This window comes from Sutcliffiella horikoshii (assembly GCF_002157855.1).
GTDB lineage: Bacteria > Bacillota > Bacilli > Bacillales > Bacillaceae_I > Sutcliffiella_A > Sutcliffiella_A horikoshii_C.
In genome coordinates, this window is sequence record NZ_CP020880.1 from 3,280,277 (window position 1) to 3,510,962 (window position 230,686).

225 protein-coding genes, 23 tRNA genes, 3 rRNA genes, 1 pseudogene, 2 riboswitches and 2 other annotated features (2 of these 256 cut by a window edge) are annotated in these 230,686 nt (G+C 40.7%); of the genes and pseudogenes, 67 read left to right on the top strand and 185 right to left on the bottom strand.

The window, feature by feature from the left end; translation table 11 throughout:
• On the bottom strand, positions 1 to 48 hold the 5' end (the start) of the coding sequence (locus B4U37_RS16830; protein ID WP_088019161.1) for a metal-dependent hydrolase. Its footprint begins 636 nt before the window's first position; only the first 48 of its 684 coding nucleotides appear in the window; the start codon lies at positions 46 to 48; its stop codon lies off the left edge, out of view.
• Positions 49 to 218: 170 nt separating this feature from the next.
• Here B4U37_RS16830 and B4U37_RS16835 point away from each other — a divergent pair, with 170 nt between their 5' ends.
• Positions 219 to 1,322, top strand: a complete 1,104-nt coding sequence (locus B4U37_RS16835) for a M24 family metallopeptidase (protein WP_088019162.1) — start codon at positions 219 to 221, stop codon at positions 1,320 to 1,322.
• 56 nt (positions 1,323 to 1,378) lie between these two features.
• Here the strand turns inward: B4U37_RS16835 and ald are convergent, their stop codons facing one another.
• Positions 1,379 to 2,500, bottom strand: a complete 1,122-nt coding sequence (ald, locus tag B4U37_RS16840) for an alanine dehydrogenase (protein WP_010195501.1) — start codon at positions 2,498 to 2,500, stop codon at positions 1,379 to 1,381.
• A gap of 160 nt (positions 2,501 to 2,660) precedes the next feature.
• A complete protein-coding gene (locus B4U37_RS16845; RefSeq protein ID WP_088020338.1) occupies positions 2,661 to 3,425 on the bottom strand; it encodes an SDR family oxidoreductase in 765 nt (254 codons plus the stop codon).
• Positions 3,426 to 3,557: 132 nt separating this feature from the next.
• On the opposite strand from B4U37_RS16845, the gene B4U37_RS16850 reads away from it, so the two are divergent.
• Positions 3,558 to 4,862 (top strand): purine-cytosine permease family protein, encoded by a 1,305-nt coding sequence (locus B4U37_RS16850; protein ID WP_088019163.1) that lies wholly within the window; start codon positions 3,558 to 3,560, stop codon positions 4,860 to 4,862.
• Positions 4,863 to 4,889: 27 nt separating this feature from the next.
• Here the strand turns inward: B4U37_RS16850 and B4U37_RS22275 are convergent, their stop codons facing one another.
• Positions 4,890 to 5,057, bottom strand: a complete 168-nt coding sequence (locus B4U37_RS22275) for a hypothetical protein (RefSeq protein ID WP_187443819.1) — start codon at positions 5,055 to 5,057, stop codon at positions 4,890 to 4,892.
• Between the two features lie 152 nt (positions 5,058 to 5,209).
• Between B4U37_RS22275 and B4U37_RS16855 the strand changes: the two genes are divergently transcribed.
• Positions 5,210 to 5,524, top strand: a complete 315-nt coding sequence (locus B4U37_RS16855; protein ID WP_088019164.1) for a hypothetical protein — start codon at positions 5,210 to 5,212, stop codon at positions 5,522 to 5,524.
• A gap of 65 nt (positions 5,525 to 5,589) precedes the next feature.
• On the opposite strand, the gene B4U37_RS16860 is transcribed toward B4U37_RS16855, so the two are convergent.
• The 8 genes from B4U37_RS16860 to sppA form a co-directional block, all read right to left on the bottom strand.
• Positions 5,590 to 6,450, bottom strand: coding sequence for an EcsC family protein (locus B4U37_RS16860; RefSeq protein ID WP_157663816.1), 861 nt, complete (start codon positions 6,448 to 6,450; stop codon positions 5,590 to 5,592).
• A gap of 110 nt (positions 6,451 to 6,560) precedes the next feature.
• Positions 6,561 to 7,748 (bottom strand): acetate kinase, encoded by a 1,188-nt coding sequence (locus B4U37_RS16865; RefSeq protein ID WP_088019166.1) that lies wholly within the window; start codon positions 7,746 to 7,748, stop codon positions 6,561 to 6,563.
• A gap of 428 nt (positions 7,749 to 8,176) precedes the next feature.
• Positions 8,177 to 9,172: a class I SAM-dependent methyltransferase gene (locus tag B4U37_RS16870; protein ID WP_088019168.1), complete on the bottom strand. Its 996-nt coding sequence runs from the start codon at positions 9,170 to 9,172 to the stop codon at positions 8,177 to 8,179.
• A gap of 123 nt (positions 9,173 to 9,295) precedes the next feature.
• The gene (tpx, locus tag B4U37_RS16875; RefSeq protein ID WP_088019169.1) at positions 9,296 to 9,796 is read right to left on the bottom strand and encodes a thiol peroxidase; all 501 of its coding nucleotides are present in this window, start codon (positions 9,794 to 9,796) and stop codon (positions 9,296 to 9,298) included.
• A 325-nt stretch (positions 9,797 to 10,121) separates the two neighbouring features.
• Entirely contained in the window at positions 10,122 to 10,601 is a 480-nt protein-coding gene (ytfJ, locus tag B4U37_RS16880; RefSeq protein ID WP_088019171.1) for a GerW family sporulation protein, read from the bottom strand.
• Between the two features lie 20 nt (positions 10,602 to 10,621).
• Entirely contained in the window at positions 10,622 to 11,323 is a 702-nt protein-coding gene (locus tag B4U37_RS16885; RefSeq protein ID WP_244951522.1) for a DUF2953 domain-containing protein, read from the bottom strand.
• Between the two features lie 86 nt (positions 11,324 to 11,409).
• Positions 11,410 to 11,955, bottom strand: coding sequence for an RDD family protein (locus B4U37_RS16890; RefSeq protein WP_088019178.1), 546 nt, complete (start codon positions 11,953 to 11,955; stop codon positions 11,410 to 11,412).
• A 12-nt stretch (positions 11,956 to 11,967) separates the two neighbouring features.
• Positions 11,968 to 12,978 (bottom strand): signal peptide peptidase SppA, encoded by a 1,011-nt coding sequence (gene sppA, locus B4U37_RS16895; RefSeq protein WP_010195481.1) that lies wholly within the window; start codon positions 12,976 to 12,978, stop codon positions 11,968 to 11,970.
• 177 nt (positions 12,979 to 13,155) lie between these two features.
• Here sppA and B4U37_RS16900 point away from each other — a divergent pair, with 177 nt between their 5' ends.
• Positions 13,156 to 13,956: an NAD kinase gene (locus B4U37_RS16900; RefSeq protein ID WP_088019180.1), complete on the top strand. Its 801-nt coding sequence runs from the start codon at positions 13,156 to 13,158 to the stop codon at positions 13,954 to 13,956.
• 226 nt (positions 13,957 to 14,182) lie between these two features.
• Here B4U37_RS16900 and B4U37_RS16905 read toward each other — a convergent pair whose 3' ends face one another.
• The 5 genes from B4U37_RS16905 to B4U37_RS16925 form a co-directional block, all read right to left on the bottom strand.
• Positions 14,183 to 15,775 (bottom strand): amidohydrolase, encoded by a 1,593-nt coding sequence (locus B4U37_RS16905; protein ID WP_088019181.1) that lies wholly within the window; start codon positions 15,773 to 15,775, stop codon positions 14,183 to 14,185.
• A 152-nt stretch (positions 15,776 to 15,927) separates the two neighbouring features.
• Positions 15,928 to 17,517, bottom strand: coding sequence for an acyl-CoA synthetase MbcS (gene mbcS / locus B4U37_RS16910; protein WP_088019183.1), 1,590 nt, complete (start codon positions 17,515 to 17,517; stop codon positions 15,928 to 15,930).
• Between the two features lie 292 nt (positions 17,518 to 17,809).
• Positions 17,810 to 18,013 (bottom strand): alpha/beta-type small acid-soluble spore protein, encoded by a 204-nt coding sequence (locus tag B4U37_RS16915; protein ID WP_010195477.1) that lies wholly within the window; start codon positions 18,011 to 18,013, stop codon positions 17,810 to 17,812.
• 91 nt (positions 18,014 to 18,104) lie between these two features.
• Entirely contained in the window at positions 18,105 to 19,313 is a 1,209-nt protein-coding gene (gene thiI, locus B4U37_RS16920; protein ID WP_088019185.1) for a tRNA uracil 4-sulfurtransferase ThiI, read from the bottom strand.
• 6 nt (positions 19,314 to 19,319) lie between these two features.
• Positions 19,320 to 20,456, bottom strand: coding sequence for a cysteine desulfurase family protein (locus B4U37_RS16925; protein ID WP_088019187.1), 1,137 nt, complete (start codon positions 20,454 to 20,456; stop codon positions 19,320 to 19,322).
• Positions 20,457 to 20,768: 312 nt separating this feature from the next.
• Here B4U37_RS16925 and brnQ point away from each other — a divergent pair, with 312 nt between their 5' ends.
• The gene (brnQ, locus tag B4U37_RS16930) at positions 20,769 to 22,103 is read left to right on the top strand and encodes a branched-chain amino acid transport system II carrier protein (RefSeq protein WP_088019189.1); all 1,335 of its coding nucleotides are present in this window, start codon (positions 20,769 to 20,771) and stop codon (positions 22,101 to 22,103) included.
• 44 nt (positions 22,104 to 22,147) lie between these two features.
• On the opposite strand, the gene B4U37_RS16935 is transcribed toward brnQ, so the two are convergent.
• Together B4U37_RS16935 and ezrA are read right to left on the bottom strand one after the other, a co-directional pair.
• A complete protein-coding gene (locus B4U37_RS16935; protein ID WP_088019191.1) occupies positions 22,148 to 22,453 on the bottom strand; it encodes a hypothetical protein in 306 nt (101 codons plus the stop codon).
• A gap of 3 nt (positions 22,454 to 22,456) precedes the next feature.
• On the bottom strand, positions 22,457 to 24,148 hold the full coding sequence (gene ezrA / locus B4U37_RS16940; protein WP_157663817.1) for a septation ring formation regulator EzrA: 1,692 nt from the start codon (positions 24,146 to 24,148) through the stop codon (positions 22,457 to 22,459).
• A 220-nt stretch (positions 24,149 to 24,368) separates the two neighbouring features.
• Between ezrA and hisJ the strand changes: the two genes are divergently transcribed.
• The gene (hisJ, locus tag B4U37_RS16945; protein ID WP_088019195.1) at positions 24,369 to 25,172 is read left to right on the top strand and encodes a histidinol-phosphatase HisJ; all 804 of its coding nucleotides are present in this window, start codon (positions 24,369 to 24,371) and stop codon (positions 25,170 to 25,172) included.
• Between the two features lie 37 nt (positions 25,173 to 25,209).
• Here the strand turns inward: hisJ and refZ are convergent, their stop codons facing one another.
• Entirely contained in the window at positions 25,210 to 25,848 is a 639-nt protein-coding gene (gene refZ / locus B4U37_RS16950) for a forespore capture DNA-binding protein RefZ (protein WP_088019197.1), read from the bottom strand.
• A 152-nt stretch (positions 25,849 to 26,000) separates the two neighbouring features.
• On the opposite strand from refZ, the gene B4U37_RS16955 reads away from it, so the two are divergent.
• Positions 26,001 to 26,489: a GAF domain-containing protein gene (locus B4U37_RS16955; RefSeq protein ID WP_088019199.1), complete on the top strand. Its 489-nt coding sequence runs from the start codon at positions 26,001 to 26,003 to the stop codon at positions 26,487 to 26,489.
• A 181-nt stretch (positions 26,490 to 26,670) separates the two neighbouring features.
• Here B4U37_RS16955 and megL read toward each other — a convergent pair whose 3' ends face one another.
• The 3 genes from megL to B4U37_RS16970 all read right to left on the bottom strand — a co-directional run bounded on the left by megL (position 26,671) and on the right by B4U37_RS16970 (position 30,933).
• Positions 26,671 to 27,858: a methionine gamma-lyase gene (gene megL / locus B4U37_RS16960; RefSeq protein ID WP_088019200.1), complete on the bottom strand. Its 1,188-nt coding sequence runs from the start codon at positions 27,856 to 27,858 to the stop codon at positions 26,671 to 26,673.
• Positions 27,859 to 28,436: 578 nt separating this feature from the next.
• Positions 28,437 to 30,224: a sensor domain-containing diguanylate cyclase gene (locus B4U37_RS16965; protein WP_198317041.1), complete on the bottom strand. Its 1,788-nt coding sequence runs from the start codon at positions 30,222 to 30,224 to the stop codon at positions 28,437 to 28,439.
• Positions 30,225 to 30,312: 88 nt separating this feature from the next.
• On the bottom strand, positions 30,313 to 30,933 hold the full coding sequence (locus B4U37_RS16970; protein ID WP_088019204.1) for a hypothetical protein: 621 nt from the start codon (positions 30,931 to 30,933) through the stop codon (positions 30,313 to 30,315).
• 336 nt (positions 30,934 to 31,269) lie between these two features.
• On the opposite strand from B4U37_RS16970, the gene rpsD reads away from it, so the two are divergent.
• Positions 31,270 to 31,872 carry a 30S ribosomal protein S4 gene (gene rpsD, locus B4U37_RS16975; RefSeq protein WP_010195462.1) on the top strand — a complete coding sequence of 201 codons (603 nt, stop codon included), beginning with the start codon at positions 31,270 to 31,272 and terminating at the stop codon, positions 31,870 to 31,872.
• 45 nt (positions 31,873 to 31,917) lie between these two features.
• Here the strand turns inward: rpsD and B4U37_RS16980 are convergent, their stop codons facing one another.
• Positions 31,918 to 32,583, bottom strand: a complete 666-nt coding sequence (locus tag B4U37_RS16980; protein ID WP_088019206.1) for a GNAT family N-acetyltransferase — start codon at positions 32,581 to 32,583, stop codon at positions 31,918 to 31,920.
• Positions 32,584 to 33,026: 443 nt separating this feature from the next.
• Positions 33,027 to 34,286 (bottom strand): tyrosine--tRNA ligase, encoded by a 1,260-nt coding sequence (gene tyrS / locus B4U37_RS16985; protein WP_088020339.1) that lies wholly within the window; start codon positions 34,284 to 34,286, stop codon positions 33,027 to 33,029.
• Between the two features lie 57 nt (positions 34,287 to 34,343).
• Positions 34,344 to 34,576: a binding site (T-box leader), on the bottom strand.
• A 158-nt stretch (positions 34,577 to 34,734) separates the two neighbouring features.
• Here tyrS and B4U37_RS16995 point away from each other — a divergent pair.
• A complete protein-coding gene (locus B4U37_RS16995; protein ID WP_088019209.1) occupies positions 34,735 to 37,686 on the top strand; it encodes a transglycosylase domain-containing protein in 2,952 nt (983 codons plus the stop codon).
• A 61-nt stretch (positions 37,687 to 37,747) separates the two neighbouring features.
• On the opposite strand, the gene B4U37_RS17000 is transcribed toward B4U37_RS16995, so the two are convergent.
• Positions 37,748 to 38,971: an MFS transporter gene (locus tag B4U37_RS17000; protein ID WP_088019210.1), complete on the bottom strand. Its 1,224-nt coding sequence runs from the start codon at positions 38,969 to 38,971 to the stop codon at positions 37,748 to 37,750.
• A 385-nt stretch (positions 38,972 to 39,356) separates the two neighbouring features.
• Entirely contained in the window at positions 39,357 to 41,075 is a 1,719-nt protein-coding gene (gene acsA, locus B4U37_RS17005) for an acetate--CoA ligase (RefSeq protein ID WP_088019211.1), read from the bottom strand.
• Positions 41,076 to 41,306: 231 nt separating this feature from the next.
• On the opposite strand from acsA, the gene B4U37_RS17010 reads away from it, so the two are divergent.
• The 3 genes from B4U37_RS17010 to B4U37_RS17020 are packed head-to-tail and all read left to right on the top strand — an operon-like array spanning position 41,307 to position 43,804.
• Complete coding sequence (locus tag B4U37_RS17010) at positions 41,307 to 41,939, top strand: GNAT family N-acetyltransferase (RefSeq protein ID WP_088019212.1); 633 nt, start codon at positions 41,307 to 41,309, stop codon at positions 41,937 to 41,939.
• Positions 41,940 to 41,984: 45 nt separating this feature from the next.
• Complete coding sequence (locus B4U37_RS17015; protein WP_010195446.1) at positions 41,985 to 42,629, top strand: acetoin utilization AcuB family protein; 645 nt, start codon at positions 41,985 to 41,987, stop codon at positions 42,627 to 42,629.
• Complete coding sequence (locus tag B4U37_RS17020) at positions 42,599 to 43,804, top strand: acetoin utilization protein AcuC (protein ID WP_198317042.1); 1,206 nt, start codon at positions 42,599 to 42,601, stop codon at positions 43,802 to 43,804. Before B4U37_RS17015 ends, B4U37_RS17020 begins: the two co-directional genes overlap by 31 nt.
• A 51-nt stretch (positions 43,805 to 43,855) precedes the next feature.
• Here B4U37_RS17020 and motS read toward each other — a convergent pair whose 3' ends face one another.
• From motS to B4U37_RS17040, 4 genes are all read right to left on the bottom strand, one after another.
• Positions 43,856 to 44,620 carry a flagellar motor protein MotS gene (motS, locus tag B4U37_RS17025; protein ID WP_088019213.1) on the bottom strand — a complete coding sequence of 255 codons (765 nt, stop codon included), beginning with the start codon at positions 44,618 to 44,620 and terminating at the stop codon, positions 43,856 to 43,858.
• Positions 44,617 to 45,432, bottom strand: a complete 816-nt coding sequence (gene motP, locus B4U37_RS17030) for a flagellar motor protein MotP (RefSeq protein WP_088019214.1) — start codon at positions 45,430 to 45,432, stop codon at positions 44,617 to 44,619. Before motP ends, motS begins: the two co-directional genes overlap by 4 nt.
• A 351-nt stretch (positions 45,433 to 45,783) precedes the next feature.
• Positions 45,784 to 46,782, bottom strand: a complete 999-nt coding sequence (ccpA, locus tag B4U37_RS17035; protein WP_088019215.1) for a catabolite control protein A — start codon at positions 46,780 to 46,782, stop codon at positions 45,784 to 45,786.
• 229 nt (positions 46,783 to 47,011) lie between these two features.
• Positions 47,012 to 48,088, bottom strand: coding sequence for a bifunctional 3-deoxy-7-phosphoheptulonate synthase/chorismate mutase (locus B4U37_RS17040; protein ID WP_010195438.1), 1,077 nt, complete (start codon positions 48,086 to 48,088; stop codon positions 47,012 to 47,014).
• Positions 48,089 to 48,227: 139 nt separating this feature from the next.
• On the opposite strand from B4U37_RS17040, the gene B4U37_RS17045 reads away from it, so the two are divergent.
• Entirely contained in the window at positions 48,228 to 50,420 is a 2,193-nt protein-coding gene (locus B4U37_RS17045; protein WP_088019216.1) for a cell division protein FtsA, read from the top strand.
• A gap of 38 nt (positions 50,421 to 50,458) precedes the next feature.
• Here B4U37_RS17045 and ytxJ read toward each other — a convergent pair whose 3' ends face one another.
• From ytxJ to B4U37_RS17060, 3 genes are all read right to left on the bottom strand, one after another.
• The gene (gene ytxJ / locus B4U37_RS17050) at positions 50,459 to 50,785 is read right to left on the bottom strand and encodes a bacillithiol system redox-active protein YtxJ (protein WP_010195433.1); all 327 of its coding nucleotides are present in this window, start codon (positions 50,783 to 50,785) and stop codon (positions 50,459 to 50,461) included.
• 252 nt (positions 50,786 to 51,037) lie between these two features.
• Positions 51,038 to 51,550, bottom strand: coding sequence for a YtxH domain-containing protein (locus B4U37_RS17055; protein ID WP_088019217.1), 513 nt, complete (start codon positions 51,548 to 51,550; stop codon positions 51,038 to 51,040).
• A 13-nt stretch (positions 51,551 to 51,563) separates the two neighbouring features.
• On the bottom strand, positions 51,564 to 51,998 hold the full coding sequence (locus B4U37_RS17060) for a DUF948 domain-containing protein (RefSeq protein ID WP_010195430.1): 435 nt from the start codon (positions 51,996 to 51,998) through the stop codon (positions 51,564 to 51,566).
• A gap of 225 nt (positions 51,999 to 52,223) precedes the next feature.
• Between B4U37_RS17060 and B4U37_RS17065 the strand changes: the two genes are divergently transcribed.
• Complete coding sequence (locus tag B4U37_RS17065) at positions 52,224 to 53,339, top strand: aminopeptidase (protein ID WP_088019218.1); 1,116 nt, start codon at positions 52,224 to 52,226, stop codon at positions 53,337 to 53,339.
• 532 nt (positions 53,340 to 53,871) lie between these two features.
• Here the strand turns inward: B4U37_RS17065 and murC are convergent.
• The 5 genes from murC to B4U37_RS17090 form a co-directional block, all read right to left on the bottom strand.
• A complete protein-coding gene (gene murC, locus B4U37_RS17070; RefSeq protein ID WP_010195428.1) occupies positions 53,872 to 55,182 on the bottom strand; it encodes a UDP-N-acetylmuramate--L-alanine ligase in 1,311 nt (436 codons plus the stop codon).
• A 327-nt stretch (positions 55,183 to 55,509) separates the two neighbouring features.
• On the bottom strand, positions 55,510 to 56,595 hold the full coding sequence (locus B4U37_RS17075) for a nicotinate phosphoribosyltransferase (RefSeq protein ID WP_088019219.1): 1,086 nt from the start codon (positions 56,593 to 56,595) through the stop codon (positions 55,510 to 55,512).
• A 129-nt stretch (positions 56,596 to 56,724) separates the two neighbouring features.
• On the bottom strand, positions 56,725 to 59,112 hold the full coding sequence (locus tag B4U37_RS17080; protein WP_245840102.1) for a DNA translocase FtsK: 2,388 nt from the start codon (positions 59,110 to 59,112) through the stop codon (positions 56,725 to 56,727).
• Between the two features lie 103 nt (positions 59,113 to 59,215).
• Positions 59,216 to 59,827: a YtpR family tRNA-binding protein gene (ytpR, locus tag B4U37_RS17085; protein WP_187443842.1), complete on the bottom strand. Its 612-nt coding sequence runs from the start codon at positions 59,825 to 59,827 to the stop codon at positions 59,216 to 59,218.
• 190 nt (positions 59,828 to 60,017) lie between these two features.
• Positions 60,018 to 60,827, bottom strand: a complete 810-nt coding sequence (locus B4U37_RS17090) for a DUF1444 domain-containing protein (protein WP_088019221.1) — start codon at positions 60,825 to 60,827, stop codon at positions 60,018 to 60,020.
• A gap of 657 nt (positions 60,828 to 61,484) precedes the next feature.
• On the opposite strand from B4U37_RS17090, the gene B4U37_RS17095 reads away from it, so the two are divergent.
• The gene (locus tag B4U37_RS17095) at positions 61,485 to 65,873 is read left to right on the top strand and encodes a S8 family peptidase (protein ID WP_088019222.1); all 4,389 of its coding nucleotides are present in this window, start codon (positions 61,485 to 61,487) and stop codon (positions 65,871 to 65,873) included.
• A gap of 57 nt (positions 65,874 to 65,930) precedes the next feature.
• Here B4U37_RS17095 and B4U37_RS17100 read toward each other — a convergent pair whose 3' ends face one another.
• Together B4U37_RS17100 and B4U37_RS17105 are read right to left on the bottom strand one after the other, a co-directional pair.
• Positions 65,931 to 66,242, bottom strand: coding sequence for a thioredoxin family protein (locus B4U37_RS17100; RefSeq protein ID WP_088020344.1), 312 nt, complete (start codon positions 66,240 to 66,242; stop codon positions 65,931 to 65,933).
• A 7-nt stretch (positions 66,243 to 66,249) separates the two neighbouring features.
• Entirely contained in the window at positions 66,250 to 67,263 is a 1,014-nt protein-coding gene (locus B4U37_RS17105) for a PTS sugar transporter subunit IIC (protein WP_088019223.1), read from the bottom strand.
• Between the two features lie 203 nt (positions 67,264 to 67,466).
• On the opposite strand from B4U37_RS17105, the gene B4U37_RS17110 reads away from it, so the two are divergent.
• Positions 67,467 to 69,632, top strand: coding sequence for a methyl-accepting chemotaxis protein (locus B4U37_RS17110; RefSeq protein WP_088019224.1), 2,166 nt, complete (start codon positions 67,467 to 67,469; stop codon positions 69,630 to 69,632).
• Positions 69,633 to 69,680: 48 nt separating this feature from the next.
• On the opposite strand, the gene B4U37_RS22075 is transcribed toward B4U37_RS17110, so the two are convergent.
• On the bottom strand, positions 69,681 to 69,827 hold the full coding sequence (locus B4U37_RS22075; RefSeq protein WP_157663818.1) for a hypothetical protein: 147 nt from the start codon (positions 69,825 to 69,827) through the stop codon (positions 69,681 to 69,683).
• Positions 69,828 to 70,113: 286 nt separating this feature from the next.
• Entirely contained in the window at positions 70,114 to 70,632 is a 519-nt protein-coding gene (locus B4U37_RS17115; RefSeq protein ID WP_088019225.1) for a hypothetical protein, read from the bottom strand.
• A gap of 170 nt (positions 70,633 to 70,802) precedes the next feature.
• Between B4U37_RS17115 and B4U37_RS17120 the strand changes: the two genes are divergently transcribed.
• Entirely contained in the window at positions 70,803 to 71,243 is a 441-nt protein-coding gene (locus tag B4U37_RS17120) for a YtoQ family protein (RefSeq protein WP_088019226.1), read from the top strand.
• Positions 71,244 to 71,251: 8 nt separating this feature from the next.
• Here the strand turns inward: B4U37_RS17120 and B4U37_RS17125 are convergent, their stop codons facing one another.
• On the bottom strand, positions 71,252 to 71,788 hold the full coding sequence (locus B4U37_RS17125) for a DUF84 family protein (protein WP_088019227.1): 537 nt from the start codon (positions 71,786 to 71,788) through the stop codon (positions 71,252 to 71,254).
• A gap of 338 nt (positions 71,789 to 72,126) precedes the next feature.
• The gene (locus tag B4U37_RS17130; protein WP_088019228.1) at positions 72,127 to 73,197 is read right to left on the bottom strand and encodes a M42 family metallopeptidase; all 1,071 of its coding nucleotides are present in this window, start codon (positions 73,195 to 73,197) and stop codon (positions 72,127 to 72,129) included.
• 248 nt (positions 73,198 to 73,445) lie between these two features.
• Here B4U37_RS17130 and B4U37_RS17135 point away from each other — a divergent pair, with 248 nt between their 5' ends.
• On the top strand, positions 73,446 to 73,757 hold the full coding sequence (locus tag B4U37_RS17135) for a PepSY domain-containing protein (RefSeq protein WP_088019229.1): 312 nt from the start codon (positions 73,446 to 73,448) through the stop codon (positions 73,755 to 73,757).
• A 37-nt stretch (positions 73,758 to 73,794) separates the two neighbouring features.
• Here B4U37_RS17135 and B4U37_RS17140 read toward each other — a convergent pair whose 3' ends face one another.
• Both B4U37_RS17140 and trmB read right to left on the bottom strand, forming a co-directional pair.
• Positions 73,795 to 74,643: a YtnP family quorum-quenching lactonase gene (locus tag B4U37_RS17140; protein WP_088019230.1), complete on the bottom strand. Its 849-nt coding sequence runs from the start codon at positions 74,641 to 74,643 to the stop codon at positions 73,795 to 73,797.
• A 92-nt stretch (positions 74,644 to 74,735) separates the two neighbouring features.
• Positions 74,736 to 75,377, bottom strand: a complete 642-nt coding sequence (gene trmB / locus B4U37_RS17145) for a tRNA (guanosine(46)-N7)-methyltransferase TrmB (RefSeq protein WP_088019231.1) — start codon at positions 75,375 to 75,377, stop codon at positions 74,736 to 74,738.
• Positions 75,378 to 75,520: 143 nt separating this feature from the next.
• On the opposite strand from trmB, the gene B4U37_RS17150 reads away from it, so the two are divergent.
• Positions 75,521 to 75,799 carry a YtzH-like family protein gene (locus B4U37_RS17150; protein ID WP_010195396.1) on the top strand — a complete coding sequence of 93 codons (279 nt, stop codon included), beginning with the start codon at positions 75,521 to 75,523 and terminating at the stop codon, positions 75,797 to 75,799.
• On the opposite strand, the gene B4U37_RS17155 is transcribed toward B4U37_RS17150, so the two are convergent.
• The 6 genes from B4U37_RS17155 to thpR form a co-directional block, all read right to left on the bottom strand.
• Positions 75,794 to 76,594 (bottom strand): phosphotransferase family protein, encoded by an 801-nt coding sequence (locus B4U37_RS17155; protein ID WP_088019232.1) that lies wholly within the window; start codon positions 76,592 to 76,594, stop codon positions 75,794 to 75,796. The two genes, B4U37_RS17150 and B4U37_RS17155, sit on opposite strands and share 6 nt — an antisense overlap.
• 172 nt (positions 76,595 to 76,766) lie before the next feature.
• The gene (gene pulA / locus B4U37_RS17160) at positions 76,767 to 78,917 is read right to left on the bottom strand and encodes a type I pullulanase (RefSeq protein WP_088019233.1); all 2,151 of its coding nucleotides are present in this window, start codon (positions 78,915 to 78,917) and stop codon (positions 76,767 to 76,769) included.
• Between the two features lie 105 nt (positions 78,918 to 79,022).
• The gene (locus B4U37_RS17165; protein WP_088019234.1) at positions 79,023 to 79,967 is read right to left on the bottom strand and encodes a hypothetical protein; all 945 of its coding nucleotides are present in this window, start codon (positions 79,965 to 79,967) and stop codon (positions 79,023 to 79,025) included.
• Between the two features lie 16 nt (positions 79,968 to 79,983).
• The gene (locus B4U37_RS17170) at positions 79,984 to 80,673 is read right to left on the bottom strand and encodes an LrgB family protein (RefSeq protein ID WP_244951590.1); all 690 of its coding nucleotides are present in this window, start codon (positions 80,671 to 80,673) and stop codon (positions 79,984 to 79,986) included.
• Complete coding sequence (locus tag B4U37_RS17175; RefSeq protein ID WP_157663819.1) at positions 80,663 to 81,049, bottom strand: CidA/LrgA family protein; 387 nt, start codon at positions 81,047 to 81,049, stop codon at positions 80,663 to 80,665. Before B4U37_RS17175 ends, B4U37_RS17170 begins: the two co-directional genes overlap by 11 nt.
• Positions 81,050 to 81,073: 24 nt before the next feature.
• Entirely contained in the window at positions 81,074 to 81,631 is a 558-nt protein-coding gene (gene thpR, locus B4U37_RS17180; RefSeq protein WP_088019237.1) for an RNA 2',3'-cyclic phosphodiesterase, read from the bottom strand.
• 183 nt (positions 81,632 to 81,814) lie between these two features.
• On the opposite strand from thpR, the gene cysK reads away from it, so the two are divergent.
• Positions 81,815 to 82,753, top strand: a complete 939-nt coding sequence (gene cysK / locus B4U37_RS17185; protein WP_088019238.1) for a cysteine synthase A — start codon at positions 81,815 to 81,817, stop codon at positions 82,751 to 82,753.
• A 190-nt stretch (positions 82,754 to 82,943) separates the two neighbouring features.
• Here the strand turns inward: cysK and B4U37_RS17190 are convergent, their stop codons facing one another.
• The 4 genes from B4U37_RS17190 to B4U37_RS17205 form a co-directional block, all read right to left on the bottom strand.
• Positions 82,944 to 84,107 (bottom strand): MFS transporter, encoded by a 1,164-nt coding sequence (locus B4U37_RS17190; RefSeq protein WP_245840007.1) that lies wholly within the window; start codon positions 84,105 to 84,107, stop codon positions 82,944 to 82,946.
• Positions 84,108 to 84,229: 122 nt separating this feature from the next.
• On the bottom strand, positions 84,230 to 85,645 hold the full coding sequence (gene pepV, locus B4U37_RS17195; protein ID WP_088019240.1) for a dipeptidase PepV: 1,416 nt from the start codon (positions 85,643 to 85,645) through the stop codon (positions 84,230 to 84,232).
• A 7-nt stretch (positions 85,646 to 85,652) separates the two neighbouring features.
• Positions 85,653 to 86,789 (bottom strand): ABC transporter permease, encoded by a 1,137-nt coding sequence (locus B4U37_RS17200; RefSeq protein ID WP_088019241.1) that lies wholly within the window; start codon positions 86,787 to 86,789, stop codon positions 85,653 to 85,655.
• Positions 86,786 to 87,499 carry an ABC transporter ATP-binding protein gene (locus B4U37_RS17205; RefSeq protein WP_010195378.1) on the bottom strand — a complete coding sequence of 238 codons (714 nt, stop codon included), beginning with the start codon at positions 87,497 to 87,499 and terminating at the stop codon, positions 86,786 to 86,788. The genes B4U37_RS17200 and B4U37_RS17205 overlap by 4 nt, the downstream gene beginning before the upstream one ends.
• Positions 87,500 to 87,795: 296 nt before the next feature.
• Between B4U37_RS17205 and B4U37_RS17210 the strand changes: the two genes are divergently transcribed.
• Positions 87,796 to 88,017, top strand: coding sequence for a DeoR family transcriptional regulator (locus B4U37_RS17210; RefSeq protein WP_010195377.1), 222 nt, complete (start codon positions 87,796 to 87,798; stop codon positions 88,015 to 88,017).
• Positions 88,018 to 88,097: 80 nt separating this feature from the next.
• On the opposite strand, the gene B4U37_RS17215 is transcribed toward B4U37_RS17210, so the two are convergent.
• From B4U37_RS17215 to B4U37_RS17225, 3 genes are all read right to left on the bottom strand, one after another.
• The gene (locus tag B4U37_RS17215) at positions 88,098 to 88,808 is read right to left on the bottom strand and encodes a pseudouridine synthase (protein ID WP_088019242.1); all 711 of its coding nucleotides are present in this window, start codon (positions 88,806 to 88,808) and stop codon (positions 88,098 to 88,100) included.
• 50 nt (positions 88,809 to 88,858) lie between these two features.
• Positions 88,859 to 90,475 carry a putative polysaccharide biosynthesis protein gene (locus tag B4U37_RS17220; protein ID WP_088019243.1) on the bottom strand — a complete coding sequence of 539 codons (1,617 nt, stop codon included), beginning with the start codon at positions 90,473 to 90,475 and terminating at the stop codon, positions 88,859 to 88,861.
• Between the two features lie 77 nt (positions 90,476 to 90,552).
• Positions 90,553 to 90,933, bottom strand: a complete 381-nt coding sequence (locus B4U37_RS17225; protein WP_088019244.1) for a hypothetical protein — start codon at positions 90,931 to 90,933, stop codon at positions 90,553 to 90,555.
• Between the two features lie 129 nt (positions 90,934 to 91,062).
• On the opposite strand from B4U37_RS17225, the gene B4U37_RS17230 reads away from it, so the two are divergent.
• Positions 91,063 to 92,343, top strand: a complete 1,281-nt coding sequence (locus B4U37_RS17230) for a BaiN/RdsA family NAD(P)/FAD-dependent oxidoreductase (protein ID WP_029326458.1) — start codon at positions 91,063 to 91,065, stop codon at positions 92,341 to 92,343.
• Here B4U37_RS17230 and B4U37_RS22610 read toward each other — a convergent pair.
• Complete coding sequence (locus B4U37_RS22610; RefSeq protein WP_262370684.1) at positions 92,326 to 92,448, bottom strand: hypothetical protein; 123 nt, start codon at positions 92,446 to 92,448, stop codon at positions 92,326 to 92,328. The genes B4U37_RS17230 and B4U37_RS22610 overlap by 18 nt on opposite strands.
• 158 nt (positions 92,449 to 92,606) lie before the next feature.
• Positions 92,607 to 92,786, bottom strand: coding sequence for a sporulation protein Cse60 (locus B4U37_RS17235; protein WP_010195371.1), 180 nt, complete (start codon positions 92,784 to 92,786; stop codon positions 92,607 to 92,609).
• 286 nt (positions 92,787 to 93,072) lie between these two features.
• Here B4U37_RS17235 and B4U37_RS17240 point away from each other — a divergent pair, with 286 nt between their 5' ends.
• Positions 93,073 to 93,465, top strand: a complete 393-nt coding sequence (locus B4U37_RS17240) for a hypothetical protein (RefSeq protein ID WP_157663820.1) — start codon at positions 93,073 to 93,075, stop codon at positions 93,463 to 93,465.
• A gap of 12 nt (positions 93,466 to 93,477) precedes the next feature.
• Entirely contained in the window at positions 93,478 to 94,089 is a 612-nt protein-coding gene (locus B4U37_RS17245; RefSeq protein ID WP_088019246.1) for a hypothetical protein, read from the top strand.
• Between the two features lie 39 nt (positions 94,090 to 94,128).
• On the opposite strand, the gene B4U37_RS17250 is transcribed toward B4U37_RS17245, so the two are convergent.
• The 29 genes from B4U37_RS17250 to B4U37_RS17385 form a co-directional block, all read right to left on the bottom strand.
• Positions 94,129 to 94,767: a hypothetical protein gene (locus tag B4U37_RS17250; protein ID WP_088019247.1), complete on the bottom strand. Its 639-nt coding sequence runs from the start codon at positions 94,765 to 94,767 to the stop codon at positions 94,129 to 94,131.
• 67 nt (positions 94,768 to 94,834) lie between these two features.
• The gene (locus B4U37_RS17255) at positions 94,835 to 95,824 is read right to left on the bottom strand and encodes a nuclease-related domain-containing protein (protein ID WP_157663821.1); all 990 of its coding nucleotides are present in this window, start codon (positions 95,822 to 95,824) and stop codon (positions 94,835 to 94,837) included.
• 467 nt (positions 95,825 to 96,291) lie between these two features.
• Positions 96,292 to 96,597: a rhodanese-like domain-containing protein gene (locus B4U37_RS17260; RefSeq protein WP_010195361.1), complete on the bottom strand. Its 306-nt coding sequence runs from the start codon at positions 96,595 to 96,597 to the stop codon at positions 96,292 to 96,294.
• Positions 96,598 to 96,720: 123 nt separating this feature from the next.
• Entirely contained in the window at positions 96,721 to 99,138 is a 2,418-nt protein-coding gene (leuS, locus tag B4U37_RS17265; RefSeq protein ID WP_088019249.1) for a leucine--tRNA ligase, read from the bottom strand.
• A gap of 51 nt (positions 99,139 to 99,189) precedes the next feature.
• Positions 99,190 to 99,438, bottom strand: a binding site (T-box leader).
• A gap of 107 nt (positions 99,439 to 99,545) precedes the next feature.
• The gene (locus B4U37_RS22280; RefSeq protein WP_198317043.1) at positions 99,546 to 99,689 is read right to left on the bottom strand and encodes a hypothetical protein; all 144 of its coding nucleotides are present in this window, start codon (positions 99,687 to 99,689) and stop codon (positions 99,546 to 99,548) included.
• A 51-nt stretch (positions 99,690 to 99,740) separates the two neighbouring features.
• Positions 99,741 to 99,923: a hypothetical protein gene (locus tag B4U37_RS17270; protein WP_088019250.1), complete on the bottom strand. Its 183-nt coding sequence runs from the start codon at positions 99,921 to 99,923 to the stop codon at positions 99,741 to 99,743.
• Positions 99,924 to 100,118: 195 nt separating this feature from the next.
• Entirely contained in the window at positions 100,119 to 100,895 is a 777-nt protein-coding gene (locus tag B4U37_RS17275) for a 3-hydroxybutyrate dehydrogenase (RefSeq protein ID WP_088019251.1), read from the bottom strand.
• 29 nt (positions 100,896 to 100,924) lie between these two features.
• The gene (locus B4U37_RS17280; RefSeq protein WP_088019252.1) at positions 100,925 to 102,247 is read right to left on the bottom strand and encodes a GntP family permease; all 1,323 of its coding nucleotides are present in this window, start codon (positions 102,245 to 102,247) and stop codon (positions 100,925 to 100,927) included.
• Between the two features lie 246 nt (positions 102,248 to 102,493).
• On the bottom strand, positions 102,494 to 103,864 hold the full coding sequence (locus B4U37_RS17285) for a sigma-54 interaction domain-containing protein (protein WP_088019253.1): 1,371 nt from the start codon (positions 103,862 to 103,864) through the stop codon (positions 102,494 to 102,496).
• A 160-nt stretch (positions 103,865 to 104,024) separates the two neighbouring features.
• A complete protein-coding gene (gene gvpU, locus B4U37_RS17290) occupies positions 104,025 to 104,420 on the bottom strand; it encodes a gas vesicle accessory protein GvpU (protein ID WP_088019254.1) in 396 nt (131 codons plus the stop codon).
• A gap of 57 nt (positions 104,421 to 104,477) precedes the next feature.
• Positions 104,478 to 105,167, bottom strand: coding sequence for a gas vesicle accessory protein GvpU (gvpU, locus tag B4U37_RS22465; protein ID WP_010195343.1), 690 nt, complete (start codon positions 105,165 to 105,167; stop codon positions 104,478 to 104,480).
• Positions 105,168 to 105,188: 21 nt separating this feature from the next.
• Positions 105,189 to 105,980, bottom strand: coding sequence for a YtxH domain-containing protein (gene gvpT, locus B4U37_RS22080; protein ID WP_157663822.1), 792 nt, complete (start codon positions 105,978 to 105,980; stop codon positions 105,189 to 105,191).
• Between the two features lie 15 nt (positions 105,981 to 105,995).
• On the bottom strand, positions 105,996 to 106,328 hold the full coding sequence (locus B4U37_RS17305; protein WP_010195339.1) for a gas vesicle protein: 333 nt from the start codon (positions 106,326 to 106,328) through the stop codon (positions 105,996 to 105,998).
• A 55-nt stretch (positions 106,329 to 106,383) separates the two neighbouring features.
• A complete protein-coding gene (locus B4U37_RS17310) occupies positions 106,384 to 106,668 on the bottom strand; it encodes a gas vesicle protein K (RefSeq protein ID WP_088019255.1) in 285 nt (94 codons plus the stop codon).
• Positions 106,634 to 106,909 carry a gas vesicle protein gene (locus tag B4U37_RS17315; protein WP_010195335.1) on the bottom strand — a complete coding sequence of 92 codons (276 nt, stop codon included), beginning with the start codon at positions 106,907 to 106,909 and terminating at the stop codon, positions 106,634 to 106,636. Before B4U37_RS17315 ends, B4U37_RS17310 begins: the two co-directional genes overlap by 35 nt.
• A gap of 16 nt (positions 106,910 to 106,925) precedes the next feature.
• Positions 106,926 to 107,732 carry a GvpL/GvpF family gas vesicle protein gene (locus B4U37_RS17320; RefSeq protein ID WP_010195333.1) on the bottom strand — a complete coding sequence of 269 codons (807 nt, stop codon included), beginning with the start codon at positions 107,730 to 107,732 and terminating at the stop codon, positions 106,926 to 106,928.
• A gap of 10 nt (positions 107,733 to 107,742) precedes the next feature.
• On the bottom strand, positions 107,743 to 107,997 hold the full coding sequence (locus tag B4U37_RS17325) for a gas vesicle protein GvpG (protein WP_063559820.1): 255 nt from the start codon (positions 107,995 to 107,997) through the stop codon (positions 107,743 to 107,745).
• Positions 107,998 to 108,765 (bottom strand): GvpL/GvpF family gas vesicle protein, encoded by a 768-nt coding sequence (locus tag B4U37_RS17330; protein ID WP_088019256.1) that lies wholly within the window; start codon positions 108,763 to 108,765, stop codon positions 107,998 to 108,000.
• 17 nt (positions 108,766 to 108,782) lie between these two features.
• A complete protein-coding gene (gene gvpN, locus B4U37_RS17335) occupies positions 108,783 to 109,697 on the bottom strand; it encodes a gas vesicle protein GvpN (RefSeq protein ID WP_088019257.1) in 915 nt (304 codons plus the stop codon).
• 25 nt (positions 109,698 to 109,722) lie between these two features.
• A complete protein-coding gene (gvpO, locus tag B4U37_RS17340) occupies positions 109,723 to 109,989 on the bottom strand; it encodes a gas vesicle protein GvpO (protein WP_010195316.1) in 267 nt (88 codons plus the stop codon).
• A gap of 70 nt (positions 109,990 to 110,059) precedes the next feature.
• Positions 110,060 to 110,320 (bottom strand): gas vesicle structural protein GvpA, encoded by a 261-nt coding sequence (gvpA, locus tag B4U37_RS17345; protein WP_010195314.1) that lies wholly within the window; start codon positions 110,318 to 110,320, stop codon positions 110,060 to 110,062.
• Between the two features lie 26 nt (positions 110,321 to 110,346).
• On the bottom strand, positions 110,347 to 110,796 hold the full coding sequence (gvpQ, locus tag B4U37_RS17350) for a gas vesicle protein GvpQ (protein WP_088019258.1): 450 nt from the start codon (positions 110,794 to 110,796) through the stop codon (positions 110,347 to 110,349).
• A gap of 37 nt (positions 110,797 to 110,833) precedes the next feature.
• Positions 110,834 to 111,289, bottom strand: coding sequence for a GvpT/GvpP family gas vesicle accessory protein (gene gvpT / locus B4U37_RS17355; RefSeq protein WP_010195312.1), 456 nt, complete (start codon positions 111,287 to 111,289; stop codon positions 110,834 to 110,836).
• A gap of 40 nt (positions 111,290 to 111,329) precedes the next feature.
• Positions 111,330 to 111,584, bottom strand: a complete 255-nt coding sequence (gvpA, locus tag B4U37_RS17360; protein ID WP_088019259.1) for a gas vesicle structural protein GvpA — start codon at positions 111,582 to 111,584, stop codon at positions 111,330 to 111,332.
• 415 nt (positions 111,585 to 111,999) lie between these two features.
• Positions 112,000 to 112,380, bottom strand: a complete 381-nt coding sequence (locus tag B4U37_RS17365) for a VOC family protein (protein ID WP_088019260.1) — start codon at positions 112,378 to 112,380, stop codon at positions 112,000 to 112,002.
• Between the two features lie 190 nt (positions 112,381 to 112,570).
• Positions 112,571 to 114,451 (bottom strand): molecular chaperone HtpG, encoded by a 1,881-nt coding sequence (gene htpG, locus B4U37_RS17370; protein WP_088019261.1) that lies wholly within the window; start codon positions 114,449 to 114,451, stop codon positions 112,571 to 112,573.
• Positions 114,452 to 114,620: 169 nt separating this feature from the next.
• Positions 114,621 to 115,820 carry an MDR family MFS transporter gene (locus B4U37_RS17375; protein ID WP_187442466.1) on the bottom strand — a complete coding sequence of 400 codons (1,200 nt, stop codon included), beginning with the start codon at positions 115,818 to 115,820 and terminating at the stop codon, positions 114,621 to 114,623.
• Positions 115,821 to 115,981: 161 nt separating this feature from the next.
• Complete coding sequence (locus B4U37_RS17380) at positions 115,982 to 116,146, bottom strand: hypothetical protein (protein WP_010195300.1); 165 nt, start codon at positions 116,144 to 116,146, stop codon at positions 115,982 to 115,984.
• A 15-nt stretch (positions 116,147 to 116,161) separates the two neighbouring features.
• Positions 116,162 to 116,425, bottom strand: a complete 264-nt coding sequence (locus tag B4U37_RS17385) for a YtzC family protein (RefSeq protein ID WP_088019263.1) — start codon at positions 116,423 to 116,425, stop codon at positions 116,162 to 116,164.
• A 165-nt stretch (positions 116,426 to 116,590) separates the two neighbouring features.
• Here B4U37_RS17385 and mnmL point away from each other — a divergent pair, with 165 nt between their 5' ends.
• Complete coding sequence (gene mnmL, locus B4U37_RS17390) at positions 116,591 to 117,562, top strand: tRNA modification radical SAM protein MnmL/YtqA (protein ID WP_029326454.1); 972 nt, start codon at positions 116,591 to 116,593, stop codon at positions 117,560 to 117,562.
• A complete protein-coding gene (gene mnmM, locus B4U37_RS17395) occupies positions 117,559 to 118,131 on the top strand; it encodes a tRNA 5-(aminomethyl)-2-thiouridylate-methyltransferase MnmM (protein ID WP_088019264.1) in 573 nt (190 codons plus the stop codon). Before mnmL ends, mnmM begins: the two co-directional genes overlap by 4 nt.
• 103 nt (positions 118,132 to 118,234) lie before the next feature.
• Here the strand turns inward: mnmM and B4U37_RS17400 are convergent, their stop codons facing one another.
• Positions 118,235 to 119,305: a tetraprenyl-beta-curcumene synthase family protein gene (locus B4U37_RS17400; RefSeq protein ID WP_088019265.1), complete on the bottom strand. Its 1,071-nt coding sequence runs from the start codon at positions 119,303 to 119,305 to the stop codon at positions 118,235 to 118,237.
• Positions 119,306 to 119,307: 2 nt separating this feature from the next.
• Positions 119,308 to 120,099: an alpha/beta hydrolase gene (locus B4U37_RS17405; RefSeq protein WP_088019266.1), complete on the bottom strand. Its 792-nt coding sequence runs from the start codon at positions 120,097 to 120,099 to the stop codon at positions 119,308 to 119,310.
• A gap of 80 nt (positions 120,100 to 120,179) precedes the next feature.
• On the opposite strand from B4U37_RS17405, the gene B4U37_RS17410 reads away from it, so the two are divergent.
• The 6 genes and pseudogenes from B4U37_RS17410 to B4U37_RS22730 all read left to right on the top strand — a co-directional run bounded on the left by B4U37_RS17410 (position 120,180) and on the right by B4U37_RS22730 (position 125,012).
• Positions 120,180 to 120,698, top strand: coding sequence for a gamma carbonic anhydrase (locus tag B4U37_RS17410; protein ID WP_088019267.1), 519 nt, complete (start codon positions 120,180 to 120,182; stop codon positions 120,696 to 120,698).
• A gap of 337 nt (positions 120,699 to 121,035) precedes the next feature.
• Complete coding sequence (locus tag B4U37_RS17415; RefSeq protein ID WP_088019268.1) at positions 121,036 to 121,575, top strand: phosphatase PAP2 family protein; 540 nt, start codon at positions 121,036 to 121,038, stop codon at positions 121,573 to 121,575.
• A gap of 21 nt (positions 121,576 to 121,596) precedes the next feature.
• Entirely contained in the window at positions 121,597 to 122,739 is a 1,143-nt protein-coding gene (locus tag B4U37_RS17420; protein ID WP_010195286.1) for a glycosyltransferase family 4 protein, read from the top strand.
• Between the two features lie 121 nt (positions 122,740 to 122,860).
• Positions 122,861 to 122,992 (top strand): RAxF-45 family protein, encoded by a 132-nt coding sequence (locus B4U37_RS22615; protein ID WP_088019269.1) that lies wholly within the window; start codon positions 122,861 to 122,863, stop codon positions 122,990 to 122,992.
• 134 nt (positions 122,993 to 123,126) lie between these two features.
• Positions 123,127 to 124,748, top strand: a pseudogene (abc-f, locus tag B4U37_RS17430) (ribosomal protection-like ABC-F family protein); the annotation flags it as partial.
• Entirely contained in the window at positions 124,749 to 125,012 is a 264-nt protein-coding gene (locus B4U37_RS22730) for a hypothetical protein (RefSeq protein ID WP_425444119.1), read from the top strand.
• Positions 125,013 to 125,082: 70 nt separating this feature from the next.
• On the opposite strand, the gene metK is transcribed toward B4U37_RS22730, so the two are convergent.
• The gene (gene metK, locus B4U37_RS17435) at positions 125,083 to 126,282 is read right to left on the bottom strand and encodes a methionine adenosyltransferase (protein WP_088019270.1); all 1,200 of its coding nucleotides are present in this window, start codon (positions 126,280 to 126,282) and stop codon (positions 125,083 to 125,085) included.
• A gap of 178 nt (positions 126,283 to 126,460) precedes the next feature.
• Positions 126,461 to 126,627, bottom strand: a riboswitch (SAM riboswitch).
• Positions 126,628 to 127,035: 408 nt separating this feature from the next.
• Here metK and pckA point away from each other — a divergent pair.
• Entirely contained in the window at positions 127,036 to 128,622 is a 1,587-nt protein-coding gene (pckA, locus tag B4U37_RS17440) for a phosphoenolpyruvate carboxykinase (ATP) (protein WP_088020346.1), read from the top strand.
• 634 nt (positions 128,623 to 129,256) lie between these two features.
• Here pckA and B4U37_RS17445 read toward each other — a convergent pair.
• Positions 129,257 to 130,027 (bottom strand): alpha/beta hydrolase family protein, encoded by a 771-nt coding sequence (locus B4U37_RS17445; protein WP_088020348.1) that lies wholly within the window; start codon positions 130,025 to 130,027, stop codon positions 129,257 to 129,259.
• Positions 130,028 to 130,150: 123 nt separating this feature from the next.
• Here B4U37_RS17445 and B4U37_RS17450 point away from each other — a divergent pair, with 123 nt between their 5' ends.
• From B4U37_RS17450 to B4U37_RS17460, 3 genes are read left to right on the top strand one after another with little or no spacing between them, the layout of a single operon-like run.
• Positions 130,151 to 131,146, top strand: a complete 996-nt coding sequence (locus B4U37_RS17450; RefSeq protein WP_088019271.1) for an ABC transporter substrate-binding protein — start codon at positions 130,151 to 130,153, stop codon at positions 131,144 to 131,146.
• An 11-nt stretch (positions 131,147 to 131,157) separates the two neighbouring features.
• Entirely contained in the window at positions 131,158 to 131,937 is a 780-nt protein-coding gene (locus tag B4U37_RS17455) for an ABC transporter ATP-binding protein (RefSeq protein WP_088019272.1), read from the top strand.
• Positions 131,915 to 132,721 carry an ABC transporter permease gene (locus tag B4U37_RS17460; RefSeq protein ID WP_088019273.1) on the top strand — a complete coding sequence of 269 codons (807 nt, stop codon included), beginning with the start codon at positions 131,915 to 131,917 and terminating at the stop codon, positions 132,719 to 132,721. The genes B4U37_RS17455 and B4U37_RS17460 overlap by 23 nt, the downstream gene beginning before the upstream one ends.
• A gap of 17 nt (positions 132,722 to 132,738) precedes the next feature.
• Here B4U37_RS17460 and ytkD read toward each other — a convergent pair whose 3' ends face one another.
• The 3 genes from ytkD to B4U37_RS17475 all read right to left on the bottom strand — a co-directional run bounded on the left by ytkD (position 132,739) and on the right by B4U37_RS17475 (position 134,108).
• Entirely contained in the window at positions 132,739 to 133,212 is a 474-nt protein-coding gene (gene ytkD / locus B4U37_RS17465) for an RNA deprotection pyrophosphohydrolase (protein ID WP_010195265.1), read from the bottom strand.
• A 104-nt stretch (positions 133,213 to 133,316) separates the two neighbouring features.
• Positions 133,317 to 133,637, bottom strand: coding sequence for a hypothetical protein (locus B4U37_RS17470; protein ID WP_010195263.1), 321 nt, complete (start codon positions 133,635 to 133,637; stop codon positions 133,317 to 133,319).
• A gap of 72 nt (positions 133,638 to 133,709) precedes the next feature.
• On the bottom strand, positions 133,710 to 134,108 hold the full coding sequence (locus B4U37_RS17475; protein ID WP_088019274.1) for a phage holin family protein: 399 nt from the start codon (positions 134,106 to 134,108) through the stop codon (positions 133,710 to 133,712).
• Between the two features lie 146 nt (positions 134,109 to 134,254).
• On the opposite strand from B4U37_RS17475, the gene B4U37_RS17480 reads away from it, so the two are divergent.
• Positions 134,255 to 134,491 (top strand): DUF6154 family protein, encoded by a 237-nt coding sequence (locus tag B4U37_RS17480; protein WP_010195258.1) that lies wholly within the window; start codon positions 134,255 to 134,257, stop codon positions 134,489 to 134,491.
• 71 nt (positions 134,492 to 134,562) lie between these two features.
• Here B4U37_RS17480 and B4U37_RS17485 read toward each other — a convergent pair whose 3' ends face one another.
• Positions 134,563 to 135,003: a Dps family protein gene (locus B4U37_RS17485; protein ID WP_088019275.1), complete on the bottom strand. Its 441-nt coding sequence runs from the start codon at positions 135,001 to 135,003 to the stop codon at positions 134,563 to 134,565.
• Between the two features lie 160 nt (positions 135,004 to 135,163).
• On the opposite strand from B4U37_RS17485, the gene ytzI reads away from it, so the two are divergent.
• Positions 135,164 to 135,319 (top strand): YtzI protein, encoded by a 156-nt coding sequence (gene ytzI / locus B4U37_RS17490; protein ID WP_088019276.1) that lies wholly within the window; start codon positions 135,164 to 135,166, stop codon positions 135,317 to 135,319.
• Between the two features lie 124 nt (positions 135,320 to 135,443).
• Here ytzI and B4U37_RS17495 read toward each other — a convergent pair whose 3' ends face one another.
• Together B4U37_RS17495 and B4U37_RS17500 are read right to left on the bottom strand one after the other, a co-directional pair.
• Positions 135,444 to 136,448, bottom strand: coding sequence for a TIGR03943 family putative permease subunit (locus tag B4U37_RS17495; protein WP_088019277.1), 1,005 nt, complete (start codon positions 136,446 to 136,448; stop codon positions 135,444 to 135,446).
• An 18-nt stretch (positions 136,449 to 136,466) separates the two neighbouring features.
• The gene (locus B4U37_RS17500) at positions 136,467 to 137,477 is read right to left on the bottom strand and encodes a permease (RefSeq protein WP_088019278.1); all 1,011 of its coding nucleotides are present in this window, start codon (positions 137,475 to 137,477) and stop codon (positions 136,467 to 136,469) included.
• A gap of 225 nt (positions 137,478 to 137,702) precedes the next feature.
• On the opposite strand from B4U37_RS17500, the gene B4U37_RS17505 reads away from it, so the two are divergent.
• The gene (locus tag B4U37_RS17505) at positions 137,703 to 138,875 is read left to right on the top strand and encodes an FAD-dependent oxidoreductase (RefSeq protein ID WP_088019279.1); all 1,173 of its coding nucleotides are present in this window, start codon (positions 137,703 to 137,705) and stop codon (positions 138,873 to 138,875) included.
• A 33-nt stretch (positions 138,876 to 138,908) separates the two neighbouring features.
• Here B4U37_RS17505 and B4U37_RS17510 read toward each other — a convergent pair whose 3' ends face one another.
• Positions 138,909 to 139,382, bottom strand: a complete 474-nt coding sequence (locus B4U37_RS17510; RefSeq protein ID WP_010195244.1) for an S-ribosylhomocysteine lyase — start codon at positions 139,380 to 139,382, stop codon at positions 138,909 to 138,911.
• 140 nt (positions 139,383 to 139,522) lie between these two features.
• Between B4U37_RS17510 and yidD the strand changes: the two genes are divergently transcribed.
• The gene (gene yidD, locus B4U37_RS17515) at positions 139,523 to 139,750 is read left to right on the top strand and encodes a membrane protein insertion efficiency factor YidD (RefSeq protein WP_088019280.1); all 228 of its coding nucleotides are present in this window, start codon (positions 139,523 to 139,525) and stop codon (positions 139,748 to 139,750) included.
• A 3-nt stretch (positions 139,751 to 139,753) separates the two neighbouring features.
• Here the strand turns inward: yidD and B4U37_RS17520 are convergent, their stop codons facing one another.
• Complete coding sequence (locus B4U37_RS17520) at positions 139,754 to 140,314, bottom strand: beta-class carbonic anhydrase (protein WP_088019281.1); 561 nt, start codon at positions 140,312 to 140,314, stop codon at positions 139,754 to 139,756.
• Between the two features lie 166 nt (positions 140,315 to 140,480).
• Between B4U37_RS17520 and B4U37_RS17525 the strand changes: the two genes are divergently transcribed.
• Together B4U37_RS17525 and B4U37_RS17530 are read left to right on the top strand one after the other, a co-directional pair.
• Positions 140,481 to 141,665: a GTP-binding protein gene (locus B4U37_RS17525; protein WP_088019282.1), complete on the top strand. Its 1,185-nt coding sequence runs from the start codon at positions 140,481 to 140,483 to the stop codon at positions 141,663 to 141,665.
• Positions 141,666 to 141,757: 92 nt separating this feature from the next.
• The gene (locus B4U37_RS17530) at positions 141,758 to 142,990 is read left to right on the top strand and encodes a metal ABC transporter solute-binding protein, Zn/Mn family (protein ID WP_088019283.1); all 1,233 of its coding nucleotides are present in this window, start codon (positions 141,758 to 141,760) and stop codon (positions 142,988 to 142,990) included.
• Positions 142,991 to 143,039: 49 nt separating this feature from the next.
• On the opposite strand, the gene B4U37_RS17535 is transcribed toward B4U37_RS17530, so the two are convergent.
• Complete coding sequence (locus tag B4U37_RS17535; protein WP_088019284.1) at positions 143,040 to 143,993, bottom strand: CobW family GTP-binding protein; 954 nt, start codon at positions 143,991 to 143,993, stop codon at positions 143,040 to 143,042.
• 253 nt (positions 143,994 to 144,246) lie between these two features.
• On the opposite strand from B4U37_RS17535, the gene B4U37_RS17540 reads away from it, so the two are divergent.
• Both B4U37_RS17540 and B4U37_RS17545 read left to right on the top strand, forming a co-directional pair.
• Entirely contained in the window at positions 144,247 to 145,599 is a 1,353-nt protein-coding gene (locus tag B4U37_RS17540; RefSeq protein WP_088019285.1) for a cytochrome ubiquinol oxidase subunit I, read from the top strand.
• A gap of 14 nt (positions 145,600 to 145,613) precedes the next feature.
• Complete coding sequence (locus B4U37_RS17545) at positions 145,614 to 146,642, top strand: cytochrome d ubiquinol oxidase subunit II (RefSeq protein WP_088019286.1); 1,029 nt, start codon at positions 145,614 to 145,616, stop codon at positions 146,640 to 146,642.
• A gap of 27 nt (positions 146,643 to 146,669) precedes the next feature.
• On the opposite strand, the gene B4U37_RS17550 is transcribed toward B4U37_RS17545, so the two are convergent.
• Positions 146,670 to 146,954, bottom strand: a complete 285-nt coding sequence (locus B4U37_RS17550) for a DUF2325 domain-containing protein (RefSeq protein ID WP_010195229.1) — start codon at positions 146,952 to 146,954, stop codon at positions 146,670 to 146,672.
• 184 nt (positions 146,955 to 147,138) lie between these two features.
• Between B4U37_RS17550 and B4U37_RS17555 the strand changes: the two genes are divergently transcribed.
• On the top strand, positions 147,139 to 147,294 hold the full coding sequence (locus B4U37_RS17555; protein WP_088019287.1) for a DUF1540 domain-containing protein: 156 nt from the start codon (positions 147,139 to 147,141) through the stop codon (positions 147,292 to 147,294).
• 465 nt (positions 147,295 to 147,759) lie between these two features.
• On the opposite strand, the gene B4U37_RS17560 is transcribed toward B4U37_RS17555, so the two are convergent.
• The 10 genes from B4U37_RS17560 to B4U37_RS17605 form a co-directional block, all read right to left on the bottom strand.
• Complete coding sequence (locus tag B4U37_RS17560; protein WP_010195225.1) at positions 147,760 to 148,653, bottom strand: metal ABC transporter permease; 894 nt, start codon at positions 148,651 to 148,653, stop codon at positions 147,760 to 147,762.
• A complete protein-coding gene (locus B4U37_RS17565; RefSeq protein ID WP_088019288.1) occupies positions 148,653 to 150,008 on the bottom strand; it encodes a metal ABC transporter permease in 1,356 nt (451 codons plus the stop codon). The genes B4U37_RS17560 and B4U37_RS17565 overlap by 1 nt, the downstream gene beginning before the upstream one ends.
• Positions 150,009 to 150,018: 10 nt before the next feature.
• Positions 150,019 to 150,765 (bottom strand): metal ABC transporter ATP-binding protein, encoded by a 747-nt coding sequence (locus B4U37_RS17570; protein ID WP_088019289.1) that lies wholly within the window; start codon positions 150,763 to 150,765, stop codon positions 150,019 to 150,021.
• A gap of 47 nt (positions 150,766 to 150,812) precedes the next feature.
• Positions 150,813 to 151,745 carry a metal ABC transporter solute-binding protein, Zn/Mn family gene (locus B4U37_RS17575; protein WP_425444089.1) on the bottom strand — a complete coding sequence of 311 codons (933 nt, stop codon included), beginning with the start codon at positions 151,743 to 151,745 and terminating at the stop codon, positions 150,813 to 150,815.
• A gap of 399 nt (positions 151,746 to 152,144) precedes the next feature.
• Entirely contained in the window at positions 152,145 to 153,254 is a 1,110-nt protein-coding gene (menC, locus tag B4U37_RS17580; protein ID WP_088019291.1) for an o-succinylbenzoate synthase, read from the bottom strand.
• Entirely contained in the window at positions 153,251 to 154,741 is a 1,491-nt protein-coding gene (locus B4U37_RS17585; RefSeq protein ID WP_088019292.1) for an o-succinylbenzoate--CoA ligase, read from the bottom strand. Before B4U37_RS17585 ends, menC begins: the two co-directional genes overlap by 4 nt.
• A 97-nt stretch (positions 154,742 to 154,838) precedes the next feature.
• Positions 154,839 to 155,660, bottom strand: coding sequence for a 1,4-dihydroxy-2-naphthoyl-CoA synthase (gene menB / locus B4U37_RS17590; RefSeq protein ID WP_088019293.1), 822 nt, complete (start codon positions 155,658 to 155,660; stop codon positions 154,839 to 154,841).
• A gap of 24 nt (positions 155,661 to 155,684) precedes the next feature.
• Complete coding sequence (gene menH, locus B4U37_RS17595; RefSeq protein WP_088020350.1) at positions 155,685 to 156,494, bottom strand: 2-succinyl-6-hydroxy-2,4-cyclohexadiene-1-carboxylate synthase; 810 nt, start codon at positions 156,492 to 156,494, stop codon at positions 155,685 to 155,687.
• Positions 156,494 to 158,257 carry a 2-succinyl-5-enolpyruvyl-6-hydroxy-3-cyclohexene-1-carboxylic-acid synthase gene (menD, locus tag B4U37_RS17600; protein WP_088019294.1) on the bottom strand — a complete coding sequence of 588 codons (1,764 nt, stop codon included), beginning with the start codon at positions 158,255 to 158,257 and terminating at the stop codon, positions 156,494 to 156,496. The genes menH and menD overlap by 1 nt, the downstream gene beginning before the upstream one ends.
• Entirely contained in the window at positions 158,254 to 159,648 is a 1,395-nt protein-coding gene (locus B4U37_RS17605) for an isochorismate synthase (RefSeq protein ID WP_088019295.1), read from the bottom strand. Before B4U37_RS17605 ends, menD begins: the two co-directional genes overlap by 4 nt.
• A 263-nt stretch (positions 159,649 to 159,911) precedes the next feature.
• Here B4U37_RS17605 and B4U37_RS17610 point away from each other — a divergent pair, with 263 nt between their 5' ends.
• Both B4U37_RS17610 and B4U37_RS17615 read left to right on the top strand, forming a co-directional pair.
• Positions 159,912 to 160,850 (top strand): 1,4-dihydroxy-2-naphthoate polyprenyltransferase, encoded by a 939-nt coding sequence (locus B4U37_RS17610; protein ID WP_088019296.1) that lies wholly within the window; start codon positions 159,912 to 159,914, stop codon positions 160,848 to 160,850.
• Between the two features lie 111 nt (positions 160,851 to 160,961).
• On the top strand, positions 160,962 to 161,705 hold the full coding sequence (locus tag B4U37_RS17615; protein WP_088019297.1) for a yteA family sporulation protein: 744 nt from the start codon (positions 160,962 to 160,964) through the stop codon (positions 161,703 to 161,705).
• Between the two features lie 47 nt (positions 161,706 to 161,752).
• On the opposite strand, the gene B4U37_RS17620 is transcribed toward B4U37_RS17615, so the two are convergent.
• Entirely contained in the window at positions 161,753 to 162,178 is a 426-nt protein-coding gene (locus B4U37_RS17620) for a DUF1801 domain-containing protein (RefSeq protein WP_088019298.1), read from the bottom strand.
• A 162-nt stretch (positions 162,179 to 162,340) separates the two neighbouring features.
• Here B4U37_RS17620 and B4U37_RS17625 point away from each other — a divergent pair, with 162 nt between their 5' ends.
• Entirely contained in the window at positions 162,341 to 163,078 is a 738-nt protein-coding gene (locus tag B4U37_RS17625; protein ID WP_088019299.1) for a lipase family protein, read from the top strand.
• Between the two features lie 425 nt (positions 163,079 to 163,503).
• On the opposite strand, the gene B4U37_RS17630 is transcribed toward B4U37_RS17625, so the two are convergent.
• From B4U37_RS17630 to B4U37_RS17775, 30 genes are all read right to left on the bottom strand, one after another.
• On the bottom strand, positions 163,504 to 165,909 hold the full coding sequence (locus B4U37_RS17630; RefSeq protein WP_088019300.1) for a glycogen/starch/alpha-glucan phosphorylase: 2,406 nt from the start codon (positions 165,907 to 165,909) through the stop codon (positions 163,504 to 163,506).
• Positions 165,899 to 167,350 (bottom strand): glycogen synthase GlgA, encoded by a 1,452-nt coding sequence (glgA, locus tag B4U37_RS17635; RefSeq protein WP_088019301.1) that lies wholly within the window; start codon positions 167,348 to 167,350, stop codon positions 165,899 to 165,901. The genes B4U37_RS17630 and glgA overlap by 11 nt, the downstream gene beginning before the upstream one ends.
• The gene (locus tag B4U37_RS17640) at positions 167,347 to 168,363 is read right to left on the bottom strand and encodes a GlgC family sugar phosphate nucleotidyltransferase (protein WP_088019302.1); all 1,017 of its coding nucleotides are present in this window, start codon (positions 168,361 to 168,363) and stop codon (positions 167,347 to 167,349) included. Before B4U37_RS17640 ends, glgA begins: the two co-directional genes overlap by 4 nt.
• A gap of 38 nt (positions 168,364 to 168,401) precedes the next feature.
• The gene (locus B4U37_RS17645) at positions 168,402 to 169,559 is read right to left on the bottom strand and encodes a glucose-1-phosphate adenylyltransferase (protein WP_088019303.1); all 1,158 of its coding nucleotides are present in this window, start codon (positions 169,557 to 169,559) and stop codon (positions 168,402 to 168,404) included.
• Positions 169,560 to 169,563: 4 nt separating this feature from the next.
• The gene (gene glgB / locus B4U37_RS17650) at positions 169,564 to 171,447 is read right to left on the bottom strand and encodes a 1,4-alpha-glucan branching enzyme (protein WP_088020352.1); all 1,884 of its coding nucleotides are present in this window, start codon (positions 171,445 to 171,447) and stop codon (positions 169,564 to 169,566) included.
• A 538-nt stretch (positions 171,448 to 171,985) separates the two neighbouring features.
• Positions 171,986 to 172,057 (bottom strand) — tRNA-Glu (locus B4U37_RS17655).
• An 8-nt stretch (positions 172,058 to 172,065) separates the two neighbouring features.
• A tRNA-Ser gene (locus B4U37_RS17660) sits at positions 172,066 to 172,156 on the bottom strand.
• 4 nt (positions 172,157 to 172,160) lie between these two features.
• Positions 172,161 to 172,235 (bottom strand) — tRNA-Asn (locus B4U37_RS17665).
• A gap of 22 nt (positions 172,236 to 172,257) precedes the next feature.
• Positions 172,258 to 172,334: transfer RNA gene (locus B4U37_RS17670), tRNA-Ile, on the bottom strand.
• 7 nt (positions 172,335 to 172,341) lie between these two features.
• Positions 172,342 to 172,415: transfer RNA gene (locus B4U37_RS17675), tRNA-Gly, on the bottom strand.
• Positions 172,416 to 172,422: 7 nt separating this feature from the next.
• Positions 172,423 to 172,495: transfer RNA gene (locus tag B4U37_RS17680), tRNA-His, on the bottom strand.
• A 25-nt stretch (positions 172,496 to 172,520) separates the two neighbouring features.
• Positions 172,521 to 172,596: transfer RNA gene (locus B4U37_RS17685), tRNA-Thr, on the bottom strand.
• A gap of 14 nt (positions 172,597 to 172,610) precedes the next feature.
• Positions 172,611 to 172,683 (bottom strand) — tRNA-Phe (locus tag B4U37_RS17690).
• An 88-nt stretch (positions 172,684 to 172,771) separates the two neighbouring features.
• A tRNA-Asp gene (locus tag B4U37_RS17695) sits at positions 172,772 to 172,847 on the bottom strand.
• A gap of 3 nt (positions 172,848 to 172,850) precedes the next feature.
• Positions 172,851 to 172,927: transfer RNA gene (locus tag B4U37_RS17700), tRNA-Met, on the bottom strand.
• A 44-nt stretch (positions 172,928 to 172,971) separates the two neighbouring features.
• A tRNA-Ser gene (locus tag B4U37_RS17705) sits at positions 172,972 to 173,064 on the bottom strand.
• A gap of 15 nt (positions 173,065 to 173,079) precedes the next feature.
• Positions 173,080 to 173,156 (bottom strand) — tRNA-Ile (locus B4U37_RS17710).
• A 4-nt stretch (positions 173,157 to 173,160) separates the two neighbouring features.
• A tRNA-Met gene (locus B4U37_RS17715) sits at positions 173,161 to 173,237 on the bottom strand.
• A gap of 34 nt (positions 173,238 to 173,271) precedes the next feature.
• Positions 173,272 to 173,344 (bottom strand) — tRNA-Ala (locus tag B4U37_RS17720).
• Between the two features lie 21 nt (positions 173,345 to 173,365).
• Positions 173,366 to 173,442, bottom strand: a tRNA-Pro gene (locus B4U37_RS17725).
• A 4-nt stretch (positions 173,443 to 173,446) separates the two neighbouring features.
• Positions 173,447 to 173,523: transfer RNA gene (locus B4U37_RS17730), tRNA-Arg, on the bottom strand.
• A gap of 37 nt (positions 173,524 to 173,560) precedes the next feature.
• Positions 173,561 to 173,649: transfer RNA gene (locus B4U37_RS17735), tRNA-Leu, on the bottom strand.
• A gap of 14 nt (positions 173,650 to 173,663) precedes the next feature.
• Positions 173,664 to 173,738: transfer RNA gene (locus tag B4U37_RS17740), tRNA-Gly, on the bottom strand.
• A 16-nt stretch (positions 173,739 to 173,754) separates the two neighbouring features.
• Positions 173,755 to 173,835, bottom strand: a tRNA-Leu gene (locus tag B4U37_RS17745).
• 8 nt (positions 173,836 to 173,843) lie between these two features.
• Positions 173,844 to 173,919, bottom strand: a tRNA-Lys gene (locus B4U37_RS17750).
• 56 nt (positions 173,920 to 173,975) lie between these two features.
• Positions 173,976 to 174,051, bottom strand: a tRNA-Thr gene (locus tag B4U37_RS17755).
• Positions 174,052 to 174,116: 65 nt separating this feature from the next.
• Positions 174,117 to 174,192, bottom strand: a tRNA-Val gene (locus tag B4U37_RS17760).
• 8 nt (positions 174,193 to 174,200) lie between these two features.
• Positions 174,201 to 174,317 (bottom strand): 5S ribosomal RNA (rrf, locus tag B4U37_RS17765).
• Between the two features lie 124 nt (positions 174,318 to 174,441).
• A 23S ribosomal RNA gene (locus B4U37_RS17770) occupies positions 174,442 to 177,373 on the bottom strand.
• 225 nt (positions 177,374 to 177,598) lie between these two features.
• Positions 177,599 to 179,150, bottom strand: a 16S ribosomal RNA gene (locus B4U37_RS17775).
• The 16S, 23S and 5S rRNA genes sit together here with 22 tRNA genes alongside, the layout of an rRNA operon.
• Before the next feature lie 406 nt (positions 179,151 to 179,556).
• Positions 179,557 to 179,658, top strand: a riboswitch (TPP riboswitch).
• A 62-nt stretch (positions 179,659 to 179,720) separates the two neighbouring features.
• On the opposite strand from B4U37_RS17775, the gene thiT reads away from it, so the two are divergent.
• Both thiT and B4U37_RS17785 read left to right on the top strand, forming a co-directional pair.
• Positions 179,721 to 180,308, top strand: a complete 588-nt coding sequence (gene thiT / locus B4U37_RS17780; protein WP_088019304.1) for an energy-coupled thiamine transporter ThiT — start codon at positions 179,721 to 179,723, stop codon at positions 180,306 to 180,308.
• Positions 180,309 to 180,410: 102 nt separating this feature from the next.
• The gene (locus B4U37_RS17785; RefSeq protein ID WP_010198219.1) at positions 180,411 to 180,593 is read left to right on the top strand and encodes a hypothetical protein; all 183 of its coding nucleotides are present in this window, start codon (positions 180,411 to 180,413) and stop codon (positions 180,591 to 180,593) included.
• Positions 180,594 to 180,619: 26 nt separating this feature from the next.
• On the opposite strand, the gene B4U37_RS17790 is transcribed toward B4U37_RS17785, so the two are convergent.
• A complete protein-coding gene (locus B4U37_RS17790) occupies positions 180,620 to 181,516 on the bottom strand; it encodes a DMT family transporter (RefSeq protein WP_088019305.1) in 897 nt (298 codons plus the stop codon).
• A 124-nt stretch (positions 181,517 to 181,640) separates the two neighbouring features.
• Here B4U37_RS17790 and B4U37_RS17795 point away from each other — a divergent pair, with 124 nt between their 5' ends.
• Positions 181,641 to 182,342, top strand: coding sequence for an MgtC/SapB family protein (locus B4U37_RS17795; protein WP_088019306.1), 702 nt, complete (start codon positions 181,641 to 181,643; stop codon positions 182,340 to 182,342).
• Positions 182,343 to 182,404: 62 nt separating this feature from the next.
• Positions 182,405 to 182,476, top strand: a tRNA-Ala gene (locus B4U37_RS17800).
• A 73-nt stretch (positions 182,477 to 182,549) separates the two neighbouring features.
• Here B4U37_RS17800 and B4U37_RS17805 read toward each other — a convergent pair.
• From B4U37_RS17805 to B4U37_RS17845, 9 genes are all read right to left on the bottom strand, one after another.
• Positions 182,550 to 183,623 carry an acyltransferase family protein gene (locus tag B4U37_RS17805; RefSeq protein WP_157663823.1) on the bottom strand — a complete coding sequence of 358 codons (1,074 nt, stop codon included), beginning with the start codon at positions 183,621 to 183,623 and terminating at the stop codon, positions 182,550 to 182,552.
• Between the two features lie 28 nt (positions 183,624 to 183,651).
• Positions 183,652 to 184,425: a glycosyltransferase family 2 protein gene (locus tag B4U37_RS17810; RefSeq protein WP_088019308.1), complete on the bottom strand. Its 774-nt coding sequence runs from the start codon at positions 184,423 to 184,425 to the stop codon at positions 183,652 to 183,654.
• A 41-nt stretch (positions 184,426 to 184,466) separates the two neighbouring features.
• Positions 184,467 to 185,849, bottom strand: a complete 1,383-nt coding sequence (locus B4U37_RS17815; RefSeq protein ID WP_088019309.1) for a sugar transferase — start codon at positions 185,847 to 185,849, stop codon at positions 184,467 to 184,469.
• Positions 185,850 to 185,957: 108 nt separating this feature from the next.
• Positions 185,958 to 187,628: a glucosamine inositolphosphorylceramide transferase family protein gene (locus B4U37_RS17820; RefSeq protein WP_088019310.1), complete on the bottom strand. Its 1,671-nt coding sequence runs from the start codon at positions 187,626 to 187,628 to the stop codon at positions 185,958 to 185,960.
• On the bottom strand, positions 187,625 to 188,761 hold the full coding sequence (locus tag B4U37_RS17825; protein ID WP_088019311.1) for a glycosyltransferase family 4 protein: 1,137 nt from the start codon (positions 188,759 to 188,761) through the stop codon (positions 187,625 to 187,627). The genes B4U37_RS17820 and B4U37_RS17825 overlap by 4 nt, the downstream gene beginning before the upstream one ends.
• Before the next feature lie 30 nt (positions 188,762 to 188,791).
• Positions 188,792 to 190,045 (bottom strand): O-antigen ligase family protein, encoded by a 1,254-nt coding sequence (locus B4U37_RS17830; protein ID WP_088019312.1) that lies wholly within the window; start codon positions 190,043 to 190,045, stop codon positions 188,792 to 188,794.
• Positions 190,038 to 191,507, bottom strand: a complete 1,470-nt coding sequence (locus B4U37_RS17835) for an oligosaccharide flippase family protein (RefSeq protein WP_088019313.1) — start codon at positions 191,505 to 191,507, stop codon at positions 190,038 to 190,040. Before B4U37_RS17835 ends, B4U37_RS17830 begins: the two co-directional genes overlap by 8 nt.
• Positions 191,508 to 191,542: 35 nt before the next feature.
• Positions 191,543 to 192,172 (bottom strand): CpsD/CapB family tyrosine-protein kinase, encoded by a 630-nt coding sequence (locus tag B4U37_RS17840; RefSeq protein ID WP_088019314.1) that lies wholly within the window; start codon positions 192,170 to 192,172, stop codon positions 191,543 to 191,545.
• The gene (locus B4U37_RS17845) at positions 192,165 to 192,902 is read right to left on the bottom strand and encodes a YveK family protein (RefSeq protein WP_088019315.1); all 738 of its coding nucleotides are present in this window, start codon (positions 192,900 to 192,902) and stop codon (positions 192,165 to 192,167) included. Before B4U37_RS17845 ends, B4U37_RS17840 begins: the two co-directional genes overlap by 8 nt.
• 327 nt (positions 192,903 to 193,229) lie before the next feature.
• Between B4U37_RS17845 and B4U37_RS17850 the strand changes: the two genes are divergently transcribed.
• Entirely contained in the window at positions 193,230 to 193,928 is a 699-nt protein-coding gene (locus tag B4U37_RS17850) for an N-acetylmuramoyl-L-alanine amidase (protein WP_088019316.1), read from the top strand.
• Between the two features lie 42 nt (positions 193,929 to 193,970).
• Here B4U37_RS17850 and B4U37_RS17855 read toward each other — a convergent pair whose 3' ends face one another.
• The 7 genes from B4U37_RS17855 to B4U37_RS17885 form a co-directional block, all read right to left on the bottom strand.
• Positions 193,971 to 194,921 carry a TRM11 family SAM-dependent methyltransferase gene (locus B4U37_RS17855; protein WP_088019317.1) on the bottom strand — a complete coding sequence of 317 codons (951 nt, stop codon included), beginning with the start codon at positions 194,919 to 194,921 and terminating at the stop codon, positions 193,971 to 193,973.
• 5 nt (positions 194,922 to 194,926) lie between these two features.
• Entirely contained in the window at positions 194,927 to 195,190 is a 264-nt protein-coding gene (locus B4U37_RS17860) for a glutaredoxin family protein (protein ID WP_088019318.1), read from the bottom strand.
• 61 nt (positions 195,191 to 195,251) lie between these two features.
• Complete coding sequence (locus B4U37_RS17865) at positions 195,252 to 195,884, bottom strand: response regulator transcription factor (RefSeq protein ID WP_010198209.1); 633 nt, start codon at positions 195,882 to 195,884, stop codon at positions 195,252 to 195,254.
• A gap of 6 nt (positions 195,885 to 195,890) precedes the next feature.
• Complete coding sequence (locus B4U37_RS17870; protein ID WP_088019319.1) at positions 195,891 to 196,934, bottom strand: sensor histidine kinase; 1,044 nt, start codon at positions 196,932 to 196,934, stop codon at positions 195,891 to 195,893.
• Positions 196,931 to 197,656: a cell wall-active antibiotics response protein LiaF gene (gene liaF, locus B4U37_RS17875; RefSeq protein ID WP_088019320.1), complete on the bottom strand. Its 726-nt coding sequence runs from the start codon at positions 197,654 to 197,656 to the stop codon at positions 196,931 to 196,933. Before liaF ends, B4U37_RS17870 begins: the two co-directional genes overlap by 4 nt.
• 87 nt (positions 197,657 to 197,743) lie before the next feature.
• Entirely contained in the window at positions 197,744 to 198,397 is a 654-nt protein-coding gene (locus B4U37_RS17880) for a PspA/IM30 family protein (RefSeq protein ID WP_088019321.1), read from the bottom strand.
• A 26-nt stretch (positions 198,398 to 198,423) separates the two neighbouring features.
• Positions 198,424 to 198,771, bottom strand: a complete 348-nt coding sequence (locus tag B4U37_RS17885; RefSeq protein ID WP_088019322.1) for a lmo0954 family membrane protein — start codon at positions 198,769 to 198,771, stop codon at positions 198,424 to 198,426.
• A 276-nt stretch (positions 198,772 to 199,047) separates the two neighbouring features.
• Here B4U37_RS17885 and B4U37_RS17895 point away from each other — a divergent pair, with 276 nt between their 5' ends.
• Positions 199,048 to 200,022: a S8 family peptidase gene (locus B4U37_RS17895; RefSeq protein WP_088019324.1), complete on the top strand. Its 975-nt coding sequence runs from the start codon at positions 199,048 to 199,050 to the stop codon at positions 200,020 to 200,022.
• Positions 200,023 to 200,522: 500 nt separating this feature from the next.
• Here the strand turns inward: B4U37_RS17895 and B4U37_RS17900 are convergent, their stop codons facing one another.
• Complete coding sequence (locus B4U37_RS17900) at positions 200,523 to 201,074, bottom strand: DUF6944 family repetitive protein (RefSeq protein WP_088019325.1); 552 nt, start codon at positions 201,072 to 201,074, stop codon at positions 200,523 to 200,525.
• Positions 201,075 to 201,095: 21 nt separating this feature from the next.
• Entirely contained in the window at positions 201,096 to 202,652 is a 1,557-nt protein-coding gene (locus B4U37_RS17905) for a multicopper oxidase family protein (RefSeq protein ID WP_425444090.1), read from the bottom strand.
• A gap of 169 nt (positions 202,653 to 202,821) precedes the next feature.
• Between B4U37_RS17905 and B4U37_RS17910 the strand changes: the two genes are divergently transcribed.
• Positions 202,822 to 204,216, top strand: coding sequence for a YjiH family protein (locus B4U37_RS17910; protein ID WP_088019326.1), 1,395 nt, complete (start codon positions 202,822 to 202,824; stop codon positions 204,214 to 204,216).
• 62 nt (positions 204,217 to 204,278) lie between these two features.
• Here the strand turns inward: B4U37_RS17910 and B4U37_RS17915 are convergent, their stop codons facing one another.
• From B4U37_RS17915 to B4U37_RS17970, 12 genes are all read right to left on the bottom strand, one after another.
• Positions 204,279 to 205,727: a DEAD/DEAH box helicase gene (locus B4U37_RS17915; protein ID WP_157663883.1), complete on the bottom strand. Its 1,449-nt coding sequence runs from the start codon at positions 205,725 to 205,727 to the stop codon at positions 204,279 to 204,281.
• A complete protein-coding gene (locus B4U37_RS17920) occupies positions 205,728 to 206,792 on the bottom strand; it encodes a metallophosphoesterase (protein WP_157663884.1) in 1,065 nt (354 codons plus the stop codon). It lies immediately after the preceding gene.
• Positions 206,793 to 206,970: 178 nt separating this feature from the next.
• Entirely contained in the window at positions 206,971 to 207,270 is a 300-nt protein-coding gene (locus tag B4U37_RS17925; RefSeq protein ID WP_088019329.1) for a DUF3817 domain-containing protein, read from the bottom strand.
• 127 nt (positions 207,271 to 207,397) lie between these two features.
• Positions 207,398 to 207,820 carry a hypothetical protein gene (locus B4U37_RS17930; protein ID WP_245840008.1) on the bottom strand — a complete coding sequence of 141 codons (423 nt, stop codon included), beginning with the start codon at positions 207,818 to 207,820 and terminating at the stop codon, positions 207,398 to 207,400.
• Positions 207,817 to 208,122, bottom strand: coding sequence for an antibiotic biosynthesis monooxygenase family protein (locus B4U37_RS17935; RefSeq protein WP_088019330.1), 306 nt, complete (start codon positions 208,120 to 208,122; stop codon positions 207,817 to 207,819). The genes B4U37_RS17930 and B4U37_RS17935 overlap by 4 nt, the downstream gene beginning before the upstream one ends.
• A 101-nt stretch (positions 208,123 to 208,223) precedes the next feature.
• The gene (gene sda, locus B4U37_RS17940) at positions 208,224 to 208,361 is read right to left on the bottom strand and encodes a sporulation histidine kinase inhibitor Sda (protein ID WP_088019331.1); all 138 of its coding nucleotides are present in this window, start codon (positions 208,359 to 208,361) and stop codon (positions 208,224 to 208,226) included.
• Positions 208,362 to 208,742: 381 nt separating this feature from the next.
• A complete protein-coding gene (locus tag B4U37_RS17945; RefSeq protein WP_088019332.1) occupies positions 208,743 to 209,480 on the bottom strand; it encodes a LytR/AlgR family response regulator transcription factor in 738 nt (245 codons plus the stop codon).
• A 28-nt stretch (positions 209,481 to 209,508) separates the two neighbouring features.
• Positions 209,509 to 211,218, bottom strand: coding sequence for a sensor histidine kinase (locus B4U37_RS17950; RefSeq protein WP_245840009.1), 1,710 nt, complete (start codon positions 211,216 to 211,218; stop codon positions 209,509 to 209,511).
• A gap of 415 nt (positions 211,219 to 211,633) precedes the next feature.
• Positions 211,634 to 212,668: an alpha/beta fold hydrolase gene (locus tag B4U37_RS17955; protein ID WP_088019333.1), complete on the bottom strand. Its 1,035-nt coding sequence runs from the start codon at positions 212,666 to 212,668 to the stop codon at positions 211,634 to 211,636.
• A complete protein-coding gene (locus B4U37_RS17960) occupies positions 212,661 to 213,047 on the bottom strand; it encodes a hypothetical protein (RefSeq protein ID WP_245840010.1) in 387 nt (128 codons plus the stop codon). Before B4U37_RS17960 ends, B4U37_RS17955 begins: the two co-directional genes overlap by 8 nt.
• A 94-nt stretch (positions 213,048 to 213,141) precedes the next feature.
• The gene (locus B4U37_RS17965) at positions 213,142 to 213,918 is read right to left on the bottom strand and encodes an SDR family oxidoreductase (protein ID WP_088019335.1); all 777 of its coding nucleotides are present in this window, start codon (positions 213,916 to 213,918) and stop codon (positions 213,142 to 213,144) included.
• A gap of 403 nt (positions 213,919 to 214,321) precedes the next feature.
• Entirely contained in the window at positions 214,322 to 214,519 is a 198-nt protein-coding gene (locus B4U37_RS17970) for a cold-shock protein (protein WP_010196375.1), read from the bottom strand.
• A gap of 466 nt (positions 214,520 to 214,985) precedes the next feature.
• Between B4U37_RS17970 and B4U37_RS17975 the strand changes: the two genes are divergently transcribed.
• Entirely contained in the window at positions 214,986 to 216,146 is a 1,161-nt protein-coding gene (locus B4U37_RS17975) for a dicarboxylate/amino acid:cation symporter (protein WP_088019336.1), read from the top strand.
• A 62-nt stretch (positions 216,147 to 216,208) separates the two neighbouring features.
• On the opposite strand, the gene B4U37_RS17980 is transcribed toward B4U37_RS17975, so the two are convergent.
• Together B4U37_RS17980 and B4U37_RS17985 are read right to left on the bottom strand one after the other, a co-directional pair.
• Positions 216,209 to 216,394, bottom strand: a complete 186-nt coding sequence (locus tag B4U37_RS17980; RefSeq protein ID WP_088019337.1) for a hypothetical protein — start codon at positions 216,392 to 216,394, stop codon at positions 216,209 to 216,211.
• A gap of 505 nt (positions 216,395 to 216,899) precedes the next feature.
• On the bottom strand, positions 216,900 to 217,085 hold the full coding sequence (locus tag B4U37_RS17985) for an H-type small acid-soluble spore protein (protein WP_088019338.1): 186 nt from the start codon (positions 217,083 to 217,085) through the stop codon (positions 216,900 to 216,902).
• 132 nt (positions 217,086 to 217,217) lie between these two features.
• Between B4U37_RS17985 and B4U37_RS17990 the strand changes: the two genes are divergently transcribed.
• The gene (locus B4U37_RS17990) at positions 217,218 to 217,466 is read left to right on the top strand and encodes a hypothetical protein (protein ID WP_010196385.1); all 249 of its coding nucleotides are present in this window, start codon (positions 217,218 to 217,220) and stop codon (positions 217,464 to 217,466) included.
• A complete protein-coding gene (locus B4U37_RS17995) occupies positions 217,467 to 218,477 on the top strand; it encodes a potassium channel family protein (RefSeq protein ID WP_088019339.1) in 1,011 nt (336 codons plus the stop codon). It abuts the gene before it with no gap.
• Here B4U37_RS17995 and B4U37_RS18000 read toward each other — a convergent pair.
• The 3 genes from B4U37_RS18000 to B4U37_RS18010 form a co-directional block, all read right to left on the bottom strand.
• On the bottom strand, positions 218,474 to 218,881 hold the full coding sequence (locus B4U37_RS18000; RefSeq protein ID WP_088019340.1) for a YugN-like family protein: 408 nt from the start codon (positions 218,879 to 218,881) through the stop codon (positions 218,474 to 218,476). The two genes, B4U37_RS17995 and B4U37_RS18000, sit on opposite strands and share 4 nt — an antisense overlap.
• A gap of 325 nt (positions 218,882 to 219,206) precedes the next feature.
• The gene (locus tag B4U37_RS18005; RefSeq protein ID WP_088019341.1) at positions 219,207 to 220,556 is read right to left on the bottom strand and encodes a glucose-6-phosphate isomerase; all 1,350 of its coding nucleotides are present in this window, start codon (positions 220,554 to 220,556) and stop codon (positions 219,207 to 219,209) included.
• A gap of 191 nt (positions 220,557 to 220,747) precedes the next feature.
• On the bottom strand, positions 220,748 to 220,996 hold the full coding sequence (locus B4U37_RS18010) for a hypothetical protein (RefSeq protein WP_088019342.1): 249 nt from the start codon (positions 220,994 to 220,996) through the stop codon (positions 220,748 to 220,750).
• A 340-nt stretch (positions 220,997 to 221,336) separates the two neighbouring features.
• On the opposite strand from B4U37_RS18010, the gene B4U37_RS18015 reads away from it, so the two are divergent.
• The 7 genes from B4U37_RS18015 to mnhG are packed head-to-tail and all read left to right on the top strand — an operon-like array spanning position 221,337 to position 227,127.
• Positions 221,337 to 223,748 carry a Na+/H+ antiporter subunit A gene (locus B4U37_RS18015; RefSeq protein WP_088019343.1) on the top strand — a complete coding sequence of 804 codons (2,412 nt, stop codon included), beginning with the start codon at positions 221,337 to 221,339 and terminating at the stop codon, positions 223,746 to 223,748.
• Positions 223,735 to 224,157, top strand: coding sequence for a Na(+)/H(+) antiporter subunit B (locus B4U37_RS18020; RefSeq protein WP_088019344.1), 423 nt, complete (start codon positions 223,735 to 223,737; stop codon positions 224,155 to 224,157). Before B4U37_RS18015 ends, B4U37_RS18020 begins: the two co-directional genes overlap by 14 nt.
• Positions 224,157 to 224,498 (top strand): Na(+)/H(+) antiporter subunit C, encoded by a 342-nt coding sequence (locus tag B4U37_RS18025; RefSeq protein ID WP_088019345.1) that lies wholly within the window; start codon positions 224,157 to 224,159, stop codon positions 224,496 to 224,498. Before B4U37_RS18020 ends, B4U37_RS18025 begins: the two co-directional genes overlap by 1 nt.
• Positions 224,491 to 225,972 (top strand): Na+/H+ antiporter subunit D, encoded by a 1,482-nt coding sequence (locus B4U37_RS18030; protein ID WP_088019346.1) that lies wholly within the window; start codon positions 224,491 to 224,493, stop codon positions 225,970 to 225,972. The genes B4U37_RS18025 and B4U37_RS18030 overlap by 8 nt, the downstream gene beginning before the upstream one ends.
• 6 nt (positions 225,973 to 225,978) lie before the next feature.
• Complete coding sequence (locus B4U37_RS18035) at positions 225,979 to 226,455, top strand: Na+/H+ antiporter subunit E (protein ID WP_088019347.1); 477 nt, start codon at positions 225,979 to 225,981, stop codon at positions 226,453 to 226,455.
• Positions 226,455 to 226,751, top strand: coding sequence for a Na(+)/H(+) antiporter subunit F1 (locus B4U37_RS18040; RefSeq protein WP_088019348.1), 297 nt, complete (start codon positions 226,455 to 226,457; stop codon positions 226,749 to 226,751). Before B4U37_RS18035 ends, B4U37_RS18040 begins: the two co-directional genes overlap by 1 nt.
• The gene (mnhG, locus tag B4U37_RS18045; protein WP_088019349.1) at positions 226,735 to 227,127 is read left to right on the top strand and encodes a monovalent cation/H(+) antiporter subunit G; all 393 of its coding nucleotides are present in this window, start codon (positions 226,735 to 226,737) and stop codon (positions 227,125 to 227,127) included. The genes B4U37_RS18040 and mnhG overlap by 17 nt, the downstream gene beginning before the upstream one ends.
• A gap of 46 nt (positions 227,128 to 227,173) precedes the next feature.
• Here mnhG and B4U37_RS18050 read toward each other — a convergent pair whose 3' ends face one another.
• Positions 227,174 to 228,337, bottom strand: a complete 1,164-nt coding sequence (locus B4U37_RS18050; protein WP_088019350.1) for an iron-containing alcohol dehydrogenase — start codon at positions 228,335 to 228,337, stop codon at positions 227,174 to 227,176.
• A gap of 182 nt (positions 228,338 to 228,519) precedes the next feature.
• Between B4U37_RS18050 and B4U37_RS18055 the strand changes: the two genes are divergently transcribed.
• Positions 228,520 to 228,753: a DUF378 domain-containing protein gene (locus B4U37_RS18055; RefSeq protein ID WP_064098762.1), complete on the top strand. Its 234-nt coding sequence runs from the start codon at positions 228,520 to 228,522 to the stop codon at positions 228,751 to 228,753.
• Positions 228,754 to 229,341: 588 nt separating this feature from the next.
• On the opposite strand, the gene yugI is transcribed toward B4U37_RS18055, so the two are convergent.
• Positions 229,342 to 229,749: a S1 domain-containing post-transcriptional regulator GSP13 gene (gene yugI / locus B4U37_RS18060; RefSeq protein ID WP_010196422.1), complete on the bottom strand. Its 408-nt coding sequence runs from the start codon at positions 229,747 to 229,749 to the stop codon at positions 229,342 to 229,344.
• A gap of 289 nt (positions 229,750 to 230,038) precedes the next feature.
• Here yugI and B4U37_RS18065 point away from each other — a divergent pair, with 289 nt between their 5' ends.
• A complete protein-coding gene (locus B4U37_RS18065) occupies positions 230,039 to 230,401 on the top strand; it encodes a helix-turn-helix domain-containing protein (protein ID WP_088019351.1) in 363 nt (120 codons plus the stop codon).
• Positions 230,402 to 230,524: 123 nt separating this feature from the next.
• On the opposite strand, the gene B4U37_RS18070 is transcribed toward B4U37_RS18065, so the two are convergent.
• Positions 230,525 to 230,686, bottom strand: partial view of an aminotransferase gene (locus tag B4U37_RS18070; RefSeq protein WP_088019352.1) — the final stretch only. It continues 999 nt past the right edge of the window; the window shows 162 of its 1,161 coding nt (coding positions 1,000–1,161); the start codon falls outside the window, past its right edge; its stop codon occupies positions 230,525 to 230,527.

A 230,686-nucleotide genomic window follows, 5' to 3' on the forward strand; every position in this document is an offset into this window, starting at 1 on the left:
ATTCGCCTCAACTTTTACTACGGAATGTCCATGATAGGAAACTTTCATTCTAACAACCTCTCCTTCTCCAGCTCAAATTCTTCATACCCGTTAATCTTCTCTTTTTTAATCAAAAATCCTCCTAATAAAATTTACACAAGTATGATTCCCTGATACTCTTAATGTAAACGTATTAAACTTCGTAACTAGAAGTAATTGACCAAAAAGGAGTGGCTGATATGAAAGAACATCGTCTGAAGCAATTGGTAGAGTGGCTGAAACAGGAGGACTTGTCCGGTTGTTTCTTAACGTCTACCCCGAACGTATTTTACATAAGCGGTTTTTACACAGATCCACACGAAAGACTTTTGGGACTTCTCGCTTTTCCAAACAGCGAGCCTGCGATTGTCTGCCCCAATATGGAAGTAGAACAGGTAAAGAAAACAGGCTGGAACTACGGAATAGTCGGGTACAATGATACGGATGATCCTTGGCAAAAGGTTCAGGAGTATGTGAAACAACAAGGAATTCAAATGGAAAAACTGGCAGTAGAGCAGGAACATATGACTGTCGCTCGTTTACATAAGTTAGAAGAAGTCTTCCCGGGCGTAAAACTTGCCGCGGCAGAAGATAAAATGTATAAGCTTCGTCTTGTAAAGGATGAAGAAGAGGTATCCATTTTGAGAGAAGCAGCCAAACTAGCCGACTTTGGAGTGGAAGTTGGGGTGCATCACCTGAAAAAAGGTGTGACAGAGCAGGAGCTTGTTGCAACGATTGAGTATGAGCTGAAGAAAAAAGGAATCAGCCAAATGTCCTTTTCCACGATGGCGCTGACAGGTTTAAAGACAGCAGCTCCTCATGGAAAGCCTGGTTTGGATCAAGTAAAGGATGGCGACCTTGTGTTATTTGACCTTGGCGTTGTCTTGAATGGATATTGCTCAGATATCACAAGAACCGTTGCCTTTGGTAATGTGAACGAACAGCAACAGGAAATCTATGAAACGGTATTGAAGGCGCAGCTTGCTGCCGTGGATATCTGTAAACCAGGTGTCGAAATCGGACAGATTGACCGTAAAGCCCGCTCGATCATAACGGAAAGTGGTTATGGAGAATTCTTTACACACCGAATCGGTCACGGACTAGGCATCGAAGTGCACGAGTATCCATCCATGAATGAAACGAACACGATGAAACTGCAAAAAGGAATGGCCTTTACGATTGAACCTGGTATCTACAAACCAGGAGTAGGTGGCGTACGAATCGAAGATGATATTTTAGTTACAGACAACGGAATCGAATTGCTGACAAGCTACCCGAAAGATTTACAGATCATTAAGCCATAAATAAAAAACAGGTATCCATGTCTCCCATGGGCACCTGTTTTTTTTATAAAATTTAATTAGCTCTTCACTAAAAGATTGCTTGCGCTCTCATACGCCAACCCGTGAGACTCTGCCACTGCCGCATATGTTACATATCCGTCTAGCGTGTTGATTCCCTTTAGGATAGCTTCATTATCCAAGGAAGCTTGCTTGTAGCCTTTGTTTGCAATTTGCACCGCATAAGGAACCGTAACATTCGTCAATGCGATAGTGGATGTACGTGGAACCGCACCAGGCATGTTTGCAACGGCATAGTGAACGACTTCATGCTTCACATATGTTGGATCGTCATGCGTAGTAATGCGATCTGTCGTCTCGAAAATTCCACCCTGATCAATTGCGATATCCACCACAACAGAACCTGCACCCATGGATTGAATCATTTCCTCTGTTACAAGCTTCGGCGCTTTAGCACCTGGAATTAGAACAGCACCAATAACAAGGTCTGATTCTTTCACAGCGATTTCAAGGTTTAACGGGTTACTCATAAGTGTCTGGATGTCTTTACCGAAAATATCATCCAACTGACGAAGACGATCCGGATTTAAGTCCAGGATGGTTACATCTGCGCCAAGTCCGATTGCCATCTTAGCAGCATTCGTACCAGCGACACCTCCACCAATGATCGTTACCTTCCCGCGGCGTACACCAGGAACACCACCTAGAAGAATCCCTTTTCCACCTTTGATTTTCTCAAGGAATTGCGCACCAATTTGAGTAGCCATACGACCGGCAACTTCACTCATAGGAGTCAACAACGGAAGGGATCCGTTTGGAAGTTGAACTGTCTCATATGCAATACCCACTACTTTGTTATCAATCAAAGCCTTTGTTAATTCTGGTTCTGGAGCAAGATGCAGATAAGTGAAAAGGATTAGCCCCTCACGGAAATAGCTATACTCAGAAGGAAGTGGCTCTTTTACCTTCATGACCATATCCATGGACCATGCTTCTTCTGCCGTTTCCACCATTTTAGCACCAGCTTGTACATATTGCTCATCAGTAAAGCCGGATCCAATACCAGCTTCTTTTTCTATGTATACTTCATGTCCGAATCCAACAAGGTTTACTACACCTGCAGGCGTCATCGCAACACGGTTTTCGTTGTTTTTTATCTCTCTAGGTACTCCAATTCTCATGGATCAAATACCTCCCTCTTCATAATCACAAAGCGTTAAGACGTAACTAATATAACATTAAACTAGAAAATGTAAAATAGTTTTTTATGCATTTTTGTAAGCGCTTTAAAACAGGCGGAATTATCTATATTATCTAAATATAGAGGGAAATTCCCTTAGGTTATCGGAATCGGTTGATAACCTCTACTCCCCCTGTTACTTCCAGTACCGCTCCTGTGATCATATCCGAGTTTTCTTCACATAAAAATTCAATGGCCCTGGCAATATCTTCACCCGTGCCAGAACGGCCGACCGGGGTATTCTTGGAGTCCTCTAAGCCTCTCGCATGGTCAATCGTCGCCTCTTTCATTTCTCCCACAATATTACCCGGACAGACCATATTGGCCGTGATGCCATGTTCGGCTTCTTCGATAGCGATCGATTTTGTCAACGAAACCAGTCCAGCCTTAGAAGCAGCAAACGCAGATCGGTAAATCCAACCTGGAGATGATTCAGCTCCCTGAAATCCGTATGTGATGATACGCCCGAATCGCTGTTCTCTCATGAAAGGAATTGTTTTACGGAAAAGATGAAAAACAGCGCTAAGATTGCCTTCTATCATTTCATACCACTCCTCATCGGAGTAATCAGCCAATTTTTTTCGTTCAAAAATATAGGGCCCGGCGTTATTGACCAAATAATCAATCCTTCCGTATCGCTCCACTACTTCGTCTATAAATTGTTGCATCTGTTCTTTTTTTGTTACGTCTCCTTGAAAAAAGTGCAGTCTGTTTTCTCCAAAGTGACTCCATTCTTTTTTTAGTTTCTCGATGGTTTCTGTATCATTTCTATAATTTATCGAAACGGAACATCCTTTTTTCAACAACTGTTCCGTCACTTTTTTTCCAAGTCCTTTGGAACCAGCTGTAATTACGGCATGTCTCAAACTGGCTTCCCCCTTAATAAAATTGCGTACTACTATATTTTCTTGTAAATTGATTAAATTTACAACATATAACCCGTTAAGATACGATAAAATGATTGTTAGGTACACGAAAGAAAGGAGTCTGACCTTCATATGGCGAAAGCACAAACTGTGACATTGCCTCCTCAAAGCAAGATTGAGCGGTACGGTTTAGAAGCCGTTCCACAAGAATTAAGAAAAACACGATGGTATGAATATTTAATCATTCAGGTTGCATTTTCAGTGAATGCCGGGAACTTCCTTGTCCCGGCACTTGCTGTGATTCAAGGGGGACTCAGCTTTTATGCAGCCTTTCTTTCCACTGTTTTTGGCGCTACACTAGCCTTTTTATTTGTTTCTTACTTATCATTGCCTGGCGCTGAACGGGGAATCCCCTCCCAATTTGCCATCCGGTCCATAATCGGGATAAAGGGATCAAGATACATTTCCTCCCCGATTCGTACAATTACATCCCTCTACTGGTTTTCTGTCCAGACCATAGGTGGTACGCTGGTGATACAATTTATTCTTGAAAGAGCCTTTCAGTTTTCTACGCCATTTTACATAATCGCCATGATTTTAGCATTGATTATGAGCGGACTTGCACTTGTGGGGTTTGATGCGGTAAAAAGGGCGACCAAGTATTTTATGCCATGGCTGATTCTCGGACAGCTTGTGATGCTGTATCTTTTGCTTATTAAAGGAATGAGTGTGAACTCCGCTGTCAACGTTGAAGGTGGCTGGAATCTTCCCATCATGGGCTTTTTTGCAAGCCTTGCTTTTGTTCAATATGTATCTGGTGTGTCCTCTTCAGCAGATGTGACAAGGTACGCAATTACTTCCAAGCAGGGGTTCTGGGGCTTATTCAGCGGAAATGCTTTAGGCTTTATTCTTACTGCTTTTTTCGGAGCGTACACAGCTAGTCTGACAGGAAACCTTAATCCGTTTATTGCAACAAGCGAGATGACCAACTCCGGCCTGTTTACTTTGATTATTTTAGGGGCGGCCATATTATCAATGGTTTCGATTAACTTAAGCAATGCCTATACCGGCGGATTCAGTCTGTTGAATTCACTACCTCAACTTGGCAGGGTGAAAAGTAGCATTCTTTTTGGTGCTGCAGGAATAGTTTTATCTCTGTCACCCGCATTGGTGGAAGAAGCTGAACGCTATATTTCTTTGATTGGTGCTTTTGTTATCCCTTTATCTGCTGTTATTATAACTGACTTTCTTTTTATAAAAAGGAAGCAGATTGAAGTTAGGGAAGGATTACCTTCTTATAATAAAATTGCGTTTGTTTGCATTGGTATTGGGATAGGTGTTTATTTACTCTTGCCGCAGGACTTTTCTCCCGGTTTCTTGGCTTTCCTTTTTACAGGGGCACTTTATTTACTTTATAAAAAGTTGTCAAAAAAATAGGTGCCTGGGGTTGGCACCTGTTTTTATTTATTCGTGGGCAGTCTGTTCGCTTTCGCCTTCTACCGGTTGGTATGCGTTTGAGCTGTATTGCTCGCCGACAACTCCGCTTGAGTATGCATCAGTAATTTGATTGTGAACTTCATTTACAGCATTATCATCATAAGAGAAAATTTCTTTTGGGTCTTTTTTCTTCATAGTGGGTTCCACCTTTCAACTAAGTATCCATCCTAGTTTGTGTCGAGTGTCATTCATTTAAAGGTGGTAAAAATTACAGGAGGAATGGATAGAATGTTTACCCCAGTTATTATACAATGAGTTAAAATGGGCAGAAAAGGAAGGAAGTAGCGATGTTTTCTTTTGTAAAAGATCCAAGGCTTGGAATATTTTTGCCACAGTTGGATATAGAATGGGCTCAATACAACAAAGAAACACAGCAGGAAATATTATTGAAGTGGGAAAAGATACGCGGGAGCATCCCGGACCGGATTAAAGAGTTAGAAGAAGAAATTAATTTTAAGCAGGCTCAATTGAATGATGAAGCAGATTTTGAGCGGTCTTGCGAGTTGAATTCGGAGATTGCAGATCATGCTAGCATTATTAATGATTTGTGGTTGTGGTATCGCATGAATCAGCATGTATCATCTTCAAAAGTCCACTCATAAAAGGCGAATATCCGTTATGGATATTCGCCTTTTCTTTGAATGCCGCAGTTGTTTTCCATATTACATTAAAACATCTCGCATTCTGATTCGTCTAGTTCGCCGTTTTCTACTAGGTGTCGCATCATGTAGTAGTAATGGGAGAATTCTGAGACTTCTTTGGTCCAGTAGTAGTTTGTTCCTGCTGTGGTTATCATGCCGAGCAGTGGGACGTTGTTTACTTTTTGGCGACCAATTATTGCAACAAACAATAGCTTAATCAAGTGCAATAAAGGCTGTTGGAGCCATACAGTAGGGTGATCTTTGTCTGTTAAAACGTCAAAATAATGATCGATATCCTGTCCAAGCTCACTTTTCAATGTTTCCCAGCGTTCATGCTGATATTTCTTGGGTATGGTCGCACCATAGAATAATTGCAATGATTTTACCATTTCCAAAGGAGTACTTGCCCTGTAGCCGTAAGACATCGCAACAAGCTGTGTGGTACGGATGTTTAGTGCTGCAAAAGCTGGGATATCTATAGCGAGGGTGGATAGCTTCGCCGTTCCTGTCATGCTACCTTGGATCACAGAGTAAAGCTTTTGCTTGGCAATCTGCTGCTCGGCGATAAATGCTTTTTGTGATAATGGCAGTTCTCGAATATCTTCTATTCTTTCGATATCTTCCCTATAGCTTCGGGCCATATTGACGATCCGTTCTTCTGCTTGCTGTTGAAAGGAGGACTGCTGGATGATTCCATGCAAATGAAACAACCATGTGTCAATCTGGGCAAAAAATAAATCTTTTTTATCGTCTGACAATAAATCAAAAGCCTTGTCCACCCAATGGTCCAACGTGTCTGAAAACTGGGATGGTTCGTATGTATATAATTTTTCTTCCCATTGTGAAAGTTTATGTTTCCATTGTTCTTCCCTGCTTATATTGGACACAGTTCTTCCCCTCACTTTTTCATCTGCTAGTTTTCTCCATTATACCATAGCAGTTCCGCACAAAAAAACAGTCCCAGATCTGTTAAGTTAAACAGATCTGGGACTGTAGCTTATAATGCTATTTTCATTACGTCTCTAGCAATCATTACTTCTTCATTCGTAGGAATTACGATGACTTTAACAGGAGAGTGCGGGTAGTTAATAAATGCTTCTTTACCACGAACCTTGTTCAATGCAGGATCCCAGTAAACACCCATAAACTCAAGTCCTTGAAGCACTCTTGCACGGATTACATCACTGTTCTCCCCGATACCTGCAGTAAAGATGATCGCGTCCACTCCGTACATTCTTGCGGCATAAGAACCAATATACTTATGAATACGACCTGCGAATACTTCCAAAGCAAGTTCCGCGCGCTCGTTACCTTCAGTTGCAGCAGATTCAATATCACGAAGGTCACTGGAGAAACCGGATACTCCAAGGATACCACTGCGTTTGTTCAGGACTTCTAATACTTCGTCGGCTGTTTTGCCTGTTTTCTCCATGATGAATGGAATCAAAGCAGGGTCAATATTACCAGAGCGAGTTCCCATTGCTACACCTGCAAGTGGTGTGAATCCCATGGAAGTATCAATGGATTTTCCGCCTTCGATTGCCGCAATACTTGCACCGTTTCCTAGGTGACATGAGATCAGGCGAAGTTGCTCAACCGGTCTGCCAAGTAATTCTGCAGCACGCTCAGAAACATATTTATGAGAGGTACCATGGAAACCGTATTTACGAATGCCATAGTCTTCATAGTACTCGTATGGCAAGCTGTAAAGGAAAGATTTTTCCGGCATGGATTGATGGAATGCTGTATCAAAAACAGCCACTGCTGGTACATTCGGAAGGATTTCCTTGAATGCTTTAATTCCCACGATGTTTGCCGGGTTATGAAGTGGTGCAAGCTCTGAAAGTTCTTCTAATTGGCCTAAAATTTCATCCGTAATAAGGACGGAATCATTGAACTTTTCTCCACCATGTACGACACGGTGGCCAATTCCTGTGATTTCATCGAAGCTTTGGATGATGTCAAGATCGATCAGTTTTTTCAATAAGATTTTAACAGCTACCCCGTGCTCTGGAATGTCTGTGATTTCTGTTACTTTTTCGCCGTTCACAGAGATGGTGAAAACAGCATCGTTTAATCCGATACGTTCCACTAATCCTTTTGTAATAACATTTTCACTAGGCATTTCAAACAATTGGAATTTAAGAGAAGAGCTTCCTGCATTTATTGCAATAACTTTTGACATGACGATACGTACAACTCCTTTTATATGGTCACACTTGGATGGATGATTAAATGTTTTTACACTCTACCTATCTTGTGCAAAGTTCCGATATTATATATACCTTTTTCATTTAAACACCGACATACTGCATTTGCAAGAGGCTTCCCTTTATGGTAACGCTTACCTTATATATTCGTTATTTTCTGAAGAATAGCATAGTTTTTTTAGACTATTAAATCTTCACTAACGGTTGATCTTCGTTGCAGGAGCTTCGCTTTCCGCGGGCGGTCCGGAAGCCTCCTCGGGCTGCGCCCTGCGGGGTCTTCCATGTCCCTTCCTCCCGCAGGACAAGGAAGGCTTCGGCAGCGAAGCATCGCACGAAGAAAATGCGCTAGCATTTTCGAGGAGTCTCCGCTCCTTCCACTACGATCAACGAGGTTGTCTAATAATTACTTTTTGTTTTTTTGCTCGGAAAACCAGTGGTTTATTTGGGCCATGATTTTTTCCATTGCCTGCATGTTGGAGAAGCTTGGCAAGTTTACTAATAGAGCTTCTTTAGGAGGTTCAATGCCTATTCCTTTTTTCTGCAAAACAAGGATGCTTTTTGCATGGTTTTTGTTTTGGAACATGGTTTCCGGAAGCTGAAGCATTCCTTGGATATACGCTTCGTCTTTTATTAAAGCGTTGACTCTTTTTGCTTCCTCTTCTTCAAACATGGAGTTAGGAACCAAGAATAAAAGGTGCCCGCCTGGTTTTGTGTAACGCAACCCTTGTTCGATGAACAGATAATGCGCATAGGAATGTCCTTCTTCCGCTTTTAGCTTGAAGTTGGCAGCATTGTTATCATCAGGATAATACCCTACTGGAAGGTCACTCACAACCACATCTACTGGTTCTACAAAGAGGTTGCTTAAGCCATCTTGGTTGAATAAACTGATTGCCTGCTCTTGCAGATTGGCGTTATTATAAGCAAGTTTCACTAACAGGTCGTCCACATCCACACCAAACGCCTCCAGCTTTTTGTTAGGCTGGTGGTTAAGGACAGCTGTAAGAAGATTTCCAGTACCGATAGCAGGATCAAGCATGGTCAGCTGTTGCAGATGTGAGGTGTATTTTCCGACGAGGTATCCCATAAACATGGCAATCGCATCTGGAGTCATTTGATGGTTAGCTTGAACTGCATCTTTCATTCCTTTTAGGATGGCAAGTTGAAATCCTTTTCTGATTTCTTCTTTTTGAAGGGAAGTGAGATTTTGTTTGCTGTATTCTTTTTCGAGTCTTCGTTTGGTTACTTCTGATACTTCTTCTTGGATGACTGCTCCGTGGAAGAGGTTTTCTGCGGTTTCTGCTAGTGCTTCTAGGTATGTACAGTCTAGTTCTTCTTGTAGGATTTGTGCTGTTGTATCGAATAGGGAAAATGTATTTTCTAGTTTTGTAATGGACATTATGCCACTCCTTTTCTTTCTCCAATTTCAGTATTCCTATTTTACATGGAGTACGGGCAAAAATAAAGCAGACTGCAATTATCACAGTCTGCTCGTCTTGGTGTAATGGGTTTGAGTAGGGTATTATTCTGCAGATTTAACTGCTTCGATTGCCGCTTCGTAGTTAGGGTGGTCCGTACCTTCCCCAACGTATTCAACGTATGTTACTTTGTCGTTGGAGTCCACAACAAATGTGGAGCGTGCAAGTAGACGTAGTTCTTGCATTAGTACGCCGTATGCTTCACCGAAAGAAGCGTCACGGTGGTCAGATACTACCTCAACATTGTCAAGTCCACTAGCAGCACACCAGCGTTTTTGAGCGAAAGGCAAGTCCATGCTGACAGTAATAACTTTTACGTTATCAAGCTTTGCTGCCTCTTCGTTAAATTTACGAGTTTGTTGGTCGCATACTCCTGTATCAATGGAAGGAACTACGCTGATTAGTTTCTTGAATCCTTTGTAGTTTTCCAATGTTACTGGAGATAGGTCATTTGCAAGAACGGAGAAGTTTGGAGCTTGGTCGCCCACTTGCACTTCGCTTCCGATTAGTGTCATTGGGTTGCCTTTAAATGTTACGTTTGCCATGATAATTTCCCTCCTCATATTGTATGTACACTTGTAATAATAGCTATGTTTTGGAAGTTTTGCAATTAATCAAACTTTATTGTTGTGGAGTGGGAAGAGGTGGTTTCCCTTTACGGTCAAAGTTTGTCGAAGCGTGTAGATTTCTTGATATATCTCGAATTTTCTTGATATCCACCTTAGTTTTCTTGATATATCTTAATATTTCTTGATATCTCCCCTGAATTTCTTGATATATCGCAAAATTTCTTGATATCCGCCGCCTAGCCTAGTTCCCCCTCCACCTGTAGCCAAATAAAAAAGCCAACTGCTGTGCAGCCGGCGTTTTTTAGAAGTCCAAGTCCTGCTTATTTTCATTGTAGGAATGATCAGAGTGATTCGCTCTGTTATGTTTATTGTTATTCAGCATATGTTGCACTTTCTCAACCGCCTGTGGAGCCAAATCCAGTAGTCTTTCATAGATACTCGTGCTTTCATCAAGATGGAGCATTTTCACTCCCTGTGAATTCACAATCAAGAAAGCGATAGGAGTGATGGACACGCCACCTCCACTACCTCCGCCAAACGGAAGCTTTTGCCCTTGGCTCTGGTGGTTGCCACCACCATCATTCCTCTCCGGACCTGATGAGCCTCCGCCTTGAAACTCACTTCCACCTGCTGCAAAACCAAAGCCGACTTTGGAAACAGTCAAAATAACACTTCCATCCGGTGTTTCTACCGGGTCGCCGATGATCGTATTAACATCAATCATATCTTTTAAATTTTCCATAGCTGTTGTCATTAGACTTTTAATTGGATGTTCAGACATATTGATCCTCCTTATTGCTATTACATGGATTTGTGATTTTCCTCTTTGGACAACATGGATAAAGGACGGGTTTTAAACTTAGGTCTACCGCCCTTCCAATATTTAACGATTCTTATTCCTGCCAACATAGCATACCCGATTCGAAACCGAATCATACACTTAAACATGGTTTGGGAAACAGTATATTGAAAATAAGGGGTAATGGAGAGTTCCGGTTTAGCTCGGAAGTCTGTATAATTGCTTAAAAACCCTACAATTCCCCCTTTGATTGACCATCCTGCCCCAACAAACATCCCAGTATGTGCTGCATCTCCTAGCCCAATATTGCTATGCCATTCCAGGTGTTTCACTTCCATTCTTGAAAGCAATCTCCTGACTATCTCATGCATCCCGACAACATGACGCACCAGTTCATATGTATCTTCAAAACTCTGCCATATCTCTTTTGGAGAAAAATCTTTCTCTTTTTGTTTACCTTGAGAAGGATCTCCGCCTCCAACTTTGGTTTTTTCCTCGACATGAATGGATGCTGTGTCTTTATCTACACTGATCAATGGAACATCAATGGTGTACCGCAACAATCCGTACCATGCACTTAGTTTCACTGTCATCTGATCATTATCTTGTTGATGATGGTAGTAAAAATGGATGGTAATTTTAGTGACGAGAACCATGACTAAGAGAAAAATTATAATGGCAAAGATTATTATGGCCCAGATCACACTTTCACACCCTTTCTTTCCCCTTCCATTATCTCCTAGCATAAAAAAAATAAACCTAAAGTCACGATGGACTTCAGGTTTATTACTTATTTTTCATGAACCACTGTTGTGTCTGCAATAAAGTCGTGCACGCCTTGCTTTTTGCTCGTGAAAGCAGCAACAAGGAATACGATATATGTTATAGGCGCATAAACTAACGCTATATATCGGCCTACACCTTCTCTAAAAAGAATCGTTTTCCATGAAAGGTCATTAGCTTTAAGGTCTACCACTCGTAATCCAAACACCATCTTACCCAATGTCTGTTTAAAATACTTCGTCATAAGAATAAAATACCCATATAGCACAATGGTTGTGGCAATGGTTGCAGGTGAGAACATAAAGCTTTGGCTAGTGGATATCCCTAGTAGTCTAAAAATCGGATATATCACGATCGCTCCGATGCTCCAAATGATTAATAGGTCTAATAGAAATGCCCAAAGCCTCATCCAGAACCCTGCATAGCGATATTCGATGACTCCTACTTCCTTCGCAGGCAACATCGTATCATTGCTGATCCTGTCTTCCCCTACGTTCACGTCCTCATGTATTACGTTTTCGTTTGTATACTCGCTATTCTGCTCATCTCTCATTTTTTCTTCCTCCTACTCTGCATACAAGTACATTAGTCTTGGAGAATTAGGTTGATTGATAAGCTTTGCTAACATCTGCATTTCAGACTCTGGCTTTAATAGTGATTGTACATTCATGCTGAATAAGGAACCCCAGCCCAGGTTTTCTGTATATTGAACAACTTGGACGTTCCCCATCTCATGGTCTTTTTTCATTGCCTCAATAACATCTTCAAAATACCCCAGCTCATCCACAATATTAATGTCTTTGGCTTGTTGGCCGTCATAGATTCTTCCGTCAGCAATTCTTCTGACCTCTGATTCACTCATGCCCCGGCCATCTACAATCACTTTTACAAATTGATCATACATATTGTCTACCATTGATTGAAGAATTTGACGCTCTTCCTCAGACATGTCTTTCGTTGGAGACATAATATCTTTATATGGCCCACTCTTGATGGTATCGAATTTTACCCCATATTTTTCAGCAAGCTCACTGTAATTAATTCCCTGCATGATAACGCCGATAGAACCTGTGATTGTCTCAGGTGAAGCGAAAATTTTGTTCGCCGGTGCTGCAATATAGTAACCACCTGAAGCAGCCATAGTTCCCATAGAAATATAAATCGGTTTTTCTGTTTCTTCTTTAATTTCCACCAGTCTTTTATGTATCTCGGCACTTTCTGATACACCGCCACCTGGTGTATTGACGCGAACAATAATTCCTTGAACAGTATCATCCTCTTTTGCTTGATCTAGCATTCTTAAAAATTGACGATGATTATAACCTGGTGATTGGAACACAGATGTTACATCGCTTCCTGTGTCCTGAATAACACCGTTAACTTCTAGAACTAGAATCTTACGGTTTGGGCTACCGTCTTCAATTACTTCCTCAATAAACTCTTCTTCCCCTCCAAAAATATCTGAAAAAGAATCAGATGTGGAGCTTTCTGCAGGCTTAGTTGCCAGACTTGTAATAATCGACACAAAAAATAATAATGCCGCAATACCTAATGCGGCCCAACGCTTTCCACTCATATCTAAACCTCCTAGTTGTTCGTACAGTACCTATACGTTAAATCGTTTCAAAAAGTTTCATCAAAATGGTAAACTTATCACAATATAGAATTGTACTAAATTTTTTTCCAAAAGGATAATGTTTTTGGATATTTTTTGTTTAAGTTCCAATTTTTATTATAAAGAGGAGGAAAAACAATGACAGAACGTCGTAAAATATTTTTCTTTTATAAAAGGGAAGAAGAGCTAGTGTCAAAAGTTGAAAAACTGGAGCAATTAGCAGTACAAAATAACTTTGAAATATTAAATGATCACCATAATGCCAACATTATCGTGGCAGTTGGAGGAGATGGTACATTCCTTCAAGCTGTTCAGAAAACAGGTTTCAAAGATGATTGCCTTTATGCAGGTATCAATGCTGGAGAAACTTCTAGTTTTTATTGCGACTTTCATATCGATGATACAGAGAAGATGGTCGAAGCGATGAAGTTTGAACAAATCGAGGTTAGGAAATACCCTACCATTGAAGTGACGATTGACGGCATTTCTTCTTTTCAATGTTTAAACGAGTGCTCTATTCGCTCTGCTATCATAAAAACATTCGCGATAGATGTTTACATAGATGAGCTGCACTTTGAAACATTCCGAGGAGATGGGATGATTGTTTCCACACCGACTGGTAGTACTGCCTACAATAAGTCAGTCCAGGGTGCTGTGGTAGATCCGATGCTCCCTTGTTTTCAGGTAAGTGAACTTGCTTCCATAAATAATAACAGCTATCGTACGCTTGGATCTCCGTTTATTATGGCAGGCGCTAGGAAGTTGACGTTAAAAGTTATTCAGGATGGAAATGATTATCCGACGATTGGGATTGATAATGAAGCTTTAAGCATTAAGCATGTGGAGCGGTTGGATATTCAGCTTACTGATAGGAAGATTAAGACTGTTAAGTTGAAGGATAATTCGTTTTGGGAGAAGGTTAAACGGACATTTTTATAAAATCCCTTGGTGCAACAACCAAAGGACACCGCATGAACGCGGTGTCCTTTTTGTATACTGTTTAACGCCGCTGTTGATTTCCGCAAATGGCTTCGCTTTCCGCGGGGCGACCTTGAGCCTCCTCACAACGCTTCAGGGGTCTCAACAATGTCGCTTCTTCCCCCGCAGGAGTCTTCGCCTTTTGCTCCAATCAACAGCTATAGATCATCATTCACTGTAGCTATTCTTAATCTCTTTCATACACTACCGTACCGTCGACGATTGTCTTTAGTACGTTTGTTTCTAGGATATCATCTTCTGTTGCTGTAAATAGGTCAGTGTCTAGTACTGTGAAGTCTGCGTAGTAACCTGTATCGATGACCCCTTGTTTATCCTCTTCGAAAATAGCTTGAGCACTACCTTTTGTGAACAGCCCGATTGCTTCATAAATGGAAAGACATTGTTCTGGTTGATAGACGATTTTATCCTCATCACCAGGGATTTGTCTTGTAACGGCAGCATGAATTCCTAAAATGGGGTCAACCGGCTCAATCGGAGCATCCGATCCTCCTGCACATATCAACCCTTCATCGAGGAGGGTTTTCCAAGCATACGAATAGTTCAGTCTTTCTTCTCCAAGGCGTTCAATAATCCAAGGAAAGTCTGTTGCCACAAAACGCGGCTGGATATCTAATATAAGTGGCAGTTTTTTGGCGCGATCAATAAGATCCTTGGTTAAAATTTGAGCGTGAATGAGCCTGTCTCTTTCCCCTTTTGGAGCAGGATGTTTTTCAAGGGCATCTAACATATATTCAAATGCACGATCACCTATTGTATGAACCGCAACCGTCATCCCATAGTCTCTTGCTTTTTTTACTAGACTGTCCAATTGTTCTTGTGTATGAATGGCCACCCCGGATGTTTCAGGAGCATCATTATAAGGTCGGCTTAACAGAGCAGTTCTTCCTCCGAGTGCACCATCAGCAAAAATCTTCATGGCGCCAAGGGTGATAAAGCCAGTTGTCTCCTTAAATGTATGTCCCTCTTCATGCATATCATCCACAACTTCATGATGTACCAGCAAATGCGCGCGATATTTTAACTTATCCCGTTCAATCACATTTTCAAATGCTCCAAATGTTTTCGTAAAACTGCCATAATAACTTAGGTCTTCACTATGACTTCCGACCAACCCAAGGCGCAAGCAATCCTCAATAGAAGTTTTCAAAGCATTGTACAAGTAACTTTCACTCGCTTTTGGTATCTTCCTTTTTACTAATTCCTGCGCTTGGTCAAGTAAGAATCCAGTCGGTTCATCATCGATATCTTTTACAATAACGCCTCCTGGAGGGTTTTCTGTTTCTTTTGTAATACCGGCAAGTTCCAATGCTTTACTGTTGACCAGTACGGCATGGCGACAAACTCTTGACAGGATCATCGGATGATTTGATGTGATTTCATCAAGTTCTGTTCTATGGAATATCTTTCGATCGACAAAATTATTTTCATTCCATCCCTCCCCGAAGATCCATTCTCCTTCAGGCGTTTCTTGAACTTTTCTCATCAATGCCTGTTTCACATCTTGGGGAGATGTAAAATTTGACAAGTCCAGTCGCAGCAGTTTCTCTCCATGTCCAATCAGGTGCATATGACTGTCTGTAAAGCCTGGATACATGACTGCCCCTTGTAAGTCTTGCTTCCGTGCATTGGGATATGTAAAGAAAAGGTCTTCTTGAAGTCCCATATCTTTAATGATTCCATCTTCCGTATAAACAGCTTCCACTGTTTCCGTTTCTGCTTTCATCGTATAAATCTTTCCGCCGTACCAAATTTCTCCCATGGTGATCTTTCTCCTTCTTTTTGTAAAATTACATTTAGATTATCATTTGTGCAGGCCAGGCACAAAAAAATCGCATTAAAAAAGACAGTATAGGTGGGGTCAAGGAATCTGATCCCCACCCATACTGCCTTACCTTTGTAAATTTTTCTTTATCAGGATTGTGCCGCTTGAGCCAATTCTTGTTGCCTTAGCTCTATTCTTCTTATTTTTCCAGAAGTAGTTTTCGGAAGCTCGGCAACATACTCGATTTTTCGAGGGTACTTATATGGGGCCGTCAATTCCTTAACATGCTCTTGAAGCATTTTAGTAACCTTATCTTCTTCCTGATCTACCCCGTCCTGTAACACAACAAAGGCTTTAACGATGTTTCCTCTTATTTCATCAGGACTAGCCACCACGGCGCATTCACGTACCATCGGGTGCTTTACCAACGCATCTTCTACTTCAAACGGTCCAATGGTGTAACCTGAGCTGATGATAATATCATCGCTTCTGCCTTCAAACCAAAAGTAACCGTCTTCGTCCTTTTTGGCTTTATCACCTGTAATATAGTAGTCCCCTCTAAATTGTCTGGAAGTACGTTCAGGATCTTTGTAATAGTGTTTGAAAAGTGCCGGCGTTTCTACATGTACTGCGATGTCCCCGACTTCCCCCACTGCACATTCTTCAGCATCCTCATTGATGATTGTTACCCTATTGCCAGGTGTCGGTTTTCCCATGGAACCAGATTTAATTTCCATTCCTTTTAATACTCCAAGTAACAGGGTGTTTTCCGTTTGACCATAGCCGTCTCGAACATCAACTTGGAAATGTTTCCGGAAGGTATCTATTACTTCACGATTTAATGGTTCCCCGGCTGATACTGCACTGTGAAGATGCGGTAGCTGATAAGCGTTCAAATTATCCACTTTCGCCATCAGACGATACTCTGTCGGTGTACAGCAGAGGACGTTCACTTCATGTTTCTCAAGAAGTTTCAGGTATGTGTTAGGATCGAACTTGCCATGATAGACAAATCCTGTCGCCCCAGAACCGAGTGTCGATAAGAACGGACTCCATATCCACTTCTGCCAACCAGGGCTTGCAGTTGCCCATACTACATCATTGTCTTCGATTCCTAGCCAGTTCTTGGAGGTCGTACGTAGATGCGCATAAGCCCATCCGTGAGTATGAACCACTCCTTTTGGATTGCCGGTTGTCCCTGATGTGTAGGATAGAAATGCCATGTCATCTTTTGAGGTGTTGGCAAAATCAAGTTGATCTGATTGTTTTTCCATCGCTTCGTGCAGGTTTGTCCAGCCCTTTTCTGCTAGTCCACCAACACTGAATCTTACCAGGTTGCCCACTTCCTCCAATTTATCTGCCTGTTCCACAAATGGTTGATATGTAATGATCCCTTTTACATCTCCGTGTTCAATTCGGTATGCAAGGTCTTTTTCTCTTAACATTTCAGAACATGGAATGACGACTATACCCGCTTTCAGTGCTCCAAGATACACCTGATAACTGTCAATCAGCCTTGGCATCATGACCAGGACCACATCTCCTTTTTGCAGCCCTTCCGAAAGTAAAGCGTTTCCAATTTTATTTGCAGCTTTCATTAATTGTTGATATGTTACTTGTTCTTTCTCCCCTTGCTCGCTTTCCCAAATAAGTGCGAGCCTTTCGCTGTCTTGTGCGTACTTTTCAACTTCTTCAACCAGATTGTACTTTTGCGGTGCTAAAAGTTCTTCTCTTTTCATATGAAGTCATCCCCTTTGTAATAGTACTATCTCTATATTACAAAATTTTTTAAATAATTTGAATTATTTTGCGGAAATTTATATAAAAATAAAACACCTTCCCAAAAGAAGGTGCCTCTAACAATAGTTATTGCTCATTCGATTTAACCGCATGTTTTGGTTCGTTGCGGCGTTTTCTTCCTTGTTTCTTCTGTTGTTTTTCCACTTGATTTTGCTCCTTCATAAAAAAGCACCTCCAAGATTAGAATAGAAGAAAGGTGGGGTTTCCCCCACCTCGTAGCCATTTTATATATTATTTTTGGTAACCGCCACTGAAGCTTTGTTCAGCCATTTGAACTAAGCGTTTAGTGATTTCTCCACCAACGGAACCGTTAGCGCGAGCAGTTGCATCAGGACCAAGTTGAACTCCGAATTCAGAAGCGATTTCGTATTTCATTTGGTCAAGAGCTTGTTGTACACCAGGTACAACTAGTTGGTTTGAACTGTTGTTTGCCATGTGTTTTCACCTCCTTGTGAATATAGAATGTGTAAAAACACATGGCATCATTCATGTTTTAAATATGGTAATTCTTCACAGTATCCATCAGTTAAAATAAATCGTTGATGACACTATCTTCTTCTTGCTTTTTCCCTGTTATTAGTAGCTTTTCAGTGCGATCGACTGCATCGTTCACCATCTTATCTATATCAAAAAAGCTTTCATAAAAATTGATTTTTTCCTTTTTCGGCTTCGTTTTAGGTGCAGAAGGAGTGAAAATGGTACAACAGTCTTCATAAGGACGGTTGGAAATTTCCAACGTATCAATATGTTTGGCAATATCCATAATTTCTATTTTGTCCATCGTAATGAGCGGACGAATGATCGGTGTGGAAGTAACCTCATTAATCGTTGACATGCTTTGCAAAGTCTGACTGGCCACTTGTCCCAAGCTTTCTCCAGTTATAATTGCAAGCCCTTGCTCTTTTTCACAAATTTTGTCGGCTATCTTCAGCATAAATCTTCTGGTGGATGTCATCGTATAGTTTTCAGGCACTTGCTTTTGAATCGCTACTTGGATATCTGTAAAGGGAACGATATGCAGATTAATGGAGTGTCCGAAATCTGTCAGTCTTTCTGTCAGTTCCACTACTTTCTGTTTCGCACGTTCACTAGTGTACGGAGGGCTGAAGAAGTGGACAACTTCTAATCTAATTCCACGTTTCATTGCCAAATATCCTGCTACAGGACTGTCAATCCCGCCAGATAGCATGAGCACACCCGTTCCACTTGTCCCAACCGGAAGACCTCCTGCGCCTGGAATATCCTTACAAGTAATGTAGGTAGCATCCTCTCTCACTTCAACCCTGACATTAATATCAGGCTGTTTTACATTCACCGTTAAATCTTCGGTATTACGTAATAGATGCGATCCAATTGCATGGTTTAATCCATTGGTATCAAGTTCAAAGTTTTTATAAGCCCGCTTGGCCGTCACTTTAAACGTCTTTCCTTTGTAAGGTAGTGCCTCGAGAGCAAATAATGCTCCATTTTTCATTTCTTCTAACTCTGTTTTCGTTTTTACTGCAAGGCTGAACGAGTGGATGCCAAAAATGCTTTGAAGTCTATCCAAAATCTGTTCATGAGGCTCTCCATTTAATTTAATGAACATTCTATCTCTGCTTTTTTCAATAGCGACCTTTGGGAAGTCTTTAATTTTTTCTAAAATATTGAAACTAAGACGTTGGACAAACTGCTTTCGGTTTCTCCCTTTAGTAGACAGTTCACCAAATCGGATTAATATGTGATCATAGTTCATGTTCTTTTACCTCGTTACTTCTTTTATAGTGGTGATGGCTTGGATAAACTCTTGTAAAAATAATCGTATCTCTTCTTTTGTTGTACTGTATGTCATACTTATTCGGATGGCACTTTCCGCCTGTGCCCTCGTCACTCCCATTGCCGTTAATGTCTTGCTGGGTGCTTTTCGCTTGGAAGAGCAGGCAGAGGTTGTAGAGACATAAATATTTTTTGTGCCTAATGCATGGACAAGAACTTCTGACTTTATGCCCGGAACGGAAAAATTGACAATATGCGGAGCGCTTTGATTTCTGTAAGAGTGGATAAAAACTCCCTTTATCTGCTCCAACTCATCAAGAAGATAGTGCTTTAATTGAAGTAAATTAGATAAGTGATTTTCACTTTTCTCCAAGGTCATTCGGAGCGCTTTCGTCATGGAAACAATTCCCGCTACGTTCTCTGTTCCAGATCGTAACGTCCATTCCTGGTCTCCTCCGCTGAGTATTGGATGAAGTTTGACACCATTTTTTGCAATCAGGATCCCGTTTCCTTTTAATCCGTGAAACTTATGAGCCGAAAGAGAACAAAGGTCTATTGTGTCCATTCGTAATGGAACCTTGCCAATTCCTTGTATATGGTCAACATGAAAGCTTGCATTTAGGTGGTTCTTGAGCATTTCGCCGATTTCTTCTACAGGTTGGATTGCCCCGGTTTCATTATTTACATGAATGATGGAAACCAACACCGTTTCTTTTGTCAACGCTTCTTCTACTTGTTTTTTCGTAATTCTTCCTTCCTTATTAACAGGAAGAACTGTCACTTCAAATCCTTCCTTTTCCAAATCCTTTATCGCATTCGTTACAGAAGGATGTTCAATAGAAGTTGTAATGATATGGTTGCCTATATTTTTTTTACTCAGAGCACATCCTTTTACTGCCAAGTTGTTACTTTCTGTTCCACCTGAAGTGAAAATGACTTCCTTATGATGGACATGCAGCAAGGATGCAATTGTCTCCCTTGAACGGTTAAGCAGCATTTCTGCCTCGCCGCCAAGCGAATGAAGCGAAGATGGGTTTCCAAAATATTCTGTGGACACCTTAAGAAAAGAATCCACCACTTCTTTATATGGTTTAGTTGTGGCGCTGTTGTCTAAATAAATCATGGTCATCCTCCATAGTTCTGATGAGGAATTTATATCATCAATTAATATAGATAATATTTTCTTCTAAGCGAATATTAATGTTAGCACATTTTATAACCTTGGAAAAGAAATCCCGTCCTTTATATGACCATGAAAGAGGTATTTATTAGAAATATTACCTTTTCCCTTTCTATACATGTATAGACATGTTACACTAATAATTGTTTTTCTAATATATTGAATTGTTGAACTTTTATGTTATTCGACAAATTTCATCAAAATTATGGTAGGATGAAAACGTATTCATTTCATTTTCTCATCAGGAGGATTTTCATGCATAAAAAAATATATACAAATAAGGATATATTGGTATTGGGACTAATGTTGTTTGCCTTATTTTTAGGTGCCGGGAATATGATTTTCCCTCCATTACTTGGACAAGCAGCCGGTGATAACGTTGGAATATCTGTTATAGGTTTCTTGATTACAGGAGTTGGCCTTCCACTACTTGGAGTAATGGCCATTGCTTACACAGGTGGCGACCTTCAAACACTAGCTAATCGTGTACACCCAATTTTCGGAATTATTTTTACTATTATTATGTATTTAGCGATTGGGCCATTCTTTGGAATACCGCGTACAGGTACTGTAGCCTTTGAAATCGGTGCAACACCTTTCTTACCTGAATCCGTTAACCCACAAGGTTGGGCACTCTTTCTGTTTACTTTAGTATTCTTTGCTATTACGTATTATCTTGCATTAAATCCAGCAAAACTTGTTGATCGAATTGGGAAAATCCTGACCCCCCTTTTGTTACTTGTTATTGGCATTCTTGTTGTGAAGAGTATCGTCACTCCGATGGGTGCTATTGGTGCTCCAACCGAGCCTTACCAAGAATCACCTTTCTTTAAGGGCTTCCTTGAAGGCTATCTGACAATGGACACCATTGCAGCTTTAGTTTTCGGAATTGTTGTAATATCTGCAATAAAGGATAAAGGTGTAACAGATAAAAAAACGATTACTTCTCTTTGTTTAAAAGCAGGATTTATTGCCGCAATAGGTCTTACTATCGTTTACGGTGGGTTATCTTACCTTGGCGCAACAAGTCTTGATGCAGTCGGAGCTGCAGGAAATGGTGGACAAATATTATCAGGCTCAGCCAATTATCTTTTTGGTTCTATCGGAGCTGTTATTTTAGGTCTTGCCATCACGTTTGCATGTTTGACGACATCTGTGGGACTTGTATCTGCCACAAGCAAATTCTTTTCTAAAATCATGCCATCTGTATCTTATAAGGTATTTGTTGCAATCTTATCCATCTTTAGTTTGGTTGTGTCTAATGCCGGGCTTGAGCAATTGATTACCATTTCTTTACCTATATTGATTATGATTTATCCATTAGCAATTGTACTGATTGTCCTTTCGTTCTATCGTTGGAGAAATGAATCATTTGTATATGGGTTTGCCTTACTATTCACAGGCATTGTAAGTTTTGTGGATGGATTGGCTGTGGCTGAAATCAATATCACATTTCTACAGAATATCTTCAGCATACTTCCTTTCTATAATGAAGGTGTAGGTTGGTTGGTACCGGCCGTGATTGGTGTGATTATCGGACTTGTCGTTGGGGCAGTAACAGCCAAGCAATCTAATGAAAGTATTGCTTAATATCTATAAAGAAAAGGCTTGGATGTGAGTATCCAAGCCTTTTCTTATGGTTTGTTTTTTTCTAGAAGGGAAAGCAATTGGTCGATGCCAATGCGCTCATCCTCAATGTTCCACTCTTTGACCATTTGTTGAGTGAGCCCGTCTTGATGAAACTGTGGGATCATAATTTTCTCTTCCCTTACTTGGTCTACAGTAGGAAGAGCGTCTGTTTCTTCTTCCTGGGAAGGGAAAGAGATTGCAGGTTGTGCAGTCTCTTCTTTCTTTTCCTGAAAAGATGCGTAAAAACTGTACCATATAAAGGTCCCGCTGATGAGCAGGATGGCTACAAGGAAAGTTTGCGCGTACTTCACTTGTTAACTTTCCTTTTCCAGTACTTTTTCAATTTTCTTCAATACACCTGGTTCTACCTTTTCTAACGAAGTAGCTGCTTCTTCCAAAGCATTCTTATATTCATAATTTCTAAATAACTGCTCAGCCTCTACCAAGCTTTCATGAATGGAAGGATGTTTGCTTCGATATCTATTTCCATACTGGATGACACTTTCCGCCAAGTAGGCATGATCAAGGATTTCCAGTGCTTCTTCATGACATTTTTCAACACTTGTCACAGCTTCATAAAGCACCGTATTCACTTCCACGATATTTAACGGTTTTTCTTCCAATTTCCCCGTTACAGCCTTCAGCTGATCATTCGCCAAAGAAAGCTCTTGATACACGCTTTTCGGCAACCCAGGTATGTTACTTTTTTCGATAGAACGCTTTACTTCAAATAACATTTTTCTTAAAGAATTCAACTGCTCCCTTGCAGCCATTTCATCCTTACGCAATGCCATCAAACTTTCTGTATATTGTTGATGGATCTCCTGAAGAGAGTTGATTTGCTCACAGATGTCCTCTAGCTCCTCTTTCAATATGCTGAAGGCAATGGTCTGATCAAGAAGGTGGCCACTGAGTTTCTCATACCTGTCATTCAGTGCGAGCATAGATTCTTCTATTCTCTGTTGTGTTTGAATGTCTTCCTGTTGAAGCTGATAGCTCTCTTGCACCACATAGGTTTCTTGTTTTGTCTTCTCACTTGCAGAAGACAAGGCAATCAGGATAGCTTCAACAGATGGAAGTTCTTTTACGACATAGTGTTTTGCCAAGACTTCTTTTTCAATCAGGTCATACAGCTCATCCATTTCTGTTTTAATGAGCTCGATTCCTTCTTTTGCTTCTAAAGCTTTTGTTTCCATAAGCAACTTCGTAGACTGCTTCAGCTTATCTTGAAGGCTAGCAATGCTTTTTTCCAGATTTACATGATCAAGGATGTACCCTTCAGCAAGCATTTCCTTATAGCCCGTTTCCACTTCGGCAAGTTGACTAGGAATGACAGACTGACATTCAATCAAAAGTCCTGGAATATGTTCTAGTTTGATTTCAAAACCTTCTAATTCTTTCTCAATTTTCGTAATCAACTCTCTGGCAACTAAATAATCTCCATTGGAAATAGATTGATTAAATTCTGCGAAAAGCTGATGAATCTGTTCCAGTTCTTTCTCCAATAAAGGGGTTGTGCTTCCATACTGATGGCGTTGGTTCAGCAGCTGCTTTTTAAAATTAGAATATTTTCCTTCCAATTTTTCATTTTCCTCTGCACTTTTTGCTTGGCTGCCGATCAGTTCATCTAACTCATCGTAAATAGCTTTAATTTTCAATTCAATATCCTGAAGTTTGCTGTCAGCAATCGACAATACATCTTTTGCTTTTTTGAAACGATACTTATCTACAAAATCTTCTGCATCAAAGAGGTATTCTTCGATATTGATAAGTTCTGTTGATAAAATATTGTCCCATTGATAACGCCAGTTCTCAAAAAGTTGTTCTGTCTGACCAGTCATGTTCAAATCTTTCACTTTGGAAAGTTCTTCTGATACTGGTTTGTTCATGATCGACATTTTCCAGTTTTCCAATCGGTCCACTTCTGTATAGATTTTCTTTCTCCTAACAAAACTAATGCTGATAAAAATAACTACTAGTCCTAAAATCCCAATAATATATTCCATACCTAGTCCCCTTCTACCCGGATGGTGGTTCCTGTCTTCTATGTACATTTTTCATCTTAATCCATGATTCATCTATGTATAAAAAAGCTAAATGGGTCAATATATATTCCACGCCCATTTTATTTATATTTCAATGTTTTTATGATACCATGTAAACGACATTTTTTGACCAATATTTTTAATTTTTTTACATATTTCTTCTAGTATCGGAGGGTTTTTCTTGATTATCGACAAACATGTCCATACCCCCTATTGTCCGCATGGTAGCACAGATACGATTGAAAAGTATATTAAACAAGCTTTACAACTAAAATACAAAGAAATTTCCTTTACAGAACATGCCCCACTACCGAAGTCTTTTATCGATCCAGCCCCTGACCGGGACAGTGCAATGGATTGGGTAAGCATTCCTGCCTATATGGAAGAATTGAATAAAATAAAATCCTATTACTCATCTACCATCAAAATCAATATCGGACTGGAAGTTGACTATATTGAGGGGTATGAAAAAGAAACACGTGATATTTTAGGAGAGCTGGGACCGCTTTTGGATGACAGCATATTGTCTGTTCACTTTCTGAAAAAAGACGAGGCGTATTATTGCTTGGATTTCAGTGAAGAGGAGTTTGAAAGAATTGTTGGGGTTTTCGGTGGCCTTCCATCTGTTTATGAATCTTATTTTTCAACTCTCTTAACATCCATTAACAGCGACTTAGGCCCATATAAACCGAAAAGAATCGGCCATATCACCTTGGTGGAAAAGTTTAAAAAACGCTTTCCTCACACGAGATCCATCCAGGAGTATACCGTCCCTATCTTAGATGCCATCGCTTTAAAAGGGTACGAACTGGACTACAATGGTGCAGGATTTGTCAAACCTTTGTGTGAAGATTCCTATCCTCCGGTATCCGTTGCAAAAGAAGCACAAAAAAGAAAAATCCCCCTCGTGTACGGATCCGACGCACACACAGCAAAAGGACTCGGCCAAGGCTATGAATGGATTGATAAAGAATTGCTCTTTTAATGAAGCATAAAACAGAGAGGGGTTTCCTCCCTCTCTATTATTGTGCAATTCTTTCCAGCTGCTGCTGCTGCTCCTGCTCCACAAACACAGACTGCTCCAACCACTTAACAATCACCTTCTCATACTGATCCACAGCAGACGTCTCATACGGCATAATATGCCAAACCTCCGCCAAATACTGCGACTGCAAAAAAGGCGTACTGATCATGCTCTTCAATTGCATCACTGCCATCAGAACAGAAGGAACCTGAAACTCCTTCTTTTTATGCCCCTTTTCCAGAATAGCTTTAAAGTAATACTTTTCCTTTGTCAAATACGTAGACATGATTTCCCTGACAAGAATAGAGTCAAACGTAAGTTCCCGATAGACATACCTTGCCAATTGACGATTTTCTCGATGAAACTGCATGGACTTTTCCACACACTCCAAAAGGCATTCCTTTGCAGTGTAAGTGGACATTTTCTTGTAGACCTTTTCTAAAATGGACACGTACTGATCAAAGAAACTGGATAGAAGATGTTCTTGCAGACCTGCTTTATTATCAAAATAATAGGAGATGTGCCCCACGTTCACATTCGCTTTCTTGGCAAGTTCCCGTACAGAGGTTCCATCAAACCCTTTCGTGTTAAAAAGAATGATTGCTGCATCAATGATTCTCTGCTTTGTCTTTTCCATCTTCTTCACCCTTTCTGGTGATTTCGATTCTTAATTATTGATTTCGTGAAGATGAACGTATATCCTTTTATTAAATGTCGACAACTTCATTAGGGATTCTACTTTTGTTGTTGTTTTTCCACAATTAGTCATGAAAATGCGAGGGGATTATGATGTTTCAAGTCGAAAACTATAAAGGTACGAGAGAAGAAAATTACGAACTTGTGCTTAAACAATTGCAAGCACTTATTGCCGATGAGCCTAATTTCATTGCCAACCTTTCCAACGCGTCCGCATTGTTAAATGTTTTTTTAACAGAAGTAAATTGGGTGGGCTTTTATTTAACAGATGAAACGAAACAAGACATGTTGGTATTAGGGCCGTTTCAAGGTTTACCTGCATGTGTAAGAATTCCATTTGGGCGTGGTGTGTGCGGAACAGCTGCATCTTCAATGGAAACACAGCTTGTGGCAGATGTGCATGCTTTCCCGGGGCATATCGCTTGTGATGCTGCATCACAGTCTGAGATTGTTGTTCCGATGGTAGTTGATGGTAAGATTATCGGGGTTCTTGATATTGATAGCCCAATCAAGAATCGTTTTGATGAGCTGGATAAAGTATATCTAGAGAAATTTGTTTCTATTTTGCTTGCTGATGCATGATAAAAAGCGTCTAACCTTAACCACAGGGTTAGACGCTTTTTCTAGTTAGACCGTTCCTTTTCGCTGCAGGCACTCGCTTTCCGCGGGGCGACCTTGAGCCTCCTCACTTCGTTGCGGGGTCTCAACATTGTCGCTATTCCCCCGCTGGAGTCGAGTGCCTTCCGCTCCAATCCACTAATTCTTATAACCTATCTAGTGCTTGTTTGAGGTCCTGCCATATGTCTTCTTTGCTTTCTAGGCCGACTGAGAGGCGAAGTAGACTTTCTGTTATCCCCATCAGTTCTCGGTTTTCTTTTGGAATAACCGCATGGGTCATGGTAGCAGGATGTTGGATTAATGTCTCCGCATCTCCTAAACTTACGGCAATTTTAATCAGCTGCAATTCATTTAGTAGCCTTTGCGCTTCTTCTTTTCCACCTTTAATGGTAAAAGAAATAAGCCCCCCGCCCTTTTTCATCTGCTTTTGCATGATCGGATATGCTTCACTTTTCTTATCACCTGGATAAAAAACCTTCTCTACCATTGGATGTACCTCTAATTGTTCAAAAATATATTCGGCATTATCACAATGGCGGTCCAAACGGACATGCAAAGTTTTCAGGCCACGAATTAGGAGCCACGCATCAAATGGTGACATGACGCCACCAATATCTTTTAATGTGGTCATGGAAATTTCAGAGATCATCTCTTTAGAACCTACAATCAGGCCAGCTATTACGTCCCCATGACCGCCGATGTATTTAGTCGCACTGTGGATCACAATATCACAACCAAGATCTAGTGGCTTCTGCAAATATGGAGAGCAGAATGTATTATCCACGACTACCTTAATATTTTTTTCTTTTGCTATGGAAACAATAAGCTCCAAATCTATTAATGCCATCGTTGGATTGATTGGTGTTTCCACATAGATGCAAGTCGTCTCCGGTTGGATGGCTTCTCTGATTTCCGATTCTGTCTGCATGGTACAAAAACTGTGTGACACATTATATTTATCTTTCAATAATTGTAATAAGCCAAATGTACATCCATAAATTCCTTGTGAACAAAGAATATGGTCGTTACTTTTCGTTAATGCAATTAATACAGCAGACACTGCTGCCATGCCCGATCCGAATGCAAGACCCGCTTCTCCGTTTTCGAGAGCCGCTATCCGTTCCTCCAGCATTTTCACCGTCGGGTTTCCAAGTCTTGAATAAATATAGCCTTCTTCTTCTCCAGCAAACCTGTTTTCCCCTTGCTGTGCCGTTTGAAAGGAAAAGGTAGAAGTTTGAAAGATTGGTGGTGCCAAGCTTCCCTGATAAATGGAACTATCATACCCATGGTGAATAACTTCCGTCTCAAACTGCTGTTTTTTCTGCTTATCCATAAAAAAATTCTCCCTTCCAATTTCCCATCCATTACTAGCATATGGCAAACACCAGAAAAATGAAAGCGTTTTCTTTGGAGGTCAATAAAATTAGTTATATAATAGAAAACCGTGCAACGCCAGGTCCTTTTTTTAGTTACTTGGTTATGCTCCGCTGTTCCTTTCCGCAAATGGCTGCGCTTTCCGCGGGACGGTGCTTGAGCCTCCTCGGCTTCGCCTGTAGGGTCTCAAGCTACCGTTATTCCCCCGCAGGAGTCTTCGCCATTTGCTCCAATCCACAGCTAGAAATTCCGTTAAAGAAACGTTAAATCAAATTCAGTTAATTCGTTTAGATATCTTTCTTTAACCTTTAGGTGATTGAAATTACCTTGTTGATTGGAGTGGAAGGCGCGTAGACGCCCGTGGGAGGAAGGGACAGGTGAGACCCCGGAAGGCGAAGCCTGGGGAGACTCACGGACCGCCCGCAGGCAAGCGAAGCCCCTGGAACGGAATCAACAGGATTTTATACTTTCTTAACTTTTAATAAAAAACCCTTCATCTTTGACAGGTGAAGGGCATGGTTATGGCATTAGCAATTATCAGTTCTTCACTTTTTCACTTGATTCAGAAGCAGCTTCTATACATAATTGATCTTTCCCTTGATCCTTGGCTTTATAAAGGGCATAGTCTGCTCTGTGAAAGAGATCCCTCGGCGAATCCTGAGTATTCTTGTTCCAAAAGGAAAGGCCGCAAGAAACTGTTACACCCGGGTCAGTCTCTTCCCTGATCTTTTCTATGATTCTAACGACAATACTCTCCCCTAGATTTAAATCCACTTTCGGTAGATATATTGCGAGCTCTTCTCCACCCCATCTTGCTCCAATATCGGTCTCTCTAATATTTGATTTGATAATATTGGCAACTTGGATGAGGATTTTATCCCCTACTTGATGACCATATGTATCGTTCACAATTTTAAAGTCATCAATATCCAACAGGATGAATGTACCATAGGAATCATTTTTCATCGATTTCTTAATTTTATCATCCAAATATTTTCGAGAATAAAGTTTTGTGAGATAATCCGTAATCACATATTTCTCCAACTCTTCTCGTAACATGGAGTTATTAAAAGCCAAAGTCGAATGGTGAATAAGTGACTGCAACAGCTTAAATTGTTCAAAACTGAAAAAATACGGCAAGGGATGTGTCACGACACAAGCTCCTTTCCCACCATTCGGTATGAGCATGGGAATCACCATACAAGAACAAAACGGAAGGTCCGATAAACGTTTATGTACTCGGAGATCTCCGATGAAAAGCGGCTCCCCGTCAGAAAATAAAAACTCCTTCATTTGCGTTAGATACTCTTTTATATCGCTTTGCTGGAAGAATTCTGTTGAACCTGGCAAAATTTCCATCCCTTTTTCTTGATAAAAGACAAATGCTACTTCTTTTGCATGAAAAGACTGGAGGATTTTTTTAACCATAAAAGAGGTCACTTCGGTCAGCCTTAAGTTTGTATTTAATTGATGGGAAGTTTCATTGATCAGTTGTAAATCGGTTATTACCTGTTTGGATTGTTCATACAGTTGCGTATTCTCCAGCGCTGCACCTGTTGCGTCTGCAAGCAGTTTTATAAATTTGATTTCTGCTTCAGGAAGGGTCGCAGCGTCTAAGGAAATGATTTGCATGACACCATATACCCCTTGACCGCCTTTTATCGGAATATAGATATTCGCTCTTCTATCCTTAATAGAGTTTTCAAATTGCACCTCACCTGTCACATAAGCATTCATGGCACAAATATTGTTATCATCAAAATCCAATTTTTTAATGGGTAAATGTTTAAGATCATCATTATCTGAAGTTAATAAGAGTAGATAAGAAAAGTCCTCATACATTCTTTGTAACAGTTTGATCACTTCAGATAGAATTCCGTCCACAGACATTGCCGAATGAAATTTGGATGTAATGGCATACAGTTCTTCATATTGCTTTTCTTCGTATCTTTTAAATATGTATTGATTATAATGTTGAAAAATAATTGAGAGTTCTTTTGATATTTGATTGAAGCTATCTAATGGAAGAGGTACAGGAGAAAGAAAATGAAGGTCAATTTTGCCGATTGCATGTTCCTCATCAAAAAGAGGAATGACCACATTTTCCACATTACTACCTTCACTTGAAGAAATAGTATAGGAAACTGCCTGCTCACAAATAAGAGATTGATCTTGTGAAAGAAGATTCTCTTCCAACGTTACAATAGCCTGTTCTGCTTGGAGTTCTTCTTTCAATAACAGTTGCAACTGTGTGAGAAAGGTAGTTTGTGTTAGATTGGAAGACGAAAGGAAAAAATCAAATATTCTGCTTTTAATTTCGAGCATTTTGTTATTAGATTCCATTTTTTTCACCTTTTATATTACTTATTACCTATATTATAACTTTAAAAGGTAACAATTTCCTAGTATTATTTTACGGAACTAATAAAATCGTATTTTCATCAAACACAACAAACCAAAGATCATTCTGTTCAGAGAGTCGAACGACAGACAATGGTTCTTCATCAAGTTCCTTTTTTAGCACCGTACCATCTTCATTCTTAATTTGGAGTTCATACTGTTTAGAATCAACTTCGTTTATATCTACTGAAAATGTTGGCTGTTCCTTGCTGATATTTTTCTCTTCCCTTTTTACTTGCTCTAGCTCCCGATTATAATAAGTCCATTTGCTGTCTTCGGTCTTCAACCAAACTCCATCTGAGACTTCATCACGTTTTATATCGATCGGAGCATCTGCTAGATTTATGGCGTATTGGGTTTCAAAGCGATAGTTGCTTTCAACGTCCACTTCGTAAATAATCAGCATAGGTTGATTTTCATGTTCTTTTACCATGGCTAGCTTTGGTGCATGATGTTCTTCATTGATTTCCTGGAGAACGACAGTCATTTGTTTTACCTGGTTCTGTTCTGGTTGAACAACGGCTGGATCGCTGGTTGGAGTATATTGACTCACAAATAGATAGAGCGTTACTGCAGCAATCGCTGAAATAATGCTGAATCGGATCATTTTTTCCTTGCCTGTTTCTTTATACATCTTCATTCCACCTTGATATAATTCTGAAAAAATTATATCATAAACTTCTGCTACTTTATCCTATTTAATGGTCCGCAATTTTTTAAAGTCCCCAACCTTTTCTAAACTATCCTTGACTTCATATCCATTTTTCCGATATAATAGCGTTTGTGTAAAATATTGCAGCCTATGTGGTATGCTATGTTGATTCATTTTGTTCCCCGTAACTAGTTTTCGGAGGTGTATCGTGTAACTCTTTGCTGCAGAGCGAGGATACATGAAAACAAAATGGTCAAGTAGATGAGTCACATCTGTTATTATTTTACAACAAATAATAACACGAAGGAGGAGTCATTCATGGCTCGTTATACAGGTCCAAGTTGGAAACTCTCTCGCCGTCTAGGCGTTTCATTAAGCGGTACAGGTAAAGAATTAGAAAAGCGTCCTTACGCACCAGGACAACACGGTCCTAACCAACGTAGAAAGCTTTCTGAGTACGGCTTACAATTACAAGAAAAACAAAAATTACGTCACATGTACGGCGTAAATGAGCGTCAATTCCGTAGCATTTTCGATGCTGCTGGTAAAATGCAAGGTAAACACGGTGAAAACTTCATGATTCTTTTAGAATCTCGTTTAGACAACCTAGTTTACCGTTTAGGTCTTGCTCGCACTCGTCGTGGAGCTCGTCAATTAGTTAACCACGGTCACATCACGGTTGATGGATCTCGCGTAGACATCCCATCTTTCCGCGTGAAGCCTGGTCAAGTAATCGGTGTTCGCGAAAAGTCTCGCAACCTAAGCTCTGTTAAGGAATCTGTAGAAGTAAACAACTTCGTACCAGAATACCTAACTTTCACTGCTGACGCTTTAGAAGGTACGTTCACTCGTTTACCTGAGCGCTCTGAATTAGCTGCTGAAATCAATGAAGCACTAATCGTTGAGTTCTACTCTCGTTAATAGTGATGACCTTAAAAACAGGACGGAATTTTCCGTCCTGTTTTTTTATTGCCTAAAAGGATTTTTCCATTCCATCAATGTGGCATAGTTACGTGAGTCTTCGTCTTCTAAGTAATTTTTGACCACTTTCACAGGGGTTCGTCCACAGTGTAAAAGGAACGTGAGGACGGGATCTTTGATATCGCCGTTAACCACTTTTTCCAGATAGTCTTCTGCTGACATTTCATCCTCATACTTATGGAAGCGCGGCATCCTTCCGCCACCCAATAAACGTTCCATCCCATGTTGAATGACAATTTCATACATAGATTGCATGAGCCACTTTCCAAGTCCTAGTTTGCGGTATATTGGACTTACGCTTATATCCACCACATACAAGGTGTTGCCTTCAGGTTCATGGTTTCTGATATAGCCATTATCCGTAATGTGTTCCCAGCTATGGTCTGGCTCACCTGGAGTATAATTCACACGCAAACCCGTCATGGATCCAGCAATCCACCCGTCAATTTCTACACACAGAGCTCCTTCCGGAAACAAATCCACATGGTTCTTCAGCTGTTCCTCATTCCACCACAACTCTGACGGAAAAGGTGGCGGAAAACATTCCTGCTGCACGCGAATCAATTGCGCGAAGTCCTTTTCCTGATAGTTTCGGATAGTGGCTTTAACCGGCTTGTCTTGATTAAATACGTAAATTTCTTTTTTATACAATACTAATCCCCCCCTCACTATACAATTAAGTCTACCATCTATTAATCTTGCCTGTTAGCGATTACTGAAACCTTTTCTGAACTGCCCCCTGTCAAGTAGACACTTGAAATAATAAAACAAGACTAAGCTGTCTTAGCCCTGTATTCTAAAGGGCTAAGGCCGTTTATACGTTTTTGATAGCGGTCATGATTATTTCACTTCACGGACGTCTTCATACTGTCCATGAAGACATCTCTCACTCCATTTTCACGTCACTGAAGTCCTCATACCGTCTATGAAGACATCTCTCACTCCAATTTCACTTCACGCACGTCTTCATACCGTCCATGAAGACATCTCTCACTCCATACCGCCTTCTCTGAGGTCCTCATCAAGAAAGTTTGCGCTAATTTCCTACCACACCCAAAAAAAAGACTGCCCATACGGACAGCCCTCACAAAGAATTAGTATTTAATAAGGAAGTATTTCTTCTTCCCTCTTCTTACAACAGTATATTGCCCCTCAATACGGTCGTTTTCACTTAACACATATACAAGATCCTGAACCTTCTCTCCATTGATGGAGATAGCACCATTTGTAATATCCTCACGTGCCTGACGCTTAGAAGGTGCAATCTTACTCGCAACCAACAGTTCCACTAAAGCTAATTGATCTTCATTTTCCACTGTAAAAGAAGGCACATCTGCAAAGCCTTGTTTAATTTCATCAGCAGAAAGTTCAGAGATGGATCCACTGAACAATGCTTTAGAAATGCGGGTTGCTTGTTCTAGAGCAGCCTCACCGTGTACCAACTTCGTAACTTCTTCTGCAAGACGTTTATGTGCAGAACGTTTTTCTGGCGCTTCTTGCAATTCTTTTTCAAGCTCCAAGATCTCAACACGCGACAAGAACGTAAAGAACTTCAAGTATTTCACAACGTCACGGTCATCTGTATTGATCCAGAATTGGTAGAACTCGTATGGAGACGTCTTCTCACGGTCTAACCAGATTGCTCCGCCTTCTGTTTTACCGAATTTCGTGCCATCCGCTTTTGTCACAAGAGGAATCGTCAGACCAAATGCTTTTGCATTTTCTTCAGATTTACGGATTAGCTCCATTCCTGCCGTGATATTTCCCCATTGGTCGCTACCACCAATTTGAAGCTTACAACCTTGACCTCTGTATAAATGCAAGAAGTCCAAAGATTGAAGAATCATGTAACTGAATTCCGTGTAAGAGATTCCAGATTCAATGCGAGATTGAACGGAATCTTTTGCAAGCATGTAATTAAGACCAAAGTTCTTTCCAACATCACGTAGGAAAGAGATAACATTCATTTCCCCAATCCAGTCATGGTTGTTTGCAATCACTGCTGGATTTTCCGTCGCTGTGAAATCCAAGAACTGAGAAAGCTGTCCTTTAATTCTGTTGGACCACTCTACTACGATGTCAGATGTATTCAGAGTACGTTCCGCTTTTTTACCACTTGGATCCCCAATTAATCCGGTTGCTCCCCCCACCAATGCGATTGGATGGTGACCTGCCTGTTGGAACCTTCTCAAAGTAAGGATTGGCAACAAGTGACCGATATGCAAGCTGTCCCCTGTCGGATCAAAACCAGAGTACAACTTCACCTTTTCCTCCGATAATAGCTTCGTCAAACCCTCTTCATCCGTCACCTGATTCACTAACCCTCTAAACTGTAAATCCTCTAATAAACTCATGTTAGACACTCCTTTTTTCTTTAAAATAAACACAAAAAAACCCATCCCTCCTGTAAAAGAAGGGACGAGTTTATACGCGGTACCACCCTAATTGAAAAGCAGACAAATCCGCTTTCCCACTCAAAAATGTAACGGTTCTCACCGTCTCCTGCTACTAAGCCCATAACTTGGCCGTTCCCAAAAGATGCTCGAGGAGGTAATTCATCCAAACAGGTGTACTGATTCTCACCAACCATCAGCTCTCTTTAAGCATGCCTATTTGTACTACTTATTCCTGTCTTAGCACATTCTATAACTAATCAAAAATTTATATAAAGTCTTTTTACCATAAAAAAGCGTATCATGTCAACTGAAAGATTAAGAAAATTTTGGAAGAAAACAAAAAGTTTGTCGCTATAAAACCTCAATATGCTATAATTAGTATGATTTGCCGGGGGGTAGATAAAATATGTCAAACTACGACAAGTTCAAAGAAAAATCACAGACCTTTTTTCAATTTTTTATAAATAATAGGACGAAAAAAGGCGCCAACATTACATATTTAGTAGTGTGGAATCTCATTCTTGTTTTTCTCGTGATCGGCGTGATCGGCGTTTCATTCGCTGGCGGTGCAGGTGCAGGTTATTTCGCAGCACTCGTCAAAGAAGAACCTGTTCGTTCTTACGAAGATTTGAGAAAAAACATTTACAACTACGAAGAATCTACAGAAATGTATTTTGCAAACGACGTTTATTTAGGAAAATATCGAGCAGATCTACTTCGTGAAGAAGTGTCCCTAGATAACGTATCGGAGCATTTAATTAACGCACTTGTCTCTACAGAAGATGAGTACTTCTATGAACACGAAGGAGTTGTACCAAAAGCGATTGTCCGTGCCGTTGTTCAAGAAGTAACAAACTCCGCCAACCAAACTGGTGGTAGTACGTTGACACAACAGTTGATAAAGAATCAATTGCTAACTAATGAAGTCTCCTTTGACCGTAAAGCAAAAGAGATTCTGCTTGCGTTACGCTTGGAAAATTACTTCTCCAAAGAAGAGATTCTGGAAGCGTATCTGAATGTATCACCATTTGGGAGAGATTCATCCGGTAGAAATATTGCTGGTGCAAGAACAGCCGCTGAAGGTATTTTCGGTGTGGATATTAGTGAACTATCTATACCTCAAGCAGCTTTTATCGCAGGCTTACCCCAGAGTCCATTCGCCTACACTCCTTTTACGAGAGCAGCTGAAGTGAAAACTCCAGAAGGGCTTGAACCTGGCTTAGAAAGAATGCGATATGTACTTCACCGTATGCATGAAATGGGACATATTGATGATAAACAGTACGAAGAAGCACTTGCCTATGACATCACAAAAGATTTAGCAAAACCTGAAACATTTGCAGTAGAGCAATACCCTCATCTCACATTTGAAATTGAAGAACATGCACGTGATATCATTGCAGTGCAGCTAGCTCTCAATGATGGCTATGAAAAAGATGAGTTAGAGAACAATGTAGAATTATATAACGAATATAATGAGATGGCCAACATCGCGTTAAGACAAAATGGGTATAAGATTCATACAACAATTGACAAAAACATCTATGATAATATGGAAAAAGTTAAAGATGATTTTGAGTTATATGGACCTACTTATGATTACGAAGATAAAATTGACCCAGAAACTGGCGAGTTGAAAAAGAACAATGTAGAACAAGTGGGAGCAGTAATGATAGAGAATAAAACTGGTGCCATCAAGAGCTTTGTTGGAGGACGAGATTTCTCAATTTCACCTGTAAACTTCGCAATGGACACCTATCGTCATAATGGGTCTACGATGAAGCCCCTACTTGCAATAGCACCAGGTTATGAGTGGGGAACCATACAGCCAGGATCAATGCTGGCAGACCTACCATACAGTGTTTCACTCCCTGGACAAGAGAATTGGGCGCCTAGCAACTGGAATAATGTTGTGAACGGTCTTGTAACTGTTCGTGATGCAGTTAGACTTTCCCACAATCTTTCTACAGCTCGTGCATATATGGAGATAATAGACAGAAGACCAATAGAATTTTTATTCAAACAGGGCTTTTCCGAATTAACTGAAGCTGAGGGGGAATATCCTTCTTTAGTTCTTGGATCGCCTACACACGGAATTAGAGTAGTAGAAAATACAGCTGGATATGTGACCTTTGCCAATGAGGGAAAATATGTAGAGCCGTATTTAATTGAGAAGATTGAAACTAAAGATGGACAAGTTATTTTTGAACATAAAGTGGAACCTGTTGAAATCTACTCACCACAGACCGCGTACCTCATGATTGATACGATGAGAGATGTATTCAAAAGAGGTACTGCCATGGAAGCAAACAAGAACCTGAAGTTCACTTCTGACTGGTCAGGAAAAACAGGTACTACTCAAAATACGGAAGATGTCTGGATGATGGGTTCAAATCCTAATATTACTTTCGGTTTATGGTTTGGGTATGATGAAAGAAAGCCGCTTAAGAGTCTAGGCGACTGGGGACAGCATACAGCTACAAAAAGAAGTCAAAAGCTATGGGCACAGCTATTGAATAGTGCTTATGATGTTAACCCTGAATTAATTGGACCTAGTGGCCAGTTCGAGATGCCAGGTGGAATAGTTCGCCGGAGTTATTGTAAGCTATCTGGTATGCTTCCATCAGATTTGTGCCAGAAAGCAGGTCTTGTTGGAGAAGATCTTTTCAATGCAAAATATGCTCCAACAAAAACAGATGATAGCTTAACTACAGGAAAATATGTCAGAATTGGTGATATTGCCTATGCACCATTAAGTTCAACACCTTCCGAATTCGTAAAAGAAGGACCGATGATTAAACCTGACTTTCTTAAAAAACTCCAAGTCGGCAGCCTAGAAGAACTTTCTAAATATATGACGGATAAGAATATTTTCGATGGATTAACAGTTCTTTCAAATGACCCTCTACCTGCTAACGGTTCGGCACCGAATCAAGTTGGGGGTGTGAACGTATCCGGTTCGACTTTAACGTGGGCCTCAAGCTCAGAAAAAGATGTGATTGGATATTACGTCTACTATAAAGCAAACAGCTCAAGTTCCGCTCGAAAAATTGCATCCGTGCAAGCTGGTGACAACATGAGCACGAAGCTCTCTCAAAAATCCGGTTTCTTCTATGTTACAGCTGTTAATGCTAGTGGAAAAGAATCATCTCCATCAAGCTCAGCAAAACTTGGAGATCCAGATAAAAAAGAGGCACCAAAACCTAAGCCAAAGCCAGATCCTAAGCCACCTTCCAATGGTGGAGGTAATGGAAACGGCGGTGGAAACGATGGTGGAGGAAATGACGACGATGATGACGGCGACGATAACTCTACAGATCCTCCACCAGATGATAGTGGAGACGACGGGGAAGATTGATTTTCTCTCATAAACCACTTAAAAGGCACTTGACCCGCGAAGGTCAAGTGCCTTTTACATTTTACATCAATGCTTCTGCCTGCTTCTTTTTACTACTCCAAATGTTTGCCGCAATAAGCACAGTAAGTGAAGTTGTGATAAGCGTCCCATGCAATATCCAAACCATCTGTGGCATAGTAAGAGCTTTTAACAGGATTGGGGCAACGATAAACCCAAGTGCAAAACCTAATGATTTCAGCAACATCCCCACCGCAAAAACTCTTCCTCTTATGTAATTGTCCGACTTCTGAAGTATGCTTGCATGTAAAGTGGTAAAACAAGCATCAAAAATTCCTGTTAAAAAAGCAAAAAATAAAATGATGCTAACAAATGTATTTGATAAAAAGATGATAAAGCCAAGTGACATGAACATGGCGGATATGAAAAATACAGAATAGATTTTCTCACTTCTAATGATTTTAAGTTTTGGTATGGTGTAGGTCGCAAGGACGGAACCAATTCCCCAAACACCCCAAATCATTCCGTAATAGAAACTTTGACGCTCCCCGTCAATCTGCTCAGCCAATAAAGGAATCCCCAAATTATGCGAACTACCTGCAAATGAACCAACCAGAAATACTACATTGATCATGAGAAGCATTGGGGCTAATTTCAGGTAACGGTAAACTTCTCTTGTATCCGTGAAAACGGACAGAATATTATTTCTAAACCCGCTGCCTAGCTCTTTGTTTTTTTTAGCTGTTGTAGCATCCCACTTCATTCTCCAAAGCACAAAACCAGACAACAAATAGGTTCCAGCATCAATCATCAAGGTATATTTATATCCTAAAATTTCTGTAATAACCCCTGCACCAATAAATCCGGTCACAAGGCTGACGGATGTCAATCTCGCAATAAGTGAGTTCGTTTCAATTATTTTGTCCTGACCGAATATTTGCGGAACCTCCGCACTGAAACTTACCATAAAGAAACTGTTAATAAATCCGATTAATGCGGATACCACGAGGATCATGATCGGATCTGGAAAAGGTATCAATAAAAGAATTAGCCCCGCTCTTAAGATATCTGTCACAAGCATGATGGTTTTTCTGTTCCATTTATCTGCCGCAACACCACTCACTAAACTTGCCAGAACACCCCCGATTGTTCTAGCTGCCATCGTTGCAGCCAACCAGACAGGGCTCCCCGTTGCTGCATATACCACTACATTCAATACAATCAAGTCCATAAAAGAACCAAAGTCAGATAAAGCTTTTGTGTATAAAAATAATTTGTGTTTTCCCATCGCTATGTCCCCTACTCTCTATGTATGTATATATATTACTCTTGTAGGGTATTATTTCGCAATACGAAATTTCGGAAAATTGTATATATTAATGTTCAATCTTTTATAGAGGAGCTTCCACCACTTTTAATTCGACTTTCTAGCTGAAATAGATAACCTTCTACCACTTTTGTGCGACCTTCTACCTTTATATAGATGACCTTCTACCACTTTCACGCAACCTTCTACCTTTTAAACATAACCTTCTACCACTTTCACCCGACCTTCTACCTTTCAATAAAATTCGAAATAACAAAACACCGCACCTCTCCAAAACATCCCCCCAAATAAAAAAACAACAACCCACCGCAAATACGGCAGATTGTTGTTTTTAAGTCAAAACTCATTAGTCTTCCATCGTAGACAAATCACCAGTAGGCAGATCCAGCTCCCACGCTTTTAACACGCGACGCATAATTTTCCCGCTACGAGTTTTTGGAAGTTTATCACGGAATTCGATTTCACGAGGTGCAGCATGTGCTGCAAGCCCGCGTTTAACAAACTGACGAATCTCTTCTTTCAGTTCGTCACTTGCTGTATGACCATCACGAAGCGCAACGAAGGCTTTAATGATTTCGCCACGCACCGGGTCCGGCTTTCCAATTACTCCGGCTTCGGCAACAGCAGGGTGTTCCACAAGCTTGCTTTCCACTTCGAACGGTCCGACACGCTCACCTGATGTCATAATTACATCATCGATGCGGCCTTGGAACCAGAAGTAACCTTCTTCATCCATATAAGCAGAATCCCCTGAAACATACCAGTCACCTGGCATGAAGTAGGACTCATACTTTTCTTTGTTATTCCAGATTGTGTGCATCATGGACGGCCAGCCTTTTTTGATGGCAAGGTTACCCATGCGATATGGAGGGAGCTCGTTTCCTTGATCGTCCACAATTGCCGCCTCTACTCCCGGAATGGGTTTGCCCATGGAGCCAGGCTTGATTTCCAATGCTGGATAGTTACAAATCAATTGTGCTCCTGTCTCGGTCATCCACCATGTATCGTGGACGCGTAGATTGAAGACTTTCACACCCCAACGGATTACTTCTGGATTCAATGGTTCGCCGACACTCAGAATATGGCGAAGGGAAGATAAATCATACTTTTTCACTACTTCATCCCCTGCTCCCATCAACATACGAAATGCTGTTGGTGCGCTGTACCATACAGATACGCCATAATCTTCAATTGTCTCGTACCAGGCTTCTGGTCTGAAACGGCCGCCAACGATTACATTGGAAGCTCCTACAAGCCAAGGACCGAAGATACCGTATGCTGTACCTGTTACCCAACCTGGGTCAGCCGTGCACCAGTACACATCTTCTTCCTTAAGATCCAAAACCCATTTAGCTGTTTGATAGTGCTGAATCATGGCATTATGGACATGCAGCACTCCTTTTGGCTTGCCAGTGGATCCGCTTGTATAATGAAGCACCAAGCCATCTGTCTTTTCCACCCATTCGACTTGAAGTTTTTTACTCGCTTCCTTCATACGGGAGTTGAAATCGATGTAAGGCCCTTCTTCTTTCACATTTTCCCCTACAAGTACAACATGCTTTAATGCCGGCAGGTCATCAAGTGGGATACGATTAAGCAGTGCTGGTGTTGTAATGATTACTTTTGCTTCACTATCTTCTAGGCGGTCTTTTACAGCGCCTTCCATAAATGCCTCGAACAATGGTCCGACAATTGCTCCAAGCTTGATAGCTCCAAGTGCTGCAAAGTATAACTCAGGTGAACGTGGCATGAAAATAAAGACACGGTCTCCCTTTTCCACATCGCAAGTCTGTTTCAAGATGTTACCTGCTTTGTTGGACATATCTTTCATTTCCTTGAATGTATACTTTTCATCACGTTCTGAATCACGGTAATATAGTGCTACTTTATTTTTTCGTGCTGAGTCTGCGTGACGGTCGATGGCTTCATGAGCAACATTCACTCTCCCCGTTTCGGAAAAACTGAAGTTCTTCTCTACCTCTGACCAGTCAAAATTTCGGTAGGTTTGTTCATAGTCTTCTAGATTGTAGTTCCCCTTCGTCACTGGTAACGCTTCCACTTTCATCCACAAACACCCCTTATGTATATTTCTACACTTCTATTATAGTACAGATAGAATTTTTTCTCAATTTTTTAAAAATTAATAGTATTGCATGAATAATTTTGTTTTTTCTAGTAGACTAGAGGTAGAGGGAGATGAAAGCGTTTTAATTCGCTTGTGTTTTTCTAGTAAAATGAGAAAATATAATTAGAAGATTACTATTATTCTTGTAGGTAAAAGTAGGTGGAGAGTTAGATGGAGCACAGAAAAACGTATAATGCAAAGGAAATTAGAACGAAAAATAGCCGCTTGATCATTGAAGGACCAGTAACACCAGAGAAACTGGCAAGCTATGAATTTCATAAAGACCTTGTTGCATTTAGACCTCCGGAACAACAGCGTAAGGCCTTGATTGAAATTGCGGGCCTTCCAGAGGGAAGAATCATCATCGCAAGAACACACGATACAATCGTTGGGTATGTTACCTATCTCTATCCTGATCCAATGGAAAGATGGTCAGAAGGGAAAATGGAAAACCTTATTGAACTTGGCGCCATTGAAGTAGTACCGGAAGTTCGCGGTTGTTCCGTTGGTAAATCCCTGCTTCAAGTTTCCATGATGGACGATATGATGGAAAATTATATTGTCATAACCACAGAATATTATTGGCACTGGGACTTAAAGGGCACTGGACTTAATGTTTGGGAGTATAGAAAGATAATGGAGAAAATGATGAATGCCGGCGGTTTGGAATACTATGCAACCGATGATCCAGAAATCAGTTCCCATCCTGCCAACTGTCTGATGGCCAGAATAGGCAAAAACATCGACCAGGAATCTATCCAGAGATTTGATCAACTGCGCTTTCACAACCGCTTTATGTACTAGCATATAATGTTTTAAACGGAACTTCTTTTACAAGGAGGAAAGACCATGATTGTAGAAAGAATTATGAAGAAAAATGTCCATACATTACTTCCAACAGATACTGTGGAGCATGCGCTTCATCTTATGGAAGAAAAGAACATCCGACACATTCCTATTGTAAACAATATGATGCAGTTGGTCGGAATTATTTCTGATAGAGATGTACGTAACGGTTTGCAGGCAGCATTATATGAAAACAGTGCGCAAGAAGACTTGCAGCAGCCTCTTTCTAAAGTAATGAAAACAAATTTATTAACAGGACACCCCCTCGATTTTGTAGAGGAGGTCGCTGCGACTTTTTACGAATATAAGATTGGTTGCCTTCCGATTATACAGGACTCCAAACTCGTTGGGATTGTTACAGAGACAGACCTTCTCTATACATTCGTACAGTTAACAGGAGCAAACCAACCCGCCTCACAATTTGAAGTGAAAGTCGAAAACATTTCCGGCAAGCTTGCGGAAGTGACATCCATATTAAAAAAGCGAAAGTTAAATATACTCAGTGTGCTTGTCTACCCTCATCAAGACGAGCAGTTTAAAATACTTGTCTTCCGGGTTCAAACGATGAATCCTACAGGTGTCATTCATGACCTCCAGGAGGAAGGCTATGAAGTATTATGGCCGAATTTGCCGGGTGTCACATCATGAAAAAAGCAATCTTTGTGTATTCGGATGATTTTCAGACCTATAAGCTCAGTGAAAATCATCCATTCAATCAACTAAGAGTCAAGCTCACTTATGATCTGCTTCATAAGAGCAATCTTCTTTCTGCTCAAGATATTGTTCCACCGAGAATGGCAACTGATGAGGAATTAGCGCTTATTCATGATCCGCGCTATATAGAGGCTGTTAAATTGGCTGGAAAAGGTTTATTGCCAAAAGAGAAAGCAAACAATTACGGACTTGGTACAGAAGATACGCCTATTTTTCCAAGTATGCACGAGGCAAGTGCCCTGCTCGTCGGTGGAACTTTAACAGCTGTTGACCAAGTAATGACAGGTAAATCTGAGCACGCTTTGAATTTAGGCGGAGGTCTGCATCATGGTTTCCGAGGGAAAGCATCCGGATTTTGTATTTATAATGACACTGCTGTGGCAATTAAGTATCTTCAAGAAAAGTATGGTGCCCGGGTTCTATACGTCGATACGGATGCCCATCATGGCGACGGTGTTCAGTGGGCTTTTTACGAGGATCCCAACGTCTGTACCTTATCTATACATGAAACGGGCAGGTATCTATTCCCTGGGACCGGCAATGTGAATGAACGGGGGCAGGGAGATGGATATGGTTATTCTTTCAATATTCCCATCGACGCCTTTACTGAGGATGACTCTTTCTTGGAGGTTTATGAACAGGCCCTTACAGAGGTGGCCAACTTCTTTAAACCAGATGTCATTTTAACGCAAAATGGTGCAGACGCCCATTACTATGACCCTCTCACCCATCTGTCCACTTCCATTAAAGTGTATAGGGAGATTCCGAAGCTTGCTCATAAAATTGCCCATCAATATTGTAAAGGTCGCTGGATTGGTGTTGGAGGGGGAGGCTATGATATTTGGAGAGTCGTTCCACGGGCATGGTCTCATGTTTGGTTAGAAATGATAGAAAAGAACAATGTGCACGGTTCATTGTCAGAAGATTGGATAAACGAATGGAAAGACAAGGCACCTGTGGAATTGCCTGCTGCATGGGAAGACCAACAGGACCTATATAAGCCTATTCCACGAAAACAGGAAATTACGGAGAAAAATAAACAGCTTCTCTCAAAAGCTTTATACCCTATTAGCCATCTGAGGACCGATAATAATTCACAGATTGGCTAAAGAAAAACCAGCACTACGCCGTTTAGCGTGAAGAGCTGGTTTTTCGCATTTTTAATTTACTGCGACTTCTTTTTGAGGATCAGAGATGACTATTTCTACTCTTCTATTTTTTTGATAATTAGTATCTGACGTATTGTCTACAATCGGCCTTGTATCACCATAACCTACTGCGCTGAAGCGCTCAGGATCCAATTCATGAGATTCAACAAGGTATCGAATCACACTACTAGCCCGTGCTGCAGATAATTCCCAGTTGGAAGGAAACTTTTCTGTTGAGATTGGTCTGTTATCGGTATGTCCTTCTACTTTGACCAGGTTCGGGATTTTCGTTAATAATGTTCCGACTTTATCGAGAAAAGGATGTGCAATTGGAAGGATTCTGGCTTCAGCCGTCTCGTATAAAACCTTTTCTTCTAGCACGAGAACGATGCCACGCTCTGTTCTGTTAGCAACCACTACATCCTCGAGGTCATTTTCTGCTAAAAATGTTTGTACCTCCACAAGCAGCTCTGCCAAACTATCTTCATTCTCTTGCGTTTGTTCCTCGTTTTTCGCTACATCTTCTTGGTTATTGGTCGACTCCGTATTCACAGAGAAATCTGTCGGGTGCTCAAAAGGAACAGCAGAAGGATTATAATCTAAGATATTTACTTGCTTAAACGATTCCGCTACCGCTTTAAACTTTACCAAGTCAATTTGAGACATAGAGAAAAGCAAGATGAAGAAAACCAAAACCAGCATGAACAGATCCGAAAATGTTACCATCCAAATGGGTGCTCCTGGAGGTGTGCCCCTCTTTTTCTTTCTTAGCATCATCGCACACTTTCCTCCAATGCCTCCATTTCCATTACTTCTTCTTGTACGCGGTCACGCGAAGTAAGGAATGCGGATAATTTCTCTTCCAGGATTTTAGGATTCTGGCCAGACTGCACCCCAATAACACCCTCTATAATAATTTGTTTGAGAAAAACTTCTTTTTCTGTTTTGTTTCCCAATTTATTGGCCATAGGAATGCAGATTAGATTGGCAATCAGGGACCCATATAATGTGGTCAAGATAGCGATGGCCATGTTTGGTCCCAAGGTAGTTGGATCATTCAGGTTGTTCAGCATTAAAACTAGTCCGATCAGGGTTCCAATCATTCCCCAAGCAGGTGCATATTCCCCTGCCTTGTCCAGGATGGTTTTCCCTTTTAAATGCCTCTCTTCCATTGCGCTTATTTCTGCATTCATGATGTCATTGATGACTTCTGGCTCAACTCCGTCAACGGCGAGAAGTATCCCTTTTTTAATAAATTCATCATCCACATCTTCCAATTCTGCCTCTAAAGCAAGTAGGCCTTCTCTTCTTGCTCGATCAGCAAGGCGGACAAATGTGTTAATCAGAACAGGCAGTTCCATTTCCTTACGGGAAAATGCGGCTTTTACGACTACGGGTACAAGCTTCAATTCTTTCATATTAAAACTAATGAATAGTGCCCCTGCCGTTCCCCCTAATACAATGAACAAGGACGCAGGATCCAGGAAACTTGCTAATCCTGCAAGACCGTTTCCGCTTAATATTCCAAACATTATCATCGCCAAACCGAGAACGATACCTATTGGTGTTAACATATCAAACTTTTTCATACTTTCTCCCCTGACCTTAAACGCTCTTGTTTGTTTTTAAATTGACTTACTACACTAACTCCCAGTTTCCTTTCGTTGCAGGTGGTCGCTTTCCGCGGGACGGTGCTTGAGCCTCCTCGGTTTCTCCTGTGGGGTCTCAATCTACCGTTACTCCCCCGCAGGACAAGGAAAGCTCCGCAGCAATTCATCGCACGAAGAAAATGCGTTAGCATTTTCGAGGAGTCTCCCACCTTCCACGCCAGTCAACTGGGGATAGTGGATTAATCAATTGATTGTCGTTTTTAGATAAAGAAAGAGGACAAACGTTTTGGTGGTTGTCCTCTTCTTTTACTATCTATATCGACAGTATTTTTATTTTGTTGAGCGTCTAAATTCAATTCTATGTGGAAGTACGACAGTTTGGTCTTCTACTTTCTCTTTGTTCATAAATTTCGTTAATAGTCTCATGGCTACTGCCCCGATATCATACATCGGTTGTACAACTGTAGAGAGCTGCGGACGGACCATTGTTGCCAGTCTAGTGTTATCAAAACCGATTACTTCAATATCTTCTGGGATGTTTAGTCCGTTGTCCTGAGCACCATGAATGACTCCCAAAGCCATTTCATCCGTTCCAACAAAAATGGCTGTTGGACGATCCTTCATTCCGATAAGTTTTTCCACAGCTTCTATACCGGAATCGTAAGAATAGTCACCTTCTATCACGATCTCCTCATCATAAGAAAGACCTGCTTCTTCTAGTGCACGTTTATAGCCAGTCAATTTTTTCTCACCGTTGATTGGTTCTTCAAAAAGACCTGACACATAACCAACTCGTTTATGCCCTTTTTCAATTAATGCTGTTACAGCGTCAAAAGAGGCTTGAACATAATCAATGGTCACTGATGGCACTTTATTGTCCTTTTCAATCGATGCTGCTAATACAATAGGTACTGGTGATCTTTCAAATTCAGCAGCCAGTTCTTCTGTTATATTACCACTCATGAAAACAATTCCATCTACTTGTTTGCCAAGCATCGTGTTTAACAGGTGTAATTCCTTGTCCACATTTTGATCGGAATTGCTTAAGATAATATTGTATTTATACATCGTTGCAATATCTTCAATTCCGCGAGCAAGCTCTGCATAGAAGATATTGGAGATATCAGGGATGATAACTCCTACTGTTGTTGTTTTTTTGCTTGCTAGCCCTCTGGCTACTGCATTGGGACGATAACCAAGACGTTCAATTGCTTCCAACACTTTTTTTCTTGTGGTTGGTTTTACATTCGGGTTTCCGTTTACTACTCGGGAAACCGTTGCCATGGAAACATTCGCTTCTCTTGCAACATCATAAATCGTTACATTCATTCACACACACTCTCCTTCTATATACATGCATCTATGTAAGGCAATATTTAATAAGATAAATTTGGCAAAATAACGCATTTATCTAATAATCATACGTTATTCTAAGCAGACAAGCAATGAATTTACTATACTCCTGCTTATATCTTTTGCTAAATGTAAATTTTTTATGAAAACTTATGAAAACAGACAAAGACGAGCGTTCTGCCCGCTCGTCTTTGGTGAAATCTTATTATGATTTGTATGCGTAGTGACTGCGCAATTCAGTGATGAACTCATTGAACTCATCGATGTCCATCTGCTGTGCCGCGTCGGAAAGTGCTACTGCCGGATCAGGATGAACTTCAGCCATCACTCCATCCGCACCGATTGCAAGTGCTGCCTTTGCTGTAGGCAATAGAAGATCTTTTCTACCTGTGGAATGTGTTACATCCACAAATACAGGTAAATGAGTTTCTTTCTTTAAAATTGGTACAGCAGAGATATCTAATGTATTACGTGTAGCTTTCTCATACGTTCTGATTCCACGCTCACACAAAATGATTTGGTCATTACCTTGAGAGATAATGTACTCAGCTGCATTGATGAACTCATCAATCGTAGCTGCAAGTCCTCTTTTTAGAAGAACTGGCTTTTTCACTGCACCAGCAGCTTTCAATAGTTCAAAGTTTTGCATGTTACGTGCACCGATTTGGATAACATCTACATAATCGCATGCGACTTCAATATCAGCAGGGTTGATGATTTCACTGATGATTGCCATATCGAACTCATCACCAACACGTTTTAATATCTTTAAACCTTCTAATCCCAGTCCTTGGAAGTCGTATGGAGATGTTCTTGGCTTGAATGCCCCACCACGCAGAAGTTTAATTCCTTGCGCTTTTGCTGCTTGGGCAACTTGGGCAACCTGTTCATAACTTTCAACTGCGCAAGGGCCGACGATGAAGTTTTGAGATCCATCGCCAATTTTTACTCCTTTTACTTCAACAACCGTATCTTCCGGTTTTTTCTTACGGGATACCAGTAAAGCTTTTCTATGATCATCTTTTTGCAGTTCAAGACCTGCTTTGAAAATCTCTTTGAATAAATGCTGTAAAGTGGAAGTTTCGAAAGGTCCATCGTTATGTTCCGTGATCAGGTCCAACATTTTTCTCTCACGGACAGGGTCATATCGATTTACACCTTGCGCCTCTTTAAGCTTTCCAATTTCTTGGACAAGCTCACCGCGCTTGTTAATAACCTCTAATAGTTGTAAGTTTAGTTCTTCGACTTGTTTTCGCAAGGCATCTAATTCGTTATGACTCATATAATTTCATCCTTTCTGTATTTATAACAGTACCGAGTTGTGGTACATTTCTATTAATTAGTTATTATAAACGATGACTTTCTGATTGTCACGGATTTTTTCTTTATTAATTAAACGCTTTTAAGCGGTAAAGTATTATATGATGCTACATAGGGATGGTGAATCTTCTTTGATTTTCGCATTGGATATTGGAACAAGGTCAGTGGTAGGACTACTGTTAGAACAAGATAAGAGTAAGTTCCGCATCAAGGATATAGTAGTAAAAGAGCACGAAGAACGCGCCATGTTGGATGGTCAAATTCATGATATTTTGGCAGTTTCTAAAGTAATTACATATGTGAAAGAAAAGTTAGAAGAAAAACATGGACCATTAAAAAAAGTATGTGTCGCTGCAGCAGGAAGAGCCTTAAAAACACAGACGGCCTATGCGATTCAAGATATTAAAGGGAAAGCACTTTTTACAGAAGACGATATATTTTTATTAGAACTTTCCGCTGTTCAGGAAGCGCAAAGGAAGTTACTCCAAGAAAGTGAGATTGACTCAGCAAACCAATATTTCTGTGTAGGATACTCAGTTCTAAGGTATTACTTGGATGAAGAAGAGATTGGCAGCCTGCTCGATCAAAGAGGGGAAAAAGCATCTGTTGAGATTATTTCCACATTCTTACCTAAAATCGTAGTAGAATCATTGATTTCAGCCCTTCAACGGTCGAACCTTCAACTTGAAGCCCTGACACTTGAACCGATTGCAGCGATTAATGCCCTCATTCCTCCTTCTATGCGAAGATTGAATATCGCCTTAGTAGACATTGGTGCTGGTACATCTGACGTGGCCATCTCCATGGATGGGACTGTCACTGCATACGGAATGGTCCCTGTTGCTGGGGATGAAATTACAGAAGGTTTGAGTGATGCTTTTCTACTTGACTTCCCACAGGCCGAACAAGCAAAACGCGACTTGCTCCATAAGGAGGATATTACCTTTACCGATATTCTTGGCTTTGAACAAACTCTCTCCAAACAAGAAATGGTAGATCAGATTTACTCCTCGATAGAGAAACTCGCTTCCTCTATCACAAAGGAGATTAAGAGGCAAAATAACCAAATAGCCCCTAAAGCTGTCATGCTTGTGGGAGGTGGAAGCCTTACCCCTTCTCTCCCTTTGCTCATTGCTGAAAAACTGGGCTTACCTGAAAATCGTGTAGCAATTCGAGGCGTAGACGCGATTGGGCAATTGGATCAAACAGACCTCCCTGTAAAAGGACCTGAATTTATCACGCCTATCGGGATTGCCATTGCTGCAAAGGAAAAACCAATCGAATACGTTTCTGTCACCGTCAATGAGCTTCCCGTTCGTTTATTTGATGTGAAAAAGCTGACCATTGGAGACAGCCTTTTAGCTGCGGGGATTAGCATCAACAAATTGGTTGGGAAGCCAGGCTTGGCATTAATGGTTGAGGTGAACGGGAAAGGAATTACATGTCCAGGAAGTTTTGGCGAAGCACCGAAGATTTTAAAAAATGGACAGCCAGCTCAAAGTTTTGATCCTATTGAAAATGGTGATGCCATTATGGTGGAAAAAGGCGTGGATGGAAAAGCAGCCGCGATTACTGTCCGTGAGGTTGTAGGAACAACGTTACCTATCGTTTCCGTAGCTGTAAACGGCAAAGCTGAAGCTATCAATCCAAGTATACTCCTTAACGGTCATCCAGTCTCATTGGACCAACAACTCGAAGACCGCGATAAGGTTACATTCACCTACCCGGAAACCATAAGGGACCTTCTGTTGCAGAGCAATGAAATTGCAGAAAAGGATCTTGAGCCATTTCACTTATTCATAAACGACGAGAAAACCAACCTTTCACCATTTTCTGTCCAAGTGAAGAAGAATGGAAAACAAGTCACTTTACATGACCATTTTTCCAATGAAGACAGTATTGTCTGGGAAAAAGGAAGCACACCTACAGTAAAAATGCTTGCTATCAATCAACAGTATGAAACCAAACAAGAAATAGCCGTCACTTATAAAGGGCAAAGAGTTGTCTTGAGTAAGGTGTTGCTTGAATTTTATCGCAATGGGAAGTTGCTTGAAGAGGAGGATATCCTACATAGAGGCGACCACCTGCAAGTGATGATCAGGCGCAAGGAGCCATTCATTTTTCAAGATATGTTCCGCTTCGTCGATATAGACAGACCAAAAGGCGCTGGATCCTTTATGTTAAAGAAAAATGGCATGGAAGCCTCTTTCTACGACTTTATCGACCATGGGGATGAACTAGACATAGAGTGGAAAAGTAAAGTCCTAGAAGTCAACTTGGAAGATAAGGCTTGATCCAAAATAAAACGAACGTGCATAGTCGCACGTTCGTTTTATTTTACGTTCTCTTGAAGGGAAGAATGGGTAATCTTCCAGTGGGTTGCACTCCATGCAACTTTTCCATTTTTAAATAATAACGCTTGCGGAGATTCATGCTTTACATCAAATGTCTCCGCGATATGATTGGAGAGTGGTCTAGCTTCTTGGACATTTAGATAAAAACATGGAACCTGATCTTGGTCTGCTACAAAGTTTTCGAATTCTTCAAATGCTGCATGACTGATTGGACATGTTGTGCTGTTTTTGAAGAATAAAAAAGTATCATTTTCTTGAACGATCTGATCGAATTCTTCTACAGATTGTACGATAGTTTTGCTCATACTATTACACCCTTTTCTGCTTGTTTTAAGAATATGGCGGCTGACACCGCTGTTGATTTCCGCAAATGGCTTCGCTTTCCGCGGGGCGACCTTGAGCCTCCTCACAACGCTTCAGGGGTCTCAACATTGTCGCTACTCCCCCGCTGGAGTCTTCGCTTTTGCTCCAATCTACAGCTATAAATCTCTCAGGAAATTAAAAACGGCGAAGTTATCATACCACTTCGCCGTTTTATTCTCAAGTTATGAGATTGTTTATTTTTCTTCTTTGTCTTCTTCGTTTGCAGATAGCTTTTTCTCTACGTCTTCTAACGCAGCTTTTGTATCTTCAAGGCGCTTTTTCACTTCATCTGTCATTTCATCAGATTCCGTTTCAATAGCAGTAGCGGCTTCTGAAATGATATCTTGAACCTGCTCTTGCAGCTCCATGGATATATCGCCATTTTTCTCGCGCAATTGTTTTACTTTATCCATCACTTGTTGTGTTTGATCCGTAATGGCTTTAGTCAATTGGTTTTTCTTATCTTTGGCAGTTTCAGCTAACTCCGTTGTATATTCAGTAGCTTGAACCTTCCAGTTATCTGTTCGTTCTTTTAATTGAGTCGCCTGGTCCGTGATATCTTCACGAAGCTCTCTACCGGATTTAGGAGCCAGGAACAATGCAGTTGTAGCTCCCACAATTCCACCAATTAATGTACCGATTAAAAAGTCTTTCGTGTTAATACCGTCAGTGTTCGTGTTCATCTCTTTCTTGTTCTCTTCGCTCATTTCCGATTCCTCCTCAAATTTTGTTGATTTTGTTTTTCTGTTTTCTCTCATTCCATTTGTCGACAATTTCCATGGCCACATTAGACCATTGAACAACTTGCGACACCTTATCCTGGTTTTGATCTAGTTGATGTGCAACATTATTAGATAAACGTGAAACGGAATGATTAAATCCTTGAATGGAAGTTCCAACATCCTTTACAGCAGTTACAACCGTATTAAGTTGTTGCGACTTATCTTGAATGTCATCCATTAATACATTGGTTTTATGTAGGATCTGCTCTGTCTCGGATGTGATCCCTTGCATCTGTTTTTCAATTCCACCTAATGTACCGGCAACTTGATTTAAAGTGCCTTGCACGGAAAGAAGAGTTTTGGAAACAAATATAACCAATATTAAAAAAGCAATAGCTACAATAATTGCGCTAATGTAAAGCAATTCACTCAAAGCGACACCTCCTGGCTGCTGACGTACATACTTACTATTTACCCCACATACTATAGTTTAAACATTCTATACTCTGTTTTATTCTAGGACAAAGAGAAAATCCCTTCAAGAATTTAAAGAATTTTTAAAAATATTACTAATATTTTTAGACAAAAAATTCAACAAAATACGCGTAATCGGTTACAATAATGATGATACATAACCAATCTCTTAGGGGGCAATACAATGAAGGATCCACGGATTCAAACTCTTGCAAAAAATTTAATCAACTATTCTGTTCGTCTTCAAAAAGGCGAAAAGGTATTAATCGAGAACTTCGGACTGCAAAGAGAACTTGTAGTAGCACTTGTCGATGAAGCTTATAAAGCTGGCGGATATCCATTCGTTTCATTAAAAGATGTTCAGGTAGACCGCGCCTTGTTAATGGGAGCTCAAGAAGAACAATATAGCATGAAAGCTGATTTTGAAGCAAATGTAATGAAAAACATGGACGCGTATATCGGGCTTCGTTCTGGCGACAACATCGCTGAATTATCCGATGTTCCGGATGACAAACAAAAAATCCAGGGCAGCACGGTTGGAAAGAAAGTTCACCGTGACATCCGTGTTCCAAAAACAAAGTGGGTGGTTCTGCGCTATCCGAATGCCAGCATGGCACAGCTTGCAAAAATGAGTACGGAAGGTTTTGAGAACTTCTATTTTGATGTATGTAATCTTGATTATGGGAAAATGAGCAATGCGATGGATGCTCTTGTTGAGCTGATGAATAAAACCGACAAGGTCCGTATTACAGGAGAAGGAACAGATCTAACATTCTCCATTAAAGATATTCCTGCCATTAAATGCGCAGGGGAAATGAATATCCCTGACGGTGAAGTATACACAGCACCTGTGAAGGATTCTGTTAATGGTACGATTACGTATAATACTCCATCTCCATACCAAGGCTTCACATATGAAAATGTGAAATTGACTTTCCGTGACGGTAAAATCGTGGAAGCAACAGCCAATGATTCTGACCGTATCAATAAGATTTTCGATACGGATGAAGGTGCACGTTTTATCGGGGAATTTGCAATCGGTGTTAACCCTTATATCCAACATCCGATGCAGGATATCCTATTTGACGAAAAGATTGACGGAAGCTTCCACTTCACACCTGGCCAGGCTTACGAAGACGCTTGGAACGGTAACAACTCTGACATTCATTGGGATATGGTAATGATTCAACGTCCTGAATATGGCGGAGGAGAAATCTATTTTGATGATGTATTGATCAGAAAAGATGGGAAGTTTGTGGTTTCAGAACTTGAGGGATTGAACCCGGAGAATTTGAAGTAAGCATTTAACTTGGACCACTCACATGGGAATGTGGGTGGTTTTTGTGTTTCTAAGTTCTTTAAAACTTCATCAAGACTTTTAACTCTTCATTTTCTCGCAGCCGATGTCTTTATGACCACTATCAAGTAGTTAGTCGGTAATCCTCGCTGTTCCTTTCCGCGAATGGCTGCGCTTTCCACGGGGCGACCTTGAGCCTCCTCGGCAAGCCTGCGGGGTCTCAACATTGCCGCTACTTCCCCGTAGGACAAGGAAGGCTTCGAAAGCGATACTTCGCACGAAGAAAATGTGTAGCATTTTCGAGGAGTCTCCGCCATATGCTCCAATACACAGCTAGAAATTACGTTAAAGAAACGTTTTTGGTTTTTCAGTAACTCGGTTAGGTAGTTTTTTGACTTTAGGGTAAATGAAGTCTTGTTAATTGGAGTGGAAGGCGCGCAGACGCCCGCAGGCAAGCGAAGCGCCTGGAACGGAAATCAACAAAATTCTAAATAAAACCGGCTTCCCCTCTACCTGAAGGAAAGCCGGTTCTTATTTATTCCACTTCGTGTTGAAGGGACTTTTCATATGCTTCTTGGAACTTGGTGACATCACCCGCACCCATGAAAATAATGACGCTATTTTCATGCTTCGCCAATAATGCAGTTCCTTCTTCTGACAAGATTTCTGCACGGTCTATTTTATCCAACAAATCATTGATCGTAAGCTTTCCTTGATTTTCACGGGCAGAACCGAAAATATCGCATAGGTAAACATGATCAGCACCGCTTAAACTTTCCGCAAATTCATTTAAGAATGTTTGAGTTCTTGTAAATGTATGCGGTTGGAATACAGCAATCACATCGCGATCTGGATACTTTTGGTTGGCTGCATCAATAGTCGCACGAATCTCAGTAGGGTGATGCGCATAATCATCAATCAATACTTGAGAGCCTATTACTTTTTCAGAAAATCTTCGTTTAACTCCTTCAAATGTAAGCAACTGGCTTTGAATCACATCTACTGGAATCTCCTCATAGTGACACAATGCGATTACAGCCAAGGAGTTCATGATGTTGTGGTCTCCATATCCATTTATTTTAAAAGTAGCATAATGGTTGTTACGTACATATACATCAAATGTGGTACCTTCTGTCGATTTTTCCACATGTCGTGCTTGGAAATCATTTTCTTCGCCAAAGCCGTAATAAATCACGGGAACTTTTGCTTGGATTTTTTGCAGATACTCATCATCTCCACAAGCGATGATACCCTTTTTCACTTGCATAGCCATCTCCTGGAATGCAGAAAACACATCATCGATACTGCCGAAATAATCCGGATGATCGAAGTCGATGTTTGTCATGATCGTATAATCTGGATAGTAAGACAAGAAATGTCTCTTATACTCACATGCCTCGAATACAAAATATTCACTATCTTCTACTCCACGACCAGTGCCATCTCCAATAAGATAAGAAGTAGGCTTTGCTCCTTGTATGACATGGGAGAGCAATCCAGTAGTAGAAGTTTTTCCGTGTGCTCCCGTAACAGCAATACTGGTATATTTCTCCATAAACTGACCCAGGAATTGCGGGTAGCGAATAACTGGTATATTAAGTTCTTTTGCCGCTTCTATCTCCTCATGCGTGTCAGGAAATGCATTACCGGCAATAACCGTCATATCTTCCGTTATGTTGTCCTTGTCAAAAGGAAGGATGGTGATTCCTTTTTCTTCGAGACCCTTTTGGGTAAAGAATCTCTTTTCAATATCTGAACCTTGTACTTGAAAGTGCATATCGTCCAATATCCCGGCAAGGGCACTCATTCCTGAACCTTTAATACCAACAAAATGATAAATGGTCATGAAAAAACCTCCAACATTTATCTATATATAATTCGCTTATTTTCTGCAAACGAACTGAATAATAGTTTTATTTTTGTACCATACCAAACGTAGTTTTCTCCGCATAGATAATCCATTATATGATTAGCGTCTAAAAATGCTAATTCCTTTATTCCCTTAAGTTTTAAGATTCAAACCATATGTAGAAAAGACTTTTCTTAACAACGACCTATTATAGCACTAATTCAACATTTCCTCTACCGTACCTTTATAAACCGGTAAATCACAGGAAAAAACCGATAGATCTTTCTCCTACCAGTTTCTCCATATACCACTTACTGCTATACTTCAATCCACTTTTTCTAGTCGTTCATTAAAACGGTATTTTCTTCCGGCCTTCGCTTGAGGTTCCCCGTTTAACACAACGTTATCTCCAGTAAACCCTATATGAATTTTCAACAGGCTTCCACCCACACCATAAATATCGACCGGTACGTGCTGCTCTTCGAATTCTCTGATGCGTTGCTCACTGAAACCACCGCTTACCACAATCTTGACATGTTGAAAACCTTCATTATCCAGTGCTTCACGAAGTGCGAAAACAAGCGGGGCATTTACCCCACGCGGATCAAAGGTTCCCAGTACATCTTGATGGCGGATGAAATGCTGATCAATCATGGTTCTCGATGTATCAACACGGACTCCTTTTAGCTTGTCACCGAATTCTCTAGCCACTTTCAATGCATCTGTAATGACATCGTTGTTGTAGTCTACCAGCACCAACAGGTCATCCTCAGGGAATTTTGCATGGTAAGCTTTAGAAGCTTCTACAACGTCCCCATTAAATAGCTGGATGAGGGCATGTGGCATGGTACCCATTCCTTTTTTCCCCCACCACTCATTCATCGCATGGGTTGCTTGCGCTGTGGAACCTCCAATATGCGCGGCATATCCGTCCCCAGCTTGTTGTGTATAATGATCATCACGATCTCCCATGAAAATGACTGGCTTTTGACCTGCAGCTTTCACTACATTATAAACATTCGTAGACACCGACGTTCTTCTGGCCAGAATGCCATCAATAACTCCTTCTAAGAATCCAAAATTCTGATATGGGCCTGTTATAGTTAAAACCGTTTCAAACGGCGCTATTTTATCCCCATCTTTTAAGGAATAAATCTCCAGTGATTCCGGGTCATCAGCGAAAGTTTTGATCAATGCAATGACTTCATCTGTCCCGCATAAGACCGCATGATTTTTTTGAAAAAATTGCATCGTCACAATGTTATCTGGTTTAAACGCTCTCACGATTTCTCTAGTTTTTAAAAAATATACAGCTGAGAACCATCCTTCTTTTACACGCTCGTCAAATTTGAACGTGCGATTGGTCAGCCTTTTAATTTTCCCTTGCAGCTTCAACTCAATTTCTTTCATCCTCTTAAAAGCTCCTTAAGACCCTGTTTTCGGGTTACTGTCTTGCCGGATATGCCGACTCCTATTGTTTACTAGTATTAATAATAATAGAAGATTGTATCCATTTACAACAACTTCAGTCTTGGAGCATTAATAGTCAGAATCTTGCATACTTACAAGCTCCTCTTCTGAAACAAGTACATCTCTTGGTTTACTACCCTTTGGACCGGATATAACACCATGGTCCTCCATCATTTCCATTAAGCGGGCAGCTCGGTTATAACCGATACGGAATCTTCTTTGCAAACTGGAGGTGGATGCCCCATTTTGATCAATTACATATTGGCATGCTTCTAAAAAGAGCTCATCTTCATCTTGTATGGTGCTCTCTTTTAGCAATTCACTCTGCTCAAACAAATAATTAGGTTTTTGCTCTTTTCGAACATGGTTAACCGCTCTCTCTATTTCTTCATCTGATACAAAGTTTCCTTGCACCCTGATAGGTTTTGGAGCACCATTTTCAAGTAACAGCATGTCACCACGCCCGAGAAGGCGCTCAGCCCCACCGATATCAATGATTGTTCTGGAATCGACTTGGGATGAAACAGAGAATGCAATCCGTGTAGGAATATTTGCCTTAATCAGTCCTGTAATAACATCAACGGACGGACGCTGTGTGGCAATCAGCAAATGCATCCCGCAGGCACGTGCTTTTTGAGCAATACGACAAATGGCCTCCTCTACATCACTAGGAGCAACCATCATCAGGTCAGCCAATTCATCAATGATGATGACCATATATGGCAAGGTTTCTTGGTTATGCTTTTTTGCCGTTTCATTGTACTTTCCAATATCTCTAACACCTGCATGAACAAACAACTCATAACGGCGTTCCATCTCTTCCACTGCCCATTTCAACGCAGCGGTTGCTGCCTTTACATCTGTGATAACCGGGCTTACCAGATGAGGAATATGATTGTATGGTGTAAGTTCCACCATTTTAGGATCAATCAATAAAAGTTTCACTTCATCTGGTGTACTTTTATACAACAAACTCATAATGATAGAGTTTACACAAACACTTTTTCCGGATCCCGTTGCACCTGCAATCAATCCGTGCGGCATTTTCTGCAAATCCAACACGACAGGTTGACCTGAGATATCCAAACCTAAAGCTACCGTCAATGGAGAATTATTCTGGATAAAAGATGGATGTCGAATAATTTCTCTTATAAATACTGGCTTGCTTACACGATTCGGTACTTCTATTCCTATCGTGTTTTTCCCTGGAATAGGCGCCTCCATCCGGATATCCCGGGCAGACAGACTCAATTTAATGTCGTCACTTAAATTGGTGATTTTGTTTACCTTTACTCCAGGCTCAGGTTGTACTTCGAATTGGGTAACAGATGGACCTTGTGTTGCTTTTACCACTTTGGCACCGACCCTAAAATGGTGTAATGTCTCGTCCAGCAATTGCTTTTGCGCTTCTACCCAGTCCTGATCTCCCTGAGAATGCTGTGGTGGGATGGCAAGCATCGTAATTGGCGGTTTTCTGAAAAAAGGTTGTGTCGTTTCCTCTTTGGACATCATTTGCTGTTTTCTTTCTAATGAACGTTTATCCTGTTTAAGCATAATGACATTAAACGGTATATTCTGTTTGGAGGAAGAATCCTTTTTTTGAGTTACTTCAGCTTTAGGAGTTTCTATCCGCTCCTCTTTAGGCTCGCTGTAATCTAGAGTTGCTGCGGATTCCTGTTCATAAGCAGAAACATCCTCTTCCACTTCGTTAACTTCAACAATTTCTTCTTTTACATCAATTGCTTTTACTTCTTCTATTTCTTCTTCCAATTGTTCTTCGTTAATAACTCTGTCTATCAATGAGGTTATTGGATTTTCACTTTCCAAGCTCTCTCCTGAAGATTCGTTTTCTTCTTCTAGTAACTCATCACTAAAAGCCTGTACCTTTAATTCATCTTTGTTCGTAATTTCTTCAAAGTTTGCACTAGAGTATCCCTCAAGTGGGTTTAATTCCACTATCTCATTAGAAATTGATTCTTTACTCAGCAGCTCGATCTCAGGTATATATTCTTCTTTCTTTTCCGGAAACGGACGTGGTTTGTATCCATAAATAGGGGACACCACTTCTGTAGGATGGAAAGGTTGTTTATTTTTATTGGTTACTTTTTCAAAAGCTCTAGGCGTGCTTTTCTTTATTGTAGGTTCTTGTTTTTTCACCGGCTCTTCTGTCGGTTTTTCTTTTTTTACTTTTATAGTTTCAGGCTTTTTTTGTTCTGTTGGTTTACTAGATTGATGGGCTTTTGACTGTTTTCTTTTTTCCTGTCTCAGCTGTTGTTCTTGTTTACCTTCATCTGGTATTAAGGGAAAGCGAAATTTCCCTGTAGGATACTGATAAGCCACTTTGGCTGTTGGTTGTTTTTGTTTATTTTCCGGTTTCTTAGCGTAATCTTGCTCAATGGTTGTTTCTTCCTCATCACTTAGCTGAGCAAACAGCTTTTTAAACCAGTTCACATTCATCACACACTTTCTTTGTTGTTCGTAACCTGTTCTATTAACAGGTTCAGTAGCCAAAAAACCACTAGAGATCGTCTAGTGGTGAAAATAAATAGGCATCTACGAGTTAACCTGAAAACGGTTGTCCCGCTTCATATTTCCCAGCTTCTAAAACAAGGATGCCTTTTTCAGTCGGGGCATTCGGAAGGTCGAGTTCTTTCGCAGAACAAATCATTCCGGAAGATTCAACGCCTCTCAGTTCTGCATCTCTAATGACAAGTCCACTAGGCATCACTGCTCCAACCTTTGCCACTACGACATATTGTCCACTATCTACATTTGGGGCACCACAAACAATCTGAAGCACTTCTGTTCCTACATCCACTTTACATACGCTTAGTTTGTCTGCATTTGGATGTTTCTCTTTTTCCGTCACATGTCCTACGACAAATTTTGGGCTGAGGTCGGGATTAAGTGTTTCCTTTACGCCATTTTCGTTCAAAGCATTATTAAGTTCTGCAATCAGGTCTTCTGTCAGGTTGACTGGGCCTTTAAAGTCGTTGACTGCTACATATTTGGATGCGTTGAAAAGGTTGTATCCTGCTATTTCTTTTGTTTCTTTATCTATAATCTTCGCAATGTCTCCGTTTTTTTCTACCATTCGATTGTTTAAATTGATTTCTTTTATGTAGATTAGTAGTGTGTCGCCTATTCCTTCTTGGTTATAGTACACGTTAATGGTCATTTTTTTCTTCCTTTCTATTAGTAAGTTAAGAGTAGCTCTGACATCCAGTTTCCTTGCGTTTCAGGTGTTCGCTTTCCGCGGGAAGGTGATTGAGCCTCCTCACAACACTTCAGGGGTCTCAACCAACCTTTTCTCCCCCGCTGGAGTCTCACACCTTGCACTTCAGTCAACTGGAGAAAATTTTTTATTTATTTTTTTTGTTGTCTTTTCCCAGGATGAATATTGGTTCTAATTCGCCTTCTTCATATAAGAAGGAGAGCGCGGTGATTGGAATTTTTCCGTTTACGAAAAAGCTCATGGTCAGTTCGGCAAGAATATCATAGCCTACTTCGTTTTGAATATCTGAAAGTATCAACACATCCTGATGCGGAACTGATATAGTCATCGTCCCGGATACTTGTTTTTTAAACGAATCTAAGAAAGAGTCGTTTAATATTCTGCTTGCGTCGTACCCATCATTGGAACGGACAAAATAAAAGGTATTTCCCGCGACCACATCTTCTTTCATAGTTGTCGGAAGCGATCTAACATTAAACATGGCCATTTCTTTGATGGTATTCTTCGTTAAATTCTCTCTTTGAAGAAGTTGCTCATCAATCAACTTATAGGACTTTCCTAAATCTACCGCGTAGTAAATCCTAGTTTCCGCTGTATGCTCATCATATACCAATGGAATGTCATTACTTGTCGTTGGAAATGAAGTAGAGCGAATAACAGGATAGATATGGCGTTCCGCACCATTCAATTGAACAGGCATTTTCATGCTTGTTAAAGCTTCTTTGACATAATACACATATTCTTCAATTGCATTTATATCATTTGTTTGTTCGTATTTCGATAGCACACCTTGTAGTGAGATAGAGATTCCCTTTTTTGTTTCCTTATCTTCAACCCGTAAAGATTCATTTTCTCGGTCATATGTAAATACCCAGTTTGGATGGGATAATTTCTCTTCCAATAATCTTTTAATTTTAAGTACTGTCATTTTTCCCATGAGGAACAATCCTTTCTCTCCATTGCTTACCCTTTATTGTACAACAAATCATTGAAAGAATGTAATTGTCGAAGTCTGTTTTATTAAAAGAAGTCTAACATGTCATCTTCCAACTTCATTTTCACTACACATAGACTTCATACCCCTTTCTACCTTCCATTTATCCTCCAAAAGGCCTGACATGATTGGATAAAAGCTGAAACATTGTACTCAAATTGGCATCCTTTATTCTTTTAGGAATAGTGAGGCTAGTAGATTTTGCTTGTTTTTTCAAGGAGTGTCAAATATTGAAGCCTGCTAGGACATTTCCACTATTAACCACTACCTGTTAAATAATGACTATTTTTAACGATAAACCTTACTACATAGAATTATTTTACAATTTTACTTCGTTTTGTAACTTTTTATCCAACCTCTACCAATTCCCTATAATGAAAAACCTGTCTCAAACTAACGGACTATTTTTAGAATATTCTGATACTTTTCTTCTTATTTCGACACTATTCTTCTACACACTTTATTAATCTTTAATTGTCACCGAGATACTCCTACATAGCGCAAGACCCTACCTCCCCTAGTGGCAGGTGGATACTTTCTAAATGAAAAGGGGGGAAATTCATCGGTTTTTTTGTATTTAATTTTAAAGGAGGATGTTGAATGAGTAGGAAGAACAAGCGTAATTTTGCTAGAGTATTCAGTATCATTATGTGTTTATTACTGATCGCCCCAAGCTTTATCCCTGGTACAGCTTCTGCACAAGGGAACAAAGCTTCCGTCTCTTTGGGTGAATCTAAAGAAGTGATGGCAAGTAAAATAACGGATCGCTTATCGACACAGTTTTCTAAAGATGGGGAAAAAGTTACCTTCCTTATCAAATTTAAAGAACAGGTAGATACGCAGGCAGTGGCTGCTAAAGCTGTGGAAACAGCAAAGGCTCAGAAAGCTTCTGCTGGACAAGAAAAACTGATGAAACGTAATGCTGTTGTCTCTGAGTTAAGAGCAACATCAATCGAAACCCAAGCAAATGTAAAAGAGTATCTTGAAAAAGCGGTAGCAGATGGAAAAGCAAAGGACATTCAATCCTTCTATGTAGTAAACGGTATGGCCGTTACTGCTACGAAAGAAGTAATGGAAGAGCTTGCTAGATTCCCAGAAATTGAAAAGCTACTACCAAACGAAGTACGTCAGTTGGATCCGGCGGCAGAAGCAGCTGCTACAACTGAAATAGAAGTAGAAGAAAAGCCTGCTGCAGGTCTTGAAAACATCGAGTGGGGCGTTGCTCAAATCGGTGCACCTCAAGCATGGGAAATGGGTGTTGACGGTCAAGGGACTGTAGTGGCGAGCATTGATACTGGTGTTCAGTATGATCACCCGGCCTTAATGGAAAAATATCGCGGCTATAATAGTGGTAGTGTGGATCATGAGTACAACTGGTTTGATGCTACTCCTGCAAACCAATCCACTCCTTACGATGATGACGGTCACGGTACGCACGTAACTGGTACGATGGTCGGTTCTGAGCCGAATGGATCTAACCAAGTAGGGGTTGCTCCTGGAGCAAAATGGATCGGAGTTAAAGCCTTTACTCCATCCGGTGGTACGGATGTTGCCCTTCTTGCAGCTGGTGAATGGATCCTAGCTCCAAAAGATGCTAGCGGAACTCCAAACCCTGCAATGGCTCCGGACGTTGTGAACAACTCATGGGGCGGCGGACCTGGTTTAGATGAGTGGTATCGTCCAATGGTTCAAGCATGGGTCGCAGCGGATATTTTCCCTGCATTCGCAGCTGGAAATACGCGTATTGGAAACCCTGGTGGTCCTGGATCTGTTTCCACTCCTGGTAACTATCCAGAATCTTTTGCAACTGGTGCAACAGATGTAAATATGAACCTTGCAAGCTTCTCTTTACAAGGTCCATCTCCTTACGATGAAATCAAGCCTGAAGTGTCCGCACCTGGTGTTGGAATCCGTTCTTCCTTCCCTGGAAACGAGTATGGTGCTGCTAGCGGAACTTCCATGGCAAGCCCACATGTAGCCGGTGTGGTTGCGTTACTAAAGCAGGTTAACTCTAACCTGACTGTTTCAGACATTGAGGAAATCTTGATGACAACTGCAACGGAAAGAACAGATTCCAATTTCCCTGATTCTCCAAACAACGGATATGGACACGGTATCGTCAATGCATTTGATGCTGTATCTTCCATCATTTCCGGTCTTGGAAAAATCAAAGGGCAAGTTGCAAAGGATGGAGAAGATAGCGAAGCTCCAACTTTTGAGCATACAGCACCTGCTGAAACTTATGCTGGCATGAATCTTCCTTTAAGCATTCATGTTCAGGATAATGTAAGTATTTCTTCTGTTACTCTTCAATACCAAAATGCTGATGGTGAGTGGGTAGACCTTGCTGCAGATCGTGCTTCTGGATCTTACAATGACGCTACTTATACAGCATCCATCCCTGGTGAAGATATTGCAGAACCTTCCGTATCTTATCGCTTTCACATTGTTGACTTCGGTGGCAACGAAGTCACATCTGATACGTACGAAGTAAGCGTTCAACCTGGTATTACACTTGGATACTCTACTGATTTTGAATCAGATCCAGTGGGCTGGTACTCTTTCGGAGCTAATGACGTTTGGGAATGGGGTGTACCAACAAGTGGCCCTGAATCCGCAAACTCAGGCGAGAAAGTATTTGCGACAAATCTGGCGGATAACTATGGTAACAGTGCAAACATGACACTAGTAATGCCTCCTGTTGATCTTCCTGCTGACAGCCCGGCATACTTGCAGTTCATGAACTGGCATAACCTTGAAACTCGCTATGATTTTGGGCATGTGTTTGTATCGACAGACCAAGAAAACTGGACTCAGCTACTGCGCTTTGACGGTACAACGACAGAATGGCAAGCACGTGAAGTCGATCTTTCCGAATATGCTGGACAGCGAATCTATATCGGCTTCAATGTAACAACTGACGGAAGCGTCGTACGACCTGGCTGGTACATTGACGATGTAGCATTATCTGCAGAATCTAATGCAACAGAGTCTGCTTCCACTCAACTTGAAGTAACGAAAGAAGAGAAAGTGGAAGCAAAAGCGGAGCAAGTAAATCCTGATAAAATTCATCCGGTTGCTACTCCTGAAAAAGAAGAAGCTGTGAAAGATGAGGTTAACCCGGCGGCACTTCCATTACATGCACAAGTGACTGTATTGGAAACAAACCGCTCTGTTAACACAAATCCTGCGAACGGCTATTACGAGCTTTTACATGCAGCAGGCACATTCACAGTACAAGCGGAAGCTTATGGATATCATCCTGCACAACAAACAGTTGACATCCCTGCAGACGGTGAGGCGACTGCAAACTTCGTATTAGACGAAATTGCACAAGGAACCGTTACTGGTACTGTAACTAACAGCGCTACAGGTGAACCTGTTGCCAACGCTACATTGATGCTTGTTGAGGATGCAGCTATTGCCCCTGTAACAACAGATGAAAACGGAAACTTCTCTATCACTGCTTATGAAGGCGACTATACTCTACGTATCATGGCTCCTTCTTATTACAGTGAAACTATGGAGATATCCATTGAAGGAGATGCTACAACAGAACTTGACATCGAATTACGCCCATTCATCGGATACCCTGGTGAAATCGGCTATGACGATGGTACTGCTGAGAATGCTCGTGCATTCTATGATGCTGGAAACGGTTGGGCAGTAAAAATGTCCTTACCTGAAGGTCAAAACAGTGCGCTTGTCACTGGTGGATTATTCCGATTCTGGGATACTACATGGCCAGATCCTGGTGGGACAGACTTTAAAGTAGAGGTTTGGGATGCATCTGGCGCTGATGGAGCACCTGGATCTAAGCTTGCTGGACCATTTGATGGAACGGCTCTTCGCACAGGCGAATGGACAACAGTTGACTTAGCTGAGCATGGAATTATCGTAGAACAAGACTTCTACATGGTTTACATCCAGTCTCAACCAAATCCGAATGCGCCTGGACTTGGAACTGATGAAGATGGACCAAACGCTGGCCGCAGCTGGCAATATGTAGGTGGTGCATGGTCTCCTGCTCCTGAAGAAGAAGGGAACTATATGATCCGTGCTTTGGTTAATTTTGAAGTAACAGCACCTACTATTACTTCACCTGCTGATGGAACTTACACAAATGAATCGACTGTAACGGTGGAAGGTAACGCATCCCCGACAACGACGGTTCATGTATTGAACAACGGCGAAGAAGTGGCAACTGCTACAGCTTCTGAAGAAGGAACATTTGCATTGGATATTGAGCTTGCTAACGGAGAAAACGTGTTAACAGCTAAATCCTCTACTGAAACAGGCGAGACAGAAGAATCTGCACCTGTAACAGTTGTTCTTGATCAAGCTAAACCAGAGCTTGCCATTACAAGCCCTGAAGATGGTTCCAAAACGAACCGTGAAACGGTTACCGTAACAGGAACAGTAGCAGATGAAAACCTTGATTTTGTAAAAGTCAATGGAAAGAAAGCTTCTGTTGAAGATGGCACTTACTCTCTAAGAGTAATGCTTGAAAATGGAGAAAATAACATTCGTGTTGTTGCTCAGGATTTAGCTGGCAACCGTAAAAGACAAGATGTAACGGTATATGCTAACTACGTTGCGCCTGAGATCTCTAACCTTAAGCCAGAAGAAGATAAGCACTTAAGTGCCGGTGAATCTGTGAAGATTGAATTTAACAGTGAAGAAGGCCTACGTGCAACATTCTCTATCCGTATGCCATTAACAAATGCTTCCATGATGATGCAAGGAAACGACGTAAACAATGCAGTCAGCAATGCAGTGGAACTTCCATTGATGGAACAATCTCCTGGCTATTATGTAGGATATTGGACTGCTACTTCTAGCGTCGTGGCAAGTGGAGCAGAAATCGAGGTTAAAGTAGCGGATGACTTCGGTAATGTGACTCGTGCTATTGCAGACGGTAAGCTGTTCATCAATGATGAAAATGATGGTAGTAAAAAAGGTAAAAAGAAAAAGAAAAAGAATAACTAGGTAAATGAGAAGGAGCAGGCATCCACGGGACACCGTGATTGCCTGCTCCTTTGTAAATTATAACGAAGCAACAAATGCCTCAATCTCTTCTTGCGTTTTGCGGTCTTTGCTTACAAAACGACCTGCTTCTTCTCCATTTTTAAAACCAACAAAGCTTGGAATTCCAAATACGCTCAATTCAGCACAAAGATCAATAAACTCATCTCTATCCACGTAAATAAACGTATATTCCTTAAACTTTTCCATGATTTCAGGCAAGACTGGCTCGATGACGCGGCAGTCCGGACACCAATCTGCAGAAAACATAAACACCACATTTTTCTCACTTTTCAATTGGTTGAATTGCTCTAAGGATTGTAGCTTTTCCATCAACATATCACCCTCCGATATTTATTTTCATATCGCCTTCTTTAATGAAAGCTTTCTTTCTCATCCATTCTGATATTGCTAAACTTACCACAGCAGGACCTAAAATGTGAAGTAACAAGACTTTAATAAGAACAGAGACAGAGAACCCCATAGCCGTAAAAGTCATAATCTGACCAACCAATCCACTCGTCCCCATACCAGCCCCTTCTTTAACATTCGTCATTTGAAAAATTGTCGTTCCAAGTGGAGCGAAAATCATACCGGCAATGGTAGGCGGTATAATAATCATGGGATTTTTAATAACATTTGGCACTTGCAGCATGGAAGTACCTATTCCTAATGCCAGCAGTCCTGCCATTTTATTTTCACGATAACTGCTTACAGCAAACCCGACCATTTGAGCTGCACAGCCAATTGTCGCTGCCCCCGCTGCAATTCCTTCAAGTCCCAGCATCAAAGCAATTGCTGCACTTGATATGGGCGCTGTCAAAGCCCACCCCATCAGAACCGCTACTAAAATTCCCATCACAATAGGCTGTTGTTCAGTAGCCCACATGATAATCGCTCCTAGTGAATTCATGCCAGCATTAATCGGCGGACCAATAAAAGTCGCAACAAGGAATCCCGTCAGTATCGTGACAAAAGGCGTAACCAGGATATCTACTTTCGTTTCTTTTGAAACCATCTTCCCCACTTCTGTTGCCAATAAAGCTGCAACGAAACTACCTGCGGGTCCGCCTAATTGTGCACCGGCAGCTCCTGCAATAAGAGCTGAAAACAGCACCAATGGAGGCGCCTTCAAACCATAGGCCACAGCTGCCCCTATCGCCGGACCCATCAAACTCATTGCCAGAATACCCATGTCTGTTAAGAATGTCCAACCTGCTTGATCCCCGACCGTTTTGATAATCAGTCCGATTATCAGCGAGGAGAACAGTCCGAGCGCCATAAAGCTCAGACCATCAATAAAGTAAACCCTTGGCGATAATGATACTCCCTTTTTATGTAGAAAAGATTTCATATTCTCACTCTTTCCTTATATATTTCCTACCAGCTTTACATTAATAATACCGAATCATGGTCGATATATACTAGTAGATATTCAAGCTTTTGTTAAAAGGTAGTTGTGAATTTTGTAGAATTATGTCTATAATTACTTTAAAATATCAGACTTTTAACAAAACATATAAAATTCGAAAGTCTTTTATGTTTTAGGGGGGTAACATGAAAACAATTAGAGGTAGAGTTAGATTTATTTTATTGACTGCTATAACAGGACTCATCATTGTACTATTATTCAATTTCTTTTTCTACTTTACGCAATCCGCGGAAAAAGAGCAAGAAGCAGCGTTGTTTGAAGCCGTAAATGGAAGTAAAGAAATTAAGTTCGCTTTTTCAGATACTCGAAAGAACGAACAAGAGTTTTTAAGAATACCCAGTGACGAAACATCCGTTGCTATAAAAGAAAACTTGGAAAACATTAAGCAGGATGCATCTAGGTTGCAACAACAATTCGCAGAATATGAGGAGATTGCCACTCGATTTGAACAAATTGAAACGGCAGCTACTAACTATTTGAACGAATTTGTCCCACTTGAAGAATTATATAAAGAAATAGGATATACAGAGTTCACAGGACTTCAAGGAGATATGAACGGAAATGTTAGAAACTTGGTTATTAATGTGCGCGGAGCCAATCGGGAAGAACTAAATGCAACATTGATGAACCTTCGCCTATATGAACAGCAATTCTTAGCCACAAAACAAGAAGCAAGATATAGAGATTTCATGAAAAGTGCCGAAACCTTCAAAGAGCAATTGGCTGAAACCGATTTGCCCGACTCACAAAAGAGTGGGCTGTTGGAGCTTTATAACCCTTATGTTCAAGCTATGACTGATTTATATAATAACTACAATTCTTCTTACGAATTTGTGAGGAATTTTGAAGAAATAAGCAATGGCGTTGAGCAAAGTGTGAATGAGGTAGAAGCTGCGGTAACAGATTTGCAGTCTACCATACAGACAGAAGCCAATCAAAAGTTGCAGACGATCATGTTGCTAACATTAATCATTAGCGTACTGTTATTAGTATTTTTAAGCACCACTGGCTATTTCTTAAATAGAAAAATAGCCTCCTCCATCCGTTCGTTAAAGGATGGTGCATCAAAAATCGGAGAAGGCAATTTCGCCTACAGGGTACCTATCACAACGAAAGATGAAATGGCGGACTTAGCGGTCACTTTCAATGCGATGGCTGAAAAGGTTCAGGTTTCACTTTTAAAAGTAATGGAAGCGACAGATAAGTTGCAGTCTTCCTCACAAAACCTTGCCGCGATTTCAGAAGAGACGACTGCCCAATCTACAGAAGTGAACGAAGCCATAAAACAAGTGGCCATTGGGTCAAGTGAACAAGCACTTCATCTCGATGAAAGTACAGATATCCTGAAGCGCGTGAAAGCTGCAGTCGAACAGGCAAACCAATTGAGTAAAGACATTAAGACAAAGGCCGATCACGCAAGAACAATGGGAGAAGATGGACTAACAGTAGTAAAGGATTTATATAATTCTTCCGAACAATTTCTTGAACTTGCCAACCATCTAACAGAACGAGTGCAACAAGCCACAAAGCAGTCACAACAAATTAACTCCATCGTCGGCACGATCCAGGAGATTGCAGAAAACACGGACCTACTAGCATTGAATGCTGCAATCGAATCTGCTCGTGCAGGTGAAGCCGGCAGAGGGTTTGCAGTGGTGGCACAAGAGGTTAGAAAATTGGCTGAACGCTCCAAACATGAAGCATTGTCCATTAAAAAGTTAGTAACAGAAATGGGCAAGCAAATGGGCAAGCTTTCAGACGATGCACTACAATTCAATGAATACAGGGATCTCCAACAGGAATCCGTCAATCAAACGAAAACATCTTTTGAAAAAATTGCCGGAAATGTTATGGAAATAAACCATAAAGTAGATGATGTGCAAGAAGCAATTGGACATGTAACAGAATCAAACAAACAGCTTGAAGAAAAATTATCAGAAGTACATTATATTTCCGAAGAGGCAGCCGCAACTTCCGAACAGGTAAGTGCTTCGAGCGAACACCAAATACTTGCCATCGAACAAGTAAACGAAGCAGCAATTTCCCTATCAGATATTGCCAATGAACTTCAAGAAGAAGTCAGTCAGTTTACAGTAGAAGATGAGAACGCACTTCCTATAGAAGAAACAGATTATGTCGATGAACAACTTGATTCGGAAGAAATAGAAGATGAAACTTCATCCAACGATACCGATGACGAAGAAAAACTAAAAGAAAAATGGATACACGAAGAAGCTGCAGCCTCGATCGAACAAACCGCAGCAACGGGAGAACAAGAAAATAAGCAATAAAACGAATGAAAGGTTTGCCTACTTTATTAAAGAACAAAATCGCTAACGCTATCTAAAACCACGTCCCAAGAACTTAATCTCTTGGGACGTTTTTTCACTTTTCGCATTGCTTTGAAATATAGTCCTTGGCCGGATCTTTCCTTTGCTCTCATCTTTGACTATTTCAATAAAATCTCTTGTCACCAAGGTCTTCATAATGGCGATGAGGACATCTCTTCTCCTGATTTCTCGTCACTGATGTCTTCATAACGGTGATGAGGACATCTCTCCTCCTGATTTCTCGTCACTGATGTCTTCATAACGGTGATGAGGACATTTCTTCTCCTGATTTTTCGTCACTGATGTCTTCATAACGGTGGTGAGGACATCTCTCCTCCTGATTTTTCGTCACTGAGGTCTTCATAACGGCGAGCAAGAATTATTCTACTAAACAATAAAAAAAGAATACTCCAGGCTTCCCCTTCGTATTCTTTGCTCACACTTATTTTATTTTCACAGAAGAAGTAATCTCCATCATACTTTTCGTACTAGCTTCCATATTGCTCGTATCTGTTACAGTGGTCATCTTCACTCCACCTATACCAACCGTCACCTCATAAAACTCTTCCTCTTCCCCATCAACCGGAGAAACCAGCAAGTAACCTAAACGGCTGTCCTCATTGACAGTATGATCTACCAATAAATCAGAAAGGTTTACCTTTGTAGAATCATATAATACCTCTGAATCTTTTGGTTCAAAGGGGTTTACAAATAAAAGGTATGTTTGCTCGTCCTGTGTAAGAACAATATTATTCTCTGATTCCGAGTCAATGGTAAACCCAGTAGGCAAATGATAAGCAAATATATCTGTATCCTCAGAAGTCTCAAGTGGTTGTGCTTTAAATGTTTGCTCAAAAGTATCAACAGATTTTTGTGTGGCGTCTTCAATTGAGACAGAACATCCGGTTAAAAATAGTAAGGATAAAAATAAAATAGAAATAATGGCTCTTCCAAAACTCAAACTCTCCACTCCCTTTAGTACAATAAGACTAGAAAACACACACTAAACCTATCATACCTATAAATCTTTATCCTTGACAAGGATAAGTTGGAATTATCACTTAATTCCCCTATTTTATGATAGACTAAGAAATAGGCAAATAACAAGAGGTACTATTTGGAGGGATTGTCATGAAATTTACTGTTTACCTTGCTGGTGAAATCCATACTAGTTGGAGAGAGGAATTAATAGACAAAGCACAAGCACTGGATCTTCCGTTAGAGTTTGTTGGACCAATGACAGACCATGAGCGCTCAGACAACATAGGGGAAGCGATCATGGGTACGCAGCCAAGCTCTATTGCGAAAGACGAAGCAGCATCTCAAATCAATAATCTTCGTACAGAACTCTTAATGAAAAAGTCCGATCTAGTCATTGCCTTATTCGGAGAAAAGTATAAACAATGGAACACCGCAATGGACGCAAGTGCAGCGATTAGCCTTCAAAAACCACTTATCTTAATTCGTCCGGAAAACCTTCATCATCCATTAAAAGAGCTATCCAATAAAGCAAATGTGACAGTTGAAACAGTCAACCAAGCCTTAAAAGTACTCACCTACGTATTGGATTAAAGCAGGCCCTAAGCCTGCTTTTTCACATTATATCTCCATTGGCCTATCAATAACTTACTAACATGCTGGAACATTTCCATCCTTGATACAGCACCATCAGTAAAGATCCCCAATGCCCCTTCATGTTTCCTGATGTCTTTCCGCTGACAGTACTCATCCATTAAATCACCAAGCTCTTTCCCTGCTAGGAGCTCCTTTTTAAACTCATCAGGCAAAGCAATTCTAGCACCACCCGTTATGTATTCTTTGCCATCTTTAGCAACTAGCGCCCCCCAATTACAGACCATAACTCTTGAGGATGGGGTTGAACCGAGGACAACGCCTCCTTCAAGTCCGATGGCAAAGTCTGCATCTTCGATTTCTTTTAGAGCCGCTCTAGCACGATGCAATGCCCCTTCAATTGTTTCTTGATCGGTCATGGGTTGTTTACTTACACCAGATTCTACTTCAAGTGCAATTGCTTCAGCTTCCATCTCAAGCTCTCTCATTGCATCCTGTACAGCCCCATATTTTGCAGGATTTCTTGAACCGACTACCACTTTCATCTTTACCTCACCTTTCAATTGAACAATAACTTTAGTAGATTGGTTAGACTCCGTTGTTCCTTTCCGTAAATGGTTTGATTTTTACTAACCCTACGGCGAATGCAAACATATAGTTGATTGCAGTGGAAGGCGCGTAGACGCTCGCGGGAGGAAAGGACAGGTGAGACCCCTGAAGCGTTGTGAGGAGGCTCACGGACCGCCTGCAGGCAAGCGAAGCGCCTGGAACGGAAATCAACCGTTTTATATACTTTTATTTCTTTTAAAAAGAATTATATACTTTTACCTCTTTTAAAATGAAAAACGATGAGGTTTCCCCATCGCTTTCCAACTTTATATGATTATCTGCTTCTAATCGAGTCTACTGTAGATTGATCCGCAGATTTTACAAGTTTGACAATGAGCTCTCTTGCTGCAGCATAATCATCCACATGGACCATGGAAGCATGCGTGTGGATATAACGTGAACAAATTCCCACCACCGCTGAAGGTACTCCCTCATTGGATGTGTGAACACGCCCTGCATCTGTGCCACCTTGAGAAATAAAATACTGATAAGGAATACTATTAGACTCTGCCGTATCCAATACAAAATCTCTCATTCCAGTGTGTGTCACCATGGAACGGTCATAAATGCGCAATAATGCACCTTTGCCTAAATGGCCGAATTCTTTTTTATCGCCAGTCATATCGTTTGCAGGTGATGCGTCCAGTGCAAAGAAGATATCAGGCTTAATCATGTTCGCAGCCGTCTGTGCTCCACGTAAACCTACTTCTTCTTGAACAGTAGCTCCTGAGTAAAGGACATTTGGTAATGTCTCACCTTGAAGATCTTTTAATAATTCAACAGCAAGTCCGCAACCATAACGGTTATCCCAGGCTTTAGCCAGAATCTTCTTCTCATTTGCCATTGGTGTAAATGGACAGATAGGAACAATCTGTTGGCCTGGTTTAATGCCAATGTTAATCGCGTCCTCTTTATTGTCGGCACCGATATCGATTAACATATTTTTAATGTCCATTGGCTTGGCGCGTTTCGCTTCATCCAAAAGATGCGGAGGAATCGACCCAATAACACCAACAACTGGACCATTGTCAGTCATTACTTGCACACGTTGAGCAAGCAAGACTTGGCTCCACCAGCCACCAAGAGTTTGGAATCTTAACATCCCGTTTTCTGTAATGGAAGTGACCATAAAGCCGACTTCATCCATATGGCCTGCAACCATGACAGTTGGGCCGGTTTCGTCGCCTTTTTTCACTCCGAGTATACCGCCAAGACGATCTTGTACCACTTCATCCGAGTACTTTTCCAATTCACTGCGCATAAAGCGGCGAACATCATGCTCAAATCCAGGTGCACCTTGCAGCTCCGTTAACGTTTTAAATAAAGTCAATGTTTCCTGATTCAATTAAGTCAGCTCCTTTTTTTCCAAAACCTATATGTAGAATGATTACCTATACTTCGTTAGATTATCGAAATATTTTAACTATATTGTATCGAACTTTCTCTATTGTTTCCAGCTTTAGCATGACATTTATTTGTTTTACAAGTTATACTATTAGTAAGATAGTCAGAATCAATTCAATTCATCAGCTACTCCCATTTGAAAAGGCTTACGTAAAATAAGAGTATGATATATGGAAGGATGATACTATTATGAAATGGAAAGCACTTCTGATCGGTGCTGGAATTGGTGCAGCAGCCGCATATCTATTTACTGAAGCATCAAAGCAGCAAGCCATAAAACCTGAAAAAGCTTTAAAAATTGCCAAGGAAGCGTTTAAAAAGCGCGGCCCTGTTGATGGCTCCTGGATCCAGATGGTGCCTGAGACGATTTTACGAAATGATATGTCCTACTCCATCTACAGAGGCGGAATTTCCAGAAGAATTGACGACGTATTGGAGCAATATGAATTCATCGTCGACAAGAATTCGGGAGTCATTTTGGATGTAAATCAATTAAAGTGACCACATGCCTGGCAGCTAAAAAACTGCCAGGCCTTTTTTATCTTTTCCGCTCTATTTTTTCTTGTATTTCATAAGATTCATTCCATTTTACTGCCCGGTAAAATGCATCATGATAAAAGGTAAACCATGCATTACGTCTTATCCCCTCTTTGATCCACTTCTCTTTTGCTTCTATTGATGCCATTGGATAATCATCATAAGCAAGGACCCATAAAGACGGGGAATGGGCGTGGGTAGGCATGAGATCTGCCATATGGATAAGCGTTTCTTCCCCTTGTGTCATTTCAATGATGGCGTGTCCATCACTATGTCCGCCAGTATGTATCATTTTTATCCCATCGAGGATGGTTATCTCTTCTTGAAATGTTTTCACTTGTTCTTCAATGCCTTGCCAGTTCATTTCCCAGTACGTATTTCTTGAACGAATATTGGGATTTCTCATTTCATTCCATTCGATTTCAGAAGCATAGATCGTCGCATTTGAAAATACAGATACATACTTATTTTGTGCTGCATCCCTTTTTGTGAGTCCGCACACATGGTCAAAATGCAGATGAGTCATGATGATCGTATCAATGTCTTCTGGCGTCAACCCAAGCTTTTGCAAATCTTCTTCCACAGATGACTCTTCCGTTGCACCGAAATTGCGTCTTTGTTTGTCGGAAAGCTTTCCTTTTCCAAGTCCTGACTCAATAAGGATATTGCGTTCTCCCATTTGAATCAGGATCGGGTCTGTTCTTAGCTCTATTTGATTTGTATCATTTACAGGGTACCTTTTTGACCACAAAGCCTTCGGCACCACACCGAACATTGCTCCACCATCTAGATGAGTCACTCCACCGTTCAACCAAGTCAGCTTCCACTTACCAAATGTTAGCGTTTCCATTTTGCGTCTCTCTCCCTTTATGAAAAGTTATATATGAGTTTATTGTAACAAAAAAAGCGCCCTCTCACTAACGGAAAGGGACGCTTCGTCATTTATTCTGGATATTTAACCTCACAACGGTAAATAGGGAATCCTTTGCTAGAAAACTTTTCCTCATATTCCGTCATGATATTGCCTTCAAACTCACTATTATGAAGATCTAGACTAACGTACTTTAACAGTAACCCGTACTCTGAGAAACTCATCAATGAATACTCAAAAAGACCACGGTTATCTGTTTTAAAGTGGATCTCCCCTTGTGGAACCAACACTTCTTTATACAGATCCAAGAACCCTTTGTAAGTTAATCTTCTCTTCTCATGTCGAGTTTTCGGCCATGGATCAGAGAAGTTCAAATAAACTCTGTCCACTTCACCGGCCTCAAAGTAGTCAGCTAACTTTTGCGCATTCACATTCAACAGTTTTACGTTAGGGATATCAGCCGCTACTGCTTTTTCCAATGCTTTGACAATGACACTTTCAAACAATTCTATACCAATATAATTGATAGTAGGATTTGCTTTTGCCATTTCTGTAACAAATGTTCCTTTTCCCGTTCCTACTTCAATGTGAATGGGGTTGTTATTTCCAAAGATTTCATTCCACTTTCCTTTTTGGTTTTCTGGATCCGGAATGCAATAAAAAGAATTTTCAGCAATAAAATCTGTTGCCCACGGTTTGTTTCTGAATCTCATGTCGGATGGTCACCTCGGCGTTTTAATAGTTTATAGTCGATGACAGAAAAAAACCGATCTCGATGGACCGATTCTTTTGTCGTGTATAAGAATGATAAATAAACAAAGGCTAGTACATATATAAAATAAAGGAGTGCTGACAAATGCCGTTAAATTATCATGATCAAATACATCTTCTAAAGGATATTTTGGCGGATCATCAAATTGATTGTTGCGGTTCTGTTGCTGAATATGAGCAGTTGGAGCGAGTCATCAAATCATTAATGGTCAATAATGAAATTGATCAGAATGTAAAGAACATTCTACAAGACATCTATTCCTATAGCCAAGCTGGCATCAATTCCAGTAATGACCATGATCACAATCAACTTCATCAATCAAAATTCACCAATTGGATCGATAGCATCGACCAATACTCATAGTTCAACCGGTAAAAGTCTTTCCAAATAGTTCAACCAGTTTTGCTTCTCTTTTTCAATGTCTTTATGGTGATACCATTGTACGGAAAGAATAGTCTGTGCTATTACGTACCAATGCATACGGTGGCGCAAATCGTCTGTCAATGGTATCCCATATGTGGAAAGCCAGTCATTCCACTCTTGTTCTGGGATATACCAATATAATAACATGCATAAGTCAATAGCTGGATCCGCTATAACAGCTCCATCCCAATCAATTAAGAAAAGTTCCTGATTATCGGCAAGCAACCAATTGTTATGATTGAGATCACAATGACAGACTACCTTATCTTTGAACTGGACATTTTTAATTTCCTTCGTTAAGAAATCGAGTGATTTTTGAATCACATCCAAAGAAAAGAGTTCTAAAGCCATCCCACTTTTTATATCTTCCAATATAGTCGATGGCTCCACAGGTTCTTTCCCCAATCGAGTCAGCATATCAAGCAACTCTTTGGAGTGGTGGATCTTGTGTAGAAGCTGAGCCACTCTTTCCATATTCATATCGTTTGGTTTGAGCTCTCTCGCACTTATCCAATGTTGGGCCGTAATGACATCTCCATTTTCCAAGCGTTTTGTCCAGACCAATTTCGGGACAATCCCCTCTGCTGAAAGAACAGCCAAAAATGGCGATGAATTTCTTTTTAGGAAGAGCTTTTTCCCTTCATTTTGAGCAAAATATGCATCTCCCGTTAAACCACCAGCAGGACTGATTTTCCACTCATCACCTAATAAATGTTCCAACCATTTCACCTTCAATTTCAACACAACTTTTCATTATCAAATATTAGAAAAGCGCAAGCGCTATATATAAGAATTTTCATATTAACATCTTTTTTTAAGCAAAAAAACAGCTATTGAACAATTTCACAATAGCTATCTTTTAAATTTTATCGTTATTTCCCAATTAAATCAAGTCCTTGTGTAACAATTAATATTGTGCCAATACAACTGTGCTGATAGGCGGGACTTGTATTTCATTGATTACTTTGCGGATTGGCGAATTGCCTGCTGTACTGCCTTCGACAAGGACATCCCACTCTCCTGACAATGGAAGCGAAACGTTTTCCGCATTCGTCCCGTTATGGAAAATAATAAGGATATGGTTGTACTTTCCATACTGTTTCACGTCACTGAGATGATACATGAGCATATTTCCTTTTTCAAAAGGAAAACGCACATGTTTTTTTATTTCCGCGGCTGTCGATAAGCGTAAAGCTTTATGTGCTTTTCGAAGGGAGATTAGACCACTGACAAAGTCCACACTTTCTGCGTAACGCTCTTTTCTTTCCCAATCTAAGTTATTGACCGAATCTGGAGATCTATAACTGTTTTCCTCCCCGCCTTTTGTCCGGAAAAACTCTTGCCCTGCATGAAGAAACGGTACACCTTGTGATAATAGAATGACGGAAGTGGCCAGGCGATGGCGCTTTATTCTCGTTACTTCTTCTTCATGACTATTGCAGACGGCCATTTTATCCCACATGGTGTGGTTGTCATGGGATTCAACATAGTTGATTGATTGCACGGGCTCCAGGAACAGTCCTTTATGATTCGGATCGATTTGTACACTACCTGCAAGAGTTTGTTTCAATAAAGTTGTCTTGTGAGTATTTCCAAGCGCAAATCCCCTGTCAAACAAGTTGAACGTACTGCCTTTTATGGAATCGCGAACCATATCATTAAAGAATGAAATTCCCGGCATCTTCTTTGCATTCAGAATCATTGCTTTACGGTCAGCCGCTAAAGGGGTGTTCAGCTCCCACCCTTCTCCAAGGATTATGGCTCCTGGTTTGATGATGGATACAGCCTCTTTTACTGTATTCATGGTCTGAACATCTAATATACCCATCAAGTCAAATCGAAAGCCATCTACATCATATTCCTGCAACCAAAATTTAATGGAATCCAGGATAAACTTTCGAACCATTTTTCGTTCGGATGCAATGTCATTTCCTACTCCAGTACCGTTTGAAGGCATACCATGCTCATCATGGCGAAAGTAATAACCAGGCACTATTTTTTCAAAAGAGGAGTCTTCGCGAACATACACATGATTATAGACGACATCCATAATCACCCTCAGGTCTTTCTGGTGCAAAGTATTGATTAGGTTTTTAAGTTCCAAAATCCGCGAGTAGGGATCATTCGCATCCAGCGCATAACTTCCTTCAGGCACATTAAAAAGAAGAGGGTTATAGCCCCAATTATAGTCCTTGTCAGGTTCTGCCTCATCTACTCCGCCAAAATCATTTAATGGTAATAGCTCAACGTGAGTAACTCCGATACTTTGGAGATAAGAAACGCCTGTAATGCCAATAACGGACTCTTCTACTTGATCTTCTGTAAAAGCGGCATATTTACCTTTATGTATCATTCCGCTTTTTGGGTGAGAGGAAAAGTCACGTACATGCAACTCATATATTATCGCATCTGTTGCATCCATAAAAGGAAGCATGGATACTTTTGGAATGTTTACTCGTTCTTTATCTACAATCACTGCAGCCTCACTATTAATGTTAGAGGAAATTGCATATGGATCGACTGCTTCTCTCCATACAAGGTTTACGCAAACAAGGTAGGTATAAAGGAAACCTTCCAGATCTCCCTGCACTGTAATTCGCCATATCCCCTTCTCCTCAGGGATGAGGCTATAGAAGATGCCTTCCTTACTTTTGGGAGCCACCAGTTTTATTTTCACTGCAGATGCCGTCGGTGCCCAAAGGGTAAAGGTAGTTTCCCCTTTTTGATATTTCGCTCCAAGATCATCTTTTTCATAAAAGAACGCTTCATCAAATGCTTCCGTACGAATAACTGCCCCTATTTGCAAATCTGTTTTCCTGTCGTGTTCATCTATAATCATATATTTGGAACCGATGGAGATTGGCGTATTTGTTTTACATATATATTTAACCGTGTTCTGAAGCGTTTTTCTATCTATAATCTCAAGTGGGTAGGTAGATTCTTGGTTTGTAAGGGTAAAGAAAGCTGATTCTCCGTTATAATTTCCGCTAGGCAAAAGAATAGTGATTTTATCCATTTCATCTAAATAGGCGTCGAATTCTCTTTTGATGAAAATCATGCATTTCCCTCCCTTTCTTCTAAAGTTTGCTTCTTCTAGAACTGACCATTTTCTATCCTATTCAAACAAAGTCGTAAGCTTGACATCTATTCATATAATTCTCCATTATTGCCATTCCGGTCTGTCTATATAAGTGGACTGACAATGAGAAAGCAAAGCTCCAGCTGCTTTTAGCTGCGTATGTTTTAAAGGGAGTTTGTTCGCCCGCATTTTTTCAAACCATTTTTCATACGTGCGTTTATCTACCACCTGTAGATCTGTCGGTCCATCCGTTATATCAATATATCCTTTTGGGTGTAACAAAATTTTGGTAACAGGCAGGCTTACATCATACAAAGGAAGGATATTTTTGATAATCGATCCCATCCTGTTCAAACTGATCGTGGGATTTACTATTTTTCTTTCCTTTTCCTTCTCACGGATGGACCAGAAGCGCTCATTGTTTCCTAGAACCACACTCTCTTCTTGCTCCTCCATATAAAAAAGCGCAATGATTTCGTTTGGAGTAACTAGAATAATTTCGAGTTCCACTGGCGCCTGCTTTACTAGAAAGATAGGTTTATACATAACAAAAAACGTATCTGGAAACCTCTGCAAAAAGTACTTTAGTAAGTTTTCACGTTTATAATTTTTCTGCAGATAGGACATTTCCCGGATGGTCGAACTTGCCCATTTGAGCTGAAGCGGAAGAATCGAATCAAGAAATTGCTGCTTTCTTTCTTCAGGTGTCTTATTGCCTGTAATACTTGGAAGTTCCCACTCTTCATCGTGAATGGCATCAGTAGTAACGAGTTTTCCTGTAAACAGCTCTTCTTCTTGATCCTTTTTCTTGAAAGACTTCATGAGACTGATTAGCTTGCCTTCTTTTGAGGGAGTAGTATCTTCCAATTGAGCAATGTGGGAAGGACTCTGTGTATCGACCGGGTTTCTCAACATCTCCTCATAAGTCTTCCATTGTTGCTTTTTCAATCTGATATATTGATTAGGATAGCGATATATATCGGCTTCATACCGTGTGATATAATCTTGTAATTTAATTAATTGTGCCAATGGCGGTCACTCTTTTCTATAATAAATAATGAATAGCAACAGGCAGTATCAGGGCGTAAAGTAATGCAGAAAGTGTCATGCTGATGGAACTAAAAGCCGCTTCTTCTTCCCCATATTCCATCGCTTTAGCAGTTCCAATTCCATGTGCAGCACAACCAAGGCCCACTCCAATGCCTAAGTAATGGGTTATTCCAAGAAGTCTCATTAAGCCCGGGCCGAAAAGTGCACCAATGATACCGCTCAGGATAACAAGTGCTGCTGCTAAGCTTGGTAATCCACCGGTAAGATCAGCGATTTCCATGGCAATTGGGGAAGTCACGGACTTTGGAAGGAACGAAGAGGCATACATAGAAGATAAATTTGCCACCTTTACATAAATAAACCCAGTAACCATGCCGACAACTATTCCAGAAAATAATCCTGCAATTAACGGAATTCGATAGCGTAATATTTTAGTACGTTGATGGTAAAGTGGGTAAGCAAGCGCTACTACCGCAGGGCCGAGCAGTTCTTGGATCCACCAACCTCCCAGCATATATGTATCATAAGATAGATCAGTCAAAAGTAATCCGACAATGATTAATAGAGTTGTAGTGGCAACAGGATTGAGTAACGGCATACGAAATCGATTATAAACATGCCTCATTGCGAGAAAAACTAGATAGGTGATAAGGATGAATAAGATACCAAACCAACTATTCATCATCCATCACTCCCGTTGCCTCTGCCTTATTATCGACAGATGCTGCCGTTTTTTGAGCAACTAACCCCGAACTTACCAAGACCATAATGGTCCCTACTAAAAGAGCAAGCAACATGATTAACCCCTCTGTCTTAGAAAGAAACCTAAAATGATTCATGACTCCTACTGTGGCAGGGACAAAAAACAAAGGGAGATAGAAAAGCAACAAGTTCGCCCCACCATGCAAATATCTCTCCTTCACCAGTCCTGTCAAAAGTAAGACAAGCAACAAAACCATTCCGATAATACTACCAGGAACCGGAATCTCAAGCGTACTTTGTAGAACTACACCGATTTTATAAAAAAAATAAAAAACTGCCACTTGAATTAATAGTTTCATTCCCCTCATTTTCTAATCCTACTCCTATACTAATGAAAAAATTTCCTTTTCTTCATATTTTGGCAATCTGTTTAGATGTGTTTCATATAAAATGATATTGTTCACGGCAAACGTCTCTATTTGGGAACTGTGTACAGGAAGCAGACTGTTGTCAATAGATCCTGGCCCCTTCCACTTTCTTGCAATCGTTATATGAGGATGGAACGGACGTGAGTCGAGCTGGAGTCCAACCATTTCACAGGCATCATATACTGAATTTCGGAGCAGATTTAGTTCCATTGACTTTTCAATACCGTACCAAAAAATCCGTGGTGACTGGGGGTTCCCGAATGTGCCAAGTTCACTTAATGCGAGGGAAAATCGTTGATGATTTAAAGCTACTTTCGAAAGCAGAGATATCAACTTTTCCTTTTGACCTTCTTCCAAATCACCTAAAAATGCGAGCGTGATATGGAGGTCTTCTGGATGCACCCATCTTGTAAAAGGAAAGTGGCTTTTTAATTTTTTCATATATAATTGAAACGCTTGCTTTAACGGTTGTGGAAGAGGTACCGCAACGAAATAATGAGTTTGTGTTGTCATTTTCTCACCCTTCTTATTTTACCAGATATCTTTTATAGTCTTGAATATTATCTTAGCACCAAACAGACGATATAGTTAGTTTAATCTTAATCCCCTGATAAGCCATGTGCTTAGTCCGTTTTTATTATTTATGATACAATATGGATTATTAGTGTCATGTATAGAGAAAGGTTGTGCGTAATTGTGAAGGTTGTTACAAATATGGCTGATTTGATAGGTAATACGCCACTTGTAAAGTTGAATCGCATTGTGCCAAAAGGAGCGGCAACGGTTTATTTAAAATTGGAATTTCAAAACCCCAGCGGCAGCGTAAAAGATAGAGCTGCGTTTAATATGATTATCCAGGCCGAAAAGGATGGCCTAATCAAACCAGGAGCAACCATTATCGAACCAACTAGCGGTAATACCGGTATTGGTTTAGCGATGAATGCCGCAGCAAGGGGATATAAGGCCATTTTGATCATGCCCGATACAATGTCAAAAGAGCGAATTAATCTACTAAAAGCATACGGTGCAGAGGTAGTATTAACACCGGGTGATGAAAAAATGCCAGGTGCCATTAAAAAAGCACAGGAACTGGTAAAAGAAATTCCAAACAGCTTCATGCCGATGCAGTTTGAAAACCATGCCAATTCAGATGCTCACAGAAAGTCTACGGCACTCGAAATCATGGATGGAATGAAACAAATCGGCAAGCCATTATCGGCTTTTGTCGCAACTGCCGGTACTGGCGGAACCATTACCGGAACAGGAGAAGAGCTGAAAAAGCATTATGAAGGATTGACTGTCCATGTTGTGGAACCTGCAGGATCACCAGTTCTTTCCGGCGGGAAGCCTGGGAAACATAAGCTTGTCGGAACTAGCCCTGGATTCATTCCAGATATATTGAATCAGGAAGTATATGATGAGATTTTCAAGATTGAAGATGAGGATGCATATGATATTACTCGAAAGCTTGCTCGTCATGAAGGAATTCTGGTTGGTCCATCATCCGGTGCTGCTTGTTATTCTGCGATTGAAGTGGCGAAACGATTAACGCCTGATGATGTGGTGGTATGTATCGCATGCGATACGGGAGAGAGATATTTGTCTACGGACCTTTTTGAATTTGGAAATGAATAAACGAAAAGACCCTTGGCTGCATGGTGCAGATAAGGGTCTTTTTAATTTAAGCCGTTCCTTTGCACTGCAGGCACTCGCTTTCCGCGGGGCGGTGCTTGAGCCTCCTCGCTGCGCTGTGGGGTCTCAAGTCTACCGCTACCTCCCGCCCGAGTCGAGTGCCTTCCGCTCCAATCCACTCATTCTAATAAACTTATGAAGCTTTTGCGAGTTGTTTTTTGTCGGCTTGGTTGATCATCATGATGAACACTAGTCCACACATAGTTAAAACGCCGAAGAACAAATATACGTGTGCAACGGAATAATACTCTGCAATAAAGCCGCCAAAGAATGTACAGAACCAACTACCCAGCCCGTTACCGACGGCAGTGTATAGAGAAACCGCCGTAGCACGTGCAGAGTTTGGGGCAATATCCCTCACAAACTGCAGTGCGGCAGGAATGAAAAGCCCGACAGAGAAACCTTGTGCAATCGTCGTCGCATACACCACATACAACGGGGGCTCAAAGAAATAAAGCACCCACCGTATCATCGCAATGGAAGCAGCACTAATCATGATCGCGTGAAGTCCGAAGCGTGCGATCCACTTGCCTGCCACCCTCATAAATGGCGCCTCACTACCGGCAGCGAGCAAGAAGGCAATCCCGACACCCGTAACAGTCCCCCCAATATCTGTTATGAACAGGCCAAAGTAAAAATTATTGGCGAAGACAGGACCGAATATTAGAAACGTTGTCACAAGGAACATTACAAACTTAGGCAACTTCATGAGCGTTCCAATGCCATCACGGACATTCACACTAATTGTCTGACTTTCTTTCGGTAGAAAAATCGACACCACCGTGCCCAGCAATAAAGCTATCGCAAAGGTGAAGAAGATTACTTTTAAGGAAAAGAAATCAGAAAGCCATCCTGCAACAAGCACGGCCACCGCAAAACCTATTGCCCCCCATAATCTGATGGAACCATAGTTTCCTTTGGTCCTTTGGACATAATTAAGGGTAATGCTGTCTGAAATGGGAACAAGGGCACTTTGTGTAACAGCCAACAAAAATGCAACGGCAAGCAATGCTCCATAGCTCTCCATAAATGAAAAGGCAATCCCTGTAACCGCTGTGAGAAACAGTGTCCAGCGCAGGATTTGTTTTGGTTTTTGGGTATAGTCGCTAAAAACACCCCACAACGGCTGGACGAATATCATCACTACAGGACTAATCGACATGATCATCCCGATTTGTGATCCACTCAATCCGACATCTTCTTTCAAATATACTGTCAGCAACGGGAATAACGCCCCAAAACTGAAAAAGGTTAAAAAGTAAAAACTGTAAAAATAGCGAGTAGTTTTGTCTTTCATAGAGGTAGTACTCATCATATATCCTTCTTTCTTCTCGTCAAGTAAAGGAAAAAGTAAAAGGTTACCGCCCCTTGGGGAAGTAACCTTTACATTCTACCACATTTAGATTTCGGATAAATATGTTATTTCGCTAATTCATAGATAGCTTGTGCATAGATGGCAGTCGCCTTGATGAGATCCTCAATGAAAATATGCTCATCTTTCTGATGCGCTACATCCTCCCTGCCAGGGAAAAGCGGACCAAAGGCCACCCCTGCTTCAAGCGATCTTGCATATGTTCCCCCACCGATAGACAATAACTCCGCTTTTTCTCCGGTTTGTTCTTTATAAACCTTTTGAAGAGTCTGGATAAGCTCATGATCCTGTGGAACATGATGTGCAGGTGAGACATTGAATTTATTCACATCAAATCCATAGGCCTCCGCCTCTTTACGCAACTGCACTTCCACTTCCTTTGTATCGCATGTTACCGGAAAACGGATGTTTACCCCTAGAGCTCCGACAGCTGTTTCGCGATCATAACGGAAAACACCTGTATTGATGGTGAGATCATCCGTAATCTCATCGTGGAAATTGATGTTAAGCTTCTTCCCACGAGAATCAAATGCAAGCTTTTCACTAATAAAGCTGACATAGGATGCTCCTCTTGCATCTAGCTCTACAGAATGGAGGAAGTTTGCCAAATGGTATCCTGCATTCGTACCATTATCCGGCTCCATCGCGTGAGCGGACACACCTTTGATGTTAAGGAACAAAGCATTTCCTTCCTTCGTATACCCACCCTCTATTCCTTTTTCTGAAATGTATTCATTAAAAGCATGAGTGATTGCATCCATATCTTCCGTCACTTCAAGCGATGCTTTAGCATGATCGGGCACCATATTTAACCGGCGACCTGAATCAAACGTTAACAAGCTGTTTTGTCCTGTTGCCGTTTCACCGTTGAAATCAAGACGGAGTTGGATATCCCCTATTCCTTTTTCGGCATAGATGATTGGGAAGTCCGCGTCAGGCGCAAACCCCATTGTAGGCATTTCTTCGTGTTTAAAATAATGGTCCACACACTGCCAGCTGCTTTCCTCATCTGTACCAATGATGATGCGTACACGTTTAGATAGAGGCAAATCTAGCTCTTTTACAATTTTTAGAGCATAATAAGCCGCCATTGTAGGGCCTTTGTCATCCATTGCACCGCGTGCGAAAATTTTGCCGTCACGAATGCTGGCACTGAACGGCTCATCTGTCCAGCCGTCCCCCTCTGGCACTACATCAACATGACATAGGATGCCGACAAGTTCTTCTCCTTGTCCATGTTCGATATGGCCGGCATAATGGTCGACATTTTTTGTAGCAAAGCCGTCTGCTTCCCCTTTATGTAATAAATATTGGAGTGCCTCTTCAATTCCTTTTCCAAAAGGAGCTTTTGTGCTTGCTTCCTCTTCATTCAACACACTATTGATTTGTAAAAATTCCTGTGTATCTTTTATTAAGGAATCTTTTCTTTTCTCTACTTCTTCTAACCAATTGAAATTTCCCATTTAATCATCACCTCATTAGAAAATGAAAAAGCGTATTCAACATAAGTACAAATCCGACCAATCCCACAGCCGGATAATACAACCATCTTGTAACAAGATCTTGATAGTGCTCTTGAATTAGCTTCTTCCCTTTATGCATATTCAAAAAGGGATGTCCCACCAATTCATCATATACTATATTTAACCATTCTTTTAGAAAAAAGAAAAACGCCATAAACAAGCCGAATGTCATCCACAACGGGAGATACCCCATGACAGCGATGGTGATACCAATCATTTTTAAATACGAAAAAATATGACGGGAATTCCGCAACAAATATTTAAAAAACAATTCCGTCAAGGCACTATGAGGACTCCTGTCTTCTATTATCCTTTGCGAACGTCTGAAAAATAAAGGCTTGGTCCGCTCTGAGGAACGAGGAACATGCACATATTCCGAAGCATAAAAAATCATCCCGACATACTTTTGCCGGATCTTCTCATTATGTGCCATATCCACCATAAAACTCTCCGTCCGCAAATAAAGAATAAACAAGACGATTAGCCCCAGCATAAGTAGAACTGTCGATTCAATCCACATAGCTTGAACAACCGTAAGATAAACTAGTAGTCCAAGAAATAGAAACACGGTGAAATTAATTACTTTCCGCTTCCATCCAGACCAATGCAAATCTATTACTTTACCCAGTATGGTGATGAATAGGAACAACACAAGATAAAACGTTATCCATTCAAACAACGGAAGGGTAGACGGACTGATTGCCTCCATCAAAAAATATGTAAGAATAGCAATTAACAAGGATTTTATAAGATTAAGGGCCGTGCTCGCTATCACACCCCACTTTTTCAACCCGTGTAATAAATCTCTTCGGTGGATAAAAAAGTACATATCCGCCTGTTGATAAAACACTCGAATGGTTCCCGTCCAAGCAAGATAATAAATAACAATAAGGGTTAAACCGTATGGAAGTTTCTGAAGCAATGCAATGAAACTCGGAAACATATCATAAATCATGGCTGCAACGAATAATAATGTAAGGACAATATAGACCAGGATCGTCCAATCAATTACAGCTTTTGTGTTCTTCCACTGATACTGACGCTCTTGTTTAAGTCGTTCCTTGTATAAGTGGAATGCCGTCATTTTTCCTGCTCCCTTGCGGATAAGGTGTAGAAACAATCTAGCAATGAAGCACCAGGAAGTTGGCAATTTGTTTGAATGTCTTGTAGGGTCCCTTCTGCTTTCTTGCGCCCGTCAGCCAAAAGAATAAACCTGTCACAAATCTTTTCCGCCGTATCCAGAACATGCGTACACAACAAGATTCCGACACCCCTAGCCTGTTCCTGATGAAAAAGCTGAAGTAACTTCTTCGTTGCAATCGGATCAAGCCCAATAAACGGTTCATCCACAATATATAAAGAAGGCTTAGACATGATGGCAAATATCAACATAGCTTTTTGCTGCATCCCTTTTGAAAAGGTAGCCGGAGATTCATGGATGACTTTTTCCAAATCAAACAACTTCAATAGGTCCTCCACCCGATCTTTCCACACCTTTTCATCTATCTCTAGTAAAGACGCCATCAAATCTATGTGCTCCCATAATGTCATATCATAATAAAATACAGGTTTCTCAGGAATATAGGCATATGATTTATCAGGAGGAAGTGATATCTGTCCTTCAAAAAAAGGATTTAAGCCAAGCAAAGTTTTAATTGTCGTACTTTTACCAGCGCCGTTAGGGCCGATCAGACCTACCATTTCACCTTTTGAAACCGTAAAATCAATATTTTGCACGACAGACATCTCATCATCGTATCCTGCTTTTTCTAAATGTAGTGTTAGTAATTCCATACAGGTCCTCTCCTCTCACCTGTTTCATACGAAGTTTTAGGTCGAAAGTTTCATATTTTTCTAAAAATTACTAGCAGAATATTGTCGAGTAGTGTAAAATAATGTATATAGACTCATATTCTTTTGTTTTCACTTAACACTTCATAGACTAAATGTTAATATTGTGTAAATTGCATCATTATTCTAGAATTTTTTCCACAAAATCGTGTACAATATAAACTAACTTAATACCTAACACCTATCATCAAGAATTTAGCGAGTAGTACCATGTTAAATACCGGATAAGGAGTGGTTTTTTGAAGCCTTCAACTAACCGTATGCTAACCCGTATTAAAGCCGTCTACATGTTTATTCATGAAAAGGGAACTGTCTCTACACAGCAGTTGGTCGATGAATTTGGGATTACACCCCGAACCGTCCAGCGTGATTTAAATGTGCTGGCATTTAATGACCTGGTTCAAAGTCCAACGAAAGGTAAGTGGACTACTACGCAGAAAAAAGTTAGGTTGACTTCATAAGACTACATATAAAATTAATCAGACAACAATAAAGCCCCATTCCTTTTCACTTGGAATGGGGCTCTTCGTTATTTTCATTATTATCTTCGCTGCAATAGTTCCAATTCTTCATCTGTCAGTTCACGATACTCCCCAAGCTCAAGGTCTTCATCAAGCTTCAGTTCTCCCATGCTCAGACGCTTCAAGTAAGTTACTGTCTTTCCAACCGCTTGAAACATTCTTTTTACCTGATGGAATTTCCCTTCAACAATGGTAATCTCAATTTGTGATTCTGGGCCAGCTTCAAGTATTACTAGTTCAGCAGGCAACGTTTCGTACCCATCATCTAAGGTAACGCCTTTTTTGAACGCTTCCATATCCTCTGTCGTCACTTCGCCATCAATTTTGGCATAATACGTTTTTGGCACGTGCTTTTTTGGTGATAACAACTGGTGTGCAAGCTGACCGTCGTTTGTCAACAACAGTAAGCCCTCTGTATCTTTATCTAAGCGTCCAACCGGAAAAGGTTCAAACATTTTATCCTCTTCCTGCAGAATATCCACCACTGTTTCCTGATGGTGATCTTCCGTTGCAGATAACAATCCAGGTGGCTTGTGCATCATCAGGTAAATGAACTCACGGTATTCCACGATATCATCATGTACCGTTACCTCCTGCACCTCCGGATCTACATGCACCTTCGCATCCTTTACCACATTTCCATCCACTTTTACCACACCCGTTTTTAGAAGCTTCTTCACTTCTTTGCGCGTTCCAAAACCACTGTTGGCAAGCATTTTATCCAATCTCATACTCGTGCCGCTCCTTTCATAGGGAAAGAGGCCTCTCTGACTCGAGACCTCTATCCTCTTTCTTTTCTATTTAGAAACGAAAAACGATTTCCAAACAAATACATTAACAAGTTACTTCTGTAGCTGAGGAAGAAGTAGATGCCCGCTCCGACTAATCCGCTGACAGCCACTACGATAATGGCTTGAAGACGGCCTTCGCTGTAGGGGACAATGCCTTCTAATAGTTGAAGGACTACTAGGACTGCAGCAATCATGATGATGTTGAAGATGGTCATCAACATTCCTCTACGTAAAACAATAGAATAACTGAATCCCGTGAATCTCTGAATAGCCCAAAGGTTTATGACGACACTTGCCAAATAACCGATAGCAGTTGCCACAATAGATCCTTCCGCCTCCATGAAGAAAATTAACGGATAATTAAGGATAAGCTTTAATCCAACGCCTACTGCAAGACCATAAACCGTATACTTTTGTTGGTTAATCCCTTGAAGGACAGAAGCTGTTACTGTAAAGATGGCCAATGGAATGGCTGTTGGTGCATACCAAGTAAGCAAATATCCACCAAGTTCATCATAAGAATAGAAAGCTGCGTACGCAGGACCACCCAATATTGCCAATCCGATACAAGCTGGAACTGTCAAGAACATCAAAATTTGAAAAGTAGTACTTAATTGACGTTGCAGCACATCTGATTCATTGTTTATAAATGATCTCGTTACGGCTGGAAGCAAGGAAAGAGCAAACGCTGTTGCTAGTGTCACTGGGATAATCACGAGCTTCTGACCATAAGTGTTGATGATAGCAAATGCATCTCCGGATGTTATACTATCAACACCTGCAAGTAACATTGCCTTATTAAAAGTGAATGTGTCCACTAATTGATATAGAGGCATAGCAAGTCCGACAAAAACGAATGGAGCTGCATATAAAAGTATTTCTTTATACATTTCCTTATAAGAAATTTCTACATTGCCTTTATCTTTTTTTAATAGGGTATCCAAATGCCTTTTCCGGCTGAACCAATACCAGATCAATATTCCCAAGCCCGCCAAAGCACCAATAAATGCACCGAATGTTGCATAACCAATCGCTGTCGGCAAGCTGCCTTCCGTCACATTAATAATAATATAAACGCTGCCCAACAAGAATATTATCCTTGCAATTTGCTCTACAACTTGTGAAACAGCAGTAGGGCCCATTGATTCATGGCCTTGGAAAAAACCTCTGATCAAGCTCATGACAGGAACTAACAGTAGCGCAAAACTCACCATACGAATTACAAGTGTAACATCGTCAAATGAGTGCTGGCTGCTTTCATTTATTATCATCGGAGAAAATACCGGTGCCATTATATAAAGTATCAAGAAAGAAACAATTCCTGTAATACTCATTAACAATAATCCGGAACTAAATAATTTTCTCCCTACTGCATATTCCTCAAGCGCATTATATTTTGCTACAAACTTTGAAACGGCAAGTGGTACTCCCATTGTCGCTATACTTAATACAACCGAATAAAGAACATAGGCATATGTATATAGTTCCCCTCCAGATTTGCCCACTAAGGCATAAAAAGGAAAAATATAAACAAGACCCAAAACTCTAGAAATCATGGTACCAAGCGTTAAAATGAAGGTACCTCTCAATATATTTGATGTTGACATAAAATCCCTACCTACTATTTGTAACTTTTTGTCTAACCTTTGTATTTTAGCATACTTCTAATGGCCGGAGCACTATTTTACCATCCCGCAAGTAAACTTCTAGTTAGTGAAATCTTTGGAAATGATAGATATGGCGTATCGTCTTTCAAGTTCTCTATGTGCTCTTTTGTTACCACTACAGTGAATTCACCGTAAGCATCCGCATCTAGTAAGAGGACTCCTGCTTCTTTTTGACTGAAGATAAGCCCGAATTCTTCTTGATTATTTAAACGGATGCAAAGAACATAAGCATTCATCTCTTTTTCAAAGAGCCATGTATACGAGAATTTATGTAAATTAGTGTTCATTTTGAATTGTATGGTTGGAACAGAAAGCAACAGGACCGGGGTTCCATCTTCTTCTGTCCAGCCACCGTCATATGGAATGTGTGCTTCTGAAAGCTTAGGTGAATATGTCATGAGATACCCCCTTTTCATTAATTTGTAATCTACTTGAAAATAATACGGAATGTTGCTCTTTTTGTCCAACAAGAGAATAGAGGGTATAATAGGCAACAGGTAAGCAAAATATAGTTGGTTGGTGAAAAAATGAAATATGATGTGATTATTATAGGCGGCGGTCCATCAGGGCTTATGGCCTCCATCGCTGCGGCAGAACAAAAAGCAAGAGTACTACTGATCGATAAAGGAAATAAACTTGGGCGGAAGCTTGCCATTTCAGGGGGCGGTCGCTGTAATGTGACAAACCGCCTGCCTGTAGACGAAATCATTAAACATATCCCTGGTAACGGGAGATTCTTATATAGTGCATTTTCAGAGTTTAATAATGAAGATATCATCAAGTTTTTTGAAAAGCTCGGGATACAGTTGAAGGAAGAAGATCACGGCCGGATGTTCCCTGTCTCAGACAAAGCACAAAGTGTGGTTGACGCGTTATTGAACAGGATGAAAGAGTTGCGGGTGGAGATGCGGACTAATACTTCGGTGGAAACGGTGGAATATGATGAGGACCGGACCCGTGGCGTGTTGTTAAAAACAGGCGAGTTTTTGGAATGTTCATGTGTAGTCATTGCTGTTGGTGGAAAATCCGTGCCACATACCGGTTCCACAGGTGATGGATATCCTTGGGCACGCAAAGCGGGGCATACGATTACGGACCTATTTCCGACTGAAGTTCCATTAAATTCACAAGAAAAATTCATCCGTGAGAAAAGGTTGCAAGGATTGTCCCTGCGCGATGTAGCTTTGAGCGTATTAAATCCAAAAGGAAAAGTGGTAAAAACACATCAAATGGATATGATTTTCACCCACTTTGGCGTCTCAGGGCCTGCTGTTTTGCGATGCAGCCAATATGTTGTGAAAACAATGAAGAAATTCGGTGTGAATAGAGTAACGATGAATTTGGATGTTATGCCATCTTTAAACGAGGAGCAAGTATTTCAACAGCTCAATATGGCATTGAAGGACGAACCAAAAAAAGCCATTAAGAATGTGCTTAAAGGGCTTGTACCTGAGCGTTATTTATTGTTTTTGTTGGAAGTTTGTAAGATTGACGAGCAGGAAATTGGTGCGACATTAGCCCATGAGAAAATAAGGGAGCTAGCGAAAATGTGCAAACAATTCCAATTTGAAGTATCCGGCACCCTCTCCATTGAAAAGGCATTTGTAACCGGAGGCGGCGTTTCGGTGAAAGAAGTGCACCCGAAAGAAATGGCTTCCAAAATGAAAGACGGATTATACTTTTGTGGAGAAGTACTTGATATCCATGGATATACTGGTGGTTATAATATCACCTCGGCCTTGGTGACAGGAAGACTTGCAGGCCTGAACGCCGGGAAAAAGGCGGCAAGCCTACGTCGTTACAATTAGTACGAATGACATTACAAAAGCTAGTCCTACTCCATACATGCCAAACTCGTTGATAAATGATTTACTTTCTTCTGGAAGTACCTCGTTTTGTGTGTGGTGGTTCATAGTGAATACATCCTTTCTGATTTTTAGTTTCTGTTAATATAACCTGTTACTAATTAGACGAGTGATGTTACGAAAATGTTTCAATTATTTATAATTTGTTTCTGATAATTATCTATACCCACAAAAAAGAACCTGATAAACATCTTTCCGGTAAGTTTTCAGGTTCTAAATATTACCATTGCAGAGAAGCAATAGATCTGTTCTTCCTCATCGTTAATACATCCTACTTGATACTTAATGTCAATCACATCCCTGTCAGACAATCCCTTAAGAAAATCATTCACTGCATCCTCGAGGTCCCGCTCATGCTCCTCATCAAACACCCTAATCTGCACCAACCCCCACACCCTCCTTCTTAATAGTTTACTTGTATTCTATTATTATTTATAGGAGGAAATATCGGGTTTTATACTTTTATTCAAAAAAAAAACCCTTTGGGGGTCAGACCCCCAAAGGGTTTTTGCTCTTTACGTTGAATATAATAGAGTTAGAGTTTTAATGGCTATACGGGTAAGGATGTGATTGCGTTTGTTGAAGGTTGTGCGGAGGAAGCCTGTGGTGGTTGGCTTGTTAGTGATTTTGTGTTTGGTATGTGCGTTTGTGTACCATGGGGTGAGCTGGGAATTGACTAAGAAATATAACGAAGAGCTCGATGCATATTTTTATGCAGAGCTTGATGGGGAGTACTTAACCTTAACAGTACGTTTAGCAGACACCTTAAGAGATGAGCGTAACTTTCTTGTCATTGATAATCCATATGATGATTTATATGTGGATTTCCGTAGCTTGATTTCTTCCAACATAACTCTAGACTCTGAGCGTTCCTCTCGCGGAAGCCTGGTGTTTGAGATAAATGATTACAAGAATCGCACTTATTCGTTTCGCTTTATTCGGAAAATAATAGGAGAGCCCGAGTATGATAAAGCCTTGCCAATAATCTACATTTACTCAGAAAAGGATTGGATGGTAATGCAAGAAACTTCATCTATTCCTGTAAGGCATATTGAGCAAGATTAAGGAGGCATTAAGATGAAAGAAGTTTGGTTTTCAGAAGATGGAGACTTTAGTGAAATAGAGGATGATGGATTTTATCATTTTTATCTTTATAAATTTGAAGAGGTGGATTATCAGGTAGAAAATAAACAGTTACTTTTAGACTTTCTAGGGAAGCTTGATATTTTTCCTTTATATGTAATGGTTGAGGGGCATGATGAGGAAGAAGAGATGCGGCAGATTTTTGATCATTTAGGATTCTCCTATTCAGTTGACTATTTTACCGATAAGCGAATGTACTCTACTGGAGGAAAGAATTTAACCTACCATCCGCCATTTTTTCAAATCAAAGCATCTTCCATGGAAGAGTTGCAATTAATCATGAGCGAAACCTACCACCTTGCAACACAAAATCAATTTTACGGAATATCATTTATAAATAATGTTCAACTTACATCACGAGATGGTTATTCTTTTCCTAAGTTAAGTAGAAACAAGGATATTGCCGCGTTGAAAGTGGGCCATGACGGGCAAGGGTTCTATTTTTATTCAAATATGAACTTTCTTCAAAAAATGGAACAAGTGATTTCCATGCTTCCTGAAGAATACGTAGTAACCCAAATAAATGATTGTGTGCTAGAAAAATAGAAGGAGCTTCGCTGTTATTGAGCGAGGCTCCTTCTTAATTTAGAATCCAAGCAACTTCATGCTTCCAATGAATAAGGCGATTGCTGCAATAATCAGTGAAATTTTGTTGAATTTGAACAATGAGATAGGTGGCCTTTCCTCACGAAGGTCCCCCACCACTTCCTTTATAAAATCCTTATCGGCAAAGTTTTGGAACTCCACCTCTAAACCGCTTGTTTCAAGATCCTTCCACTTTATCTTGATGGTTTGATAAGGATCATCAAAATAATACATCGTGATATAGTTGCTGCTCATATAGTCTTCATTTGCTATGACATCTTTTTTATAAGAATATCTTTTGTCATCCAGGTTTCTCTCTAGAATATTCATGACAGTCTGGGGTTCATATTTCTTGATATGTATCTCGTCTTTTTTTCTTTGCATGATCATCATGATAAATGGCACAAGTACGGGGCTTAGCGCAAAAAAGAGCGAGTTAATGTTCCAATATTCATTAGAAGTCGTGTACACCAATAGGCCAAGAGCTATAAGCCCTGTCATAATGGTGCTTTGAAATCTATTACCAGTGGAGATCTTTGAAACTCCTTTTTGTTGGAAACTTGTAATTGCATCCAGAATGAGTAATGCCCCTATCATAAGGAGAAAAAGTGAGAATATGTTTTGGTCGATGAAGTCCATGGTTGATGTGGCCTCCTTCCTGGCTGATGGTCTGTATATATATATACGGATGAGTTTGGGAATGGTTTCAAGTTTTTGTAAGGAGTGGGGTGAGATTGTAGGTGCGGGATTTGGTTCCTCCTACAAATTCAATATTAAGGTTTTTCAGCAGACTGATAATTGTCAATCTATTTTCTAATCCTAAATACCTCTTTAACTCTCTCATAGTGATGAACGGACTTATTAATAGGGCATAATCCACTAGTGCGGCTCTATGTGCGTCATCATATTTCCCTCCACAATAAAGGCACTCCCATGTACCGTAAATTCTTTTCATAACTTTATAGGGACTACAACAGGGACATAATACACCTTTTATAATATCTGAAGGCAAGACCCCATACTGAAGAATGGGAGAAGAGTTATCTGGTGTATGATCTTTAAGTAATTGTTTTATTAGCTTTTTTATAAACTTTTTGTCTAGAGGCTGAGAGAAATGTCGTTTTAGTAGCATTCTTACTTTAGCAGAGAGGGCGGGGCTTTTCACTACATTTCTATCCACCTCGCTCGGAGAGGAAAGTACTTTCGTAATAACTTTAGGGTTAGTTAGTACTGCTAGCTTTTCACAGGGCACATCAGTTAATTGCCTCGTTCTTAGCCATGACTGTAATTTGGAGCATTGATTAGAAGCTTGCAAGATAGGGTCTGGATATACTTTAAGTGGATTATCATCTACTTCTTGTAAAAGTTGATAGTTTTTCGGGTCAAAGTAGAGAGTTCCTTTAAAAAATTTCACTTCTAATACTAAAAAGAAATTTGAAAATAAGATGAGGGTATCCATTTGAAAGAAGGTATCCCTAAACGGTAGTCTTAGTCCGTGGAATATGTAAAAAGGGTGGTCAGTTTCTGGAATTAGTTTTAAGTAATAGTCTAAAGATTGTTCACCGTAAATTCCTGCTTCTTTTCTACCTAATTCGTTAAGAAAGTCTTGGGTTTTTTCATGATTAGGTCGAACTCGCCTTTTCATTGCTCTCAAAATATGCACTCTTAAGGGGATGCATCTTGCTTTTTTTATCAAAAAATCACCTCTTTTATAGGATAAGAGTATCATTTGACATCTTTCTACATATCTCCTTCTTTTCTGCAAAAAATCTTTTAGGAAATTTCCTCTTTTTATTAAATAATATGGGGGACCCTCTTACACAATATGGATTCTTGATAATTTGAAGAGGTTTTTTGACTAATTGGAGGAATTTTTCGTATAATTGGAGGGTTTTTTTGACTAATTCAGCTTGTTTTTTGACTATTTCCTTATTTGAGCTTTAAATTTGTTTCGCCACGATTAGTAACTCACTCCTTAGGCAGCTATTAATAGCAGCACCCCTCAATTACCCACTTTTGGAAAAACCCCAACCCTTAACCCCAATTACCTATTTTCGAAAAGTGCCAAGATCCAAACCAAACCCCAGTTACCAACTTTCAAAAAAACAAAAACCACCAACCAGCGGCCCATTTCTCGCCCACTGGTCAGTGGTCACACTTATATTATTCTGTTTCGCCTTCCCACTCTAGCATGCCGCCGACCATGTTGCGGACTTTGTAGCCTTGGTCTTGCAGGTAGTGGCAGACGTTTTCGCTACGGCGTCCGGAGCGGCAGATAACGATGTATTCTTTGTCTTTGTCTAGTTTGTCCAGGTTTTCTGGGATATCGCCCATGCGGATGTGTTCTGCTTGTTTGATTTTGCCCATTTCGATTTCTTCGTCTTCGCGAACGTCGACTAGATAAAGTTCTTCGCCAGCGTCAAGTTTCTTTTTCAATTCATCAGTGGATATTGTTTGGATTTCAGACATGTGTGAAAACCTCGTTTCTATGTAGTGTAAAACTAATTACCTCTATTTTAACAAAAAGAAAACAAGACTGCCAATTAGGACGTCGGCAGTCTTGCAATCAAATGCTAATTTTCCTTGCTACACTTAGTTCGCTACAATGTTCACAAGTTTACCTGGTACAGCGATGACCTTGCGTACTGTCTTGCCTTCGATGCTTTCTTTTACAGCGTCATCAGCAAGGGCGATTTCTTCCATTTTTTCGCGGGTAGCGTCAGATGGGACGTAAAGTTTCGCTTTTAGTTTACCATTCACTTGGACAACGATTTCGACTTCATCTTCGACTAGTTTGGATTCATCGAATGTTGGCCAAGCAGCGTATGTGATGGTTCCTTCGTTGCCTAGTTTCTCCCAAAGCTCCTCAGCGATATGCGGGCAGACTGGGGAAAGCATTTTAACGAAGCCTTCCACGTAGTCTTTTGCGATGGTGTCAGCTTTGTAAGCTTCGTTGATGAAGACCATCATTTGAGAGATAGCCGTGTTGAAACGTAGGCCTTCGTAGTCTTCTGTCACTTTTTTAACAGTAGCATGATATGTTTTCTCAAGTGTATCTTCCTCTGTTACTTCGGCCACTTTGGAGCTTAGTTTTCCGTTTTCTTCTACAAACAATCTCCAAACGCGATCCAAGAAGCGGCGGGATCCGTCTAGTCCGTTGGTGGACCAGGCGATGGACGCTTCAAGTGGTCCCATGAACATTTCGTATAGACGAAGGGTGTCGGCACCATGGGATTCCACGATGTGGTCAGGGTTTACGACATTTCCTTTGGATTTACTCATTTTTTCGTTGTTTTCCCCAAGGATCATTCCTTGGTTGAAAAGTTTTTGGAATGGCTCTTTCGTTGGTACCACACCGATATCGTATAAGAATTTGTGCCAGAAGCGTGCGTATAGTAAGTGAAGTACGGCGTGCTCTGCTCCACCGATGTAGATGTCAACCGGCAACCATTCTTTTAGTTTTTCAGGATCTGCAAGCTGTTCGCTGTTTTTCGGATCGATATAGCGCAAGTAGTACCAGCAGCTTCCGCCCCATTGCGGCATCGTGTTTGTTTCACGGCGGCCTTTTTTACCTGTTTCAGGGTCTACGACATTTACCCAGTCCTCAATGGCAGCAAGTGGGGATTCGCCTGTACCGGATGGACGAATTTCCGTTGTTTTTGGTAATACAAGTGGAAGCTGATCTTCCGGAACCGCTGTGGTCGTGCCATCTTCCCAATGGATGATTGGAATCGGCTCGCCCCAGTAGCGCTGGCGGCTGAACAACCAGTCACGAAGGCGGTAGGATACTTTCTTTTCGCCTTTTTCATTGGCAGCTAACCATTCAATCATGTTGGCGATTGCTTCTTCTTTTCCAAGACCGTTCAAGAAATCGGAGTTAACGTGCTCACCGTCACCTGTGTAGGCTTCTTTAGACACATCGCCACCTGCAACCACTTCTACAATTGGAAGATCAAATTTTGTTGCAAATTCCCAGTCGCGCTCATCATGTGCAGGTACTGCCATGATGGCACCAGTTCCGTAGCTCATTAATACGTAGTCGGCAATCCAGATTGGCAATTTCTCGCCGTTTGCTGGGTTTACTGCAAATGCACCTGTAAACTCACCGGATTTCTCTTTGGAAAGTTCCGTACGCTCAAGGTCGCTTTTGCTTTGAACTTTTGTGATATATGCTTCAACTGCGTCACGTTGTTCATCCGTTGTAATTTTTTTCACTAACGGATGCTCAGGAGCCAACACTGCATATGTTGCACCGAAAAGTGTGTCTGGACGAGTCGTGAAAACAGTGAAGTTCTCATCTGTTCCGTCGATGCTGAAATGTACATTCGCACCTTCTGAACGACCGATCCAGTTGCGTTGCATATCCTTTAAGCTTTCCGGCCAATCCAATTCGTTCAGGTCTTCCAACAAGCGATCCGCGTATTCTGTGATTCTAAGGATCCATTGTCTCATCGGACGGCGTTCTACGGGATGACCCCCACGCTCGGATTTTCCGTCGATTACTTCTTCATTCGCTAAAACCGTCCCAAGAGCAGGACACCAGTTTACAGGAACTTCATCCACATATGCCAAGCCTTTTTCGTAAAGTTTTAAAAAGATCCATTGTGTCCACTTATAGTACTCAGGATCTGTTGTGTTTACTTCGCGATCCCAGTCATAGGAGAAGCCTAGAGACTTGATTTGTCTGCGGAATGTGTTGATGTTTTGTTCCGTGAATTCTGCCGGGTCGTTTCCTGTATCCAACGCATATTGCTCTGCTGGTAGACCGAATGCATCCCAACCCATTGGATGAAGGACGTTTTGTCCTTGCATACGCTTCATGCGGGAAAGGATATCTGTTGCTGTGTAACCTTCCGGGTGACCTACGTGCAAGCCTGCGCCGGATGGGTAAGGGAACATGTCTAGTGCGTAGAATTTTTCTTTCCCTTTTTCTTCATGTGTTTTGAATGTTTTGTTTTCTTCCCAATACTTTTGCCATTTTTGTTCAATGGACTGATGTTGAAATGACATTTTTTCTTCCTCCTGTTAACTCAAATAAATACAAAAAACCCCTCATCCCAATAAAGGGACGAGAGGTTTGAATATACTTAACCTACCGCGGTACCACCCAGATTATTATCACAGTATAATTGTGATAATCACTCGAATCCTTAACGCGGATGATACGGCGAAATATTACTGCCTTCTAAAATGAAGGGTTCACACTTGCTACTCCAAGGCGAGTTCATGTCCGATCGTTTGTTGACTTCCACCACCCGTCAACTCTCTATGCTCGTTTCGTCCACTACTGATCCTTTTCAACGTATAAGTTTTAGTTGTTAGTTTGTATTGTAATGAATTTGCTTAAAAACTGCAAGGGGTATTTTCACTAATCATTATGAACGTTTTCCGGAAAAGTATTCAATTGTACAGTTGCTTTAGCAGCAAGATTGCTTTTCGTTCTGTCTTTCAATGCAGCAATCCTCTGTTTCAACTTCATCACAACATGCCTGATTTTCCTTTACCTCTATGATTTCTATTCCACAACAGCCCGCTTCTTTCTTCTTTAAAAATGAAAACATAACTTTTCCTCCTTTTTCAAAATCAATTTTTTTTGATTAATAGTCCAAAAACTAGTTTTGTGTACAGCATTGTTGACTCTGATTTTGTCTAGCAACTTGGTTATACAAGTTTTGCAGATAGTTGATGATGTTTATTCTTCTGCCTTTTGAAGCCAATCCCAATCGACTGTCATATTGTAAGCTCTCTAATCTTTGTTCGTTTAATTTTGTAAGGGTATAAGGATGTGTATTCATGTTTTCTCCTCCTCTCTTGCATCAAATTTTATTGATTAATTAATTTCATTATATGTCCAGAGGAAAAAATATGCAACACATTAAATCAAAAATAATTGATTTAACTTTCGACATTTAATTTAAATATGGAACAAAAAAGCCCAGGTCCACTCTTCCTTAAAAGAGCGATAACCTGAGACTCCACTTTTCCACACATTATTGCACCGTATATCCACCATCAATAACTACTGCCTGACCTGTCACGCCCCTAGCTGCATCGCTGCTTAAAAACATCGCATAGTCGGCAATTTCTGTTACTTGCAATAGTCTACGTTGCGGAACCAATGGATAGATGACTTCTTCCAACACCTTTTCCAAAGGAACCTTCCTGGTTTCTGCCAGATCTTTCAGCTGTCCGCGGACAAGCGGGGTATCCACGTAGCCAGGACAAAGTGCATTGACGGTGATTCCATCTGCAGCTCCCTCTAAGGCTGAGACCTTCGTCAACCCGATCACTCCGTGTTTCGCACTGTTATATGCCGCTTTGCCGGCAAATCCCACCAAGCCATTGATGGAAGCCATATTCAAAATCCTTCCGAAACCTTGGGCTTTCATTACTGGAAAGGCATGCTTTGTCGCGACAAAAGGAGCTACGAGCATCACCCGGGTAAGAAGCTCAAATTTTTCAGTCGGGAAGTCCTCCAACATGGAGACATACTGCAGACCTGCATTATTAATTAAGACATCCAATCTACCGAATTCAGAAACCGTGGCATCAATCGCAGATTTCAATTCCTCCTCTGACGTTACATCACACTTTAGCCCCCTGGCAGTCAATCCAAGGCGATTCAATCCTTCTCCCGCCTCGACAACATTCTCTTCGTGCAAATCCGTTAGCACGACTTTTGCACCTGCTTCGGCAAATTGTTTTCCTATTTCGTATCCTATTCCTTGGGCTGCTCCCGTGATGAGTACAACTTTATCTTTAACCACTGCTTTAAACTCCTTTCAGGAAAAAAATATTAGATTCCTAGTCCCATAGAGAACAATGCGATAGCAATTGCCAACCCAATCAGTGGAACGATGACCGTCACTGCTGCAACCGGCCCATATGCCGCCTGATGCGTTTCTCCACAGATTGCCCGGACGGTTGTTACAACATATCCGTTATGTGGCAAGGAATCGAGCGCACCGGAAGAAATGGCAACGGTACGATGAAGCGCTTCAGGATTGACGCCCATGTCCATGTAATGTGGGGCAATCAATGGCAAGGCGATAACCTGGCCGCCAGAAGCAGATCCCGTCATACCTGCGATGACGCTGACTGCAATTGCCGCTCCGATAAGCGGGCTGCCCGGAATGTTGGTCATAGCCTCAACAACCGTGCCGAATGCAGGTACCGCCTTGGCAACTCCGCCGAATCCAACAACCGCCGCTGTGTTACCGATAGCAATCAAAGCACCCATTGTCCCTTCTGAAATAGCATTCCAGAAGTTCTTGAAGTATTTTCTTCCGAGTACATAAGTTGTGATGATACCTCCCAATAATGCGATAATTAGCGCAGATTGCTTCAAATCATCATGGAAAATATACGAGATTACTAGTACCACTACTAGTGGAATAAAACTCAAAAATGGGTTTGGCAATGGTCTTTCGCCATCGATCGTAGGATCGCTATCTCTAGAAACGAACGTCTCTCCGCGTCCCACTGCCTTTGAAATCATACGCTTCAACCACCAGTAACCGAAAATCATCATAAACACGGCAACTAGTGCACTTACTTCCGCTCCTGCATATGGACTTGTGCCCAGATATTCAATAGGAATCCAGTTCTGAATCTCCGGAGATCCTGCAGAAGTCATCGTAAAGGTTACAGAACCAAATGCCAGTGCTGCCGGAATGAAGCGGCGTGGCAGGTTAGCCTGTTTGAACAAGCTGATTGCCATCGGATAAACGGAGAATGCAACAACGAACAAGCTTACTCCCCCGTAAGTTAAAATGGCACAAGCTGCTACAATAGCCAGAACAGCGAATTTCATACCCAGTTTATTCACAACCAATCTGGAAACGGAATCTGCCGCACCGCTATCCTCCATTACTTTTCCAAAAATGGCACCAAGTAAGAACATTAGGTACCAGGAAGTTACAAAGGACGAAAAGCCGCCCATATAACTGCTGACAAAGTTTACTTCCCCTTCAGCGACCAGTTGTGGAAATAGCGGCATTCCACTGAAAAGAGCTACAAATAGTGCGGATAATGGACCAACTACTAGCAGGTTCATTCCCCTCATCGTTAAAAAAATTAATAATGCCAAACCACCGATAAGACCAATCATGCTCAACATTTTTCTTTCCCCCTTTTTCTTCCTTTGGTAAACGCTTACAAAACACCTTAAGCTTTTTACCAATAATTTTTACGTTCCGCATTTATTAATGCAAGAAGCGTGCCAACTTGCAAGTTTAATTGTTTCAATATTTTGAACAAAAGGGTTTTCCGCGAATCTGGACAAAAACAGAAGAACTGCCTTAAAACAAAGGAGTCCAGATATCTGGAACATTTTCCGGATATCTGGACTCTGTAGCTTGTTTAGCTATTGTATTTTGTGCTTTTTTAACTTTTCATAAAGACTTGATTTACTGATGCCTAGTTGTTTTGCTGTCACTAATTTATCATTTTGGTACTTTTCCAATGTTTGAATAATGGCCTGTTTTTCTGCATCCTCTAACGTTTCCTTCAATGATTTGGAGCCAATTGGAATCGAATAGGAATCCCTCATGTAGTCAGGAAGCACTTCCACTGTCAGCTTTTCACCTGTGGATAAATGAACGGCGGCTTGGATGACATTCTCGAGTTCCCTTATATTCCCTGGCCAACGGTAGCGCGACAATACATCAAGGGCATCCTCTGTTACAGATGTAATCCTCCTGCCTGTCCGCTTACAGATCTTCTGAATAAAATGTTCGACAAGTAGCGAAATATCTTCTGTCCTCTCTCTTAGCGAGGGAATCTGAAAAGGAATAACATGAATGCGATAATAGAGATCATCCCTGAATCGCTTTTCTTCCATCATTTTCTCTAGCGGTCGGTTGGTCGCCGCAATGACACGAACGTTCACCTGTATCGGCTTTATCGCACCGACCGGTTCCACTTCCCCTTCCTGCAAAGCACGCAACAGCTTAATTTGCATCGGCAAAGACATGTCTCCAATTTCATCCAGAAATAATGTCCCTCCATCGGCAAGCATGAATTTTCCTTTTTTCCCGCCTTTTTTTGCCCCTGTAAATGCCCCTTCTTCGTACCCAAACAATTCGGATTCAAGGAGATGTTCAGGTATAGCCGCACAATTCAACTTGATAAAAGGCATCTGACTGCGGTTGCTTAATTGGTGAATGCTGTGTGCAAATAATTCCTTCCCTGTTCCACTCTCCCCCCTGATCAGGATGGAAACATCACTGGCAGCAATCTGTTTTACCTTGTCTTTCAATAATTTGATGAGCTTAGAGTTTCCAATAATGTCTTCAAGCGTGTATTTCACTCCGGTCTGTTGCTCATACTCCTGCAGATAGTTTCTGATCCGTCCAAGCATGCTTTTGACATGACTGTTCATCTTGTCCCATTCACTCGTATCCCGGAAAATGACCGTTCCGTAAGCACCTATCACTTCCCCGTTTTTATTAAAGATCGGCACACGGTTAGCAATCATATAATTCCCTTTGATATATTGGAGATCGGCCAACTCTTCCTTCCCCGCCTTCACCACTTCATGCATACGAGTATTCTCTATCACTTCCGTCACATGCTTGCCGATCACCTCTTTATTATCCACCCCAATAAACTCGCAATAACTATCATTCATATAGATTATATTTCCCTCATGATTGACTACCACTATCCACTCAAACGCATTTGCAATGATAGTATCCATCATTTCTTCTGTTAGTAAGCTATCCTTTACTCCCATCCTATACCCCTCCTGCATAACTAAACTAAATATATCACAAAAGTCTGACAGTTATGAGAGCGATTACATAAACATCTATAGTACATTTTTACAAACTAAAAAGCAGCTGTCGGAATGATTTCTACTGACAGCTGCTTTTTCGGACCAAATTATATATAGTTTAAGAAGCACTATCTGATATCCTTCCTAAGAAAAACCCATCCACATCGCTTAATTTCCCTCTCCAGAGAAGCTTCCCTTCTGAGGGAGTGGGTTTACTATCTCCACAATAAACCTTTGTATTTTTCAAATGGATGAAATTTGCTTCGGCACCTTTATTAGATTCAAAGCTTTCTCCTGTAGCTGCAAGTTGTTCACTTATCTTTTGGGCTATTTCATTTCCATCTTCAAAGGTCTCACTCATTGTTTCGAAATAATCTTTAGCTGATATAAGAGTACCTGATATAACAGCACCGTTTACATTCAAGCTAATATCCAGGGAAAAATCATAACTATTGGCTGCTTGCACAAAAAACTCTAAAATACTGTCTTTTCTGGCACCAAGCTCATTACTCATTTACACTACTCCTTTCATCAACAGAAAAGAAAGCCGAACTATTTTATACGTCTTGCCTTATTCGGATTTGGCTGTCTTTTTAGCAGAAGCTTTCTTTTTGGTTTTGGCAGAACCAGATTTAGTCCCTGAACGTTTTTTCTGACTCTTTTCTTTCTCTTCATCATCATTGGATGTATCTTCGCTTGAATCCTGTTTTTCATCGGATTCTGTCTCATCTTCAGACTTATCCTCATTTTTATTATCAGGGCTAAGTTTCGCTATCATCTCTTCTAATTTTCCGATTCGGTCTGTCAGTTTACTATTCTTCTCTTTCAATGATTGGTAATCGCCATTGTCTGATTCTTCCTCATCATCTTCTGCGCTATCCGGGATTTTATCTAAATAGAAACCGTTAATATCACTAAGTGCCCCTCTCCAAAGAGCTTCCCCCTTGGAAGGTGTCGATTTATTGCTCCCACAAAGTACTTTTGCATCTTTAAGATGGATGAAGCTTGCTTCCACACCATCTTCTGAATCAATGGATTCTCCTGCTTGAGCAAACTTTTCACTAAGTTGTTGAGCAACCTCGCTGCCATCCTCAAAAGTTTCGCTCAATCTAACAAAATAGTCCTTGGCTGACAGAATAGTTCCTGTAACAATGGCACCATTTACATTTAATGTGATATCAATGGATACATCGTGCTTGTTCGTTGCCTGGACAAGGAAAGCAAGAATATTGTCTTTCCCTGATGTCTGCTCTTTACTCATGTTAAAAGCTCCCTTCATTTATTAAGATGAAGTATCGTCATCACTGGAAAGAGTGGTGTCATTGCTTTCTTCATCTTTTTTCTTCTTAGAAGACTTTTTAGCTGTAGAACGCTTCTTTTTAGTTTTACTTTTCTTTCCCTTTTCATCATTACTATCGTCTTCCTCTTCGTCCTCTGTTTCTTCCTCGTTGTCTTCCTCTGATTCTTCCTCGCTATCTTCTACGTTGTCTTCTTCTCCATCCTCTTCTTTTTCCTCTTTGCTGTCTTCTTCGCTATCATCATCTTTTTCTTCTTCGCTGTCTTCTTCGGAACTACTGTCAGCTTCTTTTTCTTCCGTTAGTTTAGTCAGCATTTCCTCCAACTTGCCTAATCGATCGGTAAGATTTTTATTTTCTTCTTTCAAGGATTCGTAATCTTCATTTGTGGAGTCCTTGGTAGATTCTTTTGTTGCAGCAACCTCTTGTTCACTTGAAGCATCTTCATTGGAAGCTTCATTTTCAGACTCATCTTCACTTGTTTCTTCCTTTTCTTTATTAAATAAACCTTTTGTTGAACCTTTAATAGATTCAAAAGCTTTCTTGGATTTTTCCTTGGCTGTTTCTCCAAAACTGGAACTCTTTGTTTTAAGAGCCTCTGTATCGATGCTATCCATTAACTTTTTACCGTTCTCCGGAGTAGCTAAATAGCCGACTGTTGCCCCGATGATTCCTCCTGCAATGGAACGAGTAATTGGACCTGTAAATGAAGTTTCTTCCTTATTCTTATTTTGTTCCTCTGTTTGATTTTCTGTAGTGTTTGTTTTGTTTTCTGCCATGTTAAAAACCTCCTATTAGTAGTTGAATTCCGTTGAATTTATTCGGTTTGAATCTAGTTTTCTTTCGAGAGATTCAAGTCTCTCCTGTAACATTTTATTTTCCTCTTCCAATGCTTTGGTGTTGTTATCCACCGCTTTGGAGCTTAGGTAAGGATCCGTCTCCCACCAATCCATGCCAATCTCTTTCGCTTTATCAACAGAGGCGACAATGAGGCGTATCTTGATGGTCAACAGCTCCACATCTGCGATACCTACTGTGATGTCACCTGCAATTACAACACCTTTATCTAATATTTTCTCAAGTACATCCACTATCGTACTTGATTGTCCAGTCGTTTGAACTGCCATTATATGAACCCTCCTTAGGGTAATGAATGAAGGCAAGCTTCCTGAAAATAATCAATTAAAGTAAGCTTCCTAAAGGTCCTAGGTCCAGATTCAAGTCGTCTGCATCAAGGCCGAATATGTCTTTTAGTTCTTCCATCTTTTCTTCCAAGTTCATTAAAGCTTCGCCAAGATCTTCAATCTGCTCATCGGTCAAGGTTCCGCCTTCCACACGTCTCATTGCATGCCGTTCCACGATTTGCCTCAGCAGCTCCACCACAGTCAGGACGAGTTGAGCTAATCCATGTTCCGCTTTATCAGGATCTAAATTAATTCGTCCACTTGTCGGGTTGGCCGGTTGCATGTATTAATCCCTCCCTTTGTTGATCAAATTCTACGGAAGATACTGTCTTGCCATTTCCCTGCTGTGCCTGAACCAGGGATTCTACGGATGCAATCAGGACACGAAGATCCAAATAAACAAGATCGACACCCGCTATGGAAATGACCAAATCCGCTTTTATTGCCACACCTTTATCAAGTATGACGTCTAGAATATCTATTAGAGCTATATCCTTGTTTTCTATCGAATCTCTATGGGACATAATTAGTCATCCTCACTTATGAAAAGCTTGAAAAGTGATAAGCGGGCCATGGCCCAGTCGGTTCAAACTGCCAGCCCATATCCCCCATTTTCTTTTCAAATTGCTGGATTTCTTCCAAAAACTGTTCCACTTTTGAGGAAGAGATAAGATAGACGCTGTTCCAGGTCATGTTTTCTTTCCTGCCTGTCACATCTTTGCTCCAATTCCTCTTTACATTCCCTTGCAAAACAAAATCCTTAAGATGTGTATGAATTCTTTCACTCACACGATCCTTTTCGTTCTCGACTTCATCATCAATTAATTTATCAAGTTTTTTCTTTTCGAAAAATTGTTTCCCTTTAGATAGTTGACTGATTTCTTCTCTACGCTGCTCTATTGCAGGATTGTTCTGGCTTACTTGCTTCTTTAATAGTTCATCATTGCAATATATTTTAAGATTCCATTCTTCATTGCCTTCTAGAAGCGCAAAGGTGTCTGTCATCTTGGAATGATTTTGCTGCACAGTATCTGTTAAACTAGTTTCATTTTTATATAACGTACAAAACTTTAAAGGAATTACAGTATATAATTTGGATAATGCCATTACTGTCTCATGATGATGAAATGCCTTTTCTTGCAACCATTCCATATCACTATTGATATTCTCTTTAATGATTTCCTCTGAATACTCATTTGCATCCAGTGAACATACAATAGCGGTTATTTCCCCTATTGATATGGTGTATATATCACCTTTTCCATCAAAACCTTTTATGGATGGAACAGGCTGGCTTACTGATTCATTAGATGGGATGAGCCCATATAAATAAATTAATTCCCCCATACTCTAACCCTCACTTCTTTTTGGTCAAATGCTCCCATTGTTCCATTTCCAAATTCTTGGCTACTTCGTAACGGTGCAACAGTTCTGCTTCTTTCTCTTTGTATGCTTCATCCGGAATTTCACCAAGTTCGTACATCATCTGCAATTGAATAAGCTTTTTTTGAATGGTTGGAAGGTCATACAGTTCTTTGTCCGCTTCCTCTTTCACTTTCTCGCCGATTTTAATGACAAGATTGATAGGTGCAGCTACAATTTTGTGGAGCATTTAAGCATCCTCAACTGTCAATCTGATATTGACAAAGTTGTAAGCCGGCCATGGACCACTGTAATTAAAATCGACCTTATCCTTCCACTTTTCATGAGCTTCATTTACTTTCTGATCAAACTCTTCTTCTTTATCCCTATCAATAAGAAAAGAGGCGTTTAGCAACATTTTCTCCCCAATAGGGTCATTCATTTTAGAGGCTTCTGCTGTATCCTTTAATGGTTGGAAGATTTCAGCTTGCATCTCTTCTTGCAGGGAAAGGAATAGTTTTTGAGCAGCCTCTCCTAATTGGATTCGCTCATAGTAGCTTGCTGCTTCGGATTTCCCTCGAACCTTCTCAGCCATTTTTTCCATTTTTTCATTTCCGCCAGCCAGTTCTTCCAGCCATTCTTTTTTGCCAATTACTTTTAAGCCCAATTCAATTTTCCCTTTGATAGCCGGGAAAAGTTTTTCGAATTGAGGATACAAGTTTTCAAGCAGGACCGCTACATCTTCTCTTGAATGAAAAACATTACCGAAGCTTACAGGAATGACAGTATCATTTTGTTTCATCACAAGGGAGATTGCTTGTTGATGCATCATCAGGTTTTCTTTATTTGGATGGTAGATTTTCATTGGAACTTCTGCAGCTACCATTGCAGAGTCTTTATATGAAATAGTAAAGAGTTCTCTTTTCTCCCCTTCCAATTCGATTGGACCAAATTCCTCTTCCTTTTCTGTTTGAATTCCACAAATGATATAAATACCCATTTTTTCTTCTTGACTCATCATAAGACTCTCCTTTATTACTCAGTGACCTTCATATTTTCACAGGCCCTTAAAATCATTTCCTCTGCTTCTTTCAGCGGCTGTTCGCCATCTAGACATCTGCTTAATTGATGTCCGAGTATATCCTTGCAAAGCCGCTTGAAATCTTCGTTATCCCCGTCTACTGGAATATCTCCCTCTGTTGCCAATTTGGCAATCATCAGGGAAGCACGTAAACTGGGACCGTTCTTTTTACACCCTTTACGGAGGTCTGCAACTAGAGCCGTGATGGCTTTCGCTTTTTCCTCTTTTATGTCGACTTTTTGTGAAACGATCTTTGCTTCCCTATCCACCTCTTTATAATCGACATGGATGGTAATCAATCGGTCCAACAGGGCATCCTGTGTATGAAAAACACCTGCATATTCATCAGGGTTGCTTGTAAAGATTACGGCAAAATCCGGATGAACCGGTACAAAGGGTTCTGTCAGCTTTGATCCATACAATGGAAGAACACCTTCCTCCAATATGGATAGGAAGATATTATTCGTTGTTGGTTGAGACCTGGTAAACTCATCGTACACAAGCGTGTAACCGTTTTTCACAGCTTCCAACAACCGACCGTCCCTCCAAGTTTCTGTTATACTTTCATCTTTCTTATAGACGGAACGGATATAGTTATCTACCACTTTTTTACTTGTGTACCCTGTAAAGTCACCTATTAGATCCTTATTGTTCAACTCATGATTTCCGTGTATGAGCATAACAGGCTTTTTCCTCTTTTTTGCAAGAGCGAGTGCCATGGAAGTTTTACCTGCACCAGAAGGGCCAGTAAAATGAATAGGATATCCGGCCTTTAAATATTGCAGTGAGCGAGAAAGTAAATCCTTCGTCTCAGAATCTTGGATTAATGCCCTTGAATCTTTCTTTATTTTTTCTTTTAAAACCGTCACTCCATTCCCTCCTACTCACCACGTGCTATGCCTCATGTTTAATGGAACTTCTATACCTGATATCACGCCTTTTATAAGAAGTGACTTCTTTGTCTTTATTAAGATGGACGTCATATATACCTAACATTTCATCTTTTGCATACTTTTTCATATATTCCTTTTCTTCTATTACTTCTACTGTCAGTTTCCATCCCTCGTTGTCACTTTCTTCAACTGAGGTGATTTTATGAAGGGGTGCGACAAATTCATTGAAGAAATCGGCTACATTCCCCATGATCTTTTTAATTTCCATATGGACCTCCTGCATAAATAGAAGGGAAGGACCAAGTGGAGATCCCCTTGGTTGCTTCCCATTCTAATTTCTAAATACTAAAGCGCGGGCTGCGTTCATTCTGTTGTTCAGGTAGCCCGTTTTCTTCTACTTCATCCCGAAGTAATCCAACCGCTTCAGCGTATCGCAACCATGTGTCAACACTTGCAATTACGACTCTTGCCTCTACTGTTAAAATTTCAATTCCTACCACAGAGACCCTTACAAAGGCATCAATTACAATCCCTTTATCCAAAATACGGTCAATAACCTCTGCTAAACTTGAACTATCTGTACTTTTTTGAACGGACATACATCATTTCTCCTTTCATTCAGTCATCAAGATCCCATTGTCTTAATGTCATTTGAGGATTTTATTTTTGTTGAGCTTTTTATATTGCTGGCACCTTTCATATCCGTATAACCCTTGATGCTCTTCACACCTTTGATTTTGCGGTCATCGCCATCATCATTTGTCGAGGATATCTTTTCTTGGAAATCCTCTCCCGCTTCGACAACTTTACTTATCTTGTCACGGACTGAAAGTAATGCTTCCTGTGCTTTTTCTTTTCCTTCTTCTGCTTTATCATGAAATTTCTCAGCATTCTCTTCTGTTGTCTCCTGGAGGTTTTCCGTTGCTTCCTCCGCTTTATCTTGCACACTGTCCACAAATTTCTCTTTCGCTTTTTCCTTGACCTTATCTTTGATTTCATCTTTAATCGGCTCCGGAGTGTGTTCAAACACCTTCTTTGCCGCCTTGCCTAAAGTCTTTTTAATCTCTTTTCCCATCCAATTACCACCTTTGGATTCATCGAAAGAGGACTGATTATTTCTTTGAATCTACTAATTCACCCAGCATGTTTTCGATTTTATCAAGTCGGTTATTAATGCTTTTGTTTTCTTCCTTGATTTCGTCCAATTCAGAAGAAGCGTCATCGGCTTTTGATTTCTTTTTCTCATCACTTTTTAATGGACTCATAAGGCTTACCACATTTTTCCCCATATATCCGGAAGCCAATTGTTTGATTCCATTTTGCGCCTGTGCGGCCAGCATTTCTTGGGCTGATCTTCTTAGTTGGTTACCGGCAACCTTTACCACTTCTGATTGGCTAATATTTTTAAAAAGCTTTTTACTTGTTCCTGGACTAGAAAGGAGACCGATGCCAGCACCTACCACTCCTCCAACAATTGCTAAATTGATAGAGTAATTGCTATTATCGTTCTTTTCTTCTTGTTGTTCATTCTGTTCTTCTTGTTGTTCATTCTTTTCTTTTACTGCCATGTAAATCAACCTCATCCCTTCTGTGTTTGTTCTTTATTGATTAAAAACTGAATTGGCCTTCTTGATTTCTATTAGTGAGACCCTCTTCTTGAACCTCATCACGTAATAGGCCTACCGCTTCTGCATATCTTAACCATGTATCCACACTTGCAATAACCACCCGTGCTTCTACTGTAAGGATTTCAATTCCCACCAATGAAACTCTTACAAATGCGTCAATAACGATTCCTTTATCAAGAATCCGATCAATAACTTCTGCAAGACTGGAACTGTCCGTACTTTTTTGAACACTCATTTACGTATTGCTCCTTTCCATTTTAGAAATGTAGTCATATGATCAAAGTTTTCTTATTTAATTAGCTTAGTAGGTATATAACCAATTAACCTTTGTCTAAAACGGGGCTTAAGTTGTGATGTCTATAAAAATTCCAAGATATTCATTGTTTATGTCCCAACTAAAGACTTATGTAATATCAGAAAGTGATAGGTATCCATATTCCTTGAAGAAAAAGGAAAAAAGTTGAAGTTATATTACAATAAGAATACATTTGATAAATAGAAGTTTTGGACAACAAAAAGAGAACATGGAAAGACCACATTCTCTGTTAATGAACTATGAACGTTTTTGAGCTTACTTAATTATATAGGGTAACTAGGTACTTTATGGAACAGGAGGAGAATGACAGATTGATCGATTCCCTCACTTTTCATCAGCAGTTGCAGATCATCACCACGTTCCCATCAGGATCCTTGATATTAAACCATGCCGTATCTCCCACCTGTTCTATTTCACGTACCACTTCAATTCCTTTGTTCTGAATAAATTGATATGCCTCGTCAATGTCCGGTGAGTAAAAATTAAACAATGGTGCGCTGCTTGGTTCACGCTTAAACGTAGGATCAAATTTATGATCATCAAGTGTCAGGGAAGTCGTTCCCTTCAAGGGGATGTTATACACAGGAGACTCGACAGTATCAAGGTCCACTTCTACCCCCAACAGGTTGGTGTACCATTCTGCAGACTTTTGGAGATTTGCAACATGAATAAATACGCCGTTCATTTGATTTTTGATCGGAATGGTTTTTTGCATTTTTCAGTTTCCTCCTTCAAGTTTCCTTCTCTTATGTATTCTTGTTTGATGGGAGAATTCCTTTGAGAAAATTCTTTCGTGAAAATTACAGTTCAAGTCACACAACTACATCAACCGAAACCACATAATACAAAAAAGCCAACCCTACTCGTTAAAGAGCAGAATCGGCCTTTTTTATATAAACTATTTCTTATACCATCACTTTACAAACATCATTCGTAAACTCAACAGGATCCTCTAACGGCAATCCTTCAATTAACAGCGCTTGGCTGTACAATAGATTCGTGTACAACGCCAGTTTCTCACGGTCGCCTTCATGCGCACTCTTCAACGACGCAAACACATCATGGTTTGTGTTGATCTCTAGTACCTTGTTAGCCTTGATATTCTGATTATCCGGCATCGAGCTTAGGATTTTCTCCATTTCAATAGTTACTTCTCCTTCTGTAGATAGACAAACTGGATGTGTTTTTAAGCGTTTGGATACCTTCACCGCTGAAACTTTATCAGCAAGGATTTCCTTCATCGCTTCAAACAGTTCCTTGTTTGCTTCCTGCTCGGATTCCGTTTGCTTGTCATCTTCTTCTGAATCAATGCCAAGATCTCCGCTTGATACATTTTTAAATTCTTTCTCTTTGTAATTCATCAACATCTTGATTGCAAACTCATCAATGTCCTCTGTGAAGTAAAGCATTTCGTATCCTTTGTCCGAAACAAGCTCGGTTTGTGGAAGCTTTTCTATTCTTTCTTTGGACTCACCGGTTGCATAATAAATGTACTTTTGGTCCTCTTTCATGCGGGAGATATACTCATCCAACGTCACAAGTTTCTTCTCTGTGGAAGAATAGAACATCAGCAAGTCTTGCAACTGCTCTTTGTTAGCGCCGTATTCGGCATAAACTCCATACTTTAATTGACGGCCAAATGCTTCAAAGAATTTCTCGTATTTCTCGCGCTCGTCCTTCATCATGCCAAGCAAGGCACTCTTGATTTTCTTAGCCAAGTTTTTCGCGATGAATTTCAGCTGACGATCCTGCTGCAGCATTTCACGAGAGATGTTTAGAGACAGGTCCTCAGAATCTACTAGTCCTTTTACAAAACTGAAATGGTCAGGCAGTAAGTCCGCACACTTGTTCATGATCAGTACGCCACTTGAATATAGCTCCAGGCCTTTTTCAAATTCCTTGGAATAATAATCAAATGGAATGCTCTCCGGGATATATAGAATAGAGTTATAGCGAATCGTTCCATCTACACTAATATGAAGATGCTTTAACGGTTTATCGAAACCATAGTGCTTTTCATTATAAAACTTCTCATAATCTTCGTCTGTCAGTTCAGATTTATTTTTACGCCAAATCGGCACCATGCTGTTGATGGTTTGCTCTTCTGTCACTTCTTCCAGTTCTTCTTCATTGTCCGCTTTCGGTTTGGAAGTTGTTACATCCATCTTAATTGGGTAGCGAATGAAGTCGGAATACTTTTTGATGATGGACTTTAGTCTGTACTCTTCTAAGTACTCGTCATAGCTTTCGTCTTCTGTATTTTCTTTTATTTTCAGAACGATTTCCGTACCTATAGAATCTTTCTCGGCAGGTTCGATTGTGTAGCCATCTGCACCTTCTGATTCCCATCTGTACGCTTCATCGCTGCCAAGAGCTTTACTAGTCACCGTCACTACATCCGCAACCATGAATGCCGCATAGAAGCCTACACCAAATTGACCGATGATGTCATGTCCGTCTTTAATTTCATTTTCTTTCTTAAAAGCCAAGGAGCCACTTTTCGCAATAACGCCAAGGTTTGCTTCCAATTCCTCTTTAGTCATCCCGATCCCTGTATCCACAATAGTTAAGGTTCTATTTTCTTTATTTGGGATGACTTTTACAAAGTAGTTGTCTTTATCAAATGTAAGAGAATCATCTGTTAATGCACGATAATAAATTTTGTCCATCGCATCACTTGCATTGGAAATAAGCTCTCTTAGAAAAACCTCACGCTGAGAGTAGATGGAGTTGATCATCATTTCTAGCAGTCGTTTTGATTCAGCTTGGAATTCTTTCTTTGTCATGTTCTGATTTCTCCTTCCAAATATGTATGATTATATTTTAGCACTCTCAGACTACGAGTGCTAATACTCTATAAAATAATTATCATATTTGGATATTTTATGTCAATAGAAATGGACGAAAAAACGGTGCGATTCCTATTAAGGAATCGCACCGTTTAGGTTGTTTGTTTTAGGATGCACTTTTAGATAGTTCAGGTACATTTGTAGCAGTTGCTTTTAATTTTCGATCATAAATAGACGTAGTAAAAATCGCGACCAACATGAAGGCCATCAACACTCCAAACAGCATCCCCATGCCGGAAAGATCCACCAATACTCCACCCATGAATGGTCCGAGCATTCGTCCTCCTGTTGCCGTTGAATTGACAATTCCTTGATAGAATCCTTCACGTCCCTTTGGAGCGAGCTGGTTTGCAACTGTCGGCACGGCCGGCCAAACGAACATTTCACCAATAGTAATGATAATCATGGCTGCAACAAAAGCCGTGTACTGCTCCGCAACTCCTACTACCGCAAAGGAAATAATGAAAATGACCAATCCGACGATAATCTGTGTTTTCAGCGTTTTTGTGTATTTTTTTACTATCCATGAAATGATAGGTTGCGCTAACACAATCATTGCCCCGTTGATTGTCCATAAAATGCTGTACTGTTTAAGCGATATGCCAAGCGATTGCGTATGTGTCGCGATAGTCGTCTGCCACTGTACATAACCCATCCAGCAAAGCAAATAACCGATACATACCGTTAACAGAGCATAAAGTTTCGTGTGGTCTTTTACTTTCTTCTTCTGATCAAGAATGGAAGTCTGGCTTGTCGGGTTTGCCTGGATTTTCCGATACCCGAAAAGAGCTATTGTAAAAAATACCGCATATGTGACCGTATTCGCAAGGAATATGTAGTCAAAACGGATGTCGGCAACTAGCCCTCCTAGTGCCGCACCAATGGCAACTCCGAGATTCTGTGAGACATACATGGCATTAAATGCTTTGCGTCCGCCTTCCTTCCAGACAGAACCCGCCATTGCGTACATGGAGGGAAAAACAATTCCTGAACCAAATCCAATGATGGTGAGGTACACCACATAAAAAGTCCATGAGTGATTAATGGTCATTCCAATTAATGCTGTAATAGTGATGGAAATGCCTAACAAAATCGAACGGTAGCCACCGATTTTATCAAAAAGGATCCCACCCATCAGGTTGCCGATGACACTGGCACCAGCATTGACCATTAACACAAGACCCGCTACAGACAGGGATTTTCCGAGAATGTCATGAATGTATATTGTATTTAACGGCCATAAAAAAGAAGCCCCTGTTACGTTTATTGCCATTCCAATAACTAATAACCAAAGGGCTCTGGGCATTTTTCGCATTTCCACATGCCCTCCTTCAACCAAATTATTTCGAAATCCAAAATAATTGTAATCCGTTTTGAAGGGAGTTTCAATATAAAAAACTTCAAATTTGAAAGTGTATGTATTCTGACTTTTGGGACGAACAAAAAAGCAGCACTTAGGCTGCTTTTTTATTCATTTTCGCTATGATTTTTGGAGCGGACAGGCTGGGACTTTTTAAGGTTTTTTTGCTTTACTTCTTTCACCGGATTATATTCTGCACCCATTTCGATTGCAGTGTTTTCGGCATTTCTCGTTTTTTGTTCCGGGTTATTTTGTTTAGAGCGTTTTTTCATAATTAGAAGCCTCCCTTAATGTCTTAATAGAGTCATTTCATTTTGCAGGTTTTGCAATTGAAGACGCATACGGTTCAATTGCTCACGTTGTTGTGCATTACAACTTTGGGAAAGGTGCATCAAGTCATTATAAGTTGCCTCAATCTGCTCTTGAGCGCTCGAAAACTCTGTATCATTGTAGTGTTCCAATTGTTTTGCTTCTGTGTACTGCGCATGTGCATTGCGCAGTGCATCTTCACATTGTTGTATAAACTGTTCAACAGATTCTCTAGTTGCCATGATTCCATTCACCCCACATTTTTTCTGTGTACTCGGCTTTATTTTGCTCATTTTTCTTAAGTCCATGCGAAAAAAATGGGCAGCATTGAAGCAGAAGCAATTTACATGCTAAAATGGTTTGTTAGCAATAATGGATAAAAAAGAGGAGGAGTACGGATGAACAACATGAAGAAAAAAAATCCGTTCCCATATTCCGTTGAAGATAAACGATATCACACCTGGAATTATCATCTTCGCAATCATTTTGGACATAAGGTGTTTAAGGTTGCGTTAGATGGCGGCTTTGATTGCCCGAACCGTGACGGCACAGTGGCACATGGTGGCTGTACGTTTTGCAGTGCCGCTGGATCTGGTGACTTTGCTGGAAATCGAGCAGATGATTTAGTGACACAGTTCAATGAAATAAAAGATAAAATGCATCACAAATGGAAAGACGGTAAGTATATGGCCTATTTTCAGGCTTTCACCAATACTCACGCCCCTGTAGAAGTTCTTAGGGAAAAGTACGAAACGGTGCTAAAGCAAGAAGGGGTAGTCGGACTTTCGATCGGAACACGTCCAGATTGCTTGCCTGATGATGTGGTTGAATATTTGGCAGAACTGAATGAACGCACTTATTTATGGGTGGAACTTGGCTTGCAGACAGTTCATGAACGTACCGCGCTCTTGATCAACCGTGCACATGACTTTGAAACATACGTGGAAGGCGTCAACAAACTTCGAAAACACGGTATTCGTGTATGTTCCCACATTATTGATGGTCTTCCGCTTGAAGATAACAAAATGATGATGGAGACTGCAGAGGCTGTTGCGAAGCTAGATGTGCAGGGAATCAAAATTCACTTGTTGCATCTTCTGAAGGGGACTCCGATGGTGAAGCAATATGAAAAAGGGATGCTTGAGTTTCTGTCCTTTGATGATTACATTCAGCTTGTTTGTGATCAGCTAGAAATCTTACCGCCTGAGATGATCGTACACCGTATTACTGGAGACGGTCCTATTGATATTATGATTGGTCCTATGTGGAGTGTGGATAAGTGGTCTGTATTGAATGCCATTGATGCAGAGTTGAAAAGACGAGATAGCTGGCAGGGGAAATTCTATGTTAGTGGTGACGTTGGTGGTGATGAACGATGAAGTTGGAACGAGTATTACCTTACAGTAAAAAAATCATGAAGCTTGCCTTAACTGAGGGGGATATAGCTGTGGATTGTACGGTCGGAAACGGCCATGACACCCTCTTCCTCTCAGAGCTTGTCGGAGAAAATGGTCATGTGTTTGGCTTTGATATTCAGGCGGAAGCACTATCGAATACGAAAACTTTACTAGCCGAACATGGTGTAGAGTCACGAGTCACCCTTTTTGAAGACAGTCATGCAGAGGTTTTGAATCGCATTCCTTCAGAAAAACATCGTCAAATCAGAGGAGCCGTTTTCAACCTTGGCTATCTTCCTGGCGGCGACAAAGAAATTGTAACCGTTCCGGAAAGTACGATTGAAGCAGTGGACAACCTATTATCCGTAATGGAAAAAGAGGCGGTTATCGTCATCGTCATCTACCATGGGCACCCAGAAGGTCAAGTCGAACGCGACGCCCTGCTTGACTACGTTACCAAACTTGACCAGAAAAAAGCCCACGTCCTCCAATACCGTTTCATGAACCAAATCAACAACCCACCATTTATTATCGCAATCGAAAAAAAATAAAGGAACCGGCTTGAGTGCCGGTTCCTTTATTGCATTAACGCATAGAGGGTCAGACCCCTCTTCTGTTCTCTAAATCACTAAAGCTCGCGTTCCTGCACTTTCTTTATGCGCCACGCCAGCTTTGGAATTTGCGGTATGCCCGTCCGTTCATGTAGAAGAAGTAGGCGGTGCCGCCGCTTGCTTTAATGATGCTTTTGGCCATGGAGGAGATGTCTTTGCAGTCATGGACTTTACGATCTGACAAGTAGACACCGAGCAGTCCGCGATTTATCAAGCGATGAAACTTCTCAAATGGCAATCCGGCTGTATAAACGTCCGCCTGCTCCATAAAATGCCGTAACCTGTCCATAAACACAGATTCACTTTCAAAATATGTGCAGAAATTAAGATCCCCGCCTTCCACGTCCTCCTCCTGGTCAATGAAATAATCCAAAAGAATATGCAGCCCCTGAATATAAGGAAAATAGCCACCTACTATTTTCACGGCATGTTGGGATGTAAAAGATTCGCGGTATCCTTGAGAAACCAGACAGAATATCCCTAGAGTGGACCCTGTACATGCCGAGAATTCATACCATTTCATTGGCGGGAGCTCTTCCTTATGAAGAGCGAACCATTCTTCAAGCCTTGGCACCCGTTCTTCTTCGATCACATGCTTATGTACTTGCAAATCGCAATAATAACCGGCAAGCCTCACTAGGTGCGGAGCTATCCATTCATAATTACGATGAGACCCCAGCACTTCTTGACAGGTCGTCACTAAGCTCGCCAGATACCCTCCATCATCCTGCTCTTCCCGAAATCGATAATATTCTTTCAAAGGTGCTCCTACAGTCAACGCATCCGGCATGGATTCGTGCAGTGCAGCAAAGTCTTCAGGATCCAATGATGTGCTTCTGTCGCATAGATTATCCAAATAATCACTGATCGTCTGATAAGCAACGATAAACTTCACCGCTTCACGAAAATCAGCCCCTGCAAGCAACGATAGAATACCGCCACCTTCACAGTGGAAAGCTTTCGTTTCAATACTTGCCAATGCCTGCTTGCGGAGCTCCTCGTCCGGAATGTCAGACGCTCGCTTTTTCCAATGCTCCAACTCCTGAAATACAACGGGAAACACATCTCGATACACTCTTTTCATCAAAGAAAAAGGATGGGTGGGTACCTTCAAATTTAATCACTTCCTTCTAATTGTAAGTCCACAAAAGCTTTTGCATACCGAAACACGCGGGCACGCTCTGGTTCATTGAATATTTCATGATATAGCCCTTCCCATTCCTTATACGTTTTCTCTTTAGCAGAAAGGGAATTAAACCATGTTTCTGATGCAAACTTATCTACAATCAAATCATCTCCTGCTTGCAAAAGCAAAACAGGAACATCCGGGAACTTCTCAATCCCCGTGAATGCCTGATTCATCGATTGAACAAGTTCACGATACCATCTAACAGATACTTTCGTGATATATAGCTCATCTCCTGCAGCTGTTCTTCTAATCTCTTCGTTCCTTGTCGCTTTATCAATCGTCAAACCTGTCTTGAACTTTGTTTTTGGCAGGATAAAGTTAAGACCTTTTGAAAGAACATCGAGCCCTTTAGTTGGATGATGCAACAGTTTCAAACACGGTGAAGATAAAATAACACCATCCACCATCAACGGTTTCTTTTCCTGCAGTGTTCGGATAACAGCAAGGGCTCCCATGCTATGGCCAATAACAAAGACAGGCGGCTTCAGGAGGTACGCCTCTTTGATCCACTTTTCTACTTCTTCTATATATTCATCAAAATTATCGATATGTCCTCTTCTACGTGTGGAAAGTCCTTGCCCGGGTAAATCTCCCATAATGACATTGAATCCGTTTGTTTTCCACTGGTCCATCAACCATGTGTATCTCCCGTGATGTTCCTGTGCGCCATGGACTATTACGATGGTGCCTTTCGGATCTTCCGCCTCCCACTTCCACATCTCTAAACACTCCCTCAAAAATGAAATTCTTTCTGATATAATAAAATAAAACAACCATTTCTTACAAGCTGGAGGAACTTATGTATAAAATATACCCATATCTTGATAAAAACCCACAGATTGATGAAACTGCCTATCTGGCGGACTTTTCGGTGATTACAGGTGATGTGACCATCGGAAAAGAAAGCAGCATATGGTTTCATACCGTCATTCGCGGCGATGTGGCACCGACCATTATCGGAGACCGAGTAAACATTCAAGATCAATCCCTGCTTCATCAAAGTCCAAATAAGCCATTGATAATAGAAGATGATGTCACAGTTGGGCATCAATGTACACTACATAGCGCATTTGTTCGCAAAAACGCCTTAATTGGCATGGGCTCCATCATCTTAGACGGAGCAGAAATTGGAGAAGGAGCTTTCATCGGAGCCGGCAGCCTTGTTCCTCCTGGAAAACGCATTCCCCCAAACTCTCTCGCATTTGGCCGGCCCGCCAAAGTAGTCCGAGAACTAACAGAAGAAGACAAACAAGACATGGCCCGCATCCGCCGAGAATATGTTGAAAAAGGCCAATTCTACAAATCTGTACAGAACTGATAATTAATCTATTGGATAAAGGTATACACAAGTTAATCGCAGTGGAAGGCGCGCAGACGCCCGCGGGAGGAAGGGACAGGTGAGACCCCGCAGGGCGCAGCCCGAGGAGGCTCACGGACCGCCCACTGGAAAGCGAAGCGCCTAGAACGGAGATTAACCGTTAATACAATGTCACACACACCACCCAAACCCGGGTGGTGTTTTTTATTCTAAAATTTCTGTAAATTTTCCGCCACCAAATTCTTACCCATTCTTTACATAGACTTATAACTTCCTAAATATATTCCATCTAAAATAAATAATAAGAATAAACCCTAGCTAAAAAGGAGCCCTGATGATGGTCAAATTACTAGCTAATTTCTACGAATTCGAATGCAATTTGTTTCGCAGTGTAAATCGTCATTTTGACAGAAAGTATGTGAATTTCTTTTTCCGCACCATCACACATGTAGGCGGAGCCACGTTTACCATATGCAGCCTCCTACTGTTGATTATCTTCAGCAATTATTCCCTTAAACATACAGCGATTGCAGCGGGCCTATCATTGGCGCTAAGTCATATTCCCGTAGCTGTTGCAAAGAAACTTTACCCAAGACGCAGACCATATCTTGCACTTGCTGAAATAAAGGTCGCGACAAACCCGCTTAAAGATCATTCCTTTCCATCCGGTCATACAACAGCCATTTTCTCAAGTATTATTCCTTTTGTCTTATATTTCCCGCCACTGGCAACCCTCCTAGTTCCACTGGCGCTATGTGTAGGCATCTCAAGGATTTATCTAGGACTTCACTATCCATCTGATGTTGCCGTTGGAATGATACTCGGTAGCAGCACAGGGATGGTATCTTATCTATTAGTTGTTCCCCTATTCTCATAAAAAGAAGGAGGTTCACTCACTATGAAAATTGCCATTTTCACAGACACTTTTGCACCTGATGTCAACGGTGTCGCCAAAACGTTAAAGCGATTCACCAATTACTTGGACAACAAAGGACTGGAATATCGCGTATTTGCACCAGAAAGTACGAACAAAGACCTTTTTTCCAGCCAGGTCCACCGCTTTGCAAGTCTTCCATTTTTCTTATATCCCGAATGTCGTCTTGCATTGCCAAATATGTTGTCCGTGAAGGCTGAGCTTTTAAAATTCAAGCCAGACCTCATTCATGTTGCAACTCCCTTTAATATCGGCCTTTGCGGACTTCACTATGCAAAAAAACTCGACATACCTGTAGTTGGGTCTTACCATACTGACTTTGACAAATACCTCGAATACTACGACCTTCAATTTCTGACAAAAGTGCTATGGAGTTATATGCGTTGGTTTCACCGACCATTGCGGAAAATTTTCGTTCCATCCACCGATACCCAGAATCACCTCAACAAACATGGAATCACCAATACTGCCATCTGGCCTAGAGGAGTCGACTGTTCCATATTTTATCCACGGACATCCTCCCAACTTTTAAAAAACAAATTCAACATTAAAGAAAAACATATCCTAACATACGTGGGCAGGCTTGCCCCTGAAAAAGATGTAACCTTGCTTCCGAAAATTCAAGCTTCCCTGCCCCCATCCATTCGTCATGATGTGCACTGGTTAATAGTTGGTGATGGCCCATTAAAACAAGAATTGCATAAAGATGCCCCCGACAATATGAGTTTCGCGGGCTTTCAGTCTGGACAAAACTTGGCAGAAATCTATGCTGGATCGGATGTATTTGTCTTCCCTTCTCCTACCGAAACCTTTGGGAATGTTGTGTTGGAATCTTTAGCATCCGGAACCCCAGTTGTAGGTGCCAATGCAGGCGGTGTCAAAACAATTATCAATCAAGGGGTGACAGGCCATCTGTGCAACCAAAATGATGCTGTTTCGTTCGCTTCTGCCATCACCAGTCTTATAGAAGACGATGAAAAAAGAGAGCAAATGGGATATGCCGGGCGGCACTATGCTTTAGAGCAATCTTGGGACACCATTTTTGAGAGACTCCTCCAGGACTACAAAGCCGCTTTGGAGCCACAAAAACTTCAAATACTTGCGTAGGAAAAGGAGGCCATTGCGCCTCCTTTTCCTCTTGAGCGGTTAAATTGCAAAAAAATTTGCAACATTAAAATGGAATATTATATACTATATCTATCTTACTTGTTCGGAAGGAGGGAAAAAGATGTTACTATCTGTTAATGCTCGCACACAATACATGGCATACTTGCATATTTGTCGTGCAATTTTTCATGATTCAGCTACCAACGGGACACGTATGTCCATTTTTAGACAGCTGAATAGAAAGAACAGATAGTAAGAATCTTTTACCCAACAGCACACCAGATGCATAGTTAGTATATTCTGCATCTTTATAAAACCATGGGAAAGAAGACTTCTTCTTACTCATGGTTTTTTTGTGCGTTCTAATTCTGAAGGAGTGAACAAAACATGATGATATGTACATTAAATAATATAAGTAAAAGTTTTGCAGGCACGATGATTTTTGAGAATGTTTCCATGGAAATCCAGGCAAACGACCGCGTTGGTCTTGTTGGCAGAAACGGAAGCGGAAAAACGACACTGTTTCAACTGATCAGTGGTTTGGAAGCTCCTGATAAAGGAGCTATTCATATAAAAAAAGGCGCTAAAATCGGATACCTTGCTCAAATCCCCTCCTACCCTGACAGGACAACCGGAGAAGATGTGTTGCTTTCGGCTTTCAAGGAAACTGTGGAATTGCAACATAAGCTTCGGGCATTAGAGAACCAAATGGCGGAGGTTGCTGAAGAAAACCAATTAAACAAGATTATGAAGGAGTATGGCGTATTGCAAGAACGGTTTGGTTTTATGGGAGGCTACGAAATGGATGCCTCTATTCAGCGTATTGCAAATGGTCTGAAGATTACACACCTGCTCCCTCAGCCATTCTCAAGCTTGAGTGGCGGGGAGCAAACAAAGATATGCCTTGGCTATATCCTTTTACAAAACCCTGATGTTTTATTGCTTGATGAACCAACCAATCATCTTGATATCTTTTCTGTAGAGTGGCTGGAGCAATATCTTAAAGATTATGATGGAACAGTTGTTGCCATCTCCCATGACCGCTATTTCCTTGATGAAGTAGCAACGAAAATAATTGATTTAGAGGACGGCGAGATTCACACTTATCACACCAATTACAGTGGGTTCCTGAAGGAAAAAGAAGAGCGTCTGCTATTGGAGTTCTCTGCTTATCAAGAACAACAGAAAAAAATCAAAAAAATGAAAGAGGCTATCAAAAGATTGAAGGAATGGGCGAATCAGAGCAACCCACCTAACGCTGCCATGCACCGTCGTGCGAAAAGCATGGAAAAAGCATTAAATAGAATGGAAAAGTTAAAGCGTCCTATCCTGGAAAGAAAGGCAATGGGTCTTCAATTTGATTCCGCAGATCGTAGCGGAAAAGATGTTGTCATTATGGAAAAGGTAAGTAAAGCATTTGATAAGAAAGAACTTTTCAAAGAAATTGATCTTTCGGTTTATTTTAGAGAGCGGGCTGCCATTGTAGGTCAAAATGGTACTGGTAAATCTACTCTTTTAAAGATATTACTTGGAGAACTAGATGCGGATAGTGGTTTAGTGAAACTTGGCAGTAATGCAAAAGTCGGTTATCTTTCTCAGCACATCAAGGCCAGTAATCCAAAACAAACATTAATAGAAGCTTTCCGTGAGGACATTTCGATCACATTGGAACAAGCAAGACATGTATTAGCAAAATTCCTATTCTATGGACCTGCTGTATTCAAAAAGGTGGAGAATTTAAGCGGAGGTGAAAAAATGCGCCTGCGCCTGGCACAGCTCATGCACCAAGACATCAACTTACTGATATTAGATGAGCCGACAAACCACTTAGACATAGATTCCCGCGAAGTGCTAGAAGAAGCTTTAGATGAGTTCGACGGTACCATCATCGCCGTCTCCCATGACCGCTACTTCTTAAATAAATATTTTGAAAAACATGCTGGTTAGAAGATGGAGAGCTCGTTACCTTTGAAGGAAACTATCAGTATGCGCGTGATAAGCGGGAGGAATTGGAGAGGAAAAAGGTTGTAGAACTACCTGAAATCATCAAAATTGAGCAGAAGAAAAAGCAATCCATTTCTGAAGCGAGCGAAAAAAGTGACTACGAAGAATTCGAAAAGCAATTAGAAGATTTGGAAACAGAGATAGTTAAGTTGGAAACTCTGATGAATAATGAAGAAGATTTACTTACACTTCAAAGGCTACAAGATGAACTAACCATTTTAGAAACAGAAAGAGATTCTTTATATTTAAAATTAGAAGAAATCCTTTAGAACTAAAAACCGCCCTAGAATAGGACTCTCAATGAGCCTCATTCTCGGGCGGTTTTCTTTATTAACTATATTAAGCGTTCGCTTGCTCTTTCAAAGCATCTGCCTTGTCTGTTTGCTCCCAAGGAAGATCCAGATCATTACGTCCGAAGTGGCCGTAAGCTGCAGTTTGCTTGTAGATAGGTCGACGAAGGTCTAGCATTTTAATGATTCCTGCTGGACGAAGGTCGAAGTTATTGCGAACCAATTCAACCAATTTCTCTTCAGAAACTTTACCAGTTCCGAAAGTATCAACTGCGATGGATACCGGTTGAGCTACACCGATTGCGTAAGCCAATTGAACTTCACATTTGTCAGCAAGTCCGCTAGCTACGATGTTTTTAGCCACATAACGTGCAGCATAAGCACCAGAACGGTCTACTTTTGTTGCATCTTTACCGGAGAATGCTCCACCACCGTGGCGAGCGTATCCACCGTAAGTATCAACGATGATCTTACGTCCTGTAAGACCGGCATCCCCTTGTGGTCCACCGATTACGAAACGGCCAGTTGGGTTGATGAAGTATTTTGTATTCTCGTCAATCAATTCAGCAGGAACTACTGGCTTGATTACGTATTCCTTGATGTTTCGTTGGATACGCTCCAAGGAAACCTCTGGGTGATGTTGTGTAGAGATTACGATTGTATCGATACGAACTGGTTGGTCGTTCTCATCATATTCCACTGTCACTTGCGTTTTACCGTCAGGACGTAAGTAAGGAAGAACCTCATCTTTTCTTACTTCCGTTAAACGGCGAGAAAGCTTGTGCGCCAGTGAAATAGGTAATGGCATTAATTCTTTTGTTTCATTACAAGCAAATCCGAACATAAGACCTTGGTCTCCAGCTCCGATTGCATCGATTTCTGCATCAGACATTTGACCTTCACGAGCTTCTAGAGCTTGGTCAACACCCATTGCAATGTCAGCAGACTGCTCATCGATGGAAGTAAGTACTGCACAAGTTTCCGCATCAAAACCGTATTTTGCACGAGTATAACCGATGCCTTGGATTGTTTCACGAACAATTTTAGGAATATCTACATAAGTGGAAGTTGTAATTTCTCCAGCTACCAATACCAATCCAGTAGTAACGGATGTTTCACACGCTACACGTGCATTCGGATCATTTGTTAGAATTGCATCCAGGATAGAATCGGAAATTTGGTCACAAATTTTATCCGGGTGGCCTTCCGTTACGGACTCAGAAGTAAATAAACGACGTTGTTTAGTCATTAAAAAAAGTTCCTCCTTTTTTGTTTATGAAAAGCGTTTGACTTCTCTTCACGCACAGCAGTTATATTTGATACGGATCTCAGTTCCTATTGTGATGTTCTATGTTATCTTGTGTAAAAATAGAAAAAACCTTCCCACAAAATTGAGGAAAGGTTTGATGTCGAGATTTAGCCTTTCACTCTTATCGGTCAAGGTCATAGCCTTGCTCAGGTTTAGCACCTTTTCTCAAGCGACCAAAGACTTGGCCTAATACAAAACAGCGGCGTGCTTTTTCGCGCTCGCTCATCCTTTGAGCAGGTTGCTGGGTTTCATAGGGCCTGTCCCTCCACCAGCTCGGAATAAGAGTATCCGTTCAAGGTTCTATATTAGCGCACTAAAACCTTTCATGTCAACAAAAAAGAGAAATAATTCGACATCAATTTACAGGAAATAATTGCTTACTTATATGTAGGTCTTTTATCTTTGAAAATCACTATATCATTTCCTTTTACTTCTTGATGACAGGGTTTATAATGAGGTAGGAAGTTCACCAGAGATTTTAGTGGACAAGCGCTAAAATGATAACGCTTTCAACCTCTTAGGGTATTGCTTTTCCACTCGGATAAGCCTCTTTTTCACAAAATGTTAACGAATTCCTATTAATTTTCATAAAATAAGCTAATTAGTATGGACTATTAAGTTAAATGTGTTATACTTTTTAACAGATGAGAAAATAAATAAGCAAATTATATAATCAAAGGAGAGTTATCCATGATGAAAACGGTTGGGATTGATAATGGGTTAACAAAATTAATATACGGAAGCAACACGCATGTTCAACTGTCTGTTCCTCAATTGGTAGAAAAGATATTAAACCGTAACGAAGGCTGCCTCACTTCAACTGGTGCAGTACTCGCAACGACTGGTAAATACACGGGTCGCTCCCCTAAAGATAAATTTATAGTAGAAGAAGAAATCAGCAAAGATAAAATTGACTGGGGTACCGTCAACGCTCCTATCTCTGAAGATGTTTTTGATCGCCTTTATAACAAAGTTCTCACATACTTAGAAAACAAAGAAGAAGTATTCGTATTTAAAGGATTCGCAGGCGCTGATGAAAAATATCAATTGCCAATCCAGGTTATCAACGAATTTGCATGGCACAATCTTTTTGCACAACAGTTATTCATCAAGCCAAATGAAGAGCAATTGGCAAAACATGAAACCGCATTCAGCATTGTTTCCGCTCCGAACTTCAAAGCGGACCCTGTTGTAGACGGAACAAATTCAGAAGCATTCATCATTATCTCCTTCAGCAAGCGCATTGTACTGATCGGTGGTACAGAATATGCAGGCGAAATGAAAAAGTCCATTTTCTCTGTAATGAATTATCTTCTACCGGAAAACGGCATTATGCCAATGCACTGCTCGGCAAACGTAGGACGCGAAGGCGATGTAGCATTATTCTTCGGTCTTTCCGGCACAGGAAAAACGACGCTTTCTGCTGACCCTAACCGCAAATTGATCGGTGACGACGAGCACGGCTGGTCTAATACAGGCGTATTCAACATTGAAGGCGGATGCTATGCTAAATGCATCGGTCTGACTCATGAAAAAGAACCACAAATCTTTGATGCGATCCGTTTTGGCTCCGTCCTTGAAAATGTAGTCATTGACGGTCAATCTAGAATTGCTGACTATGAGAACTCCACGTTAACTGAAAATACACGTGCAGCTTATTCATTGGATGCAATGGACAATATCGTTCAACCTAGCATTGCCGGTCATCCAAATACGATCGTCTTTTTAACAGCAGATGCAACAGGCGTATTGCCTCCAATCTCTAAGCTTTCTAAAGAACAAGCTATGTTCCACTTTTTAAGTGGTTACACAAGTAAACTTGCAGGCACAGAGCGCGGAATCACTTCACCTCAAGCAACTTTCTCTACTTGCTTCGGTTCCCCATTCTTGCCACTTCCTGCTACGACTTATGCAGAAATGCTTGGGAAGAAAATTGATGAGCACAATGTACAGGTTTACCTTGTTAACACAGGTTGGACTGGTGGAGAGTACGGTGTTGGAAGCCGCATGAAGCTTTCCTACACAAGAGCTATGGTTCAGGCGGCGCTTGAAGGCGACCTGACAAATGTGGAAGTGGAAATGGATCCATATTTCGGCGTTTCCATCCCAGTACATGTTCCAGGTGTACCTGACGAAGTACTGCAACCGAAGAAAACATGGCATAACGAAGAGAAATACGACCAATTTGCACGCGAGCTTGCAGGAAAGTTTAAAGCGAACTTCAAAAAGTTTGAAAATGTACCAGCGGAAGTCCTTGAGTTAGGCGGACCTACGGTATAAGAAACATTTTAGGCCAACCAAGGCTGTGATAGACTTGGTTGGCTTTTTGTTTTATTGGGGACATATAGAGCTGTTCTATTTGACCATTTTCCTCTTTTTAACGGGCGTTCGGGCATATAGAGCCGTTCTATTTAACCGTTTTTCTCATTTTAACGGCCGTTCAGGCGTATAGAGCCGTTCTATTTGACCATTTTCCTCTTTCTAATGGGCGTTCGGGCGTATAGTGCCGTTCTATTTGACCATTTTCCTCTTTCTAATGGGCGTTCGGGCGTATAGAAAGTTCTATTTGACCGTTTTCCTCTTTCTAATGTGCGTTCGGGCGTATAGTGCCGTTCTATTTGACCGTTTTCCTCTTTTTAACGGGCGTTTGGGCGTATAGAAAGTTCGCTCTGTTACCGTTTCCCCTTTCCGCATGCCGATTCGGGCGTTGAGAAGCCCCCTCTCTTACCGTTTTCCCTTCTCGCATGCCAATTCGGGCGTTGAGAAGCCCCCTCTCTTACCGTTTTCCCTTCTCACATGCCGATTCGGGCGTTGAGAAGCCTCCTCTCTTACCGTTTTCCCTTCTCACATGCCGATTCGGGCGTTGAGAACCCATCTCTTACTTGGAAGGAGCCAGCCAACGCCACACACTCTCTCACTGTTCCTTCATCCACCTTGTCAACCGCGCAACGATCCTCCGATTTTCCTGTGGCGGAAAATAATGCGTGTACTCCGGATAATACCACGCCTCCACCTTCTTCCCCATCTCCTTCGCACACTTTTCCAACCTATAAGAATGCTCAATAGAAACGTTCTTGTCCTGCTCCCCATGAATAATCAATATAGGTGCATTTAGCCGCTCAAGCTCCAGCAATGGTGTCCTCCACTCATATCGTTCTGGATACTTATTCGGAGTCCCTCCAATTACCCGTTTCATCATACGACGCAAATCCACTCGCTCCTCATAGGTGAGAAACATATCGGAAACTCCGCCCCAAGAAACAACCGAACACACTTCAGGGAACTCAATCCCTGTCATCAGGGCCATTACACCCCCACGAGAGAAACCGAACACATGAATGCGACCTGCCTTCACTTTTACATGGCCTGCTAACAGCGTATAAGCAGAAAACGCATCCTCCCTGTCATCTCCAGCAAAGTCCTCATTTCCCTCTCCGCCTTGATTTCCACGATAAAATGGGGCCATCACCACAAAGCCTTCTGAAGCAAATTGAACGATGCGGCCAACACGAACCTGTCCGACGTTTTTTATGCCACCTCTTAAATATAAAAATCCATCATAATGCCCTTCCGCTTTTGGTTCTGCCATCAATCCCTTAACCTTCAGCCCATCGCTAATATAGGTCACAGTAAAAACATTGATATGCGGACTTGGTGATGGATATGGAGTTTTTTCAACAATCATCCCGTCTTGCAAAATATTGCCCCCTTTTGACGCACTAGGCATTCACACATATTTAGCCCAAATCATACGCTAATCTATAAAAACATACAAAGCATATGCCCACAATTTCTGAGGAGGTTGAACATGAAAGGTTTAAGAATTGCATTAAGTATTTTATTATCCTTTGCTTTAATCGCTGCCCTTGCAGCTTGCGGTGGCAGCAAAACAGAGAAGGTCCGGATTGCTGAAGTTACCCGCTCTATTTTTTATGCTCCCCAATATGTTGCGATTGAAAAAGGATTTTTTGAAGAAGAAGGATTGGAAGTGGAACTGACCACGACTTGGGGTGGCGATAAAACGATGACCACCTTATTGGCTGATGGTGCGGATGTGGCATTGGTGGGTTCTGAGACGTCCATCTATGTGTATGCCCAAGGCTCCAATGACCCAATCATCAACTTTGCCCAGTTGACACAGACAGATGGAACTTTTTTAGTGTCCAGAGAAAAATTAGATAATTTCACATGGGATGATTTAAAAGGCAGTACATTCCTTGGCCAGCGTAAAGGTGGCATGCCACAAATGGCAGGAGAATTCGCCCTCAAAAAGCATGGCATTGACCCACAAAACGATTTAAACCTTATTCAAAACGTTGATTTTGCAAACATTCCTAGTGCCTTCGCTTCCGGCACAGGTGAATTCGTTCAGTTATTCGAACCTCAAGCAAGTATTTTCGAAGCGGAAGGCATTGGATATATCGTCGCTTCCTTTGGAGAAGAATCAGGTCATCTGCCATATACGACCTTTATGGCAAAAGAAAGCTATCTAAAAGAGAATCCTGAGACAGCAGAGAAATTCACCCGTGCGCTCTACAAAGCTCAACAATGGGTGGAAAATAACCCGGCATCTGAAACTGCCAAAGTCATTCTGCCATATTTTGAAGATACATCGGTAGAATTAATCGAAACCGTTGTGGACCGCTATAAGAGTCAAGGCTCTTTCGCTACTGACCCTATTCTAGATCAAGAGGAGTGGGATAACCTACAGAACATCATGGACACAGCCGGCGAACTTCCACAATACGTGGAATACGATACGTTAGTAAATACAACCATTGCAGAAGAGGTAATGGAAGAATAGGATGATGAACGATGAGTTTATTATCAATCAATAATATAGAACACATCTACTTTACTCCGGAACGGGCTACAAAGGTTCTTGAAGACATCTCCATCTCCATCGAGGAAGGGGAGTTCATCTCCTTCCTTGGCCCTAGTGGCTGTGGGAAGACGACACTTCTGTCGATTATTGCAGGCCTTCTTAAACCAACAGAGGGTTCTGTACTTTTAGGCGGTAAACCTTCGAAGGAGTGCGTAGCGGACATTGGTTACATGCTGCAGCAGGATTATCTTTTTCCATGGAGGACCATTGAGGAGAATGTACTGCTTGGCTTGAAGATTGCCGATAAACGAACAAAACCTAATATTCAAAGGACCTTACAACTGCTAAAAGATATGGGACTGCCGGATGTGGAAAAATTATATCCTTCCCAGTTATCGGGTGGAATGAGGCAACGTGCAGCACTTGTCAGAACGCTTGCCACCGATCCTCAACTTTTACTTCTTGACGAACCATTTTCAGCACTGGACTATCAGACGAAGCTAAAGCTTGAGGATTTAGTTTTCACCACACTCAAGTCTTTCCAAAAAACTGCCTTGCTCGTCACCCATGACATAGGGGAAGCCATTGCGATGAGTGACCGAATCTTTTTATTAAAAGCAAACCCTGGACGCATTGCGAAAACATTTATTGTACCAAAAGAATTGAGAAACATGATTCCATTTGAAGCAAGGCAGCATCCGGATTTCTCCTCCTTGTTCCAAAAGATTTGGAAGGAGCTGGAGCAACTTGAACAAGAAAGCGAACATTAATCTCCTTCATCAAGGATATTTAAAACAGCGTAAAAAGGTGACCTATCAGGTAAGGCTGTATCAGTTGGTTATCTTCATCGTCTTTTTTTCCGCTTGGGAACTTGCCGGAAAAAACAGCTGGATCAACCCATTGCTGTTCAGCTATCCAAGTCGAATCTGGAATCTGTTCTTAGATAAATTAAAGGACGGTACGTTACTTTCCAATATCGGCATCACCGTTACCGAAACCATCTTCGGGTTTATTCTCGGTACACTCATTGGAACCATCATGGCTGCCATCCTGTGGTGGTCGCCGATGATCTCCAGGGTGCTTGAGCCTTATTTAGTCATTCTGAATGCGATGCCTAAAGTAGCACTTGGTCCTATTTTGATTGTTGCCATTGGACCTAATATGGGGTCAATCATCACCATGGGGGCCATCATTTCGGTTATCATTACGACAATCGTCGTTTACACCGCCTTTAAGGAAGTAGATGATAACTATCTAAAAGTGCTGAAGACCTTCGGAGCAACCCGCAGGCAACTATTCCAGCAAGCAGTCCTCCCAGCGTCCTATCCTACTATTATTTCCACCCTTAAGGTGAACGTTGGCTTGGCATGGGTTGGAGTCATTGTCGGGGAGTTTTTGGTCAGCTCCAAGGGCCTTGGCTATATGATCATTTATGGCTTCCAAGTGTTCAATTTCACTCTCGTTCTTCTGAGCCTATTGATTATCGCGGTGTTTGCGACAATCATGTATCAACTAGTTGAGTACCTTGAAAAAAAGCTAGTCAAACATACGTAAAAGTAAAGAGCAACCCCTCAAATGGAGTTGCTCTTCTTTATTTTATCAAGACAATGTGTCAAAACATCATCTTTCATAATGAAACTATATCGATTATCTTTTCTTATGTTTCCGGGTATCTCTTTCATGAGGACAGGCCCATTCGTTTCAAAGTATGTAGACTGCTTTTCCAACTTATCAATTACGGCAAAATAAACATTCTTAATAATGACTTTTTCTCTTCCATCCACTTTATACTGCCCTATGTATTTCAACTTGGACACATGTCCACCTGTTTCTTCCTTTACTTCCCTGATTGCACCTTGATCGGCAGTTTCCCCATCTTCCACTTTTCCCCCTGGAAACTCCATTCCCCTGTTCTTATGACTGGTCAACAGCCACTGATTCTGGTAACGGCAAATTACCCAGACGTGTTTGGGGTCTCGAGAAAAAGGATGGTCTTCAAAGGATAACATCACTCGGTTGTTATAAATATCTTCAAACTCATACATACTATCGAAACTCCAATATCTCTTTTTTCTTATTTATCTTATCATAGTAGCATCGAAAATGTGAGAGTCAAGTACCCCATTTAGACCATCATTTCTAAAAAAACTTATTCGATTAGATCATCCATAAGCCCCTGATCTTTAATATGAGCCTTTGTCGCTTCATCCCCAAGCTCATAAATCATCTTGAACGCCTGCTGTAATCCGTTATCATATGCATCATTTTCTCGGTCATAATGGTATTGGACAAACGGAATATGAGCCCGCCAAAACCCTTGCCAATCAGAGGAATAATTCTGGTCAAATATTTCCCTTAAATGCGTTATTTCCTCATCTGTTGCCTGTATTTGATAATCCCAAGAAGATGCTGTACTCACTTGTGAAATTGAACCCTCAGCTAGTGAAATGTAATACGTTTTACGCTCCATGTATCTTCACCCTTTCCAGTATCTTCTCTTATTTTCACACAAAACCGCCGCTTTATTCTTTAGTTTCTGTTGTTACGAATCCGCCTTTTTCTTAATGGCATCTATGACTTTCTTCAGTATGTTTGGTATCGGCACACCAATACGAGATGCATTTTCCATGATTGAAATGAATTCATTCACCAAATAAAATAAAATCGTAACATCTTTTATTAAATTTGCACCTAAAATAATGTCCAACACATGTGCAATACTGACCAATGCAAAAATAAATACTTTTTGTGCAATTCCCTTAAAACCCACTCGACTTGACAGCCGTTTTTCCACATATGCAGCCATAATTCCTGTTAAATAGTCTACGACGACAAATATAATTAAAAACAACAACAGTGAGCTGAAGCCTCCATACAAAAAAGACACCATGGATCCCACAAATGATACAGATCCAAGATAGATTAAGTTGTACTTGTCCATGACAAATCCCCCTACAAACTAATTTTTTCTATATTGCATTGTATGCAAATTGCTAACTTCCCGTTACGAATTAGTAGAGTTTTGTGCATGAACTTATTAAATTTGAGGAAACTAATCATTATTTTACTAGAGGAGATAGAAGTGATATGAAATCATTTGAGACGTTTGTAAACAAATATCATAAAAGATGGATCAGGGATGATGAGGATATTGATGCAGTCGCGTATTCGATTGTTAACAGTTTTACACGAGAGCAATGTATCGATCTTATAGCGGAATTATCGGATGAAGAACTTCATCAAGTGGTAGCGGAATTGGTGATGGAACAGGTGAAGGAGTTATTGATAAGTGGAGATAACGGGGACCAGGGACTGCTTCATTAAAAATTAACATTACTCATTAATAAAGCCTTATGCCAGGACTCCGTACAAGTCCTGGCACAAGGCTATTTGTTTTATTTACCTAAGAATGCATGCAGCATCCAGTTGTGTTTCTCCACGCTCTGGTGGATAGCAAGAAGCATGTCACCAGTGGTTTCATCTCCCACTTGGTCTGCAATCTCCATGCCTTCTTTTAACTCTTCTATCAGCGTTGAAAAGTCACTTGCAATGGATTGAACCATTTGCTCTGCCGTTTCTTTCCCTTCCGCTTCATGGAGGGTGGCTATCTCCAAGATCTCTTTCATCGTTCCAACTGGAGTTCCCTCAATTGCTAGAAGTCGCTCTGCCAACTCATCAATATGTGTGGCAGCCTCCCCGTACAACTCTTCAAACTTCTCATGAAGTGTGAAGAACTCCGGCCCTTTAACAAACCAATGATAATTATGTAACTTAATATAAAGAACGCTCCAGTTTGCTACTTGCTTATTTACTACATCCGTTAATTGATTAGACATTTTGTTCTTTTACCTCCTTCAAATATATCAATCTTTATATAGGTTTTTTACCCCTTATAGCGTCCCCCTAAACAATGGACTTATGCCTTCATAAGTTTTTGATAGAGGGTTATAATGATAAAATAAGGAAAAATCATTTTATCTGGAGGTGGCCCTCACCATGAAGATTATCCTGATCATCTGCATCATTATTGTATTAGTCGTGCTTTTCTTAACCCTACTCTCCACCAACAAAGCCTACAAATACGAACACACCATAGACCCAATCGAACCAACCAAAAACGAAAAGGATCCTGCTGAAGAGGAGAAGAGATAAATAAAGTTTAAAAAATAAAAAAAGGGGTCAGACCCCTAAAGGAATTATGCATTAAACGTCGAAACCCCCTGAGCGCTAAGCTCAGGGGGTTCATTGATCTTCACTATTATTGTTTGAATGTTGGTTAGTAGTATTCATAGATGTAAGGTGAGTCCGGTTGTTCCACTCTTTCAAGTGTATCTACTTCGACGTATGGAAGCGTCCAGTTATTGTATTGGGTGGTGGTCAAGGTTCCACTCACTTTCACCCAGTCATCATTCTGAAGGTCTCCTGCACCGCTCATAGTGGACAATGTCCCATAAACACTGGCATCCGCTACACAGCAAGACAATCCAAATCGTGCGACAACAAACTGATTCTCTGTAAAGTCTGCCTCACGGTACACAAATCCAACCATTTCTATTTTCTTGCCGACAAATTCATCAATACTCATATCAATGATGTTCATCATCGGAATATACCTTTCATCATCCACGATAATAGTATCCATCTCAAGCATTTCAGCCTTCAGTTCTTCATAATATCCCTCTGGAGGTTCCTGTAGTTCAAACCCTTCCGGATGTTCTAATGGTGCATCCGCTAACTGTTCATCAATGGTAGGGTCCCCGTTCTCCTGATCTTCCATATACCCTTCAGGATCATCCAAGTAAGCATCCGCTCTTGATGTGTCAGTGTCAGATTCACCGCTTGCACCGTCAGCACCGCCTGATGGCCCATCAAATGCTCCCGCCTGCTCACGTTGTTCTACAATCACCTTAGAATTCGTAAAACCGCGCTTATCGATGATCGAGCTGTCCAAAATATTATCAGGAAACATAAAACCTGTCACAACAGGCAACACAAACATCGAATAAATCAATATAGATTGAATGGGAGTAGAAGACTCCCCGTGGTCAAATCCACAATTACACACTAATTCGTCCTTATTTTTGGATCCACTGCGCCAAATCTGCACTATTCCAAGAATAAACAAAGTTCCCGCTGCAAAATACATGAACGGCATCATCCGCGGAGCAATGAAATTCGTTATATCCCCTGTGGCCAGAAGTTTAAAAAACAAGAGAGTAAATCCTAGCAATATGATTCCACGCAAGTAAATGTGGAACCCATAATCACGATTGCTTTCCATCAATTATCATCCTCTCTCCTACAGCACAAGCTGCTGGAAAATAAGTATGGCGGCGAACACAACAATCGTCACAACTGCCATAAATACAAGTACAAATTTTGTACGGAAGTAAGCAAAAAGCATAAAAGTATTTTTTAAATCTAGCATCGGTCCATAAACCATAAATGCTAACAACGATCCTACTGTAAAGGTTGAACCAAACGATGCGGCAACAAAGGCATCTGCCTCCGAACAAAGGGAAAGTACAAATGCAAAAGCCATCATGACCGCTGGAGACAATACTTCATTCTGTCCAAGCGCCATCAATACACTGCGATCAAGGAATGTCTGGAATAAACTCGCAATAAACGCACCGGCGATCAAGTATTTCCCCATGTCAAAAAACTCATCACTAGCATGGTAAAATGTCGCTTTCCATTTGTTCTGCTGAAGTGCCGGCTGCTCAAGTTCCATGTCTTGTCTGCCTTGCAATTCACTTTTTGTCCAGCGAAGCTGATTTTTATTATCAAAAAGTAATAACATCAAAAATCCGATAACAATACACAAAATAAAGGCAAGTCCAAATCTACCGTATAAAATGGTAGGGTCCCCGTTGAATGCAAAGTATGTAGAAGCTACAACCACCGGGTTAAGAATAGGTGCACCTACAAGCAAGACTACTCCTACATGAAGCGGCATCCCTTTTTTAATTAATCTGCGAACAACAGGAATAATCGCACATTCACAGATTGGTAAAATGACCCCAAGTAACGCTGCCGGAATAATGGCACCAATTGGATTTTTAGGTAAGTATTTTTTTATTTTTTCTTCTGAAACAAATGTTTGAATCAACGCAGAGGCGAATACACCAAGTAAAATAAACGGTATGGCTTCAATAACAATACTTAGAAAAATAGTATTTACATTCAGCCATGAGCTTGGAATATCAAGAGAGATTTCCTTGAAGTCTATAAAAAAGAATAGGTATAGGAAAACTCCAATCAAAGCAAGCCCGATCAAATCCTTAAAAAGACTACTGCTTTTCCTCATTCTTCTACTCCTATCATATTTTCTATTTTGTATTATAACATATCAAACTTTTAAAACTTCACCTTAGTTACTAGCAATATATGTCTAATCTATTAAATGTATGATAGAAAAGTCTGGAAAGATTTTTAGTGTTTCTACTTCTTGATTCCTCGTGCATATTCCTATACTATATGTAATATCTATAATCGTAATGATTACTATTTGCAAGAAAGAGGAGTGTTCACTATGCACCAATGGGTTATCATCGGTGGAGGCATCCAAGGTTTAACCGTTGCCACGTTTTTACTTAAAAAGAATAAAACTACCACCAATCAAATAAGAATAGTTGATCCAAATCCCAAGCCATTGGAAAATTGGAAAAGATGTACCTCCACTATTTCTATGCCATACTTGAGATCGCCCTCTGTTCATCATTTAGATACAGATCCATTTAGTTTGCAGTCATTTTCGAAAAAAAAACAAACTTATCAATCAAACAATGATTTTTATGGCAGATATAAAAGGCCCTCCTTACATATGTTCAATGACCATTGTGATCACCTGGTTGATGAATTAGAAATCCAGCAAGCTTATGTCACATCAAAGGTTAGTAATCTCGAAAAGCGTGATGGGTATTGGAGGGTGGATCTTGAAAACGGAGAAAAATTCAAAGCGGAAAAAGTCGTGATAGCCATAGGAATCAGTGAGCAGTTGCACCTCCCAGAATGGGCAAAAAATCTAAAGCAGACCAACCCTAACTCATTATTCCATGTGTTTGACAAGGAACTTCCAAGTTTCGAAAAAATGAATGCCCCATTTGTAGTGGTCGGTGGTGGAATTACAGCCACTCATCTAGCAATCAAACTTGCAGCTTCGTTTCCAGGGGAAGTAACCATGCTTAAACGCCATCCTTTTAGGATCCATGATTTTGACAGTAATCCCGAATGGCTTGGTCCTAAAAAACGGCATCCTTTTGTCAAAATGAAAGACTACGAAAAAAGGCGTGATGCCATAAAGTCAGCAAGGCATAAAGGCTCCATCCCGTCGGAATTACGGAACAGACTCAACCACCTAGTAAAAACAGAGAAAATATGTATTAAAGAAGGAATGGTAACAGAACATCAAGTCCGTCCTAAGGAAGTACACCTTTCACTTGATACAGGAGAATTTATAACAGCGGGATCCATCCTTATGGCAACAGGTTTTGAACAGAACCTTCCTGGCAAAGACTGGCTAGAACCTGTCATCAAACAAGAGAAGCTTCCATGTGCAAAGTGTGGCTATCCTATTCTTAACAACATGTTAGAATGGGCCCCAAACCTCTATGTAAGTGGAGCACTAGCAGAACTTGAAGTTGGTCCGATTGCCCGAAATATATCAGGAGCAAGAGTGGCAGCTAACATTATATCTTCCATTTAAAAAAGGATGACCCCAAGGAGTCATCCTTACTTTTTATCCAAAAACTTTTTTCAAGTCTTCTTTATCTTGTTCTAACCAGAACTTCATCAAGCGTTTTGCACCTTCAAGATCATGAAGCTTTGCTTGACCGCACTGTTTTTCGTTGGAAGCCGGAATCTCTTCCACTTGGATACCATCTTTTAACGTGTCTTCCATCAAATCAACAATTTCATCTACTGTCGGCTCACCGCTTACCACTAAATAGTAACCAGTTTGGCAGCCCATCGGTGAAATGTCGATGATATCAAAATGGCTGTACTTTTCCGCATGTGTACGGATGTTGAAAGCCAATAAGTGCTCCAATGTATGAATGGCATCAGGCTTCATCGCTTGTTTGTTCGGTTGGCAAAAACGAATATCATATTTATTAACAACACCGTCTGTTCCTACTTTGTGTACTCCACAATGACGAACATAAGGAGCTTTTACCGCATTATGATCAAGTTCAAAACTTTCTACTGAAGGCATAATTGCACTCTCCCTTTATTTAAAAGTTATTTACAGTATAACACAGATTTAATTCCAATTAAATTCATCTGATTTATACGAATTTAATAAATTTTTGGTTTGCCCAACTTTCGATTATAATTTACTTGAGGTGACAGTAAATGAAACATGTTTTTTTATTCATTATACGTTTTTATCGAAAATTCATATCCCCATTAACCCCGCCATCCTGCAGATTTTATCCGACATGCTCCCAATATGGCATGGAGGCAATCGGACGTTTTGGAGCAATCAAGGGCGGTTGGCTTACCATAAAGAGAATTCTTAAATGCCATCCTTTCCATCCTGGCGGTATCGATCATGTCCCAGAAAAGAAAGAGAAGAATTAATTTTTACTCATATCCATTAACGACAAGGTCTAATTTACCTGTGTGCGGATCAATTACTAGTCCATGCACAGGTACCCCGTCTGGCATAAGTGGATGGTTTGCAATCATATCCACACTTTCCCTAACACTTTCCTCTACACTATCAAACCCTTTTAAGAATCCTTTTACATCAATGCCTGCATATTTCAAATCATCAATCGTTTCTTTCGTTACTCCCCTTGCTTCCATCTTTTCACGTATGCCTTCAGGATTGATTTTCCCCATTCCGCAATCGTGATGGCCAACAACCAATACTTCATCTGCATTAAGCTCAAACACTGCAACCAAGATACTTCTCATAATACTCCCAAACGGATGCGACACAATCGCTCCGGCATTTTTTACGATTTTCATATCCCCATGCTTCAGGTTCATCGCCTTTGGGAGAAGATCCATCAGCCTTGTATCCATGCAAGATAAGACCACTAATTTTTTGTCAGGAAACTTGGTAGTCTGGTATTGAATATACTCCTCTTTTTCAACAAATCCGGTATTATGTTCTAAAATTTCATCCAGTAATTTCATCTGTTTTACCCTCTTTCTGAATAATAGTTTAGATTTCCTTCTTTCAATATGACAAACTCAACCCAAAATGACAATAAAAATAGCTTGTTTTCTGTTTAGGTTTTTAGTACTATTTATTTATAAATCGTAAAGGTTACGGTTTAAAGAGAAAGGAAGTCTATTTTTTATGAAAAAGAACATACCTGTAACAGTGCTTAGCGGTTACCTTGGTGCGGGAAAAACAACACTATTAAATCATATCCTGTCCAATAGAGAAGGTTTGAAAATCGCTGTAATCGTTAACGATATGAGTGAAGTGAATGTAGATGCTGCACTCATTCAGCAAGGTGGGTTTTCCAGAACGGAAGAAAAGTTGGTAGAAATGCAGAATGGCTGCATTTGCTGTACCTTGCGTGAAGATTTAATGAAGGAAGTAGAGCGTCTAGTAGACGAAGGCAACATCGACTACATCGTTATCGAGTCCTCTGGAATAAGTGAGCCAATTCCTGTTGCCCAAACTTTTACTTACTTAGATGAAGAATTCGATATTGATCTCACTGAAAAGTGCCGCTTAGATGCGATGATTACTGTGGTAGATGGGTTCCGCTTCTATGATGACTATCAATCCGGAGAAAGTCTCTTAGATCGTAAACAAGGAACTGATGAATCGGATACCCGCGAGGTTTCCGACCTATTAATCGACCAAATTGAGTTCGCTGATATTCTTTTATTAAATAAAACTGATTTACTAGAACAAGAATATATAGTGGAATTAGAGGCACTATTGAAGAAATTGAACCCTGAGGCAAAAATAATTCAAACGGTAAATAGCCAAGTGGAGTTGGATGTCATTTTGAACACAGGCCTGTTCGACTTTGAGAAGGCCAGCCAAGCAGCGGGTTGGATTAAGGAATTGAACGAAGAGCACATCCCTGAAACCGAAGAATATGGAATATCCTCTTTCGTTTATCGTCGCAGGAAGCCATTTCATCCAGAAAGATTGAAAGCTTGGCTAGATAATTGGCCTGGCGAGATTGTCCGTGCCAAAGGGTTCTTCTGGCTTGCTTCAAGAAATGATATGGCTGGTTTGATTTCTCAAGCTGGTGCATCTATTATGATTCAAGGTGCTGGAGAATGGGTTGCAAGCTACAACGAAGAGGAGAAAAGACAAACATTAGAAGAAGAACCAGAATTATTGGAAAGATGGGACGAAACATATGGAGACAGAATGACAGAACTCGTCTTCATTGGCATTGAAATGGAACAAAAACAGATTGAACGCTCACTTGATACCTGTCTTCTTACGGAAAAAGAAATGAAGGAGGACTGGTCTAAGCTTGCTGATCCTGTCCCCACTTTTATCATAGAGTAATTGTAAAAATTTTATAACATTAATCTTTTTAGTTCTCAAATCGTAATAGTTACGATATAATGTGTTGGGATACAAAACGAGAGGAGAAAACAATGAAAACTAAATCTATATTTATCGCAATGATGTTAGTAGTTTTTACATTCCTTGTTGGATGTAATTCAGATAATCAGGCTTCTGATGGCAGTGAAAAATTGACTGTATACACGACGATCTTCCCTTTGGAGGACTTTACAAAGAAAATTGGCGGCGAGCATGTTGATGTGAAGTCTGTCTTTCCTGCTGGAGCAGATGCACATACTTTTGAGCCCTCAACTAAAACAATGAGTGAAATGGCTTCTGCTGATGCTTTCATTTATACAGGAGTTGGTGTTGAAGGTTTTGCGGATAAAGCCAAAGGTGTTTTGGAAAACGAAGATGTTACCATTGTAGCTGCAGGAGAAGGAATTGAGTTACGTGGTGAAGAGGAGAGTCATGACGAAGAAGCTCATGAAGAAGAGCACGACCACGAGCATGACGAAGAAGCTCATGAAGAAGAGCATGACCACGAGCATGAAGAGGAAGCTCATGAAGAAGAGCACGACCACGAGCATGAAGAAGAAGCTCATGAAGAAGAGCACAACCACGAGCATGACGAAGAAGCTCATGAAGAAGAGCACGACCACGAGCATGAAGAAGGAGCTCATGAGGAAGAGCACGACCACGAGCATGAAGAAGAAGCTCATGAGGAAGAGCACAATCACGAGAATGAAGAAGAGCCCGGTGATGAGCATGGAGAAGATGGACATGAAGGACATGATCATTCTAATGGAGATCCACATGTATGGTTAGACCCTACTCTTTCTATCACACTTGCTGAAAATGTTAAAAATGCACTTGTTGAATTGAAACCAGAAGCAAAAGAAGATTTTGAAGCAAATTTTGAAACGTTGAAAGCTGACTTAGAAAAATTAGATACGGAATTCAAAGATACAGTGGATAGCGCGAAAACAAACAAGATTTTAGTTTCCCATGCAGCATACGGTTACTGGGAGAATCGTTATGGATTGGAGCAAATCAGCGTGAATGGATTATCTCCAACTCAAGAGCCATCCCAGAAACAACTAACTGAAATTATCAATACTGCAAAGGAAAATGAAATCCAATATGTAATTTTTGATCAGAACATCAGCGGAAAGATTGCTGAAGTGGTTCAGGATGAAATTAAAGCAGAAGCGTTGGTCTTGCATAACCTAGAGGCAGCAACAGAAAAAGACGTAGAAAACGAAGAAGATTACTTCAGCTTGATGCGTCAAAACTTAGAGACGTTGAAGAAGGCGTTGAACTAATTAGATAGTGAAAGAGGCAGCCTTTGTTGGGCTGCCTCTTTCACTTCCTCTATTCTCCCCGTAACGCCTCACAAAACTTCTCCACTTTCTTATCATCAATTTCTTTTCCTATCAGTATAATGGAGGGCTCTACGTCGGTTTTCTCGATTTTGTTCAACACCAAAGTAGAAGCAGCATACTGAAACTCGTATAATCCAGGAGTTTCATCAAGCCGCACAATCCCTTTGGATCTTACCACCTGTTTAGAGAGTTTCTTCAGTTGTTTCTCTAATACCACTCGATTAACCGGCTCTGAAAACGCTACTTTGACAGCTTCTATGTGATGGTGATGATGATGGTGGTCATGTCCAGCCCCTTTCCCATGCTGATCCACCCTTACTTCTCTCATTTGCATTCTCTTTTCCAAAAGAATCTCTAGTGGAACCTCCCCATAACTTGTTCGGTAGACAGGAACATGATCTTCTAATTCATCAGCAAGCTTGGACTCCACTTTAATCAACTCTTTTTCAGAGACAAGATCCATTTTATTCAACACCAACAAATGAGCAGATGTGACTTGCTCCTTCAACAAGCCCCGTATTTCTTTTGAACTGTTGAAAAAGCTTTGATACTCAAGATAGTGACTAGCATCCACAAGACTGATCATGGACTGCAATTCAAAATGTTCCATGTACAGAGGTGTTAACAATACATCTTTAATTTCAAGTGGATTGGCGACACCAGTTCCTTCAATGATTAAGACGTCCACCTTTTCACCAACATATTGATCTAGCGTTGATTTCAGGTCATCTTGTATGGTACAGCAGATGCACCCATTTAGAAGTTCCACCACCCTCTCTCCCTGAAAGAGATGATTTTCCACATTTTCATCTCCAAGTTCATTTAAAATGATACCAGGCTTTAATCCTTCATCTTTAAAATGTTCTAACATATGTAAAAGCACGGTTGTTTTGCCGCTTCCTAAAAATCCGCTTATCACGTAAACTGGTACTTTTTTAGACATCTTTTAAGCACTCCTAACGTTTCTACTTATTATCTTATTACCCATTATACAATTGGCTTAAAAGCAAATAAACCAAAAACAAATCGTAATCATTACGTTTTTATTTTATCTGTAATCCTGCTATCTTTCAACTTTTTTCATTCCGGCTCTGAATTATTTGTAAAGAGCCGTCTTTTCTTTAGCAAATTATGCATATTTTGTGGAAAATTGTGGACTCTAACGGTATACAACAGCTTGAAGGGACGTAGCCAAAATGGAAGATGTAGTAATTGCACGGTCATTGTTTGGAACCACGATGGGATTTCATATCATATTTGCAACACTTGGCGTTGGGATTCCGTTAATGATTTTAATTGCTGAATTGATGTATCAGAAAACGAAAAACCGTGAATACGCTATTATGGCAAAAAGGTGGACGAAAGCAAAAGCGGTGCTACTTGGTGTCGCAATCCCTACAGGTACAATTGCCGGGGTACAACTTTCCCTTCTATGGCCCGGCTTTATGGAGGTCATCGGTAAGGTCATGGCCCTCCCGTTTCAGATTGAAATATATGCTTTTTTCATTGAAGCATTGTTTATTTCCATTTACGTGTATGCAGCAGACCGCATTTCACCGTGGATGCGAATCTTGAGTGTGACGCTTGTGACCATCGGTGCGGCGGCGTCAGCGGTCTTGATAACAAATGTCCATGCGTTTGAAGGAACACCGGCAGGTTTCCGAATCGAAAATGGTCAGATTGTCGATGTGGATCCTTGGGCAGCCTTTTTCAATCCCAGTTTCGTTGTGACAGCTGCACATGTTGCAGTATCCGCATTTATGACAGGCGCCTTTGTTATTGCCTCCGTAGCAGCTTATAAAATGTTACGAAATAAACATGATGAGCGAGTATATAAATTTCACAGAAAGGCTCTGATCATGGGGCTTGTTGTGGGAGGAATCTTTTCGTTTATGACTGCAATTAACGGGCATGAATCTGCGCAACTTTTGCATCAATATCAGCCAGAAAAGTTGGCAGCAGCAGAAGGCCTTTTTGAAACACAGTCACATGCCCCGCTTGCAGTTGGAGGATTCACAGATAGGGAAACAAAAGAGGTAAAATGGGGCATTGAGGTACCATGGGCATTAAGCTTTTTAGCGGATGATCGTTTTGACACGGTTGTTGTCGGTCTCGATGACTTCCCTGAGGAGTATTGGCCACCATTATTTGTTCATACTCTTTTCAATGCAATGGTTGGTATCGGTTCACTCTTGATCATGCTCTCTTTGTTTGGGTTCTTTTGGAGCAAGATTCTCAAAAAAACAACCTATCCAAAATGGCTAATGTGGCTCTTTGTTGCTGCTGGCCCGCTCTCCATGTTGGCAATTGAGTTTGGATGGATTTTCGCGTGTACTGGAAGACAGCCGTGGGTTATCTATCGAATTATGCTAACGGAGGATGCTGTCACAGGCAACCAGAACCTTGCTGCTTTATTCATTGCATTTGCAGGGATTTACGTATTGCTTGGAGTTGCGGTCGTGCTAGTGCTGCGTTATTATTTCAAGCGCCATCCAATAGAGGACGAGTTGAACGATATTCCCCCATCATCTAATGGGGTTCAAGCATAAGGAGGATTACCTTTATGACAGATGTAATATTGGCAATTACCGTCCTATGGGGCTTCATTTTCATCTATGCCGTCATGGCGACGATGGACTTTGGAGCCGGTTTCTGGTCCATGCTCTATATCAAAAATGAAAAAACAAATGCCACCAATATCGCTAACCGGTATTTATCTCCAACTTGGGAAGTTACCAATGTATTTGTTGTAGCCGTAGTGGTGGCCATATACAGTTTCTTTCCAAGCGCTGCCTATACGCTTGGGACTGTTCTTTTAATCCCGGGAAGCATCATTCTTCTTTTGCTTGCAGTACGAAGCGGGTTCCTTGTGTTCTCACATATCGTGGATGATTACCATAAACCTTTAACCTACGTATCAGGAATCAGCGGATTTATTATTCCCGCTTTTTTAATCCTTGTTTTGCCGATTACTCATGGTGGGTTTGTAGATAATATTGATGGGGTGGACACATTAATGCTTGGCCGTTTATTGACAAGCCCGCATGCCCTCTCCTTTATTCTTTTTGCTATAAGCAGTACATTGTTTCTGTCTTCTTTGTTACTTGCGGACTTTTCTAAAGTTGCAAATGACAGACACGCGTATGCTATTTATAGAAGAGATGCACTAATACTAGGCCCAGTCTCATTATTGGGGGCCCTGTTAATCATGGTCACCATGCGATATGAAGCAACATGGCTCTTTAATGGAATGATGGACTATATTGTATGGTTATTCATTTCTGCGGGTATGTTTGTCGTAACAGGCGTTGCTCTTGTTATTCCAGGAAAGAATGGCTGGACCGGCCTGCCGAGATTAGGGGTGGTATCTGCTTTTATTCAATACGCATTGGCAAGTTATGCATACGGACGGGCACATCTTCCTTATATCATCTATCCAAATGTCACGATCCAAAACGCATTTACAGACCCTGCTTCCTTTCGGGCTCTCTTCATCACGTATATTGTCGGTTTTATCATTTTATTTCCAGGCTTTATCTACTTCTGGCGATTGTTTATGAAGGACGAAAAATACATCAAAAGCGAAAATTAGGGTCAGGGAGAATGTTTCCTGACTTTTTTATTTCGAAAAATTACAAAGAACTTTCTGGATAGAGCTCCAGGAACGCTTACAGTAGAAAACCGGCTTGTTGCTTTCTTTTGCTTTTTGCTTGATCACTTTAGCAAGATTGTGGTTGATGTAATCGGTTAGAACCAAAATAATATCAATATGCTCTGGGATGCTTCTCTTCACTACTTGCACCTTTCTACCGTCAATATGTAAGACATTTTCAAATCCCTGTGTAACAAGCTTTTCTTGAATATTACCTAAATGATCTGCGCCAACTACCATTAATGAAGCCATAATATACTACTTCCCTTCTGTTATTTAATTGAGAATCGTTCTCTTTAATAACTACATAATAATTGAGAATGATTCTCTTTGTCAATAAAATTATAAAATATACCTATTTTTTTATATGAAGTATGAAATTTTTTTTATGGCTAACAATAGAAATGTATCTTCTGTACAAAAAAGGAGGGTAACAATGGCTAAAGAAGTTTTATGTGAAGTGGAAAACTGTAACTATTGGGGCCAAGGTAACCTTTGCCAAGCCGATGCTATCTATGTAGTGAGCCATAAAGGGAACACTGCATATGATTCAAAGGACACCGACTGTAAAACATTCAAACCTGCTCATTAATTTTACAAAACAAAGAGCCCAAGAGCTACGCGGCAGGTAGTTCTTGGGCTTTACTATGTAATAAAACAAGTCCTTTAGTTGATTGGTTAATCGCCGTTGTTCCTTTCCGCAAATGGCTTCGCTTTCCTAGGGGCGCTGCTGGAGCCTCCTCGGCTTCGCCTGCGGGGTCTCCACCTAGCGCTATCTCCCTCAGGAGTCTTCGCCTTTTGCTCCAATCCACAGCTAGAAATTACATGAACAAAAAGTTTATTTTTTCAGTAGTTAATTCAAATCTCTCTTCATAAACCTACGTTGAATGAAGTAACCTAGTTGATTGGAGTGGAAGGCGCGCAGACGCCCGCGGGAGGAAGGGACAGGGGAGACCCCGCAACGCAGTGAGGAGGCTCCCGGACCGCCCGCAGGCAAGCGAAGCGCCTGGAACGGAAATCAACGGTATAATATACCAAATATTTTAAAAGCCCCCATTTACTGGAGGCCGTTGCTTTCCTTCGATAAACTTCTTCTAAAGAACCACTTCATCACCAATCCGTGCTTAGGCGATAAGAAAAAGGTTAAAATAAACAATATCCCAGCCATTGAAGCCATCATGCCTGATATTGAGACATTGAACAATGATGCTGCATAATATCCAAGAACTGCCGAGGCAACCCCGATACCAGCACTTAATAAGAGCATGATACTCAATTTATCAGTCAGGAGATATGCACTTGCCCCTGGCGCAATAAGCATCGCTACAACTAAAATCGCCCCTACACTATCAAAAGATGCGACTGTAGTAATGGAGAGCATCCCCATTAATAAATAATGCATGAACATGACCGGAATCCCAATGGCAAGTGCCATTTCAGGATCAAAAGAGCAAATTTTCAACTCTTTATAAAAAAGCAGAATGATTGCCAGATTAATGATCAGAACAGCGCCAAGCATCCAAACTGCCCTCGGTCCGACATCTATCCCTGCAATAGTCAATGTGTCCCAAGGAACAAAAGCGATTTCCCCCATCAATGCATGATCCACATCTAAATGAATTCTACCCGCATATAAAGAGACTAAAATCACGCCTAGTGCAAAAAGGGAGGTAAATACAACGCCGATTGCCGCATCCGATTGCACACCTGAAGAATGGAGCAGCTGAATGAAAAATGCGGTCAATAACCCAACAACTAATGCGCCTGCAAACATATAAATACCGTCTAAGCTGTTTGAGACTAGGTATGCACCAACGATACCAAGTAATACAGTATGACTAATTGCATCTGCAAGCATGGCCATTCTTCTCAGGATAAGAAAACATCCGGTAAGACCGCAAGTAATGCCGACTAATGATCCAGTTAAAATAATCCACCCTTCATAACTCATCAGCCTTCACTCCCTTCTACTGCAGAATGGAAGCCTTTGTTCCCTAATTTTCTTTTCTTTTTGTATAAAAACAAACCATTGGGTTCCCTTCCAAAATCCTTGAGCAAAGCCCGTAGCTCATCAATTATTTCTTTCGGCCCATTTAACAGGTCCATGCTGCCTTCTCGCCAGTTTGAAACAGGGAACTTACTTTCAAACATAAGATACATATCCAATAACCTGTTTTTTAGAACAATTTCATGGGCCAATTCAAGCCCTTTTTCTGTAAGCATCAATTGTTTATTAGCCTGTTCTTCCGCCAATAAACCTTCCTTTTTCAATTCTTTTATAACGGCAAGCAGCATGAGTGAGGATACCGGACGTAACTCTACTACCTGTTGGAAAGAGTAGCTTCCCATCTCTTTTCCTTCTGACTCTTTCAACGTGGTTTCACTCAACTCGTACAGACTGGATAGGACATTTTCTCTTGTTATTAAACGCTTGACCTTCCATTGCTTAACCATTTTAGGCAATATTCCTTTTTTCGTACCGAATAAAAGGGAGAATAGAAATAAAAGAGTTGCTGCTAAAATAATTAAAGGCCCTGTTGGCATTCCTCTTGAGAGTGTACTGAGAAGTGTTCCTACAACTCCTGAAACTCCACCGACAATCCCAGCTAGGACTACCATATAATCAAGCCGCTCTGTCCAATACCTTGCAGTGATGGCAGGGGTGATTAACATGGCAGCCATTAAAATAACTCCAACTGCTTGAAGCCCAATGACAACTGCTCCGACAATCATCGTCATCAATAGCCCATTCAGCCACTTGACCGGAAGCCCAATCCCTTGAGCAAATTGAGGATCGAAAGTAATAAGCTTCAATTCCTTGAATAGGATGAATGTGATGAAAATCAACACAAATGCGATCACACTGATAATTTGAACATCCAAACCCACAATCGCTGCCGCTTGCCCAAAAATAAAGGAATCGAGCCCTGCCTGATTGCCGCTCCCATTTTGCTGAATGTATGTTAACAGGACGATACCAAAGCCAAAAAACACCGAAAGAACGAGTCCGATTGCTGTATCTTCTTTTATTCGAGAATGTTTAATAATGGCTTGAATACAATAAGTCCCGATTAACCCTGAAATGGATGCCCCAATTAGGAACCATGACATCGACTTCGCTCCATATAGTAGGAAAGCAATACAAATACCCGGTAAAGCAGCATGTGCCATGGCATCCCCAAGAAGGCTTTGCTTCCTTAGTAAAGCAAAACTTCCGATAACACCACTTGCTATTCCAAGCAGAATCGTTCCCAGCAGCACCCACTGCACGTTCGGATCTTGTAGCATATTGAGAACTGTTTCCATACTGTCACTCCTATTGTTCGACAATGGCATGATTTTGGTCTAAAAAGGCCAACCGTCCACCATACGTTTTTTGCAAGTTATCCATCGTAAATACTTCTTCAGTTGGACCTATCGCAATTTTTCTGAGATTAAGCAGTAACACCCAATCAAAATACTCCTTTACTGTCTGAAGATCATGATGTACTACCAGCACTGTCTTCCCTTGTGCTTTCAGTTCATTGAGAATGGTAATGATTGCTTTCTCTGTCGCCGCATCTACCCCGACAAATGGTTCATCCATGAAATACACACTTGCGTCCTGAGCAAGTGCTCTTGCTAAGAACACTCGTTGTTGCTGCCCGCCTGAAAGTTGACTGATCTGGCGAGTACCGTATTCTTTCATGCCCACTTTATCAAGGCACTCATAAGCGAACTCAATATCTTTTTTATTCGGCCTTTTCATCCAACCAATATGACCGTATCTCCCCATCAGGACTACATCCAATGCATTTGTAGGAAAGTCCCAATCAACAGATCCACGCTGTGGAACATAACCGATTAATTTACGCTGTGATCTGTATGACTTTCCATAGATTGATATAGTACCAGACGCCTTTGGAATTAATTCCAAAGCCGCCTTGATTAATGTAGATTTTCCGGCACCATTCGGTCCGATAATCCCAATAAGTTTCCCTTCAGGTACACTGAAACTAATTTCTTTTAATACAGGTTTACGATGATAAGCGACTGTTAAATTTTCTATTTTGACTGGCTCCATATTCGTTCACCTTGCTTTCTAATTGCTTTTTCTCATAGGAAAATAATTTACTTTAATGAATTTACGATTGTTTCGATATTATGTCGGAACATTCCTAAATATGTTCCCGTTTCTGTTCCTGCAGCTCCCATAGCATCAGAGTACAATTCCCCGCCAATTTCAACCGTGTGCCCTCTGCTTTCTGCACCTTGAACGACTGCATTAATGGAGTCTTCAGAAATACTGCTTTCTACGAATACTGCTTTTATGTTTCTTTCGACCAGTAAATCTACAATGGAACGCACATCATTCAAACCAAACTCTGCATCCGTACTTAAGCCTTGAAGTCCTGTCACTTCCATATCGTATGCTTCTCCAAAATATTTAAATGCATCATGAGCTGTTACAAGCACTCTGCTCTCTTGTGGGATTGTTGCTATTTGTTTCTTCGCGTATGCATCCAGTTCTTCTAATTCCTCTATATAAGCAGCTGCATTCTCTTCATAATAGTCTGCATTTTCTTCATCTTGTTCAATGAGTGAATCTTTCACTTCTTCTACGGCATACAACCAAAGGGAAATATCAAACCAAACATGCGGATCCATCTTATCTGCTTCCCCTTCTGCAACTAAAAGCATTTCAGTAGGTACAGACTCTGCGACCGCAATTGTCGGCTTTTCTTCTGTCATCTTATTCAGGATTTCGCCCATTCTCCCCTCTAGTCTAAGCCCATTATAAAAAATGATATCTGCATCATTCAGTTTGCTTAAATCCCCTTGGGATGCTTGGTACAAGTGAGGGTCGATTCCTGGTCCCATCAAACTTTCTACTTCCACTTTATCTCCACCGATGTTTTCCACAATATCAGCTATCTGAGCGATAGTGGTAGTAACTTGAATTGTTTCCTTTTCATCACTATTCGCTCCGGAAGAACAGGCTGTCAATCCAAGTCCAAGAGCTCCAACTAGTAACAATTTCCCCAAAAGTTTTTTCAATTTCATCTCTCTCCTTTAACATTAAGTATTTGTACTAAGTAACAAAAGTTTCTCTTGTGCAAATTATATGGTAAAAAAATACACATTTTTACCTATCTCCTAGACCACTTTATGCAGAAGAAAATAAAAATGTGATTGAAAACTTGACCAATGACAGTAATTTAAGCCTCAACCTAAAAAGTTGCCCTCATACAAAACTTAAACCCTAAGCAAACTTTTGTCAAGAACAAAAAAGCGCGAAAAAAGTGAAAAAAAAGAAAGAAAAGGGGTCAGACCCCTCTAGGAATTTCGCTATCCACGTCGAATATAAATAAGTTAACAGTAAAAAGGCCATGCAGTGATGGTGCTGCAGGGCCTTTTGTGATCTTTTTAGTATTTTGTCGGAATTTTTTAGTGGTCTTTTGTCTATGCATGAAAGGTAGCTTTTCGTTTAGTAATTTGTTCTATAAACGTTTCATCCACTTTGAAGCCGATGCCTGGTCCTTCAGGCACCTTTACATTGCCATGCTCCACTACCACTTCCGGTATAATGACATCCTGTTCCCAATAACGGCTTGAGGCAGAAAGATCCCCTGGAATAGTAAAGTTGGGCAAAGAAGCAAGGGCGATATGAAAGGCTCTCGAAATCCCCGTCTCCAACATTCCCCCACACCAGACAGGAATGTCATGCTCCTCACATAAGTTATAGATGTCGATCGCGTTAGCCAGTCCGCCTACCCTGCCGATTTTAATACTCATCACTTTGCAGCTGCCAAGCTTTATGGCGTTTCTTGCATCATGAAGGCTAACAATACTCTCATCCAAGCAAACCGGAGTAGATAAAATCTTTTGCAATTCCGCATGCTCCACAATATCATCCGCGGCAAGTGGTTGTTCAATCATCAGCAATTTCAATGAATCTAAGTTTTTTAGCCGCTCTACATCCTTTAGCGAATAGGCAGAGTTTGCATCTGCAAGTAAAGCAATATCAGGATAAGCATCTTTTATCACTTTAAGCATCTCGTAATCGTTTGTCGGATCTATTTTCACCTTAATGCGTTCATAACCTTCTATTATTCTACTCTCAATGGTGGAAAGCATCCTCTCTGGAGAATCCATGCTCACTACTATTCCAGCTTTCACCTCTTTGCGAACTCCACCAATATACTCAGCCAATGAAACACTGTCCCTCTTAGCGAATAGATCCCACACGGCCATCTCTATGCCGGCCTTGGCCATCTGATTTCGCTTCCAACGTGAAAGAGCTTCATTCACTTCTCGCGGCGACTTCCATTCTCCCTGGATAATTGTAGGGATAAAAAACTCAGTCAACATATGCCAAGCAGTTTCAATGGTTTCCTCTGTATACCATGGAGAAGAAAATGCAACCACTTCTCCCCACCCAGAGTGTCCTTCGTCATCCGTAACTTTAACTAAAATGCTCTGTCTATCTGCAACTGTTTCCTGGTGAGTTCGAAACGGTTGAACTAATTTCATAGATGTCAGGAATAAATCAACCTTCTTTATTTTCATCAATGTTCTCCCACCCCACCAGGCAACATTTTCAATAATTCTCTGCGCATTAACTTATTTGACGCATTTCTCGGCAAACGTTCTACCACATATATTTTTTTAGGTGTTTTATAACCTGCTAACTGCTCGCGCACAAATGAAAGTAAGGCTTCTTCCAAAAGCTCTTTTTCCCCATCGGATACAACAAATGCCACTGGAACTTGTCCCCACCGATTATCCGGCATACCAGTAACCCCTGCGTCTTTTACAGAAGGGTGGGAAACAAGAATCGCTTCAATCTCTGCAGGATAGACATTCTCTCCACCTGAAATGATTAAATCACTTCGTCTGTCTACTACAAACAAAAAACCTTCCTCATCTACATAACCTAAATCCCCTGTATACAACCATCCGTCCTGTATTGCCTCAGACGTGCTCTCTTCCCGGTTGTAATACCCGGTTGTTACGTTTGGACCTTTCACGACGATTTCCCCTGTTTCATTAGGTTCAACTTCCATTCCGTCAAGCATTATCTTCAACTGACATGGAAACAGCGCCTTCCCAGCTGAACCTACTTTCGACATGGAAAAGTCAGGAGAGAGGGTGACAATTTGTGAGCAGGTTTCCGTCATGCCATAGGTCTGGTAGACAGGAATAGATTTTCTCATGCACTCTTCCAGAACCGATTTGGGGACTGGGCCGCCACCAACAAGCATGCATCGAAACGATGGCGGATAAGATTCTGAACCAAGTTGCTCCAACAAGCCGCTTAGCATAGTCGTCACAACCGATACAATGCTAACTTGCCGTTCCATCAAATCCTGATGTACTGCCTCCGCTTCAAAACGCTTATGGATAATAACTCTCATCCCATAAATTACACTTCTCATTAAGATGGACAAACCACTAATATGAAAAATAGGCACTGCCAACAGCCAGCAGTCCTCTTCATGCAACCCCATATTTAAAGCAGAGCCTGTAGCACTCCAAAAGTGATTGCCATAGGTTTGCTTTACTCCCTTAGGAAAGCCTGTAGTACCACTTGTGTACATGATGGTATCAATTTCTTCAAGTGAGAATTCTTCTACTGGAGTCAATTCACTCTCTTTTAGCTGAAGTACTTTTGAAAATGGCACGATTTTCTGAGTTCCCATAAACTCTTTACTTTCCTTCAGCCCTAGTTCTCTTTCGTCATCGACCAAAATAAAGCGGGATGCTGCGTCTTCTACTTGATAGGACAGCTCTTTTGAAGTTAATCGTAAATTATGTAATACAGTGATCGCCCCGATATTTTTCAGCGCAAACAACAATTCTACCAGTTCCAAGCTATTGGCCATAAAGAGAGAAATCCTGTCCCCACGCTTTACTCCCAACTCTACTAACTTACCTGCCAAGTTCAATGAATTTCTGTATAACTCTAAAAAAGTAACCGATCTATCTTCCATTTCTAATGCTATACGATTAGGAGTCAAGGCAGCCCGATTCATTAAAAAGTTCGGCAATATTGTCATCACATAATCCTCCTCACAACCATTTTCCCATAAAAAGAAGAGCAATCCAAAAGCCAAAAGCTCTTAGATTGCCCTCCAAACACCAAAAGTGTAATTATTAAGGGAAACGAGGGAATTGTCCAAAGTCCGGCTTTCTTTTTTCTTTAAAAGCATCGCGGCCTTCTTTTGCCTCTTCCGTTGTGTAATACAATAATGTAGCGTCTCCAGCAAACTGTTGGATACCAGCCAAGCCATCTGTGTCTGCATTCATGGCAGCCTTCAAGAAACGTAGAGCAGTCGGACTGTTTTCTAACATTTCTTGACACCATTGTACTGTTTCATCTTCTAAACGCTCCAAAGGAACAACCGTGTTCACTAGCCCCATATCCAATGCTTCCTTCGCATCGTATTGACGGCATAGGTACCAGATTTCACGCGCTTTCTTATGTCCAACGATACGCGCAAGGTATCCGGAACCGTAACCAGCATCAAAGCTTCCCACTTTAGGGCCAGTCTGTCCAAAGCGTGCATTGTCAGCAGCAATTGTTAAATCACATACTACATGCAATACATGTCCGCCACCAATTGCCCAGCCTGCAACCATTGCTACTACTGGTTTTGGTGTTACACGGATTAGACGTTGAAGGTCAAGTACGTTCAAGCGTGGAATCTCATCTTCCCCAACATAACCGCCATGTCCGCGTACTTTTTGGTCTCCACCGGAACAAAACGCTTTGTCTCCAGCACCAGTTAAAATAATGACGCCAACGCTAGAATCGTCACGTGCATACGCGAACGCTTCAATTAGTTCCATTACTGTTTTCGGACGGAATGCATTATGTACTTCCGGACGGTTGATCGTAATTTTCGCGATCCCGTTATATGTTTCATATAAAATGTCTTCAAATTGTTTTGGTCCTGCTATCCATTCTCTTGCCATGTTTTATTTCCTCCCTAACATAAATTAGTTCGATAAAAACTCACTTACTATTTTACCAAACTTTCGCGGTTGTTCCACATGAATTGCATGTCCAGCACCATTTATTTTGAAAAAACCCGATTTTTCTATCCTTTTTTTCATTTCCTGAGCAATAAAGACAAACTTTTCATCCCATTCCCCTGCGGCCAAAAGTACAGGACATTCGATTTTATCAAGGTAACTCCAATTGGAATGTTGTACTCCTGTCCCAAGACCACGCAAGCTATTGGCAAGTCCCACAGGTGAGTTATTCAATCGTTGCTGATAAATATACTCTTGTTTTACTGCAGTCAATGATTTTTGTGATTGAAAAAGAGGGATGTCTGTCCAAAAATCAACGAAGGATTTCACCCCGTCTTTTTCAATTCTCTCTGCAAGCTTTTCATCCGCTTCTTTCCTTGCGCTCCTGTCCTCCATCTTTTCCAGGCCAGGAGACGCACTTTCTAGCACTAATTTCGATACCAGCTCGGGATAGGCAACCGCAAAAGAAAGCGCCACCCTTCCTCCCATAGAATATCCATAGATAGATACCGAAGAAATACTTAATCTATCCAAAATAGATTTCAAGTCAACAAGCATCTTTTCCATTTTATAGCGCTCATGGTGAGCCGGTGCATCAGTTTTTCCATGCCCAAGCTGATCTACCAATATAAAAGTATAGTCTTCCCTATTTTCAAAACCTTCTATTACGTCTTGAAAACTTCTTCCGTTTCCAGTAAAACCGTGCAGCATAAGAACATGGTGGGGACCATCACCGATTTTCTCTACATGATAGTATACCCCGTTAATCTCCATCATTCTTCTTTCTCCATGATCGAAATCATTTCCTGGGAAACATTTTTCCACAATTTCCGATGAATGTCTTCATTCTCTGCACGATTTGTCGGAACTTCAATTACTTTTAAGCCTTTATTGTTAATGGAATATGATACTGCCTTTTGGAAAGAAGGCCAATCTTCCGCTCTCATGTAATCGCCTTCGTATAATTTTACCGCATGTTCAAAATTCATACCTGTCGGAGTGCCAAACAACGCTTCAAAATGCTTTTCCACTTTTGACTGCGGAAGGAAAGAGAAGATCCCCCCACCATTATTATTTACAAGCACAATGGTAATATTGAGCTTTAGTAGCTTAGCGGCAAGCAGGCCGTTCATATCATGATAGAAAGATAAATCGCCAATAACTAGTACCAGGTTTTCGTAAGCGTTACTTGCTGCAAGTGCAGTGGAAACTACACCATCGATCCCATTGGCTCCCCTGTTGGCAAGCACAGTAAGTTTTTTATCTTCTTTATATAAAAAGGTATCCACATCACGAATAGGCATACTGTTTCCAACAAAAATGGCCGAACTATCAGGCAACATTGCTTGAAGTTCTGAAATAATTCTTCCCTCGAACATCCCGCTTTCCATCTGTTCTTCGGAAAGTATCTTTTTTGTCACGTCATTTAACGATTTGATACCATCTACCCATTCAAAGGCATCTCGTGCTGTTAAACTCTCCAATACCTTATGGCAGAAAAGCGTTTCTTCGGCATGAACCATATAACTTGCTTGCAGGGTTGGATCTCTCCACCCACCGTCTCCGTCCACGACAATCTGTATTGCATTACTAGACTTGCTTATGTATTGCATCAAAGATTTTGATACTGGCATTGCCCCAAAACGGATAATGATCTCTGGTTCGAGGTTCTTTTTCACTTCATCTGAACGCAAAAAAGCATCATAGCCTTCTATTACGAAGTCTTTTTCATGCGTTCCCGTTCTTAACCCTGATAATGGATCGGCGAAAATTGGATATTGCAAGGTTTGTGAGAGTTCCGTAATCGCACTAGAAAATGCTTCAATTTTTGACTGTGCCATCTCTCCACAAACAATAACTCCTTTTTTTCGTTCGCTCATGAGCATGGCAAAAAAACGAGCCTGATTATCAGAAATGGAATAATCTCCTACATTCACCTCTACGATTGATTCATTACTTTCTTTGTATTTGGACCAAAGGTCATCTGCTTCAAGGTCTGGAATCAAAGGTTCACGTAAAGGGAAATTAAGGTGTACTGGTCCTTTAGGAGCGCTAAGGGAAGTACCCGCAGCTCGAGCCGCCATCGTCCGCGCGTAGCGGATCATGCTGCTCGTATCTTCTGGCAGGGACATCTCAACAAACCATTTCACATAGTCCCCATACATTTTCAATTGATCGATCGCCTGCGGTGCACCAACATCACGTAGCTCATGAGGGCGGTCTGCTGTTAAGACAATAATTGGAATTCTGGATTGATGAGCTTCCACAATGGCAGGATAATAATTGGTTGCTGCAGTACCTGACGTACAAAGAATGGCAACTGGTTTATTCTTTGTCTTTGCGAGGCCTAGTGCATAAAAAGCCGCAGATCGCTCATCAATTAGAACCGTAATATTGACCTTTGGATGTTCCGCCAAAAGAAGGGCAATTGGAGTGGAACGAGAACCTGGGCTTATTACAGCGTCCTCCAGCCCACTTTTTACTAATTCATCTACAAATGCTGCAAGGTAATAGGTCATGTCATTCGTTGAATTCATTGTGTCAAGTTGCCCCCTAGTGCTGATAACATTGGACGGAATTTGATCTGTGTCTCTTGATATTCGCTTTCCGGGTCAGAATCGCCAACAATTCCACATCCAGCAAACAAGGATGCTTCTCTTTCCTGAAGCAAACCCGAACGAATAGCGACCACAAATTCTCCATCTTCTTTCCAGTCCATCCAGCCAAGCGGTCCTGCATACCAACCTCTATCAAGTCTTTCCACTTCTCTTATTGTTTGAAGGGAAATCTCTTGCGGAAATCCACCTAATGCCGGTGTTGGATGAAGTAGTTTTATTAGACCTGAAAGGCTGCAGCCATCGTTAGATTCCGCCGTTACAGGCGTGTGTAAATGCTGGATATGTTTCATTTTGTAAAGATTTGGTTCCGATGGTGTACGCACATTTTCACAAACCTTCTCTAACGAAGCACGTATCATTTGCACTACAAGGTCATGTTCATGCATGTTTTTCTCATCCGTAAGTAAAGCGCTGCCTAGTTGTGCATCTTCTTCCACCGATTCCCCTCTGGCAATCGATCCTGCTAAACACATGGACTGAACCTTGTTGCCCTGTTTCTTCACCAACTGTTCTGGTGTCGCACCAAGGAAGCAATCGGTCCCTCTTTCCACCGTAAATAAGTAACTGTTTGCTTGCTCTTCCATCAGGTTTTCCAATACCGGGGTAACGTTTACCTTATCTTGGAAAAGGACTCGCAATTCTCTTGCAAGTACGACTTTATCCATCTGCCCGTCTGATATTTTCTCCGTCACTTTAGAAATGGACTCTTTCCACTCCATTGGATCCATTTCAAGACACTTTACAATGGAAGTCGTGTTGACATGCTTAATAGAAGAGCGATTTAACAGCTCCTCTTCTTGCATAACCAATTCTTTCAGTACACTTTCATCACAATCACTTAAATAATTGATGGTAATATAGGTGTTTCCTTCTACTTTTGTAAGCATAAAGGTTGGTAATATAAATAACGCGTCTGCAAATTGGTCCCATAGTTTTGTTTTATCCTTTTTTGGATCAAAGGAAAAGCCTCCATACATAACAGGACCAATCGAATGTGTATCTTCGTTGCAAATTGCCTGCCGGATAAAACGCTTCCATTGTGTTTCAATGGCATGATACCTGTCATCTTCTCCATCTGCAGTGAATTCCGCTGTCACACCTGCACCGACCATCATATGCGAATGATCAGGGTTTGACCAAAAGAACCTTTGTCCTTCAAAGAATTGCTCACTTTTCTGAAAAAAATGCAAGGGATCTTGCTGTTCTATTTTTTTAGTATAACTAATTAAGACCGACTGGTTTATCGAGGCCGCTTTTACTTTCGCTTCCTCCCATAAACTCACTATATGATGAAATGGTATTGTAATCATGTAAGACTCCCCCCGAGGCCTTGTTACCGCAAGACTTTGTCTCGAAATTGCTTCCTTAAAGATACACCTCAAAACCTTTTTATGTCAACAAAATGAGCCGTTTTCTTTCGTGTTTCTTCCTTATAATAGATACATGTAAAATCTTCCTGTATTTCTTCTGAAAAACCGTTGACACCTTTTGTCCCTTTACATACACTTATATTGTATTTATAATATATTGTTTTCGTTTTTTATTTTGCCATAATAGATGGAGGGGTCACATAATGCAACCTCAGACAATTCAAACAGAGACAAGCTTTCAAGCACCTACAGAAAAAAGATGGAAGGTATGGTGGAACCTGCTGCGTCCACATACTTTAACTGCGGCGTTTGTTCCTGTATTTATCGGAACAGCACTTGCTCTTTATGACACCAGCATTGATTGGCCTTTATTTTTTGCCATGTTACTGGCCAGCCTGTTAATACAGGCAGCGACTAATATGATCAATGAGTATTACGATTATAAAAAGGGACTCGATAATGAACATTCAGTAGGTATCGGCGGTGCCATTGTAAGGCACGGGGTAAAACCATCCACCGTCCTTCAACTCGCATTCGCGTTCTTCGGCATCGCTACATTACTTGGCGTGTATATTTGCATGAATAGCACATGGTGGTTGGCCGCCATCGGAACCGCTTGTATGGCAGCAGGTTATTTCTACACAGGAGGCCCCTACCCTATTGCATATACCCCATTCGGAGAAATTGTAGCAGGATTTTTCATGGGATTTGTTATTATTCTTATTTCTTTCTACATCCAGACAGGCACCATTTCAGATACTGCGATGTTAATTTCCATCCCGGTCTCCATTCTTGTCGGAGCCATTTTGTTAGCAAATAACATTCGCGATATTGTCGGTGACGAAGAGAATGGCCGAAAAACAGTAGCGATTTTACTTGGCAGAAAGAATGCCATCCTGCTACTAGCTGTCATGTTTATTGTGTCTTATGCACTTATTGTACTCTTTATTTCACTCGGTTACGCGTCATTTTGGTTATTATTAGTTTTCTTATCTGTTGCTAAGCCACTTTCTGCTATTAAAGGTTTCACAAACAATAACAGCAATGTGACGATGATGCCGGCAATGGTGGCAACCGCAAAAACGAATACTATTTTTGGCTTTTTGCTTGGAATCGGACTTGTGATTGGTTACTTTGTATAAGTTTTAAAAACTGACTCTAATGATGGAGTCAGTTTTTTTAATTGGCAATCATGATTTTTAGAATGAACGCTCATAATACAAATAGACAGGATTTGAAAGGAGTCTATCTGTATGTTATCCCCTGATAAAATAAATCAGTTAAAACAACAACTAGAAGATACAAAGCAAACACTTCAAGCCCACTTGGACCAGAATGATCATTACCAGATGGAGCAGGAACATCCATATGAAACAGTAAGTGAACTCTCTGCTTACGATAACCACCCAGGTGATCTTGGAACCGAATTATACGAAAGAGAAAAAGACTTAGCATTAAATGAACATGCCGAAAAAGAAATGAAAGACATCAATCATGCACTTCAAGCCATGGCATCTGGCACGTATGGAGTATGTGAGGTTTGTGGAAGAGAAATAGACGAAGAGCGTCTTGATGCTATTCCGACCACCACCTATTGTAAGGAGCACAGTCCAGATCAGGTTGTTTCTCATGACCGGCCTGTAGAAGAAAAAGTATTGATGCCTCCTTATGGACGATTTGAATACGATGAATCAGAAGGCGTGGCATTTGACGCGGAAGACACTTGGCAAATTGTTCAAAGATATGGAACGTCTGAGAGCCCTTCCGACTTTTCAGATGATGTGGAGAATTACGACCGCACTTATGTGGAAAGCGAAGAGAATGAAGGCTATGTAGAGGATTACGAAAACTTTGTAGGAACAGATATGTATGGTCAAAATGTTACCGTATACCCGTCCATAAAACATGAGGCCTATGAAGATGCCCTTGATGAGGAAGGCATTATGACTTCCTTCGGTGACTTACATGGGTATGAGAAAGATCCTTATACAGAGTGAATTTAAAAAAGAAGCCTTAACGTAAGTTAGCGTTAAGGCTTCTTTTTTTATTGGGAGGGATACATTTCTTGCAAAAAGGTCACAGACTGACTGATTAAATCCTTTAGTACCTCCACGTCAATATCCGCCACTTTATTTATGTACACACATGCCTTCCCTGTCGTATGCTTTCCAAACTTTTGCAGCAGTTCTTCCCTTTTTGAATCACCTGTTGCAAAATATAAGCTTATTTTCGCCTTCCTTGGAGAAAACCCGACAAGCATGAAATCCCCTTCATGGCCTGTTGGATATTTATAGTGATAAGAACCGAACCCGATAATGCTTGGCCCCCACATTTTTGCCTCATAACCTGTTGTTTCGGTGAAAATTTCTAACAGCCGATAAGCGTCCTCCCGCTTTTTTGGACTTTCCACCGTCTCAATAAATTCAATGACACTATTGTCCGTTTCTTTTGTCTTTAGTTCATAGCCCATATTGAATTAACCCCTCCCTTCCAAAATATCATCTTTAATTAATTCCACATCTCTACTTGTTTCCCTTTCCTTTTTATCCAAATTAGCACCACTTTCTTGCTGAGTCCATACATTATCTTAGGTCTTTATCACGATTTATCATTTAAGTGAGGGATATGATATATGTACACTAGAGATATTTTCTCCAAAGATTGGGCAGTTTTCCTAGCAGAATGCTGTCGGCTCGCATATGATCAGTATCATCAAAATGGCATTTTTTCTATACCTGAGGGCTTTAATTTGGTAAAAGAATTCAAAGGTGTATCTTTTCATAGCCTCGAATGGTTCGGATTTATTTTAGAATCAGAGGATGCGATTATCGTTACTTTCCGCGGCACCCAAACAGATCCCGACTGGATTTCTGACGCGGAAATCTTCCAACAGCCTTTTCCTTATTGTGACAGAGGTAACTCAATCCTTGTACACGGTGGTTTCCTTTCGGTTTATGAGTCCATGAGAGAAGAGTTGTTGAAGTGCCTCGACAATGAACTATTCATCACCAAAACGTTATTCATCTCCGGTCATAGTCTCGGGGGAGCATTGGCTGCTTTATTTTCACTTGATTGTGCTATCCATACAAAATTTAGCTCGATATATATGTATAGTTATGGTGCACCTCGTGTTGGGAATGAAGCTTTTGCAAAACTGTACAATGAGTCTGTCCCGGGTTCTATCCGATTTGTTAACCTTGCTGACCTCGTCCCTTTTGTACCACCAACAAAAGTCGTAGCACCCATAAGCAAAAGAACCTGGCACTATAAACACACCATGACCCCCTACCGCTTCCTACTAACAGAAGGCTCCATCATCAAAAACCACAGCATCGAAACATACATCAAAGCAATGAGGGAGAAGTTTTGAAACGAAAAAAAACCGTGCAATAAATGCTCGGTCCTTTTTAAAACTATAGTTAATTGGTAAATCGCCGCTGTTCCTTTCCGCAAATGGCTTCGCTTTCCTAGGGGCGCTGCTGGAGCCTCCTCGGCTTCGCCTGCGGGGTCTCCACCTAGCGCTATCTCCCTCAGGAGTCTTCGCCATTTGCTCCAATCCATAGCTAGAAATTACGAGAACGAAAAGTTTACAGTTAACTCTTTCGATTTGTTGATTCTTAGTAATTGAAACCACCTTGTTGATTGAAGTGGAAGGCGCGCAGACGCCCTCGGGAGGAAGGGACAGGTGAGACCCCTTAAGCGTTGTGAGGACGCTCACGGACCGCCCGCAGGCAAGCGAAGCGCCTGGAACGGAAATCAACAGTTGATACACTCTCTTATCTTTTCCTCTTGTGCTTATCGTTTGCTGTAGCTTGGTTCTAGGCCCCAGATTTCGTTGGCGTATTGTCTGATGGTGCGGTCACTTGAGAAGAAGCCGGAATGGGCAATGTTTTTAGCGCTCATTCTAAGCCAGTGATTACGGTTACGATAGGCTGCATCCACCCGCTCCTGGGCATCAATATAAGACGCAAAATCCTTCAAGACGAAGTATTCATCGTTTTGCATAAGTAAGGAATCATGAATTGGTTCAAAATGGTCATCCACGTCCGGGAAGAATCCGTTGATTAGCTGCTCCAGAACCTGCTGTATCCGCTTATCATGATGGTAATACTCACTCGAACGGTAACCACCATTTTGGTAATAATTCAAGACCTGCTCTGCAGTAAGACCGAAAATGAACATATTTTCTTCTCCTACCTCTTCCTTAATCTCAATGTTAGCACCATCAAGCGTACCGATCGTCAAAGCCCCATTCATCATGAATTTCATATTTCCTGTACCGGAAGCTTCCTTACTGGCAGTAGAAATTTGCTCACTTACATCCGCGGCCGGGAATATATCCTCAGCCAACGATACTCGATAGTTTTCTAAAAAGATTACTTTTAAACGGCCATTTATTGCTGGATCATTATTCACTTTATCCGCCAAAGAGTTTATCAGTTTAATTACTCTTTTAGCATAATAATAACCAGGAGAAGCTTTAGCTCCAAAAATAAACGTTCTAGGATGTATATCAAAACTACTGTCCTCTTTTAATCGGTTATATAAATACATAATATGAAAAACATTTAACAGCTGGCGTTTGTATGCATGCAGCCTTTTCACTTGTACATCGAAAATACTGTCTGAATCAATAACGATTCCTGTTTGTTTTCTAATGCGTTCTCCAAGAATCTGTTTCCGTTCCCGTTTCACTTGGTCTAACTTCTCCAAAAAAGCGGAATCGTTTGCATATACATCAAGCTGTCGAAGTTGTGTCGTGTCCTTCATCCATCCATGACCAATCGTATCCTGTATGAGCGAGGTTAATTGGGGATTTGCTTTCAATAACCATCTGCGGTGTGTAATTCCATTTGTTTTATTATTAAATTTATCAGGAAAAGCCTCATAAAATAAACGCATTTCACGATTTTTCAATATCTCCGTGTGTATCTTTGCCACCCCGTTGACACTGAAGCTACCGACCACTGCTAAATGAGCCATCTTTACTAACCCATGTGCAAGGATTGCCATGTCTTCAATCCGACTCCATTGCCCCGGGTACTTTTTCCATAAATCTGCACAGAAGCGCTCATTGATCTCTTCTACAATCATATATATACGCGGCAGCAACGGCTGAAAAATATTGGTCGGCCATTTTTCCAATGCTTCAGAAAGAGTTGTATGGTTGGTGTAAGAAATCGTATGAGAGGTGATTTCCCAAGCCTGTTCCCAGCTCATATTTTCTTCATCCAAAAGAATCCGCATCAGTTCCGGAATTGCCAGCACTGGATGGGTATCATTGATGTGGATGGTCACTTTTTTATGAAAATCTATTAAACTACCATTTTTCTTTCGATAAGATCGGATAATACTTCCGATACTGGCTGCAACAAGGAAATATTGTTGCTTTAAACGCAGTATCTTTCCTTCATCATGGGTATCATCCGGATAAAGAAATTCGGAAACTGCTTCTGTATCCCTTTTGTATTGCATGATATCCTTGTTTGTCGGAAAAGGAGCAGGCTCGGCACTCCAAAGCCTTAACATGTTGACTGTATCTGTTTGATAGCCGACAACTGGCATATCATATGGCACTGCTGTGATGGCCTCACCTTTTGCATGCCTGAACTTCTCTTTTCCATCCTCTATATAAGACTCCACCTTGCCCCAGAAATTTATTTCCACGGCTTGATCTGGCTTTCTTACTTCCCAGACGTTTCCGTGCCTAAGCCATTGTTCAGGCAGTTCCACTTGGTAGCCGTCCACAAACTTCTGGTCAAATAAGCCATGTTTATAACGGATGCCACATCCATGACCAGGAAGGTCTAAAGAAGCGAGGGAATCCAAGAAACAGGCTGCCAGTCGGCCAAGACCACCATTCCCAAGCCCTGCATCTGCTTCAATCTCTTCAATGGCAGAGAAGTCAAGCCCCAGTTCTTTCAGGCCCTCTTCCACCACCTCTTGAATTCCAAGATTTAAGAGATTACTTCCCAATAATCTCCCCAATAAAAATTCGATAGAAAGGTAGTACACTTGTTTTTCATCAGCAGCGCGATTTCGCTCGTTGGTAGCAATCCAGTTGGCACTGATATATTCCCTTACCATGTTTCCGAGTGTATGATAATGATCTCTTGGTGTTGATTCTTGGAAGCTCTTTCCGTACATACTCTCCAATTTCCTTAAAAAAGCAGCCTTGAATTTCTCTTTATTAGAGAACATGCACTCCACTCCTAGCCATTAGTGTTGAATACAATTGATTGTATTTAAACGCTGATTTAGCCCAGCTATAATCACGCTCCATTGCTTCTTTCATAATACCGTTCCAAACTTTTGGCTGCTCATACATGCTTATGGCACGCCTGATGGTATGAAGCATATCATGCGCATTAAAGTTGGTGAAGGTAAATCCGTTTCCTTCCAACGTCGTTTCGTCATAAGAATGTACCGTGTCATTCAGACCACCGGTTTCGCGTACAATCGGTATCGTGCCGTAGCGCAAAGCTATTAGCTGACCAAGCCCACACGGTTCGAATTTTGATGGCATCAAAAACATATCTGCACCTGCATAAATCTGATGAGCAAGCGGTTCATCAAAACCAATGAACGTCTTCACTTTTTCAGGATATTGATAAGATAGCTCTCGGAAGTAATGTTCAAACTGAGGTTCCCCTGTTCCAAGTACGACTATCTGTACATCCTCATTCAATACTTCATGCAGTACACATGTAACAAGGTCCAACCCTTTTTGTTTGGTCAACCTGCTTACCATCGCAATGATCGGTGTTTCCTCTTTTACAGGTAATCCACATAGTTTTTGCAGGGCTGCTTTATTCACTTTTTTATTACCCATTTTACTTACTGAATAATTTGCTTCAATGTACTCGTTTGTTTCAGGACTATACAAATCATCATCAATTCCGTTAATGATTCCTACTAACGCATCATTTCTATGACGGAGAACTCCATCCAGCTTTTCGCCGAAATAAGCGGTCTGAATTTCATCTTTGTAAGTAGGACTTACCGTCGTAATATACCCGGATGAAACCAATGCTGCCTTCATGAAATTTACATTCCCGTAAAACTCCAACTCATCAGCATTAAAATGTTTACTGTCAATACGCAATAAATCATGCAGGATACTTGGAGGAAACACACCTTGAAATTGAAGGTTATGAATGGTAAACACACTTTGAATATGCTCAAACCTTGGATTTTGCTTGTATTCCCGCTCCAAGATAAAATTGACCATCCCTGTGTGCCAGTCATGACAGTGAATGACATCTGGAATAAAATCAATAGCTGTCATACTTTCCAATACGGCACGACAGAAAAAGGAAAAGCGTTCCCCGTCATCAAAGTGACCGTACAGGGAATCGCGGTTAAAGTAATATTCGTTATCGATAAAATAATAGGTTACATTTTCGTGTACCAATTTTTCGACACCACAGTATTGATGACGCCAGCCCACATCTACAAAAGTGGTCTGCACTCTTTTCATTTTGTTTTTAAACACTTCGGGGATTTGCCCATATTTCGGCAAAATAACCCGTACATCCGTTCCAAGATTTTTTAATTCCTTAGGCAATGCTCCCGCAACATCGCCTAAGCCTCCAGACTTCACAAACGGGACACATTCTGATACGACAAACAATACCTTCACGAATTCATCAGAGCTCCTTGTACCGATCCTTTTTTCACTAAATAAGGGGAATCTGTTTTCCCTGTTAAACTTGTACCGTCTTCTACCTTTACATCTTTGTCTAAGATGACGGAATCTAAAACACAATTCTCTCCAATAACACCTTTTTGCATGACAATACTGTTTTTGACTACCGTCCCTTTCCCAATCTTGACACCGCGGAAGATAATACTGTTTTCCACATGTCCTTCAATGATAGCACCGTTGGCAATCATGGAATTCTTTACATATGCATCTTTGGAATAACTTGTTGGAGGTTCGTCTTTAACCTTCGTGAAGACAGGATGATCTTTTACAAACACCTGCTTCCAAACAACAGGGTCCAACAGTTCCAAGCTATGCTCATAGTAACTTTCCAGTGAATCAATCACGGCGGCATAATTGGTATATTCATAGTTGCAAATTTTATATCCGCTTGTAATATCCTCTACTACATCCATGATACTTCTATACCCCGTTTGTTCATGATTCATGAATAATTTCACCAAAAGATCCTTCTCGAGGACATACATATCCAACGTTTCATCTTCTTTCACCACATGGGTTATATCACATCTGTTTTGGATATGGCGTTCTAGGATCAGTTTATAATTCATATTGGAAACGGTAAAACTATTTGCTATGACGACATATTTTTGATTGCTGCGCCCGAAAAAGTCCACATTTTCTTTGAAATGTTGGAACGAACCTGTGTTTTCATTCTCCGAACTTGGGAAAAAGAACAACCCATCGCGTTTACGATCGAGATCCCACTGCTTTCCTGAACCAAGGTGGTCCATCAGCGAGCGATACTGATAACGGGGGAAAATCGCAACATTTTGAATACCTGAATTGACCATGTTGGAAAGGACAAAATCAATTAGTCTATAGCGCCCTCCAAAAGGAACTGCTGCTATCGAACGCTTTAACGTTAACTCCTGCATTTCTTCATTATGGATTGTTGCATCGATGATTCCTAACATTGATTTACTCATAAATGGACACCCTTCCTGTGATTGATTTTCCGTCTTTTTTATCGGGTTGTAGAGAAAATCCCTTTATCCATCATTTCCTCTGTTACTAAAATAATCTCGTCTTCATTTTTCTCAGGACAGATGACAGCACCATCTGGAATTTTAATCCCTGAAGGAATGATTGCCTTATTCACATAGACATTTTCACCAATAATGGCATCTGGCATGATCACTGAGTTTTGGATTACTGAGTTTCTCCCTACATTCACACCTTGGAATAATATGGAGTGATCAATCTTTCCTTCAATGAAGCATCCTTCATTTACAAGCGAGTCTTTCACGTCTGCATATGGTGCAATAAACTGAGGAGGTTGATTTGGATTTACAGAATAGATGCGCCAGTCATATTCAAAGAGATTCAATTCACAATCCTCTTTTAGCAAATCCATATTTGCTTCCCACAAGCTCTTTACAGTTCCAACATCCTTCCAATATCCCTTAAAAGGATATGCTACCAAACTCTTATTCTCTTCCAATAACAAAGGAATGACATCCTTGCCGAAGTCATGGCTGGACTCAGGGTTTCTATCATCCATTTCAAGATACTCCTTCAAGACAGACCACTTAAAAATATAGATTCCCATAGAAGCCAGATTACTCTTTGGATGTGCCGGTTTTTCATCAAACTCTACCACTTCGAGCTTCTCGTTCGTATTCATGATTCCGAACCTGCTTGCTTCTTCCCAAGGAACTTCCACAACTGAAATAGATACATCTGCATCCTTCTTAATATGGTAGTCTAGCATTTCCTCGTAATTCATTTTGTAAATATGGTCTCCAGACAGGATAAGAACATATTCAGGGTCATATTGGGTGAGATAATTGATATTCTGGTAGATGGCACTTGCTGTTCCTGTATACCACTTCACACCAGAAGATTCTGTGTAAGGAGGCAATACCGTCACCCCTCCATTTTTCCGGTCCAAATCCCATGTGCTGCCAATGCCGATATAAGAGTTTAATACCAATGGTTGATATTGGGTCAGGACTCCCACTGTAGTAATCCCTGAGTTTGTGCAGTTACTTAATGCAAAATCAATGATTCTATACTTCCCTCCAAAAGGTACAGCCGGCTTTGCCAACGTTTTTGTTAAGGAACTGAGCCTGCTCCCTTTTCCCCCTGCCAATAACATTGCTACACATTTATTTTTCGCCATCGCGTTATCTCTCCCCTTTAATTTTCTTCGGACGCCATATACTTACGCCAAATGATGCAACATTGACCATCATATGATAGTCCTTTCCGTGATATGCTCCCTCTTCGGCACTAACTTCCTGCTCATTTACCCGGCCGTTTCCACCGAATTCTTGTGCATCAGAACTAAAAACTTCTTCATATTCTGTAAGATAAGGCACACCTATTCTAAATCCTTCGTAGGAAGCTCCTGTAAAATTACAAACTACTACTAGTGTATCTGCAGGTTTTTTTCCTTTTCGGATAAAGGAAAAGACACTTTGCTCACGGTTATCTGCATCAATCCATTCAAAACCATTCGGATCATGGTCTAACTCATACAAGGCTTTATACTGCTGATAAAAAGCCAACAGTTCCTTAAAGTAATGATGTAGCTGTTGATGTGATTCATACTGATTCACTAAAAACCAATCCAACTGTTCAAGGTCCTTCCATTCATCAAACTGTCCAAACTCCCCGCCCATGTAAAGAAGCTTCTTTCCTGGGTGTGTCAAGAAGAATCCGTACAGTAACCGTAATTGCGCAAACTTTTCTTCATAATTTCCAGGCATTTTGTTTAACAGAGATCTTTTGCCATGAACCACTTCATCATGGGAAAAAGGCAGAATGAAATTCTCGGAAAATGCATAGACGATGGAGAATGTCACGTTATCGTGTAGATGTTTTCTTTGCTCAGGAGCAGTCTCCATATACCGCAAAATGTCATTCATCCATCCCATATTCCACTTGTAATTAAATCCAAGCCCTCCACTGGAAGTAGGGGAGGTAACCAGTGGCCAATCTGTAGAATCTTCTGCAATCATAAGCGCACTATAATCCTGTTCAAATACCGCTTCATTCAATTTTTGCAAAAATTCTTGCGCAAAAGGATTCGCATGCTCTTCCTTCGAGTTTGGCCAATAAAGCATGTTGGCTACCGCATCCACTCTAAAGCCGTCAACATGGAAATATTCCATCCAGAACAATGCATTTGAAATTAAAAAGCTCCTTACCTCAGGCTTTCCTAAATCAAAGTTTGCGGTGCCCCATACTTCATTCTCGCGATCATGGTAGTTTTTATATTCAAACACGGGTGCCCCATCAAACATATATAGCCCATGAGCGTCTTTACAGAAATGTCCCGGTACCCAGTCTAATATCACCCCTATATCCTCTTGGTGGCATGCATCAATAAACACCATTAACTCTTTAGGATTTCCATATCTGCTTGTCGCAGCATAATACCCCGTACCTTGATACCCCCATGAGCGGTCATATGGATGCTCCACTAAAGGAAGTAATTCTATATGTGTAAATCCATGTTCTTTAATATAAGGAATTAATTCCGTAACTAATTCTGTGTAGGAGTAAAGTTCTCCATAATTCTTTTTCTTCCATGAACCAAGGTGCAGCTCATAGATAAACATAGGTTTTTCATAAACCAGTTTTCGTTTCTTTTTCCTGCGCCAGTTCTGATCTTTCCATTTAAATCCTTCTAGGTCATAAACTATTGACGCTGTTTTAGGTCTTACTTCTGCATGAAAAGCAAATGGATCCGCTTTATGTAGTATTTCACCGGATTGTGTAACAATCTCGTATTTATATAAATGACCCAATAGGTCTTCATCTATTTGGATACTCCAAACACCTTCGTTATTTAATTTTTCTAGTGGATGCACCTCACCATTCCACTCATTGAAAGAGCCCATTACACGCACCTTCTTTGCATTAGGCGCCCACACGGTGAACCTGGTTCCTACCACCTTTTTACGATGACGTACTATATGTGAGCCAAAAAGCTCATAACTTTTATTCAATGTGCCCTCATGAAAAAGGTGCAGCTGAAAATCCGTCGCACTCGTAACAATCAATTTTTTCACCCTTCCATCATTCCTTATAAAAAAGAATATTGTTATACACTACTATTCTCTTTTTTATAATATTCTCCTTTATACGACAAGTCGAAATCGTATGACATAAATCAACAATATTTATTTTTAGAAGTTGGCATGTAAAAAATATGCAATTTTAGGAAACCGTTTTCATTGTTGCTCTGCTTGAAATTGCGATATATCAGTATTTATGGAAGGGTTTACAGTAGAAGAAGTTTCAACTAAAAATTAGGAGGAGGAATGTTGGTTTTTGTCGAAAAGTTTTTGTGCTTAATATAGCCTACAAGTAAAGATGTACACGCTTACATAGATAGATTATATTAAAATAATAATTTTACTTTTCAAAATGAGGTTTTGTTTGTATCGCAGAAGGGTATTGTATGAGTTAAGAATTTCTTATTCTTTAAATAATATGCAAACAAATTTCATCACTTGGAGAGAAGTTTTGAAGTACTTACGAGGAGAATTTGAGCAAATAAAAAAAGCCATAGTATTTATAAAATACCACAACTTTTGATGACCCGTACGGGATTCGAACCCGTGTTACCGCCGTGAAAGGGCGGTGTCTTAACCGCTTGACCAACGGGCCAGATATTCTGGCGGAGAAGGAGGGATTTGAACCCTCGCGCCGCTTACACGACCTACACCCTTAGCAGGGGCGCCTCTTCAGCCACTTGAGTACTTCCCCAGAATGGCTCCACCAGTAGGATTCGAACCTACGACCCTTCGGTTAACAGCCGAATGCTCTACCGCTGAGCTATGGTGGAATAAAACGGTATATATAAAAAATGGTGGGCCTAAGTGGACTCGAACCACCGACCTCACGCTTATCAGGCGTGCGCTCTAACCAGCTGAGCTATAGGCCCACAAAAATGGAGCGGGTGATGGGAATCGAACCCACGACATCAGCTTGGAAGGCTGAGGTTTTACCATTAAACTACACCCGCTAAAAAGGGCGACTGATGGGAATCGAACCCACGAATGCCTGAACCACAATCAGGTGCGTTAACCACTTCGCCACAACCGCCATAATAATATTTACTTAGTAAAGATGGTGCCGGCGATAGGAGTCGAACCCACGACCTACTGATTACAAGTCAGTTGCTCTACCAACTGAGCTACACCGGCATTTAAAATCAAAGTGGCTCGGGACGGAATCGAACCGCCGACACATGGATTTTCAGTCCATTGCTCTACCAACTGAGCTACCGAGCCGTAATATAATTAATAGTGTAAACCTTAATATTTATTTGTGCGCTGAAGTATATTCAATGCTACCGAACCAAACTATTAAGATAAAAAATGGCGGTCCCGACCGGGATCGAACCGGCGATCTCCTGCGTGACAGGCAGGCATGTTAACCGCTACACCACGGGACCATTTGGTTGCGGGGACAGGATTTGAACCTGCGACCTTCGGGTTATGAGCCCGACGAGCTACCGGACTGCTCCACCCCGCGATAACAATATATAACCTATACTCACCATATCATCTAAAATAATATGGCGGAGGAAGAGGGATTCGAACCCCCGCGGGCTTTGACACCCCTGTCGGTTTTCAAGACCGATCCCTTCAGCCGGACTTGGGTATTCCTCCGCGTATAGAAAGAACTGGTGGACCTTGTAGGACTCGAACCTACGACCGGACGGTTATGAGCCGTCTGCTCTAACCAGCTGAGCTAAAGGTCCTTTTTGGTAGCGGCGGAGGGGATCGAACCCCCGACCTCACGGGTATGAACCGTACGCTCTAGCCAGCTGAGCTACACCGCCAAAAAGATAAAGTATTTAATATAAAATATTAAAGTGGAGCCTAGCGGGATCGAACCGCTGACCTCCTGCGTGCAAAGCAGGCGCTCTCCCAGCTGAGCTAAGGCCCCAAATTCTAATAAGGGATTTAATGGTCGGGAAGACAGGATTTGAACCTGCGACCCCTTGGTCCCAAACCAAGTGCTCTACCAAGCTGAGCTACTCCCCGATAATGGCGCGCCCGAGAGGACTCGAACCCCTAACCTTTTGATCCGTAGTCAAACGCTCTATCCAATTGAGCTACGGGCGCTTATTAATGAAATTTATGTTGCTGCTATAAAAAACTCTGGTGCCGAGGACCGGAATCGAACCGGTACGGTAGTCACCTACCGCAGGATTTTAAGTCCTGTGCGTCTGCCAGTTCCGCCACCCCGGCAGGGGCAAGTCTATTGGAGCGGAAGACGGGATTCGAACCCGCGACCCCCACCTTGGCAAGGTGGTGTTCTACCACTGAACTACTTCCGCTAATATAAAATTACAATGCGGGTGAAGGGACTCGAACCCCCACGTCAAAGACACTAGATCCTAAGTCTAGCGCGTCTGCCAATTCCGCCACACCCGCAAGATAAATGGTGTGCCATGAAGGACTCGAACCTTCGACCCTCTGATTAAAAGTCAGATGCTCTACCGACTGAGCTAATGGCACGTAAAAAGTGGTATATGCAATTTAGTTGACAATAACTCCGTTATGCCAAAGAAAAGTGGTGCCGGCGATAGGAGTCGAACCCACGACCTACTGATTACAAGTCAGTTGCTCTACCAACTGAGCTACACCGGCATATTATGGTTGGTTATTTTCACTACGTGAAAAAACCCTATTATTTTCACTACGTAAAAAAATATTGGTGGAGGATGACGGGATCGAACCGCCGACCCTCTGCTTGTAAGGCAGATGCTCTCCCAGCTGAGCTAATCCTCCATATATCTGCCTGGCAACGTCCTACTCTCACAGGGGGAGATCCCCCAACTACCATCGGCGCTGAAGAGCTTAACTTCCGTGTTCGGTATGGGAACGGGTGTGACCTCTTCGCCATCATTACCAGACAAATAATATTATACAAAATTGAGAAAGAAAATCAAGATGTTTTTGCATCTTTCTTGTTCCTTCAAAACTAGATAATGTGTTCATATCAAGGTATTCTTATCGTTCACTTATTTCGATACTTATTGGGTTAAGTCCTCGATCGATTAGTATTCGTCAGCTGCACGTGTCGCCACGCTTCCACCTCGAACCTATCTACCTGATCATCTTTCAGGGATCTTACTTGCCGAAGCAAAAGGAAATCTCATCTTGAGGGGGGCTTCATGCTTAGATGCTTTCAGCACTTATCCCGTCCGCACGTAGCTACCCAGCTATGCCTTTGGCAAGACAACTGGTACACCAGCGGTGCGTCCATCCCGGTCCTCTCGTACTAAGGACAGCTCCTCTCAAATTTCCTGCGCCCACGACGGATAGGGACCGAACTGTCTCACGACGTTCTGAACCCAGCTCGCGTACCGCTTTAATGGGCGAACAGCCCAACCCTTGGGACCGACTACAGCCCCAGGATGCGATGAGCCGACATCGAGGTGCCAAACCTCCCCGTCGATGTGGACTCTTGGGGGAGATAAGCCTGTTATCCCCGGGGTAGCTTTTATCCGTTGAGCGATGGCCCTTCCATGCGGAACCACCGGATCACTAAGCCCGACTTTCGTCCCTGCTCGACTTGTAGGTCTCGCAGTCAAGCTCCCTTGTGCCTTTACACTCTGCGAATGATTTCCAACCATTCTGAGGGAACCTTTGGGCGCCTCCGTTACTCTTTAGGAGGCGACCGCCCCAGTCAAACTGCCCACCTGACACTGTCTCCCAGCCCGATAAGGGCTGCGGGTTAGAATTTCAATACAGCCAGGGTAGTATCCCACCGACGCCTCCACCGAAGCTAGCGCTCCGGCTTCTCAGGCTCCTACCTATCCTGTACAAGCTGTACCAAAATTCAATATCAGGCTACAGTAAAGCTCCACGGGGTCTTTCCGTCCTGTCGCGGGTAACCTGCATCTTCACAGGTACTATAATTTCACCGAGTCTCTGGTTGAGACAGTGCCCAGATCGTTACGCCTTTCGTGCGGGTCGGAACTTACCCGACAAGGAATTTCGCTACCTTAGGACCGTTATAGTTACGGCCGCCGTTTACTGGGGCTTCGGTTCAAAGCTTCGCTTGCGCTAACCTCTCCCCTTAACCTTCCAGCACCGGGCAGGCGTCAGCCCCTATACTTCGCCTTACGGCTTCGCAGAGACCTGTGTTTTTGCTAAACAGTCGCCTGGGCCTATTCACTGCGGCTCTCTCGGGCTTTAACACCCTAACAGAGCACCCCTTCTCCCGAAGTTACGGGGTCATTTTGCCGAGTTCCTTAACCAGAGTTCTCTCGCTCACCTTAGGATTCTCTCCTCGCCTACCTGTGTCGGTTTGCGGTACGGGCACCATACTCCTCGCTAGAGGCTTTTCTTGGCAGTGTGAAATCAGGAACTTCGGTACTATATTTCCCTCGCTATCACAGCTCAGCCTTAATGAGAAGCGGATTTGCCTACTTCTCAGCCTTACTGCTTAGACGCGCATATCCAACAGCGCGCTTACCCTATCCTTCTGCGTCCCCCCATTGCTCAAACGGAGTGGAGGTGGTACAGGAATATCAACCTGTTATCCATCGCCTACGCCTTTCGGCCTCGGCTTAGGTCCCGACTAACCCTGAGCGGACGAGCCTTCCTCAGGAAACCTTAGGCATTCGGTGGAAGGGATTCTCACCCTTCTTTCGCTACTCATACCGGCATTCTCACTTCTAAGCGCTCCACTAGTCCTTACGGTCTAGCTTCAACGCCCTTAGAACGCTCTCCTACCACTGTTCGTAAGAACAGTCCGCAGCTTCGGTGATACGTTTAGCCCCGGTACATTTTCGGCGCAGAGTCACTCGACCAGTGAGCTATTACGCACTCTTTAAATGGTGGCTGCTTCTAAGCCAACATCCTGGTTGTCTAAGCAACTCCACATCCTTTTCCACTTAACGTATACTTGGGGACCTTAGCTGGCGGTCTGGGCTGTTTCCCTCTTGACTACGGATCTTATCACTCGCAGTCTGACTCCCATGGATAAGTCTTTGGCATTCGGAGTTTGACTGAATTCGGTAATCCGATGAGGACCCCTAGTCCAATCAGTGCTCTACCTCCAAGACTCTAACACATGAGGCTAGCCCTAAAGCTATTTCGGAGAGAACCAGCTATCTCCAGGTTCGATTGGCATTTCACCCCTACCCACACCTCATCCGCTCACTTTTCAACGTGAGTCGGTTCGGGCCTCCATTCAGTGTTACCTGAACTTCACCCTGGACATGGGTAGATCACCTGGTTTCGGGTCTACGACCACGTACTCATGCGCCCTATTCAGACTCGCTTTCGCTACGGCTCCGTCTCATCGACTTAACCTTGCACGTAATCGTAACTCGCCGGTTCATTCTACAAAAGGCACGCTATCACCCATTAACGGGCTCTAACTACTTGTAGGCACACGGTTTCAGGATCTATTTCACTCCCCTTCCGGGGTGCTTTTCACCTTTCCCTCACGGTACTGGTTCACTATCGGTCACTAGGGAGTATTTAGCCTTGGGAGATGGTCCTCCCTGCTTCCGACGGGATTTCTCGTGTCCCGCCGTACTCAGGATCCACTCAGGAGGGAACGAAGTTTCAACTACAGGGTTTTTACCTTCTATGACGGACCTTTCCAGATCGCTTCATTTACCCCGTTCCTTTGTAACTCCATGTTGAGTGTCCTACAACCCCAAGAGGCAAGCCTCTTGGTTTGGGCTAATTCCGTTTCGCTCGCCGCTACTCAGGAAATCGCATTTGCTTTCTCTTCCTCCGGGTACTAAGATGTTTCAGTTCCCCGGGTCTGCCTTCCATACCCTATGTATTCAGATAAGGATACTGCTCCATTACGAGCAGTGGGTTTCCCCATTCGGAAATCTCCGGATCAAAGCTTACTTACAGCTCCCCGAAGCATATCGGTGTTAGTCCCGTCCTTCATCGGCTCCTAGTGCCAAGGCATCCACCGTGCGCCCTTAATAACTTAACCGTTGACCAATATGGTCATGTGTCGATATCAGCGATGATATCTATAAAGAAAATTACTAAGATGAACGATATTCTGTGAATATCTTGATATTAGTTACATTATCTAGTTTTCAAGGAACAACTGGGACAATTCGTAAGAATTGTCTAAGGATAAATCCGAAGATTTATCTAATATGAGAGAATGCTCTCTCAAAACTAAACAAAACAACAAGCGTACATTCCTTAGAAAGGAGGTGATCCAGCCGCACCTTCCGATACGGCTACCTTGTTACGACTTCACCCCAATCATCTGTCCCACCTTAGGCGGCTGGCTCCAAAAGGTTACCCCACCGACTTCGGGTGTTACAAACTCTCGTGGTGTGACGGGCGGTGTGTACAAGGCCCGGGAACGTATTCACCGCGGCATGCTGATCCGCGATTACTAGCGATTCCGGCTTCATGCAGGCGAGTTGCAGCCTGCAATCCGAACTGAGAACGGTTTTATGGGATTGGCTCGACCTCGCGGTTTTGCTGCCCTTTGTACCGTCCATTGTAGCACGTGTGTAGCCCAGGTCATAAGGGGCATGATGATTTGACGTCATCCCCACCTTCCTCCGGTTTGTCACCGGCAGTCACCTTAGAGTGCCCAACTGAATGCTGGCAACTAAGATCAAGGGTTGCGCTCGTTGCGGGACTTAACCCAACATCTCACGACACGAGCTGACGACAACCATGCACCACCTGTCACTCTGTCCCCCGAAGGGGAACGTCCTATCTCTAGGGGTGTCAGAGGATGTCAAGACCTGGTAAGGTTCTTCGCGTTGCTTCGAATTAAACCACATGCTCCACCGCTTGTGCGGGCCCCCGTCAATTCCTTTGAGTTTCAGTCTTGCGACCGTACTCCCCAGGCGGAGTGCTTAATGCGTTAGCTGCAGCACTAAAGGGCGGAAACCCTCTAACACTTAGCACTCATCGTTTACGGCGTGGACTACCAGGGTATCTAATCCTGTTTGCTCCCCACGCTTTCGCGCCTCAGTGTCAGTTACAGACCAGAAAGTCGCCTTCGCCACTGGTGTTCCTCCAAATCTCTACGCATTTCACCGCTACACTTGGAATTCCACTTTCCTCTTCTGCACTCAAGTCCCCCAGTTTCCAATGACCCTCCACGGTTGAGCCGTGGGCTTTCACATCAGACTTAAAGGACCACCTGCGCGCGCTTTACGCCCAATAATTCCGGACAACGCTTGCCACCTACGTATTACCGCGGCTGCTGGCACGTAGTTAGCCGTGGCTTTCTGGTTAGGTACCGTCAAGGTGCGAGCAGTTACTCTCGCACTTGTTCTTCCCTAACAACAGAGCTTTACGACCCGAAGGCCTTCATCGCTCACGCGGCGTTGCTCCATCAGACTTTCGTCCATTGTGGAAGATTCCCTACTGCTGCCTCCCGTAGGAGTCTGGGCCGTGTCTCAGTCCCAGTGTGGCCGATCACCCTCTCAGGTCGGCTACGCATCGTCGCCTTGGTGAGCCGTTACCTCACCAACTAGCTAATGCGCCGCGGGCCCATCTGTAAGTGATAGCCGAAACCATCTTTCAATAAAGAACCAGGAGGTTCCTTATATTATCCGGTATTAGCTCCGGTTTCCCGAAGTTATCCCAGTCTTACAGGCAGGTTGCCCACGTGTTACTCACCCGTCCGCCGCTGACCTTTCAAAAGCAAGCTTTTAAAAGGTCCGCTCGACTTGCATGTATTAGGCACGCCGCCAGCGTTCGTCCTGAGCCAGGATCAAACTCTCCAATAAAGAGTCTGAGCTTTTGCTCAAAATTTGCTAGCTTGTGTTACTTAAAATCATTTGTCGTGTTCCGTAGAACCGACGTTATGACGCTGTTGTTTTGTTTAGTTTTCAAAGATCATTTTCTTACAAGATTCGCTCAAAAGCGACTTCCTAATCATAACAACTTGTCGTTTTAAAGTCAAGCTGTTTTTTGTTTTTTTGAAGTAGCATTTTCACATCTCATCACTGCCCTCGCAGCGACGAAATTAAATATACCACCTCCACAACTATATTGCAATACTTTTTCTAAATATTTTTGATCGAAGTTCTGTTAATAGAAAATATACAACTTACTTCTACTATTATAGTTTGCTTATGAAAAAACTTGTCGTTTTCTTGCGGGTTATGTATGATGTAGGAAGACAACTAAATTCTTTTCCACGAGGGGAGCCTTAAAGGCTGAGAGTGAACTTGATGTTCTGACCCTTTGAACCTGTTAGTTAGTACTATCGTAGGGATGTGGCGGATTTATTACTTATTTCATTTAAGCGATAAAGGAGCCCCCTTTATCGCTTTTTTATGTTAAGGGGGATTTTCATGAAGAAGAATAACACATTATTTTTAGTTGAAGTTGCAATATTTGGAGCACTAGCTTACTTACTTGATTTATTGGCCGGAGTATTATCCCTAAAGATTTGGGCTCAAGGAGGCTCAATATCTATAGCGATGGTACCTGTATTTATTATGGCTTTTCGGTGGGGTATAAAAGGAGGGCTTTTATCAGGTTTTATTCTTGGGTTACTTCAGATTGTTACTGGCCAATTATTCGGAGTAGATCCAGTGCAAATATTTCTAGATTATATTGTAGCTTTTTGTGCATTAGGGTTGGCTGGTGTAGTAGCAAATCAAGTAGCTGCTTCTGCTAAGAAAGATAATTTTAAGAAGCTAGTATTGTATGTAAGTATTGGATCTTTTATAGGTTGCCTTCTAAGGTTCTTGGCTCATTACGCCGCCGGAGTTATCTACTTTGGCTATTTAGCGCCGGAAGGGCAACAAGTATGGCTATATTCATTGCTTTATAATGGCTCGTTTATGTTACCGAGCTTTGTAATAACCACAATCGTGACGGTACTCTTGATCAAAACCGTCCCTCGTATATTCACTTTTAATAATTCCATCGCTTAAGCTGGCCTCTATGGTCAGCTTTTTTATGCGAAAAAATAATAGAATGTTCTATTAAAGTCCCTCATACAATCTAGTAATAAGAGTGAAACAGGAGGATAAGATATGGATCTTGTAAAATACGCAGCATTTATTGTAGCATTACTGACTTCAATCGGCTTATTACTGTTTGCATACTTTGAGGGGTTGCGTATAAGTGATGAAGAAGGAAAGGTACGCGGAGGAGGATTCATTCTGAGCCTTTCACTAGGTATGTTTTTTGCAATGATGGCAACCAGACTCCAATGAATGATACATATAATAGATGAAGCCGACTATATGTCGGCTTTTAATTTTGATTTTTTCTTACGGTTATCTTTTAAGAAATATCCTACACTAAGCATCACAAGCAGACCTCCTGCAAATTGCGTCCATTTCACCATCTCATTTAATATGAAATAAGCAAGTACTGCTGCACCAATGGGTTCAAATAGAATACTCATTGAGATAACATTGGTGCTGATGTATTTAACAGCCCAATTGAAAAAAGAGTGCCCCAGTAATGTCGGAATGATTGCAAGCAAGATGAACCAAATCCAATCGTCTGAAGAGTATCCTGTAAGAGGGTCCCCAGAAATTAGCACATAAAAAAGCAACGTCACGCAACAAAACCCATATACAATAAATGTATAGGTAATTAGAGATAACCTTTTTCTGACATCTTGCCCGAATAATAAATATGCTGTCACAAGTGCACAGGCTACCAAGGCCAATATATCCCCAAATAAAGCCATTCCGCTAATTCGAAAATCGCCCCAACTAATGATCACACTCCCGACTATTGCCATCAATCCACTTACAATAGCTTTCTTACTTAGCCTCTCTTGGAAAAACAAATACGTCCCTATAAAAGCAAATAAAGGCTGGAGGGTTACAAGCACAGTCGAACTTGCTACACTGGTATAGTTTAAGGATTCAAACCATAAAATAAAATGAAACGCTAAGAATATACCTGCCAACATAGAAAAAAGCCAATCCCGCTTCGAAATATCCTTAAGCTCCCCAACATATTTATATAGAAAAATGGGTAGTAGTATTATCACGGAGAAAAGTAACCGGTAGAAGGCGACCACTCCAGCAGGGGCATCCGCTAATTTAACAAATATGGCGGATGTGGATACAGTAATTACTCCTACCGCGAGAGCCACGTATGGATTAAACCACTTATTCATTTACCTTCACCCGAACTTTAGTTATTTTAATTAATCTTTTTAATTTCACAGAATATTGTTATAATTTCCTAACAACTATTTTTATATAGAATATCATATCTTTTCTACTTACAGGAGGGGCCTTATGGAATTGTTCTTGGAAAATATCGATGAATACGATTTTATTGTAAAACTTGTTTTCGCTTCAATAGCTGGAATAATTATAGGATTAGAACGAGAATTAAAAGGAAAACCTCTTGGGTTGAAGACTTGCGTTATCGTTTCAGTAATGGCATGTCTTCTAACCATCGTTTCCTATGAATCTGCCTTTCTTTATTCTAAGGAATACTCCAGACCCATGGATCCTGGACGAATCCCTTCATATGTTATTAGCGGTATTGGATTTTTAGGTGCAGGGGTCATACTAAGAAGAAGTAACGAGGCTATTTCAGGACTGACAACAGCAGCCCTGGTATTGGCATCCGCTGCACTTGGAATTACTATCGGTGCAGGATTTTTTATTGAAGGAGCTTTTGGTGTCATTTTCATCATTCTCGGTGTGAAAATAATCCCTTCTCTATTTGATAAGATAGGGCCAAAGAAATTGAAAGAAAAAGAAATAAAAGTAAAAATCTTTATCGAGAAAGATATCGACCTGACCATGGTAATGAAGGAAATTCACCACAAAAATCTTTCTATTAAACGTGTGAAGGTTAAAGAGGAAAAAGATGATATCGTTCTTAATTGCATCATCACCACGAAGAAAAGCGTATATACAACAGATGTATATTATGAGCTAAAATCACTTACAGGTGTTATTCAAGCGGAAGTAGAAAACTTGGACTAAAACTTTATAAAAAAAACGTATGCAAAAGAAAGAATTTTTGATAAAATAAATTCATTCTTACCGGGGCGGTAGTTCAGTGGGAGAATACTTCGCTGGCAGCGAAGGGGTCGTGGGTTCGAATCCCATCCGCTCCATACTTAAGGCACCACTACATTGTAGCGGTGCCTTTTTTGTGTTCCAAATTTCAATTGGGAAGCTACTTGATCGCTACGCCCCTTTCAACTTTTGAGTTGCCACATTCCTCTCTTCCGTAACTTTCTTTTGAAACACAGCTTTCTTTAGATAGGCGTTCACCGGTTTTTCAATCCAGATATACACAAAACAACTGGAGGCAATGCTTAAAATCGTAATAAGTATCATAGAAATTGAGTATCCTAAACTACTCATTAGAAGCGTTTCCCGAAAGATTAACATGTATAGAATAAGGAATGGCCCATGAGCTATATAGATAGAATAAGAAGCGTCTCCCAGAAAAACAAGACTTGAGGGGAGTTTCCGATCCGTACGATCTTTAATCGATATCCCTAACACCATTAATAAGGCAAAACAACAAAAGAAAATAGGGGCATAATACACCGGAAACAATAGATAAACATTATTTAACCAAACAATAAAATATCCTGTTACCCCTACTAGAAGAAAATTAGTGGCATACTGCTTCAAATTGTAGGTTAATGAAATATAGGCAACAAGGCTTCCCGAAACAATTTCCAATGTTGAAAAACTAAAAAAGAAAGAGTCCCATTGAGTAAATAATCCCGATTTAATAAGTATCGTGATGATTACCCAAGAAGCCATGACCGGCTTAAAAACTTTTGGTTGAAAGATAATCAGGCTGAACATTATATAAAAAAAGATTACGTGACTTAATGACCAGGCAGAGCTGAGAATAGGTTGATTCGGGAAAAGGAGTATCGATTTCCATATTCGCTCCATGCTATAAGGCTCATAAAGGGCAGGAAAGAAAACAGCTATTCCTAAGAGTAAAAATGTGAACATCCAATACAAAGGATAGATTCGAATGAACCTTTTTAAGAGGAATTCTCTTGTTTTTCCTTTTATACCAAAATGGCGGTGGTAAATATAATAGATCATAAATCCAGTTACTACAAAAAAGAAATCTACCCCGCCAATCCTTTCCCAGCTTCCAAATCCGAACCAGTCGAAGTTGAAATTCCGGTAGAATAACGTATTCACATGCCCTATCACAACCAGTAAAATGGCAAAGACTTTAGCAACTTGTAAAATGGAAAGTTTTCGACCTTTGATTGGCGTTTCCATTTTTTTATTCCTCCTCTGGAAAGTGAACCTAAATGGTTCTGGAATGCTTTCTAACTGCATGGAAGGAGTAGTTCACCAAATACCAAAAGGATGCTATCATATTCTTCTTTTCAATCTTTCTATAGGTGTTCCATGTCTTTTTAGCAGATTTTATTTTATTACTAGATAAAGAGTCTACACATTTCCGGTAGATAGCAAGTTCCTCATTTAATCCGTGAGCAATAATTCCTTTGTTCAAAATTTGTAACCAAAGTCCATAATCCTCTGAACAGTCTCTGAACAATTGCATTTGGAAATGGCCAAGCTTTCTTTTATTAAGTACAACCGTTAACGTACCAATAGCGGTATTCATCAGCAATGTTTTGTAGTTTACAAAAGCAGGGGCTTGAAAAACAACTCCTGTTTTCTCCCCGTTTTCCTTCATAATTTGGTAGGCGGTATAGGAAAAAGCGCTATCATGCTTTACCATAAAATCTAGTTGCCGCTCAAGTTTACTTGGGTGCCATAGATCATCACTATCTAAAAATGCAATAAACTCGCCATTGGATGCATTGAAGGCAATGTTCCTGGCATGAGCAGGACCACCATTTTCGTTTAATTCAATCAACTTAATCCTTGAATCCTTCTCCATCTCCATATGAATGATCTCCCTCGTTGAATCAGTGGAACAATCATCTACAATTATCATCTCCCAATTAGGGTGTGTTTGATCTTTGACAGAACGAATGGTATCAAGTATATACTTTGCTGCATTGTAGGTTGGGGTGATAACTGAAACTAAATCCATAGAATTTGTTTTCATTTCTAATCCCTCTCCTCCATCTTTATGGTTCACATGTCCATTTAATTGTGCTTTGCGATCGTAATACCACCGTAATTTGGTTTAGCTTCTGCTTCAGGGCTTAGTACCACACCCTTTGCTTGGTCTCTTTGTAATACCACGCGAATGGTCTGCATCAGTATTTTTATATCGAGAGTTAAGGAACCGCTCCTTACATACAAAAGGTCATATCTAAGTTTTTCCTCAACTGGTGTACTGTAGTTTGCAGAAACTTGTGCTAGGCCAGTGATTCCAGGTTTCACATCAAATCTTTTCATATATTCCGAATTATCCTTTTTAAATTGTTTTACAAAAAAAGCTCTTTCTGGCCTTGGTCCTATAAGACTCATCTCTCCTTTTAATACATTAAACAATTGTGGGAGTTCATCTAATCTGATAGCACGGAGAACCCTACCTACCGCTGTAATTCTCGGGTCCTTTTCTGTAGCCAATACAGGTCCCGTATTTTTTTCAGCATCTTCTACCATGCTTCTGAATTTCACTATTTGAAATGGTTTTTCATTCAACCCAACCCTTTCCTGTTTAAAGAAGGCTGGTCCCTTGGAAGTCAGCGGGATGAGAAAATATACAACAACCATAATTGGGCTTAACAGAATTAGCAAAATCATGGAAAAAACTATATCCATACTACGTTTCACTACATGATGCATGCTGCTGACATTGTTAGATGGAATGGAAAATACCATCATGTCATCTACCTGTTGGATGTCAGCTTCTTTTATTGCAAACTCAAACATCCTAGGGACAATCAACACTTCTTTCCCATATCTTATACACAGATTAGTGACACTTGACTGCATGCTTCTTTCCACCTCAGAGCTGATGATTACCACATCTGTTTGTTTTAAATATTTCTTGATGGAGCCCCTATGCTGGGTTGTGACAATATCCATTACTCTGAACCACCCTCTATGGTGTCGGTGAAACTTATCGGCTATGACTTGCCCATCCATATTGGACTTTGAAACTACTAATACATTTTTCAATCCATTTCTATATCTTGCAAAATGCCATATCGCCAATCTTGCACTTACAATAAAAACAAACTGAAGTAAGGAAGCGATAAATAGCAAATGGACGGTTGTTGTCCAGGACAGCAGTAACCCCATTACCAAAGAGGTTACTGCAAAGAGCATCATCGCTAAAAAAGTACTGCATATTAAGTTATTTAAACTTTTTCTCTGCCAACTTCCATAAAGATCAAACAAATAAAAGGTGAGAAGACATACCAAAGTAGTTATCAGCACAGAGCTAGATTGTTCCTCCAATTTGGCGAATGGGTATCCGAGAATCAATGCAGCTAAGTAAAATCCCGTTAAAATGAAGACTGTATCCATACCAATCATTAAGCATTTTTCAATTCGTTTACTGAAATGGTTACTCATTTCACTAAACTCCTTTCTTTACTTCCATAAGAATCTGTAAACTCATATTCTTACTACATTATAAAAAACCAATTGTGCTTAATTGAGAACGAAAGGTCATACCCGTCCCTATCCTGCCTCCCTAACCGGCATGAATTTGTAAAGTTTCCTAAAGAAGTGCAACAGACTATAATCAAATCGTTTTCCATCAAAAATTGTTATATCTCCGACAGTAGAAATGGTATGAACACCATCTGGATACAAACTATCCTCCCGTGGCTCTATAGGTGATATGGCTACTTCCTCAAATTCTTCGATGGTTAGGTTAGTAATCTTATTCAGTATAATGCGTCCACCATAAGTTTTTGAACAATCCTGTGCAGGCCTGATTAATACATCCTCATAAAGAAATGGTGTTCCTGCCGGTCTGCTTGAACGCACATCCACTTTAACAGGATTTGCCAAGTGTGGACTCCATTCCCCAAAAAGCTCTTTGGCATAAAAAATATGAAGTTCACTATTATCACTCTGTGGACTGGAATCTGCCCTTGTGCAGAACAGCCACCAATAGCCATCGTGATGAATAATCGTAGAATCTACTGCAGCAAAGTTCTTTAAAATAATTTTCTCTTTCTCCAATTGCCCGTTTATTATCTTATAGACCGCCACTTCTTTTGCTTCAGAGGTTTCAGGTACACAATAAGTTTCTCCTTCATATTCGACCAGATATGGGTAGGACATATGACTTTTTAGTTTAAGCACGGAATGGTTCCAAGTCTGTTGTTCTTTAATGGAGGGACCTTCCTTCATAATGACACCTGATATATAACCCTTGACCACCCGATGATCTACTTCTTCCATTAGGATTTGAATTCCATCTTTACCTCTCATTCCAAATGGATCAGCATAATAACAATCTTTCCTCTCGACAATCCAATCTATAGAAGGATTATGATCAGTTAGAAAAAAGTGAATTGGTTTATTCACTATTCCAATGTTCCAGTATTCATAACAGAATAGCTTCCTATATAATTTCTGGGCCTTGCGTTTCCATGAAGCAAGAATGAAGTTAGCTGTTTTTTTGGTAGACGAAAGCATTTCAATATCAGCATGTTTTAAAGAAAGCGGTTCTATTTCATCGGGACAGTGACCAGGATTTCTCAGAATTTCTTTGCATACCTGAGATGGCCAAGTTAGGGTAGTTTGACAAAGTATTTCTTTGGTTTTCCGATAAGATTCTGAAACTGTGGCCAAACATCCTATCTTCCAAAAAGAACGTTCATTCGTTTCTTTAGATATTCTATATAGACCTACTTCCGTAACAGGGAGATTATTCATTACCTCCCACCATCCTCCGGGTAATCCAGTAAAGCAGGTTGGATTGCCATGTGAAAATGCCCAAACGCCGTATGTTGCAAGTTCAAGGACTTCCCCTTCCATGGATTCTTCTCCTAGATGCAGAATAAAGTCCAGGTCGGTCTGTTTTAAAAGAGACAACTCCTCGATACTGAAGTTACTTTGATGGTTCCAAAGGTTAGAACAACGGACTTTTGGGAATGGAGAAAAGTGGTCTATTGTAGCAACTTTTTTTAAGATTTCACTTCTCATTTGGACAACGGAATGGTATGCAAGGAAAAGGGCAGAATGGTCTCGATTCATCGGCATTGATTGATACTCTATAATCAATGCCAATTCCACTTCAGGCATCTCCATTAAATGATTAATGCAATTGATCTTCCATTGTTCTAAGGAATTACCTTTCACTGTAATAGCAAAACGTAGCCTTCTCCTATTAATCATTGCTCCGCACCTCCTTTTTGTTTTCGAATGCCTGTAGAAGGTTTTTTCATTTTTCTATTATTGGTGTGCAGAACACCTTCACCTAAAACTACCAAATATTCTTCCAATGTACCCCGGATCATTTTCTGTAAAGAGAAAGCGGTCTCCACTTTCTTTCTCGACACTTTTATGAATTGTAGTCTTTTTAAATCATTTGAAAGTAAATGTTCTATTTTATGACGAAAATCCTGTTTGGAATGCTCATCAAGCAGATAGCCGTTTTTTCCGCTCTCTATTGCTTCATTTATACCTCCTCTATTAATGGAAACAATGGGAGTTCCTACAGCCATTGCTTCAAGTATCACCATCGGAAATACCTCTCTATGGGAGGTAACCAAGAGTACATCCATGTTTCCTATAAATTCTTCCGGTGTATGAATGGCACCTAACATTTTTACCCTGTCCTGAATTCCCATATTAATGATTTGTCGCTGGATTCTTTGATAGTCAGGTCCATCACCACCGATATAGAACATAAGGTTGGTGTGATGTCTGCAAGCTTCTGCCACTTCCAGAAAAAAAGCCTGATTCTTTTCCTTTGAAACTCGAGCGAGAATGCCAACTTTTTTTGGGGGGTGGTTTTTTTTCCGTTGATAAGTAAACTGTTGCAAATCTACCCCATTGTAAATCGTCACTATTTTCCTGCTGTCTATCCCTAAATCAATTAGCTGGTATTTTTCGAAATCACTTACCGTAATAATGCTTCTGACATATCTATTCAGAACGAACCTGAAAATTAACGGAAGGTATTTTTCGAGTTTTGTCACATTGTGTTTGGTGTAAATAATACGCAACTTACTTTTCATAGCACTCTTTAAAATCAAACCATACAAGACCATTCTTAAACTGTTGGCATGATAAACTCCAATATTGTTCTCCCTGATAATCTCTTTTAATAGCCATAGATTTTTAAGGTGATTTTTTCTATGAAGATCTGTAAATCTCTTCTTCTTTTGAAGGTTATTATAAAGTTCACCCTTTGCGGCAGCGAAGTAGAATTTAATATCTGGGTGGGCGAGCTCATTTTCCAACTTGCAAAAATAATTCTCCGCCCCTCCCATGTCAAGCTTATCCGTTACAACCAGGACATTCATAACAGCACACCTCCCAAACTTTAGAACTGCCTAACTTATTTGTTTATTTAAAGGATTATTTAGTTCATTTCCATACCTGGGCATTTTTATCTCTTTTTCTTGTTGTAATGAATGCAGATAAGTGGAAAGAATTGCGATATACAAGAAAAACATATCATTGATAATGACAGACAAGAACATCATCTGCAGGACAAAACCGATGTATGTTAAAAATAAATATTGTCTCACCCTATGGACATTAAATCTCCATAACTGCACAAACACCAGATAAATGAATATCAGATAAAAAGAGATTCCTACAAGCCCAGATTCAGATAAGATATCCAAAAAAGTATTATGAACGGTCAGCGTGTCGTTATGGTGAAAAAAATTGTAATCCGAGAAATTGAATGCCCCGATTCCAAGGAACATATTATCAGAGAAAAACTCCCATGCCCGTTCCCACAACTCAAATCTGCCGCTCCCACCATCATAAGAAAAATCTTCAAACCTTGAATCTATCATATCTAGTAATCCAAACTTTAATTGCACTGTTACAACATATACAAAGAGACCTAAGGTAATAAGGGATCCGACAACTATTTTCAGCTGTTTAACCGGCTTATTTAATACAAGATAAATGGCGAACATAATAACTAATGCAACCATTCCTCCCCTTGAAAAGGTCAATAGATTGGTAGCAATGCAGAGTAAAAGACCTATCCTATTTTTCCAAGAGTCTGGATGACATAAGTAATAGGCAAAGAAAAGTGTGTTATAGAAAACAAAAAAGTTTGGGTCCTCTAACAACCCAATCAACCTTGGATAATTTCTATCTAGCAGGACCCCAAAAACAATCGCTCTTTCCCCTTCAAATTCAAGATTTGCACTCCTAAGCCCGTTCACATATAAAATTAAGCTGGCAGTATTGAAAATAATACCTGTTGTAGCTATTCCTTTTTCCACTACATTGGCATTGGAATAGCTCAAAATAGATTTCATGATGAAATAACACATTAAATAAAGAGTGATACCAAGTAAAATTCTCAGGCTTGAATCAGGATGGAGTGCAAATACACCAGAATAGCAATAAAAAAAATAAAACAAAAGCATTGCCACTTCATATGATTGAAGTCTTTGAAAATAAAAGGAGGAAAGGTGGAAAAAGATAAATAATAGCAGAAAAATCATATATGGCTTTAGCGAAAATCCTAATGAAATGCTGTATTTAGCTAATGTTACAAGCAGTATCATAAAAAAAATGGTGAATTGATACCTCAGCGGTTTCTGCATTACATTATCCATTTCCCATCCTCCTTTCTTTGTCATTTTCATTTTCCCATTTCCTTAGAAATGTTCTTTTTACGTAATTCAAAGCCTTCTCATTCAGTTCTCTATCAAGTAATAGAAAGAGAGGTAAACTGCCTAAATGAATAGTCATGGCAAGGATTGAATGCGATTGTAAGAAATAATCCAACAAGACGAAGGTTACTCCAAAAACGGTCAGGTATGGGATGAGAACGCTTCTAGCCACTCGCCACTTTTCGGATGTGAAGATCCAGAAGCCAGCGAGAGTGAAAAGTTCTATTGTCAGCCCGGCAAATGCAGCCCCAATTAAGCCGTATTGATTACTACTGAATACATACAAGAAAATACCGATTATCACAGCTACTAGTTGGACAGAAGTGCGATATATTTGACGAGAGCTTGTAGTCAGTCCATCCGCTAACGAAATATTTACCGCTTGGAGCGCCAACAGAATAGAAAGGATTTTCAATGGAATGGCCGCTTCCAGCCAGGTCTCTCCAAATAATAAGGAAATAATAGGTGCGGAAAGGTAATAAAACGGAATGGTCATCATCATGCCTATAAGAGCCATGATTTTTGTCTGGGTTATCAATAAAGATAAATGTTTCTTCCATTCTTTATGGTTAAAATACCGAAATAAAACCGGATAGTAAGCTCCAGCCACTATGAAGGGAATTTGTTGCAGGGCTTGGGGGATTCGATATGCCACCGCAAACAACCCAACTTCATGGAGGGTAAGCGTTCTCTCTAATACAAGTGGTCCTAAATGGGGTAACAGAACAAATAACAACCCTCCAAGTGTGAACGATCCAATCTTATGCAGCAATCCCTTATGAAACTTTCTGCCCCAAACTATTTTCATATTTTTACAAAGAAAGGACATACCGATTACTCCAGCCGTCAGGTAAGAGCAACCATACAAGAAAGAAATCATAAATGGATTTAACGATAGAAGCATTCCGATTATAATGGAGCTTACCAAACTGAAAGCTGAAATAATACGGATTATTCCACAGTACTGCATTTTCTCCTTCAATTGGAAATAGGTAATGCTAATACTTTGCATAGCGACTCCAGCTACCATGGGAACTACCAGAAAATATGCCGTTCTAATCAATTCACCATTATCTGAGTGCATGATTTCTATAATGAGAAAACCTACAGAAAAAGTTACCAACAATAGAACTGCACGCATTTTTATATATGAAGAAATGACAGAGGGGACATCCGCCCCCTTTAGGGACCCTTCCCTCAATACGATGTCACTTAATCCAGCATCCGTAAAATATGCCATTATCATTGCGAACGCCAATACCACACTGAATAGACCATAGTGATAGGATTGCAGATAATAGGCAAGGATGATAAGTGATCCAGCATTAAGAACACTTGTTAGGGCTGTGCTATAGAATAAATGAAAAATATTGGTTGAAATGGAGTTTCCTTTAGTTAATTTCATTTACTTGTGCCCCTTATGCTCACAGCCTTCCATATCTAAGCTGTTTGATAAATCACACCAACAATTTTTTTGTTTGCTCTCTCTAAATAATGCTTCGTTTGAATGGCGTCATCTTTTTTCGTACTGTGTTCCTTCATCACAAGTATGACCCCGTCACATTTCCTTGATAGAATATGAGCATCAGAAGACTTTAGAAAAGATGGAGTTTCCAATAGAATAACATCAAAGAATTGGCTCCAATCTGTCATCAGTTCTTCCGCCTTATTTAAGAGTCCTGTATGCGAAATATTATCTCTCGATGTACCTGCAGGAAGAAGAAAGAGTCCCGGGGTAGACGTGATTTTGGCAAATAGGTTGATACTCCCCTTTTCATTGATGACATTTACCAAACCGCTGGAATTGTAAATATTAAAATATTTATGAAGGGAGGGCCTTCTTAAGTTTGCATCTACCAACAGAACTTTCTTGCCAAGTTCAGCAAAGGAAATTGCCAATTTTGCAGAAATCAACGCCTTTTGTTCTTCTAGGTTGGGGGAAGTAATGGTTAAAAAGATACTGTCCTTTTGCAATTCATCTTCAATATTAGTGCGGATAATCCGAATCTGGTCGGTACTAATCATATTTTCCTTTAATGATAGCTTTTTTCCCCATCTATTTTTAAACACGTACTTCCCTCCTACTTTTCGATTTCACCGTTCTTCTCCCTTGAGTTCGTTCATCTATAAGTATAGGTACTCTCATCTTTTGCTTTAAATTGATCGTCCCCAACACCGGCAAGCCTATCAACTCTTCCACTTCTTTGGAATGTTTGATGGCATCATCCAGATCTTCCCGCAACATGGCTACCCCTACACCTAAAAACATGCTTACAACAAAACCAATTCCTAAATTCAGGGCAAGACTACCAACTTCTTCAGGTTCGATATCGGTTGCATTTAACACTTGCACATCCCCAACATTGAAGGACTCCATCATAAACGTCACTGCTGTCGAAGAAATATTTTGTGCGATTTCCTTGGCCACATCAGGATCATGGTCCCTTACAAGGATATTAATGATTTGTGAGTTTTTATTATTTTGCAAAGAAACTTCTTCTTCTAAATCGGTTGTAATATTCATTTTAGTTTTCACTTCATTTAATACAATCGGGCTCTTTAACAGGTCCATGGTCGAAGCCAAAAGCATACTTATTTCCCCTTGTCCCGCTCCCTGACCAGCACCTGTCCCCTCAAGCTTCCCGACAAGTATGGTGGAAGTAGCTTCATAGGTGGGTTTGATAATAAATAAACAAGCAATAATCGTGAATAAAAAGAAACATAAGAAAGTGAGAGTAATAGTTTTGAAACGACGCTTTAAAACTTGAAGAAACTTTTTAATATTCATTCTATCGTCCATGATATCCTCCTTCTGCCTCTAGCCTTAAGCCTATCTTATGGAATCACTATATCCAGGGGTTTTGATTTTAATTCTCTATAAAGAACGAAAGATTAAAAAAAATATTTAACATACGCACTTTCCTCCCTTACCACCTCACTTTTGTTCACTATAAAGAATTTATTTATTTGATTATACTACACATATTAAAGAAATAACATTAATGCGAATACTTTTTTCAAAAAAACTTTTCTTTCTAACATTGATTGTTCTTTTTCTTTTAAAGAAGGATATCCACTCAATTGAAAAGAATAACTGTAAGAGAAGCTTCTATATAGAGGAGAAATTATGCCTAAGACTATTTATCTACTACTTATAACTATTTCTATTTTAACAGGGTGCTCTACCCCTACCGCTCAGAAGGATACACCAATAAAAGAGAGTCCGCCAATTGTAAAGTCTGTCGACATTGAATCTCCTGAAACTTTTACTCTAGACATGGAGGAATGGCTCCTCCCAAAGAAAAATTCAAGAGTTAGAGGTGCCCCTATCACACATGTCATGCTACATTTTACAAACAACGCGCTCCGTGCTCCACAGGACCCTTATAATATCGAGGAAGTCTATTCACTTTTTGAAGAGTATGAGGTGTCTGCTCATTATATGATAGACAGGGATGGCGAAATCTACCTCCTGGTGCCGGAAGAACGTGCAGCCTTTCATGCCGGAAAAGGGCATTTATTAAACTACCAAAATTATGAGAGTGGTCTGAACGACTATTCGATCGGGATAGAATTGCTGGCTGTGGGGACTAGTGAAGAGATGCTTTCAATAATGCCAGCTGAGATATATGATTCCATTTCTCCTTCCGACATAGGGTACACAGATGCTCAGTATGCTTCATTGAAAGAGTTATTGGATGATATTTTACACCGAAATCCATTAATCAAGAGCGACCGTGAACATATAATTGGTCATGACGAATATGCTCCTGTCCGGAAAAGCGACCCTGGTGATTTGTTTGATTGGTCTAGAATAGGATATTAATTTCACAAAAAAGAGACCAGGCTAATGGTCTCTTTTCAACTTTCATTCACATACTAATATCTCTCTTGTAAAATAGCCTTTTTGGGTTTCACAGCGATCGATAATGGTGAACCCCGCTTCCTTCACCATGTCATCCATTGTCTCTATAGTGATGACGACGACTTTCTTTGCAAAACGGCGTGCATGCTTCAAGATGGATAATTGGTCTTCCGGAGTGGCATGGGTATAAAGATTATATGGCATATCAATAACTGCCACATCATAATTATCCGTTACTTCCGAAATTGGTCCGAGCGTGACCTTACCTTTAAGGCCGAAATGTTCAATATTCTCCCTTGAACCGTCTACCACAAGCGGGTTTATGTCTCTTCCATCCATATCAATCCCCATAGATAATGCTTCAACAAGTACCGTTCCTATCCCACAGCAAGGATCGATGGCGTTTATCCCCTCAGGATCCGGGACGGCTATATTGGATACAGCCCTTGCCACGCGGGTACTTAAAGCAGTTGAATATTCCCTGGGCTTTTTCGTATGCTGAAGCCATACCGCTTCACTTTTTAGATAATGACCGAAATACCAGCGTTCACCGACAATGGCCATCCCGAAAATGTGATCTGGTTGATGAACATCCGCCTCGCCTTCAATCACCCACCCGATGGCACGTTCGATATCACGACGTTCTTGATATTCAATGGTTTCAGGAGCTTTCCTGTCATTTATTTTAGAGAATATAACCTTGAAAGTTTGGTCTCCCATCTTAATATCCTTCACTTGATCAATTAGTTCCTGCAGTGCAGCCCCTTCATACATCACTTCAATTCTTTCACGGATAAAAGGGCTTCTGCTCGCATCAATCTTTATGTTGCTTTTAATAATGTTATCATCTGTTGCCTTGCCGAAAAAAGATCGCATCTCCAAATGGCACAGGGAACGCTCTTCCTTGCTGTATGCATACGTATATATATACGTTGGTTTCTTTTGCTCTGTCAATCATTTTACTCCTCTGTTTGCCCCGACCTTGATTTTACAAGATCTATCAGCCTATTTAGTTCCCCTGGGTTAAATCCTTTTACCGCCTCATCACCCACAGCCGTAACCGGAATACCCATGAATCCGAATTTCTCCACTTCCTGTTGGTATTCCCTGTTTGCTAGTAAATCTCTCACCTCAAACGCTACCTGATGCTCTTTTAGAAATTCCTTTACCAATTCACACTCTCTGCAACCTGGTGCTGAGTAGACGATAAGTTGTTTGTTCATGTAAGAAGCCTCCCAAGATGAATTTTGTCTCCGTTATAAATAGTATCATAAAAAACACCCATTAGTTGACCAATGAGTGTTTGAATGCATAGATGACCGCCTGTGTTCGATCCTGTACTTGGAGCTTAGCCAATATATTGCTTACATGTACCTTCACTGTCTTAAGTGCGATGAACAGCTCATCCGCTATTTCTTGATTCGTTTTCCCTTGTGTCATGAGGAGAAGGATTTCCATTTCCCTGTTGGTCAATTCCTCATGAGGAAGGATTTCGGTCTTCCTGCGCATCTTTTGCATCATTTTTCCTGCCACTTCCGGCTCCAAGATGGATTGTCCTTTATAGGTGGAACGAACTGCATTGGCAATTTCACTTGCTTTGGAAGTTTTCAGCATATAGCTGGTAGCTCCCGCTTCAAGTGCAGGATAGACTTTTTCATCATCAAGAAAGCTCGTAACAATAATGATTTTCGCTTCCGGCCATTGTTCCATGATTCTTCTGGTTGCTTCGATCCCGTCCATTTCCTTCATGACTAAGTCCATTAAAATAATATCAGGTTTATGTTCGAGTGCCAGCTCAATTGCGACAGATCCATCATCCGCTTCAGCAACAACCTCTATATCGGGTTGAGCTGACAGGTATGCCGTAACACCGATTCTTACCATTTCATGATCATCTACAAACAACACTCTAATCATTTTTACTTAAGCCTCCTCTATGTCTAGTTTGGGAACTTTCACTTCCAGTCTTGTTCCCTCATTCTCTACACTTACTATTTTCAACGTACCACCTAGCTCAACGGCACGTTCATGCATGTTTTGCAAGCCATAAGAACCTGCCCTCGCCTGCTCCACATCAAAGCCGATTCCGTCATCCACTACGCGAAGTATGATGAAGTTCTCTCTTTGAATAAGTAATACCTCCACCGCATTGGCTTTGGAATGGCGTAACGTGTTGGATAATGTCTCCTGCAGGATTCTAAATAAATGATCCTCCACACCTTTATCAATAGAAAAACGTTCAATCTTCCACGTGATGCTCATCGGAACTTTTTGGATAAGCTCTACTAATAATTCCTCTGCACCTTCTTGAAGCGTTTTTCCTTTTAATGCGACTGGTCGTAAATGAAGGAGTAATGCCCGCATCTCCAATTGAGATTGGTGTATCATCTCCTCCACTAATCGCAATTGCTTTGTTTCATTATTATCAGTGCCAGATTCTCCCCTAGTTTCCGTTAATGCAGACATTAGCATGGAGGCTGCGAAGAGTTGCTGGCTGACAGAATCGTGCAATTCTCTTGCAAGTCTGTTTCGTTCCTGTGAAACAATTTCTTGTATTCTATTCTCCAGATCTTCTGCCTTTTCGTTTGCAATTTTTTGGGAGATTTTTGTTTGTTCTTGTATTTGATTGTGCAGTTTCCCTATTACCTCTTCCATTGAAGCTAACTCCTGAATACTGCTTCCTGGTACTTCCCACAAACTTCTCCCTTGTTCCACCGCTTTCAGTTCTTCATATACGGTGTTTAGTTGATTCTTCCAATACACCCCCGAAAACAAGCCAAAGAGGATTCCCAAGCCAAGGCTGACAATAGTTAAAAACAAGATGTACGGAAGATCCATTACTTTTAGTACCCAAAGAGCTTCTAGACTGATTACCGGAAAAAAGAAATAAGTGACCGTACCAATTACCAGAAAACTTACTAAAGCTATACAAGTTGCCCACAAAACTTGCCTTTGCAATATACTCATACCCTCTTCACCTCTATGCTGCCGACGAAGATCGAGGTGACGATTTTCACTTTATGGGTAGCTTCTTTATAATTTTCTGTTTGGTAATGAATAGTCTGGTTGAGGATGCTTTTTTCCTCTTTGTCTAGTATGTGGATGGAACCCACCATCCCAGAGTGAACGATACTAAGTTCCATTTCATAGGGAACCAATATCTGTATGTTTCCTATGACATTTCGAATATAAATAATAGCTTCTCCTTTAGGCAGTACCGTAAAGCTTAAATCTATCTCCGTATCACTAATTCCACATTGTATGTTTACATCATCCCATGTATAAGACTGTTCTGGTGTCTTTTGTCTACCAAAAAGCTTGTTGGTAAACCATTTTTGCTCGTTTCTCACAATCTGTCCTTCCCGTTCAGGAAGTATGTTCGGCTGAATTTCTACAGGCTGTTTTTTAGCTTGCAGGAATTTGTATAAGAAATATAACACTGTAGCAAGCAGCAAGAAGTTGAATGTCATCATATTAAATATGGTAAAAGTAATAGATAACAACCCAATAACAAATAATGCCTTTCCAATTAACCAATGCCATTTCTTCCAGCCTACATATATTAGAAAACCGGAAAATAAAAAGGAAAAAATAAGGCCCGTATTGAAAAAGAGAATTTCTAACAGAAAAATCAAGCTAGCCACTACTATAATAAAACTGAGATAATCAGATTTCATTTTGTTCAACATGCGCCTTATCCCTCCTTTTTTCTAGGATCTCTAGTCTTCTACACCCTAAAAAGGCGCAACATGTACGCCTTTTTAGAATAGCAGTTTTCATTGTGAAAGAGAATGAGTTTTCTCTTCTGGTTGAGTAATTTCTTTTTCAAGCTGGGCAATGCGGGCATCAATAGTATTGTGATGATAAGCGGAATTTACTTGATGTTCCAATCGATCTAAATAGCTTTCCATTTCATTGAATTTGGTGTAGGAGTGCTCCGCTTTGTTCGCATCAACCACCTGATTCATGCGATGTGTAGCACGTGCAACATTTTCCCTCCCCATTAATTCCATCCGTTTGATATACATATCCTTCAGTCGGTGCTTCATTTCTTCATATTTTTGTTCAAGGTTAGTAAGGTCCTCTGAAACCTTTTCTAAGGAAAGCTTCAATTGATTGGCGCGCTCCTCATATTGTTGATGCTCGCGTTTAGCAAATGTCGCAAGCTCCGTTTCACCAGCTTTTTCCGCAATAACCGCTTGGGAAGAGCGTTTTTCCGCTAGACTGCTTGCCTCGTGGTATTCCTTTACAAACTCTTCTTTAAGTAAGTTCTGGCGCTCTACTAGCTTGCGCACTTTTTCTACTTCTTTTTCACAATCGCGTAAATATTGATTCAACATCGCAATCGGATTTTTTTGCTCCTTTTTATCCAAAACCTCATGAAAGTCTGCAGATAACGTCTGTTTAATTCTTGAAAATAAGTTTGTCATGGTATCGTTCCTCTCCTTATATTGTTTTATTTGTTCAATGAGTTCCACTGTTTTTCGAAGTTAGTGAACGGGTCGCCAGCTTCAATGATGTCGTTGTTTGCCTTTTCTTTGTTCCAGTTCTTATATACAACATACAAGATATACGCTGCTACAACTGCTAATACCGCAGGAACATTAGCGATAGAAAACGCGACGGCAATAAAAGCGATGAAGCCCCATAGAATTTTCGTGCCAGTAGAATCCGTTTTTATGAATTCTTTAACCGCATAATAAGTGACTACCAAACTAACTGCCAATCCTAAAAGTGGACCAATGTTGGCAAGCAAAACAAAGAATGCGATGACACCTACTAAAAACAATCCAAATTTTTTCATTTGTTGTTCCTCCCTTCTATGTCTTTATCTTACCTCCGCACGAGATTTCGTATAATGAGCCTGAGCCATATTTTGAGATAGGTCTTGGGGCTTAGTGGCGATAGGACCGATTAGAGCAGTAATCACATTTATAGTTGATTCTCGTAGTCTATTAGCCACTTGAATTTTTAGAGGATTATTGATAGAATCTTCTGAAAGCAATGCTTTAACACGCAACACCTTCTTTCTCTTTCTTTTTCACACTGTTTGAAAATAATGATTAGGAGGCGTTTTTGTATGCAAAAAGAGAGATTGGTCCATGTAATTCCTTACAAATTGGAAAACCAGTTATTTGAAACTCATCAAATTCCGGAAGGCATCGAACTAATCCAAGCACCGTCTATTTGGCAGGCTGGATATAAAGGGGAAGGTATGGTGGTAGCCGTCATCGACACTGGCTGTGATGCACAACACCCAGATCTTGAAGGCAGAATAATCGGGGGAAGAAATTTCACGGACGACGATAGTGGCGATCCAGAAAACTTTACTGATTACAACGGCCATGGAACCCATGTTGCAGGAACGATTGCCGCAATCAATCCAGGTTCAGGTGTTGTCGGGGTAGCCCCTGAGGCCAAGCTACTCATTCTTAAAGCGCTTGGCGGCAAAAATGGGTCAGGCGAATATGAATGGATTATCAATGCAATCAACTATGCAGCTTCTCAGAATGTGGACATTATCTCTATGTCGCTCGGCGGACCTATTGATGTAACAGAACTTCACGATGCAATCAAAGCAGCCATTTCTTCTAACATTCTTGTCGTATGCGCTGCTGGTAATGAAGGAGACGGAAATCAATATACGGAAGAGTTTTCCTATCCTGCAGCCTACACAGAAGTCATCTCTGTCGGTTCTATCAATCTTCAACGCAAATCCTCTTACTTTACTAACTCGAATAACGAAATAGATCTTGTCGCGCCTGGTGAAAAAATCATTTCCACTATACCAGGAGGAAGATATGCCGTTTTCAGTGGTACATCCATGTCAGCCCCACATGTCGCTGGAGCGCTCGCCTTAATAAAGAAGCTTACAGAAAAGGAATTTGGCCGAGTACTTTCTGAACCTGAGCTGTATGCCCAACTAATTAAAAGAACCATTCCCCTTGGCTATCCAAAAAGCCTGGAAGGCAATGGACTCCTCTATTTGACAACTCCACAGCTTTTGACCGATTATTTGAGACAAACCAATATTGCAGAAACCATTGGTGTGTAACGTGAAAATATGACAACAAACCAATCGCTAACGCGAGCTAAAACTACGTCCCAAGATCATAATCTCTTGGGACGTTTTCTCGGTTTTCGCATAGTTTTGAAGTATTGACCTTGGTCGGATCATCCCTTTGCGCTCATATTTGACTATTTCAATAAAATCCCTTGTCACCAAGAGCTTCATATTGGTGATGATGACCTCTCTCCTCCTGATTTCTCGTCACTGATGTCTTCATAACGCCGTTGAGGACTTCTCTCCTCCTGATTTCTCGCCACTGATGTCTTCATAATGACGATGAGGACTTCTCTCCTCCTGATTTCTCGTCACTGATGTCTTCATAACGCCGATGAGAACCTCTCTTTTCCAGTTTCTTGTCACCACCGAGGTGTTCATTCTGGCGTCAAGAATTACTCTGAAGACTATCCACAATTCAATTATTTTATAATTTCCTAAAGAATAAAAAATCCCCCGATCCCAATTGATTATTTTGAGGATCGAGGGATTTAATTTTTCTCTTCTAATGTTAAACCTATTGCTAAAAGGATGGTTCCTAACGCTTGAGTCCAACTCCCTAACGCAATGAGAACTTCATTGCTAACCTGGGAAAGACCTATCACTGTTCTTTCTTCCTCTTTAAGTTCTCTCGCTCCTCCAACAGCCTGTAAAGAGTTTCCTAGTGCTTGGAGACCGTTCCCAATAACTATATAGGATTTGTCTGCACTCCCAAGTGCTGTTATAGCCCCCAATGCCTGAATGAGATCGCCACTTATAACTAACCTTTCCTCTGTATCACCGGAAAAATCAATAATCAACCCTGCACTTACCATTATATTCCCTGTTGCTTGTATTATATTTCCTAGCTTTCCGTAGGTCAGTGTCGTTTCCGCGTCCGCTTCAAGACCATTTCCTGTTGCTTGAAGTACGTTTCCAATAAGACCTAGCCCTCTTCTTCCGTTCTCATGAATTGGTAAAGAAGGAGTGCTCCCAATTGCCGCCACCACCGTACCTATCGCCTGTGTCCATGACCCTACTAATTGTTTACTACTTTCTCCCATATGCAATTCCGCCTATCTTTTTTACCTTATTACTATATACGGCCGCATCATTTCATAATCCTCATGCTCTAACATATGACAATGCCAAACGTAAAGTCCGGAATATGGACCAAATTGCATGATAATTCTTGTAACTTCATTCGGATTTGCCCTTACAGTGTCCTTTCTGCCCCTTTCCTGTGGCTCTGGTGCCATACTCGGCCCTAGGTATTCAATTACTTTTTCTTTGTTGTATTTATCTACATTAAATTCTCGTCGATCCAGAATCTGAAAATCTATTAGATGAATATGAATTGGATGGGTATCCGGAGTAAGATTAATAAGATACCAGATTTCTGTTGTACCAAGCTTTGGATTTTCTGAAATTGGAGCATCCCACCCCTTATTATCTAGTAACATAAGTTCTCTTCCGTATTTATCCTTCAAGTGATTAAGAGTTAAATCCCTTCTTTTGACAGCATTCTTTTCAGACAGAAATGGAAGTTGCTCCAATTGTGCAGGAATACTGCTCGTATCAATATACACTACCTCAGGGAGTATCCTGAACTGCAAAACATCACTAATTTCATTTTCAGCGTCTCCATTCGGAAAAGGAGCAGGTGCGTCGTTAATAAACGTAATCCGCTTGCCACCTAAATTGGAAAAATCGATAATAATATCCACCCTTTCAGCAGGTGCTAAGGTAATTTCCCTTATTCCTATCGGTTGAGGCAATAATCCTCTATCTGTGCTTATTTGAAACATGTATTGATCTCTATCCAGCTTTAATCTATAGAATCTACTGTTTGAGCCATTCAGCACCCGAAAACGGTATTTCCTTGGTTCCACCTCTAAATAGGGCCATACTTTCCCATTTACCAATATTGTTTCCCCGAAGAATTCAGGTACAATGGACGTTTCAAGCTCCTCAACCGGTTCTTTCGGCTGCTTGGGATAATAAAGCGATCCATCTTGATTAAATGTCCGGTCTTGTATCAATAAAGGAATGTCATATTCCCCTGTTGGCAGATTCAATGAACGTTCTTTTTCACTCTTCACTAAAAAGAAGCCTGCAAGACCTGCATATATGTTTAACCTTGTAATGCCAATTGCATGGTCATGATCCCATAGCGTGCACGCATTCATACAGTTGTCATATTGATAGACTTGCTTTACAAATTTTTCTCCCACCTGTTGATATCCATTCGTAAACCACGCATCAGGGTATCCGTCACTTTCCGGTTCCACTACCGCTCCGTGCACATGAACTACTGTTCTTACTGGAGGAACATTATGATGAGCACCATGAACCGTAAAGTCTATAGGTAAAAGATGCACAGGCGGCAGTTGATTTTCCCACTTGATATACACCCTTTCTCCACTTTCCACTTCAATGGTGGGCCCTGGAAAAATTCCTTCATACCCCCACATAGGTGTCTTCGGCAATTCGCTATGTACCGACACCTTGCACTCCTTCATCTCCACCTTGTAATACGTAAAGCCTTCCCCTTCATTTATAGGTTTTAGAACAGGGGGAATAGGGAGTGAATCCTTATATTTGGTCACGTTAATAGCTGTTTGCTTCTGTTTTCCAGACAACAAGTACCCCTCCTTTCCTTTTACTCACGTTCTAACATATTCGATTATCAGGATGAATATCCAATGAGACGGTATTTTAAAAGATAGGGTTGTATAAATATACGCAAAGTGTTATTTTTATTAATATTATAATCTATCATCCTACTTTTTATAAAGGAGACAAAAACGTATGAGTACACAATCGGCCAAACCAGCAACTTACTCCAAACAAACAGAGGCCCAAACCTATTCGATTTCACAAATCTTGAAATTTGCCGTTCCTTCATTGATTGGGATTCTCCTTTTCCTGATACCGGTTTCGTTCAATGGAAATGTGACCATCGGACTTGGCATCATGGCAGACTGGGTATTGACTAACTTTGGCGGGGCAATACCTACCTTCATGACCATCGTATTAGTAGCTTCCGCTGTCAGCAGTTTGATAGTGAAGGTTTTCCCATTAACATTCATAAAGAAAGATAGTTTTTTAGACACCTTATTAAATGTAGGAGGTATATGGCTTGCATTGCGTGTATTAGGTGCAGCATTTGCAGTTATGACGTTAACGGAATTCGGCCCTGAAATGATCACATCCGAATTCACCGGCGTAATAGTCCTATATGATCTTATTCCTGTTCTTACTGTCTGGTTTCTGTTTGCAAGTCTCTTCATGCCGCTTTTATTAGAATTCGGTTTAATGGACTTCATTGGAACATTAGTAAGAAAAGTGATGCATCCTCTATTCAAGCTACCGGGACGTTCATCCATTGATGCCATGGCCTCATGGATGGGGAGTGGGACAGTCGGGGTCTTGTTAACCACCCAGCAATACGAATCTGGTTATTATACAAAAAGAGAAGCGGCTGTTGTTGCCACCAACTTCTCCATTGCATCCATTGCCTTCAGTCTTGTCATCGCCAAATTTATTGGAATTGATCATATGTTTGTACCTTTTTATTTTACAGTGGTTGTCACGGGGATCATTGCGGCAGTCGTCTGTCCGAGAATACCGCCTCTTTCCCGTAAAAAAGATACTTATTATGAACCAGTTGGACAGAAAATTGATGAGAAAGTTCCAAACGGAGTATCAAGTTTTCAATGGGGGCTTCAGCAAGCTGTAGAAAAAGCGGCACAAGTAAAAAGTGCAAAGCAGGTTGTGAAAAAAGGAATATATAATGTAGTAGATATCTGGATGGCACTTATTCCACTTGTGATGGCGCTCGGAACGGTTGCACTCGTTGTAGCAGAATATACGGAAGTGTTCAATTTACTATCCTATCCATTCATACCCCTTCTTCAGCTCTTGCAAATTCCAGAGGCACAAGCTGCTGCACCAGCTATGATTGTAGGATTTGCTGATATGTTCCTTCCAGCAGTTATTGGAAGTGGTATAGAGTCTGAGCTTACGCGATTTGTTATTGCCGTAATGTCATTGACTCAGTTGATTTACATGTCGGAGATTGGGATTCTTCTGATAAAATCCAAAATTCCTTTGTCTATATGGGAGCTGTTCATCATCTTCCTGCAACGAACCATCATAACATTGCCTGTTGCAGCACTAATGGCTCATTTGTTCTTCTTCTAATAATAAAAATAAAAACTCGCCATTTTCCAAGGTTGGATTGGCGAGCTTTTTTGTGTATTTATTTAGTTACGCGCCTCGTGCACTTTTAATTGCTTCCCTTTGACGGTGCGGTTTTTCATTTCTGTTATAACTAGAGATCCCTTTCCGTTCAAGATATCCACATATGTGTGATTTTCCTGGATGGTAATGATTCCAATATCTTCTGATGATACGCCATCAATCTGGCAAATGGTGCCTACGAAGTCCACCGCTCTAATTTTCTTTTTCTTACCACCGTTAAAATAAAGTTTCATAATATTTCGCGCTAATTTGGCACCTTTGTCTTCTTTCTTTGTTGGTCTATTTTCCATTTTCACTAAAAAAGAGGTTTCAGCTCTTGCTACAGCTTCCCGTTTTGGAGCTTCAGCTCTTGAAATTTTAATGCCAATAAAATCCTCAATTTCTTCTAAGTGATGATATTCACTAGTTGAAATAAGCGTAATGGCCTTTCCAGATTTTCCAGCTCTAGCTGTTCTGCCGATACGGTGTACATATCGTTCTTTGTCAGAAGGAATATCGTAATTGATAACCAGGCTTATATCTTCAATGTCAATGCCTCTTGATGCCACATCTGTTGCAATCAGGTAACGAAATTCACCTCTTTTGAAAGCATTCATTACAGAAAACCTGTCTTCCTGTACCAGGCCGCCATGCAATTTCCCACAAGGATATCCTGCACGATGAAGGTTACGGTGAACCTTATCCACTTCTTCTTGGGTAGCGCAAAAGACAATACAGCTATCGGGGTTTTCCACTACTGTAATATCTTTCAGCAAAAGGAATTTCTTTTCTCCTTCCCCCACCTCATACCAGATATGCTCTATTCGATCTGTTGTCAAACCACCGCTTTCTATTTCAATAAATACAGGGTTTGTCATGTATTGATTGGATAGTTGTTTAATGTCTTCCGGCATGGTGGCAGAAAACAACATAGTTACCCTACTCTTAGGAAGCATCTGGATAATCGCCTCCACTTGATCAATAAAACCCATGTTCAACATTTCGTCGGCTTCATCAATGACAAGATACTCCAACCTGCTTACATCAAGTGTGCCTTTCTCAAGATGGTCCAACACCCTACCAGGTGTACCTACCACTATATGTGACTTTTGTTTCAGTTCAAGCTTTTGCCTTTGAAAGGATTGTTTTCCGTAAATAGCGGTCGCCTTGACACGTTTGTAGCGGCCGATATTCGTTATATCGTCTTTCACCTGGGCGGCAAGCTCCCTAGTCGGTGTCAGTACCAATGCCTGTGGCTTATTCTCTTCCCAATGGACAAGGTCGCATAAAGGAACCGCAAAAGCTGCTGTTTTTCCGCTTCCCGTTTGTGATTTTACAATGATGTCACTCTTCGCTAAAGCCTTGGGAATCACTTCTTCTTGCACATTGGTGGGCTTTAGATAATTCAGGCTTTTCAAAGCCTTGACTATGTCTTCCCCTAAATTGAATTGCTGAAATGTTCTATTCATTATTTAATTACCTTCTTTTTCTTCAAATTCTACAACAATCTCTAATATCTCTGACCTGCTGCCAATCCTAAGTGGCGGACCCCAAAAGCCGAATCCGGAGGAAACAAATGCATGCAACTGGCCTTTTTTCCTATAACCCCAATCCAATTCAAAGAGCCTTCTTGTAATCAGGTGGTTTGGCGCCATCTGTCCTCTGTGGGTATGACCCGATACGATAAGATCTATCCCACTTTCCTGCGCTTCTTTCAACTCTGCTGGCTGGTGATCCATAGCTATAAGAGGCAGAGATTCATCTAATTCATTTACCAATTGATTAAACGATTTTCTTCTGGAATCTGTTTTATCTTTTCTGCCTAACAGATAAAAGCTGTTTCCTATCTGCATCACTTCATCCATCAATATGCGGATATCCACCTTTTCCATTTCTTTAAGAAATGCTGGAATCTCTCTTCCGTAGTATTCATGATTTCCAAGAACGCCATAAATACCGAGTGGAGCATGAAGTTGACTCATGATAGCACCCATATTCTTCTTTTGAAAATGCTCAGGCTCATCATCGATAATATCGCCTGGCAGCAATATGATATCTGGTTTGATTCGATTCATCATTTTCACTAGCCTTTTAGCATGGGCGATGCCCGATAACTTGCCGAAATGCATATCAGAGGCCACGGCTACGCGAAGTGTTTTCATTTCGGCTTTTTTTGGTATGGTCACTTCATATTTTCTGATTGTAGGGCTATACGCATTGTAAAGGCCAGTGATGAAAATACCAGCAAGAATAATTGCGGTAACGGTCCCGACCACAACAATGGAAGTCTGTTCTTGAATATCTAATAAGCTGAGTACCAAGATAGCAAGATTTGCGAGAGGAAACAAAAGCAGCCCGTATTGAATAAACCCAAACCATATCGACCCAATAATAGATAACCAGGAGAGCGGTTTAACCATTCTGCCTAGGATATAGGCATACGATAAAATGGCGATGACTATCCAATATAAAGGTTCTTGTTGGAACGAACATATCGCTTTTAACCAAACTAAGCCGTTCCATCCAAGGTAAAACATCAAAATATTATATATGGAAAAAAATGCAACGATCGATAAAACCCGACCAACGTTCACGAAAGCAACTACTCCTTTAATACGTATATATATTCTACTCATTATAGCGAATAAAGCCGGCCAATGGGAAATTAGAACAGCAGAGTAAATCTCAAATAAAAAACTGACTCGGCAAACGGAGTCAGTTCACAAATGAAGATTTTTTTAGATAGTTGTCAAATACAATATTCCCGAATGGTATAAAGGCAACAACTACAGCTCCTGCTGCCCAAATAAGGGACCATCTGATTTTTAACGTGATATAAGCAATGAACAACACGTAAGTAATGAATAAGAAGCCGTGTAAAGCTCCAACGATACTTACCGCTTGCGGGATGTCAAACCAATATTTCAATGGCATAGCTAGGAATAGCAGTACAAGTAATGAACCGCCTTCAATTAAACCCATTATTCGAAATCTTCCCATAGTAGTGTTTGTCATTATCTATCAGCCTTTCTTGATCAAACATAATTTCTTCTATTATAAATCACTTATAAAGGTTCTCAGCCCCTCACCCATGACAATCCTGTGAATATCCGAAAATGAACGAATACTGTTCTACGTCGCCTTATCCTTCTTCGCTATCTTGTTTATACTCCTTAAGAGCCAGAATTCCTTCATCCAAATAAGATAAGAAGCTTACTTCCACTTCCTTGTCCAACATTCCTACCATGCTTTCCTGTATTTTTTCAAAGTTATAAATGATCATATCGGTTTTTAACCCTCGACTTACAAGGACGCTATTCAGCCACATCACATAGTCTACGAAAGTTTGGGTATCATTTAGCTTATAAGCGGTGTGAAGATACAAAAAATGATAAAAATTGTCTTCAATGGTTCTCTCTTTTCCTTTTTCCCCAAACTTCTCTTCTAGGAAAGGAAAATCATTGTACATTGTTACCACGACTTTTTCCACAATTGTTCCTACATCCAAGTCCCCGATATCTGCCTTTATTTTTTTTACGGTTGAAGACTGTGGTGGCATAATCATGTTGCCACCACCTTGAATTTTGTTATGGTTGGGATAATAGATGCAAGTTCTTGGTCTGGATATTTCTTTTCGAGTTCATGAATTTTTTTATAATCTTCACTTCTAACCCATGAGATAAAATCTTCTTTGGAATCCCATTCCATGAAAACGGTAAGTTCCCCTGCTTTATTTTCATTTTGTAAAAGAAGAAAGCGCTGAAAACCTTTCGCCTTTTCTACTATTCTAGATCGGTTGTGATATATAGAAATAACTTCATCTGCTTTTTCAGATGGTACTATGAAAGTGGAATGAACAATATACATACTTTATGTCTCCTTTTAAATGTAATCATAAAGAAAAAAGATGCTGACTACTAACATCACATCTCTTCTCATTCTCATCTATTTTATCGTTCTTTTCATTATTATAAATTGGTTACAGGTATATCTATTTTTCTCCGCTTCATTTCATCAAGAATCAGCTTCAAGAACTCTTCGTTCAAGTCATTTAACATCGCTGCTTCATAAACTTCAATTAAAGATTCATCATTTAACAAATCCATTCAAACCCCTCCCATATAACGGATATTTTAAATATCGGATGTTTGCCACTTATTTAATTTTCAAAACGATTCAATAAATTTTGTGTTTATTTTAAATAAGATAGCCTGTCATCATCTTTTTAAAATTCCCATCTTTTATATGTGAAGTAAAGGATTTGTCAATTTTATCTATTATCAAATATATCTTTATTTAGCATTTTAACGAAACTCATTCCCCTTTGTCCAATTTTTCTTATACCTTTGAGCATTTCATTATTGCTTTTCGGTGCACTACTTTGCCATTTCAACCGTAAAGATTCAACATTTAAGAACAATATTGGGATTTTTATGAAAAATGAAATATTGCAAAAAAAGAAAGCTCAAACCACGAAGTTCTCAAGGTTAAGATTTCGTGATTTGAGCCAATAGCTCCTGTACTTCATTTATTTTCAATTTAGAAATATGGGCATATTTCTCATGATTGGTGAAGTAGGCAAAATAGGTTTCATTTTTAGGTGTGATATGTGACAACATTCTTAGATTAACAATATAAGATCGATGTGTCCGATAAAAATTCTGATCCAATTGTTTATAGATATCACTGATATTTTCATAGGTTTCAATGGACTGGTTGGTTGTATAAATGATGCATTTCTTCCCAGACTTTTCAATAAAAATGATATCTTCAAAAGGTATGTAGTAGAAGGAACTATTTGAACGGATGGATAATCTTTTATTTGGGTTTCTTTCTTCCGAATCCGCAACCTCAGCTAGTAACTGGGCTTTGGCACGTTCCAGCGCTTTGTATAATCTGATTTTCTCAATCGGCTTTACAATATAGTCGACTGCCGAAATTGCAAATGCCTCCACTGCAAATTCGTTATAACCTGTCACAAAAATAAACTTTAGTTTAGGAGAGAATTCAAGGCATTCTTTTATTGCATCCAAACCACTTTTCTTTGGCATATTTATGTCCGCAACAACAAGATCAACCTTGTTTTTCATCACACTATCAATCAGTTTCTCTCCGCTATTACAAGTATCTATAATTTGAAATTCCTTCAGCTCTCCTATAAAAAACTCCAATATTTCAAGAGAATTCTGATTGTCATCAACAATTACTACATTTATTGGTTTCAATCGAAGAAAACCCCTTTCTTTCGATGTATTATATCGGTACCTTCACCCAGAAGGTACTCCCTGTTCCCTCTATGCTAGAAACGCCAACGGTTCCTTTCATTTCTAAGACATTCTGTTTTACAAGAGTCAAGCCTATGCCTGTCCCTTCCACTCCTGGAATGGCATGATTCACCCTGTAAAAGGGCTCAAAGATGTTATCATGGTGACTTTGCGGGATGCCAATTCCCGTATCTTTCACAAATATAGCCAAGTACCTGCCATCTACCCGCCAATAGAGCGTGACAGTTCCATTCTTTTTGTTGTATTTAATGGCATTGTTTAATAGATTGACCATTACTTGTTGAAAACGTATAGGGTCGATTTCAATCGTAATATCCTCCACATCTTTTTCAATGTAAAGGGATATCCCTTTTTCCTTTGCATTATTGCTAACGGCATGCAAGCTATCCCAAACAGCATCTTTTATTCGTATTGGTTTTACATTTGTTTTAATAGTTTCTGGATTGGTATCAATACGAATTAGCTCTAAAATGTTATTAATGAGTTGCAGAAGATGCCTGCTTGAACTTAGTATTTTGGCAAGTCTTGATTTTTGCTTGTCTGTGAGTGGATCTTTTTGATCACTCTCTAAAACTTGGCTGTATCCTATGATGGAATTTAACGGCGTTCTTAACTCATGACTGATCATTGCCAAAAAATTCGTTTTGGTTTTACTTTCTCTCTCTACTTCATTTTTTTCGTTCATAAGCCGTAACTTTCTCTCGTTTTCCTTAAGGTGCAGGTTTGCTACTTCCAATGTTTCTGTGTTTTGGGTCAACTCGTCTACTTTTGTCATTCTATCCAGCACAATAGTTACCTGATGACAAATAGAATGAATTAAATCAAGTTCTTCTGATGTAAAAGTGGAACGTTTTTTGGAACCGAAAGAAATGGTACCGACAAGTTCCCCAAATGATAGTAATGGTTCACAAACGTATGATTTGACTCCAAGTAGACGAATCAGGTCCAAAATTTTATCCCCTCTGCCATCCAAATGCTCAAAAACCATTCTTCTTTTATTTTGTGCAACAGTACCACACACAGCCGTTCCCTTTTCAAGGTACATAAAGGTCTCCAGCTCTTCATTGCAAATTCCATGATGGTTGGTTAACACAAGTCTATTCTGCTCCTTGTCCCAACTATAATTAATATAGATATCAAGATCCAACACTTGTGAAAGTTTATGAAATAATGAATCTAGCAGTTCTTTTGGATTTTTGATAGAGGTCAACATGGCAGCAGAATCATTTAGAACATTAAGCTTTTCTGTCTGTCTGTAAAGCGCTGCTTCCGTCTCTTTTTGCTTATTTATATCCAAAAAGAGCATAGAAAAATGATTTGCATCAATAGGATAAATGATCACGTTAACCCATTGATCTGGATTTTCAAAAAGTTTCATTTCATGTTGTACAAAAATGCCTTCTTGTATTACACTGTATGTATATTTAAGTAATATATTTAATGCATCTTTATTCAAAAGGTCTGAGAGTAGCTTCCCCTTCACCGATTGTTTGGTGTGTCCAAGGATCCTCATGGCTCCACCATCAATAGAACTGACTTTGAGGTCAGAATGAAACAGGATAAGTCCTTTAGATACATGGAGAGGTTCACCTTCACGTTGTATTAAACTATTAACCCCGATGATTTCCAACCTCCTTTTTGCAAGGAAATAGCACATTAGAACTTGTACTATATGCATTATAGCTTTTATAATCGATTATTTGAACCTTATGTTTTTTGTATTCATTATGTATGCTTTGCTATTTTACATCTAAACACTATTGAACAACCACTCAAATTAGCACTTTTCATGTAGCTTTTCTCCTCCTTTCAAACCAACATACCCTTATTTCACAAGCTTTTTTCTACTTTTTGATAAAAACAAAAAAACAACAATACCCTTTATTGAAATAATGTTCTCCCGTGAAAACTTAACAATATTTACCGCGATTTACATACAAAAAAAGAGAAGCAAAAGCCCCCCTACTGGTTTTCTTTTAGACTTATTAGAAATTGCATATAAACAGTTGCTCCTATCCCCATATATTCTATATAAGGGTTCATATTCCATTTAATGTTCTCATGTAAGACATTCATACTCTATCCCTCCCACTCTATGAATCTGCTGGTTCTGACCGTTCATGCAACCAATTATCCAGATATCCAGGTAGTCTTCCATTTTCAACAGATGTCCCTGTATGTCCGCCTGTTAATATGTGAGATGTCTTATCAACACTTCCCACTTTATCCATAACTGGCAGAATGTGATCAAGCGGTACAAGCCGATCTCCCTCTGTACCTACTACAAGTAGATTCGCATTAATATTAGATAGCATGGCTCCTTCGCCGTTTATTTTACTTTCATTTTTAATAAGCTTATTGTCTTTTGTAAAATCCTCAATGATTTGCTTGGCAACACCACTGGTTAAAGGAATGTGTCCTTTTGTCCACGTATTAAATTTGTGCCATTTGTCTACATAAGCTTTATTATCCCGATTTAATAAAAGAGATAGATAAGGAGTAAAATAAATAGGTGATGTAACCATACGTATACCCGCTTCAACGTGAGAGGCTGGAATAATTCCAAGCTCATCCATATAACGAGAGCTGTCCCAATTATCTTCTCTCAAAACTTTTACCCATTTATCAAAATAACTAGGAGTGTTGAAATCAACAGGCGTGACAAACAAGACTAGATTTTTTATTGGTTCCTTTGCTATAGAAGCATACATAGCCGCAAGTGTCCCCCCAAGACAATAACCAAAGATGGTCATTTCTTTCGCACCGGAATGCTTGATTGCCTCCTTAACCCCACGTTGAATATACTCTGTAATAAAGTTATCTAGTGTCATGTCCCTATCTTCTAGCCCTGGCTTTCCAAAATCAATCATATAAACATCAAAGCCCTTTTTCACAAGTGCTTCAATAGTACTTCCACCCGATATCATGTCCAGGATAAATGGCTGATTAATCAAAGAATAGATGATAAAAATCGGCACGTTGTATTTTCTTACAGGTGCTTGATAATACCAAAGGGTAGCTTTGTTTTTTCTCCAAATAGATTGTCTGGCCGTTACTCCATCCTTGAAAGGTGTTTCATTATAATGCATCATTTTCTTTTTCCATGCACCCAGCTTCATATCATCCATCAAGATCACTTACTATAGAACGAACAATCTTTTCATCATGTCCAAGCAATGAAGATACGATTGCTTGGCGTTCGGCCATGTCCTCCAAAATCACTTTTACCATATTTCTTTCACTTTCAGGAGTTTGCCCCGAGGAGCTAGTTCCTTCCTGTAACTGCCCTTCAAGGCGATCAATTTTATCCTCTATTTGAATAAGCAGCTTAGCAATATTGGCAACGTCGTTTTTAGTAGGAAAGTTATATTTTAAGGACAGCACTTCTACTTGTTCTCGAATCTTTCTTAACTTTTCTGCTTCTAATTCGCTTTCAAGCCCTACAATGCGAAATACCGACTCCTTGTTCAGACCTGACTTTATCGCTTCATTCCAGTCATTCTCCAATTTTATTGCTTTAACTTTTAATTTTTTGTTCCTTTCCTCTTTATTATTGCTTGAATGCAACATTATTGGTTCACCCTTTCCTTCCAATTCAACCTCATATTAAGGAGGTCATCCCTCCATCTACCACCAAAATGTGTCCTACACAGTAATCGGATGCGTGAGAAGACAAAAACACCGCCGCTCCCTTTAAATCATGTTCGCCTCCGAAACGTTTTGCAGGTATTTGTTCTTTTAACATTGGAGCAGAGTGCTCTATTATTTTTTCGGTGATTTTAGTAGGAAACATTCCCGGTGCGATGGCATTCACCTGTATATTATAAGGAGCGAGTTTTACAGCAAGATCTTTTGTAAACGTGATGACCCCTCCTTTGCTTGTATTATAAGCAATGGTGTCCATTAGTTTTGGATCTGTCCCACCCATTCCAGAAACAGAAGCAATATTGATTATTTTTCCGTTACCTTGTTTCTGCATGATTCTTGCCGCTTTTTGACTAAATAAAAACAATCCTTTTAAATTCACGTTCATCACTTTATCCCACTTGTCAGCTGGCAAATCCAATGTTGGCGCCATCCAAGAGGTCCCACTGTTGTTTACAAGGATATCCAACGTTCCGAAGTGCTTCACCGTTTCCTCAATGACATGTTGAATTTCTTCCTCTTTTGTTACATCACACGCAAATGCCAATGATTTTACGCCTATTTGTTTCAATTCCTGGCTTACTTTCTGACAAGATGTAAGATCACGCGAACATACAACAACGTTCGCCCCCGCTTCAGCAAGAGCCTTTGCCATGTGTGCCCCAAGCCCTTTTCCTCCCCCAGTCACAATTGCCGTTTTGTTCATTAGACTAAACAAATCTTTTACTTCCATAATGTGTCCCCCTCTTTGATTGCTAGTTTCCTTTTTCAGTCTAGTAACAATTAATAGATTCCATATAGTATAGTAGGGAACTACTCAAGGTGTGAGTAAAATGATGAATTGGTGGAGGTGGAAAATACAATTACTAATAAGGGTAAGATAAAATGACATTCCCCAAGACTTTTTTAGTTGTTTGAGTATGCTCCGCTGTTGATTTCCGCAAATGGCTTCGCTTTCCGCGGGTGGAAGGGACAGGTGAGACCCCAGAAGCGTTGTGAGGAGGCTCACGGACCGCCCGCAGGCAAGGCGAAGCGCCTGGAACGGAAATCAACGGGATCTCCACTCTCTTATCTTTTAAAAAACAAAAAAAAAGACCCTCCAGATGGAGAGCCTTTTTCTCAACTTTATGTCAAAATTACTTTTGAACGTTAGTTGCTTGAGGTCCACGAGCGCCTTGCTCGATTTCGAAAGTTACTGTTTGACCTTCTTCTAAAGATTTGAAACCTTCGCCTTGAATAGCGGAGAAATGTACGAATACATCGTCTTGTCCGTCTACTTCGATGAAACCGAAACCTTTTTCAGCGTTGAACCATTTTACTTTACCTTCTAACATTATGTTTCCTCCTACAGTGGAACTTTTCCACAATTGTATTACCATTCTTGCTCTGCATAATCTTTCAAGACGAAAAACATTGAAGTAAATTCCTTCTATCAGCCTTACCGAACAAAAACAATTAACTTAATCATAGAGGTTATATATCAAAAAATCAAGTTTTATTTGGTTTTGCTAGTAACTTCCATTAGAAAAGTGTACTTTGTTACGGGTGAAGACATACAAGATTTGCTGCAACGATGGTGATTTTCTGTAGTAGTGTACCCATTTCTCAACTTTTTATAAACCTATATTTCAGAAATTTTTTCTATATACCGCTCCTTTATAGTTAAAGTATGTGGTCATTGGAAAATACTTTTTAAAAAATATACCATTTAGTACTTTTCTTTTTTCAATTGTTTTTGTAAGATAGTACAATATTCAACAACAATAGACAAATGTATTTTAGGGGAGGACACTGGACACCATGAGAAAATTCGGACTTTTACCAAGAATTATCCTTGCCATTTTATTAGGGGTAACTGTTGGAAGTTTTGCACCTGAATGGTTCGTTAAAATATTTGTTACGTTTAACGAGATCTTCGGAAACTTTTTAGGATTTGCAATTCCATTAATTATTATTGCATTTATTGCGCCTGGTATAGGGGAAATTGGAAAAGGAGCAGGGAAGTTTCTTGGCTTGACTGCTTCCATCGCCTATCTGTCTACTATTGCAGCAGGCGTCTTAGCCTATTTCGCTGCAAGTACGTTATACCCGTCCATATTAAAGAACGCTAGCCTGACAGGAGCAATGGAAAACCCGGAAGAAGCATTACTAAAGCCTTTCTTAGAACTTGAAATTCCAGCACCCTTTGAGGTGATGACTGCACTTATTATTGCATTTACACTTGGACTTGGAATGTCCGCAATCAAAGGGGAAACATTAAAAATAGCTATGATCGAGTTTAGAAGCATTATTGAACTTGTCATTTCCAAAGTAATTATTCCGCTTTTACCTATTCATATTCTTGGTATATTCGCTAACATGACATACGGTGGGCAAGTTCAAACGATTATCAATGTATTTGCAAAAGTATTTGTATTGATCATTTTATTACATCTAATCATGTTAATCATTCAATATTCCGTAAGCGGTGCTATGTCTAGAAAGAATCCTTTTGCCATGCTTAAATCTATGATGGCTGCCTATTTTACAGCCCTTGGAACTCAATCTTCCGCTTCGACCATTCCAGTTACCCTTGAACGTACTAAGAAGATGGGGGTAAGAGAAAAGACAGCAGATTTTACCGTTCCGTTACTGGCAAACATTCATTTGTCAGGTAGTACAATAACAATTGTTTCGTGCGCGATGGCAATTATGTTTATCAATGGAATGGATTATTCCATATTCATAGTACTTCCATTTATTATGATGCTCGGTGTTACGATGATAGCAGCCCCTGGCGTACCTGGCGGGGCTGTAATGGCTGCCATCGGTCTGTTACAGACAATGCTTGGATTTGATGCAACGATGGTATCCTTGATGATTGCTCTTTATCTTGCTCAAGATAGTTTTGGAACAGCATGTAATGTTACGGGTGACGGTGCCATTGCTAACGCTGTTGACAGACTTACTGCATCTAAATAATTTAGAAAAAGGTGGCGCCCAATTACTTCAATTCTGGCGCCACCTTTTTTTGTACAGAATATTTATTTTAGCGCACAAGCTACTCTATCGTAGCCAAATTGCTCTAAGAATTCGTTATAGGCTTCTATTTTACCAAGGATGATGTCATGCTCTAAATCTCCTTGATTAGTCGCCTCCATCTCCTTGCAATACTCCTTTATCCTTGATTCCACATAAGAAATAATCGCTGTTTCATTAAAAGAAGTCATTCCCTATCACCTCACTTATTGATAGTAGATAAATACCCTCCTTCTAAATACAACAAACAACAGCCAGCACATCCATTCTTACAAAATTTTTATCTGATTGGTTAATCACCGCTGTTCCTTTCCGCAAATGGCTTCGCTTTCCTAGGGGCGGTGCTTGAGCCTCCTCACTTAGCTGCGGGGTCTCAAGCTACCGCTATCTCCCTCAGGAGTCTCCGCCATTTGCTCCAATCCACAGCTTAAAATTACATAAACGATACGGTAATGCATTTTAAGTTAATACAGTTAGATCCCTTTTACAAACCCTTCGCTGAATGATGTCACTTTGTTGATTGGAGTGGAAGGCGCGCAGACGCCCGCGGGAGGAAGGGACAGGTGAGACCCCGGAAGGCGAAGCCTGAGGAGGCTCACGGACCGCCCGCAGGCAAGCGAAGCGCCTGGAACGGAAATCAACGGGCTTAGATAATTTCTTAACTAAAAAGAGACTCAATTCTGAGTCCCATTGTGGTTATTCTCCTAATTCAATTAAGTCGGAAACAGCAACTTGTGTACGTTCTTCTCCCGGACCGCGAAGATGAATTGTCGCAGTTTTTCCATCTTCACTTAAAGAGTCAATCCACACCTTTGTTCCTTCAAAGGTCACCTCTATTGTTGCGGAAGAGGATAGTATTTGTCTTGCACGTGTTTCATCCATTCTCGTCACTCCCTACTCCATTATTCATTCATCACATGATTCATACTTATTCTTCCAATTGCAGGCCATTTTATCCATTTGAAGTTTAAGTTTCAAGGTATTTTGTCAACAATGTAAGAAGAGGTGAATGAGATGAAGTTAAGGAAGGAAGAAAAAGAACAACTGAGCGAAGCCATTGATCAGATGAATGAAAGTCTAGACAGGTTTATTGAATTTTATAATGAGTCAGAAGACGACAAACCTATTATTTCATTCAATGATGAGGTAATACAGCTGATAGAAGCAGGAAAACAAAAATATGGGGAAGAAGCATTAACACAAAAGATTAATTCCATAGTGAAAGAAGTACTCTCTTTTATTTCCGCTGAGGATGAACGGTAGATGGATAGAATCAAGGAACAGACTTCCCTCATTTTCAGGTTTGTACATTGGCCTTTAATAGCAAGGATATTAGTCATTATTTTTGTCATAAATATTACTTTCGGATTTCTCATTCATTACATAGAACCAGCTGAATTCCCCTCTATTTTTGATGGAATATGGTGGGCGATTGTCACTACCGCAACTTTAGGCTATGGAGATTATGTTCCGGTTACTGTAACCGGAAGATCGTTAGCTATTATTCTCATATTATTTGGCACAGGTTTTGTCACTACATATTTTGTATCACTGGCGGCTAGCGCCATCGCAACACAAAATGATTATTTGGAGGGCAAAGTGGATTATCGAGGATCTGAACATATTATCGTCATTGGTTGGAATGAACGGGTAAGAGAGACGTTACGGCAAATCAATTCTATGAGCAATAAACCACTATCTATCGTTTTAATTGATTCAACACTTGAGAAGAACCCCCTACATGATCAAAACGTACATTTTATTAAAGGAAACCCCTGTTATGATCAAACATTGCTTTCGGCCAATGTAAAGAGTGCCGGATTTGTTGTCATTTCGGCGGATCAAAGCAAGGATGAAGTTCAAGCAGACATGAACTCTGTGTTAACGCTGCTTGCTGTAAAAGGGTTAAATCCAGATGTGTATACAATCGCGGAAATCTTGACGTCTACACAAGTGATAAATGCTCAGCGTGCCGGAGCGGACGAAGTGATTCAAACCAATATGTTTACTAGTTATGTGATGACTAACAGTATGATGTCAAATGGTATGTCCAATACATTGTTAACGATGTTAGATCAACTTAAGGGAAGCAAACTAAAGTATCTTGAGGTGGAAAAAGATATGATAGGAACAACATTTGAAAAATTGAGTAACCAGATGCTTCAGAAGAAAATCCTTCTCATCGGGATAAAAAGAAGAGGGGACACCATGGTCAACCCTCCTCTATACACGTTAATTCAAGCTGATGACTGTCTGCTTGTCATTAAAGATTAATCTCTGCCAAGCACTGCTTCTAATTCATGTACAAGTGTATGACCTAGTTCTATAAATTCTTTTGGAAAAGTGGCATCTGGATCTTCTGGTTCTGAGAATTGGTCAAATGATGCCGTTCTGTTCCATACATGTACATTGTCATCTATTCCAATCTGGTATTTGTGTGAGAGCAAGAACGGTCTGCCAAGCTCCACTGTGGTCCCTTGTGAATCCAATTGGCCGTCCACAGATTGGAATGGGACTCTCAAGAATTGATATCCGACTTCATCATCTATTTTGTAGTCGAAATAGCCGTGGTCATAGTCCCAGTTTCCTCCGATGGAATATCCGATGGCTTTAAGTTCCTGCTCTAATTTATACAATTGAAACTCCGCACCTTCGATTTTTGAAGGAATAGGAATCATAGCAATCCCTCCTTTTATATGGGTAGGTTTCCCCATGGAGGTGTTTTCATGCATATCAAAAAGGGATAGTTCTGGACCTGATGGTCGTAGAACTATCCCTTTTTAGACGCCGCTGTTGCTTTCCGCAAATGGCTTCGCTTTCCTAGGGGCGGTGCTTGAGCCTCCTCACTTCGTTGCGGTGTCTCAAGCTACCGCTATCTCCCTCAGGACAAGGAAGGCTCCGGCAGCGATACATCGCACGAAGAAAATGCGTAGCATTTTCGAGGAGTCTTCGCCTTTTGCTCCAAGCAACAGCTATGGTGTCCAAAATCCAATATTTATTTGTTTATTTTAATCGTTTTTCTAGTTCTGCTTTGACTTCCTCGAATCCAGGTTTGCCAAGAAGTGCGAACATGTTTACTTTGTATGCTTCCACTCCCGGTTGGTCAAATGGATTTACTCCAAGAAGGTAACCGCTCATAGCGCATGCTTTTTCAAAGAAGTAAACAAGGTAACCGAATGTGTATGCGTCCATTGCAGGGATGTTAACCACAAGGTTTGGCACTCCTCCATCTGTGTGGGCAAGGAGTGTTCCTTCATATGCTTTTGTGTTTACAAAATCAACTGTTTCCCCAGCAAGGTAGTTTAGGCCATCCAAATCAGCCGCTTCTTCCTCTACTGTCAACTCATGACGAGGAGTGTCTACTTTGATAATTGTTTCGAAAAGATCTCGACGCCCTTCTTGTACATATTGACCCATTGAATGAAGGTCTGTTGAGAAGTTGGCAGACGCTGGGAAGATACCTTTTTGGTCTTTCCCTTCGCTCTCACCGAATAGTTGCTTCCACCATTCAGAGAAGTATTGAAGCCCTGGTTCATAGTTGATCAGCATTTCAATCGTTTTACCTTTGTTGTATAGGACATTACGAACGGCTGCGTATTGATATGCAGGATTTTCTTCCAACTCAGATGTAGAGAAGTCACGGCTTGCATCTGCAGCACCTTTCATCATTGCTTCGATATCCGCTCCTGAAACCGCGATCGGCAATAAACCTACTGCCGTAAGGACGGAATAGCGTCCTCCTACATCATCAGGAATAATAAAGGACTCATAGCCTTCTTCCGTTGCCAGAGTTTTTAAAGCTCCACGTGCTTTGTCTGTTGTAGCGTAAATACGTTTACGGGCTTCTTCCTTCCCGTATTTTTCTTCTAAAATTTTACGGAAGATACGGAAAGCCAATGCCGGCTCTGTCGTAGTACCAGATTTAGAAATTACGTTGATTGAGAAGTCTTTTCCTTCTAGAAGGTCCATCAAATCTCTCATGTAAGTTGAACTGATGTTATTCCCAACAAACACAACCTGAGGAGTTTTTCGTTGCTCCTTTGTTAGAGCATTGTAGAAAGAATGATTTAACATTTCCAAGGCAGCTCGTGCACCAAGGTATGATCCGCCGATACCTACTACTAACAAAATGTCTGAATCGTTTTTGATTTTCTCTGCACTTTTTACAATTCGTGCAAACTCTTCTTTGTCGTAATCTGTAGGCAGGTCAATCCAACCAAGGTAATCATTTCCCGCGCCAGTTTTTTCATGTAATGAATGATGGGCAACCTTTACCGCATCACGTAAGTATGTAATTTCATGTTCGCCGAAAAAAGATAATGCCTTTTTATAATCAAAGCGAATATGTGTCATATATAATAACCTCCATAAAAACATATTTGCATGCCAATTTTCACTTTACATAATACTGTCCGATAATTCAAGGATTCCCCTCCCCTGTAAGCGGATACAAATAAAATATTTCATTTCCACTCGCTTACTCTCACAAGAAAACGGCTATACATAGTGTATAACCGCTCTCCTTTTTCGCTTTGTCTTCACCATCAAGTCGGTTCGACTTCGATTTCTTCATTTTCCTTTTTTGCCACTACAATTCGGATATATTCCCGTGGCTTAAATGGTTGGATGACATTCGAGCTTCCCTGTTGATTAGATCCAATAAGCACAATGGAGGGATCTCCATTGTAATACTGGTCCACATAATCTCTTTTTTGCTCAACGCTCAACCACCATGCACCAGCAAATAAAGTAGAAAATATGGATAGTGCAACAGCCGCTTTTCTTTTCACCATATCTACCACCACCTATGACTAGGATGGCTAAAATATCGACATTTTATGCAGTTGGAAAAATATTTTTTAGACCTGTTTTGACTAGTTTCTATCATATTTAATATGCAGGACAAAATCGGTCCATACTAACAAACAGTAAGGATGCAAGCGGTTATGATTTAGTATATAATTTGATTTAGTAATTTTTCTATACAAATAATAATTCCTTTTTACACGTAACAAGGCAGGTACCAACCGGATAGAGTGACACTATCTTAGAGAAAAATGGTATTTGGCGTTGTTTTCTTATGTTTAGAAGGGAAGACTATTATTTATAGAAGAAACAGAGGAGGTTTGTGTCTTGTCACTGATTCATTTAGTGATTTTATCGCCTTTCTTGTTGGCGATTCTTGTGCCTTTTGCGCATAAGTATTTCAAAAGCATACATACTGGGTGGTTTGTATTTGTATTGCCACTCTTTTTGTTCATTTACTTTCTCCAATTCTTAAGCACCACCATGAACGGGGAAACATACACAAGCACCATGAAGTGGATTCCTTCCATCGGGATAGATTTCGCTGTTTACTTAGATGGCCTAGGACTGCTCTTTGCCTTGCTAATAACAGGTATCGGTGCCTTGGTCGTTCTTTACTCCATTTATTATTTATCTAAAGAAAAAGAAGCGTTAAATACTTTTTATGTATACCTACTCATGTTTATGGGTGCAATGCTAGGGGTTGTACTTTCGGACAATCTACTTGTTATGTATTCCTTCTGGGAATTGACTAGTATTTCTTCCTTCCTGTTAATCAGTTACTGGTACCATCGCGAAAAATCCCGCTATGGTGCACAGAAGTCTATGCTGATCACAGTGTTTGGCGGACTGGCAATGCTCGCTGGAATCATCCTCTTATATTTAATGACTGGGTCGTTCAGCATTCGAGAAAACATCGCAAACGTTGATGTTATCACCAGTCATGAACTATTTGTACCGGCACTTCTTTTATTTTTGCTTGGTGCCTTCACAAAATCAGCCCAATTCCCATTTCATATTTGGTTGCCGGACGCAATGGAAGCACCGACACCTGTCAGTGCGTACTTACATTCCGCTACCATGGTTAAGGCGGGTATTTATCTTGTAGCTCGTATGAGTCCTGTCTTTGCAGGTGCTCCGGAATGGTTCTGGCTTGTATCAGGATTCGGTATTGTGACCTTATTCTGGGGATCATTTTCTGCCGTTAAACAAACCGATTTGAAAGCAATATTGGCTTTCTCCACTGTCAGTCAACTAGGATTGATTATGTCCTTGCTAGGTATTGGAAGTGCAGCTGCACATTATGACTACATTGGGGAAAATGCTTATACGATTGCAACCCTTGCAGCGGTGTTCCATTTAATCAATCATGCAACCTTTAAAGGAAGCTTGTTCATGGTTGTCGGGATTGTCGATCACGAAACCGGGACTCGTGATATACGAAAGCTTGGCGGTTTGATGAACTTAATGCCTATAACTTTCACTCTGGCAATAATCGGGGCATTCTCGATGGCTGGCTTGCCTCCTTTTAACGGATTCTTGAGTAAAGAGATGTTCTTTACCGGGATGTTGCAAGCATTAGAGATAGGTGCTTGGAATATGGAAACGCTCGGTATGATTTTCCCAGTGCTTGCCTGGGTTGCAAGTGTCTTCACATTTATCTATAGCATGATTTTAGTGTTCAAAACCTTTACAGGGAAATACCAGCCTGAGAAGATGGATAAAAAACCGCATGAGGCACCAATTGGCATGCTTATCCCGCCAATCATCCTGGCTTCATTAGTTGTTATTTTCGGTTTCTTCCCAATGTTGTTAAAAGGGGTTATCGAACCTGCACTATATTCTATTCTTCCATCAAATGTTCTATCTGTGGAAGTGAAAATTTATCATTGGCACGGCTTTAATACAGAGTTGTTTATGACGATCGGAGTAATTCTTGTAGGTGTTCTTCTCTATCTTACAGTTGCCAAATGGGGGAAAATATACGATTGGTTCCCACAAAGGCTTACACTTAACAAATTGTATGATGGTGGGTTAGTCGCACTGGACAGGGGTTCATCTGCATTCACTAGATTGCCCATGACAGGCTTTATCCGTGACTACCTTGTTATGATTTTTGGATTCATGATTATATTGCTTGGAGCTCTGCTGTTCTTCACCGATGCATTTAATGTAAATCTAACTAATGTCGCGCCTGTTGGGATTTATGAAGTGATTTTAGCCGTTGTTATGGTCATTTCAGCTGTAACCATTCTATTTGTAAAATCTAGACTAGCGGCTATCATTGCACTTGGTGCAGTCGGATATTCTATGTCCCTGTTTTTCGTATTGTTTAGAGCACCGGATTTGGCATTAACTCAATTAGTTATTGAAACAGTTTCGGTGGCGTTGTTCTTGTTGTGTTTCTATCACCTTCCAGAGCTATCAAAGAAGATGGACAAACTTCGCTTTAAAGTGACGAATTTCATCATTTCATTAGGTGTTGGTCTTATTGTCATCTTTATCGGCCTTTCCGTTAACAGCTCAAAGTTGTTCGAATCAATTTCTAGTTATTTTGAGGCTGCTTCTTATAAAGAGGCTGGCGGAAAAAACATGGTTAACGTAATTCTCGTTGACTTCCGTGGCTTTGATACATTATTTGAAATTGCCGTACTTACCATAGCCGCATTTGGTATTTACGCTATGATTAAGCTAAGACTTGCAGATAAGAAGGGAGGAGTAAAAGGTGAAAGTAAATGATTTAATCTTACAAACCACCACTACCCTTTTAACGTTTATCATCTTAATCTTCTCGGTCTATCTTTTCTTTGCCGGACACTACACTCCAGGCGGAGGATTTATCGGAGGGTTGATGACAGCTGCTGCTCTGGTGCTACTTTTACTTGCTTTTGACAAAAAAACCGTACAAAAAGCACTACCATTCAACTATCTATCGATTGCAGCTGTGGGATTAATGATATCCATCATTACAGGGGTCATTGCTCTTTTCTTTGATGTACCTTTTCTAACTCATACCTTTGGTTATGTGGAGTTGCCCTTACTCGGGGAAACTGCACTAACTTCTACTTTACCGTTTGATTTGGGTGTATATTTAGTAGTGGTAGGGATTGCAATGACCATTATTCAAACGATAGGAGAGAGTGAATAATGGAGATTATCATGACTATCGTAGCGGGGGTACTAATTGCAACCGCTACTTACCTAATGTTATCCCGAAGCATTTTACGTATTATAATCGGAACAGCACTATTATCCCACGGAGCCCATTTGTTGTTATTGACCATGGGGGGATTAAAAAGAGGAGCTGCACCTTTACTTGGCCAAGAAGCAGATGCATATACCGACCCGTTGCCTCAAGCTTTAATATTAACGGCAATCGTTATTGCATTTGGTGTCACTTCCTTTATATTAGTTCTTGCCTATAGGGCTTACCAGGAACTAAAAACAGATGATATGGATCAATTAAGGGGAAATGAAAATCATGAATAACTTAGTTATATTACCGATACTGATCCCTTTAATCACCGCAACACTATTATTGCTCATACCTAAAAAGGTGAAGCTTCAAAAAGTGATCAGCGTCATTTCGTTAACAGCTACAACCATTGCAGCAATGGTTCTTGTACATACTGTATATCTTAATGGCATTCAAACATTGGAAATAGGAAGTTGGAGGCCGCCATTTGGCATCGTGCTCGTAGCTGACATGTTTGCCTCCCTCCTTGTACTAACTGGTGTGATTGTGAGTTTCACTTGCGTCCTTTTCTCCTTTCGTAATATTGGGAAGGACAGAGAGAACTTTTTCTTCTATGCTTTTACACAATTTTTGATCACAGGGGTTATGGGAGCATTTCTTACAGGCGACCTGTTCAACCTGTTCGTATTCTTTGAGGTAATGCTAATGTCCTCCTATGCTTTGATAGTATTAGGTGGAACTAGAATTCAACTTAGAGAGTCTATCAAATATCTATTGGTTAACATTATCTCCTCTGCTTTATTTGTAATAGCCCTAGCGTATTTATACGGATTAGTAGGGACACTGAATATGGCAGATGTGTCGAGTAAGATTGCACAATCCGGTCAAACGGATATTGTGACAGTAGTGGCCATTCTTTTCTTAATCGTATTCGGATTAAAAGGTGGAATTTTCCCATTATACTTTTGGCTGCCTGGATCCTATCAGGCGCCACCATACGCCATTACTGCCATTTTTGGTGCTTTGTTAACAAAAGTCGGTGTATATTCCATCTATAGAATATTCACGTTGATTTTTTATCACGAGCCGCAAATTACTCATCAAATTATTGCTGCTTTGGCCATCATCACCATCCTTATTGGTGCTATCGGAGCAATCGCTTATTGGGATGTTAAGAAAATATTGATTTATAATATTGTCACAGCAGTGGGAGTCATCATTTACGGAATCGCCATTGCTACTGAAACAGGTTATGCAGGCGGGATTTATTATCTTGTTCATGATATGGTCATAAAAGGAGCCCTGTTTTTATTGGCAGGAGCGATGTTTACCATAACAGGGACGGATAATATAAAAAAAATGGGTGGAATGATTAAACGTCATCCACTATTAGGATGGATGTTCTTCACCGCATGCCTGGCGCTTGCAGGAATTCCTCCTCTAAGCGGGTTCGTTGGAAAAATCCTTCTCGCTCAAGGCGGTTTAGAACAGGAACATTATATCTTCGTAGGAGTCATGCTTTTCAGTAGTTTGCTGGTATTGTATTCCGTAATGAAGATATTCATGAACTGTTTCTTTAGGGAAGAAGTATTAAGTCCAAAAGAAGAAAAAGGTACAACCAAGGGCCTTGTTTATCCTTCAGTCATTTTGATCGCACTCTCTGCTTTCCTTGGTCTAGGAGCAGAATTCGTATATCCATACGTTTTTGAGGCGGCAGAAACATTGATGGATCCATCCATCTATATCCAAGCAGTTTTAAAGGAGTAGTTTCGCATGGCTTTTCAAATTTTGATAAATGTAGTTATTGCATTCAGTTGGATGTTTCTTAAAAACCAATGGGCCTTTCCCGACTTTATCATTGGGTACTTCTGGGGGCTTGTTATCTTATTTTTAATGAGAAGGTTTCTTCCCGGACGGTTTTATTTTGAACGGGTGCTGGCAGCCGGAAGACTATTTTTCCTGTTTTTGCGGGAACTTGTTCTTGCAAATGTACAAGTAATTCGTGATATTTTGCGACCTAAACTAAAAATTGAACCGGGAATTTTCGCGATGCCGACAGAGCTGAAAAGTGAATGGGAAATCACATTGCTATCCCTATTAATAACTTTAACTCCAGGTACATTGGTAATGGATATTTCTGATGATAATAAGATTCTCTATATTCATGCCATGAATATCCCAGATGCAGATCAGGCAGTAGCAGAGATAAAAAACACCTTTGAAAAAGCTATCATGGAGGTGACCCGTTAATGATTGAAAGCACATTTGACTTATTGCTATCCATCAGCTTAATTATCATCTCCATCGCAACTTTAGGACTTGTTTACCGAGTTATCAAAGGTCCTTCCGTACCAGACCGTGTAATGGCATTAGATTCTATTGGAATCAATCTAATTGCCATTACAGCCATCACCTCTATCATGTTAAGAACAGATGCCTTCTTAGAAGTTATCCTTTTATTAGGGGTCATTGCTTTTGTAGGTACCGTCGCGTTTTCTAAATTTCTGCAAAAAGGAGAGATAATCGAGTATGACAGAGACAATTAACATATTCATTGGCATTGTCGTACTGCTAGGTTCTCTTCTAAGCTTAGTAACGACCATCGGCTTAATTAGACTACCGGATGTTTATACACGCAGTCACGCAGCCTCCAAGAGCGCCACACTTGGTGTCTTGTTGATTCTAGTTGGTGCCTTACTATATTTCTGGTTTGCAGACAATTATTTTAGTGCACGCTTGGTACTTGGGATCGTATTTGTCTTTATTACAGCTCCTGTTGCAGGTCACCTCATATCAAGAGCAGCCTATTATACAAACGTTCCTCTTTGGGGAGAGACAGTTCAGGACGATTTAAAGACAAAAGAGCGACCTAAAACAAAGAAGGAAGTAGAAAAAAGACAAAAGGTCCACACTGAGGCATAAACAAAAAGCTGGCAAAACCGTATCCGGTTCTGCCAGCTTTTTTATTTTATAAGGATGCTTTCAAAATGGAAGTGACATCTTCATGTGAAAGTGATTTAAAATTCCCTACGGTTCCTTGTGACATCACATGTTCAGCCATTTTATCGATATTTTTATCATCAATATCATAATCAGCTAAACGTGTAGGAGCGCCAAGGCTTGACCAGAATTCACGAAGTCTGCGAATGCCCTCTAAAGCTATTTCTTTGTCTGTAGAGCCATTATCTTGGACGCCAAACACCCTAACAGCCAATTGTTTAAATCGGCCTAGGTTCGCGTCCATGACATGCTCCATCCAATTCGGGAACAGGATAGCCAATCCACCTGCGTGCGGAATATCATAGATGGCAGAAACGGCATGCTCAATGCCATGAGTAGCCCAATCCCCGCGATAGCCCATCTGCAACATACCATTAAGCGCGATGGTTCCATTGTAAAGAATCGTCTCTCGGTGCTCATAGCTCTCCAGGTCTTCTAAAAGCTTGGGAGCCGTTTCCATCACAGTCGTTAGAACAGCCTCGCACATACGATCTTGTAGCGGGGTGTTTGTAGTCTGATGGAAATACTGCTCTAACACATGTGACATCATATCAACAATCCCGTAAACCGTGTGATCTTTTGGCACTGAAAAGGTATTAACCGGGTCTAGAATGGAGAATTTCGGAAACGTCACAGGACTGCCCCATCCGTATTTTTCATTCGTTTCCCAATTTGTAATAACAGATCCTGCATTCATTTCAGAGCCTGTTGCAGCAAGAGTCAATACTGTTCCAAATGGAAGAGCCTCTGTTGCAATTTGCTTTTTAAGTACAATATCCCAAACGTCACCATCATATTTGGCACCTGCAGCGATTGCTTTCGTACAATCAATTACACTGCCTCCACCAACAGCCAAAAGGAAGTCAATTTGATTTTCTTTACAAAGCTCGACACCTTTTCTCACTGTAGATAATCTCGGGTTAGGTTCCACCCCAGCAAGCTCCGTAACCGTTGCCCCTGCTTTATGTAAAGTGTTAATCACATCATCATAAAGCCCCCTTCTCTTAATACTTCCTCCACCATAAACAAGGAGAACGTTCTTACCGTAAGCTTCCATTTCCTGTGGCAACGTTTCTAGTTGCCCTTTGCCGAATATTAGTTTTGTTGGATTATAAAAAGTAAAATTATCCATTACTATTACCTCCCTTTTGCCATGATTATGGATTATTTCCTCCTTGCATGCAAAGAATTAGCTTCAAGGATGAGACTGCCCATTTTTATCATGCTTCTACAAAAAAAATTTATAATGAATAATTTCTGTCCAGTTACAAAATATATGGGGGAAAGCACTTATATTCTCAAGGAGGGAATGTTATGAGTACTATTCAACGTATCGCACTAGTACTGACTATTGTCGGAGCTATTAACTGGGGATTGATTGGTTTCTTCCAATTCGATCTTGTAGCAGCTATTTTTGGCGGCCAAAGCGCAGCCTTATCCCGTATCATATACGGTCTGGTTGGAATCGCCGGACTAATCAACCTTGGACTTCTTTTCGTCCCATCTGAGCAGCACGAAAGAGAAGTAGAACCAAGAACAACTCGATAAACCCACAAAAACCGCCTCTTAAGCAGGGCGGTTTTCATTTTTTTCAGTAAATTTGTGGCGCAGGTGAATGGATTGTTACTTTTCGGAGGTTGATTGTAACTAATTTGCTGGTCATTGTAACTAATTTGACGTTTATTGTAACTTTTTTATAGATTATTGTGATAATTCGACAATCGAAAGAAATTTTAGTTGTTTGGTAATCCGCAGCTGTTCCTTTCCGCAAATGGCTTTGCTTGAGCGTTCTCACTTCGTTGTGGGGTCTCAATCTACCGTTACTCCCCCGCTGGAGTCTCCGCCATTTGCTCCAATCCACAGCTAGAAATGGCGTAAGAGTAATGTTATTGGTTTATCAGTAACTCGTTGGATACTTAGATGAATGAAGTCACCTTGTTGATTGGAGTGGAAGGCGCGTAGACGCCTCGGGAGGAAGGGACAGGTGAGACACCACAGGCTGCAAGCCGAGGAGGCTCACGGACCGCCCTCAGGCAAGCGAAGCGCTTGGAACGGAGATCAACAGTGTAGCATCTACCTCCTGATTTCCATAAAAAAAGACACCCCTCACAGGATGTCTCTCTCACTTAATCAAGATTACTTCTTGATTAGGTCGTTACGGTTGGATTGCTCGATCCACTCTTCTAGTTTGTCTTTAAGCGTGTTGAAACCGCCAGGAGCTGCTTCTGTGTGGTTTTTCACTACAGTAGCTTGACGCTTCTTAGGCTTTCTTGGTGCAGCTGCTGGAGCTTCAGCAGGAGCTTCTTGAGTAGCTTTGATGGACAAGCTGATTTTGTTAGACTTTTCGTCAACAGAAAGAACCTTTACTTGAACCTCATCGCCCATTTTCAAATGTTCGTTTACATCTTTCACATAACCGTGCGTAATTTCAGAAATATGAACAAGACCTTGAGTTTCTTCGTCAAGCGCAACGAACGCTCCGTAAGGTTGAATACCCGTTACTTTCCCAGTTAATACACTTCCAATTTCGAATTTATCAGACATGAAAACACTCCTAAATAATTTAATTTTTATACACATTGAACGCAATAAAAGATTATACCACAAATTCGATATTTAATCAAAAATACTTTTCTTGCTTACTTGGAGTCCTTTTTATTATTTGTGCATTTTGTTGCTAATATCCTCTGAATTTAGAAAATAACCTTATGTTCATGAATTACTTAAAAACTATATAAACTAATAAAGAAAGAGTAATAATATGTTCAAACTTTCTCTAGATTAAACATGGTATGATAAAAGTAAGAAATTGCTTACATTGGAGGTTATCGGAATGAGAAATATTGGGGAAAACATCCGCTTTTATCGGGAACGGGCAAAAATGACGGCAGCCGAGCTTGCCTTGAAGATCCGTGTCGGAACCGGCACCATTGAAAAATATGAATCCGGTTTACAAACACCTGACATGCAGACCATTCTTAAGATTTCAACGGTTTTAGATGTACCTGCTTCCGAACTGTTAGAATCCTTTACTTCCAAGAATTCTACAGGTCTAGATCCGGAACTGGAGGAATTGATTAAAGAAGTAGGGATAAAAAGAGCCAAGTTAATTCTCAGGAAAGCTAAAGATTACACAGATGAAGACTTCTTAAATGTAATGCAAATATTGTACGAAAAAAAATATAGCACTCAATAAAGAATTTTCTAAAAATCAGGTTTTAAAAATAAAAATCATGGGAATACTTATACCATCAAGGCTTTCTAGTATTCCCCCTTTTGTTAGGACCAAATCCACGCTGGATTTGGTCCCTTTTTTATTCTACCGAAATTGTTTTACAAACCGCTCCATCCTTTTTATCGCTTCCTGTAATTGTTCCAATGACGAAGCGTAGGAGCATCTAACATATCCTTCTCCACTTTCTCCGAACACATTTCCGGGTACGACCGCCACCTTTTCCTCTAACAATAATCTTTCTGCGAA

Coding starts and splice junctions, on each gene's coding strand:
- B4U37_RS17015 (WP_010195446.1), top strand. CDS start 41,985: ATGATTGTAGAAAGAATTATGAAGAAAAATGTCCATACATTACTTCCA.
- B4U37_RS17880 (WP_088019321.1), bottom strand. CDS start 198,397: ATGACAAACTTATTTTCAAGAATTAAACAGACGTTATCTGCAGACTTT.
- B4U37_RS17545 (WP_088019286.1), top strand. CDS start 145,614: ATGACAGATGTAATATTGGCAATTACCGTCCTATGGGGCTTCATTTTC.
- menH (WP_088020350.1), bottom strand. CDS start 156,494: ATGGAGATTAACGGGGTATACTATCATGTAGAGAAAATCGGTGATGGT.
- ezrA (WP_157663817.1), bottom strand. CDS start 24,148: ATGGAATATATTATTGGGATTTTAGGACTAGTAGTTATTTTTATCAGC.
- thiI (WP_088019185.1), bottom strand. CDS start 19,313: ATGAACTATGATCACATATTAATCCGATTTGGTGAACTGTCTACTAAA.
- B4U37_RS17500 (WP_088019278.1), bottom strand. CDS start 137,477: ATGAGGAAAAGCAGTAGTCTTTTTAAGGATTTGATCGGGCTTGCTTTG.
- yugI (WP_010196422.1), bottom strand. CDS start 229,749: ATGTCTGATAAATTCGAAATTGGAAGTGTATTAACTGGGAAAGTAACG.
- B4U37_RS17325 (WP_063559820.1), bottom strand. CDS start 107,997: ATGCTCCACAAAATTGTAGCTGCACCTATCAATCTTGTCATTAAAATC.
- B4U37_RS18005 (WP_088019341.1), bottom strand. CDS start 220,556: ATGACACATATTCGCTTTGATTATAAAAAGGCATTATCTTTTTTCGGC.
- B4U37_RS17795 (WP_088019306.1), top strand. CDS start 181,641: ATGGAATTGTTCTTGGAAAATATCGATGAATACGATTTTATTGTAAAA.
- brnQ (WP_088019189.1), top strand. CDS start 20,769: ATGCATAAAAAAATATATACAAATAAGGATATATTGGTATTGGGACTA.
- B4U37_RS18025 (WP_088019345.1), top strand. CDS start 224,157: ATGGAGATTATCATGACTATCGTAGCGGGGGTACTAATTGCAACCGCT.
- B4U37_RS17525 (WP_088019282.1), top strand. CDS start 140,481: ATGAAAAAGAACATACCTGTAACAGTGCTTAGCGGTTACCTTGGTGCG.
- htpG (WP_088019261.1), bottom strand. CDS start 114,451: ATGACAAAGAAAGAATTCCAAGCTGAATCAAAACGACTGCTAGAAATG.
- B4U37_RS17105 (WP_088019223.1), bottom strand. CDS start 67,263: ATGAAATCTTTTCTACATAAAAAGGGAGTATCATTATCGCCAAGGGTT.
- B4U37_RS18055 (WP_064098762.1), top strand. CDS start 228,520: ATGAGTACTATTCAACGTATCGCACTAGTACTGACTATTGTCGGAGCT.
- B4U37_RS17040 (WP_010195438.1), bottom strand. CDS start 48,088: ATGAGTCATAACGAATTAGATGCCTTGCGAAAACAAGTCGAAGAACTA.
- B4U37_RS17565 (WP_088019288.1), bottom strand. CDS start 150,008: ATGGAAACAGTTCTCAATATGCTACAAGATCCGAACGTGCAGTGGGTG.
- B4U37_RS17805 (WP_157663823.1), bottom strand. CDS start 183,623: ATGGAAACGCCAATCAAAGGTCGAAAACTTTCCATTTTACAAGTTGCT.
- B4U37_RS16965 (WP_198317041.1), bottom strand. CDS start 30,224: ATGCTCGAAATTAAAAGCAGAATATTTGATTTTTTCCTTTCGTCTTCC.
- mnmM (WP_088019264.1), top strand. CDS start 117,559: ATGAAGTTGGAACGAGTATTACCTTACAGTAAAAAAATCATGAAGCTT.
- mnhG (WP_088019349.1), top strand. CDS start 226,735: ATGACAGAGACAATTAACATATTCATTGGCATTGTCGTACTGCTAGGT.
- B4U37_RS18040 (WP_088019348.1), top strand. CDS start 226,455: ATGATTGAAAGCACATTTGACTTATTGCTATCCATCAGCTTAATTATC.
- mbcS (WP_088019183.1), bottom strand. CDS start 17,517: ATGAAAAGAGAAGAACTTTTAGCACCGCAAAAGTACAATCTGGTTGAA.
- leuS (WP_088019249.1), bottom strand. CDS start 99,138: ATGTCATTTCAACATCAGTCCATTGAACAAAAATGGCAAAAGTATTGG.
- B4U37_RS17315 (WP_010195335.1), bottom strand. CDS start 106,909: ATGTCCCATAGAGATTCGATAGAAAACAAGGATATAGCTCTAATAGAT.
- gvpO (WP_010195316.1), bottom strand. CDS start 109,989: ATGGAAATTAAAAAGATCATGGGGAATGTAGCCGATTTCTTCAATGAA.
- B4U37_RS18030 (WP_088019346.1), top strand. CDS start 224,491: ATGAATAACTTAGTTATATTACCGATACTGATCCCTTTAATCACCGCA.
- B4U37_RS16855 (WP_088019164.1), top strand. CDS start 5,210: ATGTTTTCTTTTGTAAAAGATCCAAGGCTTGGAATATTTTTGCCACAG.
- B4U37_RS16995 (WP_088019209.1), top strand. CDS start 34,735: ATGTCAAACTACGACAAGTTCAAAGAAAAATCACAGACCTTTTTTCAA.
- sppA (WP_010195481.1), bottom strand. CDS start 12,978: ATGAGTGGAAAGCGTTGGGCCGCATTAGGTATTGCGGCATTATTATTT.
- murC (WP_010195428.1), bottom strand. CDS start 55,182: ATGACCATTTATCATTTTGTTGGTATTAAAGGTTCAGGAATGAGTGCC.
- B4U37_RS17625 (WP_088019299.1), top strand. CDS start 162,341: ATGTACACTAGAGATATTTTCTCCAAAGATTGGGCAGTTTTCCTAGCA.
- liaF (WP_088019320.1), bottom strand. CDS start 197,656: ATGTTGAACAAAATGAAATCTGATTATCTCAGTTTTATTATAGTAGTG.
- B4U37_RS17000 (WP_088019210.1), bottom strand. CDS start 38,971: ATGGGAAAACACAAATTATTTTTATACACAAAAGCTTTATCTGACTTT.
- gvpT (WP_157663822.1), bottom strand. CDS start 105,980: ATGGCAGAAAACAAAACAAACACTACAGAAAATCAAACAGAGGAACAA.
- B4U37_RS17575 (WP_425444089.1), bottom strand. CDS start 151,745: ATGAAATTGAAAAAACTTTTGGGGAAATTGTTACTAGTTGGAGCTCTT.
- B4U37_RS17455 (WP_088019272.1), top strand. CDS start 131,158: ATGAGTTTATTATCAATCAATAATATAGAACACATCTACTTTACTCCG.
- B4U37_RS17245 (WP_088019246.1), top strand. CDS start 93,478: ATGAAAGAAGTTTGGTTTTCAGAAGATGGAGACTTTAGTGAAATAGAG.
- B4U37_RS17010 (WP_088019212.1), top strand. CDS start 41,307: ATGGAGCACAGAAAAACGTATAATGCAAAGGAAATTAGAACGAAAAAT.
- B4U37_RS17530 (WP_088019283.1), top strand. CDS start 141,758: ATGAAAACTAAATCTATATTTATCGCAATGATGTTAGTAGTTTTTACA.
- B4U37_RS17885 (WP_088019322.1), bottom strand. CDS start 198,771: ATGAAAAAATTTGGATTGTTTTTAGTAGGTGTCATCGCATTCTTTGTT.
- B4U37_RS17385 (WP_088019263.1), bottom strand. CDS start 116,425: ATGGCAACTAGAGAATCTGTTGAACAGTTTATACAACAATGTGAAGAT.
- B4U37_RS17305 (WP_010195339.1), bottom strand. CDS start 106,328: ATGGCAGTTCAAACGACTGGACAATCAAGTACGATAGTGGATGTACTT.
- B4U37_RS17790 (WP_088019305.1), bottom strand. CDS start 181,516: ATGAATAAGTGGTTTAATCCATACGTGGCTCTCGCGGTAGGAGTAATT.
- mnmL (WP_029326454.1), top strand. CDS start 116,591: ATGAAGAAAAAAAATCCGTTCCCATATTCCGTTGAAGATAAACGATAT.
- B4U37_RS17480 (WP_010195258.1), top strand. CDS start 134,255: ATGAAATCATTTGAGACGTTTGTAAACAAATATCATAAAAGATGGATC.
- B4U37_RS16900 (WP_088019180.1), top strand. CDS start 13,156: ATGACAGAACGTCGTAAAATATTTTTCTTTTATAAAAGGGAAGAAGAG.
- B4U37_RS17900 (WP_088019325.1), bottom strand. CDS start 201,074: ATGGGAGAAAGTAGTAAACAATTAGTAGGGTCATGGACACAGGCGATA.
- sda (WP_088019331.1), bottom strand. CDS start 208,361: ATGGATTTGTTAAATGATGAATCTTTAATTGAAGTTTATGAAGCAGCG.
- gvpQ (WP_088019258.1), bottom strand. CDS start 110,796: ATGGGAAAAGAGATTAAAAAGACTTTAGGCAAGGCGGCAAAGAAGGTG.
- B4U37_RS17820 (WP_088019310.1), bottom strand. CDS start 187,628: ATGATTAATAGGAGAAGGCTACGTTTTGCTATTACAGTGAAAGGTAAT.
- B4U37_RS17835 (WP_088019313.1), bottom strand. CDS start 191,507: ATGAAATTAACTAAAGGAAACTCCATTTCAACCAATATTTTTCATTTA.
- menD (WP_088019294.1), bottom strand. CDS start 158,257: ATGAATTCAACGAATGACATGACCTATTACCTTGCAGCATTTGTAGAT.
- B4U37_RS17280 (WP_088019252.1), bottom strand. CDS start 102,247: ATGTTGAGCATGATTGGTCTTATCGGTGGTTTGGCATTATTAATTTTT.
- motP (WP_088019214.1), bottom strand. CDS start 45,432: ATGAAAAAGTTTGATATGTTAACACCAATAGGTATCGTTCTCGGTTTG.
- B4U37_RS17860 (WP_088019318.1), bottom strand. CDS start 195,190: ATGAACAAACAACTTATCGTCTACTCAGCACCAGGTTGCAGAGAGTGT.
- gvpA (WP_088019259.1), bottom strand. CDS start 111,584: ATGAGTGTTCAAAAAAGTACGGACAGTTCCAGTCTTGCAGAAGTTATT.
- B4U37_RS17510 (WP_010195244.1), bottom strand. CDS start 139,382: ATGCCTTCAGTAGAAAGTTTTGAACTTGATCATAATGCGGTAAAAGCT.
- B4U37_RS17055 (WP_088019217.1), bottom strand. CDS start 51,550: ATGAGCGAAGAGAACAAGAAAGAGATGAACACGAACACTGACGGTATT.
- B4U37_RS17365 (WP_088019260.1), bottom strand. CDS start 112,380: ATGCAAAAAACCATTCCGATCAAAAATCAAATGAACGGCGTATTTATT.
- B4U37_RS18050 (WP_088019350.1), bottom strand. CDS start 228,337: ATGGATAATTTTACTTTTTATAATCCAACAAAACTAATATTCGGCAAA.
- B4U37_RS17215 (WP_088019242.1), bottom strand. CDS start 88,808: ATGAGATTGGATAAAATGCTTGCCAACAGTGGTTTTGGAACGCGCAAA.
- B4U37_RS17830 (WP_088019312.1), bottom strand. CDS start 190,045: ATGGATAATGTAATGCAGAAACCGCTGAGGTATCAATTCACCATTTTT.
- B4U37_RS17535 (WP_088019284.1), bottom strand. CDS start 143,993: ATGTCTAAAAAAGTACCAGTTTACGTGATAAGCGGATTTTTAGGAAGC.
- B4U37_RS17225 (WP_088019244.1), bottom strand. CDS start 90,933: ATGACATATTCACCTAAGCTTTCAGAAGCACACATTCCATATGACGGT.
- acsA (WP_088019211.1), bottom strand. CDS start 41,075: ATGAAAGTGGAAGCGTTACCAGTGACGAAGGGGAACTACAATCTAGAA.
- B4U37_RS16835 (WP_088019162.1), top strand. CDS start 219: ATGAAAGAACATCGTCTGAAGCAATTGGTAGAGTGGCTGAAACAGGAG.
- menB (WP_088019293.1), bottom strand. CDS start 155,660: ATGGCAAGAGAATGGATAGCAGGACCAAAACAATTTGAAGACATTTTA.
- B4U37_RS18035 (WP_088019347.1), top strand. CDS start 225,979: ATGGCTTTTCAAATTTTGATAAATGTAGTTATTGCATTCAGTTGGATG.
- B4U37_RS18010 (WP_088019342.1), bottom strand. CDS start 220,996: ATGGTGAAAAGAAAAGCGGCTGTTGCACTATCCATATTTTCTACTTTA.
- B4U37_RS16850 (WP_088019163.1), top strand. CDS start 3,558: ATGGCGAAAGCACAAACTGTGACATTGCCTCCTCAAAGCAAGATTGAG.
- B4U37_RS17785 (WP_010198219.1), top strand. CDS start 180,411: ATGGATCTTGTAAAATACGCAGCATTTATTGTAGCATTACTGACTTCA.
- B4U37_RS16890 (WP_088019178.1), bottom strand. CDS start 11,955: ATGAGAGATGAGCAGAATAGCGAGTATACAAACGAAAACGTAATACAT.
- B4U37_RS17405 (WP_088019266.1), bottom strand. CDS start 120,099: ATGTGGAAGTGGGAGGCGGAAGATCCGAAAGGCACCATCGTAATAGTC.
- B4U37_RS17075 (WP_088019219.1), bottom strand. CDS start 56,595: ATGAAAGAAATTGAGTTGAAGCTGCAAGGGAAAATTAAAAGGCTGACC.
- B4U37_RS17850 (WP_088019316.1), top strand. CDS start 193,230: ATGCCTAAGACTATTTATCTACTACTTATAACTATTTCTATTTTAACA.
- B4U37_RS17045 (WP_088019216.1), top strand. CDS start 48,228: ATGATGCTACATAGGGATGGTGAATCTTCTTTGATTTTCGCATTGGAT.
- B4U37_RS17640 (WP_088019302.1), bottom strand. CDS start 168,363: ATGAGTAAATCAATGTTAGGAATCATCGATGCAACAATCCATAATGAA.
- motS (WP_088019213.1), bottom strand. CDS start 44,620: ATGATGCTAAGAAAGAAAAAGAGGGGCACACCTCCAGGAGCACCCATT.
- gvpT (WP_010195312.1), bottom strand. CDS start 111,289: ATGGCAGTAAAAGAAAAGAATGAACAACAAGAAGAACAGAATGAACAA.
- megL (WP_088019200.1), bottom strand. CDS start 27,858: ATGGATAAGCAGAAAAAACAGCAGTTTGAGACGGAAGTTATTCACCAT.
- B4U37_RS17200 (WP_088019241.1), bottom strand. CDS start 86,789: ATGACGGCATTCCACTTATACAAGGAACGACTTAAACAAGAGCGTCAG.
- B4U37_RS17140 (WP_088019230.1), bottom strand. CDS start 74,643: ATGGAAACGCTAACATTTGGTAAGTGGAAGCTGACTTGGTTGAACGGT.
- B4U37_RS17260 (WP_010195361.1), bottom strand. CDS start 96,597: ATGTCTGAAATCCAAACAATATCCACTGATGAATTGAAAAAGAAACTT.
- tpx (WP_088019169.1), bottom strand. CDS start 9,796: ATGGCAAACGTAACATTTAAAGGCAACCCAATGACACTAATCGGAAGC.
- B4U37_RS17810 (WP_088019308.1), bottom strand. CDS start 184,425: ATGAAAACAAATTCTATGGATTTAGTTTCAGTTATCACCCCAACCTAC.
- B4U37_RS17475 (WP_088019274.1), bottom strand. CDS start 134,108: ATGGACAAGTACAACTTAATCTATCTTGGATCTGTATCATTTGTGGGA.
- B4U37_RS17125 (WP_088019227.1), bottom strand. CDS start 71,788: ATGAAAGTGGTAGTCGGTTCAAGAAATCCTGCAAAATATGGGGCTGTA.
- pepV (WP_088019240.1), bottom strand. CDS start 85,645: ATGGGAAATTTCAATTGGTTAGAAGAAGTAGAGAAAAGAAAAGATTCC.
- B4U37_RS17935 (WP_088019330.1), bottom strand. CDS start 208,122: ATGTATATTGTTCATTCCACTTTCATAGTACCATCTGAAAAAGCAGAT.
- B4U37_RS17570 (WP_088019289.1), bottom strand. CDS start 150,765: ATGGAGCCAGTCAAAATAGAAAATTTAACAGTCGCTTATCATCGTAAA.
- B4U37_RS17110 (WP_088019224.1), top strand. CDS start 67,467: ATGAAAACAATTAGAGGTAGAGTTAGATTTATTTTATTGACTGCTATA.
- B4U37_RS17615 (WP_088019297.1), top strand. CDS start 160,962: ATGTTATCCCCTGATAAAATAAATCAGTTAAAACAACAACTAGAAGAT.
- B4U37_RS16865 (WP_088019166.1), bottom strand. CDS start 7,748: ATGTCAAAAGTTATTGCAATAAATGCAGGAAGCTCTTCTCTTAAATTC.
- B4U37_RS17220 (WP_088019243.1), bottom strand. CDS start 90,475: ATGTCAACATCAAATATATTGAGAGGTACCTTCATTTTAACGCTTGGT.
- B4U37_RS17550 (WP_010195229.1), bottom strand. CDS start 146,954: ATGGCTTCATTAATGGTAGTTGGCGCAGATCATTTAGGTAATATTCAA.
- B4U37_RS17380 (WP_010195300.1), bottom strand. CDS start 116,146: ATGAAAAAACGCTCTAAACAAAATAACCCGGAACAAAAAACGAGAAAT.
- B4U37_RS17620 (WP_088019298.1), bottom strand. CDS start 162,178: ATGGGCTATGAACTAAAGACAAAAGAAACGGACAATAGTGTCATTGAA.
- B4U37_RS18000 (WP_088019340.1), bottom strand. CDS start 218,881: ATGATTCCTATTCCTTCAAAAATCGAAGGTGCGGAGTTTCAATTGTAT.
- B4U37_RS17205 (WP_010195378.1), bottom strand. CDS start 87,499: ATGGAATTACTAACACTACATTTAGAAAAAGCAGGATACGATGATGAG.
- ytxJ (WP_010195433.1), bottom strand. CDS start 50,785: ATGAGCAAAACTATCGTACAATCTGTAGAAGAATTCGATCAGATCGTT.
- ytzI (WP_088019276.1), top strand. CDS start 135,164: ATGAAGATTATCCTGATCATCTGCATCATTATTGTATTAGTCGTGCTT.
- B4U37_RS17985 (WP_088019338.1), bottom strand. CDS start 217,085: ATGGATGAAACACGTGCAAGACAAATACTATCCTCTTCCGCAACAATA.
- ald (WP_010195501.1), bottom strand. CDS start 2,500: ATGAGAATTGGAGTACCTAGAGAGATAAAAAACAACGAAAACCGTGTT.
- B4U37_RS17560 (WP_010195225.1), bottom strand. CDS start 148,653: ATGAGTTATGAAGGGTGGATTATTTTAACTGGATCATTAGTCGGCATT.
- B4U37_RS17320 (WP_010195333.1), bottom strand. CDS start 107,732: ATGGGGGAATTAATTTATTTATATGGGCTCATCCCATCTAATGAATCA.
- B4U37_RS18065 (WP_088019351.1), top strand. CDS start 230,039: ATGAGAAATATTGGGGAAAACATCCGCTTTTATCGGGAACGGGCAAAA.
- B4U37_RS16955 (WP_088019199.1), top strand. CDS start 26,001: ATGTTTCAAGTCGAAAACTATAAAGGTACGAGAGAAGAAAATTACGAA.
- thiT (WP_088019304.1), top strand. CDS start 179,721: ATGAAGAAGAATAACACATTATTTTTAGTTGAAGTTGCAATATTTGGA.
- B4U37_RS17175 (WP_157663819.1), bottom strand. CDS start 81,049: ATGAAACTATTAATTCAAGTGGCAGTTTTTTATTTTTTTTATAAAATC.
- B4U37_RS17605 (WP_088019295.1), bottom strand. CDS start 159,648: ATGATTACAATACCATTTCATCATATAGTGAGTTTATGGGAGGAAGCG.
- B4U37_RS17020 (WP_198317042.1), top strand. CDS start 42,599: ATGGCCGAATTTGCCGGGTGTCACATCATGAAAAAAGCAATCTTTGTG.
- B4U37_RS17925 (WP_088019329.1), bottom strand. CDS start 207,270: ATGACAAACACTACTATGGGAAGATTTCGAATAATGGGTTTAATTGAA.
- B4U37_RS22280 (WP_198317043.1), bottom strand. CDS start 99,689: ATGTTTTCATTTTTAAAGAAGAAAGAAGCGGGCTGTTGTGGAATAGAA.
- gvpU (WP_088019254.1), bottom strand. CDS start 104,420: ATGAGTAATGAGCTTGGTGCCAGAAAAGACAGTATTTTAGAGTTTTTT.
- yidD (WP_088019280.1), top strand. CDS start 139,523: ATGAAACATGTTTTTTTATTCATTATACGTTTTTATCGAAAATTCATA.
- B4U37_RS17270 (WP_088019250.1), bottom strand. CDS start 99,923: ATGAATACACATCCTTATACCCTTACAAAATTAAACGAACAAAGATTA.
- thpR (WP_088019237.1), bottom strand. CDS start 81,631: ATGACAACACAAACTCATTATTTCGTTGCGGTACCTCTTCCACAACCG.
- B4U37_RS16970 (WP_088019204.1), bottom strand. CDS start 30,933: ATGTATAAAGAAACAGGCAAGGAAAAAATGATCCGATTCAGCATTATT.
- pulA (WP_088019233.1), bottom strand. CDS start 78,917: ATGATTTTCATCAAAAGAGAATTCGACGCCTATTTAGATGAAATGGAT.
- B4U37_RS17450 (WP_088019271.1), top strand. CDS start 130,151: ATGAAAGGTTTAAGAATTGCATTAAGTATTTTATTATCCTTTGCTTTA.
- B4U37_RS17970 (WP_010196375.1), bottom strand. CDS start 214,519: ATGTTAGAAGGTAAAGTAAAATGGTTCAACGCTGAAAAAGGTTTCGGT.
- metK (WP_088019270.1), bottom strand. CDS start 126,282: ATGACTAAACAACGTCGTTTATTTACTTCTGAGTCCGTAACGGAAGGC.
- B4U37_RS17990 (WP_010196385.1), top strand. CDS start 217,218: ATGAAGTTAAGGAAGGAAGAAAAAGAACAACTGAGCGAAGCCATTGAT.
- B4U37_RS17150 (WP_010195396.1), top strand. CDS start 75,521: ATGCCGTTAAATTATCATGATCAAATACATCTTCTAAAGGATATTTTG.
- trmB (WP_088019231.1), bottom strand. CDS start 75,377: ATGAGATTCAGAAACAAACCGTGGGCAACAGATTTTATTGCTGAAAAT.
- gvpA (WP_010195314.1), bottom strand. CDS start 110,320: ATGTCCGTTCAAAAAAGTACAGATAGTTCAAGTTTAGCAGAGGTTATT.
- B4U37_RS17230 (WP_029326458.1), top strand. CDS start 91,063: ATGAAATATGATGTGATTATTATAGGCGGCGGTCCATCAGGGCTTATG.
- B4U37_RS17995 (WP_088019339.1), top strand. CDS start 217,467: ATGGATAGAATCAAGGAACAGACTTCCCTCATTTTCAGGTTTGTACAT.
- ccpA (WP_088019215.1), bottom strand. CDS start 46,782: ATGAATGTAACGATTTATGATGTTGCAAGAGAAGCGAATGTTTCCATG.
- B4U37_RS17190 (WP_245840007.1), bottom strand. CDS start 84,107: ATGAAAGACAAAACTACTCGCTATTTTTACAGTTTTTACTTTTTAACC.
- B4U37_RS17080 (WP_245840102.1), bottom strand. CDS start 59,112: ATGAATGTGAACTGGTTTAAAAAGCTGTTTGCTCAGCTAAGTGATGAG.
- B4U37_RS17955 (WP_088019333.1), bottom strand. CDS start 212,668: ATGGATGATATGAAGCTGGGTGCATGGAAAAAGAAAATGATGCATTAT.
- B4U37_RS17285 (WP_088019253.1), bottom strand. CDS start 103,864: ATGGGAGTAAAGGATAGCTTACTAACAGAAGAAATGATGGATACTATC.
- B4U37_RS17630 (WP_088019300.1), bottom strand. CDS start 165,909: ATGTTCTCTAATAAAGAGAAATTCAAGGCTGCTTTTTTAAGGAAATTG.
- B4U37_RS17520 (WP_088019281.1), bottom strand. CDS start 140,314: ATGAAATTACTGGATGAAATTTTAGAACATAATACCGGATTTGTTGAA.
- B4U37_RS16925 (WP_088019187.1), bottom strand. CDS start 20,456: ATGATTTATTTAGACAACAGCGCCACAACTAAACCATATAAAGAAGTG.
- B4U37_RS17135 (WP_088019229.1), top strand. CDS start 73,446: ATGAAATGGAAAGCACTTCTGATCGGTGCTGGAATTGGTGCAGCAGCC.
- B4U37_RS17415 (WP_088019268.1), top strand. CDS start 121,036: ATGGTCAAATTACTAGCTAATTTCTACGAATTCGAATGCAATTTGTTT.
- B4U37_RS17895 (WP_088019324.1), top strand. CDS start 199,048: ATGCAAAAAGAGAGATTGGTCCATGTAATTCCTTACAAATTGGAAAAC.
- ytkD (WP_010195265.1), bottom strand. CDS start 133,212: ATGTATGAGTTTGAAGATATTTATAACAACCGAGTGATGTTATCCTTT.
- B4U37_RS17100 (WP_088020344.1), bottom strand. CDS start 66,242: ATGGAAAAGCTACAATCCTTAGAGCAATTCAACCAATTGAAAAGTGAG.
- B4U37_RS22275 (WP_187443819.1), bottom strand. CDS start 5,057: ATGAAGAAAAAAGACCCAAAAGAAATTTTCTCTTATGATGATAATGCT.
- B4U37_RS17065 (WP_088019218.1), top strand. CDS start 52,224: ATGAAGGATCCACGGATTCAAACTCTTGCAAAAAATTTAATCAACTAT.
- B4U37_RS17815 (WP_088019309.1), bottom strand. CDS start 185,849: ATGAGTAACCATTTCAGTAAACGAATTGAAAAATGCTTAATGATTGGT.
- B4U37_RS17470 (WP_010195263.1), bottom strand. CDS start 133,637: ATGGAGCGTAAAACGTATTACATTTCACTAGCTGAGGGTTCAATTTCA.
- B4U37_RS17975 (WP_088019336.1), top strand. CDS start 214,986: ATGAGAAAATTCGGACTTTTACCAAGAATTATCCTTGCCATTTTATTA.
- B4U37_RS16915 (WP_010195477.1), bottom strand. CDS start 18,013: ATGGCAAACAACAGTTCAAACCAACTAGTTGTACCTGGTGTACAACAA.
- B4U37_RS17090 (WP_088019221.1), bottom strand. CDS start 60,827: ATGGGAAAAATGACAGTACTTAAAATTAAAAGATTATTGGAAGAGAAA.
- B4U37_RS17330 (WP_088019256.1), bottom strand. CDS start 108,765: ATGAGTCAAGAAGAAAAAATGGGTATTTATATCATTTGTGGAATTCAA.
- B4U37_RS17250 (WP_088019247.1), bottom strand. CDS start 94,767: ATGGACTTCATCGACCAAAACATATTCTCACTTTTTCTCCTTATGATA.
- refZ (WP_088019197.1), bottom strand. CDS start 25,848: ATGGAAAAGACAAAGCAGAGAATCATTGATGCAGCAATCATTCTTTTT.
- B4U37_RS17445 (WP_088020348.1), bottom strand. CDS start 130,027: ATGATTGTTGAAAAAACTCCATATCCATCACCAAGTCCGCATATCAAT.
- B4U37_RS17540 (WP_088019285.1), top strand. CDS start 144,247: ATGGAAGATGTAGTAATTGCACGGTCATTGTTTGGAACCACGATGGGA.
- B4U37_RS17645 (WP_088019303.1), bottom strand. CDS start 169,559: ATGGCGAAAAATAAATGTGTAGCAATGTTATTGGCAGGGGGAAAAGGG.
- B4U37_RS17095 (WP_088019222.1), top strand. CDS start 61,485: ATGAGTAGGAAGAACAAGCGTAATTTTGCTAGAGTATTCAGTATCATT.
- ytfJ (WP_088019171.1), bottom strand. CDS start 10,601: ATGTCTGAACATCCAATTAAAAGTCTAATGACAACAGCTATGGAAAAT.
- B4U37_RS22075 (WP_157663818.1), bottom strand. CDS start 69,827: ATGAAGACCTTGGTGACAAGAGATTTTATTGAAATAGTCAAAGATGAG.
- B4U37_RS17410 (WP_088019267.1), top strand. CDS start 120,180: ATGTATAAAATATACCCATATCTTGATAAAAACCCACAGATTGATGAA.
- B4U37_RS16905 (WP_088019181.1), bottom strand. CDS start 15,775: ATGGGAGAAATTTGGTACGGCGGAAAGATTTATACGATGAAAGCAGAA.
- B4U37_RS17310 (WP_088019255.1), bottom strand. CDS start 106,668: ATGCAACCGGCCAACCCGACAAGTGGACGAATTAATTTAGATCCTGAT.
- B4U37_RS17870 (WP_088019319.1), bottom strand. CDS start 196,934: ATGAGTATATTGCAAAGGCAAGTTTTGTGGGCAACTTGTATAGCTTTA.
- B4U37_RS17950 (WP_245840009.1), bottom strand. CDS start 211,218: ATGCATATAGTACAAGTTCTAATGTGCTATTTCCTTGCAAAAAGGAGG.
- gvpU (WP_010195343.1), bottom strand. CDS start 105,167: ATGAGTAAAGAGCAGACATCAGGGAAAGACAATATTCTTGCTTTCCTT.
- tyrS (WP_088020339.1), bottom strand. CDS start 34,286: ATGAGTTTATTAGAGGATTTACAGTTTAGAGGGTTAGTGAATCAGGTG.
- B4U37_RS22615 (WP_088019269.1), top strand. CDS start 122,861: ATGTTACTATCTGTTAATGCTCGCACACAATACATGGCATACTTGCAT.
- B4U37_RS17930 (WP_245840008.1), bottom strand. CDS start 207,820: ATGATTATGCCACCACAGTCTTCAACCGTAAAAAAAATAAAGGCAGAT.
- B4U37_RS17170 (WP_244951590.1), bottom strand. CDS start 80,673: ATGATGAATAGTTGGTTTGGTATCTTATTCATCCTTATCACCTATCTA.
- B4U37_RS17980 (WP_088019337.1), bottom strand. CDS start 216,394: ATGACTTCTTTTAATGAAACAGCGATTATTTCTTATGTGGAATCAAGG.
- B4U37_RS17375 (WP_187442466.1), bottom strand. CDS start 115,820: ATGCCCAGAGCCCTTTGGTTATTAGTTATTGGAATGGCAATAAACGTA.
- B4U37_RS22610 (WP_262370684.1), bottom strand. CDS start 92,448: ATGAACCACCACACACAAAACGAGGTACTTCCAGAAGAAAGTAAATCA.
- B4U37_RS17865 (WP_010198209.1), bottom strand. CDS start 195,884: ATGATTAGAGTGTTGTTTGTAGATGATCATGAAATGGTAAGAATCGGT.
- B4U37_RS17120 (WP_088019226.1), top strand. CDS start 70,803: ATGAAATTTACTGTTTACCTTGCTGGTGAAATCCATACTAGTTGGAGA.
- B4U37_RS16870 (WP_088019168.1), bottom strand. CDS start 9,172: ATGTCCATTACAAAACTAGAAAATACATTTTCCCTATTCGATACAACA.
- B4U37_RS17845 (WP_088019315.1), bottom strand. CDS start 192,902: ATGGACGATAGAATGAATATTAAAAAGTTTCTTCAAGTTTTAAAGCGT.
- B4U37_RS17555 (WP_088019287.1), top strand. CDS start 147,139: ATGGCTAAAGAAGTTTTATGTGAAGTGGAAAACTGTAACTATTGGGGC.
- B4U37_RS17505 (WP_088019279.1), top strand. CDS start 137,703: ATGCACCAATGGGTTATCATCGGTGGAGGCATCCAAGGTTTAACCGTT.
- B4U37_RS17420 (WP_010195286.1), top strand. CDS start 121,597: ATGAAAATTGCCATTTTCACAGACACTTTTGCACCTGATGTCAACGGT.
- B4U37_RS17965 (WP_088019335.1), bottom strand. CDS start 213,918: ATGGAAGTAAAAGATTTGTTTAGTCTAATGAACAAAACGGCAATTGTG.
- B4U37_RS17910 (WP_088019326.1), top strand. CDS start 202,822: ATGAGTACACAATCGGCCAAACCAGCAACTTACTCCAAACAAACAGAG.
- B4U37_RS17825 (WP_088019311.1), bottom strand. CDS start 188,761: ATGAATGTCCTGGTTGTAACGGATAAGCTTGACATGGGAGGGGCGGAG.
- B4U37_RS17920 (WP_157663884.1), bottom strand. CDS start 206,792: ATGTTTTACCTTGGATGGAACGGCTTAGTTTGGTTAAAAGCGATATGT.
- B4U37_RS17610 (WP_088019296.1), top strand. CDS start 159,912: ATGCAACCTCAGACAATTCAAACAGAGACAAGCTTTCAAGCACCTACA.
- B4U37_RS17485 (WP_088019275.1), bottom strand. CDS start 135,003: ATGTCTAATCAATTAACGGATGTAGTAAATAAGCAAGTAGCAAACTGG.
- B4U37_RS17495 (WP_088019277.1), bottom strand. CDS start 136,448: ATGGAAAGCAATCGTGATTATGGGTTCCACATTTACTTGCGTGGAATC.
- pckA (WP_088020346.1), top strand. CDS start 127,036: ATGAAAACGGTTGGGATTGATAATGGGTTAACAAAATTAATATACGGA.
- rpsD (WP_010195462.1), top strand. CDS start 31,270: ATGGCTCGTTATACAGGTCCAAGTTGGAAACTCTCTCGCCGTCTAGGC.
- B4U37_RS17585 (WP_088019292.1), bottom strand. CDS start 154,741: ATGACAATATTGCCGAACTTTTTAATGAATCGGGCTGCCTTGACTCCT.